At 35.5% G+C, this 230,686-nt stretch carries 225 protein-coding genes and 13 pseudogenes (2 of these 238 only partly in view); 175 read left to right on the forward strand and 63 right to left on the reverse strand.

What is annotated here, in order from left to right; genetic code table 11:
- From MHB53_RS01675 to MHB53_RS01695, 5 genes are all read right to left on the reverse strand, one after another.
- Window positions 1–256, reverse strand: the 5' portion of a protein-coding gene (locus tag MHB53_RS01675; protein ID WP_340915322.1) for a Ger(x)C family spore germination protein. It extends 944 nt beyond the left edge of the window; 256 of the gene's 1,200 nt are visible here — the first part of the coding sequence; its start codon is at window positions 254–256; its stop codon lies beyond the left edge, outside the window.
- A 463-nt stretch (window positions 257–719) separates the two neighbouring features.
- On the reverse strand, window positions 720–953 hold the full coding sequence (locus MHB53_RS01680; protein WP_340915324.1) for a hypothetical protein: 234 nt from the start codon (window positions 951–953) through the stop codon (window positions 720–722).
- A gap of 203 nt (window positions 954–1,156) precedes the next feature.
- Window positions 1,157–2,749 (reverse strand): spore germination protein, encoded by a 1,593-nt coding sequence (locus MHB53_RS01685; RefSeq protein ID WP_340915326.1) that lies wholly within the window; start codon window positions 2,747–2,749, stop codon window positions 1,157–1,159.
- A gap of 1,253 nt (window positions 2,750–4,002) precedes the next feature.
- Complete coding sequence (locus MHB53_RS01690) at window positions 4,003–4,326, reverse strand: hypothetical protein (protein ID WP_340915328.1); 324 nt, start codon at window positions 4,324–4,326, stop codon at window positions 4,003–4,005.
- 124 nt (window positions 4,327–4,450) lie between these two features.
- Window positions 4,451–4,627, reverse strand: coding sequence for a hypothetical protein (locus MHB53_RS01695; RefSeq protein ID WP_340915329.1), 177 nt, complete (start codon window positions 4,625–4,627; stop codon window positions 4,451–4,453).
- 396 nt (window positions 4,628–5,023) lie between these two features.
- Here MHB53_RS01695 and MHB53_RS01700 point away from each other — a divergent pair, with 396 nt between their 5' ends.
- Entirely contained in the window at window positions 5,024–5,986 is a 963-nt protein-coding gene (locus tag MHB53_RS01700; RefSeq protein WP_340915331.1) for a polysaccharide deacetylase family protein, read from the forward strand.
- 377 nt (window positions 5,987–6,363) lie between these two features.
- Here the strand turns inward: MHB53_RS01700 and MHB53_RS01705 are convergent, their stop codons facing one another.
- Window positions 6,364–7,098, reverse strand: a complete 735-nt coding sequence (locus MHB53_RS01705) for a hypothetical protein (protein WP_340915333.1) — start codon at window positions 7,096–7,098, stop codon at window positions 6,364–6,366.
- Window positions 7,099–7,300: 202 nt separating this feature from the next.
- Between MHB53_RS01705 and MHB53_RS01710 the strand changes: the two genes are divergently transcribed.
- The 4 genes from MHB53_RS01710 to MHB53_RS01725 all read left to right on the forward strand — a co-directional run bounded on the left by MHB53_RS01710 (window position 7,301) and on the right by MHB53_RS01725 (window position 10,011).
- Window positions 7,301–7,510, forward strand: a complete 210-nt coding sequence (locus tag MHB53_RS01710; protein ID WP_340915335.1) for a hypothetical protein — start codon at window positions 7,301–7,303, stop codon at window positions 7,508–7,510.
- Window positions 7,511–7,791: 281 nt separating this feature from the next.
- Window positions 7,792–8,154 carry a hypothetical protein gene (locus MHB53_RS01715; protein WP_340915337.1) on the forward strand — a complete coding sequence of 121 codons (363 nt, stop codon included), beginning with the start codon at window positions 7,792–7,794 and terminating at the stop codon, window positions 8,152–8,154.
- A gap of 93 nt (window positions 8,155–8,247) precedes the next feature.
- Window positions 8,248–9,195 carry a replicative DNA helicase gene (locus tag MHB53_RS01720; RefSeq protein ID WP_340915339.1) on the forward strand — a complete coding sequence of 316 codons (948 nt, stop codon included), beginning with the start codon at window positions 8,248–8,250 and terminating at the stop codon, window positions 9,193–9,195.
- A 252-nt stretch (window positions 9,196–9,447) separates the two neighbouring features.
- Window positions 9,448–10,011, forward strand: a complete 564-nt coding sequence (locus tag MHB53_RS01725) for a hypothetical protein (protein WP_445661387.1) — start codon at window positions 9,448–9,450, stop codon at window positions 10,009–10,011.
- Here the strand turns inward: MHB53_RS01725 and MHB53_RS01730 are convergent.
- Together MHB53_RS01730 and MHB53_RS01735 are read right to left on the reverse strand one after the other, a co-directional pair.
- Entirely contained in the window at window positions 9,998–11,317 is a 1,320-nt protein-coding gene (locus tag MHB53_RS01730; protein WP_340915340.1) for a PQQ-dependent sugar dehydrogenase, read from the reverse strand. The genes MHB53_RS01725 and MHB53_RS01730 overlap by 14 nt on opposite strands.
- 62 nt (window positions 11,318–11,379) lie before the next feature.
- Window positions 11,380–12,975, reverse strand: coding sequence for an acetolactate synthase large subunit (locus tag MHB53_RS01735; protein WP_340915342.1), 1,596 nt, complete (start codon window positions 12,973–12,975; stop codon window positions 11,380–11,382).
- Between the two features lie 196 nt (window positions 12,976–13,171).
- Here MHB53_RS01735 and MHB53_RS01740 point away from each other — a divergent pair, with 196 nt between their 5' ends.
- From MHB53_RS01740 to MHB53_RS01750, 3 genes are all read left to right on the forward strand, one after another.
- Complete coding sequence (locus MHB53_RS01740) at window positions 13,172–13,519, forward strand: PadR family transcriptional regulator (RefSeq protein WP_340915343.1); 348 nt, start codon at window positions 13,172–13,174, stop codon at window positions 13,517–13,519.
- The gene (locus MHB53_RS01745; protein WP_340915345.1) at window positions 13,500–14,138 is read left to right on the forward strand and encodes an HAAS signaling domain-containing protein; all 639 of its coding nucleotides are present in this window, start codon (window positions 13,500–13,502) and stop codon (window positions 14,136–14,138) included. Before MHB53_RS01740 ends, MHB53_RS01745 begins: the two co-directional genes overlap by 20 nt.
- Window positions 14,139–14,205: 67 nt before the next feature.
- A complete protein-coding gene (locus MHB53_RS01750) occupies window positions 14,206–15,663 on the forward strand; it encodes a DUF4153 domain-containing protein (protein WP_340915346.1) in 1,458 nt (485 codons plus the stop codon).
- Window positions 15,664–15,930: 267 nt separating this feature from the next.
- Here the strand turns inward: MHB53_RS01750 and MHB53_RS01755 are convergent, their stop codons facing one another.
- Window positions 15,931–17,361 (reverse strand): hypothetical protein, encoded by a 1,431-nt coding sequence (locus tag MHB53_RS01755; protein WP_340915348.1) that lies wholly within the window; start codon window positions 17,359–17,361, stop codon window positions 15,931–15,933.
- 420 nt (window positions 17,362–17,781) lie between these two features.
- Here MHB53_RS01755 and MHB53_RS01760 point away from each other — a divergent pair, with 420 nt between their 5' ends.
- The 5 genes and pseudogenes from MHB53_RS01760 to rpsI form a co-directional block, all read left to right on the forward strand.
- Entirely contained in the window at window positions 17,782–18,372 is a 591-nt protein-coding gene (locus MHB53_RS01760; RefSeq protein WP_340915350.1) for an AAA family ATPase, read from the forward strand.
- A 448-nt stretch (window positions 18,373–18,820) separates the two neighbouring features.
- Window positions 18,821–19,396: a sigma-70 family RNA polymerase sigma factor gene (locus tag MHB53_RS01765; protein ID WP_340915352.1), complete on the forward strand. Its 576-nt coding sequence runs from the start codon at window positions 18,821–18,823 to the stop codon at window positions 19,394–19,396.
- On the forward strand, window positions 19,386–20,318 hold the full coding sequence (locus MHB53_RS01770) for a hypothetical protein (protein ID WP_340915354.1): 933 nt from the start codon (window positions 19,386–19,388) through the stop codon (window positions 20,316–20,318). Before MHB53_RS01765 ends, MHB53_RS01770 begins: the two co-directional genes overlap by 11 nt.
- Before the next feature lie 48 nt (window positions 20,319–20,366).
- Window positions 20,367–21,296, forward strand: coding sequence for an LCP family glycopolymer transferase (locus MHB53_RS01775; protein ID WP_340915356.1), 930 nt, complete (start codon window positions 20,367–20,369; stop codon window positions 21,294–21,296).
- Window positions 21,297–21,659: 363 nt separating this feature from the next.
- Window positions 21,660–21,767, forward strand: a pseudogene (gene rpsI / locus MHB53_RS01780) (30S ribosomal protein S9); the annotation flags it as partial.
- A 308-nt stretch (window positions 21,768–22,075) separates the two neighbouring features.
- Here rpsI and MHB53_RS26180 read toward each other — a convergent pair.
- Both MHB53_RS26180 and MHB53_RS01785 read right to left on the reverse strand, forming a co-directional pair.
- A complete protein-coding gene (locus tag MHB53_RS26180; RefSeq protein ID WP_445661388.1) occupies window positions 22,076–22,264 on the reverse strand; it encodes an Arm DNA-binding domain-containing protein in 189 nt (62 codons plus the stop codon).
- A 311-nt stretch (window positions 22,265–22,575) separates the two neighbouring features.
- Entirely contained in the window at window positions 22,576–23,160 is a 585-nt protein-coding gene (locus MHB53_RS01785) for a TetR/AcrR family transcriptional regulator (protein ID WP_340915358.1), read from the reverse strand.
- Window positions 23,161–23,308: 148 nt separating this feature from the next.
- Here MHB53_RS01785 and MHB53_RS01790 point away from each other — a divergent pair, with 148 nt between their 5' ends.
- The 7 genes from MHB53_RS01790 (at window position 23,309) to MHB53_RS01820 (ending at window position 27,044) form a co-directional block, all read left to right on the forward strand.
- The gene (locus tag MHB53_RS01790; RefSeq protein WP_340915359.1) at window positions 23,309–23,437 is read left to right on the forward strand and encodes an NAD(P)H-binding protein; all 129 of its coding nucleotides are present in this window, start codon (window positions 23,309–23,311) and stop codon (window positions 23,435–23,437) included.
- A 98-nt stretch (window positions 23,438–23,535) separates the two neighbouring features.
- Window positions 23,536–23,736, forward strand: coding sequence for a hypothetical protein (locus MHB53_RS01795; RefSeq protein WP_340915360.1), 201 nt, complete (start codon window positions 23,536–23,538; stop codon window positions 23,734–23,736).
- Window positions 23,733–23,954 carry a hypothetical protein gene (locus tag MHB53_RS01800; protein WP_340915361.1) on the forward strand — a complete coding sequence of 74 codons (222 nt, stop codon included), beginning with the start codon at window positions 23,733–23,735 and terminating at the stop codon, window positions 23,952–23,954. The genes MHB53_RS01795 and MHB53_RS01800 overlap by 4 nt, the downstream gene beginning before the upstream one ends.
- A gap of 11 nt (window positions 23,955–23,965) precedes the next feature.
- Window positions 23,966–25,012 (forward strand): LLM class flavin-dependent oxidoreductase, encoded by a 1,047-nt coding sequence (locus tag MHB53_RS01805; protein ID WP_340915362.1) that lies wholly within the window; start codon window positions 23,966–23,968, stop codon window positions 25,010–25,012.
- 65 nt (window positions 25,013–25,077) lie between these two features.
- A complete protein-coding gene (locus MHB53_RS01810; protein WP_340915363.1) occupies window positions 25,078–25,425 on the forward strand; it encodes a DoxX family protein in 348 nt (115 codons plus the stop codon).
- 71 nt (window positions 25,426–25,496) lie between these two features.
- Window positions 25,497–26,357, forward strand: coding sequence for an SDR family oxidoreductase (locus tag MHB53_RS01815; protein WP_340915365.1), 861 nt, complete (start codon window positions 25,497–25,499; stop codon window positions 26,355–26,357).
- Window positions 26,358–26,492: 135 nt separating this feature from the next.
- On the forward strand, window positions 26,493–27,044 hold the full coding sequence (locus tag MHB53_RS01820; RefSeq protein WP_340915366.1) for an NADPH-dependent FMN reductase: 552 nt from the start codon (window positions 26,493–26,495) through the stop codon (window positions 27,042–27,044).
- Between the two features lie 77 nt (window positions 27,045–27,121).
- Here the strand turns inward: MHB53_RS01820 and MHB53_RS01825 are convergent.
- Window positions 27,122–27,309: pseudogene (locus MHB53_RS01825) on the reverse strand (IS1595 family transposase); the annotation flags it as partial.
- 539 nt (window positions 27,310–27,848) lie between these two features.
- Here MHB53_RS01825 and MHB53_RS01830 point away from each other — a divergent pair.
- From MHB53_RS01830 to MHB53_RS01890, 13 genes are all read left to right on the forward strand, one after another.
- Window positions 27,849–28,463, forward strand: coding sequence for a transglutaminase-like domain-containing protein (locus tag MHB53_RS01830; RefSeq protein ID WP_340924409.1), 615 nt, complete (start codon window positions 27,849–27,851; stop codon window positions 28,461–28,463).
- Window positions 28,464–28,498: 35 nt separating this feature from the next.
- Window positions 28,499–28,627: a hypothetical protein gene (locus MHB53_RS01835; protein WP_340915368.1), complete on the forward strand. Its 129-nt coding sequence runs from the start codon at window positions 28,499–28,501 to the stop codon at window positions 28,625–28,627.
- A 242-nt stretch (window positions 28,628–28,869) separates the two neighbouring features.
- Window positions 28,870–29,118: a hypothetical protein gene (locus MHB53_RS01840; RefSeq protein WP_340915369.1), complete on the forward strand. Its 249-nt coding sequence runs from the start codon at window positions 28,870–28,872 to the stop codon at window positions 29,116–29,118.
- On the forward strand, window positions 29,119–29,937 hold the full coding sequence (locus MHB53_RS01845) for a GNAT family N-acetyltransferase (RefSeq protein WP_340915371.1): 819 nt from the start codon (window positions 29,119–29,121) through the stop codon (window positions 29,935–29,937).
- Window positions 29,938–30,318: 381 nt separating this feature from the next.
- The gene (locus MHB53_RS01850; RefSeq protein WP_340915373.1) at window positions 30,319–30,483 is read left to right on the forward strand and encodes a DUF4362 domain-containing protein; all 165 of its coding nucleotides are present in this window, start codon (window positions 30,319–30,321) and stop codon (window positions 30,481–30,483) included.
- Window positions 30,484–30,506: 23 nt separating this feature from the next.
- A complete protein-coding gene (locus MHB53_RS01855) occupies window positions 30,507–31,193 on the forward strand; it encodes a hypothetical protein (protein WP_340915375.1) in 687 nt (228 codons plus the stop codon).
- A gap of 404 nt (window positions 31,194–31,597) precedes the next feature.
- Window positions 31,598–32,467, forward strand: a complete 870-nt coding sequence (locus MHB53_RS01860) for a serine/threonine protein kinase (RefSeq protein WP_340915377.1) — start codon at window positions 31,598–31,600, stop codon at window positions 32,465–32,467.
- 73 nt (window positions 32,468–32,540) lie between these two features.
- Window positions 32,541–33,002, forward strand: coding sequence for a GNAT family N-acetyltransferase (locus tag MHB53_RS01865; RefSeq protein WP_340915379.1), 462 nt, complete (start codon window positions 32,541–32,543; stop codon window positions 33,000–33,002).
- Window positions 33,003–33,091: 89 nt separating this feature from the next.
- Window positions 33,092–34,105, forward strand: coding sequence for a S66 family peptidase (locus MHB53_RS01870; RefSeq protein ID WP_340915381.1), 1,014 nt, complete (start codon window positions 33,092–33,094; stop codon window positions 34,103–34,105).
- An 88-nt stretch (window positions 34,106–34,193) separates the two neighbouring features.
- Complete coding sequence (locus tag MHB53_RS01875; protein ID WP_340915383.1) at window positions 34,194–35,111, forward strand: nucleoside hydrolase; 918 nt, start codon at window positions 34,194–34,196, stop codon at window positions 35,109–35,111.
- A gap of 42 nt (window positions 35,112–35,153) precedes the next feature.
- The gene (locus MHB53_RS01880; RefSeq protein ID WP_340915385.1) at window positions 35,154–36,038 is read left to right on the forward strand and encodes a TIGR01777 family oxidoreductase; all 885 of its coding nucleotides are present in this window, start codon (window positions 35,154–35,156) and stop codon (window positions 36,036–36,038) included.
- Between the two features lie 99 nt (window positions 36,039–36,137).
- Window positions 36,138–37,259, forward strand: coding sequence for a phosphotransferase (locus tag MHB53_RS01885; RefSeq protein WP_340915387.1), 1,122 nt, complete (start codon window positions 36,138–36,140; stop codon window positions 37,257–37,259).
- 751 nt (window positions 37,260–38,010) lie between these two features.
- Window positions 38,011–38,256: a hypothetical protein gene (locus MHB53_RS01890; RefSeq protein WP_340915389.1), complete on the forward strand. Its 246-nt coding sequence runs from the start codon at window positions 38,011–38,013 to the stop codon at window positions 38,254–38,256.
- A gap of 171 nt (window positions 38,257–38,427) precedes the next feature.
- Here the strand turns inward: MHB53_RS01890 and MHB53_RS01895 are convergent, their stop codons facing one another.
- Window positions 38,428–39,204: a DUF2268 domain-containing protein gene (locus MHB53_RS01895; protein ID WP_340915390.1), complete on the reverse strand. Its 777-nt coding sequence runs from the start codon at window positions 39,202–39,204 to the stop codon at window positions 38,428–38,430.
- A 574-nt stretch (window positions 39,205–39,778) separates the two neighbouring features.
- Here MHB53_RS01895 and MHB53_RS01900 point away from each other — a divergent pair.
- The 7 genes from MHB53_RS01900 to panF all read left to right on the forward strand — a co-directional run bounded on the left by MHB53_RS01900 (window position 39,779) and on the right by panF (window position 44,982).
- On the forward strand, window positions 39,779–40,837 hold the full coding sequence (locus MHB53_RS01900) for an LLM class flavin-dependent oxidoreductase (protein ID WP_340915392.1): 1,059 nt from the start codon (window positions 39,779–39,781) through the stop codon (window positions 40,835–40,837).
- 11 nt (window positions 40,838–40,848) lie between these two features.
- The gene (locus tag MHB53_RS01905) at window positions 40,849–41,415 is read left to right on the forward strand and encodes an NADPH-dependent FMN reductase (protein WP_340915394.1); all 567 of its coding nucleotides are present in this window, start codon (window positions 40,849–40,851) and stop codon (window positions 41,413–41,415) included.
- Window positions 41,416–41,818: 403 nt separating this feature from the next.
- The gene (locus tag MHB53_RS01910; protein ID WP_340915396.1) at window positions 41,819–42,532 is read left to right on the forward strand and encodes a class I SAM-dependent methyltransferase; all 714 of its coding nucleotides are present in this window, start codon (window positions 41,819–41,821) and stop codon (window positions 42,530–42,532) included.
- 103 nt (window positions 42,533–42,635) lie between these two features.
- The gene (locus MHB53_RS01915; protein ID WP_340915397.1) at window positions 42,636–42,875 is read left to right on the forward strand and encodes a hypothetical protein; all 240 of its coding nucleotides are present in this window, start codon (window positions 42,636–42,638) and stop codon (window positions 42,873–42,875) included.
- Window positions 42,876–42,921: 46 nt separating this feature from the next.
- A complete protein-coding gene (locus MHB53_RS01920; protein WP_340915399.1) occupies window positions 42,922–43,134 on the forward strand; it encodes a hypothetical protein in 213 nt (70 codons plus the stop codon).
- Between the two features lie 130 nt (window positions 43,135–43,264).
- Window positions 43,265–43,546 carry a YhdT family protein gene (locus MHB53_RS01925; RefSeq protein WP_340915400.1) on the forward strand — a complete coding sequence of 94 codons (282 nt, stop codon included), beginning with the start codon at window positions 43,265–43,267 and terminating at the stop codon, window positions 43,544–43,546.
- Window positions 43,543–44,982, forward strand: coding sequence for a sodium/pantothenate symporter (gene panF, locus MHB53_RS01930; RefSeq protein ID WP_340915401.1), 1,440 nt, complete (start codon window positions 43,543–43,545; stop codon window positions 44,980–44,982). Before MHB53_RS01925 ends, panF begins: the two co-directional genes overlap by 4 nt.
- An 81-nt stretch (window positions 44,983–45,063) precedes the next feature.
- On the opposite strand, the gene MHB53_RS01935 is transcribed toward panF, so the two are convergent.
- From MHB53_RS01935 to MHB53_RS01945, 3 genes are all read right to left on the reverse strand, one after another.
- Window positions 45,064–46,323 (reverse strand): MFS transporter, encoded by a 1,260-nt coding sequence (locus tag MHB53_RS01935; RefSeq protein ID WP_340915404.1) that lies wholly within the window; start codon window positions 46,321–46,323, stop codon window positions 45,064–45,066.
- Window positions 46,324–46,732: 409 nt separating this feature from the next.
- Complete coding sequence (locus MHB53_RS01940; RefSeq protein ID WP_340915406.1) at window positions 46,733–47,212, reverse strand: hypothetical protein; 480 nt, start codon at window positions 47,210–47,212, stop codon at window positions 46,733–46,735.
- A gap of 75 nt (window positions 47,213–47,287) precedes the next feature.
- Window positions 47,288–47,740, reverse strand: a complete 453-nt coding sequence (locus MHB53_RS01945; RefSeq protein WP_340915408.1) for an Hsp20/alpha crystallin family protein — start codon at window positions 47,738–47,740, stop codon at window positions 47,288–47,290.
- Window positions 47,741–48,110: 370 nt separating this feature from the next.
- On the opposite strand from MHB53_RS01945, the gene MHB53_RS01950 reads away from it, so the two are divergent.
- The 3 genes from MHB53_RS01950 (at window position 48,111) to MHB53_RS01960 (ending at window position 53,371) form a co-directional block, all read left to right on the forward strand.
- Window positions 48,111–50,951 (forward strand): 2-oxoglutarate dehydrogenase E1 component, encoded by a 2,841-nt coding sequence (locus tag MHB53_RS01950; RefSeq protein WP_340915409.1) that lies wholly within the window; start codon window positions 48,111–48,113, stop codon window positions 50,949–50,951.
- 94 nt (window positions 50,952–51,045) lie between these two features.
- Window positions 51,046–52,296, forward strand: a complete 1,251-nt coding sequence (gene odhB / locus MHB53_RS01955; protein WP_340915412.1) for a 2-oxoglutarate dehydrogenase complex dihydrolipoyllysine-residue succinyltransferase — start codon at window positions 51,046–51,048, stop codon at window positions 52,294–52,296.
- Between the two features lie 268 nt (window positions 52,297–52,564).
- Window positions 52,565–53,371 (forward strand): DUF2935 domain-containing protein, encoded by an 807-nt coding sequence (locus MHB53_RS01960; RefSeq protein ID WP_340915414.1) that lies wholly within the window; start codon window positions 52,565–52,567, stop codon window positions 53,369–53,371.
- 161 nt (window positions 53,372–53,532) lie between these two features.
- Here MHB53_RS01960 and sda read toward each other — a convergent pair whose 3' ends face one another.
- Both sda and MHB53_RS01970 read right to left on the reverse strand, forming a co-directional pair.
- Window positions 53,533–53,655 carry a sporulation histidine kinase inhibitor Sda gene (gene sda, locus MHB53_RS01965; RefSeq protein WP_340915416.1) on the reverse strand — a complete coding sequence of 41 codons (123 nt, stop codon included), beginning with the start codon at window positions 53,653–53,655 and terminating at the stop codon, window positions 53,533–53,535.
- Window positions 53,656–53,790: 135 nt separating this feature from the next.
- A complete protein-coding gene (locus tag MHB53_RS01970) occupies window positions 53,791–55,275 on the reverse strand; it encodes an aldehyde dehydrogenase family protein (protein ID WP_340915418.1) in 1,485 nt (494 codons plus the stop codon).
- A 260-nt stretch (window positions 55,276–55,535) separates the two neighbouring features.
- Between MHB53_RS01970 and MHB53_RS01975 the strand changes: the two genes are divergently transcribed.
- The 3 genes from MHB53_RS01975 (at window position 55,536) to MHB53_RS01985 (ending at window position 59,024) form a co-directional block, all read left to right on the forward strand.
- A complete protein-coding gene (locus MHB53_RS01975; protein WP_340915419.1) occupies window positions 55,536–56,063 on the forward strand; it encodes a Rok-like winged helix domain-containing protein in 528 nt (175 codons plus the stop codon).
- Between the two features lie 151 nt (window positions 56,064–56,214).
- Complete coding sequence (locus MHB53_RS01980) at window positions 56,215–57,093, forward strand: ATP-binding protein (RefSeq protein WP_340915420.1); 879 nt, start codon at window positions 56,215–56,217, stop codon at window positions 57,091–57,093.
- A gap of 11 nt (window positions 57,094–57,104) precedes the next feature.
- Window positions 57,105–59,024 carry a vWA domain-containing protein gene (locus tag MHB53_RS01985; RefSeq protein ID WP_340915422.1) on the forward strand — a complete coding sequence of 640 codons (1,920 nt, stop codon included), beginning with the start codon at window positions 57,105–57,107 and terminating at the stop codon, window positions 59,022–59,024.
- 159 nt (window positions 59,025–59,183) lie between these two features.
- On the opposite strand, the gene MHB53_RS01990 is transcribed toward MHB53_RS01985, so the two are convergent.
- The 4 genes from MHB53_RS01990 to MHB53_RS02005 form a co-directional block, all read right to left on the reverse strand.
- Window positions 59,184–59,387, reverse strand: a complete 204-nt coding sequence (locus tag MHB53_RS01990; RefSeq protein ID WP_340915424.1) for an acylphosphatase — start codon at window positions 59,385–59,387, stop codon at window positions 59,184–59,186.
- A 77-nt stretch (window positions 59,388–59,464) separates the two neighbouring features.
- On the reverse strand, window positions 59,465–60,232 hold the full coding sequence (locus MHB53_RS01995) for a TPM domain-containing protein (RefSeq protein WP_340915425.1): 768 nt from the start codon (window positions 60,230–60,232) through the stop codon (window positions 59,465–59,467).
- Window positions 60,232–60,810: a LemA family protein gene (locus tag MHB53_RS02000; protein WP_340915426.1), complete on the reverse strand. Its 579-nt coding sequence runs from the start codon at window positions 60,808–60,810 to the stop codon at window positions 60,232–60,234. The genes MHB53_RS01995 and MHB53_RS02000 overlap by 1 nt, the downstream gene beginning before the upstream one ends.
- A gap of 332 nt (window positions 60,811–61,142) precedes the next feature.
- Window positions 61,143–61,382, reverse strand: a complete 240-nt coding sequence (locus MHB53_RS02005) for a YkuS family protein (protein ID WP_340915427.1) — start codon at window positions 61,380–61,382, stop codon at window positions 61,143–61,145.
- A 132-nt stretch (window positions 61,383–61,514) separates the two neighbouring features.
- Between MHB53_RS02005 and MHB53_RS02010 the strand changes: the two genes are divergently transcribed.
- Complete coding sequence (locus MHB53_RS02010; RefSeq protein WP_340915429.1) at window positions 61,515–61,856, forward strand: DUF1033 family protein; 342 nt, start codon at window positions 61,515–61,517, stop codon at window positions 61,854–61,856.
- A complete protein-coding gene (locus MHB53_RS02015) occupies window positions 61,849–63,072 on the forward strand; it encodes an MFS transporter (protein ID WP_340915431.1) in 1,224 nt (407 codons plus the stop codon). Before MHB53_RS02010 ends, MHB53_RS02015 begins: the two co-directional genes overlap by 8 nt.
- Window positions 63,073–63,109: 37 nt before the next feature.
- Here MHB53_RS02015 and MHB53_RS02020 read toward each other — a convergent pair whose 3' ends face one another.
- Window positions 63,110–64,000, reverse strand: a complete 891-nt coding sequence (locus MHB53_RS02020) for a YitT family protein (RefSeq protein WP_340915433.1) — start codon at window positions 63,998–64,000, stop codon at window positions 63,110–63,112.
- A gap of 1,228 nt (window positions 64,001–65,228) precedes the next feature.
- On the opposite strand from MHB53_RS02020, the gene MHB53_RS02025 reads away from it, so the two are divergent.
- From MHB53_RS02025 to MHB53_RS02050, 6 genes and pseudogenes are all read left to right on the forward strand, one after another.
- Window positions 65,229–65,780: a GNAT family N-acetyltransferase gene (locus MHB53_RS02025; protein ID WP_340915435.1), complete on the forward strand. Its 552-nt coding sequence runs from the start codon at window positions 65,229–65,231 to the stop codon at window positions 65,778–65,780.
- A 92-nt stretch (window positions 65,781–65,872) separates the two neighbouring features.
- The gene (locus MHB53_RS02030; RefSeq protein ID WP_340915437.1) at window positions 65,873–66,157 is read left to right on the forward strand and encodes a hypothetical protein; all 285 of its coding nucleotides are present in this window, start codon (window positions 65,873–65,875) and stop codon (window positions 66,155–66,157) included.
- A gap of 185 nt (window positions 66,158–66,342) precedes the next feature.
- Complete coding sequence (locus tag MHB53_RS02035) at window positions 66,343–66,798, forward strand: GNAT family N-acetyltransferase (protein ID WP_340915439.1); 456 nt, start codon at window positions 66,343–66,345, stop codon at window positions 66,796–66,798.
- Between the two features lie 191 nt (window positions 66,799–66,989).
- The gene (locus MHB53_RS02040) at window positions 66,990–68,312 is read left to right on the forward strand and encodes a serine hydrolase (protein WP_340915441.1); all 1,323 of its coding nucleotides are present in this window, start codon (window positions 66,990–66,992) and stop codon (window positions 68,310–68,312) included.
- Window positions 68,313–68,348: 36 nt separating this feature from the next.
- Window positions 68,349–69,108, forward strand: a pseudogene (locus MHB53_RS02045) (GNAT family N-acetyltransferase).
- A 95-nt stretch (window positions 69,109–69,203) separates the two neighbouring features.
- Window positions 69,204–69,449, forward strand: a complete 246-nt coding sequence (locus MHB53_RS02050; RefSeq protein WP_340915443.1) for a DUF5412 family protein — start codon at window positions 69,204–69,206, stop codon at window positions 69,447–69,449.
- 1,439 nt (window positions 69,450–70,888) lie between these two features.
- Here the strand turns inward: MHB53_RS02050 and MHB53_RS02055 are convergent.
- Window positions 70,889–71,218, reverse strand: coding sequence for a hypothetical protein (locus tag MHB53_RS02055; RefSeq protein ID WP_340915444.1), 330 nt, complete (start codon window positions 71,216–71,218; stop codon window positions 70,889–70,891).
- A 726-nt stretch (window positions 71,219–71,944) separates the two neighbouring features.
- Window positions 71,945–72,790: pseudogene (locus tag MHB53_RS02060) on the reverse strand (IS110 family transposase); the annotation flags it as partial.
- A 534-nt stretch (window positions 72,791–73,324) separates the two neighbouring features.
- On the opposite strand from MHB53_RS02060, the gene MHB53_RS02065 reads away from it, so the two are divergent.
- From MHB53_RS02065 to MHB53_RS02110, 10 genes are all read left to right on the forward strand, one after another.
- The gene (locus MHB53_RS02065; RefSeq protein ID WP_340915446.1) at window positions 73,325–74,827 is read left to right on the forward strand and encodes a malate:quinone oxidoreductase; all 1,503 of its coding nucleotides are present in this window, start codon (window positions 73,325–73,327) and stop codon (window positions 74,825–74,827) included.
- A gap of 707 nt (window positions 74,828–75,534) precedes the next feature.
- Window positions 75,535–75,720: a YbaK/EbsC family protein gene (locus MHB53_RS02070; protein WP_340924411.1), complete on the forward strand. Its 186-nt coding sequence runs from the start codon at window positions 75,535–75,537 to the stop codon at window positions 75,718–75,720.
- A 242-nt stretch (window positions 75,721–75,962) separates the two neighbouring features.
- Window positions 75,963–76,316: a maltose acetyltransferase domain-containing protein gene (locus tag MHB53_RS02075; protein WP_340915448.1), complete on the forward strand. Its 354-nt coding sequence runs from the start codon at window positions 75,963–75,965 to the stop codon at window positions 76,314–76,316.
- Window positions 76,217–76,525, forward strand: a complete 309-nt coding sequence (locus MHB53_RS02080; protein WP_340915451.1) for a hypothetical protein — start codon at window positions 76,217–76,219, stop codon at window positions 76,523–76,525. The genes MHB53_RS02075 and MHB53_RS02080 overlap by 100 nt, the downstream gene beginning before the upstream one ends.
- A gap of 363 nt (window positions 76,526–76,888) precedes the next feature.
- A complete protein-coding gene (locus MHB53_RS02085) occupies window positions 76,889–77,566 on the forward strand; it encodes a carbonate dehydratase (RefSeq protein ID WP_340915452.1) in 678 nt (225 codons plus the stop codon).
- A gap of 381 nt (window positions 77,567–77,947) precedes the next feature.
- On the forward strand, window positions 77,948–78,376 hold the full coding sequence (locus MHB53_RS02090; protein WP_340915454.1) for a hypothetical protein: 429 nt from the start codon (window positions 77,948–77,950) through the stop codon (window positions 78,374–78,376).
- A gap of 256 nt (window positions 78,377–78,632) precedes the next feature.
- Window positions 78,633–78,845 (forward strand): hypothetical protein, encoded by a 213-nt coding sequence (locus tag MHB53_RS02095; RefSeq protein ID WP_340915456.1) that lies wholly within the window; start codon window positions 78,633–78,635, stop codon window positions 78,843–78,845.
- Between the two features lie 79 nt (window positions 78,846–78,924).
- Window positions 78,925–79,365 carry a phosphotransferase gene (locus tag MHB53_RS02100; RefSeq protein ID WP_340924412.1) on the forward strand — a complete coding sequence of 147 codons (441 nt, stop codon included), beginning with the start codon at window positions 78,925–78,927 and terminating at the stop codon, window positions 79,363–79,365.
- 258 nt (window positions 79,366–79,623) lie between these two features.
- On the forward strand, window positions 79,624–80,319 hold the full coding sequence (locus MHB53_RS02105; protein ID WP_340915458.1) for an HAD family hydrolase: 696 nt from the start codon (window positions 79,624–79,626) through the stop codon (window positions 80,317–80,319).
- A 38-nt stretch (window positions 80,320–80,357) separates the two neighbouring features.
- Window positions 80,358–80,801 (forward strand): GNAT family N-acetyltransferase, encoded by a 444-nt coding sequence (locus MHB53_RS02110; protein WP_340924414.1) that lies wholly within the window; start codon window positions 80,358–80,360, stop codon window positions 80,799–80,801.
- A gap of 82 nt (window positions 80,802–80,883) precedes the next feature.
- Here MHB53_RS02110 and MHB53_RS02115 read toward each other — a convergent pair whose 3' ends face one another.
- Window positions 80,884–82,077 (reverse strand): cytochrome P450 family protein, encoded by a 1,194-nt coding sequence (locus MHB53_RS02115; protein WP_340915460.1) that lies wholly within the window; start codon window positions 82,075–82,077, stop codon window positions 80,884–80,886.
- 236 nt (window positions 82,078–82,313) lie between these two features.
- Between MHB53_RS02115 and MHB53_RS02120 the strand changes: the two genes are divergently transcribed.
- The 4 genes and pseudogenes from MHB53_RS02120 to MHB53_RS02135 all read left to right on the forward strand — a co-directional run bounded on the left by MHB53_RS02120 (window position 82,314) and on the right by MHB53_RS02135 (window position 84,437).
- Window positions 82,314–82,703, forward strand: coding sequence for an NUDIX hydrolase (locus MHB53_RS02120; RefSeq protein WP_340915462.1), 390 nt, complete (start codon window positions 82,314–82,316; stop codon window positions 82,701–82,703).
- A gap of 170 nt (window positions 82,704–82,873) precedes the next feature.
- Window positions 82,874–83,464 carry a hypothetical protein gene (locus MHB53_RS02125; RefSeq protein ID WP_340915463.1) on the forward strand — a complete coding sequence of 197 codons (591 nt, stop codon included), beginning with the start codon at window positions 82,874–82,876 and terminating at the stop codon, window positions 83,462–83,464.
- 92 nt (window positions 83,465–83,556) lie between these two features.
- Window positions 83,557–83,989: pseudogene (locus MHB53_RS02130) on the forward strand (GNAT family N-acetyltransferase).
- A gap of 91 nt (window positions 83,990–84,080) precedes the next feature.
- On the forward strand, window positions 84,081–84,437 hold the full coding sequence (locus MHB53_RS02135) for a VOC family protein (protein ID WP_340915464.1): 357 nt from the start codon (window positions 84,081–84,083) through the stop codon (window positions 84,435–84,437).
- 317 nt (window positions 84,438–84,754) lie between these two features.
- Here MHB53_RS02135 and MHB53_RS02140 read toward each other — a convergent pair whose 3' ends face one another.
- Window positions 84,755–85,279: a thioredoxin domain-containing protein gene (locus tag MHB53_RS02140; RefSeq protein WP_340915465.1), complete on the reverse strand. Its 525-nt coding sequence runs from the start codon at window positions 85,277–85,279 to the stop codon at window positions 84,755–84,757.
- 334 nt (window positions 85,280–85,613) lie between these two features.
- On the opposite strand from MHB53_RS02140, the gene MHB53_RS02145 reads away from it, so the two are divergent.
- The 7 genes and pseudogenes from MHB53_RS02145 (at window position 85,614) to MHB53_RS02175 (ending at window position 92,690) form a co-directional block, all read left to right on the forward strand.
- Window positions 85,614–86,345 (forward strand): class I SAM-dependent DNA methyltransferase, encoded by a 732-nt coding sequence (locus MHB53_RS02145; RefSeq protein ID WP_340915467.1) that lies wholly within the window; start codon window positions 85,614–85,616, stop codon window positions 86,343–86,345.
- Between the two features lie 163 nt (window positions 86,346–86,508).
- Window positions 86,509–86,910 carry a GNAT family N-acetyltransferase gene (locus MHB53_RS02150; protein WP_340915468.1) on the forward strand — a complete coding sequence of 134 codons (402 nt, stop codon included), beginning with the start codon at window positions 86,509–86,511 and terminating at the stop codon, window positions 86,908–86,910.
- Window positions 86,911–87,468: 558 nt separating this feature from the next.
- A complete protein-coding gene (locus MHB53_RS02155) occupies window positions 87,469–88,197 on the forward strand; it encodes a TerC family protein (RefSeq protein WP_340915470.1) in 729 nt (242 codons plus the stop codon).
- Between the two features lie 890 nt (window positions 88,198–89,087).
- Window positions 89,088–89,266: pseudogene (locus MHB53_RS02160) on the forward strand (HIT domain-containing protein); the annotation flags it as partial.
- A 920-nt stretch (window positions 89,267–90,186) separates the two neighbouring features.
- The gene (locus tag MHB53_RS02165; protein ID WP_340915471.1) at window positions 90,187–90,837 is read left to right on the forward strand and encodes an exosporium glycoprotein BclB-related protein; all 651 of its coding nucleotides are present in this window, start codon (window positions 90,187–90,189) and stop codon (window positions 90,835–90,837) included.
- 299 nt (window positions 90,838–91,136) lie between these two features.
- Window positions 91,137–91,793 (forward strand): glycosyltransferase family protein, encoded by a 657-nt coding sequence (locus MHB53_RS02170; protein ID WP_340915472.1) that lies wholly within the window; start codon window positions 91,137–91,139, stop codon window positions 91,791–91,793.
- 231 nt (window positions 91,794–92,024) lie between these two features.
- Window positions 92,025–92,690: a glycosyltransferase family protein gene (locus MHB53_RS02175; protein WP_340915473.1), complete on the forward strand. Its 666-nt coding sequence runs from the start codon at window positions 92,025–92,027 to the stop codon at window positions 92,688–92,690.
- Between the two features lie 241 nt (window positions 92,691–92,931).
- Here MHB53_RS02175 and MHB53_RS02180 read toward each other — a convergent pair whose 3' ends face one another.
- A complete protein-coding gene (locus MHB53_RS02180; protein WP_340915475.1) occupies window positions 92,932–93,555 on the reverse strand; it encodes a CmcI family methyltransferase in 624 nt (207 codons plus the stop codon).
- Window positions 93,556–94,036: 481 nt separating this feature from the next.
- Here MHB53_RS02180 and MHB53_RS02185 point away from each other — a divergent pair, with 481 nt between their 5' ends.
- Window positions 94,037–94,810, forward strand: coding sequence for a TylF/MycF family methyltransferase (locus MHB53_RS02185; protein ID WP_340915477.1), 774 nt, complete (start codon window positions 94,037–94,039; stop codon window positions 94,808–94,810).
- A gap of 287 nt (window positions 94,811–95,097) precedes the next feature.
- Window positions 95,098–95,763: a glycosyltransferase family protein gene (locus MHB53_RS02190; protein WP_340915479.1), complete on the forward strand. Its 666-nt coding sequence runs from the start codon at window positions 95,098–95,100 to the stop codon at window positions 95,761–95,763.
- 696 nt (window positions 95,764–96,459) lie between these two features.
- Here the strand turns inward: MHB53_RS02190 and MHB53_RS02195 are convergent.
- The 3 genes from MHB53_RS02195 to MHB53_RS02205 form a co-directional block, all read right to left on the reverse strand.
- Window positions 96,460–97,428, reverse strand: coding sequence for a CgeB family protein (locus tag MHB53_RS02195; RefSeq protein ID WP_340915481.1), 969 nt, complete (start codon window positions 97,426–97,428; stop codon window positions 96,460–96,462).
- Window positions 97,429–97,438: 10 nt separating this feature from the next.
- Entirely contained in the window at window positions 97,439–97,930 is a 492-nt protein-coding gene (locus MHB53_RS02200) for a hypothetical protein (RefSeq protein WP_340915483.1), read from the reverse strand.
- Window positions 97,931–98,111: 181 nt separating this feature from the next.
- Entirely contained in the window at window positions 98,112–98,846 is a 735-nt protein-coding gene (locus MHB53_RS02205) for a hypothetical protein (protein ID WP_340915485.1), read from the reverse strand.
- Window positions 98,847–99,422: 576 nt separating this feature from the next.
- Here MHB53_RS02205 and MHB53_RS02210 point away from each other — a divergent pair.
- From MHB53_RS02210 to MHB53_RS02260, 11 genes are all read left to right on the forward strand, one after another.
- Window positions 99,423–102,584 (forward strand): hypothetical protein, encoded by a 3,162-nt coding sequence (locus tag MHB53_RS02210; RefSeq protein WP_340915486.1) that lies wholly within the window; start codon window positions 99,423–99,425, stop codon window positions 102,582–102,584.
- Window positions 102,559–103,008, forward strand: a complete 450-nt coding sequence (locus MHB53_RS02215) for a M67 family metallopeptidase (protein WP_340915487.1) — start codon at window positions 102,559–102,561, stop codon at window positions 103,006–103,008. The genes MHB53_RS02210 and MHB53_RS02215 overlap by 26 nt, the downstream gene beginning before the upstream one ends.
- A 278-nt stretch (window positions 103,009–103,286) precedes the next feature.
- Window positions 103,287–103,478 carry a hypothetical protein gene (locus tag MHB53_RS02220; protein ID WP_340915489.1) on the forward strand — a complete coding sequence of 64 codons (192 nt, stop codon included), beginning with the start codon at window positions 103,287–103,289 and terminating at the stop codon, window positions 103,476–103,478.
- A gap of 773 nt (window positions 103,479–104,251) precedes the next feature.
- Window positions 104,252–104,956: a nucleotidyltransferase domain-containing protein gene (locus tag MHB53_RS02225; protein WP_340915491.1), complete on the forward strand. Its 705-nt coding sequence runs from the start codon at window positions 104,252–104,254 to the stop codon at window positions 104,954–104,956.
- A gap of 290 nt (window positions 104,957–105,246) precedes the next feature.
- Window positions 105,247–106,431 (forward strand): hypothetical protein, encoded by a 1,185-nt coding sequence (locus MHB53_RS02230; protein ID WP_340915493.1) that lies wholly within the window; start codon window positions 105,247–105,249, stop codon window positions 106,429–106,431.
- 112 nt (window positions 106,432–106,543) lie between these two features.
- Window positions 106,544–107,500, forward strand: a complete 957-nt coding sequence (locus tag MHB53_RS02235; RefSeq protein ID WP_340915494.1) for an ABC transporter ATP-binding protein — start codon at window positions 106,544–106,546, stop codon at window positions 107,498–107,500.
- Entirely contained in the window at window positions 107,497–108,261 is a 765-nt protein-coding gene (locus MHB53_RS02240) for a hypothetical protein (protein WP_340915496.1), read from the forward strand. Before MHB53_RS02235 ends, MHB53_RS02240 begins: the two co-directional genes overlap by 4 nt.
- A 35-nt stretch (window positions 108,262–108,296) precedes the next feature.
- Window positions 108,297–109,064 carry a hypothetical protein gene (locus tag MHB53_RS02245; protein ID WP_340915499.1) on the forward strand — a complete coding sequence of 256 codons (768 nt, stop codon included), beginning with the start codon at window positions 108,297–108,299 and terminating at the stop codon, window positions 109,062–109,064.
- Window positions 109,065–109,665: 601 nt separating this feature from the next.
- On the forward strand, window positions 109,666–111,153 hold the full coding sequence (locus MHB53_RS02250) for an ABC transporter ATP-binding protein (RefSeq protein WP_340915501.1): 1,488 nt from the start codon (window positions 109,666–109,668) through the stop codon (window positions 111,151–111,153).
- A gap of 2 nt (window positions 111,154–111,155) precedes the next feature.
- On the forward strand, window positions 111,156–111,533 hold the full coding sequence (locus tag MHB53_RS02255) for an ATP-binding cassette domain-containing protein (RefSeq protein ID WP_340915503.1): 378 nt from the start codon (window positions 111,156–111,158) through the stop codon (window positions 111,531–111,533).
- Window positions 111,511–113,337: an ABC transporter ATP-binding protein gene (locus MHB53_RS02260; protein ID WP_340915505.1), complete on the forward strand. Its 1,827-nt coding sequence runs from the start codon at window positions 111,511–111,513 to the stop codon at window positions 113,335–113,337. Before MHB53_RS02255 ends, MHB53_RS02260 begins: the two co-directional genes overlap by 23 nt.
- A gap of 1,185 nt (window positions 113,338–114,522) precedes the next feature.
- On the opposite strand, the gene MHB53_RS02265 is transcribed toward MHB53_RS02260, so the two are convergent.
- Entirely contained in the window at window positions 114,523–115,371 is an 849-nt protein-coding gene (locus MHB53_RS02265; RefSeq protein ID WP_340915507.1) for a DUF2935 domain-containing protein, read from the reverse strand.
- A gap of 454 nt (window positions 115,372–115,825) precedes the next feature.
- Between MHB53_RS02265 and MHB53_RS02270 the strand changes: the two genes are divergently transcribed.
- The 4 genes from MHB53_RS02270 to MHB53_RS02285 all read left to right on the forward strand — a co-directional run bounded on the left by MHB53_RS02270 (window position 115,826) and on the right by MHB53_RS02285 (window position 119,280).
- Window positions 115,826–116,593, forward strand: a complete 768-nt coding sequence (locus tag MHB53_RS02270; protein WP_340915509.1) for a DeoR/GlpR family DNA-binding transcription regulator — start codon at window positions 115,826–115,828, stop codon at window positions 116,591–116,593.
- A 144-nt stretch (window positions 116,594–116,737) separates the two neighbouring features.
- Window positions 116,738–117,196, forward strand: a complete 459-nt coding sequence (locus tag MHB53_RS02275) for an NUDIX hydrolase (RefSeq protein WP_340915510.1) — start codon at window positions 116,738–116,740, stop codon at window positions 117,194–117,196.
- A 73-nt stretch (window positions 117,197–117,269) separates the two neighbouring features.
- Window positions 117,270–118,559 carry a UDP-N-acetylglucosamine 1-carboxyvinyltransferase gene (gene murA, locus MHB53_RS02280; protein ID WP_340915512.1) on the forward strand — a complete coding sequence of 430 codons (1,290 nt, stop codon included), beginning with the start codon at window positions 117,270–117,272 and terminating at the stop codon, window positions 118,557–118,559.
- 289 nt (window positions 118,560–118,848) lie between these two features.
- Window positions 118,849–119,280: a histidine phosphatase family protein gene (locus MHB53_RS02285; RefSeq protein WP_340924417.1), complete on the forward strand. Its 432-nt coding sequence runs from the start codon at window positions 118,849–118,851 to the stop codon at window positions 119,278–119,280.
- 672 nt (window positions 119,281–119,952) lie between these two features.
- Here MHB53_RS02285 and MHB53_RS02290 read toward each other — a convergent pair.
- Window positions 119,953–120,618, reverse strand: coding sequence for a transposase (locus tag MHB53_RS02290; protein ID WP_340915514.1), 666 nt, complete (start codon window positions 120,616–120,618; stop codon window positions 119,953–119,955).
- Between the two features lie 445 nt (window positions 120,619–121,063).
- Between MHB53_RS02290 and MHB53_RS02295 the strand changes: the two genes are divergently transcribed.
- From MHB53_RS02295 to MHB53_RS02315, 5 genes are all read left to right on the forward strand, one after another.
- Window positions 121,064–121,963, forward strand: a complete 900-nt coding sequence (locus tag MHB53_RS02295) for a GNAT family N-acetyltransferase (RefSeq protein ID WP_340915516.1) — start codon at window positions 121,064–121,066, stop codon at window positions 121,961–121,963.
- A 76-nt stretch (window positions 121,964–122,039) separates the two neighbouring features.
- Window positions 122,040–122,750 (forward strand): class I SAM-dependent methyltransferase, encoded by a 711-nt coding sequence (locus MHB53_RS02300; RefSeq protein ID WP_340915518.1) that lies wholly within the window; start codon window positions 122,040–122,042, stop codon window positions 122,748–122,750.
- A 258-nt stretch (window positions 122,751–123,008) separates the two neighbouring features.
- Window positions 123,009–123,554 (forward strand): hypothetical protein, encoded by a 546-nt coding sequence (locus MHB53_RS02305; protein ID WP_340915519.1) that lies wholly within the window; start codon window positions 123,009–123,011, stop codon window positions 123,552–123,554.
- A gap of 629 nt (window positions 123,555–124,183) precedes the next feature.
- Entirely contained in the window at window positions 124,184–124,969 is a 786-nt protein-coding gene (locus MHB53_RS02310) for an AraC family transcriptional regulator (protein WP_340915522.1), read from the forward strand.
- A gap of 108 nt (window positions 124,970–125,077) precedes the next feature.
- Window positions 125,078–125,977, forward strand: a complete 900-nt coding sequence (locus MHB53_RS02315) for a phytanoyl-CoA dioxygenase family protein (protein ID WP_340915524.1) — start codon at window positions 125,078–125,080, stop codon at window positions 125,975–125,977.
- 1,215 nt (window positions 125,978–127,192) lie between these two features.
- Here MHB53_RS02315 and MHB53_RS02320 read toward each other — a convergent pair.
- The gene (locus tag MHB53_RS02320; protein WP_340915526.1) at window positions 127,193–127,918 is read right to left on the reverse strand and encodes a GntR family transcriptional regulator; all 726 of its coding nucleotides are present in this window, start codon (window positions 127,916–127,918) and stop codon (window positions 127,193–127,195) included.
- Window positions 127,919–128,104: 186 nt separating this feature from the next.
- On the opposite strand from MHB53_RS02320, the gene MHB53_RS02325 reads away from it, so the two are divergent.
- The 11 genes from MHB53_RS02325 to MHB53_RS02375 all read left to right on the forward strand — a co-directional run bounded on the left by MHB53_RS02325 (window position 128,105) and on the right by MHB53_RS02375 (window position 144,853).
- A complete protein-coding gene (locus tag MHB53_RS02325) occupies window positions 128,105–129,841 on the forward strand; it encodes a class I mannose-6-phosphate isomerase (protein ID WP_340915528.1) in 1,737 nt (578 codons plus the stop codon).
- Between the two features lie 15 nt (window positions 129,842–129,856).
- Window positions 129,857–130,783: an ROK family protein gene (locus MHB53_RS02330; RefSeq protein WP_340915529.1), complete on the forward strand. Its 927-nt coding sequence runs from the start codon at window positions 129,857–129,859 to the stop codon at window positions 130,781–130,783.
- A gap of 11 nt (window positions 130,784–130,794) precedes the next feature.
- Complete coding sequence (locus MHB53_RS02335) at window positions 130,795–133,254, forward strand: glycoside hydrolase family 38 N-terminal domain-containing protein (RefSeq protein ID WP_340915531.1); 2,460 nt, start codon at window positions 130,795–130,797, stop codon at window positions 133,252–133,254.
- Between the two features lie 19 nt (window positions 133,255–133,273).
- Entirely contained in the window at window positions 133,274–135,367 is a 2,094-nt protein-coding gene (locus MHB53_RS02340) for a DUF5054 domain-containing protein (RefSeq protein WP_340915533.1), read from the forward strand.
- A 381-nt stretch (window positions 135,368–135,748) separates the two neighbouring features.
- Entirely contained in the window at window positions 135,749–136,009 is a 261-nt protein-coding gene (locus MHB53_RS02345) for a hypothetical protein (protein ID WP_340915535.1), read from the forward strand.
- Between the two features lie 93 nt (window positions 136,010–136,102).
- The gene (locus tag MHB53_RS02350; protein WP_340915536.1) at window positions 136,103–137,782 is read left to right on the forward strand and encodes a LamG-like jellyroll fold domain-containing protein; all 1,680 of its coding nucleotides are present in this window, start codon (window positions 136,103–136,105) and stop codon (window positions 137,780–137,782) included.
- A 1,564-nt stretch (window positions 137,783–139,346) separates the two neighbouring features.
- Entirely contained in the window at window positions 139,347–140,918 is a 1,572-nt protein-coding gene (locus MHB53_RS02355; protein WP_340915538.1) for a HEAT repeat domain-containing protein, read from the forward strand.
- Window positions 140,919–141,342: 424 nt separating this feature from the next.
- Entirely contained in the window at window positions 141,343–142,440 is a 1,098-nt protein-coding gene (locus MHB53_RS02360) for a mandelate racemase/muconate lactonizing enzyme family protein (protein ID WP_340915540.1), read from the forward strand.
- 873 nt (window positions 142,441–143,313) lie between these two features.
- A complete protein-coding gene (locus MHB53_RS02365) occupies window positions 143,314–144,177 on the forward strand; it encodes an AraC family transcriptional regulator (protein ID WP_340915541.1) in 864 nt (287 codons plus the stop codon).
- Between the two features lie 222 nt (window positions 144,178–144,399).
- The gene (locus MHB53_RS02370) at window positions 144,400–144,687 is read left to right on the forward strand and encodes a hypothetical protein (RefSeq protein WP_340915543.1); all 288 of its coding nucleotides are present in this window, start codon (window positions 144,400–144,402) and stop codon (window positions 144,685–144,687) included.
- Window positions 144,641–144,853, forward strand: a complete 213-nt coding sequence (locus MHB53_RS02375; protein ID WP_340915544.1) for a JAB domain-containing protein — start codon at window positions 144,641–144,643, stop codon at window positions 144,851–144,853. The genes MHB53_RS02370 and MHB53_RS02375 overlap by 47 nt, the downstream gene beginning before the upstream one ends.
- A 494-nt stretch (window positions 144,854–145,347) precedes the next feature.
- Here the strand turns inward: MHB53_RS02375 and MHB53_RS02380 are convergent, their stop codons facing one another.
- From MHB53_RS02380 to MHB53_RS02390, 3 genes are all read right to left on the reverse strand, one after another.
- On the reverse strand, window positions 145,348–146,556 hold the full coding sequence (locus MHB53_RS02380) for an IS110 family transposase (RefSeq protein ID WP_340915545.1): 1,209 nt from the start codon (window positions 146,554–146,556) through the stop codon (window positions 145,348–145,350).
- A 326-nt stretch (window positions 146,557–146,882) separates the two neighbouring features.
- Window positions 146,883–148,298: an MFS transporter gene (locus tag MHB53_RS02385; RefSeq protein ID WP_340915546.1), complete on the reverse strand. Its 1,416-nt coding sequence runs from the start codon at window positions 148,296–148,298 to the stop codon at window positions 146,883–146,885.
- A gap of 149 nt (window positions 148,299–148,447) precedes the next feature.
- Window positions 148,448–148,573 carry a hypothetical protein gene (locus tag MHB53_RS02390; protein WP_340915547.1) on the reverse strand — a complete coding sequence of 42 codons (126 nt, stop codon included), beginning with the start codon at window positions 148,571–148,573 and terminating at the stop codon, window positions 148,448–148,450.
- 446 nt (window positions 148,574–149,019) lie between these two features.
- On the opposite strand from MHB53_RS02390, the pseudogene MHB53_RS02395 reads away from it, so the two are divergent.
- Window positions 149,020–149,416: pseudogene (locus MHB53_RS02395) on the forward strand (tyrosine-type recombinase/integrase); the annotation flags it as partial.
- Between the two features lie 79 nt (window positions 149,417–149,495).
- Here the strand turns inward: MHB53_RS02395 and MHB53_RS26185 are convergent.
- A pseudogene (locus MHB53_RS26185) lies at window positions 149,496–149,600 on the reverse strand (ribosome small subunit-dependent GTPase A); the annotation flags it as partial.
- 512 nt (window positions 149,601–150,112) lie between these two features.
- On the opposite strand from MHB53_RS26185, the gene MHB53_RS02400 reads away from it, so the two are divergent.
- From MHB53_RS02400 to MHB53_RS02445, 10 genes are all read left to right on the forward strand, one after another.
- The gene (locus MHB53_RS02400) at window positions 150,113–150,385 is read left to right on the forward strand and encodes a YesK family protein (protein ID WP_340915548.1); all 273 of its coding nucleotides are present in this window, start codon (window positions 150,113–150,115) and stop codon (window positions 150,383–150,385) included.
- A gap of 90 nt (window positions 150,386–150,475) precedes the next feature.
- Window positions 150,476–150,628, forward strand: coding sequence for a hypothetical protein (locus MHB53_RS02405; RefSeq protein ID WP_340915549.1), 153 nt, complete (start codon window positions 150,476–150,478; stop codon window positions 150,626–150,628).
- A gap of 785 nt (window positions 150,629–151,413) precedes the next feature.
- Window positions 151,414–151,902, forward strand: a complete 489-nt coding sequence (locus MHB53_RS02410; RefSeq protein WP_340915550.1) for a dihydrofolate reductase — start codon at window positions 151,414–151,416, stop codon at window positions 151,900–151,902.
- 370 nt (window positions 151,903–152,272) lie between these two features.
- The gene (locus MHB53_RS02415; RefSeq protein ID WP_340915551.1) at window positions 152,273–152,599 is read left to right on the forward strand and encodes a hypothetical protein; all 327 of its coding nucleotides are present in this window, start codon (window positions 152,273–152,275) and stop codon (window positions 152,597–152,599) included.
- A 98-nt stretch (window positions 152,600–152,697) separates the two neighbouring features.
- The gene (locus MHB53_RS02420; RefSeq protein WP_340915552.1) at window positions 152,698–153,441 is read left to right on the forward strand and encodes a GNAT family N-acetyltransferase; all 744 of its coding nucleotides are present in this window, start codon (window positions 152,698–152,700) and stop codon (window positions 153,439–153,441) included.
- A 39-nt stretch (window positions 153,442–153,480) separates the two neighbouring features.
- On the forward strand, window positions 153,481–154,044 hold the full coding sequence (locus tag MHB53_RS02425; protein WP_340915553.1) for a GNAT family N-acetyltransferase: 564 nt from the start codon (window positions 153,481–153,483) through the stop codon (window positions 154,042–154,044).
- A 201-nt stretch (window positions 154,045–154,245) separates the two neighbouring features.
- Window positions 154,246–154,692 carry an NUDIX hydrolase gene (locus tag MHB53_RS02430; RefSeq protein WP_340915554.1) on the forward strand — a complete coding sequence of 149 codons (447 nt, stop codon included), beginning with the start codon at window positions 154,246–154,248 and terminating at the stop codon, window positions 154,690–154,692.
- Between the two features lie 193 nt (window positions 154,693–154,885).
- Window positions 154,886–155,338 (forward strand): GNAT family N-acetyltransferase, encoded by a 453-nt coding sequence (locus tag MHB53_RS02435; protein WP_340915555.1) that lies wholly within the window; start codon window positions 154,886–154,888, stop codon window positions 155,336–155,338.
- 230 nt (window positions 155,339–155,568) lie between these two features.
- Window positions 155,569–155,910 carry a GNAT family N-acetyltransferase gene (locus MHB53_RS02440; protein ID WP_340924419.1) on the forward strand — a complete coding sequence of 114 codons (342 nt, stop codon included), beginning with the start codon at window positions 155,569–155,571 and terminating at the stop codon, window positions 155,908–155,910.
- 70 nt (window positions 155,911–155,980) lie between these two features.
- Entirely contained in the window at window positions 155,981–157,063 is a 1,083-nt protein-coding gene (locus MHB53_RS02445; RefSeq protein WP_340915556.1) for a metallophosphoesterase, read from the forward strand.
- A gap of 96 nt (window positions 157,064–157,159) precedes the next feature.
- On the opposite strand, the gene MHB53_RS02450 is transcribed toward MHB53_RS02445, so the two are convergent.
- Both MHB53_RS02450 and MHB53_RS02455 read right to left on the reverse strand, forming a co-directional pair.
- Window positions 157,160–157,411, reverse strand: coding sequence for a hypothetical protein (locus tag MHB53_RS02450; protein ID WP_340915557.1), 252 nt, complete (start codon window positions 157,409–157,411; stop codon window positions 157,160–157,162).
- Between the two features lie 20 nt (window positions 157,412–157,431).
- Complete coding sequence (locus MHB53_RS02455) at window positions 157,432–157,662, reverse strand: hypothetical protein (RefSeq protein ID WP_340915558.1); 231 nt, start codon at window positions 157,660–157,662, stop codon at window positions 157,432–157,434.
- Between the two features lie 1,049 nt (window positions 157,663–158,711).
- Between MHB53_RS02455 and MHB53_RS02460 the strand changes: the two genes are divergently transcribed.
- From MHB53_RS02460 to MHB53_RS02480, 5 genes are all read left to right on the forward strand, one after another.
- Window positions 158,712–159,365 (forward strand): HAD hydrolase-like protein, encoded by a 654-nt coding sequence (locus MHB53_RS02460; protein ID WP_340915559.1) that lies wholly within the window; start codon window positions 158,712–158,714, stop codon window positions 159,363–159,365.
- 103 nt (window positions 159,366–159,468) lie between these two features.
- Window positions 159,469–159,912, forward strand: a complete 444-nt coding sequence (locus tag MHB53_RS02465; RefSeq protein ID WP_340915560.1) for an NUDIX hydrolase — start codon at window positions 159,469–159,471, stop codon at window positions 159,910–159,912.
- Window positions 159,913–160,284: 372 nt separating this feature from the next.
- Complete coding sequence (locus MHB53_RS02470; RefSeq protein WP_340915561.1) at window positions 160,285–160,689, forward strand: HIT family protein; 405 nt, start codon at window positions 160,285–160,287, stop codon at window positions 160,687–160,689.
- 36 nt (window positions 160,690–160,725) lie between these two features.
- The gene (locus MHB53_RS02475) at window positions 160,726–161,148 is read left to right on the forward strand and encodes an 8-oxo-dGTP diphosphatase (RefSeq protein ID WP_445661389.1); all 423 of its coding nucleotides are present in this window, start codon (window positions 160,726–160,728) and stop codon (window positions 161,146–161,148) included.
- 64 nt (window positions 161,149–161,212) lie between these two features.
- Window positions 161,213–161,716: an NUDIX hydrolase gene (locus tag MHB53_RS02480; protein ID WP_340915563.1), complete on the forward strand. Its 504-nt coding sequence runs from the start codon at window positions 161,213–161,215 to the stop codon at window positions 161,714–161,716.
- 451 nt (window positions 161,717–162,167) lie between these two features.
- On the opposite strand, the pseudogene MHB53_RS02485 reads toward MHB53_RS02480, so the two are convergent.
- The 3 genes and pseudogenes from MHB53_RS02485 to MHB53_RS02495 all read right to left on the reverse strand — a co-directional run.
- A pseudogene (locus tag MHB53_RS02485) lies at window positions 162,168–162,789 on the reverse strand (DNA alkylation repair protein); the annotation flags it as partial.
- Between the two features lie 618 nt (window positions 162,790–163,407).
- On the reverse strand, window positions 163,408–163,626 hold the full coding sequence (locus tag MHB53_RS02490; protein ID WP_340915566.1) for a hypothetical protein: 219 nt from the start codon (window positions 163,624–163,626) through the stop codon (window positions 163,408–163,410).
- Between the two features lie 248 nt (window positions 163,627–163,874).
- On the reverse strand, window positions 163,875–164,054 hold the full coding sequence (locus MHB53_RS02495) for a hypothetical protein (protein WP_340915568.1): 180 nt from the start codon (window positions 164,052–164,054) through the stop codon (window positions 163,875–163,877).
- A 206-nt stretch (window positions 164,055–164,260) separates the two neighbouring features.
- Here MHB53_RS02495 and MHB53_RS02500 point away from each other — a divergent pair, with 206 nt between their 5' ends.
- Window positions 164,261–164,497: a hypothetical protein gene (locus MHB53_RS02500; protein ID WP_340915570.1), complete on the forward strand. Its 237-nt coding sequence runs from the start codon at window positions 164,261–164,263 to the stop codon at window positions 164,495–164,497.
- A 129-nt stretch (window positions 164,498–164,626) separates the two neighbouring features.
- Here MHB53_RS02500 and nspC read toward each other — a convergent pair whose 3' ends face one another.
- From nspC to speD, 6 genes are read right to left on the reverse strand one after another with little or no spacing between them, the layout of a single operon-like run.
- Window positions 164,627–165,763, reverse strand: a complete 1,137-nt coding sequence (nspC, locus tag MHB53_RS02505; protein WP_340915571.1) for a carboxynorspermidine decarboxylase — start codon at window positions 165,761–165,763, stop codon at window positions 164,627–164,629.
- 13 nt (window positions 165,764–165,776) lie between these two features.
- Window positions 165,777–166,976 (reverse strand): saccharopine dehydrogenase family protein, encoded by a 1,200-nt coding sequence (locus MHB53_RS02510; RefSeq protein ID WP_340915573.1) that lies wholly within the window; start codon window positions 166,974–166,976, stop codon window positions 165,777–165,779.
- A 27-nt stretch (window positions 166,977–167,003) separates the two neighbouring features.
- Entirely contained in the window at window positions 167,004–167,858 is an 855-nt protein-coding gene (gene speB, locus MHB53_RS02515) for an agmatinase (RefSeq protein ID WP_340915576.1), read from the reverse strand.
- A complete protein-coding gene (gene speE, locus MHB53_RS02520; RefSeq protein ID WP_340915578.1) occupies window positions 167,848–168,699 on the reverse strand; it encodes a polyamine aminopropyltransferase in 852 nt (283 codons plus the stop codon). The genes speB and speE overlap by 11 nt, the downstream gene beginning before the upstream one ends.
- A complete protein-coding gene (locus MHB53_RS02525; protein WP_340915580.1) occupies window positions 168,696–170,156 on the reverse strand; it encodes an aminotransferase class I/II-fold pyridoxal phosphate-dependent enzyme in 1,461 nt (486 codons plus the stop codon). Before MHB53_RS02525 ends, speE begins: the two co-directional genes overlap by 4 nt.
- A 12-nt stretch (window positions 170,157–170,168) precedes the next feature.
- Window positions 170,169–170,990, reverse strand: a complete 822-nt coding sequence (gene speD, locus MHB53_RS02530; protein ID WP_340915581.1) for an adenosylmethionine decarboxylase — start codon at window positions 170,988–170,990, stop codon at window positions 170,169–170,171.
- A 609-nt stretch (window positions 170,991–171,599) separates the two neighbouring features.
- Here speD and MHB53_RS02535 point away from each other — a divergent pair.
- Complete coding sequence (locus tag MHB53_RS02535; RefSeq protein WP_340915583.1) at window positions 171,600–171,734, forward strand: hypothetical protein; 135 nt, start codon at window positions 171,600–171,602, stop codon at window positions 171,732–171,734.
- A 684-nt stretch (window positions 171,735–172,418) separates the two neighbouring features.
- Window positions 172,419–172,754, forward strand: coding sequence for a rhodanese-like domain-containing protein (locus MHB53_RS02540; protein ID WP_340915585.1), 336 nt, complete (start codon window positions 172,419–172,421; stop codon window positions 172,752–172,754).
- 521 nt (window positions 172,755–173,275) lie between these two features.
- Here the strand turns inward: MHB53_RS02540 and MHB53_RS02545 are convergent.
- A pseudogene (locus MHB53_RS02545) lies at window positions 173,276–173,583 on the reverse strand (Tn3 family transposase); the annotation flags it as partial.
- A 367-nt stretch (window positions 173,584–173,950) separates the two neighbouring features.
- On the opposite strand from MHB53_RS02545, the gene MHB53_RS02550 reads away from it, so the two are divergent.
- The 5 genes from MHB53_RS02550 (at window position 173,951) to MHB53_RS02570 (ending at window position 179,946) form a co-directional block, all read left to right on the forward strand.
- Entirely contained in the window at window positions 173,951–174,277 is a 327-nt protein-coding gene (locus tag MHB53_RS02550; protein ID WP_340915587.1) for an ArsR/SmtB family transcription factor, read from the forward strand.
- Complete coding sequence (locus MHB53_RS02555; RefSeq protein ID WP_340915589.1) at window positions 174,274–174,690, forward strand: SRPBCC family protein; 417 nt, start codon at window positions 174,274–174,276, stop codon at window positions 174,688–174,690. The genes MHB53_RS02550 and MHB53_RS02555 overlap by 4 nt, the downstream gene beginning before the upstream one ends.
- Before the next feature lie 671 nt (window positions 174,691–175,361).
- Window positions 175,362–178,532, forward strand: coding sequence for an ATP-binding cassette domain-containing protein (locus MHB53_RS02560; RefSeq protein ID WP_340915590.1), 3,171 nt, complete (start codon window positions 175,362–175,364; stop codon window positions 178,530–178,532).
- Window positions 178,533–179,186: 654 nt separating this feature from the next.
- Window positions 179,187–179,588 carry an AAA domain-containing protein gene (locus tag MHB53_RS02565; RefSeq protein ID WP_340915591.1) on the forward strand — a complete coding sequence of 134 codons (402 nt, stop codon included), beginning with the start codon at window positions 179,187–179,189 and terminating at the stop codon, window positions 179,586–179,588.
- 7 nt (window positions 179,589–179,595) lie between these two features.
- Window positions 179,596–179,946 (forward strand): DUF559 domain-containing protein, encoded by a 351-nt coding sequence (locus MHB53_RS02570; protein WP_340915592.1) that lies wholly within the window; start codon window positions 179,596–179,598, stop codon window positions 179,944–179,946.
- A gap of 201 nt (window positions 179,947–180,147) precedes the next feature.
- On the opposite strand, the gene pgeF is transcribed toward MHB53_RS02570, so the two are convergent.
- The 3 genes from pgeF to MHB53_RS02585 all read right to left on the reverse strand — a co-directional run bounded on the left by pgeF (window position 180,148) and on the right by MHB53_RS02585 (window position 182,059).
- Window positions 180,148–180,912 (reverse strand): peptidoglycan editing factor PgeF, encoded by a 765-nt coding sequence (gene pgeF, locus MHB53_RS02575; RefSeq protein WP_340915593.1) that lies wholly within the window; start codon window positions 180,910–180,912, stop codon window positions 180,148–180,150.
- A gap of 91 nt (window positions 180,913–181,003) precedes the next feature.
- Window positions 181,004–181,501 (reverse strand): DUF4188 domain-containing protein, encoded by a 498-nt coding sequence (locus tag MHB53_RS02580; protein WP_340915594.1) that lies wholly within the window; start codon window positions 181,499–181,501, stop codon window positions 181,004–181,006.
- Window positions 181,502–181,504: 3 nt separating this feature from the next.
- Window positions 181,505–182,059, reverse strand: a complete 555-nt coding sequence (locus tag MHB53_RS02585) for a PadR family transcriptional regulator (protein WP_340915595.1) — start codon at window positions 182,057–182,059, stop codon at window positions 181,505–181,507.
- Between the two features lie 316 nt (window positions 182,060–182,375).
- On the opposite strand from MHB53_RS02585, the gene MHB53_RS02590 reads away from it, so the two are divergent.
- From MHB53_RS02590 to MHB53_RS02610, 5 genes are all read left to right on the forward strand, one after another.
- Entirely contained in the window at window positions 182,376–183,179 is an 804-nt protein-coding gene (locus MHB53_RS02590) for a methyltransferase domain-containing protein (RefSeq protein WP_340915596.1), read from the forward strand.
- Between the two features lie 18 nt (window positions 183,180–183,197).
- On the forward strand, window positions 183,198–183,494 hold the full coding sequence (locus MHB53_RS02595; protein ID WP_340915597.1) for an antibiotic biosynthesis monooxygenase family protein: 297 nt from the start codon (window positions 183,198–183,200) through the stop codon (window positions 183,492–183,494).
- 292 nt (window positions 183,495–183,786) lie between these two features.
- Entirely contained in the window at window positions 183,787–184,482 is a 696-nt protein-coding gene (locus MHB53_RS02600) for a response regulator transcription factor (protein ID WP_340915598.1), read from the forward strand.
- A complete protein-coding gene (locus MHB53_RS02605) occupies window positions 184,427–185,632 on the forward strand; it encodes a sensor histidine kinase (protein ID WP_340915599.1) in 1,206 nt (401 codons plus the stop codon). Before MHB53_RS02600 ends, MHB53_RS02605 begins: the two co-directional genes overlap by 56 nt.
- A gap of 426 nt (window positions 185,633–186,058) precedes the next feature.
- The gene (locus tag MHB53_RS02610) at window positions 186,059–186,982 is read left to right on the forward strand and encodes a D-alanyl-D-alanine carboxypeptidase family protein (protein WP_340915600.1); all 924 of its coding nucleotides are present in this window, start codon (window positions 186,059–186,061) and stop codon (window positions 186,980–186,982) included.
- 452 nt (window positions 186,983–187,434) lie between these two features.
- Here MHB53_RS02610 and MHB53_RS02615 read toward each other — a convergent pair whose 3' ends face one another.
- Complete coding sequence (locus MHB53_RS02615) at window positions 187,435–188,805, reverse strand: aminotransferase-like domain-containing protein (RefSeq protein ID WP_445661491.1); 1,371 nt, start codon at window positions 188,803–188,805, stop codon at window positions 187,435–187,437.
- 200 nt (window positions 188,806–189,005) lie between these two features.
- Here MHB53_RS02615 and blaOXA point away from each other — a divergent pair, with 200 nt between their 5' ends.
- The 7 genes from blaOXA to MHB53_RS02650 all read left to right on the forward strand — a co-directional run bounded on the left by blaOXA (window position 189,006) and on the right by MHB53_RS02650 (window position 195,028).
- Window positions 189,006–189,812, forward strand: a complete 807-nt coding sequence (blaOXA, locus tag MHB53_RS02620; protein ID WP_340924424.1) for a class D beta-lactamase — start codon at window positions 189,006–189,008, stop codon at window positions 189,810–189,812.
- A 277-nt stretch (window positions 189,813–190,089) separates the two neighbouring features.
- A complete protein-coding gene (locus MHB53_RS02625) occupies window positions 190,090–191,058 on the forward strand; it encodes an ABC transporter substrate-binding protein (RefSeq protein ID WP_340915602.1) in 969 nt (322 codons plus the stop codon).
- A gap of 10 nt (window positions 191,059–191,068) precedes the next feature.
- Window positions 191,069–192,094 (forward strand): FecCD family ABC transporter permease, encoded by a 1,026-nt coding sequence (locus MHB53_RS02630; protein WP_445661492.1) that lies wholly within the window; start codon window positions 191,069–191,071, stop codon window positions 192,092–192,094.
- Window positions 192,081–192,866: an ABC transporter ATP-binding protein gene (locus MHB53_RS02635; protein WP_340915603.1), complete on the forward strand. Its 786-nt coding sequence runs from the start codon at window positions 192,081–192,083 to the stop codon at window positions 192,864–192,866. The genes MHB53_RS02630 and MHB53_RS02635 overlap by 14 nt, the downstream gene beginning before the upstream one ends.
- On the forward strand, window positions 192,863–193,273 hold the full coding sequence (locus MHB53_RS02640; RefSeq protein WP_340915604.1) for an ankyrin repeat domain-containing protein: 411 nt from the start codon (window positions 192,863–192,865) through the stop codon (window positions 193,271–193,273). The genes MHB53_RS02635 and MHB53_RS02640 overlap by 4 nt, the downstream gene beginning before the upstream one ends.
- Window positions 193,270–193,617 carry an antibiotic biosynthesis monooxygenase gene (locus MHB53_RS02645; protein ID WP_340915605.1) on the forward strand — a complete coding sequence of 116 codons (348 nt, stop codon included), beginning with the start codon at window positions 193,270–193,272 and terminating at the stop codon, window positions 193,615–193,617. The genes MHB53_RS02640 and MHB53_RS02645 overlap by 4 nt, the downstream gene beginning before the upstream one ends.
- Window positions 193,618–193,916: 299 nt before the next feature.
- Window positions 193,917–195,028 (forward strand): IS3 family transposase gene (locus MHB53_RS02650; RefSeq protein WP_340915606.1). Its coding sequence is split into 2 segments (ribosomal slippage): window positions 193,917–194,169 and window positions 194,169–195,028, totalling 1,113 coding nucleotides; the frame shifts between segments, so codons are not numbered across the junction.
- Between the two features lie 22 nt (window positions 195,029–195,050).
- On the opposite strand, the pseudogene MHB53_RS02655 reads toward MHB53_RS02650, so the two are convergent.
- Together MHB53_RS02655 and MHB53_RS02660 are read right to left on the reverse strand one after the other, a co-directional pair.
- Window positions 195,051–195,875 (reverse strand): annotated as a pseudogene (locus MHB53_RS02655) (transposase); the annotation flags it as partial.
- Window positions 195,876–195,953: 78 nt separating this feature from the next.
- Window positions 195,954–196,490, reverse strand: a complete 537-nt coding sequence (locus tag MHB53_RS02660; protein ID WP_340915607.1) for an HXXEE domain-containing protein — start codon at window positions 196,488–196,490, stop codon at window positions 195,954–195,956.
- 428 nt (window positions 196,491–196,918) lie between these two features.
- Here MHB53_RS02660 and MHB53_RS02665 point away from each other — a divergent pair, with 428 nt between their 5' ends.
- The 6 genes from MHB53_RS02665 to MHB53_RS02680 all read left to right on the forward strand — a co-directional run bounded on the left by MHB53_RS02665 (window position 196,919) and on the right by MHB53_RS02680 (window position 200,211).
- A complete protein-coding gene (locus MHB53_RS02665; RefSeq protein ID WP_340915609.1) occupies window positions 196,919–197,794 on the forward strand; it encodes a LysR family transcriptional regulator in 876 nt (291 codons plus the stop codon).
- Window positions 197,795–197,889: 95 nt separating this feature from the next.
- Window positions 197,890–198,387, forward strand: coding sequence for an NUDIX hydrolase (locus MHB53_RS02670; RefSeq protein ID WP_340915610.1), 498 nt, complete (start codon window positions 197,890–197,892; stop codon window positions 198,385–198,387).
- Window positions 198,388–198,460: 73 nt separating this feature from the next.
- Complete coding sequence (locus MHB53_RS02675; RefSeq protein ID WP_340915611.1) at window positions 198,461–199,033, forward strand: GNAT family N-acetyltransferase; 573 nt, start codon at window positions 198,461–198,463, stop codon at window positions 199,031–199,033.
- Between the two features lie 30 nt (window positions 199,034–199,063).
- Window positions 199,064–199,249: a DUF6886 family protein gene (locus MHB53_RS26190; RefSeq protein WP_445661390.1), complete on the forward strand. Its 186-nt coding sequence runs from the start codon at window positions 199,064–199,066 to the stop codon at window positions 199,247–199,249.
- Window positions 199,250–199,253: 4 nt separating this feature from the next.
- The gene (locus MHB53_RS26195) at window positions 199,254–199,631 is read left to right on the forward strand and encodes a DUF6886 family protein (protein WP_445661493.1); all 378 of its coding nucleotides are present in this window, start codon (window positions 199,254–199,256) and stop codon (window positions 199,629–199,631) included.
- 118 nt (window positions 199,632–199,749) lie between these two features.
- A complete protein-coding gene (locus MHB53_RS02680) occupies window positions 199,750–200,211 on the forward strand; it encodes a GNAT family N-acetyltransferase (RefSeq protein WP_340915612.1) in 462 nt (153 codons plus the stop codon).
- Window positions 200,212–200,287: 76 nt separating this feature from the next.
- Here MHB53_RS02680 and MHB53_RS02685 read toward each other — a convergent pair whose 3' ends face one another.
- Complete coding sequence (locus tag MHB53_RS02685; protein ID WP_340915613.1) at window positions 200,288–200,521, reverse strand: hypothetical protein; 234 nt, start codon at window positions 200,519–200,521, stop codon at window positions 200,288–200,290.
- A gap of 118 nt (window positions 200,522–200,639) precedes the next feature.
- Between MHB53_RS02685 and MHB53_RS02690 the strand changes: the two genes are divergently transcribed.
- From MHB53_RS02690 to MHB53_RS02710, 5 genes are all read left to right on the forward strand, one after another.
- Complete coding sequence (locus MHB53_RS02690; RefSeq protein ID WP_340915614.1) at window positions 200,640–201,377, forward strand: metallophosphoesterase family protein; 738 nt, start codon at window positions 200,640–200,642, stop codon at window positions 201,375–201,377.
- An 80-nt stretch (window positions 201,378–201,457) separates the two neighbouring features.
- On the forward strand, window positions 201,458–202,585 hold the full coding sequence (locus MHB53_RS02695; RefSeq protein WP_340915615.1) for a DUF1835 domain-containing protein: 1,128 nt from the start codon (window positions 201,458–201,460) through the stop codon (window positions 202,583–202,585).
- Window positions 202,586–202,689: 104 nt separating this feature from the next.
- Window positions 202,690–203,391, forward strand: coding sequence for a nucleotidyltransferase domain-containing protein (locus MHB53_RS02700; RefSeq protein WP_340924428.1), 702 nt, complete (start codon window positions 202,690–202,692; stop codon window positions 203,389–203,391).
- A 148-nt stretch (window positions 203,392–203,539) separates the two neighbouring features.
- A complete protein-coding gene (locus MHB53_RS02705) occupies window positions 203,540–204,043 on the forward strand; it encodes an NUDIX hydrolase (RefSeq protein WP_340915616.1) in 504 nt (167 codons plus the stop codon).
- Between the two features lie 152 nt (window positions 204,044–204,195).
- A complete protein-coding gene (locus MHB53_RS02710; protein ID WP_340915617.1) occupies window positions 204,196–204,726 on the forward strand; it encodes a GNAT family N-acetyltransferase in 531 nt (176 codons plus the stop codon).
- Between the two features lie 306 nt (window positions 204,727–205,032).
- Here MHB53_RS02710 and MHB53_RS02715 read toward each other — a convergent pair whose 3' ends face one another.
- Window positions 205,033–205,275, reverse strand: a complete 243-nt coding sequence (locus MHB53_RS02715; protein ID WP_340915618.1) for a hypothetical protein — start codon at window positions 205,273–205,275, stop codon at window positions 205,033–205,035.
- A gap of 116 nt (window positions 205,276–205,391) precedes the next feature.
- Here MHB53_RS02715 and MHB53_RS02720 point away from each other — a divergent pair, with 116 nt between their 5' ends.
- Window positions 205,392–205,622 carry a hypothetical protein gene (locus tag MHB53_RS02720; RefSeq protein ID WP_340915619.1) on the forward strand — a complete coding sequence of 77 codons (231 nt, stop codon included), beginning with the start codon at window positions 205,392–205,394 and terminating at the stop codon, window positions 205,620–205,622.
- Window positions 205,623–205,778: 156 nt separating this feature from the next.
- Here the strand turns inward: MHB53_RS02720 and MHB53_RS02725 are convergent, their stop codons facing one another.
- Window positions 205,779–205,949 carry an antitoxin VbhA family protein gene (locus MHB53_RS02725; RefSeq protein WP_340915620.1) on the reverse strand — a complete coding sequence of 57 codons (171 nt, stop codon included), beginning with the start codon at window positions 205,947–205,949 and terminating at the stop codon, window positions 205,779–205,781.
- 365 nt (window positions 205,950–206,314) lie between these two features.
- Here MHB53_RS02725 and MHB53_RS02730 point away from each other — a divergent pair, with 365 nt between their 5' ends.
- From MHB53_RS02730 to MHB53_RS02765, 9 genes and pseudogenes are all read left to right on the forward strand, one after another.
- Entirely contained in the window at window positions 206,315–206,959 is a 645-nt protein-coding gene (locus tag MHB53_RS02730) for an HD domain-containing protein (RefSeq protein WP_340915621.1), read from the forward strand.
- A gap of 58 nt (window positions 206,960–207,017) precedes the next feature.
- Complete coding sequence (locus MHB53_RS02735) at window positions 207,018–208,001, forward strand: phosphotransferase (RefSeq protein ID WP_340915622.1); 984 nt, start codon at window positions 207,018–207,020, stop codon at window positions 207,999–208,001.
- 309 nt (window positions 208,002–208,310) lie between these two features.
- Window positions 208,311–209,210 (forward strand): macrolide 2'-phosphotransferase MphM, encoded by a 900-nt coding sequence (mphM, locus tag MHB53_RS02740; RefSeq protein ID WP_445661391.1) that lies wholly within the window; start codon window positions 208,311–208,313, stop codon window positions 209,208–209,210.
- Window positions 209,211–209,493: 283 nt separating this feature from the next.
- Window positions 209,494–209,763, forward strand: a pseudogene (locus MHB53_RS02745) (helix-turn-helix domain-containing protein); the annotation flags it as partial.
- 556 nt (window positions 209,764–210,319) lie between these two features.
- Window positions 210,320–210,916 carry a peptidoglycan-binding domain-containing protein gene (locus tag MHB53_RS02750; RefSeq protein ID WP_340915624.1) on the forward strand — a complete coding sequence of 199 codons (597 nt, stop codon included), beginning with the start codon at window positions 210,320–210,322 and terminating at the stop codon, window positions 210,914–210,916.
- A gap of 311 nt (window positions 210,917–211,227) precedes the next feature.
- Window positions 211,228–211,382: pseudogene (locus MHB53_RS02755) on the forward strand (IS4 family transposase); the annotation flags it as partial.
- 293 nt (window positions 211,383–211,675) lie between these two features.
- A complete protein-coding gene (locus MHB53_RS26200) occupies window positions 211,676–211,759 on the forward strand; it encodes a hypothetical protein (protein ID WP_445661494.1) in 84 nt (27 codons plus the stop codon).
- A 490-nt stretch (window positions 211,760–212,249) separates the two neighbouring features.
- Complete coding sequence (locus tag MHB53_RS02760; protein WP_340915625.1) at window positions 212,250–212,534, forward strand: DUF5316 family protein; 285 nt, start codon at window positions 212,250–212,252, stop codon at window positions 212,532–212,534.
- 39 nt (window positions 212,535–212,573) lie between these two features.
- Complete coding sequence (locus MHB53_RS02765; RefSeq protein WP_340915626.1) at window positions 212,574–213,557, forward strand: hydroxyacid dehydrogenase; 984 nt, start codon at window positions 212,574–212,576, stop codon at window positions 213,555–213,557.
- Window positions 213,558–213,658: 101 nt separating this feature from the next.
- On the opposite strand, the gene MHB53_RS02770 is transcribed toward MHB53_RS02765, so the two are convergent.
- Genes MHB53_RS02770 through MHB53_RS02785 form a run of 4 tightly spaced genes read right to left on the reverse strand, consistent with a single transcriptional unit; the run spans window position 213,659 to window position 217,746 of the window.
- On the reverse strand, window positions 213,659–214,756 hold the full coding sequence (locus MHB53_RS02770; RefSeq protein ID WP_340915627.1) for a Gfo/Idh/MocA family protein: 1,098 nt from the start codon (window positions 214,754–214,756) through the stop codon (window positions 213,659–213,661).
- 17 nt (window positions 214,757–214,773) lie between these two features.
- Window positions 214,774–215,502 (reverse strand): ThuA domain-containing protein, encoded by a 729-nt coding sequence (locus tag MHB53_RS02775; RefSeq protein WP_340924431.1) that lies wholly within the window; start codon window positions 215,500–215,502, stop codon window positions 214,774–214,776.
- Between the two features lie 25 nt (window positions 215,503–215,527).
- Entirely contained in the window at window positions 215,528–216,688 is a 1,161-nt protein-coding gene (locus tag MHB53_RS02780) for a Gfo/Idh/MocA family protein (protein WP_340915628.1), read from the reverse strand.
- Window positions 216,685–217,746 carry a LacI family DNA-binding transcriptional regulator gene (locus MHB53_RS02785; RefSeq protein ID WP_340915630.1) on the reverse strand — a complete coding sequence of 354 codons (1,062 nt, stop codon included), beginning with the start codon at window positions 217,744–217,746 and terminating at the stop codon, window positions 216,685–216,687. The genes MHB53_RS02780 and MHB53_RS02785 overlap by 4 nt, the downstream gene beginning before the upstream one ends.
- Window positions 217,747–217,986: 240 nt before the next feature.
- Here MHB53_RS02785 and MHB53_RS02790 point away from each other — a divergent pair, with 240 nt between their 5' ends.
- From MHB53_RS02790 to MHB53_RS02835, 10 genes are all read left to right on the forward strand, one after another.
- Window positions 217,987–220,329 (forward strand): AraC family transcriptional regulator, encoded by a 2,343-nt coding sequence (locus MHB53_RS02790; RefSeq protein WP_340915631.1) that lies wholly within the window; start codon window positions 217,987–217,989, stop codon window positions 220,327–220,329.
- Between the two features lie 27 nt (window positions 220,330–220,356).
- Window positions 220,357–221,067, forward strand: coding sequence for a DUF1961 family protein (locus tag MHB53_RS02795; RefSeq protein WP_445661392.1), 711 nt, complete (start codon window positions 220,357–220,359; stop codon window positions 221,065–221,067).
- 18 nt (window positions 221,068–221,085) lie between these two features.
- A complete protein-coding gene (locus MHB53_RS02800) occupies window positions 221,086–221,730 on the forward strand; it encodes a YesL family protein (protein ID WP_340915633.1) in 645 nt (214 codons plus the stop codon).
- Window positions 221,731–221,830: 100 nt separating this feature from the next.
- Window positions 221,831–224,398: an exo-rhamnogalacturonan lyase family protein gene (locus tag MHB53_RS02805; protein ID WP_340915634.1), complete on the forward strand. Its 2,568-nt coding sequence runs from the start codon at window positions 221,831–221,833 to the stop codon at window positions 224,396–224,398.
- 181 nt (window positions 224,399–224,579) lie between these two features.
- Window positions 224,580–226,076 (forward strand): extracellular solute-binding protein, encoded by a 1,497-nt coding sequence (locus MHB53_RS02810; protein WP_340924433.1) that lies wholly within the window; start codon window positions 224,580–224,582, stop codon window positions 226,074–226,076.
- 80 nt (window positions 226,077–226,156) lie between these two features.
- On the forward strand, window positions 226,157–227,116 hold the full coding sequence (locus MHB53_RS02815) for an ABC transporter permease (RefSeq protein ID WP_445661393.1): 960 nt from the start codon (window positions 226,157–226,159) through the stop codon (window positions 227,114–227,116).
- Window positions 227,117–227,145: 29 nt separating this feature from the next.
- Entirely contained in the window at window positions 227,146–228,033 is an 888-nt protein-coding gene (locus MHB53_RS02820; RefSeq protein ID WP_340915635.1) for a carbohydrate ABC transporter permease, read from the forward strand.
- A gap of 24 nt (window positions 228,034–228,057) precedes the next feature.
- The gene (locus tag MHB53_RS02825) at window positions 228,058–228,696 is read left to right on the forward strand and encodes a rhamnogalacturonan acetylesterase (protein WP_340915636.1); all 639 of its coding nucleotides are present in this window, start codon (window positions 228,058–228,060) and stop codon (window positions 228,694–228,696) included.
- A gap of 587 nt (window positions 228,697–229,283) precedes the next feature.
- On the forward strand, window positions 229,284–230,147 hold the full coding sequence (locus MHB53_RS02830; RefSeq protein ID WP_340924437.1) for an ABC transporter permease: 864 nt from the start codon (window positions 229,284–229,286) through the stop codon (window positions 230,145–230,147).
- Window positions 230,147–230,686, forward strand: partial view of a carbohydrate ABC transporter permease gene (locus tag MHB53_RS02835; protein WP_340915637.1) — the 5' portion only. Its footprint extends 330 nt past the window's final position; only the first 540 of its 870 coding nucleotides appear in the window; the start codon lies at window positions 230,147–230,149; the stop codon falls past the right edge of the window. The genes MHB53_RS02830 and MHB53_RS02835 overlap by 1 nt, the downstream gene beginning before the upstream one ends.

Here is a 230,686-nt window from a genome sequence, read left to right on the forward strand (position 1 = left end):
ATTTTCGAAAAGCCTCAAATACGGTTTTCCCTGTCGCCTGATAGATGATGACCGGTGAATGGCTAGAACCGCCGTTTGTAGCTACATTTCCTGGATTTACTACCTGGGCGGTTAAAAGATATTGTCCATCCCTTGTACTATCTAACCCAATGGCTAACGTAATAGCAAGTTCATTTAATTCACGACGATTCCAGCAGCCTGTAGTGAATAATAGAAATACAACCAGCATGATAAGCATTGGAAAGCTCCGTTTCATAGGTTAAATTCCTTTCGATCAATTATTTCAGATATTGGTTTGTTACGAATTAATTTAAAATGACGATTTCATTTTATGATCCATCTTCGCTCTTGCTCAAACGTTGAAGTTAAAGAACTTCCGCATTTTGACGTCCCACCTAGGGATGATCATCATCAGCTTATCTATGATCGGGTTTCCAAAATATAGTCTTTTTCTAAACATCTTATTAAGACTATAATGATCCCTTATTCTCTAACCCGTAGGATTCATTGCCCTCGTTCGTAAAAAAGGTGAATCCTAATTGGAAAATAAGTTTGTACATAAGGGAGTAGATACATGTTACGATAAATGCTTCTAAACAAAAAACAATCATAGCCGTTGACCCGACAGAGGAACTGTTCATTTTATAAAAGATTGTCTGTTACGTAAATGATCCCATGCCGATTTTTGCAGCTCTATGCATCTTTTGCCTATTCCATTTTCACTTTAATAATTTCTCAATCATGTCGGAAAGCGGTTTATAAATAGCTGCAATCCAATCTAATGGATTGGGAATCTTGATATTCAGGACTTGGACAATGCTTAACGCGGTTCCAAATAGTAGAAGAATGGAAAATATCCATAGTTCCTTTTTTAAATTTTTCCTCAACAGAGGAGGAACATCAATAGCGATGATTACAGCGACGATGACAAGGATTCCTGCAACAGCTACCACCTTCGACTACTCCTTTCTCTATTTACTTATAACAGAATGGGATATGGTACCAGGCTTCAGTTCTTTGTATTTATACATTCTCAGGCAAGACGGAATGACGGAATTGTTTATTCTAACCCCTTTTTATCGCTTTTTAGAAGCTTAGAATCGCTATGATTAAGACTTCATCCTTCATCCAATCTCAGATAACTCTGGACTCAATCTTACATTTTATTCCGCGGCGGTTTCGGTGCCGAAGCTTGTTCGCGTTTATTGTTTTTCTGGCTGATTAAGCGGGGGCGAGTGAGCATCCTCCACCAGGGAGCCCGGATAAACGTATCCTTAATATCTTCACGTATAAAAGGACCAAAAGGACTCATATAGGGAACCCCAAAGGAACGCAAGTTGCACATATGAAGAATAAGTGCAATGAACCCAACAATAATCCCGAATAAGCCAAAAGAAGCGGCAAGTGCCATCATTGGGAAACGGAGCATTCGAATCGACATGGACATGGCAAACGCAGGAGACACAAAGCTTGAAATCGCCGTAATTGCAACAACGATTACCATGGCAGCCGATATGATTCCAGCCTCTACTGCCGCGCTTCCAATCACCAGTGTCCCTACAATAGATATAGCTTGTCCTATAGCTTTTGGCATGCGTAAACTAGCTTCCCGCAAGATTTCAAACGCTGCTTCCATCATGAGAGCTTCAATGAATGCCGGAAAGGGAACTCCTTCTCGTTGTTCAGCTAGACCGATCAGCAGTTGGGTCGGTAACATTTCCTGATGAAACGTGGTGATGGCAATATATAGGGATGGCCCTAGCAAAGCAATCAAAAGAGATAAAAATCGTAATAAACGAATAAGGGTACTAATGTCTGCACGCTGATAATAATCTTCCGCAGCATGTATAAAAGAGACGAACAGTGCTGGGACGACTAGAACAAACGGCGTTCCATCCACTAGTATGGCAACTTTCCCTTCCAAAAGCTCACCGGCAATCACATCAGGTCGTTCCGAATAATAGATTGTTGGAAAAGGACTGTACGGTGCATCTTGAATTAATTCCTCGATATAGCCACCTTCTAGGATCCCATCGATATCGATTCGATCCAGACGCCTGTGCACTTCTTCGACGATTTTGTCATTCACTATTCCATCAATATACATGATTGCTACATCGGTTTTGGTCAATTTTCCAATTTTTTTCGATTCCAACCAAAGTTGAGATGTTTTTATTTTACGGCGAATTAACGCTGTATTGGTACGCAAGTTCTCTGTAAAACCTTCCTTTGGTCCCCGAACGACGGTTTCCGCGGTAGATTCCATTACACCCCGGTCTTTTCCACCACGCATACCGATTGTTAAACCTTGTGCATATCCATCTAATAAGAGGATCACATCCCCTGATAACAAGGAAGTCATTAAAGAACTGAATTCTGTAACATCCTGTATGTTTCCAACCGCAAGGATGCGGTCTTTCAATACCTGTAAAACGTTTGTTGAGTCGATATCATTCAGATCCTGATCCGGATAGATATCTAACATAAGTGATTCCATGATAAAGTTCTGAATGGAATTAATGTCCACTAATCCATCCGTATAAAAAATACATGCTTTAATGATTCCCTCTTTGCCAATTTGTATTTCTCTAGTCACAATGTCGCTGCTATTCCCAATCCGTTGCTTTACATGTTGAATGTTTCCTTCTAGGCTTGTTTTTATTGAGTCTTTGTTCGATTCCTTATTTTGATCGTCTTCACTTGAGGAGAAGTTATCGCTGTTTTTTCTTTGTTTCTTAAAAAAATTCATAGATTTTATCTCTCCCTCTCAATATTTTTCTTCTTTAGAAGGTAGACTTATAAGATTACTTTCAAAGTTATTGAGAAAAGAATAGATGCTGTGTGATTCATGAATGTGCAAGTCACTACTGTTCCTAAAGGTTCTTTCATATTTTTAAGGTTTTCATCTAAATGTTCCATGTCCTCGCTATTATCATGCTTTCCTTCCAATTTTTAATACATTCAGGAAATAAATAGTTCTCCACAGTTTGTAACTTCGACTATTATGTTAGTGATAATAAATACCTGTATGCTGATATATAAATTAACTTATAGGGGAACAAACTAGTGAAATTACAAAGTGTTGCAATAAAAACCTTAAAACGTCGTATAAAGGCAGTAGAAGAAAAGAACAAACAATTAAAAGATCAAGTTCGAGAATTACTGGATAGGCTACACAAAGGAATGAGAGGGAAAGCCTCTAGGGGCGGCGTGGAGACGTGCATTATAAGGTGAAATATGGGTTGGTAGCCAACGTCTTTATTTAACTATGCTTTCACGAAGCCAAAATGATCTGAACTCATTTCATTTATCAAATAATCTAATTAAAGGGTTATGAAATACTGCGAGTAAGTGAACCATTTAAAAGATTAACGTATCAAACTGAGGTGTAACTTTTGGAGATAATTTGCACTTATTTTAAGTGCTATTTTGCACACGAAAATTCAAATGAACGTTTTAACCTTGTTATAAATACATATATAAAGAGCATGTTTTGAAAAAAAAGTTTGATCAAAACACGCTCTTATTTAATGTAATCGATTCATATCTGTATAAAAAAGATTTTATTAAACTTTATTCTACTAACGCACCTGTTACTTCAAGTGTAGTTACATACTTAACTGACGTTGCTTAAAATAATCAAGTGCTATTGGCTATTAAAGTACCTTCAATTTGCTCAACTCAACCTTTTAGAAAGAACAGGCAAGTGGATTAAGCAATATTTACAATGTATACCGTATTCACGGATGCAAAAACTAGACCTTGATTAACTTACCGCAATACTACTGATGAAACACTAGCAAATGCGATACAAACGGTAATAGAGACAAAAGATTATAAAGACCCTTGGGATAATCAAGTGAAACTTGCTGACTTATTACTGGAATTAGATGGAAAGCAACTACATATTTTAGAAACTCATCCTATCAGGGCAGAAAAAGGTTTAAATAGATATTACGGTGAGGTAGCGTATGTAAACTTAAAAGAAAAAAGTGATAAAACTCAATTTATCATATTGCTAGTTCGTTCTTTTCTGAAATAAACGACGGTTAAAATCAATCCTATAATAAAGGTCAAAAACGGAAATATCAAAGGAAAGAATATTGTAGGAAAGCCTTCCCAGTCATTTGTATAATATCCAATGGAGTATGGAACAACTACACCACTGTTAAATAATTCTGTTTGTATTGCATTTCGTTCTGTAAAGCTAAAAGAATCACTTTCAACTTTTCCTTTCTCATCTATCGCATAAAGTATATACTTTAACTTTTCCTCCGGAACCGACCCAACTATATCTCCATTGGGTGTCTTTATTCCATCTTTCATCTTAGTTTTCTTGGATGAATGTTTGGATTTCATTCGATAAAATCGCTGTTTCCCACGGATTCCAATAGTAAGTTTTCCCGTCAAAATGCATATTGAACAGATAAATTATTGAAAATACTTTTGATTAGTTCGGCTGAACGCAGTGGAAGCAAACAGCAATAGGCTCATCTGTATAAAAGACCATTTCATAATAATCGGGATCACCTTTTTCCGTGTCTAGTTGAAAGTTTGGATTTTCTTCACTATCATTTAAAATATCTAGAAACTGCTGAATTTCTTCCGTATTTTTTAATACGGTCATTTGTTTTGTGCCATCGGGTGTATATAATTAATACATTTCTATTCGATCAACTTTATCCAGCGGCATATTTTCAAATTGCCAGACATATTTTGTTTCTGCTGTAAAATACAAGGCATAACCGTTAATTATATGTGTAACTTTTACCGCTATTAAATTGGCTTCCCTTCGATGGAAAAAAATTTCAGTCCCTTTCTCATGGAACGCTGCATCCCCATCTTTTATTTGATAACTAGGATTTTGTGTATGTCACTTATACGAATAGGCCTAGTATAGTCTTATCTCGAGAGGGGAACCTAAAATATCATTAAAATAATTGGGGGATGTTCAAATGATAATTAGCAATTGTACATACAAAACCTTCCTGTATTTCTATACGTTTATAAAGGGAGCGATGAGATGAAGGGGAAACACATCACGGGACATCTTTTGCTTGGATGTGCTTTAGCATTTACAATAGGTGGACATACAACTTTAGCACAGAATTCTGATGCAATACATGCAATCTCGGCTTCTTCAAAAACAAATAAAGATAGTCTGTACATGGAAATTAAAACGTATAGTGAGCAACATAAGATAGAGCCAGTTGATGCAAAAGTAGACAGCGTGTGGAAGGCGATACCAGGTTACAATGGGTTAGAAGTGAATTTAAAAGCTAGTTATAAAAAAATGAAAGCTAGCGGCGAGTTTGATATAAAGAAAGTGGTTTATAGGCAGATATCACCAACGGTTCATTTGAAAGATTTGGAGCCGCAACCGATCTATAGAGGCAATCCACAAAAGCCGATGGTATCCCTCTTAATCAATGTTGCCTGGGGAAATGAGTACATCCCAACAATCCTTAAAACTTTAAATGACCATCAAGTCAAAGCTACATTCTTTTTTGATGGCAGTTGGGTGAAAAAGAATCCAGACCTAGCTTTGATGATTGATAAAGAAGGCCATGAAATTGGCAACCATGCTTACAGCCATCCTGATCTTCAACGGCGATCAAAGGCAGATACTTTAGAAGAAATAAAAAAGACGAGCGATATCATTGAAGCAACCCTTGGTAAAAAAACAAAATGGTTTGCACCGCCAAGTGGAAGTTTTAATCAGACTACCATTCAAGTGGCTCACGACCTTAATATGAAAACGATTCTATGGACGGTTGATACAGTTGACTGGAAAAAACCTGAAACTTCAGAAATGGTCAGAAGAGTCGTATCAAAAGTAGAAAATGGATCAATGGTTCTGATGCATCCAACAAAACCTGTTGCAGAAGGACTAGATGCGATGATTTCAGATATTAAAGAAAAAGGTCTACAACTAGGCACCGTAAGTGATCTAATGAGTGAAAAACGGGTGCAGAATAAAGATTGAAGCATCGTTGAAGATAACACAATATCTCGTTAAAAAGTAGTACCGTTTTGATGTACAAAACGGAACTACTTTTTAACTTCATTCAGCATTCATCTCGCACTTCTATAAGTGGCGAGATGAATGCGGCTTCACATCGTTCAGTGGGAGTGCAACAAAGCCTCTGGCAGATTCACAGATTTTCAGAGGAAGTTTATCGAGCGAGCTCGATAAAATCTGGACGCAATTCCGTCGAGGCATAATTGATATCCTATAAAAGGATAAATAAAAGTTCATAACCTTGCGCAATTATAGTTAGAGAAAAAGTATGATAGTTAAGAATTAAAGCAAGCTCCTGTTTCTTGAAAAATAAACTAACCATAATGCTTATATCTCCCAGTTTATAATCCGTCGAAAAACAGATACACACCATCTTCCCCTATATTTGTATACCTCGGAACCCCATCAAAGAATCTTGAGTGCAGCTCTTCATCTGTGGAAGGGTCCTTATCATTCCTACATATTGCAATTCCGCTAACCGATTGGAAAACAGCACCAAAACTAAAATAAATGACATCTTCATCAGCCGCAATATAAGTATATACTCCAGCAGATCGGTTTAATTTTTTCATCTTATTAATAACCTTATTAGAAAAAATAGTATTCATTCTATCTAAATCACTTGTGTTATAGGGCTCTGAAGCAAACTGTTCTCCAACTAATACCTTACCATCATCGTACGCTTGAAAAATCGCATCTGAGACAGCAAAATAATCGTCTCGATATAATTTGAATGTATCGTCCCGATCTAACGAAGGAATAAATATAATGACTGATGTCATTATTAAGCAAAGTATAATTGCAAGTATCTTTTTCTTATTAACTTTCCCTGACATATTTCTAACCCATAAAATAATCCACCATATTACGGAAATTGCTAGCAGCGACATTGCGGGTAGATGAAGAATTAGCGTTAAAAAGGGGTCACCTACTACAAACTTTGCATACAAAAGCAAGAAATTCCCTAATAATAAAATGAGCAAAGGAGGAATGAGCCTCTTAATATTTCCTTTCCCAAAAAGCAAAATCACAGTTATTCCTACTAGGACCAATATTAAAAAAGTGATTGCTAACATCATCATAACCTCGCAATATATATATCTATTCATTTTAAAATAAAATATCTGTAATAACAATGCGGAGGGGGAACTAGATTGAAAGATAAAAGTTTTCAAAGCTTTTATATTAGTAAATAGGTCTAAATCTAACGATAATCATATATTTTAAATGAAGGGATACTTCGTGTTACACATACCATATGAAATAGGGGAGGCCAACATGTTTGTAGTTCACTTTTTTGAAAACAAAAACCTGTCACTAATTCAGCTACTTCATCATGTTCCGTCCGTGGGTGAAGATTTAAGAATAAAAGGTCATAAAGGAAAAGTATCAAATGTTAATAGGGATGAAAGAAATATTCATGTGCAAGTAATCTTAGAAAATATGAATAAAAATAAAGTAACTGTGGATAAAAAGAAAAAAAGGTAAACCATTTGTTTATCCCTTGATGGAAGGATTCTTTGGATTCATTTGAAGAAAATTACAGAAGCCTAATAGAATAAAGTTTTTTATTATTGTAAGCAAGGGTGTCCTTTTCCACCGTAACTACCTATAAAGAAGGTAAGGGAGGGAAAGGGCATGCAAAAATTTTACATACAAAAATATACATATAAATATTCCGCCCAGCATAGATGTGCCGGGATATTTCGTGTGTCCTTTTTCCCGATTTTCATTTAAAGTGAGGGATTGGATTGAGAGGATGGTTTAAGGTGGATCGGGTTATTTTAACAAATGGACCTTGGGAAGATGTGACGACGTTTCGATTGTACATATGGTTGATAGCAAATGCTACATATATGAAAGGCACGATGATCGGCGGGATAGAGCTTCAACAAGGGGAATATTTGCGCTCTTATGGCAAGCTTGCTGAAGATTTGCAATATAAAGAAGGGCGTGGCCTGAAAAAGGTATCAAAAAGTACGATTAAACGAGCAGTAGACCTTCTTGTGAAGAAAAAATTGATTTCCGTTCGTGAAACGGAGTATGGGACCATTTTTACTGTAATAGAACATACTGGGGGAAAGAAAAAGGTTTTTGTAGAACGATCGCAGAACGAATGCAGAACAATATAAAGAATGTAAGAAAGAAAGAAGAGTGAAAGAAAAAAAAAATGCTGCTGAATTTATGAATCTTGTTAGCCTCTGGAAAGAGGAGACCGATGCAAAATGTATGCAATCGCTGTGAATCAAGATCCCGTCTATGATGCGGAAGCAATGGTAATTGGTGCGCTTTTTCTTGAACCTGATGCCATCCATGTGATTACTCTACAGCCGGAACATTTTTCTCATGCCAGACACCGGATTATTTTCCAAGCATGCCGAGAGCTTGCGACTGAAAACATTCATATTGACATGGTGACAATAGCGGCAAGACTTGGTGGATCAATGGAAAATGCTGGCGGAGCAACTTATATTACGGAGCTTGCGATAAGTTGCCCAAGTGTTGCACATATTACGCATTATGAGGAAATTATTTTTACAGAATACAGAAAACAACAGCTCGTAAAAGCCGCGGCTTCCTTCTTAAATGATCGATCAGAGTCTAGTGCGGAGCGTCTATATCAAACATATATCGAGATGGAGCAAATTGGTCGGAATCAAGCGATTGGCTTAGAAGGAATGCTGAAAGAACTGAAAGCGGAGATGAAAGAGGACAAAGGCGAGTTGAGCGGATTAGATACAGGTTTTGTCACATTAAATAGGATGACTGGCGGGCTGCAAGGCGGCGATCTCATTATTCTTGCTGCCAGACCGTCAATGGGGAAAACAGCATCTGCCTTGAATGTGGCTAAAAGTATTTGTCATTCGGGCGAAGCTGTCGAACTTTTTTCGCTTGAAATGCCCGGAAAGCAGCTAGCCCAGCGTATGCTTAGTTCCCTATCGAATGTCCATGGATCCAAATGGCAAAATCCATTCCAAATGTTTTCTTATCATGATAAGCAACAGGTACATAAAGCAATGGAGGAATTTTCAACATGGCAGATGAATATTCATGATCATGCAGCAATGACGGTTGCTGATATTCTCGCAGCATTAATGAAAGCAAAGCGAGAACACCCGGACAAAAGTAAAGAGGGAGAAATGTATGTTCCTAGTTGTAATATTCTTTTATAATTAAAATATTAGTTGTATAAGGCGGACGGTTGGCCACTTCCTGTGATCAGCATAATAACAATATTTCATTCAACTATTTAGCCAGTTTGTAGGTGAAATGAACAATTTAGAAATTTAAACTTTTAAGGGAGAAATAAATAGATCCGTTTATGCGGACAAATTCTTTTCGTTTCTGATTAGTTTTCATTTAAAGAGTCAAAAATAATCACCCTCCATTCATATACTATAAAAGATTTGATGGGGGGAGAGGGTTTGTATTTATTCAAGATGATTGCAGATGATGCAGAAAAAATGCATCTCGATTTTTTACGGCTTTCAAAAACGAATAAGCTTGTGTTAATTGCTTATTTCAGTTGCTTTGCGGCGATATTTCAATCTGCAGGAGGTTTCTTTCCTGGGTTCGGATATTTCATTAGCCCGTTAGCAACAGCACCACTACTTTTATGCACCGTTCTATCTTTGCCATTTGGCGTACTTAGCTATATGTTAACTATGCTTTTACTACTTATTATTCAACCAAGTGAGTTGCTTGTTTTTCCATTCACAACGGGATTACTTGGACTAGGAATCGGTATTTCCTTTTATTTTTACAAAAAAAGGCTAAGTATTATTATAGGCGGCGCTACGGTATTAACGCTGGGGATTATGACTTTATTATATTTGATTAAATTTCCTGTTTTAGGACCCGCTGTTTCATCAACGTTTTCAATTTCAACTGGAGGAGCGATCTTTTTATTCTCCTGTATCTACAGTTGGTTGTGGGTTGAATTAAGTGTTGCTTGTTTTAAAAGATTAAAAAGCGTCACAATTTCGTGATTTTCCATATAACGCCGGATTGCGGTTCGAACGGATAGGAGCCTTTATGGTTTGTAATACCGAAATCAGCAATGTACATGTCTTTACTTTTTCCGAAAATGACATCGATCGGTCTTTCTAAACCACCGCCTCCTGTTGCTGATGCAGAGAGGCCTGATTCATTAATAGCAAAAGTCGTAATTTTCCCAGAGTCAATATTAATTCGTGAGACACGGTGACCCACTTTTGGAGCGGGCTTTCCACCAGTTGTCGTAGGTGCATTACTCCCGAATTCAGCAATATACGCTTCATCAACCGGGCCGAAGGTAGGGTCAATATTAAAGTCAAATCCCATAATCGCTGAATGGGGAGCGAATGTCGTGACTGGTTTTGGTGGCTTCATCGGGTGTTGTGCTAGTAAAAAAGTTGGCTGTGATTTTCCTTCTGCTCTAAAAGAAGGATCAGTAACGGGCATTCCTCCTGTATAATCCGGCCAACCATACCAGATTCCAGATCTAATCCATTGAAATTCATCAGGGGAATGAGCGATCGGGCGACTACCACGAACATCAATTCCGTGGTTACCAGCAAATAAGCGGTTTTGGCGATCAAACCTTAATCGAAATGGATTTCTTAACCCCCAAGCAATTAATTCAAGATTAGATCCATCTGGATTGGCACGCAAAATACTTCCATTTGCCCGCGTGATCCCTTTTATAAACTCACCGTGAAACGAAGGAATACCGAAAGGAGCATAAGCGCCTGTCTGTATTTTGTCATCTGGTGAGCTAGATAATATATTGTTTGTTCGAAAATTTCGTCCAACTAATGGAATAAATGCACCTGGGTAGTCATGAAAAAATGGATATTTTTCTACCCAGTGATTATCTTCACCAACAATCCCGGAATTTGTCGCTGTCCCTTGACCAAAATACATTTTTCCATCAGTTCCGAAAATAACCCGATTATTATGATGGTCCCCGAAACTTGGGAGTCCGGCAAGAATATTTTCTTTTGTACCATCTTGCTTTACTTTCGTAATAAATCCTCGGTGGGCAACGAAAATATCTCCATTATAAAAAGTAATTCCTGTAAGAGGTGGATTAAATCCTTTTGCTAATAATAGAGGGCCTTTTACAGTTAGTTTGTAAACTTTGCCACTGCCAGACGTAATTCCGGCATCGCCAACCAACATATCACCGCGGTCAGTGAATGTGATATTAATCGGTGTCGTTAATCCAGTAGCAAAAACGTCAATCTTGTACCCATTTGGAACGGAAATATCTTCAGTGTTTATTTTTCGTTTAAGTAATTTAGCATGACTCAAGTTGTCCAACCTCCTAGGAAAAATCGGCATATTCATAACTATTCTTAGGGGGTAGACCTTATTCAGTTATTTAGAGGAACGTCGATAAGCGTGATTTTATTTTCAGCATTTAGTGCAGTTTTCAATACATCTTCAAAATGCTGCACATCTTCTGCTCTCACCCCATTAATTCCAAAGCTATGTGCCAATTGAACAAAATTAGGGTTTCCATATGTCACGCCATTGCTTACTCCAAACTTTTGCATCATCATTTGTTCTTCCAATTTTAATACATGATCGTTGAGGACGATGATGACGAAAGAGAGACCTAAACGCTTTGCAGTCTCTAATTCCGAAATATTCATTAATGCTCCCCCATCCCCAGTGATACAAATCACAGGATCATTTGGACAAGCGAACTTAGCCCCAATCGAACCAGGTAAAGCAATTCCCATCGATGCAAAACCGTTAGAGATAATCAAACGGTTAGGTGCCTTAGCTTGAAATGTGCGAGCAATCGCAATTTTATGTGCACCGACATCAGAAATAATAATCGTTTTTTCTGATGAAAGCCTTTCAATAACATGCAATATATTTTCCGTTGTTAATGGCAAAGAACGGAGATGCTTATGATTCCAGTCTATTTGATAAGATTGCGCTATTTGCTTTTTTAGATTTCCAGATGGAGACCATGGTGTAGCTAAACCATCAATAGTGTTCATGATTTTGAGCGTTTCACTGATATTTCCAACTAATTCTACTTGTACAGGATAGAATTCATCGACCTCCGCTGGAAGGGCATCGATATGTATAATTGGGATCTTTGTTTTATTCCAGTATTTGGGAAATCTCTCTACAAAATCAAAGCCAATCACAATCAATACATCAGCCTCCGAAATGCCCTGTAATACTTGATCATTTTCTTGAAAGCCAAACGAAAAATAGTTGAGTGGGTCATCCTTAGGCAATATACCTTTAGCCATAAAACTATGTGTAACAGGTGCTTGAATATGTTCAACGAATGTTTGAAGTTCCACTGTCGCCCTTTGTCTAATAACACCATTCCCTACGATGATGAATGGTTGCTTAGATTGATGGATGATCGCAACGGCTTGTTGCAAAGCTTCCGTTGTCGGGACACTCGTTGGAAGCTGTGTAACAGGTGAGGCTTTGGGGGGAGCAGCTTGTATGGCGATGTTCTCGGGTAATTCAATTACAACAGAACCAGGCTTTTCATTGATTGCGAGTCGAAAGGCTTTGCGAATGATTTCCGGAATCGTGTTTGCATCTTTTATTTCTATAGCCCATTTGGATACGGGCTCCATTAACTTGATAATATCGATGTATTGGTGTGATTCTTTATGCTGTCTCTCAAGACCTGCTTGTCCGACAATTGCTACAACTGGTGAATGATCCAAATTTGCGCAAGCGATACTAGTGACCAAATTCGTCGCGCCCGGACCTAATGTTGATGAACATACTCCGACTCGATTAGATAATCGCCCATACACATCTGCCATAAAAGCAGCCCCTTGCTCATGCCGAACATTGATGAATTGGATCTGCTTAGACTTAGAAATAGCATCAACTAGATCAAGCGTTTCTTTCCCAGGAATGCCAAAAATATATTCGACACCTTCATTTTCTAAACATTGTATAAATACTTCAGCTGCTTTCATAATTCCTCCTTAAATACTCATAAATTATTTGTACTTTAGTATGTGTTGTGGTGTAAGTAACTATGAATGTTATACCAATCTTAACTTTGGATTTGAAAAACGGCATAAGCATTTTAAAAAAAATAAAAAGTCTTTACATTTTATGCAAAGAGATATAGAATTTCTATGTACATAAAAACTCTAGGTAGGTGGAAATATGTTTGATCGTGAATTAGTAAAAGGAAGTTCATCCCTATTGTTGCTGCAAATGTTGGAAGAGAGGGATATGTACGGATATGAGCTTGTAAAAGAACTGGAGAAACGTACTAATAATGGGTTTTCTTTTAAGGAAGGAACGCTGTATCCGGCGCTTCATAAGCTAGAAAAGCAGGAATACATCGAATGCTATTGGCAAGAGCAGGAGAAAGGACCAGCAAGGAAGTATTATTTAATTACGGAGGCTGGAAAAGAAATGCTACTGGAGAAAACCCGTGAATGGCACGATTTTGTTTCTGTCATGAGCAAAGTGATGGGGAGAAAAAAACATGGAACGGCTGAAGAATGAATTTTTAGCGGAACTTGAACAATGTCTCGTTAATCATGAGGAGAAAGAATCAATCCTAAAAGAATATAATACACATCTTGATGAACTCCTTGTAGATCTTAACATGCAAGAGGATGAATCTGAGCTACGGGATCAAATTTATTCAAAATTTGGGACACCCGAGGAAATAGCTACAATTTGGAGAGAAGAGCTTTCCGTTACACCCAGCAATATGAAATGGCTGTTCATCGCGGTGAATATCCTCTTTTTTGGTGGGGGTTCCGCTCTTACTCTAGCGCATAATTTGTTTAATTGGAACTGGCTTACAAACTTATGGAGTCAGATGACGTCCTTTCCAATTTTAATAGCAATGATTTATATGTTTTTTTGGGCATTGCTTGGTTATGAAATAGGGAAAGGCTTTGGACATAGCGGGAAAAAGTTAATGGAAAAAACCTTCTTATTGGCATTAATACCAAATATCATCTTAATGGTTTTAACCGTTTTTCGGATTATACCGCATGAGTGGTTTAACCCGTTGTTGACAAAAACCTTTATCATTATTTGCATCCTATTCACGCTTCTTTTATACCCTGTTTGTCTCATTAGCTATAGGTGGGGGAAAAAGGCTTCTGTGTGAGCTTTTTTTACCTATATACATAGAATATCTATGTATATAGTATAACTATATATTTGGAGGGATTAAAATGGAATTGAAAATTAAAAAAGTTGACTGGTTGTTTTTGTTTTTGTGCCTAATAGTTGGAATTATTGCTGAAGAAGCGTTTTTTAGAGATGAGATCGGTGTTTCCTATATTGTTTTCATTGCTGTATTTTACTCAATATTTTTCTATAGGTTTCGATCGTTTTCGTTCTCGCATCAACGTTTTGGATATTTAATATTGATTTCAATATGGCTATTGGCAATAAGCTATTATTTATATGATAGTATCCTTTTTTATACGTTGAATATCCTGATCATCCCGTCACTTGTCATTTTTCATCTTGCCTTGATAACGGCACCGAAAAAAGCAGAATGGAGTAGTTTGCATTTCATCTTTTACATTATGCAGCGTCTTGTTGATGGAATTCGTTATAATGTTAGATTCACAAAACATATTAGTGGGAATTTCAAGCGGAGCAGCAATGAAGATCATTATAAAGTTTGGAAAAAGATCCTGATTGGAATCGCTTTTTCATTACCCGTTTTGTTTATTATTTTGAGTCTGTTGACTTCAGCCGATGCTCAATTTGAAAAGCTGTTAGGTAATATCCCGAATTTAATTAGCGTGAGAAGTGACTTGGTCTTCCGTATTGCTGTCATACTTATTTATACATGTAGTTTCTTTGGATTTATGCAAATTCTTTTACAAAAAAATAACTATATCATCAAAAGGGAAGATACCGTTAAGCCAATTACAGCTGATGGAATCGTTACAATTACTATGCTGCTCCTTCTAGATTTGGTTTATGTTTTATTTGTCGCTATTCAATTCAAGTATTTTTTTAATGGCGCGCTTGATGAGAGCTACACGTACGCAGAATATGCACGACGCGGTTTTTTTGAACTAATCTTTGTTACACTGATTAATCTGACCGTTATCACCGCGATTATTCAATTCACGAAAAGTATCCTAGGATTATTAAAAAGGACCATTCGTATCGCATTGACTGTACTTGTCTTATCAAGTGGGGTTATTCTTATATCAGCCTTCATGAGATTGACGATGTATGAGGATGCATATGGCTTTACATTTACAAGGGTACTCGCTCATTCTTTCATGATTTTTCTGATGGTGATTCTTGCCTATACCTTCGTTAAAATCTGGCTTGAAAAGCTTTCCTTGTTTCACTTTTATTTCATCACATCTCTCATCTATTACGCAGGCATTAATATAGTAAACCTTGATAGTTTTGTTATTGACCGAAATATAGACCGCTTTGAGACGACAGGAAAAATTGACACTAATTATTTAAGCAACCTATCATCAAGCGGAATCTTGGGTCTCATCGAGATTTATGAACAGAATCCAAATGTTCCAGGATTGGAAAAGTTGCTAAAACAACGTAAAACAGAGAGAGAGTATCTAAAAAACGATGCATGGCAGTCGTATAATCTTACAAAGAATAAGGCGTATATAAAGCTGGGGGAATTGGATTTGTAATATAGGAAGGAATTTTGCTGAAATTATTTCAAAAAAACAGAAAAATATTTTTCGGGCAGTAAAACGGGTGCCTGTCCCCCCAGTGTGCCAAGGCAGGTACCCGTGGATAGTCCTTGATTTGAAGAAAAAATATACTAATCTTTCCTCCCTCTAAAGATCTAAAAACATGCACAAATGTTGGACTGTGAGACCATTATGTCTGATTAAATCCTAGTCCTGCTTAACTTTGACAAGCTAGAGAAGCAAGGGAACCGTCCCCTTGCTTCTCTAGAAAATCCACAATCCAATGGTCGTAGAAACAATGAGTCCTATGAAAACTGGGACGATGCTCTTTCGTACGAGTTCCATAATAGGGACCTTTGCAAAACCAGCAATGGCTACAAGGGAAGACCAGGCAATTAATGTTCCGCCGCCTACCCATATAGCACCCATTTGGCCAATAGCAGCGAGCGTTTCCACATCCACTCCAACACTATCACCTAATGCTCCAGATAATGAGCCAACTAGAGGCAGACCTGAAAAACCAGAACCATCCAAACCAGTTATCATTCCAACTAGAAGAATGCCAAAGCCTGCAATAAAGGCACTTTCCGGTATGAATTGCTGACCAGCAACGACTAAATCAAATAAGAAAGAAGGTGTTTCCTCTGCGTTTGTGCCAAATATTTTTTCTGCTAATTCTCCACTGCCAATAAAGAAAAATCCTGCGATTGGAATGACTGGCCCCATTGCTTTAAAGGCGAATAAAAATCCTATTACGATATTGTCACTAACAGTATTTAGAGAAGAGCGTATATTTTTAAAGGAGGAAGCTGCAATAAGAAGAATAAATGAAGTGCCGCCAATTAAAGCTGCCCCAGTGCCACCTTCGATTGTAGGCATCAGCTCAGAAAACTTTGCCAAAACCATGTAGATAATAATCACTAAAAATGTGACAGGGACAAGTATCGCAAAGAAGAGACCATACTTCCTTTTCGTAGGAGGTTCATTTCCGACATTCTCTTCGTTTCTTACTGTGTTATCACTACTATTTTCCCATGTTTGAAGATGTTGATTAGAAGGTTGCAAAATATGTTTTCTGATAAAAAGGTAAGCAATGACAATTGCTGTAATCCCTGTAATTAAAGACAAAACAAAGGCACGATCTGCGACTGGACCAACATTAACAGCTGCTGCGGTTGCGGTTAAGGTTGGAGCGATTTGAATGATATAATCGGAAGATAGTGCCATTCCTTGGCCCGCAAATGAAATGGCGATTGCAGCACCAATTGGTGGAAGCCCAGCACGAACAGCTACAGGGATAAGAAGGGCACCAACTAATGGAACGGCTGGCGTTGGCCAAAAGAACAGGGAAATCCCATATGTGACAAAAATAATCACCCAGAAAGATATATGCCCATTCTTCATCACTCGCTGAAAAGGAATGATCATTTGTTCATCTGAACCTAATGCTTTCAGTGAATGCAATAAAGCCGTCATGATTGCGATGATAAGAAAGATACTGAATAACTCGCCTGCTGCAATTAAACTACTGTTGAATATGGTCTGTAAACCAGCTGTAAAAGAGCCAGTAAAAATCCACCCAACCAAAAATGTCACTAAAATGGAAGGTACAACGATATTTTGGCGAAACAGCATGGTTACTATAATAATCACTGTTCCAGCAAAATATATCCAGTGAGCTGCTGTTAATTCCATCTAAATTTAACCCCCTTAAAAGGAAATGGAAGCGAAAATAACTCGTAAACTAGGTTATGCGCTTAATTAGGCTTTGGTGAAAAGGTGGAGTAGAGAATGGGAGACAGGGGCTATTAGGTATTGTAGGTGCCTAACTGAGCCACAGTTGTGGAACTAGAACTTCATATATCGAATAGATACCCTATTCCTTGAATGCTCATAGGACTGGAAATCTCTTGAAGAAGCAAGATGTTGATGTTATAGTATTTGAAAAGAAGTTAAGAAAATTGCTGGTTTCTATATCGAAGACATTGCGTATAAACAAGGTAATGTGAACGAATGAACAGTACCGTTCCTGCGGATTTTCATGTTAAAATACTTGTACATAGGAATAGTTGTCGACGGAAAAAATCAATTATATATTAATTAGGGAGAAGACTGATGCCAAAAATTATCTTTGTTAGTGGAGTTGCCGGAACAGGCAAAAGCACTGTTTCAAGTTACATACATAAGTATATTCCTGCTGTTTATCTAGATAAAGATACGGTTGGAGGAAAATTTAGTGAGCAATTTTTAAAAGCAACAGGGCATGACCCGAGTGACAGAGACTCTAAATATTACAAGGAGCATTGCCGCGACCTGGAGTATGATGTGACGATGGATGTAGCAATGGAAAATGCTCAGCATGGGCTAGACTCCATTTTGATTGGTCCTTTCACGAAAGAAATTGAAACGAAAGATTGGCTGGATAAGAAATTGGCAGAGTTTGAGCTTTCAAGAGACGAAGTTACAGTTAAAATTATATTTGTAACCTTAACAGATACTCAGTTACAAAAAGAACGCATTATCAAACGCGGTGCTATGGACCGGGACAAATGGAAACTTGAGAATTGGGACGGGTATGAAAAAAGCTTAGCTAAGCTTCCAAACGTTGCCTGGGGTATACCAGAAAAAGACGTGATGGTATTTGATAACTCAGGTGAATTAACCGAAGTTAAAGTTAAGCAAATTGTTACTTTCCTCGAACAATAAAGATCATAATTGTTCGAGATAGGGATGAAATGGATAAACATAAGGCGGTCCTCCATTTCACATTAGATATAGCAAACAGCAAAACCGTATGATCCCAGAAAGAAATGACTAATCAGTTCATTGATTTGGTTCAATACTATTTAAATCGAGACCTCTTCATCATGGGGTCTTTTCTTATGCACTTCTCGGTATTCCAACAGTAGTATATTTCGACCTTAGACATGCTGAAATACGCAATTTTTAGATAGAGGGTCTCTGACCTAAAATGAAAACTCTTTAAAGACAAAGACGTGCTTCCCCATGCAATAAGCAGGAGACACATCATTCATAAGAATGAAAAAACTTAAAAGTTTATAATAAACATGGTATTTTATAAATCATTTGAACCTTTTTCATTGAAAGAGCGAATGTAATAGTGAGAGGTGTTTTGCAGAGGAGGACCTTAGAAATGAAAGAAGACCAAATAAAGGAATGGATTGAAGGGATTCTTGTTGGTGATAAGGAATCTTTTCAATCTTTATATAAAGCTACCTGTGAAGACGTTTACCGAACAGTAGGTTTTCTAATTATTGATAAACAAGATATAGACGATGTTGTAAACGAAGTGTACATCGCAATGTGGAAATCAATCAGTAAATATGACACCAATAGATCCTTTCGTTTTTGGTTGCATGGTCTCATTGTCCGCCAAACACAAGATTGGCGACGTAAAGCATGGCGGCGCTTCCGGATCTTGGAACGTAAAAAGGCATTTAGACAAGAATCATCCTACATAGATGAGGAAAGGATTTTACATAAAGAGATGCAAAGTGAATTAATGCAATATGTAGTTGCGCTTTCCAATAAACATCGAGAGATTATCATTTTGAGATACTACCATGATTATAGTTTAGATGCCATTTCTATTCTTCTAAATATTCCTATTGGTACTGTGAAATCACGATTACATACAGCTTTAAAAAAGCTGCGAAATAAACTAGAGCATGCAAAAATCATAGAAGTTGGTGAAATAAATGGATGTTGAACAACAATTACGAGAGGATCTAAAAAAAGAAGCTTCATCTATACGTCCTCCAGAGCATCTAAATAAACAAGTTGCCACTTCATTTGATAAGTACATTCAAAGAAATACAAAAGTACAGACCCGGATGAAAAAACGTCTAATAACAGGAGTGATTGCTGCAACATTTCTTATACCGACAGGAGTGTTTGCAGGAACGACAGTTATTCCATCTTTTTTAGAAAAAACAATTGGTACACCGGATAAAGCAAACGAAGAGTGGAATATAACTAAAGAAGGATATGAGGAACGCTTACATGTAATGGAGGCTGCTGAGAAATATTTAACTAAAGAAGAATTTAATCATTATTTGGATTTGGAAAGTGAACGGATTCTATTATTCAAGAAAGCCAAAATTCAAGGTCATATAAGACCTGTTGATTTAGACCGTTTAAATCCCGAAGATAAGAAAAAACTACAGTTTAACGATGAACAACATTCACAATACTGGGACAAAATAATGACTCATTTTATTTATACAAAAGAAGAAGCGCAAAAGATCATGGGTTATACGATTCAATCTCCAACCTATACATCAGAAGGTTTTTCGTTTCTGAAAGAAGAAATTTCACCTGACATTACGATCAAAAATCCGAAACCAATTATTATTTCTATGTATAAGAATGGAGAATTTGGATATAGCATTCATCAGTCCGAATTGCTAAATAATAGCAGAGATCCATTCGAGATTAGGTTTGATATCATTGAGCAATATCAGCTTCATGGCAACCAAGTTATTTTTGGAAAATATAGTGATAGTAATGTAAAAGGAATGAAAATGATCATTCCAGCTAAGGAAGGAATACCTGCAAAGCAAATTGTGATTATTGATGACATCTTAAATAAGGAAGAACTAGAGAAAATCATGTTATCCCTATTAAACTAAGATAGGTAAATAGGATTCTATCTAAATATTTGATAATGGAGAAATACTATGAGAATAGAAATAAGGAATAAAAAGAAGAAGAAGTTTCGACGTGTTCTACTTAGCATTTTATTTATATTCATATTAGGGATAGGGGTTTATGGAATTAGTATATACCGATCCTTTTCTTCAGCTTTAGACACGATGCATCAGCCAGTTGAAAAGTCAGAGAAAAGAGAAAATGATATTTCAATACAAAAGCAGGACCCTTTTTCTGTGTTGTTATTAGGGGTAGATGAAAGGGCGAACGACATTGGAAGACCTGATACAATTATCGTCATGACGGTTAATCCAAAAGAAGAAACGGTTAAAATGTTAAGCGTTCCACGAGATACGAGAACGGAGATTGTCGGGAACGGAACAACGGAAAAAATGAATCATGCCTATACTCGTGGCGGAATAAATATGACCATTGCTACGGTTGAACATTTTTTAGATATACCGATTGATTATTATATTAAAGTAAATCTGGATGGATTTAAAAATATAATTGATGCTCTCAATGGGGTTACAATCATAAATGATATGGATTTATCTTACAAAAAATACAACTTCCCAAAAGGAGAAATTAAATTGAACGGGAAGGAAGCACTTGTTTTCTCGCGAATTAGGTATGAAGATCCTCGTGGTGACTTTGGACGACAAATTAGACAGAAGCAAATAATCCAGGCAATTCTCAATGAAGGTTCTAGTATATCTTCACTATTGAAGTATGATGGTGTATTTAACGCTTTAGGAGAAAACATAAAGACGAACCTAACATTTAAAGAAATGGTTGGCATTCAACAGCAATATAAAGGTTTAGAAAAAAATATCGAACAGTTTCAATTTCAGAACGGTGACGGAGGATATATCGGCAAGTATTGGTATTACTTTCCTGACGAAGAGGAGTTAAGTGAATTTCAAATAATGTTAAAAAAGCATCTTTTATTAATGTAGAGTTCATTTTCTAAGATTTCAAGAATTCATATGTACAAACAATTACGGATGATTGAAATGCCTGTTGCTAAAGTTGTAAAATTAAACCACTCTTCAATCTGCTACTGGGTCTCTCGCTTCATTTATTAAAAGGGAAGTATCCTTTTAAAAATGAAAACTAGAGCGATAATAATAAGGTATCCATTACTGGAAGACGACTTCAATACAAGATGAAATTACCGGGTGCTAAAAAAAGGCGGTATGTACAAATTACATAATATTGCTATTCACGAGATGCATAAATGGAGGGTATATCAATATTTTCCTAATGCTATGTATGAAGATTTCAAAAAATTTTGGAATAAAGAGGTTATTTTTAATGAGCTCAAAGCAAAAGGATTTGAAGTAAACCTAACAATGGAGTATCGCATGAAAGAGCGTAAGAAGTACGGTCTCAAAGGCGCTCGCCGTGCACCACAGTTCTCAAACAGGCTTAAACCCCTTGATACCATTGGGTTTAAGCCTGTTTGGAACTCGATTCCAAGCAGGCTTTTTCTTTAAAAAAAGTACAATGAATGGAAAGTGACTGGAATTATTTTAATTGCATTCACTATCGTATCTTTTTGGGATGACTATTTGTTGATTTTAAATATTCAATTAGCAAATGATTTAAATGCTTGTCACTTTTTTCCGTCAGATAAGTATTAGATATATGACGTCATTCATCGGGTTTTTAACGATTATCTTTTTCTTTCTTAATAGCATAACGAAATAGTAGATCCAACTGATTGCTGTATTCTCTAAATGATTAATCTTAGACGAAAATGTTGCGTGAGAATTCCTCTTGCGGCTGCTTCCGCCTCTTTCTTTGTTTTGAAGCCCCTTCGAGTAGTACTCTTATATTTTCCACTCATTGGATCTTTTCCTAAACTAACTTGTACAAGCCAATGTATGCCTGATTTTGATTGATACTTTTTGTATGAAGCCAATATTACAAAACTACTTTATGAATGATAATAATAAGAAATGAAAAGTATTTTGCATATTTTCAGCGAAAAATACTAGCCCACCCAACTACTTTCCAACAAATTGAGGATAACTTCCAACAATATGAACAATAAATAGGTGATACTATGAGAAATCTAGTAATTTATCGAATGATAATCATTATAGCCAATTCTAAATTAGGGTATTGGCGGGTGTAACCAGCTGGAACGTGATCTTATCTGTATACAGCAGCGCGTAAAAATTGTACTTGCTTAGAAAGAGGAAAAATTTAATTGATGTGTTAGTTTTAAATCTATATTAAATTAACATTTTCTTTATTAATATTTATTCTATTTTTTATCAAAGGCAATAATTGCTTTACGTAATCTTCTGGATGTGCCGTTTGATTTTGCATCCAATGCACCGCAGCTCCATAAAGTGCCCAGCTAAGCATCACCGCAAAAGCCTCTATTTCCATTTTGTTTTGGCTGGACCATTGCTTTTGTGCCCATTCTGAAAAAAAGGCTTGAAGTTCCTCTTTAAAAATCGTTTCTATTTTAGGTGTAAATGCCTCGTAACTTCGCTGACATTGGTTGCTGATTGAAGTTAGGAACTTAATGATTGATAAGAAAATAGCTTTAATGGTCTCTTCGTTAATTACCTCATGTGTACTTACCTCTTGTATGATTTCCCTCATTACACTTTCACTTAACACCTTTTCAAGTAAGTCATATTTGTCCATGAAATGAGAATAAAAGGTTGCACGATTAACCGTTGCGGCAGTCGTAATATCTTTAATGGTGATGTCTTTAAAATCCCTTTTCATTGATAACTCGATAAATGCATCCATAATGAGCTTACGGGTGCGAAGTATACGTGGGTCAATTTGCTTTTCCATAAAATTTGCTCCTATTTTTTAGACATTTTTATCAATATGTTGTTTAAACAATAAATGTTTTATTTTGTTGGTTGCTTCAAATTTTCCAACTTGATATATTAACTATACAACAAATGTTGGTTAAACAAAAGATGTTGGAGTGAGGAAAATGAGAATAACGATTTTTGGAGCAAATGGTCAAATTGGTCAGCTTCTTGTGAGTCATGCACTTCAAGCTGGATATGATGTTAAAGCCTATACGAGAAGACCTAATGCTTTAAGTATAGAACACGAATAATTGCAAGTTGTAGTCGGGGCTTTAACAGACCGAGAAAAATTAAGAGAAGCAATCACAGGAAATGATGCTGTATTAAGCGCTCTAGGACCTAGTTGTCAATGAAACGAAAAGTTTCAGTCCTTCCTATAGCAGAAGCACATAAAGCAATTATCTTTGTTATGGAAGAATTCGGACCGGAAAGGTTCATTACGAATGGAACACCTGCGATGTCTGCAAAGGTAGACGTTAAACAGCTTGCTACAGTGTTGCCGAGTCTCATGCCTATGATATTCATGCCCACTGGCTACGCGGGGAGATGAAAGAGATAGAAAAGCTGTTTAAAACAGCTAAGCTTGATTGGACGGTTGTGCGTATCATTGATCCTAATGTGAAAACAGATGGCATTGGATACGATATATCGTTTGGAGATAGGAAAAGCAAGATGAGTGTTTCTCGTTATAATGCAGCGAAATGTATGCTGGAAGCTGCGACGAAAGACGAATGGATTCATAAAATGCCAATCGTATTTAACAAATAGGAGGCAAGGGAATGAAACTATTTGAATTGGGAGTTTATTCATTAGGTGAACGAATACCTGATGCCAATGGGTATAGTCGAACTGCTCAATCCAGAGTAGAAGAGATTATCCAAATGGCAAAAATGGCAGATGAAGCAGGACTTGATATATTTGGTGTTGGCGAACATCACCGTCTGGATTTTGTCACATCTTCTTACTCCATGCTACTTGCAGCGATTGCACGGGAGACGGAAAATATTAAACTAACCAGCACGCTATCCGTTATTAGCACAGCTGATCCAGTTCGTGTTTACGAAGATTTTGCAACGCTTGATTTATTATCGAACGGACGCACTGAAATTATTTTAGGTCGTGGGGCATTTTTAGAATCATTCTCTCTCTTTGGAGCAAGTTTAAATGATTACAATGAATTGTTTGAAGAGAAGCTGAAGCTATTTTTGAAATTGCAGGAGCAGGAAGTCGTAAGTTGGCATGGGAATTTCCGTCCTCCTCTTCAAAATGCTCAGATTGCACCTAGACCTGTACAGAATAAAATTCCACTTTGGATTGGTGTTGGAGGTACTCCTGCAAGTGCAGTTCGTGCTGGCAGACTTGGGATCAATATGGCACTCGGCTTGTTGGGTGGTCGTCCAGAAAATGTCAAACCACTAACAGAATTATACTGGCAAGCCGCAAGTGAAGCAGGTCATGATTTATCCAAGTTAAGGGTTTCGGTGACGGGGCATTCTTATATAGCCGAAACAGGTGAGCAGGCGGTTGTTGAATTTCTTCCACACTATAATCAATACACTAATTACTTTTCAAAAGATCGTGGTCTTTCACACTTCTATACAACAGCAGACCAGTTGATGCCTCAGCGAGCGGCAGGACAAATATTAGCTGTCGGGAGTGCAGAGGAACTGGCTGAGAAAATCTTGTATCACCATGAACTATTCGGACATTCACGCTTTATGGGACAATTCGATATGGGTGGTCAGCCATTAGCCAAAGTAGAAAAAGCCATAGATTTACTGGCAAATAAAGTAGCACCAATCGTACGCAGAGCTTTATCTAAATAACGTAAAACTATAAAAATTTGTTTTTAGAAAGATAATAAAGAACTAAGAAGGGGATGAGTAGAACTATGGTAATAGTAACTTATGTGTTACAAGGAATACTTGCCTTCATGTTTTTGATGGCGGGATTCGGGAAAGTAACGGGTTCTAAAATGCACCTGGAAGCATTTAAGCATTGGAGATTACCACAATGGTTCAGAATTGTAACAGGGATTGTAGAATTAATGGGGGCGATACTTTTAATTGTTGGATATTGGGCTTCAACTTCGGCATTGGCAGGGTCACTTTTACTTGCAATTACAGGTATAGGTGGCATTCTTACACATATTCGTGTGAAGGATTCCTTTAAGGACACGGCTATGATTCTATTCTTAGCCATTCTATCGTTTGTTGTATTTTATCTTTATTTAACGTAAAAATTTCTTTTTTACCAAGATGGGTTAAAAGGGAAATATAATATAAAATTCTATTTTTGGAGGAAAAGAAGATGAAAATATTAGTTACAGGTGCAGCAGGAAAATTAGGGTCAAATATCGTTGGAAATTTAGTGAAGAAAGTACCCACTTCAGATATTATCGCTGGTGTACGTGATCCACAATCAGAAAAAGCAAAGGCATATGAAGCACAGGGTATTGAAGTTCGCTTAACAGATTTTGAGAAAAAAGAAACATTAGTTGAAGCGTTCAAGGGTGTGGATCGTGTCTTCACGATTTCAACCTTCGGTGATGTGGAAACATCGATTCGTCAACAAACCAATGCAGTTGAAGCTGCAAAAGAGAATGATGTTTCACAGATGGTTTACTCAAGTGCACCACGTGCAGATGTTAGTGGGTTTGTTTTGGCTGGTATTCACCGTGAACGTGAAAATATCATTAAGGAATCAGGTATTCCATATGTATTCGTTCGTAACAACTGGTATGTCGAAAACGAATTAGGTACCATTCAACAATGCTTAAATAGCACACCTTGGGTTACATCAGCAGGAGAAGGGAAGGTAGCTTGGGTCTACCGTCCAGATTTAGGTGATGCCACTGCCAATGTGTTAGCAGGTGATGGACACGATAATAAAGCATACGAATTAGCAGGTGAAAACTTAACACAACAACAATTCGTTGATGCAGTTAATGAGGTTACAGGTAAAGAAATTCCTTTATTAGCTGTAGATTCTGAAGCTCATGCAAAAATGCTAAAAGAGGCTGGCGTGCCAGAAGAATTTGTATCAATGACATTGATGATTCAAAATGGAATTCGTGAAGGTGGATTAGAAGCTCCACATTCTGATTTAGAAATGCTTCTAGGTCGCAAACCAACTTCTGTGAAAGAAGTGTTACAAATTTTATTAAAATAATTACGAATGCCGCTGTATCAGACGCCCAGTCACGGTGATGAAAGAGGCTTTGGCCCAAATTGTTAGCCAACACAATTAAATTATCGTATAACTAATTCAAAAAATTCTTTTTAATAGACCAAGGAGGAAATAATCATGACAAATGAAAAACTAAACATCGGAATTATCTTAGGAAGCACTCGTCAAGGTCGAGTTAGCCCTCATGTTGGAGAATGGGTAAAAGAAATTGCCGACAAACGTGGAGATGCAAATTATGAAATTGTTGATATTGCAGATTATCAATTACCGTTTTTAGGAACAACTGATGGAACTGACCCTGGAATTGCGGCTTGGACTGAGAAAATTTTTAGCTTGGATGGATTCGTATTTATAGTACAGGAATACAATCACAGTATTTCTGGAGCATTAAAAAACGCACTGGATATTGCTAATCGTGAAGCCTGGGGTAACAAAGCGGCAGGTATGGTTAGCTATGGTGGAGCTGGTGGAGCACGTGCAGCTGAGCATTTGAGAGGGATCTTTGGTGAATTACAAATAGCAGGTGTGAAGGGCCATCCCACATTATCTTTATTCACAGATTTTGATAACTTTACATCCCTTAAACCAGCTGACATTCATCTTCCTACTGTCAATTTAATGCTTGACCAAGTTAACGCTTGGAGCGGTGCATTGAAAACTTTGAGATAATAACGAGAATTGATAGATGTAATAAAACCCGAATATCAGATGCTACCAAATAGGGTATCTGATATTCTTTTTAATGATTATCCCACTAGCTCAGAATAGTTTACTGTTTTTGTCGATGCACATAGTGCCCCTAAGCGATGGAACCATTCACCTTTAAATTTCCTTCGATTAAATTGTAAGATTGAAGATGCTTTGAGCCGAGTCCGTGATATGTTCCACCAATAAATGCCTTAGCATTTGAAATAACAGTGTGTAGCAAATGGAGATGATCTGGACTTTCTTTGGCATTGTATACTTGATACTCATAACATCTTCTGCATAAAGTTTGGTTTAGACTTTCTTGTCTTTATACAGCTAAAAGCGCCATATGTATCAAGGGTTTAAAAGTGAATGTAATTCGTCCTTAGTGAATGTAAATTGAATGTAATTTACCATGGTGAATGTAATCTGACTTTAAAAATCATAAAAATCTGTAGAAGTTCATAGAAGGAAATTCCTCACAAACGCCATCAAATCAAGCATTCCCCTTTTTTCATATCAGTCCATAGAAATCTGTAACATCCAGCCTCAAAGAAATAAAGGTAGCCGACTATTTAGATCATGCTGAAAACAGGGATATTTCCGTGCTAACTCTAATAAATGATATAGACTATGAAGAAGGATTAGAGAAAATTAGATATGACTTAGCAAAAAATCCTAACAAAACCATCGTTACTGATTTTGCTGAACTATTTTGCATTGCAAAAAAATCTAATACCTTTAAGCACATATTCATACAAATTAATGGGAGTGACGTAATTGAATATGATTTGTGAGTCTGATAAATTGGATGATTATTTACTTGAATTAAAAGAGGTTAATTATTCTAATCCTCTAATTGTAGCTAAAGTGGATGAACTTTTCGACCCTTCTCAAACAGACCTTGAAAAAGCAAAAATTGCTTTTCAATTTATTCGTGATGAAATATCTCACTCTTGGGATATTCAAAGTAACCGCGTTACTTGTAAAGCATCCGAAGTATTGGCGCATAAAGAGGGGATTTGTTATGCAAAAGTAAATTTATTCACATCTTTATTACGATTACAGGGAATTCCAACAGGTTTCTGTTATCAACGATTAATGTTATTTGACACGCCCAAAAAAGGGTATTCTATTCACGCTTTAAATGCTGTTTACTTTAAGTCACTAGATAAATGGATAAGGTTAGATGCTCGTGGAAATAAACAAGGAATTGATGCCCAATTTTCAATTGGAGAGGAAAAATTAGCATTTCCTATAAACGAACAATTAGATGAAAAGGACTACCCGGTTATCTATTATAAGCCACACCCCAAAACAATAGCTGTTTTAGAAGATCATACGGATGTATTAGAAATGTATAAACATCACTTGCCAGATAGTTTGCAGATTTTTCACTAACGAGTACGATTTCAAAAGGAGTGGAGGTAGATCCGATGATAAACAATGTGTTTCGTCTGATCACGCAAAAGCGAAATGGGCAGCCAAATTGGGATTTTACGAGGAATATTTACATTCGCTTTTTTCAACAATGGAAAATGACGAATTTTTTAAACCAATGGTAGAACCGGATGAATTCAAAAAGCATATACCGGTATTTAAGTCATTTTAAAATAAAGGAACCTTGTACACAGTACCCTTTATAGGGCAATATTCAAATGCTAGCATTATACATCTATATATTGATTGGGATGAGCCCTTAATGATCATGATATGCATCATCACTTTTTTCACCTGGAAATTAATGACTCATACGATTTCAGGAAAGAAAGCGGTGGGGTAACAACAGGCCATATGAGTTATAAGTTTGTCGTTTCGGCATCCTTATCGGATAATCCAACAGGATTGGAATTTAGTTTTCAAAGAACGTAATACAAAATTTACTTCTGGAAATAAAACTGGTGGTGAATTTGTTATTAAGATAGGAGTGACTGCTTTTATAACCGTGGAGATAATTTGGTTATTACAGTCAAGATTGCTGTTTAAAACAGAGCAAGAAGGAAAAATAGTTGATATTGTCGAATATTTCCATAAGGATTATTTAGGGAGTGATTGAATGACACTTGTTATAAATAAGGCATTGGGTGAAATGTTGGAACGATCAGAAATTGATACTTTAAACTCTAAGCTAACTGCAATAAGGGAGATTGATGGAAATCCAATGGGAGTAGAAATTCAAAAGTTCGGAAATGCAACTGCGTTTTTAGTTAAAAATATCCCAGGTCCCGCATTTAATAAGGTTATAGGTTTAAAAGAAGGCGATCAAATCTATTTGGAGAAGATGTTAGAATTTTACAACGGAAGGAATATCCCTGTGCTATTTGATTTAACTCCAGCATACGCTTCTTCAGACCTACTTGCATATCTAAATAAGTTAGGATTTAATCAAGTTGATTTCCATACTACGCTTTTTAAGCCAGTTCAATTAGAATTAAATGAACCATTAATGAACCCTCAAATTTACATTCGTGAGATAAAAGGAAATGAATTTGATACTTTTGCTGATATATACACGAAAGGTTTTCAGATGCCAGCATTCTTGAAAAGTGGCGTAGCACAAAATAACGAAATACTTTTTAACAATAAACATTGGACTTTTTATCTTGCTTTTATAGATAACGAACCTGCAGGAATAGGAGTTATGTATATTAAAAACCGTGTAGCTACTCTTGCTGCGGCTGCAACTGTTCCAACCTTAAGAAACAAAGGAATTCAAACTGCTTTAATTAAGCAGCGCATCTATCAAGCATACATGAAAAAGTGCGACTTAATTGTCGGACAAGCAAAATTTGGTTCCAGTAGTCAAAATAATATGGAAAGAGTCGGTATGAGAATAGCTTATACAAAGGCAATATGGGGTAAGGAAGTTTGGTGAGTTTCTATCATAGGATAGGAGGCTCATTTTTATGTGATCAAATCGTAAAAAGTGGCTCAAATTTAGATTATCAAAAACACCACTAAAGGTAGCTTTGGAGAATGATCACTATATATGTGTATGCCAGCACCTTATTTAACGATTCTTATCATGTATAAGAATGGATGTGAAATATGATGGAAAGAATTACTTACGTTATTCTCCTTGTCACGTCTATCGTTTTGCTTGCTGCCTGTAATTACACCAGTAAGCGATAATAATAACCCTTATACAACTGGAAAACCGCAATCAACAGTTAAGAATAGCTTAAAACCTTTCGTGAAGGGCGTGAAAAATGTTGATGTCGTAAATGCCCATGGAAGCATTGAAGGATTGGAAAGAATGCAGAAATTTTATGAAGACATACAGAATGTTGTCCCCGCTGATTTACGAATTGTCCACTACACGATTGAAGGGGATCCAATAGTAACCGATTTAACTTATAACGGAGAATCTCTGGAGGTGAAACTGGACACCACGCGGACAACTATGGAAGTGGAGAAATAAGTACCAAAAGCTGTAGCTATAGGATGAAAGAAGTAAATCCTACGAATACCTCCTATATAGCGATCGACTGTAACGATGCTCACTTCGGGATGGATGAAATTTTACAAATCAGCTACAACATGGGTCAACAGGATAGCTTTGAGTTCAAATTGGATTATGGAGTAAACATAGAAAACGAAATAAATACGCAAACAAACACCATAAAAAAAGAAGTTAGTGCCACCGAAACACAGTTAACAAATGACTATGTCATGGCATCGGCTGTGAAGCAAGAGATATATATATGTTTAGTTTTTGCCAATTACTTAGCTGAAAAAGACCTCGTTACTACTTGTGATGCTAAGGACGCAGTGAATTATTCTCTAAAGGTATATATTAATGGCGCTCACCGCGAATATCGCTGGAATGCTTGTGATCGGAGCATCGATGGCGTGAAGTTTACTAAGATTGTAAAATATATCATCGAACAATCCGAACAGAAACAAACTGAAAACCAAGAGGTCACTGTTCAAGGTTATGTGCTAAAACGGAATGACAACACGCTATTAATTGGGGAAGACTTGAATAAGTTTAGTTACGAATTGATAAAGGATGAAATACAACAGATGGATCTGAATGCGTATAATATTGACTTTATCGAATTAGAAGGTGTTAATTCAGAGGAGTTCAATGTAGGAGATAATATCCGAGCAACTATAGAAGGACCTTAAGAAGGCTCTATGCCAGGCAGGGCTATAGTGTAAGAAATTAAGCAATTAGAATAACACTAGCTACTTTTTTTATGTAGCTTAGTAGTGTAAGTAAAAGTCGTATTACAAAGAATCGTATAAGGGGTTCTTAGGTTATGTACGGATAAGAACAGCAAAAACAAATCAATAAAGTACTTGAATACATTGAAGAGAACTTAAACGCACTTTTCTTCTTGAAAAGTTAGCAAAAGTTTCAACCAATTCTGTTTATCATTTTTAACGAATTATTAAAGCGCTTACTGAACACCAGCTGGCTATTACAAGAAAAATTAACCCTCATCCAAAAAGATTTTTGAGGAAGAGGGTATTTTGAATTGTTAAGCGAATACGTTACATATTAGGTATTAATGAACTTGGAGGTACTGATGAAGCAATCACAAATTATTAGTTTAGATAGCATATCATTCCAATTAAAAGAGATGCACAATTTTGAATGGCTTAGAAATCTTGGCGAAGTATTTTGTGTGTTTGACAAACAGGATTCGGGTAATATTAGCTTCGGCATTGAAAAAAATGGTATAAATCAATTTGTGAAATATGCAGGGGCACAGACAATCGAATATTCAGGAAAGCCAGAAGATGCTATCAATAGATTAAAAGAATCTATTCCCGTATATGAGGATCTAAATCATCCAATCTTGGTAAATTTAAATAATCATTTTGAGGTTGAGGATGGATTTGTTGCTGTTTTTGATTGGTTTGATGGAGAATGTCTACACCCACATTGGTCATTCCCGCCTCCACATAAATATAATCATCCAGATTCCCCGTATTTTCGCTATAAACAATTGCTAATAGAACAGCGATTAGATTCATTGAAAAATATTTTTGATTTCCATGTTCATGTAGAGAAGAAGAATTATGTTGCGGTTGATTTCTATGATGGAAGTATTTTATATGATTTTAATAATAGCCGTACAAAGATTTGTGATATTGATTTATATAAGAGAAAACCATTTAAGAATCAAATGGGCAGAATGTGGGGATCTTCACGATTTATGTCGCCAGAGGAATTCGAACTAGGTGCTGATATTGATGGGGTAACTAATGTGTTCAACTTGGGCTCCATTGCATTTGGGTTATTGGGCGGAGAACTTGACCATTCAATAAAAAAGTGGGATGCCAGAAGTGATCTGTATGAAGTAGCAATGAAAGCTGTCCAAAAAGATAGAAAGAATCGATTTTCATCTGTTGAAGAATTTGTTCGAGAATGGCATTTGGTATTAAATAAGTAATTTTACCTTTATCAGTAGTTACTTGGTAGGTTAATAAAAGCAACTACCAAATTGAATATGAGAGGAATTTAATATGTACATTGAATTATCACTTGTTTCATATGAAGATAAAACAATTTTATATCATTTGATTCAACTATATCGTTATGATAGCAGTGAATTTGATGATCACGTTCTAAATCAACACGGATTATATTTATATAAGTTTCTAGACCACCAATGGACGGATGAATATCGGCGTCCATTTATTGTGAAAATTGATGGGGAAATTGCAGGTTTCGTATTGGTTAGTCTTGATCTCCCTAAAGAATTTACAAAACTAAGTACGTCAGATAAAACAAACGTTATAAGTGACTTCTTTATTATCCGAAAGTTTAGGCGTAAAGGTATAGGGAAAAAAGTTGCATTTTCTATATTCAATCAGTTTAGAGGGGGTTGGGAAATTAAACAAACAATTTCCAATAAAACTGCAAATGTATTTTGGAAGAATGTTATAAATGAATATACAGGTACTTCCACATACAAGAGGAGATAATGCAAAATGAAAATTGGAAAGGCCCAGTTTTAGTTTTCCATTCATAACATTATGAGAACTATTTAAAAGTTAAAGGAGCATAAAGCAGTATGATTACATATCCTTTTTTAGAAAAAGAAGCAACAATAGGAGTTACAGCGCCCTCGTCAGGTGTTGAAGTTGAATTACATGATTTGCTTAAACTTTCTTGTGATCGTTTGAAATCGAAAGGATTTCGTATTATTTTTGGCAATACTGTCTGGACTCAAGACAAGGCAAAATCATCAGCAGCTAAAAACCGAGCAGCTGAGTTTAATGACATGATGAGTGATGATAAGATTGATATAATCATTCCTCCTTGGGGAGGAGAACTTCTAATTGAGATACTTGAAGAAATTGACTTTCACAATATGAAGAAAAAGTGGGTATTAGGTTACTCGGATACAAGTGTATTGCTATTGGCAATCACTTTAAAGACTGGAATGGCTACTGCCCACGGAACAAATTTCATCGATTTAAGAGGAGAGTATTCAGACAACACTACAGCAATGTGGAGAACCGTACTATCAACAAAAACTGGAGAATCTGTGCTTCAATATTCATCAAATCAATACCAGAAAAAATGGCAACATGATAACCCCTCTCCATGTGTATTTCATTTAACAGAACAAACATATTGGGAAACAGTTGTAAATAAAAAGGTAAATGTACAAGGTCGTTTGCTTGGTGGATGTATAGATGTAATCAGACATTTAATTGGTACACCTTACGGTGATGTTCGAACCTTTAGAAAGCAATTCACCAACGGAGAACCAGTATTATGGTATTTAGAGAATTGCGAGTTAACAACGACGGATTTAAAAAGATCTTTAGTACAAATGAAGTTAGCAGGTTGGTTCCAGCATTGTTCGGGTATTCTGTTTGGTCGCAGTGCTGCAAATACGCCTGTAGATAATTACACAATTGAAGATGTTTATAAAGAACTTTCAGATGAATTACAAATTCCAATTATTTATGACATTGATTGTGGTCATGTCCCACCACAAATTACCTTCATAAATGGAACATACGCTGAAATTCAAGTAGAGGATGGTAAAGGAATAATTTTACAATGTTTCAGGTAGTAACTGGATATTGGTGTAGCTATTACTTACTTATTAGATTAAAAGAACCATTGAAGTTTATTTTATAATTAAAGGAAGTGAGAATACAATGTTCCCAAAAATAGAACAAGCTACTTTGCTTAAAAAATTAACCACACCAACATCAAAAGTAAGAATGGTGCTTGATACCGATACTTTTAATGAAATTGATGATCAATTCGCGATTGTGTATGCCCTTTTTTCCCAGGAGAAATTAGATGTTGAAGCCCTTTATGCTGCTCCATTTTATAATAACAATTCTGCAAGTCCGGAAGATGGAATGGAAAAAAGTTACGAGGAGATTTTGAGGGTTTTACAACGCATCAATAATACATCTAATAATTTTGTATTCAAAGGCTCAAGGAAGTTTTTACGCAACATGAATGAGCCTATTCCTAGTGAAGCAGCACTGGATTTAGTGGAAAGAGCGATGGCTGCGCCTGATGATGAACCTTTGTATGTTGTCGCGATAGGTGCGATAACGAATATCGCTTCAGCTATTTTAATGGAACCGAGGATTATTGAAAAAATTGTTGTTGTCTGGTTGGGTGGACATGCCTTTCATTGGCCTGATACAAAAGAGTTTAATTTGCAGCAGGATGTATTATCATCACAACTTATATTAAACTGTGGTGTTCCTTTAGTTTTAATACCATGTATGGGGGTAACCTCCCATCTCCATACTACACTTGCAGAAATGCAACATTTTGTAAAAGGGAAAGGAGCAATTGGAAATTTCCTAGCAAAGCGATTCGAAGAATACAACGATGATCATTTTGCTTATTCAAAAGTGATTTGGGATATTTCCGCGATTGCCTATCTTGTAAATAGTCAATCCGTCCCAAGCCAGCTTGTGCATAGTCCCATTTTAACTGACCAACTAACATATAGTTTCGATGCTTCGCGACACTTTATTAGATATGCACACCATGTAGACCGCGATTTAATCTTTCGAGATTTCTTTAAAAAGCTAGAAAGGAATCGGTAGGTCTTTAAAGACATAATTATTATTAGAAATGAGTTGTTTCATATGAACATGAAAGTAGTCATTGCTGGCGGTACTGGTTTTATTGGTAAGTATTTAGAGGGGCAATTTAGAGAATTAGGTTATGAAGTGAAGGTCATATCCAGACAAACTCCACATATCACATGGAATAATAAACAAGAGATTGTTAATGCATTGGAAAACTCTGATATGTTAATTAATCTTGCAGGAAAATCAGTAAATTGTCGCTACAATTCTCGTAATAAAGAGGAAATTATAAATTCTAGGACTGAGACCACCAATATACTCGGAAATGCAATTGGTGAATGTAAGAATCCGCCGCGCTTATGGATAAATTCAAGTACAGCCACCATATACAGACATGCAGAAGATAGACCAATGACAGAAGAAACAGGGGAAATTGGCTTTGGCTTTTCTGTTGAAGTTGCAAAAAAATGGGAGCAAGCCTTTTTTGCATTTCCATTGCCCAAAACGCGTCAAGTTGCCTTAAGAATTGCGATAGTGTTAGGGGAAAATGGTGGTGTAATGACCCCATATAAAAACTTAGTGAAATATGGTCTAGGCGGTGTTCAAGGATCTGGGCGGCAAAAATTTAGCTGGATTCATGTCGAGGATTTATATAACATTATACTTTTTATAAAAGAAAAAGAGGAAATAAGCGGAGTAGTCAATTGTTCCGCACCAAATCCGATTACAAATCGTGAATTAATGGAAACCCTCCGAAAAACGTTAAATAGAAATTTTGGACTACCAGCATCGAAATGGATGTTAGAGGTAGGGTCCTTTTTTATCAAGACAGAAACTGAGTTAATCTTAAAAAGTCGTTGGGTTATTCCAGAACGATTAATTAATGAAGGATATACTTTTAAATTTGATAGAATCGATAAAGCACTGCAACAGATTTTATAGCAGCCAGATTATTCGGGTAACCTCTATCAAACTATTCATCTATAAAATCTGACTCAAATTTAAAAAACGAATGCATCACTAAATAAGGGAGCGATTTTAATGTCAGAGCTTGTATTGGAAAATATCATTTCAGTTGAAGCAATTGATTGTAAATACCTTACCTATCTACTGAGAGTATCAGGCTATGAGGATGCTGAAGTTGTTGCATTCAAAAGGGAATCTGTTGATGGAAGCTCCCATGGAGGAGGCTCTATTCATCGATTTAGACTAATATTTTCAACGCACGGGTCCAATATTGCTCCGGATTCCATTATTTTAAAAGAATCTCGAGAGATTCATACTCAATCATTAGACCCTGTATTTGCACGTCGGGAAGCAGAGTGTTACAAGAATAACCTATTTAAGAATATTAACAAAAAACTATATATCCCCAAAGCATACCAACTTATTGTAAAGCCAGATTTGAAGCAATACTGGGTATGGATGGAGGACCTTGGTGAGAAAGCTTTTAACATAGAAATAACACCAGCAATCCTGGTAGAGATGGTTCGAGATATATCAGAATTGCATAGCATGTGGTGGGGAAGAGAAGATGAGCTGAGAAACATGCCATTCCTTAGACATCGCGCTCAAGCAATGTACGATGGGTTGTGGGTAGACAGGATTGCCCAGAATTGCCAATCCATTGCATTGCATTCTCAGGCTGAGCAAATTTCTAAGGTATTTACAGAAAAAAGATGCAAAGCGTTAATGCAGCTAAGCAAGGCTAAGGAATTAATCTATCCTAAGCTGGAAGCTTTGCCACAAACACTTCTTCATCATGATATTTGGCCCCCTAATTTAGGACGCTATTCCGGAAAAACTGTATTAATAGATTGGTCTTATGTTGGTCAAGGTACGCCTGGTGCAGATTTAAGCCAAACCGTAGCCTTGTTATTTCAAATGTGGGATCCAAATTTAGATGATGAAGCACTTTTGCACGCTCTTTGGACTGGATTAAAGGAAGATTCGGGATTGACCGTAGAATATGAAGAAATAGTGGCTGGATATGAACTTGCATTTTGTCTTAGACCAGCGCATGTTTTAGCGGGGCCTGTTCTTGGTTCAATTCTATCGGGAAAAAGTTCCATGGTTGGAGATTCTAGTTTGGACGGTAAATTGGCTTCAGCTGAAGCTGTTTTGCAAAGAATTGAGCGCGGTATACGGCGTTTGGAAGGTTGATTGGAAATATCTACATTGATCACCCCATATAGGAACAAAAGAGACGGTTCTCACTGTATAAAGCAATAAAATAGTTCAGGGAGATTATTAATTCGGTTAACACAGCTGTGTTTAACTTTCAATAGTTTTGATGAACATCGTAGTTGGAACAAAGAAAATATCCAGGGAATTTACGATTTTTGCTCGAAAATAACTGATTCAACTAAATCAATTGTGCCTGAACCTACAAAACTTGATCAAGAACTGTCGGAAGGTTACTGCATACTCCTGCTATTCTAATGATTCACCTATCACAATTAGCCCGTTTTATATAATGGAAGTAGACGGAAAATACATGTGAAAAAACCGACTGTTTTAATAATAGGTATATTTCATATGAGCCCAAGTCCGGATAAGTTTCAAGTGAATTTCAAATAATGATAAAAAAGCATCTTTTATTATATCAGACTGAAAGCAAACCGAAATAGGGAATTTAACAAATATAAAGCAGGGGATAAGGTGGCCTACCCTGCTGATTTTTTAGGCACCTTTATTGCCATAATAACACATTACATATACCAAATATGTCAGTATCTGTTTGGTCTGAAATTTTAAAGTGAGCACTACTTACTTAAGGTGACTCCATAAAAGATGTCATAAATCAAATCTAAGATCGAAAGTTTCCACTAATACCCTATTGCACTTGTCCATTACGTTATATATTTCAAAACATATAATGTCATATGTTTTATAAGTAAATGGAGGTGTAAGCATGTCAGCTGGACATTATCATGGATTATGTCAAAGGCATATGGGTAGAGCTGTTGAAATCAGAACTCAGGATGGAAGAATGCATAGGGGAATCATTCACCGTGTTAATAACAACAGAGTTTATCTTCAACCATTAGGGCGTTCTAGAAATCTAGGCGGTTTTGGTTATGGAGGTTGGGGCTGGGGCGCTGGAATCGCGCTTGGATTCATTACTTCATTAGCTGTACTATCTTTATTCTTTTGGTAGTTAATGGGGATTATGTCGCAAGAATTATAAAGAGTTACCGCAAATACCTTGAAATGTGATCAGCTCTAACGTTAATGAAATAAGCTGTGGGAGAAGATGTATATCTAATTTTTGATTCAATAAACAACAGACGAGCGTCTTTCGTCTGTTTATTTCTGTTTTAAAGTAGCTTCACATTATTTTAGCAATTGTTTCTGTTTTGATGTTTAATAGATCCTTACTCGTTTTGTTATTAGCTTCCATATAATTCTTAACCAAGTAATATCCAACACTATAGCCTAACATTTTCGGATAAAAACGTAATCCATACAATATGTTTTGATGTTTGGAATTACTTTTTTTAACACTTCTATTTGGGAAAACTAAGTTATTCCACATTTGCCCTAGCTTTTCATTGGAATAATACGATGTCCAAGTAGCTAAAAGTTCCTCGCCCAATCTTTCACGTACCGCATTTTCAGCTAATCCTTCTAAAATGATTGTGTCCAGCAATACATAGTCCTTTTCCTTTTTTTGAAACTTGGATAACCGACAAACATGGTTATACTCATGTGTAAACAACGCCCTTATTTCCTTTTCTGTGTTATTCTCTGCAATAAATAAAAATAGTTTATCCTTGAAAGCCAACCCTGATTTTCCGTTAAAGTCCTGTTTTAATTTTCTGTTGTTCTTATCGGATGGAAAAATAAAGATAGGAATATTTGGTCCATCCCACACTTTTTGAAGTCGAAGTTGTTCCTCTTGTACAATTTTCCATACTGTATTTTTTTGAAACGCTTCTACTACTTTGCTTCCATTTCTGATAGGTTGATACATTCCATGCAAAATTAAGTAATCATAGATTTCGGCGGCAAGAGCACCATCGAAGTGCCCTTTTAACTTTTCACATATTTCAATTGGTTTATGATATGAATCGAGTAACCATTTATCTGTTCTAATTACACCCATATCAGTACTCCTAACTATACATTATCTTTTAAATACAATATGTACCTATCATATAAACGTTCCGACATTTAGGTCATATAACATCAATTCAGCGCCTGCAATGACTAATATCGGAGTCCATAAAGCTAAGTCAGCTTCAGTTGTTAGAAATCACATTTTACTATCTTACTAAGGCGCAAGCAAAAGGCGTCTATAAAAGTATGAAAAATACTGAAAAAAAGGAGGTTGGCCAAGCGCTGTTGTTGGACTAATTCCTGAAGGACAAGCAGTTGAAGTTAATATAGCTTTGTCAGCATCTATTCCGTGATTCCAGCCACACTTTGTTTTAGTTCACTGAACCCTTGAGTACCATTCTTTGATTAGTGCAATAATATTATTGGTTACCACTTTTCACCTTTACTTAAAGTATCTTCAGCACGACATATTCTTGTTCCATTTTGATCATTATTTTCTCTACAGTATCTTTTTGTATACTATGCCACTTAAAAGTACGTACTTATTATGATGAAATTAATATGTAATAATAGTGTAAGTTGAAAAAGAAAGCAACGTTATATATAGAAAGGTGAATAATATGAAAAAATATAGAATCGACCAAAATATGGGGCTAGAATTTGGCCTTTATACATTAGGGGACCATATCCCAAATCCCTACACTGGAGAACGTATCTCAGAAAAACAACGGATTCATGAAATTATTGAATTGGCTAAGTTGGCTGAACAAGCTGATATTGACGTTTTTAGTGTAGGGGAAAGTCATCAAGCATATTTTGCAACTCAGGCACATTCTGTTGTTTTAGCAGCCATCGCTCAAGCGACAGAAAAAATAAAAATCTCAAGTTCTTCTACGATTATCAGTACGTCAGACCCCGTTCGAGTGTTCGAAGATTTTGCGACTATCGACTTGATTTCTGAAGGTCGGGCTGAAATCGTTGCTGGTCGCGCATCTCGAATAGGACTTTTTGATTTATTAGGCTATAAAGTCCAGGACTATGAAGCGTTGTTTGAAGAAAAATTTGATTTATTGCTTAAGCTCAATGAAAAAGAAGTAGTTAATTGGAGAGGGAATTTCCGTGAGCCTTTAAGGAACGCTAAACTTTTACCCAGACCTATGAATGGATCACTCCCAATTTGGCGTGCAGTTGGTGGAACCCCTGCTAGTGCCATGAAAGCTGGTTATGCTGGTGTTCCAATGATGCTAGCAACATTAGGAGGTCCCGCTAGTATCTTTAAGAATACGATTGATGCTTACAGAGAGGCTGCCAAGGATAATTCTTTTGACCCAGCCACACTACCGGTTGGAACAACAGGATTCTTCTATGCAGCTGAAACAACACAAGAGGCAATGAGGGAAATGTATCCTTATATTAATGAAGGAATGAAGTTAACAAATGGACAAGGCTTTCCAAAACAAGCATTCGCACAGGCGGCAGATAAACGTAGTGTGATAAATGTCGGCAGCCCACAGGAAATCATTGAAAAAATACTATATCAGCACGAGCTATTTGGTCATCAACGTTATCTCGCACAAATGGATTTCGGTGGAGTGCCATTTGAAAAATTAGCGAAAAACATCGAGATAATCGGTACAGACATTTTACCTGCTATTAAAAAGTATACAGTAAAAAAATAGGAGCAAATAATATGAAAATCGTAGGAATATCCGGCTCAGTTGTCGGTTCTAAAACAAAAACAGCGATGAACTACGTATCTAAGGAAATCTCTGAGAAATATCCAGAAGCAGAATATACACTTATCGACTTGGCAGAACATAATGTTCAGTTTAGTGATGGGCGCAATTACTTGGAATATGACGGCGATACTGGTTTTGTGACAAAACAGATGATGGAAGCAGATGCCATTTTGATAGGAACACCTATTTTTCAGGCTTCCATTCCAGGCACATTAAAAAACATTTTCGATTTATTACCAGTTCATGCTTTTCGCGATAAAGTGGTAAGCATACTTGTAACAGCAGGTTCATCTAAACATTTTTTAGTAGCAGAACAACAGTTGAAGCCAATTTTGGCTTATATGAAAGGGCAAATTGTTCAGACCTATGTATTTATCGAAGAGAAAGATTTTAATCGTAAGGAAATTGTAAATGATGATGTTCTCTTTAGAATGGAACGTCTAGTTGAAGATACTGTTTTGTTAACAGATACGTATACAAAACTTCGAGAAGACAAAGAAGCAAAATACGATTTCTGATTCTAATGGAGCAAAGAAATACACATTCTTTTCAACTAATTCTTTAATGAAAAAAGCAATAATAACTGAATAAACCACAATATACAAGACATTACGTAGCGCTTGTATATTGTGGTTTATTTTAAATTTGAACATTATACTCAATTATGCAAATTGTAGTATGTTGACCTTTTACATAAAAGCACTTCGCAATTAATTATTCTATTGTCCCAAAACAAAGATATCCCATTCCATAATCAGGGAAAGGGATAAATGCTGTAAAATTTGTGACCGAACTGAAAAGCTGAAAGAAAGCCTTTAGGTACTGATAAACAGATTTATCATATGTCATAACCCTATCGTGAACCAATTAGTCCCATTATCATAAAATAATCTACATTTTCTAAAAAGGATGGGACTTGATTTGAATTATACTTATCTTGATTGTTTGGCAGCATTTGGAGTTGGCGGTGCACATCCTGGGGGCCTTCAGCTAACAAAGGAACTCTTATCAAGGGAAAAAATAGATGAAACAAAGTCAATTCTTGATGCGGGGTGTGGAACAGGGCAAACCTCTGCATATATAGCAGAACAGTACCGATGTCAAGTTACTGCCCTAGATTGTAACAAAATCATGTTGGATAAAGCTAGAAAAAGATTTTCATCCTTACATTTGCCGATTGAAGTTAAGGAAGGGAGCACTGAAATTCTTCCTTTCGATAAGATGGTATTTGATATGATACTATCAGAATCAGTTATGTCTTTTACAGATGTCAGCTTAACTATTCCTGAATTTAATAGAGTATTAAAGCCGAATGGTGTGTTGCTTGCGATTGAAATGGTTCTTGAAAAATCACTTTCTAAAAAAGAATTAAAACCAATCGTTGATTTTTATGGGGTTACTCAATTGCTAACTGACAAGGAATGGGAAGATCTTTTCAAAAAATCCAGTTTTAAACAAGTTATTGTAGAGGAATTTAACCTACATTTGGAAGAAAATGATGTGCAAAATGCTACTGATTTTTCAGTTTCGGAAAATATGGATGATAAATTATTTGAAATTCTTGAAAAGCACGAGAACTTCACTACAGTATATAAAGGTATAATAGGTTTTCGACTTTTCAGATGTTGTATTTGACTGATGTTAAAATGCGCTCAGTAGTTTGTGCGGTAGCATTTTGTTGAAATTTGTTTTCAGATCAACCATCATTCCCTTCAATAAGTTTGACGGGAATTATCACATGAAAAGATTATTATTTATGTTACTAACAGCTTTACTCTTGTTGGTTGCATGTAATGCGAAAGAACCGAAAGAAAAAGGCGAAGAAACAAATGAGTTGATTGAAGGAACAGAAGTGAATGACATAGAATCAATCGAAGACAATCCAGAAGAAGGACCAATTGAGGAAAAATCACCAATAGACGTAGCAGAAGTTGAAGAAATGCTTACTTTTTCTGGTATGGGTGAGGACGATAAATAAGTTAGTGTATCTATAGAAAACGGCGAAATAAAAGTAGTTTTCGAAATTGGTTTCACAAGAATTACTGTCTAATGAAAATTTAGCAATAACGAGATACAGCCAAGCGTCTGATGAATTACTAGACCGTGAAGGCTGGGAGTTGCTAACGATTGAGTATGTTGAAGTGGGAACAATCAGTATGAACCGTTTGGAAAAGGAAACAAATGAATACGATATGGACTACTTCCCGACAGATACGATCGAAGAAAGAATAAAATAAAACAGGATTATGAAATATACAGAAAGGTGTGCGAAAGTAAAAACCGCTCACTTTTCTTTTGTATTGTGCGAAATCACTCGTTTCTATATAATGTTAGGATTAGCTTAATAGGTAAAGGAGAAGTTCTTGAATGGTTGGAAGAAAAAAGATGGACTGGCGTTATAAAATAGCACATAAAGAAGCGTGGATTGGTATTGGTTTAGTTGTCATTCATTTTCTCTGGTGGTATGGATTCGCATATGGGTTAGGAAAAAAACCAGTTGAAGAGTACTCGTACGTATTCGGATTGCCAGCATGGTTCTTTTATAGCTGTGTTTTAGGATTTGTATTCATGGTAATTCTTGTTTCCGTGGCTGTAAAGTTTTTATTTAAGGATATACCGTTTGATGATGGGGAAGGTGAGACAAAGTGAATATTCAAGTCATTCTTCCATTACTGTTTTTTCTTATCATCATTTTTATTGCAGGTATATATGCAGCAAAATATGTAAAGACGTCAGATTCGTTTTTACAGGAATATTTTCTCGGTAGTAGACAGCTAGGCGGATTTGTATTGGCGATGACTATGATCGCAACATATGGAAGTGCTAGCAGTTTTCTTGGTGGTCCGGGAGCAGCCTATCATTACGGTCTTGCGTGGGTTTTATTAGCGATGACTCAAGTTGTCTCTGGATACTTTCTCTTAATGATCCTCGGAAAGAAATTCGCTATTATAGCTAGAAAATATGAAGCAGTAACTTTAACTGATTTTTTGAAAAGCAGATATAACTCCCATTGGGTGAGTATCATCTCGGCCATTAGTATTATTATTTTTCTTTTTTCAGCAATGACGGCGCAATGGGTAGGGGGAGCAAGGCTGATCGAATCTGTTGTTGGGGTTTCCTATACTACGGCTTTGTTCATTTTTGCTGTTTCCGTTATGGTTTACGTAATTATCGGTGGGTTTCGTGCTGTAGCGATCACAGACAGTATCCAAGGGGTAATTATGCTTGCAGGAACGATCATACTTGTAATTGCAGCGATTATAGCAGGTGGGGGCATTGATAATATTATGACCGAGCTCAGAACAGAGAACCCAAATTTATTAAGTCCGTATGGTTCTGATCGGAGCTTAACGCCATTATACATATCGTCGTTTTGGATTCTTGTCGGTGTAGGAGTGGTGGGACTTCCACAAGTTGCCGTCAGGGCGATGTCTTATAAAAATGCCCGGTCGATGCATAGGGCGATTATCATTGGTACGATCGTTATTGGTATCATTATGCTCGGTATGCACCTTGCTGGAGTGTTTGCGAGAGTGATCATCCCAGGTATTACTGTGCCGGATACAGTGATGCCCACTTTAGCGCTTTCTATCTTGCCACCATGGGCAGCTGGGATCGTTTTGGCCGCGCCCATGGCCGCAATCATGTCCACTGTCGATTCACTACTTTTGCTTGTTGCTTCAGCCATAGTGAAAGATTTATATGTTGGATATATAAATCCAAAAGCGGAAATATCTAAAATAAAATGGATTAGTTTTTGGACAACTGCTTTAATTGGGCTAGCTGTCTTTCTGTTAGCGATTCACCCGCCTGAATTACTCATTTGGTTGAATTTATTTTCCTTTGGTGGGTTGGAAGCTGTTTTTATTTGGCCGATAGTGCTTGGGTTATATTGGCGAAAGAGTAATAAATATGGGGCTATTAGCTCGATGATAGCAGGGATGACATCATATATATTAATTCATTTATGGCATCCAGATGCATTCGGTATGCATACTGTCGTACTACCTGTCTTCATTTCTCTAATCGTTTTTGTCATTGTGTCGTTATCAACAACAGCAAAGCATAAAAAGTTTACATATTGACAAATTGATTAGGCCCGCAGGAGATCGCTTTGTCGTGTCCTGTGGGCCGTTCTAAAGTTAAACATCGAAAAAAATGGCTTATTACAAAGCTGGCTTTATTTTGACGGCCTCTTTTTCTTTTTCAGGTTTAATTGCTATCAGTGCAAGTACAGCTCCGATAATGCTAAGACCAACGAGCAGAAGAATCATATCAATATTTTTCCCTTTCATTAATAGCGCGATAATCGGTGGACCTGCAGCGACACCTGCAAAGCGCATGGAACTAAATATAGAAGAGATTGTACCTCGCATTTCCTTTTCAATACTCTGTGTCAAAATAGAATCTAAGCATGGTAGTGCTGCGCCTATGCCGATCCCGCAGAAAGATAAAACGATTATTAAATAAATAAACTGATCAGATATCAATGTTACTGCAACAGCAGTCCCTGCTAAGATTATCCCAAAAAAGGTAATCCATTTCATTCTGCTTAAACTGTCCTTAATCACTTTCCCGGCAGTAAAAGAAGCGATACATAAAGCTGCCAATGGTATCGCTAATAAAAATCCTTTCTTTATACCATCATATCCATATTTATCTTCTAAGATGGATGATAAATAAAAAAGCAATCCAAACAAAATAAACATTAATATCGCCCCGATTATAAACACAGCAATAAGCCATTTTCGATGTTCTTTAAATATTTCTTTCGTATTTTTAACAAACCTACCAAAAGATAACTCGTGTTTGTCGTTTTTCGGTTTTTTTACAAAGATTAAGATTAAAACCAAAGAAATGAGACTAAAGACAGGAATAGAGAGAAAAGGTAGAAACCAAATAACGCCAGCTAGTAATGAACCTAAAATAGGACTTAATACCTTTCCAAAAGTATTCGAAGTCTCAATCAAACCTAAAGATGCGCTTACGTCCTTATCATTCTTGAATAAATCCCCAACGAGAGGGAGGACGATTGGGAATGCTCCGGCAGCACCAATACCTTGTAAAATTCGTCCGAGGATGATCCACATAAAGGCAGAGTCCAATTGCCAAGATGCCCATCCCGCTACAATTCCCCCAATGCCAGTAATGATCAATGATGGGACTATTACGATTTTTCTTCCAAACTTATCTGAAAGATAACCCGCAATTGGAATAAGCAAAATTGCTACAATGGAATAAACGGTGATAATATAGCTTGATTGCAGTTTGGTAATATCTAGTTTCTTTTCTAATTGAGGTAAAATTGGTATGAGCATGGAATTCCCTAGTGTCATAATCAGCGGGATAGATGCGATTGAAAGGATGGCCCACTTTTTTTCGGATATTCCATTTCCAGAAGTTTCTTCATGATGGTTTTGTTCCATGGCTATTTCCCTTCACACGTTATAATATTAATATGGACTATTTATTCTTTTTTAATCTAATCATTTTTTGATTTCCTTATAAGGAGGATTCATATGTTAAAAACATCTATTAATATTGGTAGACCGCAATTAATAAGCCATGGGTATGGGTAAACATAAGAAAAAGGTCTATTCAAACAGCGTCACTTAATAAACATGCGCTAGAGTTTAGAGGAGGGTGAGGTAGAGCAAGGTACAAAGCTTATATTAAAAGCTTGTCCTAATCCAGGAATGATAATTGCAGGCCTACATCGTGTATTTTTTCATGATCGTAAAAACTATAGTGCGATTGAAAGTATCGTAATAGCTCCCGAACTTGCAGATGCAACGCGCGCGACATGATTGAAAAGCTTTTGCCAATGAAAAAGCTTTAATCAAATAAATCGGGTGGTTTACCCGTTCGGATTATTGAAATTATTGCTTTTCCATCACTATAGTGATTTTCTCCATATTGAATAGGAAGAAGGGCAAAGAAAATATAATAAACAGAAAAATACACAAATTGGTAAAAGAATATATGCTTTGGAATAAGCCCAATAAAGATAGATGTGTTCACCAATACAATGGCCAGGATATTAAAGATTATTCCACCTGCATGAACAAGACAATGACTTAACTTATTGTTTATTTTTAATTTCCGATAATGGCATTTGGAGTCGAAAAAATAAAGTAGTCGTAATTCAAAAATACCGCGAGAGAATATACGTTTCCCTCTACCTAAAACTAATTTAATTTGACCGCCGAAAATACTTGCAAAGAATAGATGGCCTAAGGAATGAATGAGAGCAACGATAGGTAAGGTAATGAAAAAGGCGAATACAAATGTGATTGTATCATTAAATGTAAACAAATTAGGCCTCCCCATTAAATGTAATGAGTGGAACACTACATGTTTACACTGATTCAGTCATATTTAAACTTCTTCCTAGAGCTTTTCCGAAATGGAAATCTCAGTGAATTGTAAATCACTTCCTTTAGGGATTCTCACTTCTAATATATTGTCTTGTACTTCGGCTGTGGCTCCTTTTTTTTTAACGACACATGGAAGGATTATTACCTTTTTACTTCCTTCTTCATGAATATTTTCTATAATTGCTTGATTCGAAGTGTGAAATATACGTAATTGATTAATGGATACGTTCTTTGGTAATGTCAATCGTATATATACGTAGTCAAATGTCTCAAATACACTAGGCTCTAGTTCAACATGTTTTGATTGACTTTGATCCCTTTCTTGTTGATTGTAATGATCCCCAAAAGGAGGCATATTTAGCTTTTGCATCATATCATTTACATAGGATTGAACATCACTTGGCTTCATTTCCTCTGCCATTTTTTTTAACTCGTCTTTAAATGGAAAGTTTCCCCAGGGAATCATGTTTTTCACCCCCATTGTCTTTACCTTTATTACCATATATATGCACCATTTTGAAAAAAGAAAGTGAAAATGCATGTGAAAAAAATTAAATAGGTATATTTAAACAAAACAATTTGATTTTTTATTCAATAGTAGTAAGATTGTATATGGTTTAATCGTTCCATAAGGAAGTAAGGACTGGTTATGTAATGTTATTAGCAAATACTTGTCATGGAAACAATGTATTTGAGATTACTCTTTAAATTGCTCATTTACAGTGTTAAAATGGAGGTGTAAGCGTTTTTTGAAAATGCTTCAGTAATAATACATAAATATATCATTTCATTTATCAATGAAAACTATCGTCGAAAATAGTGGAGGCGTATTATTAATGAGTAAACATGCGTCATATCAAGGTACACCATGGGAAAATTTCTCCGGACCAAACCTTGGGTATGTAATGGAAATGTACGAACATTATGTAAAAGACCCGAAAAGTGTAGATCTAGAACTGAAGGAATTATTTGATCAATGGGGAGCACCTTCAGCAGAAAGTGATTCAGAAACGACAAAAGGACAAGCTGATGTTTCATTTCAAATGCCAGCCAATCCAGATATGTATAGTAAAATTGTTGCTGCTGTAAAATTGGCAGACAATATACGTACATATGGGCATCTTGCGGCGGACATTAGACCTTTAGTCAAAAAGCGGCCAGAGATCAGAAGAATTGATTTAGCGGAATTTAAGTTGACTGAAGAAGACTTAAAAGAAATTCCAGCATCATTTATATCACCAAATGCACCATCAGATTTAAAAAACGGCCTTGATGCAATTAAGCATTTAAGAAAAGTATATACGCATAAATTGGCTTTTGAATATCATCAAGTACATGATTTAGAAGAAAAAAATTGGCTCCAGCAACAAATTGAGTCAGAAAGTTTTTATCCTAATCTATCAAAAGAAGAAAGACTCGCATTATTGACTCGTCTTGCTGAAGTCGAAGGCTTTGAAAAATTCATTCATCGGACGTTTGTAGGTCAAAAGAGATTTTCCATTGAAGGGCTAGATTCGCTAGTTCTATTGATGGATCAAATCATTGGTTCTACGGTAAAAACGGGTACTCGCACTGTTAATATCGGAATGGCTCACCGTGGTCGTTTAAATGTTTTAGCTCATGTTCTTGAAAAACCATATAAATTAATTTTTTCCGAATTTCAACATGCACCAAATAAAGATTTAATCCCTTCAGAGGGATCAATTGGAATAACTTATGGTTGGACAGGTGACGTAAAATATCACTTGGGGGCTGACCGCAAAGTTAAACGAGGAAGCACAGCAAACACAAGAATCACATTAGCTAACAATCCGAGTCATTTGGAAGTTGTTGGACCAATTGTAGATGGTTATACACGAGCAGCTCAAGAAGATCGAAATAGAACTGGTTACCCTGAACAAGATGTGGCAAGTTGCGTTGCCATTTCTGTCCATGGCGATGCTGCTTTTCCTGGAGAAGGAATAGTACAGGAAACGTTAAATATGGGGCGATTAAAAGGCTATGATACAGGTGGGACACTTCATATTATCGCAAATAATATGATTGGTTTTACAACTGAAAGCGCTGATTCAAGATCGACAACATATGCGTCAGATATAGCGAAAGGCTTTGAAGTACCAATTGTCCATGTGAATGCAGATGATCCTGAAGCTGTAGTTGCAGCTGCGGAACTTGCTTATAAATATCGACAAAAGTTTCATAAAGATTTTGTCATTGATTTAGTTGGATATCGTCGTTTTGGTCACAATGAAATGGATGAACCAATGGTTACAAATCCATTAATGTACACTGCGGTTCATAACCATCCAACTGCCAAAGAAATTTATTCTGATCGTCTTATTGAAAAAGGCTTACTGACAAAAGTAGAGTCTTCAAAAATGGATGAAGATATACAAGCGAAATTGCAAAAAGCTTATGATTCAGTAGTGAAAAATAATGAAGACCGGGATACAGCAATGGATCCTCCAGCAAATGTAGTAAATTGTCATAAAGAATGGAAAACGAAGGTTAGCCTAAACGTATTAAAAACGATAAATCAAGAACTTCTACAATGGCCAGAAAGCTTTAACGTATTCCAAAAGCTTAGCCGTATTTTAAAACGTAGAGAAAATATTACTGCAGGCGAAGGGAAAATCGATTGGGCACATGCAGAGTCACTTGCTCTAGGCTCGATATTAATTGATGGGACACCTATTCGCTTTACCGGCCAAGATTCTCAACGGGGAACATTTGCCCAAAGGAATCTAGTTTTACATGATGAGAAAACAGGTAAAGAGTTTATTCCTTTACATCATTTAACCGATTCAAAATCTACATTTGTTGTTTATAATAGTCCATTAACGGAAGCAGCTGTTGTTGGATTTGAATATGGATATAATGTGTTTGCACCAGAGACACTCGTTATTTGGGAAGCACAATTTGGCGACTTCGCCAATATGGCACAAGTATATTTTGACCAATTCATTTCATCTGGCAGGGCCAAGTGGGGACAAAAATCTGGTTTAGTTATGTTATTACCACATGGGTACGAAGGACAGGGGCCAGAACACTCAAGTGGAAGAGTGGAGAGGTTTTTGCAAAGTGCAGCTGAAAATAACTGGACTGTTGCTAATTTGTCTACATCCGGACAATACTTCCATATGCTAAGAAGACAAGCAGCTATGCTGAATAAAGAAGGGGTTAGACCATTAGTAATTATGACACCGAAAAGTTTACTTCGTCACCCACTTGCAGCTGCAGATATTCAAGATTTAGCGGAAGGTAGCTTCCAACCAGTGCTTGAGCAAAAAGGCCTTGGAAATAATCATGATTCAGTTGAGCGTATAGTTCTATGTAGTGGTAAAATAGCGATCGACTTGGAAGAACATGTAAAAGATAAAAAAGATGTGGAGTGGCTTCATATTTTAAGGGTAGAGGAATTATATCCTTTCCCAAGCCAAGAATTATCAGCCATTTTCACGCGTTACCCAAATGCAAAAGAACTTGTCTGGGTTCAAGAAGAACCGAAAAATATGGGTGGTTGGTTGCATGTTGAACCATACCTAAGAAAAATTGCTTCTGAAGGTGCGGAAGTAAAATACATCGGTCGACGTAGACGTTCGAGTCCTTCTGAGGGAGATCCAACTATTCATAGAAAAGAACAAACTAGAATCATTCAAACGGCATTCACAAAATAATAACAAGACTAATAAATTGTTGTAGGTTATCTTGGCTAGCTTTTGTTAACGTGTAACAGCTGGCACCGGTTATATATTATGAGGAGGATTTAAAGTGGCAGAAATCAAAGTTCCAGAACTGGCAGAATCGATTACGGAAGGTACAATTGCACAATGGTTAAAAAAACCAGGCGATTATGTTGAAAAAGGCGAATACATCGTAGAATTAGAGACAGATAAAGTCAATGTTGAAGTTATTTCTGAAGAAGCAGGAGTAGTACAAGAATTAAAAGCTGCTGAAGGAGATACTGTCCAAGTTGGGGATGTTATCGCACTTGTAGAAGCTGGTGCAACTGCTGGGGAAGTAGTACCTAGCGAAACGGAAAAGGCTAAAGAAGAGCAGCAAGCACCTGCACCATCTGAAGCACAACCAGTTACTGAAGATACTACAAAAGATGAAGTAAAGGAACGCCTAATTGCTTCACCAGCAGCACGTAAGCTAGCTAGAGAAAAAGGAATTGATTTAAGTGAAGTACCAACAATAGACCCACTTGGAAGAGTTCGTAAACAAGATGTTTCATCGTTTTCTACTCAACCGAAACAAGCAGCACCTGCACCAACTGTTGCTCCAAAGGCGGCCCCATCATCAAGCCAAGTAGATGGCAAACCTATTGAGCGAGTGCGCATGTCACGCCGTCGTCAAACGATTGCTAAAAGATTGGTTGAAGTACAACAAAACACAGCAATGCTGACTACTTTTAATGAAATTGATATGTCTGCTGTTATGAATTTACGTAAACGTAAAAAAGACAAATTTTATGAGCAACACGATGTTCGTCTTGGGTTTATGTCATTTTTCACAAAAGCTGTTGTCGCTGCACTTAAAAAATATCCCGCAGTAAATTCTGAACTTGACGGCGATGAACTAATTTTGAAAAAGTTCTATGATATCGGCGTTGCTGTTTCAACAGATGAAGGACTAGTCGTTCCAGTAATTCGCGACTGTGACCGCAAGAACTTCTCAGAAATCGAAGGGGATATTCTTGCAGTTGCAAAAAAGGCACGTGATAACAAGCTATCATTAAGTGATTTGCAAGGTGGTACATTTACAATAACAAATGGTGGCGTATTTGGATCTTTATTATCCACCCCAATTTTAAATGGTACGCAAGTGGGAATACTTGGTATGCATACAATCCAAACACGTCCTGTTGCAATCGATGCTGAAAATATGGAAAATCGCCCAATGATGTATGTTGCGCTCTCTTATGACCACCGTGTAATCGATGGAAAAGAAGCAGTAGGTTTCCTTGTAACAATTAAACAATTATTAGAGAACCCAGAAGATCTACTATTAGAAGGTTGATTTTATACCGAAAGAGCGGTCACTTAATATGTGACTGCTCTTTTTTGGTATGTAAAAAGATTCATTGAATATGCTTAAAGAGGATGTTCAAAAAGTCACCAAATGATAAACGGCGAATTTCTTCGTTGCTCGGTTTTTCCGGTTCTCATGTATTAAAAGCAAACGCTCCGATCCTCAAAACCTTCGCGCCTCGAACTTCTTGTTTCTACTTTAGCACCTTTTTGAACACGCACTTAAACGAGTCTTTTATATTAAGGGGGATGTAATATTGGCAATTAAAATAGATGAATTAAAGTTCGAACATGAATTCTGGCTACAAATAATGGGGGATCATGCTAGATTTATATTGGATTCATTAAGTCCTTCCGAAAAAAGTGATATTGAAATCGCAAAAACATTTAAGAAAAGTTTTGATCAACTGTTAGCTCATGCAAAATTGATTAATACGTTAAAGGAGGGAATAGATTTAACAATCCAAACCGAACCTCTCGTACTTAAATTTAAAAAGTTTAAACTAACAATCCTAGAAAAGCTATTATTCAAAAATATAAAATTTCATCTATCTCCTACGTTTGTGAATCATATGGTAAATGAGTTGGAGGAATATGAACGGATCATTCGTTATTTTAAAGAAGGGGAATCTCCGCCGATCGAACATGAATTACATCATCATTTACTTTGGCTTCGCGATGCTTCAGGACATGCTGGAGCTATTGAGGATCAACTTGATGCGACGGAAAAGGCATTAAAAGAAAAAAGCTTTGTATTCAATCAACATTTTGAGCATTTATATTTAAAAGCAGTTGAATTCGCAGGTTATTTACGTACAAAGATTCACGAATTCCCGGCTTTGGATCGGATGAATGATGATGCAAAGTTAGAAATAGAGGCTTTCCAAATATTTTTAAATGAAATATTAGAATTAGATATTTCAGAGAAGGTGTTAGGAACTTTTCCAGCATTAATGGCAGATCATATGTACCGTGAGGAGTGTTATTATTTAAATAAATTAGCCAGGTCAGCTAATACGTTGAAACCAGAGTGTGATCCAACTTCACCTAGATTCGAAAAGTAATGAGGAAGGGTGCGGCTTTTTACTGGAAAGAGACGACAGTACTGAATCATCATGGTGAAATCTGTATCGCGATCTTCCGGCACTGATACAATGTGAAAAAAAGCGTGCAAGTAAACTTGCACGCTATGTTTTATTTACTTGTTAAATAGAGAAACAGATGATTAAGGATTTAATCCGCGTTTTCTAATTTCAGTTTTTAGTATTCTAACCACATTATCTCCGTGATCATTCTTTACCGCATCTCGATAGGCTGCAACAAGCTGTTCGTTACTCATAACTCTCATCCGTGCAAAACCTCCTCATGAAATTAAGTATTTCTCTATTTTTAACCATTCTACACTCTTTGAAAGAAAATTAAAAGGAAAATCTATTAAATGAAGCAAAAAAACTTGGTTACGGATGCAACCAAGTTTTTTGCTTTAATTCATAGAAACCCATACGGTTTTTACTTCCGTATAATTATTCAGAGCATAGGATCCCATTTCACGTCCAATTCCTGATTGTTTAAACCCACCAAATGGTGCTGCGGCATCGAAAGCATTATAGCAATTGACCCATACCGTTCCTGCACGTAGTTTATTGGCAATATAATGTGCACTTGCTACATCCTGAGTCCACAAACCTGCCGCAAGCCCGTATTCACTATCATTGGCCCGCCCAATTACTTCATCTAGGTCGTCATAAGGCATAGCGGCAATAACGGGACCAAAAATCTCCTCCTTCGCAATTGTCATATCATCATTAACGTCCGCAAAGATTGTAGGTTCAACGAAATAACCTTCTTCGCGCGATTTCTGACCCCCTGTAAGTAGCTCAGCCCCTTCATTAATCCCTTGTTCTATATAATTTAATACTTTATTTTGCTGTTCTGAAGATACCAATGGACCAATTTGTGTCTCCGCATCCAAGCCAGATCCTTGTTTAATATTTTTCGCATGTGAGGCCATATCAGCAACTACGTTATCAAAATGTTTCTTTTGAATAAAAACCCGTGATCCTGCGCAGCAAACTTGTCCTTGGTTAAACATAACACCGTTTAATGCCCCTGGAATTGCTTTTGATAAATCAGCATCAGGTAAAATAATGTTAGGAGACTTTCCGCCAAGTTCAAGTGTTACTCTTTTTAATGTATTGGCAGCACGCTGCATGATTAGTTTTCCAATTTCAGTGGATCCAGTAAAGGCAATTTTATTTACTTGTGGATGGTCCACAAGTGCTTGTCCAGCAGTTTCACCATAGCCGGGCACAATATTAATTACACCTGGTGGGAATCCAGCTTCTTCTACAAGTTCAGCGAAAAATAATGCAGATAGTGGTGTTTGTTCTGCAGGCTTCAAAATAATGGTACAGCCTGTAGCAAGTGCAGCACCCATTTTCCACATTGCCATTAATAAAGGAAAGTTCCACGGAATGATCTGTCCGACAACTCCTACAGCCTCATGACGTGTATATGTGAAATATGGACCTGCGACAGGGATGGTTTGTCCTGTTATTTTAGTCGACCATCCTGCGTAATAGCGCATATGTTCAATTGCAAGTGGAATATCAGCATTCATTGTCTCACTAATTGGTTTCCCATTATCAAGAGTTTCAAGTTGTGCCAAAGCTTCTTTATTGTCTTCCATTAAATCAGCAAGCTTATACATAAGTTTGCTTCGGGAAGCAGCACTCATTTTCGACCATTCTCCATCATCAAACGCTTTACGTGCAGCTTTTACTGCCTTATCAATATCCTGCTCTTCACCTTCATATAAGGTAGCAAGTGTTTCGCCTGTTGCCGGATTTGGTGTATCAAATGTTTTACCTGAGGAACTTTCTACAAATTCCCCATTAATATACATCTTTTTAGTACCTTGCAAAAACTTCTGTAGTCGTTCATTTAATTCAATCGTAATTTGGCTCATTGAATTCCTCCTTTAAAATGATAATACAATCATTAGGCCACAATGTCAGCGCTTACAGTTAGTAGTTTACTAGATTGACCTAATAAAAACAAGCTTTACCATTAGACAAATACACCGAAATTATATACGTATTCGACAGACGGGAATATAATTTAAATAATATTCGAAAAATTACTTTACTAATTTTCCAAGTTTATTATATGATGAAGATAATATAAATATCATTTATACGGAGGCGGTATGTGGTGTTTACCGAAAGAATGGCATTAAAAATGAGATTAGAACAAATGCTTGATACAGAAGAACGTATGATGAGAGAATTACAAAAAGAAAGAGCATTTATCTTCAACCGCTTAAGGGAACTAGATTCAATGAAGGAAAATAACAGAAATGATATTCCTGCTGAACTGCATTATTTAGAGTCTACAAATGCTTTTATCGAAGGGCCTACAAGCAATGTGGATATGGAAGAGGATATTAATCATTTAAAAGCGCGTAAAAATCGCTCTTCACGCCGAAGCAAAACAACAAAAATGCGCGAATTGGCTATCGCTTTTTTAAAGGAGCAAGCTGAACCTATCCGCAGTGTAGAATTAAAGAGGTTTATTGAAGAGCGTACCGATTATAAAATTGCCAATATGACTACTTTTATGTCGACAATAGAAAAACATGATGTAAATATTTCCAAAATAGGACGTGGTCTATATATTTACAAATCTAACCAAGTCGAAAAAGTGCAGAATAATCCTATTTTCTTGGGAAAGGATCATGTCCCAGAGAACAGTTAAGAGGAGCAAAAGACGGCTTTAAATATATTCTGGATAGTAATTGCTTTTCAGAGCTTGCTCCTATGCGAGCTTTTTTCTGTTTATTGTTCTTATTTTTGTTAAAATAGAGGAGAGTACAATAAATCATGTTTTATTTTGAGGAAGGAATTGAATGATGAATAAAGTTGAATTACCAACCGACATCCAAAAAATAATGAAAGAACGTCATCTCATATTTTCTAATATCGACGAGGAACTTATGAATGAGGGTGGTTTCATTGCTGCAGATAAACATATTCTTGCGGATGCGGTGATTGCACTTTCCCTTGGCAAAAATGTATTGCTCAAAGGACCAACAGGCTCCGGTAAAACAAAGCTTGCTGAAACGCTATCCTACCTGTTCAAACAACCGATGCACAGTATAAATTGCTCGGTAGATATGGATGCCGAAGCTTTACTTGGCTTTAAAACAATTGGCGTTGATGGCGGAGTAAATACCATTGAATTTGTCCCTGGTCCAGTTGTCAAGTCGATGAATAGAGGACATTTCTTATATATTGATGAAATAAACATGGCAAAACCTGAAACGCTACCGATTTTAAACAGTGTATTAGACTATCGCAGGACATTATTTAATCCTTTTACTGGAGAGGTTATACATGCAATGAAAACCTTTGGCGTAATTGCTGCTATTAATGAAGGGTATATTGGAACCGTGCAATTAAATGAAGCATTAAAAAATAGGTTTGTCGTAATTGATATACCATATGTTCAAAATGAAGTTCTGAAAAAAGTATTAGTAAATGAAAGCAATCTTCGTAATGAAGCGATGATTGATACGTTCGTCAAGTTGTCCGAAGACTTAATTGCACAAGTAAGTAATGGACAAATTCCTGAAGAAGCTGCTTCGATTCGTGCTTTAATTGATACTTGTGATCTTGCTCAATATTTACCTCCACTTCGTGCCATTCAAAGAGGGATTGTGGATAAACTAGAAGAAGAGAGGGAAAAATCAGCTGTTATGAATATTGCGGCCACGTTGTTTTCCTAGGAGGGTTGCATATGTATCGATTCATTCATTTTAACGATGAAAAAATTGATTCGATTGTTTTGATGGAGTTGGCAGATCTATCTAGAACATTGACAAGAGATAATGAATTTGAGACGGAATTTCGCGTACATTCCTATCTTGATAAAATAGAGAAAAAAGTATATGTTAGTCACTTTTGGAATCATCGCTCAATCGAAGTTATGCGCGCTGGCATGAAAAGCGACGTTTTTTTAAGAGCGTTAGGAAATATTAAGTATACAGACTTTGAAGTTGCAACCAAATTTATTCAACAGGCCGATAAATATAAACATAGTCGATTTGCAAAACAGCTTTTTAAACTCGCTGAAGATCTAAGAGTGGAAGAACTATGTAAAAAAGAAAGACCAGGCATGGTAAAGGAATTTACAGTTAGACGTCAAACGTATATGGATTATTTTCAATCCCAGTTAACTGTTAATGTGGAGAAAAGTTTCCAACTAGATGCATTATTTAATTTGGCTTATATTATTTTAAATACAAATAGTCCTTACATTACTTGGCCAGATATAAATGAACAGATAAATAATATGTTTCCTATATATCGCAACCATCTAGAAAAAATATTTGATGCTACGACTACATCTGATATTGCTGAAATCACAATGCAAATGGTTGATTTGACAGAAGGTTATATATATAAGGATATGATCAATGATTATTTCCATTTACCAAAATTAGATTCGGAAACGGATAATGGACTTAGCTATGCAGATTTATTAAGAAAAGATCCACTTAAAAATGATGATCAAGCAGAAGAAAGTGCAAGTGGTGAAGAAGAAGTATTTGATGAGGAAATGAAGACATGGCATCGTGAAACAAGCAGTCCTGGTACAAGCTTTATGCAATTTGATCTTGATCAAGGAACACAAACAGACATTCTTTCAAGTGATGCGAGAGAAGGGGAGGCAGGGGATCAAGCTTTAGCTATTGTCCAAGGATCAGCTAGAAAAAGTACGAATAAAGACTTTTCTGAACTGAAATCAGTGGAAAGTATTGATGATGATACTGGAAAAAGGGGCACGCCATATGGAAAAGAAAATAAAAATGCGCGGCCTATTTTTTTGCCCAAGAAACATCCGACATCAGAAGCGATAATCAAATATGCAAATTATAAAAAAAGTGTTAGTCTTTATCAAAAAAAATTAAAAAATGTTATTGATGTAACATTAGAACATAAAAAAATACAACCACGTACAGATTTATTATTTGGTAGACTAAACAAGAAAATGCTTAGATTCTTTACCGAAGAGCAGCCAAGATTATTTTATAAAAAAAATGAGCCTTCCAATGAAATTAATGCAGTTTTTAGTTTGCTAATTGATTGTTCAGCATCGATGCAAGATAAGATGGAGGAAACCAAACTAGGAATTACACTTTTCCATGAAGCTTTAAAATCCGTGAAAGTGCCACATGAAATTACCGGATTTTGGGAAGATGCTACAGAAGCTTCCGACAATGATCAACCCAATTACTTTAATAAAGTGATTGATTTTTCTTCTTCTTTACTGTCAAAGTCTGGTCCGGAGATTGTGCAACTAGAAGCGGAAGAAGATAATCGTGATGGTTATGCTATAAGGGTAATTAGTGAAAATTTATACCGAAGAACCGAAGAACAAAAGTTTCTTTTGATTTTCTCCGATGGTGAGCCTGCAGCGTATGGGTATAGTCAGAATGGTATTATAGACACACATGAAGCAGTACGAGAAGCAAGGAAACGAGGCGTGGAAATTTTTAATATCTTTTTATCAATGAACGGGGTAGAGGAGGAGCAAAGAAAAGTGTTCCAAAATATATATGGTCCATATAGTATAATTGTGCCTTCTATTGATAAGCTTCCAGATATGTTATTCCCGCTTTTAAGAAAGCTTTTATTCCAATCGATTAACAGATAAAACTATAGATATAAGGCTATAGATAAATAATCCATCGCCCAATTAGGGTGATGGATATAATGTTTTAATACATAATTTTAAAAGAAGTATATCCTTTAAGCTTTTCATTATTGTTAATAATCACTTTTTCGACTCGGGAAAAAGGAGAAGGATTCGCTTTTATTTCAGATAGAAAGGTATCGATCTCGTTTTTTTACCTTCCGCATGCATTTCCACATTTCCGTCATTTACATTCTTGGCCCAGCCGCTTAAATGATATTTGTTTGCTAGTTGTTGAGTAGAAAACCTAAAACCAACACCTTGTACATTACCAATGACAATTGCATGGACCGAATATGAGATAAAGCTCACCCCTTTATACAAGCGTAGGTGCCTTAGCTCATCGCTGTAGCTAGGTAGCTAAAGACTTTTAAGTCAAAGAAGATTATTTTATGAACAGCTTACCATCCTCTGCTAGCACCACCACCGCCTGATGATCCGCCACCACCACCTCGTGATCCGCCGCCACCGCTTCCACCACCACCTCGTGAAAGTATGACAGCTATAATTCTAAGTATACTTAAAGTTAGGGCGCCACCCAAGAATCGTACATCCAAAAAGATGATTCCGAGTGCGATCAAAGAAAAAATAACTATTGTGAGTAAAGAGGGACCTTCACCACTTGATTCTTCATATTTAAATTCTTTTGTATCCATTTGCTTATCTAGTTTATATTCAGCAGAAACTTCATTGAACAGTTGCTTATACGTATTGGTAAGGGCAGTCCCGAAATCGTCAGCTTCCAAATATGGCAAGGAATAGCTTTGTAAAATACGGCCAACTTTTCCGTCAGGCAAAGCACCTTCTAATCCATAACCCACTTCAATACGGATTTTCCGCTCATTTAAAGCAAGCAGCAACAACACACCGTTATTTTTTTTTGGATCACCTAGGCCGTATTGACGAAAGGCATCTAATGCATATTCTTCAACTTGTTGGCCTTGAAGTGATTCCACAGATAAAACGGCAATTTGCGCTCCTGTATGATCATCTAGGTAAATACCAAGATCATGTAATTCCTTTTTTTGTTCCGCCGTTAAAACTTGTGCAAAGTCTTGAACATAAATGTCTCCTACAGGCTCAGGTACATTAGCTGCGTGCACTTGACCGCCTAGTAGACAAAAGAAGAGGAACAAAAAAGTAGGGATAATAGAATGAGCAGGTTTCATTATTTCTCATTCCCTTCAAAGTCAACCTTTGGTGCGTCTTTAGCACCTGCGTCTGCTTTGAAGTATGCTTTTTCATCAAAACCAAAAATAGAGGAAGTCAGTTTTCCTGGGAATTGCTTTACTTTTTTATTAAATAAAGTTACTTGATCATTATAATCCTTACGAGCCACAGCAATCCTATTTTCTGTTCCAGAAAGTTCATCCATCAACTGAGTAAACTGTTGGTCCGCCTTTAAATCGGGATAACTTTCAGAGATAACTAGTAATCTGCCCAATGCACCCGTCAAATCTGCATCCGCATTTGCTTGTTCTTGCAATGAACCAGCACCAGCTAATCGTGATCGTGCACTAGCAACATCTTCAATAACATCTTCTTCATGACTTGCATATCCTTTGACTGTATTGACAAGATTTGGAATCAAATCCATTCTACGCTGAAGCTGATTTTCAATTTGCGCATATTGCTGATCGACATCTTCTTCCGCATTTACAAAACCATTGTAGCTACCTATTAATGGGAAAGCTATAAGCATGATCACAACAATAATGCCGATAATAGCTCCTAATCCTTTTTTCATCTTTCACCACTCCTTACACAGTAATAACGAATGAACTGACAAAAAGTTTCATTCTAATTTAATTTCTATTTTTAGATTATCTGCGTGTTCAAGAATCCGAAAAACCAAGGAACGAAAAAATTCGCTATTTTTCATTTTAACTTTTTGAACATCCTCATTAAGAATTATACTTTAAAATCGCCATTTTTCATATTATGTAACCTGATTGATGATGATTATGTTGAAAACAAACAATAGTAAGCATGTAAAAAATGAAATGAAAAAGAAGGGAATAGAAGAAAAAGAAAGAGTTCGGATAGCAAAGGCTAAAAATTTTTAGCCTTTGCACATCATTATATTTTGTTTTCCACTGCCTGACAAACCTCTTCTGCTGTCAATCCACTTGCTTCAATAACGGATCCTTGAATTACTGCAGTTTGGATACCCATAATGTTTGAATCGACACCTGAAACGACACAACAATCACAGTTTTTTATATCTGATTCATTGTGAATAGGAACGACATTATACCCTTTATCCAGTAGTGCCTGCTGTACATTTGTCAAAGATCGCTCTACTCCAATCGTCGCCATATACCATACACCTCCCTTATCCTTACAGTTTTCCTTTTAAACAATGAATTATTCAAGAGTGTATTTGACAATTGAGTGTTGTATAATGGGCTACATGATATTATTTATTTTTAAAATGTGGAGGAATCAACTGTGATAGACAAATGGGAAGTTATAACAATGAAAGGCGAATGTGAGCCTTGGTGGTTTTTTAAAAACTGGCAGGAATCCATTATTGAAAATAGATCTTTTGAGGATCGGGCGTCAGCCATTACGTATTATCATGAAAGATATATGAAATTAAATACAAAATATCAACATGTAAAAGTAAAAAAATCAACGATGGCTGCTTTTTGGAATGAAGGAGAATATGTATTTTGCACAAGTTGTGATGATGATTTGCAATTATACTGTGGTCTCCTGCTTTTTAAGAATGGCGAACCGTTTAGCGACATTACGTTAAGTGTACAGGGAGAAGAGACAGACAATGAATAGCGCTAAAACAAATAATAATGGACAGCAGATGGCTACCGTATATGGTGTTTTATTTGCCATTAGTGGTAGTCATCTTTTTAATGATGCTATACAAGCGGTCATACCAGCTATGAATCCTATTTTTGAAAGGTCACTTGGATTATCCTACGCACAGCTAGGTTGGATTGCTTTTGTGTTAAATATGACTTCATCTGTTATGCAGCCTGTGTTTGGTTATTTTTCAGATAGAAGACCAACGCCGTTATTATTACCATTTGGTATGGTTTTAAGTATGATTGGTTTAATTAGCTTCGGCTTATCTACTAATTATTATTTGATTCTTCTATCCGTATTATTTATTGGGCTTGGTTCAGCGATTTTCCATCCCGAGGGATCGCGTGTAGCATACATGGCAGCCGGTTCGAAGCGTGGGTTGGCTCAATCCATTTATCAAGTTGGTGGGAATTTTGGACAATCTTTAGCACCTGTATTTACAGCATTTATTTTTATTCACTATGGACAAAAGGGAGCGCTTGGATTTATTTTAGTCGCATTAATGGGAATGGTATTATTACTATTTGTATCAAAATGGTATAAAAACCGCCTTGAAATGGATATTTACAAACCGAAGAAAAAGGTAAAAGGGGAGTCCAACATCCCACTTCATCCAAAAATAAAGACTGCGATGACATTGCTTGTATTCCTTGTTTTTGCTCGGTCATGGTATTCTGCAGGAATCGGTAACTTTTATCAATTTTACTTAATTAATGATTATGGATTATCAATAAAACAAGCGCAATTATACATTTTCATTTTTATGTTTGCTGGTGTACTTGGCACATTTCTAGGCGGACCGTTAGCCGATCGATTTGGTAGAAGGAATATCATTTTTCTATCGATGGCAGGCGCAGCACCGTTAACGATTTTATTACCATATGTGTCAGTAGTTTGGATCATCCCATTATTTTTTATTATAGGATTTATTATTACCTCGAGTTTTAGCGTTACAGTAGTTTATGCACAGGAACTCGTTCCTAAAAAAATCGGAATGGTGTCTGGATTAATTGTTGGATTTGCATTTGGAATGGGTGCAGTCGGTGCTGTTTTACTCGGTACACTTGCTGATCTTTACAGTATAAAATTCGTAATGATTCTTTGCAGCTTTCTTCCCGTACTTGGTGTCTTGACATGGCTATTGCCTAGCGATGAGAAAGTTCGTCAGTTAAATGTAGAATGACTTAAAAACTCGTTGCTTAAAAAAAGCAACGAGTTTCTTAATGTATATGTTTTTTTCTAAATCTACCGCCACGTACTTCAGAAACATTTCCTACGGCCAGAAATGCACCTTCATCTAATTCTTCAATAATTGACTTTAATTTTGCCTCTTCCAAGCGGGTGATTACACAAAAAATCACCTTTTTATCATCACCTGTATAAGCGCCTTCACCATTTAAATATGTAACCCCTCGACCTAATCTAGCTAAAATCGCATCACCTATTTCGTCTGCTTGATCACTAATGATCCATGCTGACTTAGATTCATCTAAACCTTGAATTACTATGTCAATCACTTTAAAGGCAATAAAATATGTAATGATTGAGTACATTGCCCGCTCCCAACTGAAAATAAAACCCGCAGTTGCAAAGATAAAGAAATTGAAAAACATAATAATTTCACCGACGGAAAAAGGGAGCTTATTATTAAGTAGAATGGAAAGAATTTCTGTACCATCTAGGGAGCCACCATATCTGATCACAATTCCAACACCCGTACCGAGAATGATGCCTCCAAAAACGGTGTCGAGAAGTAGATCCTCGGTAACTACCATTACATCATGTAAAAGCACAGAAGTGATCGATAAGACTAAGATGCCATAAAAAGTAGTAAATGCGAAGGTTTTTCCAATTTGCTTATATCCTAAATAAACAAAGGGAATGTTTAAAATGAAAATAATAAAACCGAGCCGCCAACCTGTCAAATGAGATAAAATAATAGAAATACCCGTAATTCCACCATCTAATATATTATTCGGAACTAAAAATAGTTCCAAGGCAACGGCCATAAGCACAGCACCAAGCGTTATGAGAATTGTTCGCCAGAATAAAATCTTTTTAGGTAATCTTTTATGTTCAACTTTTGGTATTATTTGTGTAGATAAATCCATCTCATCATCCTTTCAATTTTTACTTTACTTTTATTATAATCATTATTTAAGGATAAGCATACTGTGTTGACTTCAGTATCTATATTATCTTAAAACAGCTATCTCTTAATGGAGTCATATGATTGCTATAAATCTAGCAACTGCTTTCACCTTTTATGGTATATTATGTATATTGCAACAACATAGTTTCTGACTTTTATTATTAGGTGCCATTACATTTACCTTTGGGCAGGTGTTCATATTGAATTTACAAGCGTCTATTATTTAAAATCGAGCTTGGATATAGGGGTTACACTGAATAATCAGAGTACAAGGCAAATTAAACATCTGCAAAAATTATCATTTGAACGCATACATACAATTGAAGCAATAATAATAGGGGGAATTGTATGATTTACTTTATTAAAAATGCATCTAGGGTTTCATTCATTTCATTGATTACTACTATTATTGTAACCGTTTAATATTATGTTTTCTAAACCTTGGCGGATACGATTCAACCATCATCCATATCGCAGGCAAAGTTATCATTGCTATTTCATTACCTATTCTAAGCATATGCCCTGTATTTGGTTTTATCTGGCATTCTTTAAATGGAAAATGATATATATAATATTACACTTAGCTTGCATGTGTACAATATCATTAATGGCGATAACAAGTTTTATGTTTAGATAATTTGTTTCATTCTCCGTAAAATTCGCAGTATTGGAATTTATATAGATGTGGCGAACAGATAAAGTCTGGAGGTGAAAACCTTAATTTGATAGTAATTTCACAAACCTATTAGGAGAATTTCATTTTATGGTAACAATTCCTTGTGTCGCATTGCATGAATATTTGAAGATGAAACCTGGTAGCTATGATTATTATTAATTACTAAAGTTATTTTTAAATACACGTATTTAAAACATTTGCTCCTGATGATGTTTTCAATACATTGGTTTACTATTGCTTTTTTAATAAAGGATACCTTTAGTACCTTCAATGAATATTAAGGATATATTGAACAGAAGGGCAAAATCCAATGACTGTTTTATAGCTACCAATATGATCAAATCGTAGAAATACGACATGCTTCCAGTTTCTTCTTACTAAGCTTTGATAGTATCCGTTTCTTAAAATGGACATGTGGCATGATAATTTTTTAAAGCTGAATTATCCTTAATAGAAAAGAATATTGTGGTTAATTTATCAATAACAGAATCTGTAGTGGGAGGAAGGAATAATGTTTAAAGCAGCTATAGATTCAAATTCCTATTTGTCTATTTTAGAAACAAGGCATGCAGAAGAATTATTTAATTTAATTGATGGAAGCCGAGATAGTATTGGAAAGTGGCTTTCATTTCCGCATCACACAACTGAAGTTCAAAATACTAGGGATTTTATAGAGAGATCCCTAAATAGACTTGCATCTAATAATGGGTATTGGGCCGGCATATGGCATAAAGAAAAAATCGCAGGTTCAATAGGATATTTATATATAGATTGGAAGACTAAAAAAACAGAGATTGGATATTGGTTAGGTAGGAATTTTGAAGGTAACGGATTAGCGACAAAAGCTTGCGAAATTTTGATTCAACATGCATTTAGTGATTTACAACTGAACAAAGTCGAAATAAATGTAGCAACTAATAATATAAAAAGCAAGGCTATCCCAGAACGTTTGGGTTTTACAAATGAAGGAATAATAAGAAACTATGAAATGATAAACGGTGAATACCTTAATAGAATCGTGTTCGGACTTTTAAAAGACGAATGGTTTACTAATAAAAAGTAATTGCTTTTTTGTGAGACAGAATTGAAGGCGAGTAAAATATTGCAATCTTATGATTTATTGGAATGAAGTTGTTTACTTGGAGGATGCAGTACATGGATTTATCGTATGTAATTTGGATTGGTAGTCTCGTGTTATTTATTATAGGTTGGTGTTATTTTAGGTTTATTTATGTTAAACATAAAAAGTACTTTATTCCTTATATTGTGTTTCAACTGGGCATTTCTCTTTTAATTGCAAGTATCTTTATCATTGGTGGATGGGCAGGAATGGGATATGGAATTATTTCCTTATTTATTATGGGGCTGGGTCTCATTTCCGGATTATTTGTTTTTATTTACTATTTAATACAAGAAAAACTTCTTACTGGCAAACGTTAATATAATAGGGTGGGTTATTTTTTTCAACAGAAATGAACACAAGGAATTAATAATCCTTGACGAAGCATTAATGGCACCGTTTTATGGGAGAAGATCAATCCATCGGAAGAAGTAAATGTGAGTGATTTTGAGGATGAAATGTATACAAAGTTTGTTCTATGATTGAATAATAAGTGAGGGATCTAATGAAAAAGCCATTGATTTATTTAAAGCCAATTAGCAAAGAAAATAAAGAGCAGTGCATTAATTTAAATCCAAGGAAGGATCAAGAAGAATTGGTTGCTTCGAACTCATCCTCACTTTTACATGCGGCCAAAGAGCCTACTACTGTACCCCATGGTATATATGCCAATGACCAAATAGTTGGTTTTATACTGTTTGACAATCAGATCTATCCGGATGGGTGTTATTGGATATTAAGATTCATGATAGACCACCGTTATCAAGGGAATGGATATGGAAAATCTGCGATCAACGAGGTATTAAAAAATCTAAAGGTTAAAGCTGACTGCAAAGAAATTAGGGTTTCTCATGTACCGCAAAACATTGTAGCAAGTAAACTTTATAAAGATTTCGGATTTATAGAAACAGGAGAAATAGAGGACGGTGAAACAGTTTTAAGCTACTATATAAACCAATAATTAGGGGGAAGTAAGTAACCATAGGGTGGAAAATAATCGACACTAATGCACCAAACTAAGGAGTAGTAATTTTGAAAAAAGTAATTCAAGAACAAAAGAAGGAAAGATGAACCAAACTAATATTATCGTACCATGTTCGCTAGTACAAATAGTTTCTTCATTACAAATCATTTACGGATTGGAGATTTATGATGCCTGATCTTACCATGTCAGTGGAAGCTATACAAAAGAAGGTAGATGACTATTGTAGTGCGCTTTCAAAAGTAGGTTATTTAACCGGTTCTGTTTTAGTCACATTGGAGGAAAATATTTTAATCAGTAAAGGATACGGTAACGCGAATTTTGAACATAGGGTAGCAAACACGCCACAAACCATTTTTCGCATTGGTTCCATTACCAAGCAATTTACAGCTATGGCCATTATGATACTTTATGAACGCGGACTTCTAAATCTTTACGATCCAATCAAAAAATTCATATCAGATTATCCAAACGGAGATCAGATTAACATCCATCATTTATTGACACATACTTCAGGAGTTCCTAATTTTACTGACTTTCCTGATTATCTTAAAACAGCAAGATCAGCTGCTTCCATTGAAAGTATAATAGGTCGATTTAAAGAAAAACCATTGGATTTTTCTCCAGGAGAAAATCATAAATATTCAAATTCAGGCTATATCCTCTTAACTTACATTATCGAAAGAGTAGCAAATTGTTCCTATGAATCGTTTTTAGAACATGAAATATTTAAGCCGTTATCCATGTTGAATACCGGATATGATAGTAACTCCAAAATTTTAAAACATAGAGCAGCTGGATATTCCATTTGGGGAGAAATAATAAATGCAGAATTTGTAGATACCTCTCTTGCTCTTGGTGCAGGTGGTTTATATTCCACTACCGAAGATTTATACCGTTGGGTGCAATCGCTTAATGAAAGCCGTCTAATAAGTAAAGATTCATTTAAAAAAATGGTCACACCAAATATAGGAAAATATGGTTACGGAATATATATTGCCGAGAAAAACGTTAAAGGAAAAATTAGAACAAAGATTGGGCATGGAGGTATGATTAATGGATTTTGTTGTGAAATGATGCATTATGTTGATGACTACATAACTATTATTGTTTTAAGCAATGTGCAAAATCCAGTGGGCTCTATAATTGCTAGTTTAGAGAAAATAGTTTACGACGAAAGTTATGATTTACCAATAAATAAGCCTGAAATTACAATTGGCACTCATCAACGTAATAGTTGTATTGGTAAGTATAAAGTGAATAACCATGTAATTTTTGAAGTTTCAGAAGAAAAAGATAAATTATATCTTTCTTTTGAACCCTGGTTTAAATATGAATTATATCCCACACTAGAACAAGTTGGCAGGTTAATCTTTGCTACAAGATTATCAAATGGGGAAGTTAATTTCCACATCAATTCTAAGGGAGAAATTACTCAATTGGGTTTTAATCTTTACGGGAACATGGATGCAAAAAAAGTTTACCAAGAATAAGAATATTAAAATTTAGGAGGGGAGTAATATACTATATTGGAAACAATTGAAATGGTAGAGTTAAACGAAGAGAGTGTAGATGATAACGGATGTTATTGTCTTCGAAACAAGCCAAATTCAAACAGGTTACATAAATAAAAACAAATGGCTTAATGGAAGGTTCAATGAAGGGTTAAAGTATATAAAAATAATGGAGAACAGCAAACCAACAGGGTTTATTGAATATACACCTATTGAATATTCTTCAAGAGTTGTTTATGGTGAAAATTATTTAGTTATTCATTGCCTATGGGTAAGTATTACAGGAAAAGGGTATGCCTCAAAATTGATAAATAAGTGTATCCAAGATGCTAAGAAACAAAATAAAGATGGAGTTATTGTGATTACAAATCCAGATACTTCTTGGACACCCAGTAAGGACATTTTTATAAAAAACAATTTTATTGAAGTAGATAATGCGCCTAATGGTTTTGAATTACTTGTTAATAAATTTGGACATTCACCTGCCCCATATTTTCCAAATGATTGGGATGTGCGACTTAAACCTTTTGAAAATTTAACAATCCTCCGCACACAACAATGTCCATTTGTAGATATATCTATCGACAATGTTATTATGGGAGCAGATAAATTAGGTATAAAAGCGGAAATTATTAACATAAAGAATAGAGAAGAATTGTTGAGACTTTCACCTACACCTTATGGTATATACGGCGTCATCTACAAGAATAAATTAGTTTCATTTCATAGACTTACGGTTCACTCTGCAATGAGACGATTAAAAGAGTTACTCTAATAGAACGAACATATTACACCTATTAAATATGTTGAAAATCACCCTTACAACAGATCAAACCGTGGATATATCAATATTTATAGAGGGGGATGAAGTTGAAAACTCGAAAGATACTAATGATATTAGCATTATCTATTTTTATTTTATTTGGACTAATATTTTTAATTTTAGATTCATTCATTCGTGTTGAACTTGATGAGCTTAGTGGAAACGGTGAACTTCAAGATACTTTTTTATCTCCAGATAAAGAATATCAAGCGGATTTATATATTATAAATAAAGGTGGAGCTACAGTAGGATATCAAGAAAGAGTATCTATTTCGCGATGTACCATGAAATAGTTTTAATTGAACGAACAGCAAAAAAGGGGGATCTCTCTGAAAGATCTATATGATCAAGGTTCTAGGGTGTTGGACTAACTTGTGAAAAAAGATGGATCATGGAAATTTTAACAATTAAGGACTGTTGAATGTCAGGTGATCATTGACTATGATCACCACATTTGGGTACAAGAGATTCTTTTAAGGGAAGCATGGAAAAAACCTAATGCATCTGAAAAACAAATCAACCCTATGATCATCCAGGACCTTTCCGCCTTTTCTACAAGTTTATATGTAAGCGTTTTTTATCGCGTCCTTTTTTAATATGATTTGCGGTTTATCAGTAACGTTTTTGTATGTAATGAATGCCGTTTGTCATATTATTTCTGACAAGTTTTCTCCATTACTAAATCTGAAACTTACATACGACCAAGTTCTAATCATTAGAAAGAACAGTTAAAACTTTATAAAAGGCATTCCTGTTTTTTATATTTCAGCTAATTGTATGATGTCACTATCATATATAGATATGTTGATAATGATATATAACACAATGTATATTTCAGGAGGGCAGCCGGAATCCATTTAGATAGTTCAGATATATAATGTCTATTTGAACATAGGGCGGCAGCACTACGGGATGTACAGATAGTAAAAGCAACTTTCTGACATGCCGTACGTGTCGCTTCCCTCTAAAAAGTACGATAACAACGATCTGTACGGCTTACGCTTACATCTCGTAAGTTCCTGGACTTTTCTTTACGAGGGAACGAGCCGAAGATCACAATACAAATGCATAAACCATAGCAAGAACAAAGGAGGGCAGCCGAAACGGCTGCCTTTTATTTTGCGTTTGATTTACTCACGACTTATTACCATGAAGATACGTACTTAGCAAAAGGGGAAAAGCCACTTATCATTAAGGATAAAAACGCACTGTTGAATCAAACCGAGTTTGCCAAGCTCTTGCAGGAACATGGGAGCAATATGGATCCTAAAAAAGTCCATATGTATTACAAACGAGGTAAATTACCAAAAGAAGCGTTGAAAATCGGTAATACCCCTTACTGGTTGAGAGAAGATATTGAGAGTTTTGTAAGGGAGAATACGCTAAGGGGGAGTTAGTATGGGGGGAACGGAAAAGCGTTGGTGAGCCTTGGAATAAAGATTGATCATTAAATTCCCACCAATCCAAGTTTATTAAAAATACAAAAACTCCTTTGTGGACTATTTAAATAAAATGAACAATATTACAGTGCAGCTAATATGAGTGTTTACATTCGAAGAAATATATAAGAGCAAAAGCTGATGATTTTCAATAGGTGGTTTTTCTGTTCTAACTTTAAAATTAAATTTGATTGAAATCTAATGCTAATTGTAAACACACCCTTGTTCATCATTGGACTAGAGGACAGACAATAAAAATAGACAAAGTGGATAATTGACGGAATATACCGAAATTAACGGGTTGGAAGATCTACAAGAGAGTCACGATGCTTATCAAAGAAGGATTCAATCCACTTAATTATTTTCAACATAAATAATATCGTATACTCTATCGACATAACCTGTTTGTTCTTTTTGTCTAAGGGTATAACTTCGATGATTTCCTTTCCTTCTTCATGGAACTGTTTCAGAACAGTATTTATTTCGTCACTTTCAACTGCCATTTTTACCTGTACCAAACCTTGTTCCTTTAATTCAGCTTGAACAACCGTATTCGGTTCCTGCCCTTGACATGCCGACAATAACCCTACGGAAATCATTAATACACCTAACATCTTTTTCATTTTCAAATCCCCCTAATAGCCTTTAAACATCTTATTAATAATATCCTTTCTAAAAGGTTTTCCTTTGTTCATGTAGAAATGTTGACATATGGAGGGATAATTATGAAGAATCTTAGAACGGTTGATCAAGCAAAAAGTGAAATAATAAAGCTTCAGTCGTTTGTAAATTGGTGGAAGGTTTTCAGGCGAATACGTTAGATGAAGTGATCATCAAAGAATATGCTTATGTAGGAAGCGTTGTAAAAGTTTCCGAAATAGTAAACGAGATGGGTTTTCGGCTTAGTGTTCACCAGTCGAGCCTGAAGATGTATCCAACGTATTAAAAGCAGAGGGACTAACGAGTTACATAAAGTAATCCGAACCGGTTATCTAAAGAAAACAAGACATTCCCGCCGAAAGTTTTAATCAATTTTTGAAAATTGTATTCCAAGGATTAGAAACTTTACAAGAACCCTGTGTAGCATGGAGTCCATTCGGCGAATATCGCTTTCCTTATAAAAGAGAGGAATGGAGATGCCGACCAGCGATTCCAGACCATTCGATCGAAAAGTAGCAGAACATACTACAGCTGTTGGAAAAGCGGCAATTGAACCGGGTGCTTCCCAAAAGGTTGTCAATCTAGTAGAAATATAAATAGAATAGGAAAGTTCATAAAGATGCCTTCTATCGAGAAGTGGATAAGGTAAGGGACCCGTTGAGACATGGGAGGGAAAGCCTCCAAGAGCTTCCAGGAATAGACTGGAGTATATGATATTCTTCTATTTCTTTAGCGAGAGCATCTATTTCATCCACAATCTTAGATAGATGCTCTTGGTATTGAAGAACAATTTTGACTAATAAGTCAAGATTAAAAATATTACTCTGGTACAGGTTGTTTTGAAACGGGTTACGAAGGGCTGCTTCCCTTAATTTTTTAGCCTTTTCGTTTGCCCATGCATCTGAACGACTCATACATAGCGAAGCTATTTTCTCTGTTATTTCTTTTTCACTCACACTTAACACTGCTTCTGAAGTAGGAAATGCTAATAATGTAAGCAATGAGACCTTTGAATATAAGCTTCCAAAAACTCCTCTATATTCAGGAAATACCTGATCCAAAAGGGTATGCAGCTGTATTTTAGTCTGTGCTGATACTTCGGCAATACTTTCTTGTTGTCTTGTTAGATTACGAAGGTTTAATAGTTGAATGCCTCTTTTTTTATAAGGCTATAACTCTTCTTTATAAAATAGCTCGCAAAGGTGATAAGCATCAACTGCATCTGTTTTTACCTTCCGTAAACTTGAACTTTTAGCTCGATGTGAGATAAGAGGATTGACAACAATATAAACGTAATTTTGCTCCTCAAGAAATTGAATGACAGGAAAATGGTAGTGTCCTGTTGATTCTAAAACGACCGAAGGTTGATGACCACCAGCTGAACTCTCTACTCCATGAAGGAACTCTAATAAACTACCTAAACCATCAGTATTGTGTTTGATACTAAAGCTCTTACGATATGGTTTGCCTTTATCTAAAAATGCTTGAACCTGACTTTCACCTTTTGAAACATCCAGACCAATGACTGGATTCATCATCAAATCTCCTCCTCTTCCCCTAAGGCTTCTTGTAATGTCATAGGTTCGCTTGTTAAACGGGATCCTTGTCCCAACCAGACTGAAACATGTTTATACAAGTAGGGGGTGAACAGTTTAGTTGACGAGATCGAGTCCCACGGGTGCGACGTTCTACCCCGACTACCGTAATCATATGACCATATATAAAAAGGTCAACCAGAAAAATCTGGCTAACCTTATATTACGAACGGGTGCGTTACTTAAACAAGCAGCAAAAAAGGACCTTCCAGTCGAAGATCCTTTTTCAGTACCGATAACATACTAGAACGGCAGAGGAAAGTCGGAGGTTACTTCAAACGCTTACCTATTGCTAACATTTAATTTAAGTTCATTTCTTTACACAAACAATATTTAAAAAATATTGTAATAGTAGATATTTTAATCTATTAATAATGTAATACACTATGATATGGTTATAATTGAGACAGAAAAGGTGTGCGACTAGGTCGCGACTACATCCTTTCTGAAATAAAGGGAGTAAGGAAGGTTAAAATGAGCAACGGAGAAACTAAAACAGACGTTATCTTAATTGGGGCCGGAATCATGAGTGCAACTTTGGGGACACTCCTGAAAGAGTTAGTACCGGAATGGGAAATCAAAGTGTTTGAGAAGCTTGAAAACGCAGGGGAGGAAAGCTCTAACGAGTGGAATAATGCGGGAACAGGGCATGCTGCACTGTGTGAGCTTAACTACACTACTGAAAAATCGGACGGATCAATAGATATTAGCAAAGCTATTAAAATTAATGAACAGTTTCAGCTTTCAACGCAGTTTTGGTCTTATCTTGTAAACAGCAAGCTGATAAAAAATCCGCAGGACTTTATCATGCCCTTGCCACATATGAGTATGGTACAAGGGGATAAGAATGTAACTTTCTTAAGAAAACGTTTTGAAGCGCTGTCAAGTAATCCTCTGTTCCAAGGGATGGAATTTTCTGATGACCCAGAAAAACTGATGGAATGGATTCCGCTTATTATGGAAGACCGTCCATCGAATGAAGCAATAGCGGCAACAAAAATCGACTCTGGAACGGATGTCAATTTTAGTGCTTTAACGCGCATGTTGTTTGACCACTTAACGACTAAAAACGTCAATATCAAATATAAACATAGCGTTGATAATTTTAAACGTACTAGCGATGGCAAATGGGAATTAAAAGTGCGTAATGTTGATAGCGGTAGCGTAGAACGACATACTGCAAAATTCGTCTTTATCGGTGGCGGAGGCGGAAGCCTGCATTTACTTCAAAAATCTGGTATTCCTGAAGGAAAACACATTGGCGGATTCCCAGTAAGCGGGATTTTTATGGCATGTAATAATCCAGAAGTTGTTGCGCAACATCATGCAAAGGTATACGGAAAAGCTAAAGTTGGTGCTCCACCAATGTCTGTTCCTCATCTTGATACACGATATATCAACAATAAAAAATCATTGCTATTTGGGCCATTTGCTGGATTTTCACCGAAGTTCTTAAAAACAGGTTCAATGTTTGACTTAGTAACGTCCGTCAAACCACATAATGTCTTAACTATGTTGGCGGCAGGTGCAAAAGAGATGTCATTGACGAAATACCTGATCCAGCAAGTTATGTTATCGAAAGAACAGCGCATGGAAGAGTTACGAGAGTTCATCCCGAATGCTAAGAGTGAGGATTGGGATTTAGTAGTAGCTGGACAACGTGTACAAGTTATCAAAGATACTGTAGAAGGTGGGAAAGGAACGCTTCAATTTGGTACGGAAGTTGTTAGTGCAGCTGATGGCTCGATTGCAGCATTACTAGGAGCTTCCCCAGGTGCTTCTACTGCTGTTCACGTTATGCTTGAGGTAATTAAAAAATGCTTCCCACAACATATGAATGAATGGGAACCAAAAATTAAAGAAATGATTCCTTCTTATGGCATGTCACTACTGGAAAATCCAGAGCTTCTGCACGAAGTTCATACTGTAACCGCAGAGACGCTCGGACTACGTGAAAAAGAGCTAGCCTATAGTTAATTCTTTGGATGTAGAAACAATGGTAGTTAATGAAAAGGATTAAGCAACATTTTTCATCAATGGACAATCGTTTTTATGATTGAAAAAAACGAGGAAGATAATAAATTCACTTAAATAATTGGGTAAATAATAGAATATCATTGGAAATAAAACATAGAACCTTTGATCTATCTTTAGATAGAAGGTTCTTTTTTTATTCGCAGTTAAAGAAGCCACGGTGAACTATAGTCAATTGATACAAGCAAACGTTATTGGAATAATAGGCTTAATAACTGTATATTTAAAATAAAGTCTATTAATTTGAAAATAAGTTTAGATTGTGGAGAAATGTTCTTTGCGAAACGTTTCCTAATAAGTGCATAAACACGAAACAGGGGATTGCTAAAAAGCAATTACAACTTATTAATGAACCTCGGATTGAAAATCGTCATGTTGAATTGAAACGAGTTATCTGATACTCCTACATGCACAATATTGGAGGTGTCTTTTTATAAATGCTTTGCAAGAAGTTTTAGAAAAAGGCAATTTAAATATGAATAATTGAGCACGAAAAACCTATGCTTTCAAGAGAAGATGGGAAATAATATTTTGGAATTGAGGTTGGGCAAACAGCACCTAACGTTGATATTAAATACCGATAAAGGATTTTTTGTTTAATTGTATCTGGAAATCGTGGCAGACTTGAGTTCGAGAAAATAGCTGAAAACATAGGGTGTTCTAAAGTAAAATTAGCATCTCCAACGGAAGTTCAAAAAGTAACAGGTTTTGAGGTAGGAAGTGTTCGTATGATCAGACTTGATTTACCTTGTGTGCTAGACAAAGGACTTTTCAACTATGATTTTGTTTACGGAGGAACAGGACAACTAACATTTAAAATTGAACCACAAGCATAAAATCAATTAAATAAAGTGATAGCAATATTCTGTTAATATGAAGGATTTCTTCTCATCTTCAATTAATAAGTGTGAAAAAAATTGACCAAAGGAGTTGTTGAGGCAGCTCTTTTTTTGTTCCACTAACGGTGCAGTTTAATTGAATGGAAAATTGGAACTTATTTGTTTTTTTGTTATGGAAAATTAGTTTAACTAACTGTTACTAGTATAATCAAAAGAACTGAAAAAAGGTGATTAACACAATGAAATCTGAAAAAGAAAATGTTAAATCAAGAACACTATATAAGTTGGGACAAAGAGAAAGAGCCAAAGATTTGTTATTTGAATTTAATAACATAAAACCATCAAAACTCTATGAGAGAAATCAAATCATTCAAAAAATATTTCATTCACTAGGAGAAAATGCATGGATTGAATCACCTTTTAACTGTGATTTTGGTTATAACATTACATTTGGGGATAATTTCTACGCAAACACAAATTGTACAATTTTGGATTGTGCAAAGGTTACTATTGGAAACAATGTGTTGAGATTGGTCCAAATGTTAGTTTGTATACACCAAATCATGCAATTGATGCAGATGAGCGTAAAGTAGGCTATGAGAGGTCATTGCTAATTAATATAGGGGATAATGTTTGGATTAGTGGTTCTGTTACGATTGTTCCAGGAGTGACTATTGGTGATAATACTATTATTGGTGTTAGAAGTGTTGTGACGAAAGATATAACTGCAAATGTTATTGCAGCAGGTGTACCATGTAGAGTTATCAGACCAATAACTGAAAAAAAGATAAAATTGGATTAAAAACTACTGTAAATAATAATTAAAAGCGAAAAGTTATTTTAAAGTTACGATTAACTGATTAATTAATTTTCAGGCCCATGCTATAAATACGGCATTGTCTGTTATATTTTGATTTACATAGCAGGTTGTGATGTATCGTAATTAAGCTAAATGGTGCGATTATTCAACAGGAACAGTCGCTTCTATGCTAACGGGCAAGATAGTGGAGAACAAAAACTAATAAATTCTATCCTTTGTGGTGCATTTCTGCTGCATGTATAGGGATCGCTTCCTAATATCATTTTATTAATAATTGTCCATTCCTCACGCAATCTGCTTGCATAAAATAAATATATGCCAATAGATTGTGAAGGAGGTGATTACTTGGTAGAAAAAAAAGGATCAAACTCTACTTCTTATAACCATTCTCACTGTTTTGAACCATTCATTAGTCCCAACCCTATAACTTCATTTAATCCTGTTCAACGTTTTCCTAAAATTCACAAAACAGCATTTGTAAGTCAGTTTTCTAGTGTCATAGGTGATGTTACCATTAGAAACAATGTTTATGTAGCTCCTAATGTAAGTATACGTGCGGATGAAGGAACCCCTTTTTATATAGGTTCTAATACAAATATCCAGGACGGAGTAATTTTACATGGTTTATTAAATAGAAGGATTTCAGTTGGGGGAAAAAGGTATTCTATATTTATTGGAAATGAAGTGACCATCGCTCATGGAGCCCTTGTCCATGGTCCTTGTTATATAGCAGACAAAGTATTTGTTGGTTTTAATGCTATTGTTTATAATGCAATTGTCGGGAAAAACTCGTTTATTTCCTATACTGCAGTAGTAACAAATGGCGTTAGAATTCCGCCAAATAGATTCGTACCACCTGGAGCTAATATTGATTCTCAAGAGAAGGCGGACGCACTTTTGCCTGTACCAGAGGATAGTAAGGAATTTGCACGTGAAGTTCAACGTGTCAATCAGGAATTCCCCGCATCTTATCATTTGTTATTTGGGAAAAATCGTTGCTCCTGTGGAATTGCCTATGACTAACATTAAAATGTGTTATGAATGCTCGTTCGAATCCTTTTCGAGGAGGACTCTTAATAGAAATGTGAAGCTGTCATCGAGACAGCTTTTTATTGTAGGGGAAGAATCGTTGAAAAAGTACATAGCATACGAGATTGTGAAGAACTGTACTTAAACAAACGGGAGCGATACTTCAAGAAGGAGTAAAGCGTTTTTCTTATTCAATTAACGAAGCAGTTTAGTTGAACAAGGATTTCCCTTTTTTAGAGAATAATACTTAATTAAAGGGAGGGCTCTGTGAGGTTGAGATTAAAAGGGCAACGTGTCGATATGGCAAAAGAAGATAAAGGAATAGAACATAACCAGATAAAATAAAATGATAACGGGAAGAAATGAGGTGATTGTATGTTAGAAAAGCTTAGAAAAGTTAATATGAAAACGGCTGTATATATGGGGATATGTTTTTACTCTTTGACATTCTTAATACAAGTTCTTATTATTAGTGGGATTATTCCATTTACATGGGTTAATGGTGGAAGGTCAGAATCCTTAGCAACTCAGCTACCAATATCTATTATCAATATCATTATTTCTATTATAGGAGGAGTTTTTACGCTAATTGTTGGCGGAAATATGTTATATAAATACAAAAGAGGAATAACCGTTATGTGTTGGTTTTTTGTAGTACTTTGGTCTTTTGGGTTTATACAACAATTGTTAGGAACACCTTTTGAAAAAATGGTTATGTCGTTAATATTGCTTCTCGGTGTCATTTCGAACATGCGTATGGCGATTGAAAAAAGATTAGCAATAAACACTATTATTAAAACATGAATCAAAGAATTTTTTATGTGCAATCCAAAGATTATTAATCCAAATTATATCACTGAACAAACTTCACTTCCACTGGCAATTCCAGAGGAAACTTGCGTTTCTGAAAAACGAAAGTCATTTTCGGATGGAATGAACTTCTACCTCCGCTTTTATAATGAAAAAGAAACTTCGTCATCGAGAGACTCAACATTTCATCTATTACTCGTGACACATGGTTACTTGAAATCAAATCTTGAATATCGAAGAGAAAAATTCCTTGGTAAACAAACCATACTTGTCACGAACCGGACGTGAGATCGAAATTTGCGAATCTGAATTGGGAACGTTTTTCGTAGTTATTTTCCAATTTATTGAAGGCGAGTTGAACGAAATAGATGAATTAGCTGAAATGGATTTTTATCAAGGGGGTAAAAGTCTGGGACACCTTCACAAAGTTGCTCAGCATATGACAAGCAAAGTGACGAGATGAAGCGTCTGCTTTCTTATGAAAAGCATCTTCAGTTATTAAACGTATTATTGCTAAAGAAGAAGATTACACCCATCAAGAGCTGCAAGCCATTGAAAAATGGTTGAATCATCTTCCAAAAACGGAAGAACACTATGGAGTTATTCATTTTGACTTCGAACTTGATAATGTGATATGGGCAGAGGATCATTACGAAATGATAGATTTTGAACAATGTTCCTATTACTGGTTTACCGCGGATCTCGCATTCGCCTTAAGAGATTTATTTGAAGATGGATGCGATTTTTCCCATCCTCATTTTCAATCGTTTCTAAAGGGATATCAAGTTGAAAAGGAGATCTCTGAAAATTATGTAGAAGAGATCCCAGAGTTCCTCAGATTTCATCGTCTATTTATCTTCGCGACAATATTGAAAGCATTAGATGTGAATATGGAAACTAATCAACAAAATTCGTGGCTTATGAAACTTACACAAAGATTAGAAAATTATCGAAGTACCATATATTACAAAAAAAGGGAATGAAGTTACGAATTTCTGTCTTAGTCTGTTAGGGACCTTGCAATATAAACCTAAAAAACTCCCAGTCCCATAATGGGAAAACTTTATAATAAGTTTATTCGAATCAATTTACTGTATCCTCTTATTTAGTATAGAGTTACCACCTTTTTACTGGTATATCACAGATTTCGCATCCTCATACCAAAGTCGCATGTTAAGCAGGTATTTCTGTTCAAAATAGAGAAGATAGTAAAGAAACATTTTTAGATAGGGGGATTTAATTTGATTAAGGCTATCCTATTTGATTTTGATGGAACCTTATTAAATCGAGATGAATCAGTAAAGAAATTTGTTGACGGGCAATACGAGCGATTGCATAAATGGCTAGGTCATATTCCAAAAGAATATTATACTACAAGATTCATAGAGCTAGATAGCCATGGATATGTTTGGAAAGATAAAGTGTATCAACAATTAGTCGATGAACTTGATATTACAGGGATAAATTGGGCAGATTTTCTTCAAGATTATAAAAGCCAATTTAAAAATAGCTGTGTTCCATTTCCTTATCTTCTCAGTATGTTAGAAGAATTGAGCAGTAATAAGCTTACTTTAGGAATGATTACAAATGGATATGGACAGTTTCAGATGGATAATATAAAAGCTTTAGGGATCGAAAGGTATTTTGATATTATTCTAATATCTGAGTGGGAGGGAATAAAAAAACCTGACCCTCAAATATTTAACAGAGCATTGAAACAATTGGATGTCTCAGCTAATCAAAGCGTATTTGTTGGAGATCATCCAGAAAATGATGTAAGGGCATCCAAATATGCAGGGATGAAAAGTATTTGGAAAAGAGATTTTCAATGGGATACCGTCGATGCAGATTTCATTGTTGACGATTTGGCGGAACTACCAACCATCATAAAAAACATAAATACAGAAAATGTCTTGTATAACAGATGCGACGCTTGACTAACGAAACACACTTTTTTTCTACATGATATTGGGGGATTATCTATGTATCCAAATTAGTTTTTAGAGAAGGTACAGCGGGGGTTCCCGCAGACAGCGTGGAAGAACTTTTTGAAGATGCAGGATGGGCAAGAAATACTCCAGTTTGGCAAAAAGAAAAGTTTTCGCTGATTTTCAAAAATTCCACTTGGGCGTTTACTGTTTGGGATAATATCAAAATGGTTGGTATGATCAGGGTAATTTCAGACCAGATAATAGCTGTTAACATGATGGATTTGGTTATTCTATCAAAATATCGTGGAAAAGATATTGGGAAAAAGCTAGTTGAGCTATGTGTTCAAAAACTCTCTCACGGTGATTGGTTTGCTCATACATCTTCTAATAATTTTATTTTCTATGAAAAGTGTGGGTTTAAAGTAATGGACCTATCAAAAAATGGTGAAGGTACAAGTCTCCACCATTTTGTATTGGCTTTAAGTTAATTTTATTTCTGGATAGAAGGTTTACTAGCCATGTCCGTTACTAAATAACTGTCCAAATATTATCTGTGAAACATCTCAATACTTACAACGACACTGGTAGCTCTTTTACGCCTCTAACAATCATGCCTGATCTCCATTCAAGATCATTTTTATCAGCATTCAATTTAATATTAGGGTAGCGTTGGATAAAACTATTAATTGCAATTTCAGCTTCTAAACGAGCAAGGGGTGCGCCTAGGCATGCGTGAATCCCTTTTCCAAAGGCTAAATGTTTACTTTTTTCACGGCTGATGTCAAAGATTTCCGGGTCCTTGAAATGATTTGGATCATGGTTTGCTGAATTCAGGACCACAATAACTAAATCACCTTTATGGATTGATTTCCCTTTAAACTCTAAATTTTCTCCTGCCCAGCGAGAGGTACTAAATTCAACTGGATCATTGTAACGAAGTACTTCTTCAATAGCGGTATGTATTAATTCTGGTTGACTTTTTAGCAATTGAAGTTGCTTAGGATGTTCTAATAAAGCCATTACACCATTGCCAATCAAGTTTACTGTCGTTTCGTGACCAGCAATAATTAAAAGTGTGACAACGCCAAATAACTCTTGCTCTGTTAGTTGATCCCCTTGTTCTTCAGTAATAATAAGTTTACTGATTAAGTTTTCTCCTGGATTTTCCCGAACAACCGCGAATCTTTTTCCGAGATAATCTACAAACTCATTCATATGTTGTTGAACATCTTCGGCAGGCTCTCCATTCGGATTTTCAATCAGCGAGTTGGACCAAATGCGAAACTTGTCACGATCTTCTGTTGGTATTCCAAGCATTTCACAAATGACGATGATCGGCAAAGGGAAAGCGAACTCATCTATTAGATTTACATTTTCCTTCCCGGCAATTTTATCCAGAAGCTCGTCAGTAATTTCTTGGATACGATCTCTCATTCCAGCAATTATTTGTGGGGTAAATGCTTTAGAAACAAGCCCACGCAATCGCTTATGATCAGGTAGATCGGCAAAAAGCATGTTTTGGCTAAAAACATCAGCATGTTCCATATCTTCTTCATAAAGTTTTGTATAATCTTTAATGAATCTTTGATCTTTTAAAGCTGCAAGTGCATCTTCATATCGCGTTATCATCCATGCATATTGACCATCTGGAAGCAGTACATAGGAAACAGGATCTTCTTCTCGTAACTTAGCATAAGCAGGATATGGATTTTCTGTAAAACCTTTTGTGAATAAGCTGGATGTTAATGGTTCAGTTGGATTCATTTGATTGTCCCCTTTCTAAAGGCAGTTCAATCTTGTTCTTATTTTGACTCATAATAATGGTAACATAGCATTCCCTATGACCACCTGATCTTTTCGACCCATATGTGACATTTATATAGAAATATAGATTTAAGGAGATAAGAAGCTTTTTCATTGAAAAGCCTGTATACATGAAGGATTATCATAATTGAAGAGGAATATATAATTATACTAGACAAAATCAAAGGAGAGGTATTTTGAATTTTAAATTATCTATTTCAGTTAAAGGAATTATTTTTAACGATAACAAAGTTTTATTATTAAAAAATGAGAGAAATGAATGGGAATTACCAGGAGGAAGGCTCGAAAAAGATGAAAAACCAGAAAGTTGTGTAATAAGAGAAACACAAGAAGAGCTTGGTGTAAAATGTGATATTAAGGAGATTATTGATTCGTGGGTATATGAAGTATTTGAAGGGAAGTTTGTATTTATCGTCACATATCTATTAAAATGTTATGATTTTTCAAGAATATCGATTAGTGAGGAACATTTAGAATACAAATGGTTTCCAGTAGAAGTAGTTGAAAATATCTATATGCCTAAAGGGTATAAAAACTCAATAAGAAAAGCAATTCTTGGTATTTGACTTGCTTTAGCGTTTCAATTCCTCACTAATCATACTGAAAATGAACGTTAAATGTAAATTAACAACAGGAATAGAGCATAAGCAATGATTTAACTTTTATGACTAAGGATATTTGTCGGCTGCCAATGAACAATGTGAATTGAAAAATGTTTTTAGGAGCTAGATTTATAATGACAACTAAACCTGAACTAATTCTTGATATAGCAGGTGTGCTTGCAACAAACCTTTCACCAAAATTTTGGCTAGAGTTATCATCTGAATCAGCGACTCCATATGATAAACTAGTAAAATTTAAAAAGAATATTCGAGAGGAATTATGGACTGGAAAAATTACTGAAAGAGAGTTTTGGACTCGGCTTTGTGAGCAATTTCCATCCATCGAGTTGGAGTACGCTAAGTTGATATTATTTTCAAATATTAAGCCATTGCCAGCTTTTGAAGAAGTGCCTATTTGGAGCCAATATGCAAACATTCACTTATTAAGTAACCATCGGATAGAATGGATAGAACCAATTCTTAGCCCTATCCTAATCTACTTAAAAAGTATGACAGTTTCCAGTGAAGTTGGCTGTTGCAAACCTCAATCTGATATATATTCAAAGGTCGCATTATTTCTGAACAGCAGGGCTAATATCTTATTTGTTGATGACCAAGAAAAAAACTTTAAAGAAGCAAATATTCTTGGTTGGGACACATTGCTTGCTGATGAAGAAGGGGATTGGATTAACAAGGTTTTACCACTTATTAAAAAGGTTGTTTGAACGTTAATATATTCGTTCTACTAATGAGGACCATTTTGTAAGACAACTTTAAGCAATATTATACAGGCTTAAAAAAAGAGGAGAATTTGATGATGGGATTGCATATCACCAAAGAGTTAAATAAGACCAATAAAAACCATATTAATAATCAACTTTATGAATATAATTTGAAACACTTTCCGGTAGATTTAAGAGGCAGATACGAAGAAATTAATTTATTTCTACGTGATGAAAATGGCACTGTGCGGGGTACTAGGTGAGATCTGTTGGAATTGGTTAGAGATACATACTTTAATGGTTGATGAGGATATACGTAAATTGGGATATGGAAGTAAACTATTATTAGAAATTGAACAAATTGCTATTGAAAAAAAATGCGATTTTATAAAAGTTGATACTCTAAGTTTTCAGGCACTGGATTTTTATGAAAAGCATAGTTATAAAGTGTTTGGTAGTCTTGACCTCGGCAGGGATTATCATCATTACTATTTGAAAAAGAACTTAGGAATAATAAAAAATTGTTAATATGTGTAAGTTCTATAGAGCATTACTTTTAGCCCTTACCTAAAAAAGTGAACCAAGCTTGATTTTTTAACAGAAGGGAGTCTTGTAATTAATGTCAATCTATTTGAATCTCGTTGTCATACAGTCTAGCAATCCCGTAAAATCAGTTTCCTTTTATGAAAAGCTTGGACTTGTATTTAACCAAGAAAAACATGGAAAAGGGCCTGAGCATTATGCTTGTAAACTTGATAAGCTCATTTTTGAAATATATCCTACATCAAAAGAAGGAACTAGTAATATGATGCGAATTGGATTTACTGTTATACATCTGGATGAAATAATGGAAAGTATTCGTTCAAGCGATGCCTACATTATTACAGAACCAACTATTAGTCCCTGGGGGAAACGTGCAGTTGTCCAAGACCCTGATGGATATAAAGTTGAATTAATTGAACCCTTAGACATTTAAAACATTTTCTGGCTGAGTGGTTCCTGGATTGTACTAGAAGATATTAACATAATGAAAAACATTCATTTTTATTATTTCATGATAATGATGAAAATATGTAAATTTATTTTAATAATTGAATCACATGACAGAAGGCCAGGCGTTAAAAAAACAACGAAGTTAAAACCTTTTCATAAATATTACAATAGAGTTAATTAAATTATTTTTAAATTTTCAACGTTGTTTAAGATAATAAAAAAACAGGCAGGAGAAAGTTCATTCTCTTGTCTGTTTTTTCTGTGTTAGCATTTTATTGCTCTCATTATGTATTCGAAGGATTAGCTTATGAGTTCTAGTGCTGTATCGATTGCAGTTTTTAATTCATCTGCAGCTAGTTCTGTGGGATATTGATATTCTTTATTATTAATAAAAACAGTTGGTACCATTTTTACACTTCTACGGATGGCCTCTGCAGTTACGTTCAAGCTAATTTCAGTATTTTGCGGTTCCTCTTTTAATTGATATTTTTCTAATAATAGATTTTTGATTTCTTGATTGTTCAAATGATCCCATTGTTCTTGTGTTTCAAATAATTCCTTCAAAATTTCTTTTACGCGTGAAGGCTTCTCATAATCTAGGAAAAGGTTTATTAACGTTCCATTTAACAGCATCTCTCTTGGTTTGTCATAATGCTTTACTATGAATTCAACTTGCCCGTTATCTAAGTACTCATTTAAAATATCTTCTGCAATACCATAAAATGTAGCGCAATAAGGGCATGTTAAATTCAAAAATACTTCAACCTTTACAGGCGCATTTTTCTGACCAAAACTCAAATGTGTATTCTCAATCTGATTTGTCATTTATCTCACTCGCATTCCATAAAAAATTATTATCATAGCAAATCATAACAATTCATACCCGAATTGTCAAGATTGCGATTACCGCATAATCTTCCATTTTGTTCTCCATTTCGGATCCGTTTTCAGCAAGGAAATTGATTGTTTGAAGCGATGACTCTACCCTGTTATGGGTTTTGCTGGTTCTAATGAATTAAGAAGTTTATAAAGGTATACCTTTAAGGGAAGAACCTCAAGATATAAAATTGATAACAGTATAATAATGTTCAGAGGATGTGGAAAGCAAAATGGATATGCTATATTGGTATGTAAAATAAATTTATGATGGAGGTACTATATGGAATATAAAGGTGCTTCAGTTTATGATGATAATGCATTCTTTGAAAACTATTTATCAAGAAGACATAGGGAAGAAAGTCCAAACAATATTATTGAGAAACCTGTATTGACCAAACTAATTGGTGATGTTATAGGAGAAAAGATATTAGATTTAGGTTGTGGGGACGCCGAATTCGGCTTAGAACTAATTGAGAAGGGATGTACCTTTTATGAAGGCGTGGAAGGCTCGGTTAATATGGTTAATAGAGCAATAAACGTCTTAGATGGTACCCATAGTAAAATCCACCACTCGTCAATGGAAGTTTGGGATTTTCCAAAAGTAAAATATGATAAGGTTGTTTCTCGACTAGCGCTACACTATTTAGAAACATTAGAACTTGTGTTTAAACAGGTATATAACTCTTTAAAAGTAAATGGGCAATTTATTTTTAGCGTCCAACACCCTATTTTAACTTCTTCAGTAAAAAGCGCATCCAATTCCTCCTCACGAACAAATTGGAATGTTGACGATTACTTTCATACAGGCAAACGTGTAGAACCATGGATTGAAAAAGAAGTCGTTAAATATCATCGAACAGTAGAAGATTACTTTCAAGCTTTAAAAGGTGCGGGCTTTAAAATAGATGACATAAAGGAATGCCATCCTCGAATAGAAAATTTTAAAAGTGAAAAAGAGTACTTGAGACGTATGAGAATCCCATTATTTTTATTATTTTCGTGTACTAAATAAACCGGAATACGAGGAAAAATAGCTATAAAAGGCTGTAAATAAAAGGTTTTTACAGCCATTTATAGAAAAGAATTAGGTAAAGTGAGTCTCCAAAAAGAAGATAAATAGGTATAGCCGTTTTTACCGACTCAGTAAAGTTAGTTATTTGGGAGGAAGGGATCTAATGTCTTCAAAATATAAAATATTAATAAACAAACCTATTTCTAAACAGGAAGTACCTGAATTAAGAGAGCTTATCGGATGGGAGAGGCGTGATAATGATTTTCCATCATTATTTGAGCGTTGTAATTTTTGGGCTGGAGTGAGGAACGAAGGCAATAAACTTATCGCTTTTGGTTATGTTGCTGGGATGGGATTACAGCATGGGTATATGGAAGATATATTAGTACATCCTTATTATCAAGGGCAAGGCATTGGAGTGGAATTAGTACAAGAATTATTAGGAGAATCTGAACGATTCGGATTAGAAATAGTAACGTTAACCTATAATTCAAAGCATTCGAACTTCTATCAAACATGTGGTTTTACCTCTTGTTCTGGCGGTTTATGGAGGAAAGACTTATAGGCCTATCGTTCTTCCATTATACATTTTATAAGCAATATTGTTGGTTAGAAAAAGGAACCATTAAATGGCCTGGAAAAGACGACATGAATCCCTTTCAAATCAACCATCGCCAATTAAACTGGCTTTAGGACGGGCTCTCACTTGAAAAGAGAAAAGCGCATTCAGTAGTCGATGCGAAAAATATCGTATAAGAAAAAGGGATTCGCCAGTATTTGTCGAATTCTTTTTGGATGGGAAAACTAGAGATGAATCCAAAAAAGCTGAAGGCTAAACTAAAATGACTCGAAGGACAATTCTGTTTGAGCAAACAGCGCAAATTTGGCCCTTCTAGTCTAAAAAACAAATCACGATCATCAACTTGCAACTCGCTCTTTTCAATCCATTTTGATCTGTAAACGAGCATGCTTTAGAAGAACTACTCCGAAGACCATCAACAAACCCAAGGGTTGTCGTTTCTAAATCAACCTGAATAAGGAAGTGGATTTAACGGAACAATATTAAAGCTTCTACAAATTATTTACTTAATAAAAAAGACTTAATGATTTTTAGGAGGATAATATGGAACTATCTTTATTAATAGAATATGGCTGGGTTTTAATTATTTTGATTCTTTTAGAGGGTTTATTATCTGCTGATAATGCTTTAGTTTTGGCTATAATTGCAAAGCATTTACCTGAAGAACAGCAAAAAAAAGCGATTAATATTGGTCTGATTTTAGCTTTTATATTTAGAATTGGTGCAATTTTTATTATTTCGTACCTTTTTCATGTTTGGCAAGTTCAAGCGATTGGGGCTGCATATTTAATTTTCATCGCTTTAAAACATTTACTTAAAAAGGACCACGGGGAAAAAGAGAAAAAAGGGAATAGCTATCGTATGACTGTTGCCCAAATTGCATTAGCAGATATCGCATTCGCTGTTGATTCTATTTTAGCAGCAGTAGCTCTAGTTATTGATTTGCCTGATACTCCTATGGGTGATATTGGTGGTATGGATGGCGCTAAATTTATTGTTATTGTAATAGGCGCAATTGCAGGTTTAATTGTTATTCGATTTGCAGCAGGTCTCTTTGTTAGGTTATTGACAAAACGCCCTAGTCTTGAAAAAGCCGCAATGTTATTAGTTGGTTGGGTTGGTGTTAAGTTATTAATGCATACTCTGGCTCATCCTTCAGTGGACATTATTTCTCATGATTTTGTCGAAGGAGTAATTTGGAAGTCCATCTTTTGGTCAGTTATGGTTCTTATTGCTTTAGGTGGTTGGTTTCTATCTAAAGAAAAAGCATAAGAAACTAATGAAGATAAATAACTTGAAAAAATCCCTACTATATTTTAGTCCTTATAATAATTTGGAGATTTATTCAAAAGTTGCTCTATTAACAAAAAATGTATTTCCTCAGTAAGCGTAAAATAGAGCCTATCTATTTTGCGCTTTTAACGTGGAGCGATTTATGGTTCATTTATTTTATTAACGTATGTACATTCATCTGATATAGCATCGCGCTATTGCTAAAAGGCGATCATTCCAAGTATTTCTACAATCGTGGAGACGCTTTTTTATAACTTGAGTAGGAAATCATACGTGAAATATCTTTATTGATATCTGCGGAATAATAAATGTAATAAAGGGTTACCTCATATAAGTATCGATTTCATTAGCAAACACTAAAAGATAGTGGGAGGATATTAATGGTACTGGCTAATCGTACAGTGGTAAATTGATATTTGTTATAAACATGGGATTGAAAACGGAATGCCTTGGATGGTGACTTGTTTTTAGATATTATTGTACTGCCAACTGGAGAAGTTATTCTCAAAGATGCAGATGAACTTAAAACTGCCCTAAACGATGGATCATTGATACATCTATTTATAACACACCATGGAAGTGAAGCAAATATAATAAAAAACCTAATAAATAAAAACGAGTTTGATTTGATAAAATTAATCACCGCGGACGGTTGATTCAATTTATTCAAGAAATGCGCTTTAAAACAGGCTTTAATAGGATGATAGCTGGATAATTTTTCTTAATTCATTCATGAACCAGAGATAAATTGACTGTTTCACGGTATATTATGGATTTTCGGGATGGGGGGTGGATTTATGGGCCACTCGCGCTGGTTAACTGGCCGCCCAGGATTTTTATGATTTAAAAGTTTTTAGAGGAGGATTTTTATGACTGAGGATTTCTATTGTGATGAGACGGAAAATGTTTTAGCTTATTATCATACCAAACCTTTTTATCCAGTCCATATTGTTGCTATACCGAAAAACAAATTCCTTCTTTATTATCACTAGAAGATGTTGATAATGAATTATTACTCGAACTGTTAGGAGTAATAAAAAAGGTAGCTTTTAAAGGGCGGATTACCTGGCTTCACCTCAACTATGGTTCTTCCTTCTGATAAGTCTTTTGGCCTTGTTCCTCTTTCAAATTCGAAGCAGGATATAACATTTCACTCTGGTTTTAATTTATATAAAATAGTAGAAGGGGGGATGCCTAAACTTTTATTAGGGAAGGATTTTCTAAAGGTGAATTCAGACGCTAAAATTATTCTTGGGATCATCACTTTTATTTGTATTCTTTTAACATATGTAGTAGGATCAATTTTCTATAATTTATCAAAAGGAAGGTAAATGGTAGCTTTTGTTATACCAATCTTCAGTAAATTGAGTATTATAATCCTCATGCTAGCATTATATTTTGGAGTAATGTATTAGATTTACGTCTTACTTCCTTTTTATATTGGAGTTCCTTCGTTATTTGACTTTAAAAAAGAACCCTACGTCACAACAGGACTCTTTATATTAAGTATAGTATAATCAGTATTCTCATTAGTATTATATTTAAAAATCCTTATGATTCTAAAAGTTGACAGAACTACCAGCATGGTATTTAGAAACTAAAATGCTGTTTATTATTAAAAATGGTAAAGAATATCTGCCGAATCAACTGATTGCTATACTGTTTAAACATACATCCTTCAATAATAGAGTGCCTTTATGGTGTAACCGGAAAAGTCCGATTTTTCAGTTTTAATGCTGAGAAATCGGACTTTTTAATATTTGAATCTCCTTAACATTGTAACCGCGGTTTCCTGACGCTTCACCTAGTACTGCTTGGAACATACAAACCCTCTCTGTTAAATCATAAGAATATCTAATTTAACAACTATCGGAATTCACCTAAAAAGGTATTTAGTGGACAGACATACAAGAATGATAAGTGTTTTTGAATATAATTTAATATCTTAAAGGAAAGGATGTGTAATTTATGTCAGCAAATTTTATTGATCCTTGCTCAAATATTTGTGGGATTACCCCCATTACACCAGTACAAAGTCCACTAGGATTACGAGGCCCTCGAGGTATTCAAGGACCTCCTGGAATCTCGGGCGGTGGTGCTATAATACCATATGCTTCTGGAACCCCTGCTGTTCTAACTACAGTTTTAGGCGGTTTACTTGGCACTACGAGTCTGGTAGGGTTTGGAAGTTCTGCAACTGGTGTTAGTCTTGTTGGAGGAACAATTGATCTTACAGGTGCTGGTGGAACATTGCTTAATATGGCATTTTCTGTACCGCGCCCTGGTGTTATCACTTCAATATCTGCGTACTTCAGTAATACTTTGCCAGTAGACCTTCTACTTTCAACAGTAACGATCACAGCACAATTATATAGAGCATTACCTGCTCCACTAAGTAATACCTTTGCTCCGATTCCCGGTGCTGCTGTAGCATTAGCTCCACCTCTCACAGGTTTAGTTGCATTAGGAACTGTTAGCCAAGGGACTACTTCTGGATTGGCAATACCAGTAGCTCCTGGTGAACGTCTATTAATGGTTTTTTCCGCACAAGAAACTAGTGGTATTCCTATTGCTGCTGCTATTGTGGGTTATGCAAGTGCAGGCGTTGCAATAAATTAACCAATGGTTATTCAACAAACGTGTAGTAAACTTTTTCCCTTAGGTATTTATCTAGGGGTTCTTTTTTGATAATTTTTTTGGAAAACTTGAATTAAGTTGATTAAAGTACAAATAGTGTAGATAAAAAAGAAAAGCGTGAATATAAATAAAGAACGAAAGCATGAAATGCTCAAATTGTGTAAATACCAATTGTTATCATTTTAAAAGCTGCATTTGTTTAATCCCATAGACGGTGTTATTAATGTGTGTTATAAGCATGAAAAGTTAAATGATTTCTGAATTAGAGGGTGAAAATATAGATGAATAACAAAAAAGTAAGCTTTATATCCTGTGTCAATAATTTTGAAGAGTATAATCTGGCGTTACATTATATTCATTCCCTTATCATTCCAGATGGCTATGAAATTGAAACTGTAGCAATCGAAAATGCAGATAGCCTCACATCTGGATATAATCAGGCTATGAAGAGAAGTGATGCAAAATACAAGGTGTATATACATCAGGATAATTATATTTTACACAAAAATTTTATCATCGATATGATTATCTTGTTTAAGAAATACCCAGCATTAGGTATGCTCGGAGTATTGGGTGGAAAAGAATTACAAAATGGACTGTGGTGGCATAATGAGAAAGGTGTATATGGCTCTGTATACCATACTCTTGGGGGAAAAGGGAATGTAGGGGCACTATCCTATCGTGTTGCAAGGAGGGATTATGAGAAAGTGCAGGCTATCGATGGATTAGTGATGGTCACCCAGTATGATCTTGTTTGGAGAGAAGATTTGTTTAAAGGCTGGCATTTCTATGATGTTTCTCAAAGCTTGGAATTCCAGAATGCTGGATATGAGGTGGGGGTTATACAACAAAGAACTCCTTGGTGTTTCCATGATTGTGGAATTATTAACTGGACAGATTATGAAGAAAACAGGAACATTCTTGTTCAGAATTACTAGCTTTTAAGAATACCGTGACACAATAGGGTGCTTGCAACAATAGATGTAAGTATTTCTATCCACTCTCCATAATAGAAACATATAAATGAAACTTTCTCTCATATTAGAAAGTAGTACATTTCTCTACCTACTCTTCAGTCAGCAAAAAGGATCGTGTGTAATATTTATTAGAGCGTCTTTAGAACTGTGAAAGAATTTTTACTATAATTCTAGAAAACAGGGGATAACTAGATGAATAATAAAAAAGTAAGTTTCATTTCTTGTGTCAATAACTACGAAGAGTACAACATAGCATTACATTATATTCAATCCCTTATGATTCCAGAGGGGTATGAAATCGAAACTATTGCAATCGAAAATGCAGATAGTCTCACATCTGGATACAATAATGCAATGAAGAAAAGTGATGCAAAATACAAAGTTTATTTACATCAAGATAATTATATTTTAAATAATAAATTCTTGTATCATGTCATTTCATTATTTGAAAAGTACCCTACATTGGGCATGCTTGGTGTATTAGGTGCTAAAAGGATACCAGGTATTAATGGTTGGCCTAGTTCAGTTGCCTATGGAACTTTGTATCACTCGATGAGAGGTAAAGGCAATGTAGACTTGTTACGATATAAAAATGTAAGAAATGAAATCGAGAAGGTTTTGGCTGTTGATGGAATAATCATGGCTACTCAATATGATTTAGAATGGAGAGAGGATTTATTTAAAGGCTGGCACTTTTATGATATATCTCAAAGTTTGGAATTTATCAAAGCTGGATATGATATAGGTGTCCCTAGGCAAAGAACACCTTGGTGTTTTCATGATTGTGGAGTGCTGAAAGTGGATGGGTATGAAGAAAATAGGAATATCTTACTTCAACAGTATAAGGAGTATATCTAATAAAATGTTTCGGGCCGATTTTGCCTTTTGAGTGCTTTTTTAAGGAGTAAAACCCCCACTCGGAAGGTAAATCGAACCCGCATGTTTATCAGCGTTTAAATTTAGGGGCGGAGCATTCGTGAATCAACAAGGACACTTTTAAGTGTCTTTATTCATTCTTCTTAGAAGCTACTAAAAAATCAGCAATTTGTAAAGTATTAATCATTTTTAAAAACAATATAGGATTTTAATTCAATTCTGATTACTTTATCTTCATTAAAAATCCATAAGGATGAAAAGTTAAAAAGAATTTATGCTTACTTTGATCTATGACAAAATCATGGTTCTCCTTCAAAAATTCAGTTAGTGCTTCCATTGGCCCAGGACCAAAATTGCGATATACAGGGTGTCCATTTATATTCGTATCTTCCACAATTAAATAACTACCTGTGGTAACTATGTTGCTATATAATCTTAATTCATTAAGTACATGGTTCTTACTATGATCAGAATCCAAAACTACCAGCACCACATCTTCAGGATTTATCATACTTTGAACTTTCTCCATTGCTTCAGGAGAAGTTGACGATGCTTGTAAATAAGTTAATCTGGGATGAGAGGGGAGATTAGGCTGAGGAGATATATCAATAGAGAGAATTTTCCCTTTTTGATTTAAATCCAACATGGATGAAAAAAACAATGCACTTCCCCCATCATATGTTCCACATTCAATAATAAGATCGGGCTTAATTTGATAAATTATTTCTTGATATAAAAATAGATCGAGCGGACATTTATAAATAGGAACTCCAAGCCATGTTGTATCATTGGCCCATACCAGACTATCATAGTAGTGTTTATGAAACGCTTCAATAAAATTCCCCATTTTCGCATACCTCATCCTTTTATTTTTTTTACACAAAACCATCATATGTCTTTGACAAAAAGTTGTGAGGTATTTAAAACGGATATTATATGAGTCTGTTAGAAACCCCTACATACACTATATAATAATTAACAAATTTATATTTTAACAGGATGACCAGAGAAAGTTACTTTGATGGGATTTGAATAATTGCAAGTCAATATTTATCTATAGCTAAAGAAAAGGAACCATTTTTTAAGCAGGTAATATTATAATTTTAATGGAATCACATATGATTTTATGTATAAAGGAAAAAGGGCTAAGTTGTGAATCCCTTAACATTGTAGCCAATCTGATTGTGCGTCACTTACACCACCTTAGGATTTAGTTTCGTAGCAAAATGTGTAATTATTTTCTTATTTTTGAATAGGTTAAGAATGCATAATCGGGATAAAAGTAATCGGAATAACAGATTACAAATTGTTATATCAAGGAGGATACTATGGATTCAGAACAAGGAAGAAAGATGTATATTGAACTACTAAAAAAGGCAATCTTATTCGAAATTTGGCAAGAGTATGAACAAGACCTTTTATCGGCTTTAATTAATCGAAATCAAGTAACGACTGTGGATCGTAAGAAACATAAAATGGGTGAAATTTGGCCCAAAATTGCTCATAGTATGATTGGGCGTATGCGAATGGATAATATACAAATGTGTATCGAGACTGTATTAAAAGACAATATAGAAGGAGATTTTATTGAAACAGGTGTGTGGCGCGGAGGTGCATGTATCTTTATGCGTGGCTTACTAAAGGTTCATGAAATTGACGATCGCAAGGTATGGTTAGCAGATTCGTTTCAGGGATTACCTGCTCCAAATGAAGCGATGTATCCTAAGGATAAAGGAGTTAGGTTGCATACACTTGATTACCTATCTGTATCCTTAGAAGATGTGCAGAATAATTTTCGGAAATATGACTTACTTGATGAAAACGTTCAGTTTCTAAAAGGCTGGTTTAAAGATACTTTGCCTAATGCTCCAATTGAAAAATTAGCGATTTTGCGCCTTGATGGTGATCTTTATGAATCTACAATGGATAGTCTAACAAATTTGTATGACAAGGTATCGCAAGGTGGTTTCATCATTATTGATGATTATATATTACCTACGTGCGCAGCAGCAATTACAGATTTTCGTAGAGAACGTAAAATACAGGACCCTCTTGTTAGGATTGATAATCACTCAGTTTATTGGAGAAAGCATTTAAGCTAATCTTATAGTTGATTTAATATGTAGCAAGTGGGTGTCCCGATATGCATGGTACACCCACATGTAAAAATAGTGCTTCATCTATATGTCACCATATTTCGGCTGAATGACCTTAAATTTACATAATAATATATTATCTGTTTTTATGAAATGATACGAATAACATTCATGTAATATGTGTTCTATTTTTATTAACGGAGTGGAAATTTCTGCATAATATAAAGAGGATTACTTAATATGTGGAAATATGTATAAAACGTAACCATAATGAATGTATGGGTGGTATCTATATGAATAACAAAAAAGTGTGCTTTATATCATGTGTAAACAATACCGATGAATATAACAACGCATTACTATATATTCAATCTCTGAATATTCCAGAAGGTTATGAAACGGAGACTATTGCAATTGGGGACGCTACTAGTCTTACCTCGGGATATAATGAAGGAATGAAAAGAAGTGATGCTAAATACAAAGTATATATGCACCAAGATACGTATATTTTAAACAAGAATTTTATATTTGATATTATCAGATTGTATGAGAAATACCCTAAATTAGGAATGCTTGGAGTAGTAGGTGCTCTATCTTTACCAAATGGAGTATGGTGGAATAGTCCGATGGTATATGGGGCTGTTTATCATACTCTTACTGGTAAAGGGAATGTAGGTTTGTTGTCCAATCGTTTAGTTAGAGGAGACTATCAAAAGGTACGGGCTATTGATGGATTAATTATGATTACCCAGTATGATCTTGAATGGAGAGAAGATTTATTTCAAGGGTGGCATTTCTATGACGTTTCTCAAAGCTTAGAATTTGAAAAAGCCGGATATGATGTGGGAGTTGCAAAACAGTCACCTCCTTGGTGTCTTCATGATACAGGTGTTACAAACCTTAGTGGTTACGAAGAAAACAGGGAAATACTTGTTAGAAATTATTCGGATTATATCTAGATACACACTATTTCAGTAAAATACGAATAATTTTATTAAATGGAGGTGTCGCTTATTGTACTTGCGAAAGTGTTGCAAGATCTTAAACACCTTGTCTATGGGAAGATTAGAAGACAGGTGTATTATGAAGTTAGGTAATGAATTGTTGGTGTGTTTCTTATGAAACTAGTACAAATGTGCAAAAATATCCAAACGGATTGAATGTTACGGAAAATACTAGTTATTACGTAATATAGATGCGCTAAATGGTATGAAGCTTGTGGTCAAAAATCATAAATAGAATCAAGTTTCCAATGTAGTTATAAATAGAAGGTAGAAGGAATGTGGAGAGCCTATCTCTAAAAAAATTAAAATATTTTTTAAAATGATCACTTTTCCAGTACACTCGTACAAGCAGAAGTTTTTTATTTTAATACTATATATAAGAAAGTGAGGTGTTCCTATGTGTTTATGCAGTAAGATTAATAAACTATATTCACCGAATGGTTTATATCATGGTAGACCTGTCCAGGTGGCAAGATATGCAAACCCTGTATCCCCGCAGGTAATGGTAAAAAAAACACCTCGGATGATTACGAAATATGGAAGTATGAATTAATGTTGTAAAAAAGCGATTGTTTACCCCAATCGCTTTACTATACTTGTTTATTCCACCTGATTAAAAATTGGACATAATGTAGCCGATCATCCTTGCCATCATGGGGAGTTACAAATAATACTTAGCATTTTATCCAGCCTATGTTGAAATGTGTGTTCCCTTAACACGCGACTTCTTGCATTATTTGCAATTTTTTGACGAACCTCTTCAAACTCCATATAGTGATCTATCTTTTGGATGAGCTCTTCATAATTTCGAAAAGCCACCATTTCTTCATCCTCAATAAAATGGTTCGGTAAATCTTCTTTGAATTCAATCAGTTGAAATGAATCGCAAGCTGCAGCGTCGAATGTCCGATTGTTTATACTTTTTCCTGCAATGCCGAGTCGATTTTGGTTGTTTTTTAGGTTAAAAGGTCGATGGGTATTTAAAACAATGTTTGCTCCGTTATAAAAATCAGCGACAATCGATGGTTCCACCCAGCCTTCATGGATCACTAGGTTCCGATTATTACGGAAGCGAGAAAGCGAATTTTTCCATGTGCCTACAACCTTAATCTTATAATCTGTATGCTGTAAAAGGTGCTGAATATATTGTACGCGCTCTGGATATGGATAGCCTACGAGACATATATCGCTCCTATAGTGTGCTTCCACTTGCTTAGGTTGAAATACACGTAAATCTGTAGCAAGCGGTAAGTGATAAGCATGTTTGTGTCCATTTTTTTTATAATATTCTAACGCTGCGGTATCAATAGTAAACACAAAATCATAATAATTTGATAGTACATTTGTCTTATCAATAAAATAAGGATCTTCAGTGAACCAAATAGCCGTCTTTACTTCCCATTTTTTTAACAGATGAGTCATTTTGATGGGAATCTTAAAACCTACTAATGTAAGAGCTATATCAGGTTTACCTGCTATTATAAACGATTGAAGCATGTGGAGACCGTCTTTAATCTGAAAATGCTGCACTTCATGTTTTTTCTTTAGCTCATGCAAAATCCAGTCTTCAAAGTATTTATATATCCCCTTATAGCCTGAACTTATAAATAATATTTTCATCATTTAGCACCTACAAATTAATCATAATGTTATTTAATGTTGAGAATCCATTTTTGATTTCCTCACAATAAAAAAAACCTTCAACTATTACATGCTTCTTTTCTTGTGTTAATGAAATCCTAAGCTCGTTTGCAAATGTTAAATTGTCATTAGGTTGCAATTGCCGGCAATAATTTGGTTTTAGCCAATGTTCTCCAGTTTCTTTTGTGGTTTCTTTCCAATTATCTTGAAAATAGTGCCATGCTTCTGTATTTGTTCCATCAATCGATAGTGCCGTATGCGTAGCGGAGCCAATTTTACCACCGAGATGAACACCTTGTGGCGGTTTAATACGCATGCAGATTCTCGGGTCATTAAGTACCACATTGCCAGTATTTTTTATCGTCAAATTACCAATAACTGTTACTTCATTTTCTCCATCCTCCGTGTCTGGAAGCATAACAGTATAGCTGAACCATGCAAATCCCTCAGTATTTACTTGTTCTTTTTTTTTCCAAAACAAATAGACCGCCCCCTGAAATTGCCGAAGATATCTTTACATCTTATGCAATAAATTTGGTTACATGATAGCAACGAAAATCTGTATTAAAATTGGACGGATTTTTTCTTATTATCTTTTTTGAAGGCATAAAAAAAAGAGGAGCTGGAACTCCTCATTCTAAATTTTAGTGTTATGCCCAAACTTATAAAGGAGTTGGCCCCGGTCCTGGTGCTGGAAAAACTGTTGGACATTGAGGCGGGAAAGCTAATGGCGGGCATATGAACGGCATATCGGGTCTTGGTTGACAGAAATCTGCTGTGATTTCAAGTTTTACTAATGCCTCCATCTGAACGTTTTGGCATAAGTTGATAGAGATATCGAGTTGTTGGAACTCGAACGTACCTCCTGGAAGTGGTCGGCAGATTAAGTTCGCATCACATTCAAAGTCAGTTATTTCACATTGTAAGAAGGTGCCTGGAGGTGCGCATAGGAAAAATTTCTCAGATAGCGCCCAAGGGATTGGTTCCGATGTACAACTCACTCCTAGAGGATTGGTTACACGAACAACAATAAATCCCTTTTTCAATACTTTTACCTTTTGGAGTGTAACAGTGCTTCCATCAGGCAATTGGAATTGACCAGTTGCACGTCCTTCTGGTTGTGGTATTTCTTGACAAAGAATGGTACCAGGTGCTAAAGGGTCAATTGGATTTCCGAGTTCATCTGTAGGGAAACATTCTACTGTTAAATTACCTCCGAGACTAGCGCAAGGATCATCATTCAGTCCTGGTGTAACACCGGGACAATCAAATCCAAGAGTACCTACATCATTGAACGCTAGCAGAGGCACATCTGCCTGACGGGTTACCCAGTCATAAACTTTGTTTACTTTTATGCACAAAGTCTCCTGGCCACCACTAATTGATTTTAAATCCATAAATTGGTCATCCTCTCATTTATATTATTGATGGGTGTGAACCTACTTTACAGTATGCGAGTATCTCGAACTGTGTTTAGGCTTTTGTGTATTTTATTCCGTATTAATTTGCCAGCCTATAAGAAATGATGATGCTCAGGAACAGTTGACCCATAGATAATATATTCCAATGTTAATTGGATGTGCAAAAAAAATATTTGTACAAGCCCGGATTGTGTAGAATGTTTATTTCTAACTACACATGTTGCTACATAAATAAGATTAGGTATCTAAAATGTTGAAATGTAATTTTTAGGAAGGCGAATTAGAAGTTATTTTATTCAGGGATTACAAGATGGTACCAAAAAGTATCGTACGATCTGAAGCATTTGAATTCATGGGATGCAGTTCGGGAAAAGTTTCACATTTTATTTTGATGGTGTGAGTCGATTATCGTATCATAGACTTTGTAAAAACGGGCCATGTTCCTTGCATGTAGATAAAGTATTCTTCTGTGTATTTATAGTTACATTTAGTTCGCCTTAAGCATAAGCTGAAAAGAGATAACTAGGCATTTGCCTACGAGGGAGGATAATCATGATGAGAAGGAGTAGATACGAAAAACTAAGCAACGTTCAGTTACAGCAAAAAGTTATAAATCTTGAATCAGAACTTTCATTTTATCGAGAAGATATGGAGATGAAAGTTCAAATGTATCGAGATCGATTAACTATTTTGAAACAAGACAACATCAAGTTGAATAGAGAGATGAAGGAGATATTCAGTGACGGTATGGATGTTGATCAGGAGAAAGACGAACTAATAAATGATTATAATAAGTTACTTCAGATAAATGCTGATTATCAGAAAAAAATGACATTGCTTGAGGAAAACCCTAAACAAAAAGAATTGGATGAAAAAATTGAATGGCTTAAACAAGAAAATGCCGAGTTAGTGAACGAAGTAGAGATGCTGAGAAAAGAAATGGAAAATGAAAAAGAGAATTCAGATAAATTTATAATGGAGACGCAACTGAAGGAAGACGAAATGACAAAGATGAGGAAGGATATAGCTGATTATCAGAAAAAAATGACATTGCTTGAGGAAAACCCTAAACAAAAGGACTTGGATGAAAAAATTGAACGGCTTAAACAAGAAAATGCCGAGTTAGTAAACGAAGTAGAAATACTGAGAAAAGAAATGGAAAATGAAAAAGAGAATTCAGATAAATTTATAATGGAAACGCAACTGAAGGAAGACGAAATGACAAAGATGAGGAAGGATATAGCTCATTATCAGAAAAAAATGACATTGCTTGAGGAAAACCCTAAGCAAAAGGACTTGGATGAAAAAATTGAACGGCTTAAACGGGAAAATGCCGAGTTAGTGAACGAAGTAGAGATGCTGAGAAAAGAAATGGAAAATGAAAAAGAGAATTCACATAAATATATAATGGAGACGCAACTGAAGGAAGACGAAATGACAAAGATGAGGAAGGATATAGCTGATTATCAGAAAAAAATGACATTGCTTGAGGAAAATCCTAAACAAAAGGACTTGGATGAAAAAATTGAACGGCTTAAACAAGAAAATGCAGAGTTTGTGAACGAAGTAGAGATGCTGAGAAAAGAAATGGAAAATGAAAAAAAGAATTCAGATAAATATATAATGGAGACGCAACTGAAGGAAGACGAAATGACAAAGATGAGGAAGGATATAGCTCATTATCAAGAAGAATACAAAGAAACACGGCAGCTTATGTTGAGAGAACAAAAGCTGAAGCAGGAACTTCAAATGGAAAGAACGGCATTGAAAAAAGCCGTTGAAGAGAATAAAGTAATATCCCGTGAAAAAGAATCACTACAATCAGGACTGATTGAACTGCAGAAACTACTGACCGAAAAAGACGATAAAGTTAAAAGTCTAATAGAAAAAGACTATTACTTAGAGACTCATCTCGCCGAAATAAGTGTAGAACATGAACAATTAGATAATAACATCAAAAAAGTGGAAGCTGAAAAACAACAATTAAATCTAACGCTGATTGGTAAGGTTGCAGAATTCAAGCATGTACTCAATAAAAAGGCTAGAGCTACAAAAGTAATTGAAAATTTAAAAAGGGATAATACACAACTGCAAAAAGAATTGTCTCAGAGTGAGAACGAGTGTAATCAATTTCAGCAAAGAGAGTTAACTTTAATGAAGAAAATGGAGGAAAGCAGTAATGATTTAACTGAAGCAAATAAAAAAATAAACAAGATGAAGAGAGAAATAAATAATCTAGAACAGGAATTGAAAAATAAAAATGAGGTCTTGAACAATGAAACAAAGCAAAACCAAAAAATGGGCCAGGACTTTCAAGTTTTAAAAGAAAAACAGGAACAATTACAAGAACAAAACGTATCTTATCAACGAAGGATAACCCAATTGGAAGCAGATAAACATACCGCTCTTGAGTCGGTTGGTCATCTACAAACAGAATTATCTCAAGCAAAAGATAAACTATTGGAATTGGACAATGTAAAGATCGAAATGTTAGATCGTCTGGAAAATCAGATACAAGAAGTATGCAAGCTAAAGGAGGAGAATAATCAGTTTGTCAGTGAGAAAACTGAACTTCTCAAAAAGATTGCGAAACTTGAAGAGGAAAACGCCTCATTTCATGAGAGTATTTCGAAGATAACTTCACAAAGGCGTTCCGATGAAGAGCGTTTTGATAAAATTACTTACAATCTAAATGAAGTCTTTACGGAAACAAAGCAGTTAGTTCGGATGACATCATCGTTAAAACACCAATTGGAAGCTAAAACATTAGAGATTGATCAAATGAAGAAGGAGAAGGAGATGCTCATGCAGGAGTTAATTTTGCTTAAAGAAGATTATGAGAAGTCTGAGGCTAGGAAAAATGATCTTGAAGATCAAATTGAAATCATGAGAACGGAATTGTCGAAAGCCCAACATTCATTGTCTCGTCTAGAACAATTCGAAACAGAAAAACTCAAGCTCAAAGATGATTTGGAATCAAAAATTGAGGAATTTAATATGCTGACTGACAATTATCAGCAAGAAAAAGAGTCATACCTTCACGTTCTCGAACATGTTCAGGATCAAGTCAATGTGTATAAAGAAAGGTCAGATCATTTTGATTCGGAAAAAGGGTCATGGTCCAAACAAATTGATGAACTAAAATCCGAGTTAATCCAAACGAAAGCAACAATTGTAAAAATGGAAGAACTTGAACAGAATAATATAAAGCTCACTGCGGAACTCCAAGAAAAAGAGGTTGAAAATTATAAAGCGAAGAAGGATGGTGAACGAGCTCTTGTAAAGCAGATGGAGCAATTTAAAACTGAGATGAGTCTTTATCAAACTAAAATTAACCAATATGAAAAGGATCGGGAAATATGGGATAAACAAATGAAGCAGATGAAAACCAGGTTTGCCGGTTTAGAAAAGAGCCTGGAAGAAAAGGAAAGTTTTATCAAACAGTATATCAAACAACCTTTATCACAATCAGCGCCCGAACTTGAAATACCTTTTCAACAAGTTGAATCTAGCCAGCAATCACCTACACATAATCAACCTTCTCAATCATCAAGTGATTGGTATCAACGAATGGCATCTCAACAACAACATCAGCCTGTCCAACAAAAAAGTCAGATTACGAGTCCAACTGCGATGGACTTCTTCACATTACGAAGCAAAACAACACAGCAATCACCACCTAATCCCTATGGAAACCAATGGAATTCAGAATAAACAAGTCAATATTGAAGTGAACCACTTTGAGATCAGAAAAACCGTCTATGAAGAAATGATTTCTTATTGTAAAAAAGCTTTACCCAATGAAGCATGCGGGTTACTCTCGGGCATCCAACCTACTGGGAGTACTTTATGGAAAGTGAAAAATGAATCCCTCAATCCCAATCGGTTTTATATGTCTGTAGATTCTATAAAACAAGCCGTTATGAAAATAGAGGAGAATGGAGAAAAACTTTCGGGCATTTTCCATTCACATCCTAGCTCTCACGCCTTTCCTTCATCCCATGATATTCAAAATAATCCTTATACCCATTTAGCATATATTATTGTTTCGTTTTATAATGGAAAAATAGAAGTAGGTTGTTATCGGATGGGTGGCGAAACACCAAAAAAATTAAAATTAATCATTATTGATACGTGAAAGAAACGGCGGTTCTAACTGAACGCCGTTTTTTCTTTGTATGAAACGATAAGTAAGGCGAAACGGCTAGGATTTTTGGAAAACCTACACCTAAAGCTATTTTGGGAAATTGTGAAGATGCGCTTCGTTCATACTGTAAAATAACTTATCATCGAAAGCTTATTTATAAAACTTATTTTACTATTAAAATGAATTTGGGTTTAAAACAGCACACGTCATTATTAGTAGCAACATATAATTTAATAACAGAGTACTTAACAATGCTAGGAGGAAGTATTTTGATAAGAAAGCAAGGTCTGAAAATCATAAATGGATCTGTTTCTCCGCCAAAGCAACAGCAAACAGGCCAATATATGGGACGTAAAATAGGTTTCAATCAAACTGAACGGGGAGGAATCTCATCCAGAAGTCGAAAGTTCGGAGGAGGCTGCGGATGTGGTAGTAATCCAAAACAACTAGGACGCAAGTAAGCAATTGATTACTAGGCTGAGGAATACACCTGTCCCTTTGATTATAAATACACATTAGCCCCCCCAATATCAAATGGAATGTAGATGCAATCTTGTTTTTAAAGAAATGGAATGAATCACTCGCTGGATATTATTTTCATATCACAGCAAAGAGGCTCGCTCAAAAAATCGTTAATAACGGTTTTTTCGAGTAACCTCTTTTATACAATAAATATTTGACTATAAAGAGTCGATTTTGCTTTTGTTTTGTAAACAATACATAAATTTTTGCTATTATTTTCTATTTCAACAACATAAGTGGAAGCGGTTTCAAGGATTAATGAGATAGAGTTTAGCTATTCTAAGCATCACCTTTTCTTTTCCTTATTGTCCTATCAGGCAGGATAAGCAGGTATGTTTGGAATGACGTCGAAGTAGTTAATATAAAAGAAACACAATACATATTGGTAAGGGATTCCGTAAAAGTCTCCATGAGATAGAAAAGTGTATTATGGTTGCCTCATTAAAGTCAGACTGTCAAATTTTTGTGGATTTTTCCAACACCGAACTCAAACAAACTTGTGGGTGAAAATGCGAGCATATAAAGTTTCAATTTGTTATGAACAAGAAAACAATCGAACCAACGTAAATAGATGGCCAAACAAATACAGGAATGATATGACGTCTTTGTATCCTTCATTATTAAACTATCTAAGGCAAGTCCGTTTTACAAGGATATTTCGTTTATAACGCAAAGTTTAAAATAATTATTTTATCGAGGCAGGGAGGGTATCATGAGGAAGTTTGCTATGGATACTGCTGAAAAATTTATAAATGAGAAATTCCCCAATTGTGATATAGCCTATCTTGCTGGAAGTGCGTCACGAGGGGAAGAAACAGCATCTTCGGATTTGGATATTGTTATCTTTGATAATACAATATGCAGGAGTTATCGTGAGAGCTTTGTTTTATATAATTGGAAGATCGAAACGTTAATTCATAACAATGAAACTTATTTAGAACAATTTGAAAGTGATAGAGATACAGGAAAACCTATTTTAGCTATGATGTTAGCTGAAGGTAAAGTAATTAGGGATAATGGTCAGTCTAAAGAAATAAAGAACGATGCTCAAAAGTTTATTGAGAGTGGTCCTAACCCATTATCTAAAGATTTTATGAGCGCCTCTAGGTATTTTATTTATGACCTTCTTGATGATTTCACTGATGCAAAAAATCACCAAGAGGCAATAATTACTTTGAATACAATTTCAATACAACTTGCAGATTTTATCCTTCGTTCCAATAACCAATGGACAGGGAGAGGAAAAGGTCTTTCACGAGCCCTAAGAAAATTCGATGAAGGATTGTATGTGAGTTTTTTTGAATCCCTTGATTGTTATTATAAAAATGGAGAGAAACAGGCCTTTATTAATTTCGTGGACAAGTTCTATGAACCGCTAGGTGGTTCTTTATTTGATGGTTTTAAACATGTTAAATAACCTTTTCAACTGCAGGTGCATTACCTTTAGATCGTTGATGTTTCAAGTTTTTTTTATCTAACTAATTATCGCGCTTAACTAATAGAAATCCAAATTTCAACAATCAGGGAGTATATAAATAAGGCTGCTCGGCTCGGATTTACTGTTACAAACTAAGAAGTAATTATGGAAGGTATTCGTTCTATAAATGCCTTAATTATTAATGAATAAAATGTTAGCATGCAGTTGTTCGAAACGCTGACGTGGGGATAATCTAACTAATAAATCTGTTTTCTAGCTAAAATAGATACTTGAATAAAAATATAATTATTGCTAAATTCAGAAAGGAGAGAGTTTGTATGTCTGAGGATTTCTATTGTGATGAAGTGATAAGTGGGAAAAACGCTTTTTCAGTTTTAGATGCTTTTATACGCAAGACTGAAGCTAACCCGATAAAAGAAAACGAGAGACTATTATTAACTGCTTTTCAATTAGTAAAGAAAGAAGTTGTCAAAGCCAACTATTCAATAAGAAGTGTTCGACTTGCACATAGAATTTTTGGATATCTAGGTGACTGCGGATTAAGCGAAAGAGTAGAACTAATGAAGAAATATCTGAAACACAGGATTAACGATTCTCCTAGAGATACATTTTGGGCGAATTGGGAACTTGTTGATAATCTTGCTCTATTAAAAAGATATAAAGAAATGATAGAACAACAGCGAATTTTTTTAGAATGGACAAAGTCAAACATGGAGCCGGATTATTGGATAAAAGCGATGTATGATAGTACACAAGCGATTGGCTGGGTATTTGAAAATCAAGCTGATGAGTGGTTTGAAATTTATCATTGTTTTATAAACAGTATTGAGCCAACAAGATTAAATCGCCTTCACCGAATTCTATATGTAGAAACAGCTGCTGGCCTTTTTGCTTTTAATTTACAAAAGTATGATGATGCCTTAAAAGAAATAGAGCGGTATAAAAACATATTACTAGAAGATAGCTCATGGTCTGAATTTAAGAAGTTTTCAATCCGTCGTACTTCATATTTTTTAGAAGTTTATAAAGGCAAAAAGTGGATTGAAAAATATGATGAAGTAGCCAACGAGGCTATAGCAGAAATTGAATCATATATTAAACAATACAAGCTAGGAATGCCCATTGATATCGATGAAGTATGTGATATGGCTCATGAAATAGGATCATGTTTAATGTGGGATCAACAATATAAACAGGCAATGAATTTATTTGAGTGTGCGATTGAGTTCCAAGGAAATGGAATCACCCATTTTTTTTATGCGATTTGTATTTGGGCGAAACAAAAAAATAGACAAAAAACATTACACCATTTAGAAATGGCAGAATTAAAGGTTAAAGGGAATGAGGGGATGCGTTCAAGATATATACATTTGTTTTTAGAGCAACACGAATTTTCCGATATACGAGATGATGAAGAGTTTCTATCGGTTTTTAATAAGCAATATTTAAAATAGCTTCTTCATATGGAAATAATTTAAAACTTTTGTATGATGATCAAAAGATCAAAAATGAAGTACATTTACAATACTGTTTTATTTATTATTTGAAAAGGGTTGGTGCACTTATATGGAGAATATTTTAGAGGTTAATAATTTAAATAAAACATTTAATAAAAAAGATAAGGCGGTGCATGCTATTGAAAATGTAAGCTTCACTGTGAAGCGTGGAAGTGTTGTTGGACTACTGGGGCATAATGGAGCTGGAAAGACCACAACGATTAAATGTATTTTGGGCCTGATGAAGCCGACCTCTGGAGAGATCAAAGTGGATGGTCTAGATATGAAAAAGAATCTTAGAAAATCACTTAGAAAAGTTGGTGCTGTATTAGAAGGTAATCGGAACATCTATTGGAATTTGACGCCATTAGAAAACTTGATTTTCTTTGCTAATTTGGTTGGCATCCCTAAAAAAGTTGCAAAGGAGAAAGGGTTAGAATTACTTAGGCGTTTTCAACTGGAGAGTAAGATACAGACAAAGGTAGCTGATTTATCCAGGGGAATGCAACAGAAAGTAGCGATCTGTGCAGCATTAATCAGAGAACCAGATTTATTACTATTAGACGAGCCTACACTAGGTTTAGATGTCGAAACGACACTGCATATGAAAGATTTATTGCTACAGCTTGCAAAAGAGGAAAACAGAGCAATTGTTATTACTAGCCACCAGCTCGATTTAATTGAAGATATTTGTGAAAGCGTAATCATTATGCAAAATGGAAAAATTATCTCAGAAGAGGAAGTATCTAAGTTACTACACCTATTCAGTACGCGTTCCTATCAGTTTATTACGGAACAACCTATATCTCCAGATACGATGATGCATATAAAAAATCGCTTTGCGGATGCAAAGATTGAAACAAATGACATAATGACGAAGTTAGATGTAACATTTGTCCATGGAAAGGAGCTATATCAACTAATGGATATCTTAAAAAAGGAGAATAATATGCTTCATTCCGTAGAGCATCTAACGCCTGATCTTGAGCAAGTGTTTATGAAGCTTTTACAAGGAGTGAGCTCATGATTCATGTTTTACAAGGAGCAATTTGGTTTGAGTTCATTCAAGCAAAGCGCTATTGGTTAAACCAATTAGTTGGAATTATATCTTTTTATGCAATTTTCCTATTTCTGTTTTTTGGTGTGCAGTTTTTTGGGCAATCAGCATCATTGGGCACTACACTTGAAAGTATTATTATCGGGTTTTGGGTATTTATGCTTGTTGGTTTTGCTTATCAAAGTGCTAGTGCTTTGATTGGAAGAAATATATCAATGGGAACACTGGAACATCTGCATCTTTCTCCTTATGGATTTGTATCGATTTCATTCGGATCTCTAATTGGAAACTTTATAATTATGTTGTTATTATACGTTCCTTTTTTACTACTTATGATGCTTACAACTGGTAAATGGTTGTATATTGATTTAATTTCGATCGTGCCGCTTTTATGTGGGATCGTATTACAAGCCTTTGGGATTGGTTTTATCATCGGTGGTTTGAGGCTAATTCATAAGCGAATAAGTTCTCTTCACGAACCTCTTAATCTATTATTTGGCGTCTGTATTATCATGCCACCTGATAGTATAATTGCTAAGTTATTACCATTTAATACATTATGGAGACTGTTGCGAGATGTGATGACAGATGGGGATTCTATTTTTCATTTACCTATGGTTCCTTTATTTTACTGTTTGATTCAGACGATTGTCATTTTAGCTTTAGGCGTTTTCATCTACAATTGGTGTGATTCAATTACAAAAAACAAAGGAAGTATTGGTCAGTATTAGCGATTAGCTTTGATAAGAAAGTTGAGGTTGAGATGATGATTCATACGTTACGAGGTTTAATTGAATATCAATTTATTCAAATCAAACGCTATTGGTTAGATGAAGTTTTTTTATTATTGAGTGAATATGTTATTTTTTTACTGCTATTTTTCGGCATTCAAGGTATCGCTCAAGTATCAAACTTAGGAGCATCAACCGAAAGCATTATTGTCGGTTATTGGGTATTCTCGCTCGTGATCTCTTCCTACGCCAGTATAAGCGGCATCATTGGTGGTAATATTACGATGGGAACGCTTGAGCATCTTTATCTTTCCCCGCAGGGATTTAAGTGGATTTCCATTGGTTTTACATTGGGGGGATTAATGACTATGTTCGTTTTTAATATTCCTTTCCTTTTTCTACTCATGCTTACGACGGGTAATTGGTTACATATTGACCTGCTTTCTATTACTCCGTTAATCATTGCTATAATCATTCAAGCATATGGAATTGGTTATATGATGGGCGGATTGAGCTTAATACACAAGCAAGTTGGTTCATTAGCTCAATTAATTAATATGTTTTTTATCGCATGTATTGTGATACCCCCAGATGTCTCTAGATTTACACAGTTATTACCGTTTAATATTTTATGGAGACTTCTAAGAGAAGTTATGGAAAATGGAACCTCAATTATTTATTTATCGTCTGGTTCTATGTTCATTGCGTTAATACAAACCATCGTTCTATTAGCTTTAGGTATTTTCATCTATAACCGCTGTGAAAACATTGCCAAAACCAGAGGTGTCCTAGGACAATATTAGTTCTCTTCGGAATCGGGCTTAATCATGCTGACTGGTTTTTTTAATTGATTTAATTTAGCAGAACCAAAAACACCTTTACACGTTTAAGGTGTTTTTTAATTGCCCGAAAATCTTTTGTTCTATGATTGCTTGTTTCTATGTACTATTATTAAGAAATTATGGTAGAATATGGTCTTAGTTCGTGGTTTTAATCATATTTTAGAGATTGGAAGAAAATGCGATTTTTTGAGGAGTGTGGGTATTATGGAAAATTTCATATGGAAATATTCGCTACAGGTTAGGGAACGTGGGCTATATAATATACCTAGATAGAACTCTTCATCTATAATGATAGCGCTTTCTACAGAAAAGTAGTAGATGTTCTTTTAGAGGTATTCCCTTATATACATTCAACAAGGAATACTTCAACATGAACGACTAAATAGTTATAACAAAATGCAAAAAGAAGCTGCTGATCTATCCTTGAAAATGTTAGGAAATATTGGGACAGTTGAAAAGAAAAAAGGGAAGAAGTATGGTCAAATCCTTCAGGATGAAAACAAAAAGAAGAGAAAAAGGAAAAAACGTCAGTAGTTTTTTTTATTAAGGGGGAAATCCATCATTGCAGTCGGTCTTTCGTAAGTTTGAAGAAATATATATCCCTGTAAAAAATATATTTGAAGTGTTGGGATATTTTAAAAGTATTCTTTGGCAAGCATCTAAACCATTAACGATTATTCTATTAATCTTAAGTTTAGGTGGTGGGTTAACCCTCGTTGCTGAATTATGGGCTATTACGACATTAATCAATAAATTAATAGAACATGACCCAAGCAATAGTAATTTTGCGATGACAATAAAAATATTACTGCCATGGGTGTTACTCTTTATCGGCGCTATGTTGATAAAACATAGTTTTCAAGCGTTCCAACCGTATATTTCCAAGCAATTAGAGGAGAGAGCCACCAGTATTGTAAAGGACAATATTTTTAAGAAATCACTTAAATTGGATCTGCGGTCATTTGAAACAGAGGAATACTATAATCAGCTAGAAAATGCACAGCAGTCCATCAATCACCGATTCACGACGGCTTTAGAAAGCGTTGGTTTTCTCATTGGAAGTATAGTTGAACTAATCGTTATTATTGCTGCTATTTCCAAAAGTGGCATACTCTTTGCGATATTACTAATTGCTGGGTCTATACCTTTAATTTTTTTAGATATTAAAGCAAGTAAAGAATTTGTTCAAGTCAATTATCGGCAATCTCCTTTAAAACGGCATCTTAATTATTGGGTAAGTTTATCTACATCACGGAATACAGCGGCAGAACTGCGCTTATTTGGGCTTGGACCATATTTCCTGAAAAAATGGAAAAATCTAAGTGACCAGTTAATCGATGAATTGTATAAAGTTCGTAAAAGAGTCGCCTCATTAAGAGTAAAAGGCGAAATCATATTGATCGTCTTATTATCGATAATCATCGTTGGAACTGTTTACGCTGGAGTAAAAGGCACAATTTCAGTTGGGGTACTTGTAGCTTCTTTGTATATGTTGAATCGATTTGAACAAGCCATTTCCCAAGTAGGGGGTTATGGTGAAGCGCTTTCGGATTTTTACTTTAGGTTTCAATATGTACCGAAATTTTTAAAGTCAGGGATAGAGGAGGCCGCTAGAGGTTTCCAATCACCTAAAGATATTAAGCATGGAATTGTTTTTGAAAATGTTAGTTTTTCCTATCCAGGCAGTTCGAGGCCATCTCTAGAAAATATTGATTTGCATATTGCAGCTGGGGAAAGAATCGCCGTTGTAGGAGAGAATGGAGCGGGGAAAAGTACGTTAGCTTTATTGTTACTTGGGTTATATCAACCTACTAAAGGAAGAATTTTAATTGATGGAATTGATCTAAAAGAAATTAATTTAGTGTCATGGAGAGCAAAGGCGGCGGCCGTTTTTCAAAACTTTGTTAAGTACCAGTTAAGTGCGAAAGACAATATTACTTTTGGAAATATAGGCGTCCAAGATGATGAGCTAAAGCTTAAACAATCAGCCTCACTAAGTGGAATAATGATGTTCTCAGTCAGTTTTCATATGGTTATGAGACGCTTTTAGGTATGGAGTACGAAAATTCTAAGGATTTATCAGGTGGTGAGTGGCAAAAGGTGGCAATAGCTAGAGCTTATTTTCGAGACGCTCAAATTTTGGTATTAGATGAGCCTACTGCTGCCTTAGATGCTCAATCAGAATATGAGGTATATAAGCAATTCAGCCGAGTATCTGAAGGAAAAACAACAATGTTAATTTCGCATCGTTTAGGATCAGCAAGACTGGCGGATAAAATTATATTACTTCAGTCTGGCCAGCTCATGGAAATAGGAAGTCATGATGAATTAGTTCTTAAAAACGGACATTATTCAGCTATGTATCACTTACAGGCGGAGTGGTATCAACACAGGGAGGAGGAAAAGGATGGAGCATTCGGAAGGGTATAATAAAAAAACAGATAAACTTAAGTCTTTATATTATAGATGGATATACATGCTGAGATTATTAAGGTTAATTTCGACTATCGCACCAAAAGAAATGATAATGATTATGGTAATTACAATAGGTACTGGTTTAGTACCGTTACTATCCATTTTTGCTTTACAGCAATTAGTAAATTCGATCACTTATTTAGGAAATTACGCTTCTGATCGAATTCCATTAGAAATTATTATGTGGATGATGATGCTTATCCTTGCTCTCCTATTAAATAGTGGGGCTAATATTTATGGAGGAATGATTAGGGATCATATTCAAGAGCGAATAAAGGCTAATATCCAAAAGTTAATTATCCATAAGACGCATCGATTATCATTGGCGCAATTTGAGGATCCAAAGTTATATGATCAATTACAGCGTGCCAATAATGGATTAGAGTCGAGACTTTTTTCTACGATCGCTTTTATGTTTCAATCGATTGCGAGCGCCATCACTCTGATTTCATTACTCATCTATTTGACGTTTATCCATTGGAGTGTCTCCCTAGTATTACTGATTGGAAGTGTCATATTTACTTTAGTTCAAGTGAGATTATTTATAGAACAGTATATCCTTGATAGAAAACAAACGACGGAGATGCGGAAATTAAATTATTTAGAGCGATTAATGACTGCCCGTGAAGCTGCACGGGAGATTCGCTTATTTGCGTTAGGCGACCATTTAAGAGGAAATTGGAATGAGCTTAACGATAAGTTGAGGAAAGAAAGACTAACAATAGCGCGAAGGGAAAGCCGTTTGGAATTGATAAGTTCTAACGGAAATACAATGACATTTGCGATTGTTTTAGCAGGTATCGTTTATCTCGCTACATTCGGGTTACTTTCCGTTGGTCAATATGCAGCTTTTATAAGAGCAGTTCTTCAATTTCAACAAGAATTAACGAACCTATTATGGGACCTAGCGCTTATTGATAATGACCTTAGGTATATTAAGGACTTTTTTGATTATATTGATTTACCTGAGGAAAAGGAGAATGGAATCCTTTTACCTGAAACACGATTAAAAGAAGGGATGCGGTGTGAAGAAATGAGCTTTACTTATCCAGGTACTAGCAAGCCTGTATTTGCCGATATTAATATGCAGATCAAACCGGGTGAACGAATTGCCCTTGTTGGAAATAATGGATCAGGAAAAACCACGCTTATAAAGCTACTTTTAGGTTTATATAAGCCAACGGATGGAAGGATAACTGTGGAAGGGATAGATTTGAAGAATGCCAACTTATCAACATGGAGGAGAAAGTGTACAGCGATTTTTCAAGACTTCCATAAATACCATCTAACCGTGAAGGATAATATTGCGATTGGTCAAATTGAAAAAATAGATGATTACGATCAAATATCGAGAGCAGCAAAATCTTCTGGAGCAGATGAAATGATTAAACAATTAGCTGTAGGCTATGACACATTTCTTGGCAAAGAATTTGATGGGGAGGAGCTTTCACAAGGACAATGGCAAAAAATTGCAATTGCACGGGCATATGTCCGTGACGCAGAACTCCTTATATTGGATGAACCAACAGCTGCTTTGGATCCACAAGCGGAAGTGGATATTTATAAGCAATTCCAGGAAATTGCTCAAGACAAAACGACAATATTCATCTCTCATCGCTTAGGAATATGTAAGCTTGCAGACCGCATTATTGTCTTGAACAATGGCGGTATAGCTGAACAAGGAACTCATGAACAATTAATGAATGAAAATGGCCATTATGCGGAGATGTATCGCCTGCAATCGCAATGGTATGCGTAGAATTGATGAGAGCAGGAGTATTTATCAAGATCCCAAAAAAATTAAATAATTATGAAATACGCTAAGTATTCAAAGGTGGTTGGACTGTATGTGGGAGAATGAAAACATAGGCTTCGTTCGTCCCACAGGGCAGCCTTTCAGCCACCATCTAAATTACTGTACATCGTATCTTGGCAAAAAGATCGTCACCTTAATTATGATCTTCAATCTTACGAATTGTTATAAACCTATTTTTAAATATATAAATCGATTTCATAATTCTTTATTCTAAAGAAACACAGACCTTCAGAATTTGATTTTTTTTTTAAAATTTAAGGTTTAAGCAACCTGTTGTTGATTGAACATAGCACGGATACGATCTGTGGCTAATTTTGAAGCAATATAAACTAAGGTTACTAAATCGAACTTTGGCTCGTTTCCCAGTACGATAACGAACATTGTTCGTCTCAAAACCCTTGAGGTTCTAAGGGTTCGATATGTGCAATTGATTCATTCATGATCCTATATAAAAAAAGCTACTTTATCCTAATTTAATGAGGTATATTCTCAGTTTTGGTTAGAAACTTCATAGTATTTCTCAAAAAGTTATAGATGGGAAAATCTCATCTATAACTTTTCAGTTGTAACTATCATTTAAAACTTGATGGCCTTCTTCAAGTGATTTTTATCCTTCGCTAGAGATTGTTTAACCTAAGCGCGGCATGGATTATCACTTAATCCAAATAGGGAGTGATTTTTATAATTTCCATTCACGATCGCAGAAACAGCTCGAACATGTTCGGTAGTTATTACCATCTCAAGCACCTTTGTTAAAGCAGTAGCAACATTCTTAGGCTCATGCTCATCTCAGATGTTCATAAAGACTCTTGTTGTACACCCCATTGGTGAATATCTACAATCCCTGTTAGCTCTTCCCGTAAATATGCCGCTAGTTAAAGTCAGCCGTTTAGAAGCCCGATTATATCTCGGTTCGAGGAGCAAACTATCTCATAAATAAGCTACTATAGTTGTCATACTTTAAAAATTGTATAGTTTATCCATTTGGCCACAATGCAGCCTTTTCTTGAGGATTTGATTGTTTGGAAAATTAGTAAAGGGTAGTTATTTGTAAATTATGTCTATATTTATGCAGCGCTAGAGGCATTTTATATGACTAAATCTGTAAGTAGTAAGATCAGCCAGTGCTCATCTAGGTTGAGGCTTATTTTCAGTAAGATGCACTTCAAACATATCTATAATTTCAAGGAAATGCTCTGCTTCACGGAATACATGGTCTGCTAATAAAGGGTGGATGATACTTTTTATCTTACATTCCTCGATCAAATCTCGTGCGGTTTTCTTAAAGTCTCGGAGAGAGACTACAGACACACGATTCTGATCAAGGAATTGATCCAGAAGAGGAGCTGTCTGAGATTGTGGTTTCATTCCCTCTAAATCTCTAGCTTGAAAAAGCAATTCATCAAAATCATTGCTAAAGTTGCGGGCAATATCGACAAGTTTTCTTTCTGATGGATCAAGGAGGTGTCCTATAAATTTTGCATGATCGGCCATGATTCTTAAAAAGAAAACATTCTCTTTGATAATTGCATCAGCTAGGGGTTTCAATTTTCCTTCATTTAATTCAATTAATCGTTTTCTAAAATAATTGGCTTCCCGACTTATATGGTCAACTAAAAGGGGGAAATTATTTGCACCGGGCAATTTACAAGCGAGTATTAATCCTAATACTTTTCGCTTAAAGGCGAATATATTGGTCGCAGCTAGTTGAACTTCCGTATTGAATCTTCTCATTTGTTCAGGATCAGTTTGAGTTGTCAAAGTATGAGATCGTTGTTCTATATTTTCAAACAAATGGTAAAACTGATTGGCTTCATTTATTAATTGTGTATCTTCACATCTAAACCCTAATCTAAGGAATAGCGAATGTTCTTTCATTATCCTTGACCAGAAACGAATTTCATCTAGAGAACGTGTTACAAACGCAATAGGTGTTATACGAATATTAGAATCTGGTGACGGGTCATTCCAATTCATAACTTAATCCCCCCTAAAATAACCTGTATATCAAAGTATTCAAAGATAACTTGTCTTCATGCCAAACAATTTATCTTAGGGGAGAAAGGAAGTAATAGAAGTTGCTGCCATCGTGTGAACTAAAAGAGAACCAATAAACAAAACTGAGTTCGAGACCTTAAAGAAAAACATATATTCAAAAAAGTATTGGTAAAATAAACGTACTAGTGCAACGAAAAAACTTGAATAAAACGGCATAAACGTTAAGAAAATAGAAGATAAGTATAGACAAACCTGAACTAAACTGAAATAATAAGCATATAATGCTAAAGAAGAAAGGTGAACATGAAAAATTGTAACAAGCAAGGTATTGACAGGATTTCCTAGGAACGACGAGAGATGATATCGAAAAAGATAGAGTACGATTAATATGTAGCTATGGAATATCTTTTGAAAAAAGATGGGAGGCGGTAGCATGTTTTCTGAAGAACGACGCGAAAAGATATTAGAAAAGTTGGAGAAAGAAGAACGAATCTTAGCTAAAGATTTAGCTGAAGAATACGGTCTATCCATTGACTCAATAAGACGTGATTTATCTATCATGGAAGAACAAGGCTTATTAAAAAGAACACATGGAGGAGCTATACCTATTCAAAATGTGAGAACATTTGCTCAACCTCCTTCAACAAGGTACGGTGAGGGAAGTATTTATCAAAATGCGATTGCAAAACTTGCAATCAACTATATTAAGGAGGGGCACACCGTTTTTATTGGTGGTGCGACAATCCATTACGTTATGCTAAAATATCTTCCTAAAAATATTAGATTCAGCGTAATTACAAATTCGGTTGAGATAGCTTACAACCTGCGTACAATGAAAAATGTGCAAACATATTTAATTGGAGGAAAAGTAAAAAGCTCTGGAAATATTACTGATGCTTTAGCAACTGAATTTGCAAGCCAATTCACAATTGATTTATGTTTCGCAACAGCAGGGGGATTATCATCAAAAGGATTGAGTACAGCTACTCCTGAAGTCGCTATTTTCCACAAAAATGTTTTTAATAACTCAAAAAAAATTGTAACTCTTATCGAACATTTTAAGTTTGGTATTGATTCGTTTAGCAGTATGTACCCTATTAATAAGTTAGATGTAATTATTACTGATGAAGAAACCACAAAGGAAAAAATAGAAAATATTAGAGCACAAGGCGTTGATGTTATTATAGCGAAAAGTGAATAATACTAAAGAAGCACTGACGAAGAACGAGATAATAATGGCTCCTAATGAATGGAGTCGTTATTATCTTACCGAAAATGAAAGCGGTTACGAATCACTGGTGGATGGAATATCACGATCAAATACATTAATGAGGAGATGTTTTGTATGAGTACACCTAAACATATCGTTGCTGTTTCAGCATATGTAACTAACAGAAAAAATGAGGTTTTATTAGTCAAAACGCATTGGCGTTCGGATACATGGGAACTTCCGGGAGGACAAGTGGAGGAAGGAGAGTCTCTAGATGAAGCAGTAAGGAGAGAATTTTTAGAAGAAACAGGTATTATCATCAAACCAATAGGAGTTACGGGCGTTTATTCCAACACGACCAAAGGAATTGTAAGCATCGTTTTTTATGCGGAATATGTTAGTGGGGAGATTAAGATCCAACCTGAAGAAATTAAAGAAGCCTGTTTTGTAGAATTGAATGAGTCAAACATAGATACATATCTTGTCCGCCCCCATATGAAATCTCGTACCTTAGATGCAATGAGAAAACAATCCCTCTCTCCTTATGAGGCTTGGGAAGTAGACCCATTTAATTTATTGGAAAGACTAGAATGATAAATAGACAACTTATTAGAGTTGTGATTTTCATGAAAGCATTTTTTTCATTAAAAGGAGGGAGGAGATTCCTATGAAGTCCCAATTGGAAAATCAAACAAAAACAAAGATCAAAGTGAATGGTAGGTTCCCATTGCAAGGAACTGTTGATGTAGATGGGGCAAAAAATGCGGTACTTCCTTTGATTGCTGCCGCATGTTTAGCAACAGATGGTGTCACAACCTTAGAAAATGTTCCCGCTATATCGGATGTACATGCTATGACAAGTATTATGGATAAGATAGGTGTATTGAACAATCTGGAAAATACTATTCTCCGGATTGAAAGCAATACTATTAAATCGGAACATATCCCACAGCATTTAGCTGCTCCATTACGCCAATCTATTCTTTTCTTAGGCGTTCTAGTTACAACATTAGGTGAAGCTAAAGTGGCTCTTCCGGGAGGAGATAAAATCGGTGGAAATCGTCCCATTGATTTTCACATTGATGCCTTAAATGCATTTGGGGTTGATATATCCATAGATGATGGTGTTATTTATGCTAAAGCAAAAAAGCTACCGTTAACTGGTGGTCGTATAACGTTTCGTTATCCAAGTTTTGGAGCAACAATAACGGCATTAATTTCGGCTACCTTAGCCGAGGGAGTAACTGTAATAGAAAATGCTGCAATGGAACCAGAGATTTTCGATTTGATTAACATGCTAAATAAGATGGGAGCAAAAATAAATGGTTCTGGGACCAATAGATTAACAGTGGAAGGTGTTCAAAAGTTAATTGGTGTAATGCATAAAGTCATTCCAGACCGTATTGAAGCAGGAACACTACTTACCGCAATGGCGATGACAAATGGATCGGGCACCATTAAAGGGTTTATTCCTGGTCATAATCAACCACTACTTAATTTATGCCGCAATATAGGGTTGGAATTATCTATGATTGGCAATGATTCTATTTGTATAAAGAAAACAGATGCCCTACTTCCTTTTAATGTTACTACTGGGTCATTTCCAAGCGTATCTAGTGATTTGCAGCCTCTTCTTACTAGTATGGCAACACAATGTAAAGGTGAATCTATCATTACCGATTCTGTTTATAACGATAGATTTAACCATATTCCTGAACTGCTTAGAATGGGGGCAAACATTCAAGTGAAAGGGCGTTCTATTCATATTCTAGGTGGAGAAATCTTGAAAGGTTCTACAGTTACAGGGAAAGACCTCCGTGCCACAAGCAGTCTTATTTGTGCTGGATTAGCTGCTACAGGAAGTACTTTTGTATACGGGTTAGAACATTTACATCGTGGACATGGGAACTTAGTAAAAAAATTACTTAGTCTAGGTGCATCTATTAGGTACGAGTAATATTATTCTGTATAAAGTCCTTGGGTAATACCACTTATTCAGGAACTAAATTGTTTTGTTAACCAAACAATTTTAGTAGGCGTTAATTTTGAAGTAAAGTTATTAAGGAAAAAAATAGTAGTTGAAGAGTGCTATAATAATTCTTAATACTTCGACAAAGGGGGATGTAAAGATAGAAACTACAATTTATATGATTAGGCATGCAAAATCTCCATTTGTTTTCGGGGCAGGATAGAACAAGGAAATTATCAGAACAAGGAAAACGAGACGTAAAAAAATTACGGGCATAATAAGACAAGAAGAAGTGGATGTAATCATTTCAAGTCCATACTACAGAGCAATTCAAACCATTGAGGAAATTGCTAACGATAGAAATTTAGAAATTCAACTTTTTGAGGAACTAAAGGAAAGATCAATAAAAGATAGACTCCCAGAAGAAAAAATATTACAAGTTATAAAAAAATCCTTTGATGACAAAGATTATTGTTTACCAGGTGAAGAAACTACGAGGCAGGCTCAAGAACGAGCAATTCCAGTTATGAAACATCTATTAAATGAATATAAAGGAAAAAACATCGTTATCGGCACTCATGGAAATATTATGACAATAATAATGAATTATTTTGATCAACAATATGGATATGCTTTTTGGAAAAGCACGACTAAACCAGATATATACAAGTTAAGCTTTTTTGAAAAGAATCTTAATAATGTAATGTGATTATGGGAGTACAATGGATGAAATTTTCCATTTCCTTGGCCACTATTTAAAAATGGTCATCCAGAAATATATGGTTGACCTTTTAACGCACGGTCGGTGTAGTTGGTAAAGAAACCGATACGAGATTTATTTGCAACTCCTTAGTATGCAAATAAGGATTATCAAATCATTTTAATATTACCGCAGCAGGCATTTACTGACTCAAGATGGTCTTAGATAGATTAGGTTGGAACAAGATTATAAAGGATTATCTATTATAGATATCGAAGTATTACCAAACATTAAATAGACTGGGAATTAAGCTTATTGAATATTTGGTATTCGTTTTCAAGATTTTTTCAAAAAGAGACATGCCAAAGAAGCGTCACATATTTATTTTTTAAAAAGGCTGTTTTGCAAACATTGTTGCTTTACCAAGGTAGTGCGTGGTTGATTTCCGCTACAGTTGCTTGCTTTCCGCGAGGCGGGCGGTGAGCCTCCTCGGCGTAAACGCCTGTGGGGTCTCACCTGTCCCGCTGATCCCGCGACGGACAGGATGTCCTAGTGTCGGGCATTGGCCACAGGACGTGGCCGTCTTTAGCCGACCAGGAGTCTCGCACTTTCGCTCCAATCAACCTTCAACAGATTTTGTTTTAAAAGCAACAATCTCTTAGAAAGAGCCTTTAAAAAAGATTAAGCCATTGAAGAGAAAATATGACCGTTAAAGAACGATAGTTCAACTCTTTTATGAGCATACCAAGCGTCAATGTGTTGGCACATCATGATGGCATATGTCCTTATGTACCACATTTTTGTAGACCGATGCCGTCCGGATTCCAAGTGATAATCGATCTTTTCACGCTTGTTGGAACGTTCTACAGATGTTCGCCGGTTATAAATGAGCTTCCATTTATCAGTTTCTCTGGGCGTCTTGGTAAAGAGTCTAAGGTTATCCTTCCTAAACGTATAAAACGTTCTTCCGTACTTGGCTGTAGAACAAGGATTTTCACAAATGTTTTTTGTACCAATAGCCAGCGGACACCGCCATTTTTGCCTGTTTTGAGATTTGTCGAATCCATTTGATTTCACTTTCAAGCCAGTGGGGCAAATGGGGATCCCTTCGGGAGAGATTTGGATATCACTTTCTGTGCTAAAGTTTTTCTTGGTTCGGACATTTAAATCGATGAAAGGCTCGATCTGATAGTGATCTAGCAACTCGTAAATAGGTTCGGCATCGTGTGCAGCATCCAAGAGCATTTTGCCAATTGTGCCCAAGGTAGTACGTTGCGAAAATTCAAGAGCTCTGGCAGCAAGACTGACAGAATCATGCCTCGAAGCAGGTTGAAGTCTTGGATACAACGATAAATCGACTGTCGCTGGTGGATATCATGTAAAGGTGATATCCATTGAAGTACTTTTCCCGTGAGCTGTCCCACCCTGAGTCGATATCAGTCGCCTTACCATGAGCAAAAGAATATCTCAGTTGATTGGAGTGGAAGGCGGCGACTCCTGGGGGATTCAGCGTGACAGGTGAGACCCCGCAGGGCGCGAAGCGACCGAGGAGACTCACCGCACGCCCCCCGGAACGCGTCCGCCTGGAACGGAAATCAACGGCGGCAGGCTCTTACGTTGTATTTAGATTATTTATCTCGTTCATTACAGAATGGGCAATTCTACTAATAAAAAATAAACTATCCCCCTATTAAAAGTAGGAGGAGACATAAAAAGATGGCACAAGAAAACCTTGTACCATCCGACTTGGTGAATGCCGATAGTCTATTTAAAGGATAGGAGGAGGAAATGTATGAATGTGCCTGAATCGGAAATTGATTTGGTTAATGTGAAATTTTCCAAACGCACTTTAAGAATAATTAAATTAGCAGAATTAGAAGCGGAAAAAACGAGCTCAATTGTCTATCCAGTTCATTTATTACTAGGATCATTACTGGAGAAAACAGGGGTATGCGCAGAACTATACTTTAATTATCCACATCTTGTTGGTATTTTAATGGAGAGAATCGAAAAAATACATTTCAATAGTGAAGTACAAGGCATTCAATGTCATCCGTTTAGCTCGAATGTTTCTTTGACAATTATCAAAGTGTTAGAAAATGCCAATAAGCGAATGACACAATTCAGACAGGTTTATATCAATGAAGGATTATTAATCAAAGCAATTTTTGATATAAAAGATCCTATGACAGATTCACTATTAAAAGGTCTGAATGTAACACGACTGCTTGAAGTCATATCTTCACCAAGGGATATGGCAGTCGCAATGAAGAATTACTCTTTTCCGGAGATCACTACAAATGAAGTGATTTATAGAAAAGCAGAAATAAGTGATGCAATTTCACTATTGCTTTTTGTAGAAAAAGAATTTGGAAATAGATGGGTCGATGCTATTAAAAATGGATTTCAGGAAGAAAATATCCCCATTTATATAGCTATCGCTAATGGAATGATTGTAGGATTTGCTTGCTTTGATGTAGTCAGAAGAAAAAAAGGCTTATTTGGACCTATGGGTACATCACTTTCCAATCGTCTTCAAGGAATTGGCTACGCTTTGCTTCATTATTGTTTATATGATATGAAAGGAAAGGGCTATGAGTATACAATTATAGGAGAAGCTGGACCCCTTGAATTTTATGAAAAGTCCTGTAATGCGGTTATTATTCCTTTATCATTAGGTATTCCTAATTGATAGAAAATAAAGGCTCGCTATACGGGATATTCGACATTTACAGTAGATTAATGAATGAAGTGAGCGAGGGATATTAATGAACAGAATCGAATTAATCAGAAAAGAAGAAAAGAAATATCATGACTCTTGTTATGAGAATTACAAACTATTTGAGGAGGGGTCGTGGCTACATAAGCCTGTGAAAACGGTAATAGATTTAATTCCGTTGTTTATGGGAAAAGACAATCTTAAAATCCTTGATTTAGGTTCTGGAGTAGGGAGAAATAGTATCCCGTTAGCTGAAGCAGTAAAAGAAAAAGGCGGTAAAGTCATCTGTGTTGATTTATTGGACTCGGCTTTACAAAAATTAATCAAATACAGTGAAAAATTTAATGTAAAAGAAGTAATCCAAGCAGAAAAAGCTGATATTGGAAACTACGATATAAAGCCTAAGTACTTCGATTTGATTGTCGCGGTTTCCAGTCTAGAACATGTTCAATCAGAACTAATATTTGAAAAAGTTGTTCAACAAATGGCAGAAGGAACAAAGTATAATGGCATAAACTGTATCATTGTAAACTCTGAAGTGGAAGAAATAGATTTGGCTAACGATAAAAAATTAGATGCTTTGATGGAGATAAACATTTCAACACATGCTATGATCAGTAAATTAAAGAAATTATATAATGATTGGGAATTATTGGATGTTAGAGTCAAACCATTAAAATATAATATTGTTCGAGATCAAAGGTCTATTTTATTAAAATCGAATGCTATTACATATATAGTAAGAAATAATAATCTATAACGTTCACCTTGCCTAGTAGGGATTGATAAAACTCAGGGCGCTTTCTACGTGTATGACGAAAGTATGAAGATTCCATTACCTGAATTGACCATGAAATAATGTTCTATATTTTATAAAAACTTATAAAGATGTTAGAACTAACTGGCGTAAAAGTTCAACAAAAAAGGGTGCTTTTTCTAGCGGAACAGGGTAATAGATATATGAAAAAGTGCTCTTTATAGTTAGCCGTAGAACAACATTTGAAAGAAGGAATAGCAAATGGACAGTGTAACTAAATCATTCTTTGAAAACTTGGAAAATAAGGATAAAGATGCTCAATTCGAAGCCTTCAATAATATTATAGCCGCTACAAAAGAGAAAGTGGACTGGGCATATGAAGTTTGGGATCAATTAAAGGAATGGTTAGCAGATGCAGATAATCATCGAAGATCCAGAGCCGCTCAGTTCCTATGTGGTCTAGCAATCAGTGATCCTGAAAAAAGAATACTTAATGACTTTCCAGCACTATGGGAAGTAACTAGTGATCCAAAATTTGTTACTGCCAGACATACCTTGCAATCGATATGGAAAATCGGCTTAGCAGGAAAAGAACAAAAGGAGATGGTAGTTAATCATATCGTAGATCGCTTTCAAAACGGTGCGTCTGAGAAACATCATACCTTGATCCGATTTGATATGATTCAAGGTCTTAGAAAATTATATGATCAATTAAAAGAAGAAGATATTAAAAATATAGCAATGGATTTGATTGAGATAGAAGAAGATAGTAAGTATCGAAAGAAGTATATGTCTCTATGGAAATAAAACTAGAACGTCTGTTTAGGAAAATGGCGATAGGTAATTTGGAGTTATTGTAAAACCTGATTTAGATATATGTAACAATATATTAACTGAGGACCATTTTTATTTACAATGAATTATTACATTTCACAGTGAGCACGCTCAAATGTTACTACCTCCACCCAAAAACTAGAAGGACTTTTTCAGTAAAAAGATTTATATTAATCAAGGTTCTTTGAATATCTGAAAAATATCAATGTTTGTAAAGATTAGGCGTTTAATAAGGTGCGAAAATACTTATTAAACGTCTATTTACATAAGATAGCAGGATAACGCAAGCTTATTATACAGTTTTGTAAGGTATGTCAGAATAGGAAAAAAAGGTAATAGAAAAGAGGGATTTACTCATGGGTAGTCGTCTATATTTAATAAAACCAATAGTCGATTTAAAGGCGAAGTATCTATCGTTTTATCATGAGTGGATTGAATGAGTAGTATCGGGAATATTGTACGGTTGACGGTACAATGCAGCATGTGAGACATATAGTAAAAAAATTACATATGTTCATATCCTTTTAATAATATAGAATTTAATAAATTTAAAATGGAATAATCTTCATTGATAGATCCAACTTAAAATATGAGGTGTACGAATGGTAAACATAAGAACGAGTAGTGCCATTGCCAATCACGAACCTGGTTGGAGAATCGAACATCAGCACAGTGCTGTAGAAATTTCAGTTGTATTTGAAGGCAAAGGTATGTTTTTTGCGGAGAATCAATCTAAAGAGATACAAGAAGGAAGCGTTGTCCTAGTACGAAAGAATGTCGACCATTGTTTTCAAGCAATCACTCCTATTCGTTTTGGTGTTTTAATGATTGATTATTTACCCGAAGGAACGACACAATTCTTCGAACAATTAATCACTACGAATCGGACCAAAATTATTTCAATTTCACCTTATGAACTCCATCAGTATTTATCGCTATTTAAAAACTGGTTAAGGACCATTTCTCAACCTTTTTTAAAAGAAAAAAATCTTCTTATAAAGAATTGGATAGAAATTTTACTATTAAATCTATTACAAAATGCTCATATGGGAGACAAAGTATTTTCCGTTTCACAGGCGGCGGATTTTATAAGAAATCATCTTGAACAAGATATTGTGATGAACAACCTCGCAGAACAAACTGGATTGTCAGAATCAACATTTAGAAGATATTTTAAAGAAGAATACGGTATCTCACCGAAACAATTTCAACAGCAATATAGAATGGCCGAGGCTAAATGGCTTCTCCGTTCTTCGGAAAAGTTCTTCCAGGAAATTGGAGAAAATGTCGGCTTTTCTTCTGTACACTCTTTCTCTTCCTGGTTTAAAAAATACGAAGGATTGAACCCTTCTGAATGGAGAAAGCAGCAACAAATCGGTTCAAACTAAGTTTTTTGACGGTTTTGAACAAATTTTTAACTGCTGTAGCTAAATACTCATTCAATCATGTCTTTTATAATAAATAGTGAAGATATGATTAAAGGAAGGATTGATAGTATGAAAGTCCAAATGGGAAAACATGAATTAGAGATGAACAGTGAATATTTAACAGAATTGCGTAGCTCAAATGACATTCTTGATGATTCGGATGCCTTAAGAAAGCGATTAAACGAAGATGGATACTTGCTCATTCGTAATTTTCATGATCGAAAAAAAGTTCTAGAGGCCCGCTATAATATTCTAGAGAAATTACAGCAAATGGGAAGACTGGATCCTAATGCCCCGTTAGAAGCAGGAGTGATAGGTCCGGAAGGAAAAGGAGCCGCTTTTATGGGGTTTTCCGAAAAATTGACAAAAGAAATTCCAGATGTAGTGGAGTTAAGTGAAAGTGATAGAGTAATGAAATTCTTTGATCGATTACTTGGTGGCGAGTCTCTTACTTATGATTTTAAATGGCCTCGTGCTGTGTCTAATGGAGGTAATACAGGAGCCCACTATGACAACGTATATATGGGACGTGGTACAAGGGATTTATACACATGTTGGACACCATTAGGTGATGTTTCGTTAGAAATGGGGCCACTCGTTGTGTGCCTAGGATCACAGAATTTTGAAAAAGTGAAAAATACGTATGGGGAAATGGATGTTGACCGTGATAATGTAGAAGGCGGCGGTTGGTTATCGGATGATCCTTATGAAATTGTTGAAAAATTTGGCGGAAAGTGGGCAACGACTTCTTTTAATGCAGGAGATGCTATCATATTCGGGATGTTTTTCTTACATGGATCGTTGAATAACACGACGAATCAATATCGATTGAGTATGGACACCCGTTATCAATTAAAAAGTGAGCCTGTTGATGAAAGATGGTTTGGAAAAGATGCTAAAGGTCACTATGCATGGGGGAAAGACAAAGGCAAAACGATTTCTGAAGCAAGAAAAGAGTGGGGAATATAAAACTAGTATCCATTCCTGGATTAGAACAATTTGAGGTTTGAACAAAAGTTTTATTTCGAACGGTGTTGGGTCAGTAAATAGCAAAGGCAAAAGAAGATATCTGAGTAGATGTCTTCTTTTTGTATCATTCACAATAACCAGATAAGGATTAATCTCACATGAGTACTGTCCTTATAGGATGTGCGGTGGTACACCTTGATCATCAGAGTAAGCCATAGAGTATCGCTGAATTCAGCGTTTTTGATTTAAGAGCGGCAAAAAACAAATATCTTGCTGAGGATTTAGAATATATACAGAGTTATAGTTAACCTTTTTTTGATAAAATAGGATTTAAAGGAAGGTGTTTCGGATTGGAAATGTGGGAAATTCTCCTTCATACACTGTTGATTAGATTAAGTTATTTTATTATCGGGTGAATTTGTTATTTTTTCACTTTTATTTTACGGCATTCAAGGTATTGTTCAGGTATCAAACTTAGGAGCAACGACCGAAAGCATTATGCCGCTATTTGATATTCTCGCTCGTAATCTCTTCCTACGCCAGTATATGAGACATAATTGGAGGGGATATTTCTATTGTAACGCTTGAGTGTCTTTATCTTTCTCCGCAAGGATTTAAGTAGATTTCCATTGGTTTTACACTTGGCGGATTAATGACCATGTTCGTTTTAAATATTCCATTCCTTTTTTACTCATACTTACGACGGGTAATTGGTTACACTATTGATTTACTTTCTATTACACCCTAAACAAATGCTATAGTCGTTCTGGAATTGGTTATATGGTGGGTGGCTTGAGCTTAATGCATAAGCAAGTTGGTCATTAGCCCGATTTATTAATATGTTTTTTATCGCATGTATTGTAATTTCTCCTGATGTCTCCAGATTTACACAGCTATTACTGTTAAATATTTTATGAAGGCTCTTAGAGATGTCATGGAAAACGGAACCTCTAATAGGTGTTGCTATAGCAATTTTCAATTCCGGTAAACAGTAAGAAGCATGTCTTTCGCCAGCTGGCGATAATCAGTTTACAACGATTGCCTTAGCTCGATCTGGTTCCGATTTGTTCGATGTAACTGCTCAAAAAGTCTGTTCGGAAGTGGGCGAGCGATTCACTTAGTATTAAAATATCAGTCTCAAATAATGCTTATCTCTAGAATACTAAGCATTTTTTATTTTTTATTCGTTTCTCATCTACTAGTAGCGTAGATGGGTTAAGTGTCAAAGTCTAAATAATAGCGGTACTTACTTCCGACATAAAAGCACTCTGTGTATTCATAGAAATTTTTGTTTTTTTGAGAAGTAAAGCGCACTCGTTTAAGAATTGGATCAGTATCTTTTACTTTTAGTACCTTTTTCAGTTCTTTTGTTGCAGAGACTGCTTCAATATACTCTCTTTCTTGGTTGACAACAATACCTAAACGACGTAGATAGTCATAAAAGGAGTCGTAATAATCCCTAGATTTTAAGGAATATTCTTTTTTATATGCTAGATACGTTTTAAAATATGCAAAAACATCATTTCCATCACCACGAACTCGTTTAAGAATCAATATCTCTTCTCCTACTTTGATATTGAGAAACTTTGCCACTTTTTGATCGGCATGTGAATGTTCGACCTCCGCAAAAACGGTCGTCGCATTTTTTCCCTGTTCTTGTAATTCTTGCGTAAACCCTTTGACAATTGTCGCATATTCGTCTTTGTTTGGTGTCATTGCTTTTACAAATGTTCCCTTTGCACGTTCGCGATATAATAAGTTTTCTCGCACCAATTCATCGATAGCTTTTCTGACAGTAATTCGGCTAACATGGTAATGTTCACACAGTTCCATTTCGGTAGGAATGCGTTGGCTTTCTTTCCATTTTTCCGTTTGAATATTTAAACGTAATTGATCAGCTATTTGCGCATAGAGTGGATAGGCTGTATCGTTATTAAGCATCATTTTTACTCCTTCAAAATTATCTTTGTTATGACATTATAACATAATTTAATAACCTTATGATTGCCTATTGTTATAACAATAGCTTGTAAACGTTGATTTAAGTGCCTTTTATAAAGACATTTTAGTTAGATTGGCTATGCTATAATCAGCATGCAGTTAATAAATACCGAAGGAGCATATATTATGTATAACTTTCGTCCTGAAATAAAGATAGAAAATGTATCTAAGGCTTGTTATGGTTATTCAGAAGTTAATGCAGAGTTAAAAAATAAGATCGATGCGTTACAATCTAATGTTATAACAATAGAATGTTATCCGACAATGAATGAAGAAGAATTGATTAATAAGTTGATTGCTCCTTTAAATCCAACCTTATTGATAGATGCGAGTGAATTATTTTATGATGTCAAAAAGATTAATAATATGATTGAAAGAAATATGACAGATGATCGTGTTTTCGGTTTAATGAGTCATCATTCATTCAGTGATTTCATCGATAGACAACAGGCGCATGCTTTGGAGCAGAAAATTTTACTGGCACTTAATAATGGTGAGCGAGTGGTCATATATGGTGTGGGTGCTAGTTTAGTATATCCAACAGACCTATTGATCTATGCGGATTTAGCAAGATGGGAAGTACAAACAAGATATCGTTCAGGAAAATATAGCAATTGGCAGGCAGATAATGCTGGTGAGGATTCTTTACGAATGATTAAAAGAGGATATTTCTTTGAGTGGCGTGTAGCTGATAAATTAAAAAAAGAAATATTTAACAAAATTGATTACTTTTTAGATACTCACATAGAAGGAGAGCCAAAGTTAATCGATGGTAAAAGTTATCAAGCGGCAATGAGCCAAATTGCTAAACAGCCCTTTTCTTTGGTGCCATTCTTTGATCCTGGTATTTGGGGTGGCCATTGGATGCAGGAAAAATTTAATTTTCGTCAAGATGATGTCAATTTAGCTTGGAGTTTTAATGGAGTGCCAGAAGAGAACAGTTTAATTTTAAATTTTGATGAAGTAAAAATGGAAGTGCCAGCTAATAATCTTGTATTTAGTCATCCGCTTGCTTTGTTAGGTGAAAGAGTCTATGGACGTTTTGGAGCAGAGTTTCCGATCAGATTTAATTTCCTAGATACAATTGGTGGCTCAAATTTAAGTTTACAAGTTCATCCAAAGACGGATTATGTTCAAGAAGTATTTGGGGCAAATTATACGCAAGATGAAAGTTATTACATACTAGAAGCACATGATCATGCGAAAATTTATTTAGGTCTGAAAAATGGTGTCAGTAAAGAACAGTTAATGACTGAATTAAACAAAGCAGCAAATGGGGAAGGTTCTTTTCCAGATGAAGAATTGATTTACCAACAAGAAGTAAAAAAACATGATCATTATTCGATTCCAGGTGGAACGATCCATTCAAGTGGTGCCGATTCAGTCGTTTTAGAAATCAGCTCTACACCAAATCGCTTTACATTTAAACTATGGGATTGGGATCGGGTCGATTTAGATGGATTGCCAAGGCCAGTCCATTTAAATCATGGTGAACCGAATATTGATATTACAAGGGATGAGGACTGGGTAAAAAAAGAATTGGTCAATCCTTTTGAAATCATTAATGAAGGTCCAGGTTGGCGAGAAGAACGAACTGGGTTGCATGAATCCGAGTTTATTGAAACAAGACGTCATACATTTTCCGTACCAGTCTTACATGAAAGTCACGGGAGTGTGAACGTATTTAATCTTGTTGAAGGGGAAGAAGCGATTGTTGAAAGTGTGAACGATTCATTCGCACCTTTTATCGTTCACTATGCTCAAACCTTTATTATCCCTGAGCAGATACAAGCATATAAAATTAGCCCTTATGGAAAAAGTAGCGGTAAGACCATTATGACCATTAAAGCATTTGTACGTTAAAGAAGGAGGAAGGACTTGTTGTTCAAACAATACTACCTATGCTTAGATGTCGGCGGTACTGAAATCAAGGTCAATATATTAAATAAGGCAAAACATCCTTTTTATACAGGAAATATTTGTTATCATTCCAAAGCCAGGCAGGATCAACATAGCATCCTCCAACATTTTAAAACTATCATAACGGAACACCTCCAAATCATGAATGAGAATGGTGCTGAATTATTAGGGATTGGCATTGCTTTCCCTGGTCCTTTTGATTACGAAAATGGAATCAGTTTGATACGAGGAATTAGGAAGTATGATGCTATTTATCAAGTCAATTTAAAAGAATTGATGATTCAGTGGATCGTTACGTTAGGTTTTAAAGCTACAACACCAATAATCTTTGAAAATGATGCGACTAGTTTTGCTACAGGAGAATATTATTACGGAGTAGCAAATGGGCAGAATAAAGGGATGTTCATCACATTAGGTACTGGGTGTGGCTCTACATTTATTGAGAATAATCGAATGGTCAAAAATAAGTATGGATTAAATCAAGATGGAATGGTCTTTGATACCCCTTTTTTAACTGGAACCATTGATGAATATCTGTCAGCAAAGGGATTAATGGAAATTGCCAAAGCAAATAATGTAACGAATGTAGATGGCTATCACCTCTTTGTAGCTGCTGAAAATGGGAATGTGATAGTACAACGGATTTTTAGCCAATTTGGGACACAAATAGCGCAAGGACTTCGTCCATTTATTCTGTCTTTTGCCCCAGATATATTAGTGTTTGGTGGTCAAATCAGTCACAGTTTAAAATGGATGATTGATAGTATGCAGGAGGAGCTAACAAGAGGTGGCGTACGATTGCCCCTCATTTGTAACTCGCTTGATACTAGTTTAGCAACGTTAACAGGTTTGGTTCAAACGTTAGAAAATGATCATAAAATATAGGAGTGTTGATTATGACTAAAAAGTGGAAAATCTATTTAATTCATCATTCACATACGGATATTGGATACACGGAACGCCAAGAGAAAATCGAACGTTTTCATGTCGATTATATAAAAAGAGTTATTCGTATTTTAGATGACATTACTTCGGGGAAAAAGCCAGAATGGACTGGCTATAAATATACATGTGAAAACTATTGGCAAGTAGAACAGTTTTTGAAGAATAGTAATAAAGAAGAACAAGATAAGTTTGAACATTATATTCATGAAGGCTTGATCGATATATCTTTAACATATTTAAATTTAACAGAGTTAGTAGACAACGATGTTTTAGCTAAAAAGTTAAGTGATGGGCGTAACTATGCTAATGAGAAACAAATGAAACTAAATTCTGCGATGACTGCTGATATTAATGGTTATTCATGGGGCTATGCTGAGGCAATGTATCAAAATGGGATTACAAACTTCTTCTCTTGTTTACATACACATCATGGAATGTTTCCTTTATATAAAAAACAAACGCCGTTTTGGTGGGAAACGCCAAATGGTCATAAAGTTTTAGTGTGGAATGGGGATCATTACCAACTTGGTAATGAATTTATGTTACTACCTAATACCAATATTTCTTATCAAATTCGTGACGAGTTCACTGGTGATTGGGATACGGATCAATTTGAAATTACAGAAGAGAGGGTTTTCAGATACGTTAAAAACTTGGAAACGGAAGGTTATCCATACTCCTTTGTTCCGGCAATGATTTCCGGTGTGATGACTGACAATGCTCCACCAAACCCAAGAATGATGGAAATTATTCATCATTTTAATGAGAAACATGGGGAGCAAATAGAGTTTGAAGTGGTCACTTTAAATCATTTCTTCGAGATTCTGCGTAATGAAACAATTGATATACCTACTTATGCTGGTGATTGGCCTGACTGGTGGGCTGACGGAGTCGGTTCGACACCTGCACCAACGAAGATTTACCGCGATGCCCAGCGGAAATATCAATTATCGAAGAAACTGGATCCTAATATGCAACTAGGTAATCCAACATTTTTCTCAGAGGCTGAGCATCAATTAATGATGTATGCAGAACACACTTGGGGCTACTCATCATCGGTGGGTGAACCTTGGAATACGTTAGTGAATGATTTAGATTATCGTAAAGGAGCCTATGCCGTAAACGCAAACTCACTTATTTCACGAAATCTAGATGAAGTATTAGCTAATTTAGGCGAAGAATCATTACAAGCTGATCGTGAGAAGTATTTTAAGATTATTAACCCGCATGAGCGTCCTGTTACTGATTATACTAAGGTTCATATTAAGCACTGGGAAGATGTGGATGGTGAATATTTTCATTTCAAACGAGACGGATTTATTGAGGTGGTAGATTGTCAAACAAACGAAATCCTATTGTCTCAAGTTGTAATGGTTCCAGGAGGAAATGAAATTGAATTTAAGATTTCCTTAGCTGCTAAAGAAGATCGCTTAGTTAAAGTTCGCCAAATAGTAGAGAAAACAGCTGGTGGAACGGAATTTAACCACGCCTATCGTGGAAATGATGGCGTGTCTGATTTTGCTCCATATCCTGGTTACCAGCAACCGGCGAATCATCATATTGTTGAAACAGATCACTACCGTATTATTTTTAATGATACAACAGGAATTGAACAAATGATTGCAAAAGCAACCGGAGCAAACTTGATACACCCTAATGCGGTTCATGCTCCTTTTACAGGTGTGTATGAAAAAACACCGATTACAACAGATGCATGCCAAGAACGACGCAGAATGGGGAGAAACCGTAAAGGTCGTATCACCGAGCGTGATGTTGCTAAATTGGTTGCCATTGATCAAGTGGCTGATGGCGCCGTTTATACTACAATAAAGATGGAGTTTGCCTTAGAGGGCACTAACATGTATATGGTAATGTTAAGGATTTATAAAGAATTACCGAAGATTGCAGTAACTGTTCGGATTCAAAAACAAAATGAGTGGGCACCGGAAAACTTATACATTCCACTGCCGTTTGGTGATGGTCAAAATCACGAACTATATGCAGAGAAAACAGGATCTATTTTTAGACCGACGATTGACCAAATTCCTGGGAGTAATATTGACTTTTATTTATTACAAAATGGCATGATCTTTAAAAACAAAAACCAAGATTTCATGGTCGCTCTAAAAGATAATCCATTAATTACCCTAGGAACTTTAGCGCATCATGAGATTGAATTAAGCAATGAACAGACAAAGATTAAAAATAAAGACCTTGTATATTCATGGGTGATGAATAACTTCTGGGAAACGAATTTCAAGGTTGATTTATCTGGTTTTTATGAATTCGACTATCAGTTATATCTTTCAGGAGACAATGAAACACCAGAAGCATTGATCGAGAAATGTCAGGAATTGAATGAAGGTTTGGTTGCTTTTGCATATAATCCGCAAGAGAATGAGATTGGATAAAAGAGAGGTGAATTAGGTAATGAAAAAGAAATTACATGTGGTATTTAAAACGCATTTAGATATTGGTTTTACCGATCTTGCAGAAAATGTAACAACCAAATATTTGGCTGATTTTATTCCTCGAGCTTTAGCAATTGGAGAAGCATTACCAACAAAATTTGTTTGGACCACAGGGTCATGGTTGATTGCTTATTATCTCAACCATCCAGAGGTGACCAAAGTAGATAAAGAAAGAATGGAGCAGGCGATCAAAAATGGCACAATTAAGTGGCATGGCTTACCTGTGACGACACACACAGAACTGATGGACCGTCGCTTGTTTGAGTATGGTTTATCGATTTCTAAGGCGCTTGATATGAAATATAATCAACAAACAATTGCGGCGAAAATGACAGATGTACCAGGACATTCGATTGCCATTGTTCCGTTAATGGCACAAGCAGGTTTGAAGTATTTACACATCGGTGTGAATGCTAGCTCTGCGATTCCAAACGTACCGGAAATGTTTGTTTGGCGTGCGAAAGATGGATCGGAAATTATTGTCCATTATGCACAAGATTATGGGGAAACCTTTATGCGTGATGGTTGGCAAAATATGCTGTATTTTGCCCATAGTCATGATAATCAAGGACCACCTAAAGATGCTGCAGAAGTGACTGAACTTTTTGCTAAATTAGCGGAAGAATATCCTGATGTAGAGTTGGTTGCATCAAGCCTAGATGAGTTTGCGAAAGTGGCATGGGCTAAAAAAGGTACTTTACCTGTTATTGAAGAAGAAATTGCTGATAGTTGGATTCATGGGGTTGCTTCTGATCCGAAGAAAATCGCAGAATATAAAATCCTATTAGATTTACGTGACACATGGTTAGATAGTGGTGCGATGGCGATTGATAGTCAGGAGTACAAAGACTTCTCAGAACAATTAATGTTAATTGCAGAACATACTTGGGGTGGTAATGGGAATGTTTTTTTACCAGATTATCGAAATTACCGATTAGCTGATTTTAAAGTAGCGAGAGCAAAAGATAAAATCACCTTTAATCATAATCGCAATACGATGGATTTTGCTGATTTAATGGCATTAATCAGCACCAATATTGAGAATCAAGCAGATGCGAATCGAAGGTCTTACCGTTTATATGAAGCGTCATGGCAAGAACAAAGAGAGTATGTGAATAAGGCGATCGCTGCTTTAAATCAGGAGCGTCGCCAAGAAGCCCTTGAAGCAGTTGACAGCAAACGTACAGCTATTTCACCTTTAGACAACAGCATAGAAGCCGTAATACCGGGTAAAACATATCAATTTGCTGGAGTAAGCCTTGCTTTTTCGACAACAGGGGGCATAAATCAGTTAGAGGTTAATGGGCATAGCTTACTAAAAGATGGCAAAGAATTTGGAAAACTATCTTATGAACGTTTTGACTTTGCGAACTATAGCAATTTTTTAAGCAAGTATAGTCGTTTAACTCGTTGGACATCTAGTTGGGCTTTAGTTGACTTTGCGAAACGCGGAATTGAGGCTTATCAAGAAATTAGACATGAGGTTTTAATGCCATCGATTGAACGATCGAGCATGAAGCAGCAAGGTGATATGATTGAGGTCGATTTTGATCTAGTCTTTACAACACACGAGCAAGAACAGTGGGGCGTACCTAAAAAGATAAGACTGACATATCAAATCAACTTAATAAGCAAAGAAATAGCTGGAAGTCTAAAATGGAATAGTAAAGAAGCCAACCGCATGCCTGAAGCATACTGGTTAGAGACTAGTTTAACTGTGGCTAATCCGTATCGCTGGAAAATGGCGAAATTAAATGAAAAACTTTCCCCTTATGATGTGGTTGTAAATGGGAATCGAAATATTCATGCCTTGACAAAAGAAGGCTTAACTTATCAAGGAATAGAAGGAAACTTCACGATTCATAGCTTCGATGCACCTTTATTCTCTTTAGGTCGTCGTGGATTACTAAACTTTGACAATAAACAACCATCATTAAATGATGGAATTTATGTGAATCTCTTTAACAACACGTGGGGGACCAATTTTCCAGCGTGGTTTGAAGACGATATGCTTTTCCGCTTTGGTGCAAAATTAGCTTGTTATGAGAATTAATTAGGATCAAAATTGATTATATAGCTGGAGTATCTTGTTGATAACTAGGCGAATCGAAAGACATTATTAATTAAATTTTATTTCGAATACCTAATGTTTTTATTATTGCTATCACAACCTATAATTTTTAGCTTTGTCTTATTCCATGATGAAGTAACTACCTTCAAAATGCTTTTTTAAGCACAAAGCGGTGTTTACAAACGATATAACTTTATTTAAAAAGTACGACTTTATTTCAAATCTAAATTTATTTGAACATCCGATTACTAATCTATGTTTTTTATTATATAAGAATAGCAACTTCACCAGGGAAGGCGTTCTTCATTTTCACTAGAGCATACAGCAGATAATCAATTTCGTTATTATGAATTTGCTAATTCAATGCTGATAGATAAATCGACAGTTGGTCAAAATATTACGACGCGTGAATGGACACATCTGGCTGTAACGAGAAATATTGCTAATAATAAAGTTACCGTCATTCAAGTTGGAGTTGTTATTGCTACTTTTAAAAATCTGGATTTGGCAGAGCAGGTTCCGCTAGAGTATCTTCATAGTATTGGTACGGATACAATAAATCAATACCATATAAGAGCAGAGGTAAGAAGTACGATTGTGGAATCATGTTCGCACACTAGATGAGATCAAAAATTATGCAAATACAGAAATTAAGGGTGAAGAAGGCTAAAACATGCTTGGACATTAGATCATTCTGCATTGAACGGTGTTGTTAATGTGATTTTTGATAAGACAGGAGATGTTGACGGGATGCAGTACGGATTTGAAAGTACTTATGAAAGTGAGTTTAAAGGAACTGGCGCCGATTTTGCGGATGGTAAATTGGAAATTGTATCAAAGAAACGTCTTTCTGATGCACCACGTACAGTTGAAGCATGGGTGAATGTGCCAGCTGATACGTCAAGCGATAAGCGTGTAGGGGTTATTTTAGGTAATTACTTTAATAATTACTACAGCGATATATCCCGATTTAACTTTGAAATTCATGCTAATGGTAATCCAAGAGTATACTGGAGAGCCAGCAAAAGTCATGAGGTTAACTATATTGCAAAAAATGTAAATATTAATGTGGGTGATTGGGTTCATGTCGCAATGGTATTAGATGATACAAACAAAATAGCGACTACTTATATCAACGGCGAAAAAATTAATGAGGAAGCCGTAGTGGTTCCTATTCCAACTGATCGCACCGTTCGTGAACTGAAAATAGGTTCTGATTACAGAAGAAATAATGCCCATGGCACGCCTGAAATGACATTCAATGGCCAAATTACCGATGTTCGCGTGTGGTCTACCGTCAGAACGGACAGTGAGATTAAAGCCAATTACAATGTTTCTTTAAAAGGAAATGAAACGGGGTTGATGGGAAATTGGGAGCTGGATAAGGAAGCTAATGATGTATATCGAGATAGATCCAAAAACAAGAACCATGGACTGGTCTACGATGAAGAAACAACAAATTGGCTTGCTCCTGAATTTGCAAAAGGAGATTATACGATTGCCGTGTTGCCAGACACACAGAATATGGTAGAGTATCATCCGGATGCATTTAAAAATTATATGACCTGGATAAAAGATCTTGCCAACCATATGAATATCAAACTAGCGATTCAAGTAGGTGATTTGGTTAATAATCCACGAAGTATTGCGCAATGGGAGACGGCTTCTGAAGGGATGTCCTATCTGGATGGCGTCATTCCGTATGTATTTTTACCAGGCAACCATGACGAAATATTAAATCGTACGCAGATGACTCGTGATCGAACGAACTATAATAAATATTTCCCATATAGTAAGTATTCTCAAGCATCCACCTTTGGAGGCTCTTATCCAGAAGGGAAAATGGATAATACGTGTCATTACTTCGACATCAATGGGGTGGAGTATATGGTTATTGCATTGGAGTTTGCACCAAATGATGATGTAATGGCTTGGGCAAATAAAACAGCGGCAGAAAATCCGGATAAAAAAATTATTGTAGCTACACATTCTTACATGTATCACACTGGAGATCAAATTTCTACAAAGCATATTGATTATCCAAGCGCATATATCAATGATGGTAATAATGGTGATGATATGTGGAATGAATTTGTAAGCAAGCACGAAAACATTGTTTTAGTACTGTCTGGACATATTGGTTATCCTGATCTAGTTGTGAGAGAAGACATTGGCATGCATGGTAATTCCGTTAAACAAGTACTAGTGGATGCTCAGTTTATGCAGTATGACCTAGGCATGGTGATGATATTGACATTCAAAAAAGGTAGTAACGAAGTAGATGTGAATTGGTATTCTGTTACGAAGGATAAGTTCTATCGTGCTAACAACCAGTCTTCGATGGAATTGAATGTAAATGAAGATAAAAATTCTAAATCAAGATTGCAAATTAGATAACATGCAGCTTTCAGGGCAGATCAAATGATGGACAAGGGCAACAACTTTATGGTTCCAGTTAAGGGTTACAATGCATCGAATCTGGTGGGACTTGAAGGTCTAATTTATTACAATAAGGACTTGCTAACACTTAAAAAGTTTGAATATGTTACCTTAGAAACAAATGAACATAAACGGCTACGCCAGAAAAAGTGAGCTTCCTAGGTGTGTCTAAAACAGCGGGAATGAACTGATGAGAAGACGGTTATAGCCAATATGGTTGTTCCTGCAAAATCAGATGGAAGGCGTTGAAGCGCCTTCCCTGTATGTATAGAAAGGACAATAGCTAGTAGGCTTCCCCTATCGCTGATGTTTCAAATCTTTGTTTTTGTAAAACCAGCACTAAACTAAAAGTGGAATACAAACTTTTTCAAATAGGGAAAACAGCACCTTCATTTGACCAAGGTGTTTAGTACTAAACCACAACGAATTTGAAACCAGATATTCCTTTCTCTATTGATTAGTGTTAATTGTAAAATTTCAGATGAAATCAAGTAAAACCCATTATCAGAAATTATCTATATGTCTATAAATGTACTTTTATCTATGTTGAGAGAGTTTTTAGAAGCAAAATAACGAAAAAAAATGAGAACATCGAAGGAATAAAAGGTCTCAAAACAAGCGAAAAAAGCAACTTTTTTTGTCAGAACAGTTGCAAAAATAAAAAGTATGTAAAAAAGGAAGATTTTCAACCTAAACTCCCATTCTCCTTTTTTCACTTGTATTTAAAGCTTATGTGAATTTTCATGCAATTTATTTACTCAACTTTCGCACATAGAAAAACTCAATGAGTCCTTGATATAACTAGGTAGGGATTGAAAACATTGTGTTAATTGACTCGTTAAGGCTTCCGAAAGAAACCTTGTCTTTCGACAGTATTTCAAATAGTTCAAGTAACTGTTGTAAGGCCGTGAACATATCTAAATCCTTCATGTTTTCACACATTAAAAAGAATAGGTGACCCAGTGTTTTAGGATCTTGTTCCTTTCTGCGCTTCCGAAAAGCCTTTAATAAATTTATGAGTTACGTGGTCCTGAACACGCGAAAGAAGTTCCCACACACTTACCACGGAGTAATCAATGATTAAAACAGACACTATTTTTGATGAAGTTAGTTTTGGAAATGTTGAATCACATCAAAAGAAAGCGATGTTAAAAATTTACGCTGATTAAAGGTGGGTACTTTTAAAAAGAGATTAAATCGCATCCTCGTAAGTGCTCTCCTATGTTTAATTTACAAATGCTAACTCCACCTGCTTTAGCAGGTCGGCGTTTAAGAATTTAGAAGCCTTTACCGCGAAAATTCGCGAGACAACACGATGCCTTCGTTATCGATATGAAACGGAGTCATTTGTACCATAGCTATTTAACAGTCAACTTTGTCATAGTAGATATCAACCCAATGTCATTCTATTGAAATTCACCTGACGATTGTGCAAAATCCCGACTAATTTGTAAATACACAGTGTGTGGTATTTGCTAAAGTATTAATCATAACCAAACACTAAAATTTATTTAAAGGGAGAGTGTATTCATTGTCGATATCTAACCATTTGTTGACGGATGAACAAATTGTTGAGTTCATTACGAAAGGATATCTTGTGCTTCAGAACGACCTACCGCAGCAGCTTCATCAAGATGTTATGGACAGAATTTATTACGTTATGCATGAGGAGGGGAACCCAGGAAATAATATTTTACCTCGGGTTCCAGATATCGAACAATTTTTTGAAACACCGATTGTAAAAGGTGCGTTAACAAGCGTGCTCGGACCGGATTACTACATGCACCCTCATCGGCATTGCCATTATAATCAGCCGGGTAATCAGGCTCCTGGTGGTGGACAATGGCACAAAGATGGATATTGGTCTTCCATGCGGAGTCACCGACCATGGTGGGCGATGATTTTTTATTATACGCAAGATATTACCGAAGATCTAGGGCCAACCGCTATTATGCCCGGCACCCAATATTACGAAAAGTTTCTCGGAGATAAAGGAGAGACACTCCTTCCGACTGGAAAAGCAGGTACGATGGTTTTGGTACATTTTGACCTTTGGCATAAAGCTTCACTTAATGTGTCCAATTTAGATCGTTACATGTTAAAGTTTCAATTTGCAAGACTCAAAGAACCGGAATACCCGAGTTGGAATCATAAAAATAAAGAGATGGTATTACCTGAAGATACACCCGCTATACATCAAAACCTTTGGAAAGATGTGTGGGATTGGCTTAGGCACGAACCAGCAAATAGCGTAGCGGCAAAGATGGTCGATGCTTATGATTTATCACAGCTTAAAGCCGATTTAAATGCAGAGGACGCTTCCGTGCGGGGACGGGCAGCTGATCAACTTGGTCTTATAGGGGAAGCAGCAGCTTCTTGCGTTTCGGAGCTTGGACGTTTGCTTAGCGATCCAGTGGAAGTTGTGGCTTTAAATGCTGCATATGCTCTAGGTCAAATGGGGTTAGCCGGTACTCGCACGTTGCTTGAGCAATTACAGCAAGGATCTAATCTGATCGCTAAACGTGCTGCATACGGCATACAAGGACCAGGTGGCATAGCTATTCCTGGCCTTATCGATACACTTCGTCATAAAGAAGAGAAAAGAAGAGCTCTAGCTGCTTTTGTTCTCGGTATGCTCGGCTCAACTGCAAGTGAAGCAGTTCCAGCTCTAATTATGTCTTTACAAGATCAAAGTCAATGGGTGCGCCGTAATAGTATTGAAGCGCTTGGGGTGATTGTGCACCCTGCTGATCAGATAGTACCTGCATTGGTGAAAGCTTTGAAAGAATCATTACTCGAGGAATCACCAGATTCTGCAAAATCGGGCGATTTATATGACCAAAATCAAAAATATATTATAAACAAAAATGGCTACACCGCAGCTCTCTCTTTGTTACGTGTAGGGAAGGAAGGCGACGCACATATCGTAGTAGATGCCCTAAAGAAGGCGTTGAATAGCAAGGATCGTTATTTACGCGCATACGCTGCTGAAGCTCTGTCCCATCTTCGTACAGAAGATGCAATTGACGCTTTGATCCGTTTTGGCCGTTCTTCCAGATGGTGCCCAGATACACATAAATCCAGCACATTCTAATCGTTGTTAACTAGCAAATCTTCTATTAAGTTCAAATTAAATATTGACATTATTGTGGTAACAGCACATTGAAACAGTTGGTAATTATTTGCATCGAGAAAATTGAGCGATATTTAAAATATATTCATCAAGATAGTAACACGACTTTTGGGGATTAGAATGGAGAGAGCATTTGGAAATCCTTAGCCATCTACAACTTGGAGATGGCGAAAGGGTTCTTAATGCAATGTAAAAACATCTGTATCAATCGTACTAAGAACACGTTTGTTTTTTTGAATTATTAGTATACTTTTGTAGGTATCTCATGATTCATGATATAAATTATTGTAATAGAACTCGGAAAAAGACAATCGAGTTGCTTTGCCTGTGGAAGGAGGAGCCTCCCTTGGCTACTAAATGCTAAAGATAATGAGGAGAATAGTTTATGAAAATCATAAATGTTGATAGTTTCGTATTACATGTTCCTATCACCCCGCCGATTACAGATGCCATAAATGTAGCCACACATTGGGGACTTGCAGGGGTAAGGATTTTTACAGATGAAGGTATAATTGGTTATGGTTATACAGGCACAACTGCGTTTGGCGATGAAATGATTGCAAAAACAATCGATCAATACTATCGAGAAGTTTTAATTGGAAAAGATCCTTTTATGGTTAAAGAAATTTGGGACGAGCTTCGATTTGGCAAAATGCATTGGATTGGTCGTGCCGGTGTTACGCATATGGCGTTAGCAGCAGTAGATATTGCGTTGTGGGATATTATGGCGAAAGTTGCCAAGCAACCTCTGTGGAAATATTTGGGGGGGCATAAGCCGGAAAAAATTAAAGCATACAATACGAACGGCGGATGGCTTAACTGGTCTAAAGATAGGTTACTAAAAGATGTAACCGAAATTGTGGAGCAAGGATTTAGCGGTGTGAAAATGAAAGTAGGTAAGCCTAACCCTAAAGAAGATTATGACAGGGTTAAAGCGGTAAGAGAAGCGATCGGTGATGATATCATTCTTATGATAGATGTTAACCAAATGTGGAATATCAACACAGCTATGACTTGGGGGAAAAAGCTAGAAGAGTTTGATTTATTTTGGCTAGAAGAACCTTTAAATCCAGATGATATCTTGAATCATAAAAAGCTGGCTAATGAGTTAAATGTTCCAATCGCATTAGGCGAACATGTGTACACAAAATACGCTTTTCGTGATTATATCCATCAAGGAGCTGTCGAATATGTTCAAGTCGATGTTACGCGTGTCGCAGGTATCACTGAATGGTTACAAGTCGCAGGACTTGCTGCTGCATATGATCTACCAGTATGCCCACATGTTGGTGATATGGGGCAAATTCATCAACATCTTGTGGCTTCAACACAAAATGCAACGATGCTTGAATATATTCCGTGGATCCGTCACATCTTTGTAGAACCGATTCAAGTACGCAATGGCTATTACGTCCTCCCTGAAATGCCAGGTGCATCGACGGATATATTACCCAAATACTTTAAGAAATATCGTGTGAAGTAAGGTAAATAAGTTTTAATAAATACAATTCCTAGTGGACTAGGAGAATTATATTTATAGCAAGCTGGTTATCTTGAAAGCGCCTAATTTAAAAATATGTTGTCCCATTGTGAGAAAACGAGGGAGTTAATCAGACAGGGGTGTGAAGCGAGAGAAATTACACTTTTGCAAGGAAGTGTGGGAAAAGACTACATCCACTTGTCGCTATCATGTCCACACAATAGAAATAATATAGCTAACTAATTTCATGAAGGTAAGAACGAATTATGTAGGATTGAGGACTGAGTTTAATCTCACATAGTATACATTAACTTAAGGTCTTTCAGAAGACTTCAGTCTTAGTTAGAGATTTTAGTCACCGGTATTTATGTTTAAATCCACCTGCTTTAGCAGGTGGTAGTTTAACACTAGACGTACAATAAATGAAAAAAATTGAAGGAAACGAAATCAGGAGGTTTGGTACTTGATTATGCTTCTGAGGAGTTCATGTGAATTGTTTTTGTCCTGCTAGAGTGAAGATATCTTTTTTCGAGGTGTGAGTAAATAGCTCAAGTTGCTTTATTCTTTGCCCTAATCAATCTAATTTTGTAACTGGAAGAGCCTCTATTGATTATTAAACATAACAAGGAAAATAGTGGATTCACCACACCATTGTTGAGTCAATTACGGTTCAGGATAGTTTTTACGTTCTTCCAAAGCTTCTAGGAGTCTCTCGGAAATGTTGACCTAAGTAAATAGATTTCGATAATGAATACACTTCCGCTTTGATTAATGATAAATATTTTAGCAAATACCATACCCTGATATTTTACAGGCTAGTCTGAATCCGATATAATCATTAGCTAAATTTAAAACTAAGGTTTGGAGGTGAACACCATGGATCTCGCCGAGTTTCATCCTTATGTTTATTATGCAACCCAATACCATTTTTCCAAAGGACAGACTAGTAACTTAAGAATCTGTTATACCAGTTCGCTTTATTTGATTAGTGAAGGAAAGGGAACTTTACATACATTAGAGCGGGCATATGAAACTGCTCCAGGATCCCTTGTATATATTCCGGCTGGGCAGCAACATGAATGGATTGCAGACGAAAAAAATCCAATGGTACACGTTTGTTGCTATTTTGATTGGTCATACATAAATCGCAAGACTGTATTCGAATGGCCAAGTTCCATTTGTTATGATTTTACGCAGCTCCGCCAATCCTTAATTGGTCCTGTGTTTCCTTATCCGATCCCAGAACATTCTAAAGTGGAGACACTTCGTTTATGGATTGAATTATTCGAAGTCTTTTATACATCTAATGAACATACGAATGAACGAACGTTTATAAGGAGCCTTAAAATTCAAAGTCATTTTCAACAATTTATCGAGTATTTTTTAAACCATGTTTTAAACGAAGAGAATATTCCAGACCCGCGGATAAACAAGCTTCTTGCACAGATGGAGCAAGATCTAATGCGTGGTAGCCCAGAATCGTTGGAAATCTACTATAAAGAGCTTCGGATTAGCAGGGGGTATTTTTTTGAACTGTTTAAAAAAGCAACTGGTTTTTCTCCTATGCAATATATTAACCACTTCCGGATTCGACGGGCGAAGGACGATTTGAGATTTACCAATTTGAGCATTACAGAAATTGCGGAAAAAAACCACTTTTCATCAGTTCATTATTTTTCAAGATTGTTTCGTAAATTAACCGGTCAAACGCCTCGAGAATTCAGAGAGACAGAACAATAAAGGAGCGATAAAAATTTGTACGTCCATTTAGTACCTCAGAACTTAAAATAAACAAGAATGGTAGACGGAAGCAAGGTTGAACCAGAAACAAATCAAGATTCTGGTCCATGTGGATATGAGTTTAACACAGTTTATCCACATTGAACGTTAACACATAGCTGGTTGTCTACATTCACAGTTTAGATAGCATTCAAATCTAGACAGTAAATGTCTCGGTGGGCGATGATTGGTTTAGGAAACGGGCATAGTGAATGGATGATGGAAGAAAAATTTGAAAAAATAGCTGAGGCAGGCTTCACCGGTATTATGGGTTCTCTACCTGAAGACCATGAAGCCGAAAAATGGAAGCGATTACTTGGTGAATACAAATTAATGATGAAATTAGAAAAAGTAATGGAAATCGTTCGGGTCAAGCAAGTAATTCGAGAGGTCGAAGAAAAATACACATCTACCAACAAAAATCATGTCCCAAAAAGATGTGATTCCATTTGTTCAAAGTCTTATCGGTGACGAGGACAGAGAAATTTTTTTAGTACTTTGCATGAATACGAAAAATCAAATAAATGCTATTCATAGATGCCATATTCGTAGTATCAATGCCAGCATTGTTTCACCTAGAGAAGTTTTTAAAGTTGCGATATTAAATAATTCAACAAATATTCTGGTCGCCATATAGGTATGAAAATTTTAGGGCGAAATAATAATTTGTTGTGCTTTTAACTTTATCTTATTTTCGCCAGTTTTTTTGTGGCGAAAATGACCGATAGTAAAGATAGAACTGACGTAATAGTTGTAAAAGATCTGTATGATACGGGTAATGAAATTGAATAATTTAAAAAGAGATCTCATGAGTTCTTTCAGTTTGTCCGCAGTAGTTGTTATGGGCAAGGAAATGTACCAAGGTTGACAATATATTTTCTACCACCATAGCTTCTGGTTTATTAAAAGTAAAAGCCATACGTAGTTTGAAATATAAATGTTATACTTGTTGTACTAATTTGATTGATTTTCATTAAGAAATGTCTTCAACAAAACCAGCCAATAGTTGTCAACATATTTCAATAAAAATATTAAAAAATACATGATATAATAAAATTAAGCATGCCAAATAACCTTCTAAATAACACATTTGGAAAGTTTTGGTTTACCTAGTTAAACTATGAAGTCAAGCTAAATCTTGGAAGGCAGTTTTGCATAAATCCAATGTAAAAGTTTATTTGCGCAGGCAATCACAGCTACCCTAAAAGGTTTTTCTTCTTCTCGTTTCTTATCATAGAACGCTCGTAATCTCTTGTTACGAGGAAGAATTTCATCTGTCGTTTTCTGTTTGCGACAGTCACGAATGGCACACTTAACAGCCATGTACAAAGCTTGCCGTAGTCTGCTTGAGCCTCTTTTGGTAATTCGGTTGCGGGTGCCTTTGAATGTGCCAGATTCAAAGACACTAGGGTCAAGACCGGCAAAGGCCACTAGTTTCTTGGGATCATTGAACCTTTCAATTTCCCCAATTTCGGAAATAATCGTTGCAGCGATTTTTTCACCGATACCGGGAATTGATCGGATAATCTTAGATTCTTCAATGTCCTGCACCAAGGCATCTATTTCATTTTCAATCATGGATAGATGCTTCTTGCGCTCAAATAGCATATTATCTAGGCTAAGGGCAAGGCTTGAATATAAAGTCTTGCGAAAAGGGTTTTGTTCAGCTGCGATCATTAGTTTTTCGGCTTGTTTGTTTGCCCATTCCAGTGAACGGCTGTTACAGAATTCCTTTATTTTGGCCGTTAAGGTTTCAATATCTGTGTTTAGCACATCTTCTGAAGTAGGAAATGCTTGCAATATTTTTAAAGATACATCTGAATATAGGCTCCCGAAAACTTTACTATATTCGGGAAATATTTGATCCAGAACAGCTTGAAATTGCAGTTTGGTTTGAACAAACATACCTGTAATATTATCGTGCTGTCGCGTAAGATGACGTAAGTTCATTAGTTGAATACCACGCTTTTTATAAGGCTCTAAATCCTCTTTGTAATACAGCTCGCAGAGGTGATGGGCATCAATGACATCTGTTTTTACCTTTCGCAAACTAGAACTTTTTGCTTTATAGGAGATGAGTGGATTTACGATAATAATTAAATAGCCTTTTTCCTCAAAATACTGATAAACCAATGCGTGATAATGACCTGTCGATTCCATTACAAGAGGTGGGCGTTCCCCCGAAATATCTTCAACCTCTTTAATAAAATCTAATAAACTAGCTAGTCCATCAAGATCATGTCTAACCTTAAAACTTTTCTTATAGGGTTTCTTTCGTTCCAAGTATGCTTGAACCTGACTTTCGCCTTTTGCCACATCCAGACCAATGACTGGATTCATTATAAATCCCCCCAAAAAATATATTTACCGGTACCCCTAATTCCTCTTGCAGTGTCATAGCTTCGCTTGTTATACGGGATCATTGTCCCAACCAGCCTCAAACGTGTTTCTACAAGTAGGGGCGAACTGTTTTGCGGACGGGATGTGTCCCACGGGCCATTACGTTCTACCCCGGCTACCGCTAGCATATATCGATATAAAAAATGATCAACCAGAAATATTTTCCGGCTGACCTTATAATACGATCGGGCCAGATTGTTGAATGAGGTTAGCACGATAACAAAAGTCAATAAAAAACGCCCCTTTCAAAGGGCGTTTTAAACTTGTTATAATTTTTCATTGCGTAAGCTCAATGTGATAATAAGAGCAATTGCTATGATGAATGTTACCGCTAAAAACACATCGGAATAGTGAGGAGCATCTAGCGAATAAAGTGGATTTAAAGCATTTCCAACTTCGTGGCGTGCAGACAATAAAGCCCCAATTATTGCTGCACCAGTCCCTGCACCAAGGTACAATGCACCTTGAAACAGACCCATTCCCACTCCAACTTGCTCGTTAGATAGTGCAGATACTGCAACATTAGTAGCTGGAGAATTAATGAACGCAAAAGCAACTCCAATACCTAAAACACCAATCGAAAAAAAGATAGGTGAGGATCCAGCAAATAATGACATGAATAATGAGGAAATCCCCATAACAATCAACCCTGTGATTAAGAGCCTTTTGGGCTTAATACGGTCAGACAACCTTCCTACTATTGGTGATAAAATAGCGACAGCCACACCTCCAGGAAGTAGTGTCATTCCAGCTTCTCCCGGGCTCAATCCATTGACTTCAACAACAAGCAACGGAACAAACACAAGGACAGAGAAGTAGGCAAACATCGAGAAAAAAACAATTAAAACGGAACTCACATATAAACGGTTCTTCAATAAAACTGGTGGAATGAATGGTTGCCTAGCAGTTACAATTCGAATAATTAATGCAAATAAAGCGGACAACGATATTAATAAGCTTATGATTGTTTGATAAGATCCAAAACCAGAAGTCTCGGCTAGAGTAATACCTAACAAGTATAAACCTACCATGAGTCCGAGTAAAATCCCCCCTAAAATATCAAAGGTTTTTGATTCGCCAATTTCTGTTGGTTCCATTTTCTGCATAGAAATTTGCGCGCCTATAGCGATTACTAATCCTAAACTGAATGTAATCCAAAATAGAGAAGGCCAGCCTAACCATTGACCTACAATGCCACCAAAGATCGGTCCTCCGGCAGTTCCAATACCAATACAACCAGCAATAATTCCTAAAACGCTACCGCGTTGTCCTGGTGGATACACTTTAGATATCACGACAACAGAGAGTATAGGGATAGCAGCCATTCCAGCACCCTGAATCATTCTTCCAAACACTAAAACAGATAGGTTAGGAGCAAGGGCACAAATTAAACTACCCATTGTTAAGATTAATATACCTATTGTAAATAGCTTCCTTACATCTAGGAAATCGGACATACGCCCATAAAATGGAATTGCTATCGCGAGTACAAGAGCGACACCACCGACAACCCAACTAACCTGAGCTTCAGATCCTCCTAGTTCTACTCCAATCATACCTAGAACAGGAGTGACCATATCAACGGTAATGGCAGCCATTAATACAGATAGTCCTAAAACAATTATCAAAAGTCTATTTGATCCTTGTTTTTGTGCTGAATAATTATTTATTTGATTACTCATCTTTTCTGCCTCCTAAAATTTAAATTATTATTTTAGGAGGCAAGATCTATTGCTTTTACCATCATAGTCACCCCTACATCGACAAAAAATAAAAAGGTACCGGTTATATAACCGGTACCTTTGACATATTAAAATCTATTTATTCGTCTTCACGAAAAACAGGCGTCAAAAAGCTCCGGTTGCGGTATTCTGTTTAAAAAAGGACATACGTATCCCGCTTTATTTAAATCCCCAGAAATTTTAATGTTTGTATCATGAATCAATACCGTTTCCATTGCTTTTCGCCTCCTTTTACTAATCATTATTTTTCCTCTTCTAATTTATCATAAATCAATGCCAAAAGGAAGTCTTGATTATTCAATATACCTTTCACTATTAAATACGGCGGTTAGCTTAAAACCTTGATTCATAGGGCAATTATGACTATGCCGTAATAGGGCGCTTTTCCTGAAGAGGAAAAGACGCCCTATCTGAATTTTTGTGATAACTCAAGGACTTATACTTTATTATACATTTCGATTGTCGAATAAAGGTTATGTAAACCGACCATACTGATTACAAATTAATTGATTCATAGTATGGGAGCGTGAAAAACATGTTGTTGTCGGAAGCAGGGGAAAAGTATCAGTTTGATAAAAGAATTAAAGGTTAACCTCCTCTAACATTAAAGATGTATGGCTTTCAATGTGATCTTTCGAAGCGTTATTTTGGTGATATCATAATGGGAGATATTACAACAGAAAATTTGAAACAATACTTGGGGAAAGCTGGAGAACATTTAAAACCATCTAGTTTGGGCCACCAATGGACCCATGAGGAAGGTTTTATTTCAAAAAAATCCGGCTGCAAAATTAAAAGAGCCTAAGTTAGGAAAGCGAATTCCAAAGTTTCTTTCCGAACTTGAAATTGAACTTCTTCGAGAAGGATGTTATACATCGAAGGAGAACGCTTTATTTGAGTTTTTTTATTCAACAGGTTGTCGAATCGGAGAAGTTGCGAAATTAAATCGAGATGATATTAGCTTCGCAGAAAACTCGGTAATTGTCCATGGGAAAGGTGATAAGGAAAGAGAAGTTTATTTTAATATACGCTGTGTGATTTGGTTAGAAAGGTATTTATAGCTGGAGTATCTTGTTAATAACTAGGCGAATCGAAAGCCATTGTTTCATTATTATAAACAAGGTTCTACAGCAATAATATCGCAATGGACTCTACCTCAGTAACCCTGAACGACAAATCAGAACAAAGTTCTGCTTTCGTTAATACAATCACAGGCTTAGCTCCACTTTCCCATGCCAGAATTGACTTTGTTTAATACGAGTGTAATTATTTTCTTCCTGTTGTTTGGTGCGAATTTTGCATAACGCCCATCAATGCTCCTTATCACTGGAGGCATCACAAACATTAATTGAGCGTACAAAACAATTATTTCAAGGATGGAGAGAATTGATACCTTGAAACCAAGAGAAGGAAAAGGGTATTTCATTCAAACAAGTTACTGAAAATGGATTTAAAAAGTTGCTTATTGTAATAAAAGTCAAGGTAGCACAGCTTCTTGAACTTAGGGGTGCAACCTAAAATAGGCACTGGAAAGACAAAATCTACGTGTTATTGATGGTGCGTCTTATTTATCCAATTGGCGTCACAAATCCAAAATATAAAACTCGTTTCCAAAGTGCATCAGTATCATGAACGATTAAATTGGAAGATAGAAAATAAAATGGAAATCACACCCAATTCGGCGCTTTTTCATGATAAAATTAAATAAAAATATAACTAGCATTAAAAATTGAAAAAGGGGGTTAGGGTAAATGATGATTTTTGGACCACTACTCATCGCTATTGTTCTAGGTGTTATAATTCTGTTGTTGACATCATTGTTCAAAAAGAAAAACTTCTCTAAACCCATACGAATGATACCGGCAATTCTAAGTATTATCGCTGCTATAATACTTGTCTATATTGCCTTCGTTAATATTAGGGGATTTGAAGGCGTTGCTTATGGTATTCTTGCATTCTTTTTAATTTGCATTGCGATTATCTCGTTTGCTATCTCGAATAACGTGACGGGGACACCACAAGATTAGCTTATACACCTTAATTAATTCTCCTGAAAGCCCGGAGTAATACAATGGTAGATTATTAATAACAGAAATTTTCAAAGAGGCGAGGATTAAATGGAGAAATTGTTTGATTTTACAAAGAACTTATTTATTGATGTATTTGCCTCCATACGTGGGTTTGTTTATGGGTTTCTCGTTATTAGTATAGCAATTGGTGTCATTGGAATAATTATTTATATGTTTTTAACAATCAAAAATTCATTTTAATATATGTTACTTTTAGATGCATGAGGAAGAGGGTGTAACCGACTTAATTAAGTCTTAGATTGTTTCTAGCAAAATACACAGAGATAAAGGACTTTTAACAAGAAACATAATACTTTAAAAAGCTGGTGATAATCATAGAAATTTTATTCCTTGTTTTATTGATACTTGGATTAGGGATTACAAATTTTATTGTTTTTAAATTTTCCAATACGAAGTTCAAAGGAATATTTGCAGGGGTCATCGTTCTATTTTTAACACCTATCATCTTTCTTACAATGTTTTTAAGTGTTGGGCCTTTGATCCTGGTGGATTTGCAACAGGGCTGATTTCTGTTTTATACACCACATTATTTATCATAAATGGAGTTATCATTATTTTTATAGGAGTTTTTACTAAAAGTATAGAAACTTAACATTGAGTAGCAAGTAGATAAAATCCTTCTGAAATGGCTATGAAGCTTTGATATATTCATTTCAGAAGGATATTATTCTAATTTTGTTTTATCTAACATGTAGAAAAATAACAGAGCAATTTTAAATATGCAGTTTTATCTATGTTCTCAATATTTTCTATGATATTGCTTTGGCGATTTTTTTTATGTTCACTTTGGGTACGATTACTATATGTACATTGGTCCATGTAAAGAATGTCCAAACTCCATCTAAATGGTTGAATCATCAGGGATATAGGTAGAGGAAGTTATTTCTCCCTACTCACAGTAATTTTCTAGGTCACATTATGTAGTATTACAGACTTGATAATATAGTTGAAACGGGTGGGTTTATTTGAATATTTCTTTAATTGCTGCATTAGACAAAAATAGAGTAATTGGTAAAGATAATGATCTTCCTTGGAAATTACCCAAAGATTGGCAGTTTGTAAATAGAATCACTATGGGGCATCCAATAATCTTAGGTAGAAAAAACATGGAATCCATTGGTAGAGCATTACCAGGGAGAAGAAATATTGTGTTAACGAGAAATATAAAATTTAGCAAGCCAGGCTGTGAAGTGGCACACTCAATGGAAGATATATTTGAATTATGTAAAACAGAGAAGAAAATATTTATATTTGGAGGGGAACAAATTTATCAAATGTTCTTACCTTTTGTTGAGACAATGTATTTAACAAAAATTCGGTATGAATTTGAAGGCGATACATTTTTCCCAGATATTAATTATGATGAATGGAATGAGGTTTCACGAGTAAAAGGAATCACGGATGAAAAAAATCCGTATATTTACTATTTCCATGTTTATGAAAAGAAAATCTGAATAGAGCTACGCTAATGTATGATATAAGAAAGTACAAAGAAATAGGTAGGGAAATAAACTTGTTAAGTGTAAGGCTTTTCCGGCAATGATTGATATTCTCGAGATCGTATTTGGCCAATGTAAATTAATAAAGTAAATTTTGGTTGTTAGATTCAATAAAACTGCTGTTGGGTGCTATGAGTAAATGGCTATATTGGAAAGAAGGATAGGGTGAAAGCATATTTTATCGAGGAAAATAATAACAGCATCAATTTCTGGTACCTTATTTGCTATTCTTCTAAGTCTATTTTTAAATAATCCATTTGGGGAAGAAGATCTTGGTTCAATCCAAAAATATTTACTTTCTGCCACCACAATTATTCCATTATATATGATGTATAGCTTTCCAGTAATATTAGTTTACGGCGTTACAACATCTATTATTAGTGATAAAGTCGGTGAATTTATATCCATCAAGTCTAATGTGAAAGTGGCGGAAGTTGTTGTTTCAGGAGCTCTACATGTCGTTTTCGGACTTATATTATTTTGGGTTAGTCTTGGTGCGTCCATATTATTTTTTATTACAGATAGGGTGTTAAAAAGAGGGAATAAAAACTACACATGGTTAGATTCTATTAAAAGTTTCTTCATACCTGTGTTGGCATGGCTCGTTTTTATGGGTATTATATGGGGCAATGATTATTTGACCTATAATTAACGGAAGATTTCTCACAAAAAGACCGTCAGGGACATGGATGGTAATAATGGTTGCACAGCATATTAAAGTAAAATTCAATGACTATCAGGAGAGATTAAATGGATAATAAAATGATTGAAGAACTTTCTTTGAATAATTGGCAACCTCTATCTACATTATTTTATGATGGGTGGATACTTCGATTTGCAAATGGTTATACGAAGCGTGCCAATTCGATTAGTCCCATCTATTATTCTACTTATGACTTGAGTCAAAAGTTGGAAGAATGTGAGAAAGCATACGCCAATAAAAACTTGCGTACTACATTTAAAATCACACCTTTTATTCAACCGGCGAATCTAGATGATATTTTACAAGAGAATGATTATTCTTTCATTGATTATACAAGTGTCCAAACGATAAAGCTAGATAGCATCACAGAACCAACATTGCATTCTGTAAAATTAGATGTAAATCATAATGCTGAGTGGCTAGATCAATTTTGTAGACTGAATCAAATTGAAGAAAAAAATAAAGATACGATGGTGCAAATGTTTTCCAATATAGCCACCCCAAAGTGCTTTATCACTCTATATGATAAAAATAATCCGGTAGCTTGTGGCCTTGGTGTTATTGAAAGAGAGTATATAGGACTTTACGATATTGTTACTGATGTTAAATTTAGAAATCGGGGATTCGGTGAGCAGTTGATATTGAACTTACTAAGATGGGGAAAAGAAAAAGGAGCTAAATATAGTTACCTCGCAGTTCTTTTGAACAATGAACCTGCGTTAAGACTTTATGCTAATATTGGTTATTCGGAAATTTATAAGTATTGGTACAGGGTTAGAGATGATATTTGACCAAATTTTCACTAATATCTGATGAAAGGCTAGGTTAAAATGAATCCTTTACTACTTGATTTCCCAGAAGTATTCGAGACAAAACGATTAATCATTCGGATGCCTAAACCAGGTGATGGCAAGGCAGTGTATAATGCTATCATTGCTTCTAAACCGGAACTAATGCAATGGATGCCTTTTGCACAGAACGAACAATCGGAGACGGATGTGGAAGTAAATATTAGAGAAGCACATATAAGCTTTTTGAAGAGAGAGGATTTGAGGCTACTTGTTTTTTTAAAAGAAACAGGTGAATTTATTGCATCTTCTGAATTACATAGAATAAACTGGTCGATTCCAAAGTTTGAAATTGGTTACTGGATTGATACCCGGTACAGGGGAAAAGGATATATGACAGAAGCTGTGCAAGGTATTGTAGATTTTGCTTTTAAAGAACTAAAGGCACGAAGGTTAGAAATACGTTGTGACTCAAAAAACTTGAAAAGCAGAGCAATTCCAGAAAAAACAGGATTTATTTTGGAAGGAATCTTAAAATACGATGACTTATCAGCCAATGCTACTAAATTAAGAGATACCTGTATATATGCAAGATTTAAAAATTAGTATTTGAAAACTAAATTTTTAAAAGTGAAGTTTTAGAATGAAGACAATACCATTTATTCAAAGAAATGCACCAAAATATTTCTTCCTAGGATCACAAGACATTAGCAATTACAATGAAGATATTCAGTAGGATCACTTTTTTACTATTTTAATTATGGTGAGAAGATATAGTTTAAAACGAAAACTAAAGGAGAGCTGAAAATGTTTTTAGTAAATGTTGAAGCAGCTGTTTTCAATAAGGATACTTGGCTGATTATTAAGCGAAGTATAAAAGAAGAACATGCTGGAGGACTTCTTTGTCTAGTTGGAGGTACAGTTGAAAAGGAGGGAAACACCAAAGGTATTTTGGAAAGAACGCTAAAAAGAGAACTGTTTGAAGAAGTAGGGGTAAAGGTAAAAGATTCTATGAAATTTGTTAGAAATACATCTTTTATACTGGACGATGGTAATGAGGTTATTGATATTGTTTTCCTCTGTGAATTTGATCATGGCAAACCTTTTGCTAAGAGTCCTGATGAAGTGGATGCTGTGTATTGGATGACTGCTGACGAAATATATAATCATCCAAATTCCCCTATCTGGTTAAAAGAAAGTACACAAGAAGCTGAGGAACTGCGTAAAAAAGAAAAAACGGATGAAGTTCAATAGGCATACTTGCTTCTATGAATTTACCTAAGACAGTATTAGTAAAATTAAGATTAACGATTTGTTAAATATAATAGGTGTAGAATTAGTTGATAGCGTATACCTGCGTAAAATTACTCAAGTCAGACAATATGTATTGTTACAGTACTTTACAACGTATTAGAATATTCTAAATGAATGCGAATAGGAGATCATGATGCAGATTAGAAAATTACATTTTAATGAGGAACCCCCAATGGATTTACTGTTATTAGCTGATCCTTCTGAAAAACTTGTAAGGGAATACATATGCAGAGGAGATTGTTTTGTAATTGAGAACAATAAACAAACAATTGGTGTGTACGTTTTACTTCCTACTAGACCAGAAACAGTGGAATTAGTAAATATTGCAGTTACAGAGAGTCAACAAGGTAAAGGGATAGGTAAACAGTTGGTGATGGATGCGATTCAACAAGCTAAGATTAAAGGATACAAAACAATTGAAATTGGCACTGGAAATTCGGGTATGGGACAATTATCTCTATATCAAAAATGTGGGTTTAGAATGATTGGTATTGATAGAGATTTTTTCATTAGGCACTACACAGAAGAAATTTTCGAGAACGGGATACAATGTCGAGATATGGTACGATTGTCTCAAGATTTATGAAGGTATAGATGAGCTTATTAAGTTATTTGCCGCATTACTACTATTCAAGGCCAGAATAGAAAAAATATATTGCAGGGGTGCAAGTATGAACATTAGACTATTAAATCCACTGGATGCAGAAGCTTATCTTGGCATTAGATTAAATAGCCTACAACAGAGTCCAGAAGCTTTTGCTATAAGTTATAGAAAAAAATCAATCGATTGAAAAATATAAGAAAAGATTTCAATCGATTGACTCATATACTTTCGGTGCATTCGAAGGCTTGCACCTTGTTGGAGTTATAACCCTAGTTAAAGAAAAACTATTAAAATTAAGGCATAGAGCAAATATTGTCGCGATGTATGTTTCTCCTGAGAATCGTGGTTTAGGGATTGGAAAGTCTTTGATGCTAAGAGCTATTAAAAAGGCTAACGATTTGGAAGGTATAGAGCAGATCAATTTAACGGTTGTTTCAATAAATAAGTCAGCAAGAAGTTTGTATTCTTCATTAGGCTTTGAAGTATTTGGTATTGAGAAAAGTGCATTAAAGTTCAGAAATACATATTTTGATGAGGCACATATGGTTTTGTAACTCTAAAGACATACATATTACTGATGACTTCATCTATCGTGAACCATTTAATCGAAATCAGGAGGATATTATGCTACACATTGTAAATAAAAAGATAAATCACGAGAAACGAGTCGTGGTAATTTCAGATATTCATGGGGACCTAAAACTTCTTGAAAAGTTATTAAGCCGTATAGAATACAATGAACAAGATGTTCTTGTTATTAATGGAGATCTGTGTGAAAAAGGTCCAAATAGCCTAGGTGTTGTGCGTTATATCATGAATCTATCAACAAAATCACATCAGGTATATGTAACGCAAGGTAACTGTGATATTTTAATAAATCATATATTCAACGAAAATGATAGTATTTTAGGCTATATGAAAAAACAGAAACATTCAATTTTAAATGAAATGCTAGAAGAGCAAGACAGGTGTCTAAATGACTTTTCGTCTTTTAAGGAATTAAGTACTTTTTATCGTAATCATTTTGCCAATGAAATTGATTGGCTACTAAGTCTTCCCACAGCCATTGAGACAGAAAATTATATTATTATCCATGCTGGAATTGAAAATATTGAAAACTGGAAAGAAACGAATATAAACTTTGCATTATCTACGCCAGGTTTTTATGAGAAAGGGCACCAAGCAAATAAGCTAGTTATCGTTGGCCATTGGCCAGTAACCAATTATACAGCAACTTCCATTAGCCACCACAATCCAATTATTGATATGAATAAACGAATTATTTGTTTAGATGGGGGAAATCGGGTAAAGTCTGACGGACAAATTAACGCATTAATTATAGAAGAAGATTTTTACAGGCATACATACACGGATCATTTAAAGGAAATAAGAGAAATAAAACAAAACTATAGTGCTCCAGAAGGTTTCGTCGGGACAGTCACTTATCCAAATTATCATTTGAAAAAGCTAGTTCAAGAGGAATACTTTACGTTATGTGAAAATGTAAACCTAGGAATTCATCAGTGGATAAAAAATGAGTATATACGAGAGCAAAAGGATGGTATATATTGCAAAGATGATTTAAGTACAACTTTGCTTTCAGTAAAAGTTGGCGATAGCGTTGCTATTATCGATAATAGCTGCAAAGCATTTGTTCTTGTAAAAAAGAACGGACAAGTAGGGTGGATTCCGAAAACTTGCATTTAACGTCTCGAAATATTAGTTTTTTTCTGAACAGAGAATGAATGTAAAGAGGTTATCAGCATTAAAATTGCATCCAATAAATGTTAAGTCTATGTTCTTTTATGTAGTATTCGGAATAAAAAGAAAGTATTCTTTTTTCAATTCATTTAAACGTTTTCTTATGTTATTTCCCATTACAGATTCAAGGATAGGCTTACCATTAACTAAAGCACTTTTTAGATAAATCTTCCGTATTTCTAGCTTTAAAACAATTTGATCATTTTCTGCTTCTACTATTTTTATATTTTGAGGACGGTATAGAATCAGTCGGACTAGTGCTTGGGCCTTTTCTGAAAAAGAATGAAGAAGCATTGATATTACCTCTTGATCGGTTAACAACGCCAAACTGGAAGTGGAATCTTTATATCATTAAAGTGTGAACTTATTGCTTCAGATAAAATTTTATCAACCGCCATTAAATGGGGTGATAAGAATTGTTCATGGTCCATTACGATTAAATTCAAAAGGTACATGGCTGTTTTTTCATCTGTTTCAATTCCTTGATCACTGCAAATTAAATTTCCTAGCACTTCCCTTGGAAAACGACTTGCAAGACCAGACATATATGTATCTCGAAAAAAACTATCTAGATGGTCTAGGCCAAGTACATTTCCATGTCCTGTTAAAGGTGAAGCACTGTTTAAAAAGCAAATAATATCTTTAGTATGAAATCCATGTTTAGTTAAAATACCACTAATTTCGGAACTCTTTATGTACTCTTCAGTAAGAAGATGATGATTAAATCCTAATGACTTTTCGACTGCATGTGATAACGGTAAGTGACCTATATCATTTAAATTGCAGATACTCTTAACAAATAGTTTTGCGGGAAGAAATAACTAGCTTCAAAACACCCAAAGTGTGCTCAAAGCGTGAATGTACTACAGGAGATACAAGTGATGCAGCGCCAAAATGAGCCAAATATTTTAACCTTCGTAGATAACTGCTCTGAAATAATTCGAGTTCTACATCTGTCATTTTTATATTGGGATATAAGGGTTCATTTAGATGAAATTCATACATATTTAACCATCCTTTATTATTCCTATTATTTGATCATATATAGGAAGTTGTATCAGCAATATATACTTACGGCTCAAAATAAACTCCCATATATATTAATGTTGATGAGCTTTCTACAAAGTTTAATTATAGCGCGTTAAATTTCTTATTATAAGATGATTAATGTTTTCTCCACTTTTTCTAAAATGTATAAAATAAAGGTGGAGGAAACGATTTATACAGGATGATTAGTATTAGCGTTTCTATTGTTAGTATATTGATTTATATTCAGAGCTTTAGGAATAATCGAGCGGGAAAATGATATTACCTTTTCCATTTTACTTGTTGTAACAGGTTTTGTCGTTTAATATATTTGCATTGTTTCGAATCGTTTTGAGGATAGTTGGGATTTGTTTAGTTTGGATGGGATTATTAACTGGTGTTCTCAGTTTTTTGTTTAAAATAAAATTAATTAAACATTACTATTGTTAATGAATTTTAAAGAAAATCATTTCTTTTCTTGCTGTTTTGTCATGATTATCCCAAAGTTTAACTTAATTTTTAAAGTGGGTTTTCCATCCTCAAATCTCTGAAACGGGCTCGAATATGTATGTCATTAACAATGATTTTCGATATGGATGGTACACTTTTTCAAACGAATAAGATATTAGAGATATCTCTTGACGAAACTTTTAATTATTTAAGGGCTAAAAGTTTATGGGAAGAACAGACACCCATTGAGGAATACCGTAAAATTATGGGAGTCCCATTACAGGTAGTCTGGGAAACTTTACTACCAAAACATACAAATAAGATCCGAGCAATTGTAAATATGTTTTTTCATGAGAAATTAATTGAAAATATTAATGTTAGTAATGGTGGATTATATCCGAATGCGAAGGAAATACTTACTTATCTAAAAAGGAATAATTATTCAATTTTTATAGCGAGCAATGGTTTAACAGAATATTTAAATGCGATTGTAAAATATTATAATCTAGATAAATGGGTTACTGAGACATTTGGCATCCAACAAATACAATCACAAAATAAAGCTGATTTGGTTCACACTATCGTGAAAAAATATAATATAGAAAAAGGTGCTGTAATCGGTGATAGGCTATCTGATATTAATGCTGCAAAATCTAATGGGTTGATAGCCATTGGATGCAATTTTGATTTCGCTCAAGAAGATGAACTGTCTCAAGCTGATGAGGTTATTGAAGATTTAATACAATTGAAAAATATTCTAGCATTATTTTAAATTGCCTTTCATAATAATTGGAAATGGTCTTTTCTTGACTTAATTAAGCCAAAAAAAGACTAGTAAAGTACGTTTAAATGATAGAGGAAAAGGAGGAAATCAATTGAAAACAAAAAATAATGGATTTGCATTCCTTGAATTTATTACGATAAAGGAAATAGAGTTACAGAATTATCCCCCATTAGCTGGCTCTTATGCTGTTATAAAATGTGAAGGGAAATATCTTCTTTGTTATAATATTTTCCGAAAACAATGGGAATTACCTGCTGGCCGAAGAGAAGCTGATGAAAGTCCAAAAGAATGTGCGATAAGAGAGCTTTCGGAAGAAACCGGACAAATAGTCACCGATTTAGTATTTAAAGGTTTATTAAATGTAAAAAATACAATGAATGGAAACGTTAAATATAATCCAGTATACTTCTCCAGCATTGATCAATTACAACCATTTGTAGAGAATGAGGAAACATCAGAAATAAAGTTATGGAACTTTGATGAAGAACTAGGTTGTATTGATGAAATAGATGTAAGGATTTTAGATTATGTTTAAATGTAATTTTGACATGTTTATTAAAGTAGACATTAAAATGACTTTTTGTGATTAATAGGGTATCAAGGAAGAATGGAAGCTGTAATGATGATAGCTTTTATTGTTTTGAATTAAAGAGAGAATAGTATGATCAAATGTTAGTCGGATTAATCAGAATTAATCCGCCACTACTTAATCGACATGACACGCCTAAAGAATATGCTAAAAAACTAATGGAAATTCCCCTGCAGGAATCGATAACAAAATTCCTGGATTAGATTCTTAAATTGCGTTAAGAGGGGCGATCAACATTTCTAATTTATCGACCTTGGGCAATGTCAGTTCCTTACGTACAATGCTCAGTATCAAAAGAAATTAATAAAGGAGCATTTTATGACCATTGATTGTGTATTTTGTCATCCAAAATTGGAACCAAGACAAAAGATTCTATTTAGTAATGAATATTGTATGTTTTTACAATTAGAAAAAGCTCAAATCAAAGGTAATCAATTGGAAGGGGCAGGACTAATAGTCCCGAAAAAACATAGAGAAACCGTATTTGAATTAACACATGATGAATGGAATGCAACATACACACTTCTTCAAGATGTGAGGGGATATTTAGACAAAATGTATCATCCTCAGGGATATAATCTTGGGTGGAATTGTGGTGAAATCGGCGGGCAACATATCTTCCATGCTCATTTTCATGTTTTGCCAAGGTATGTAGATGAACCACTTGCGGGTAAAGGTATACGATATATGTTTAAGGGCCCGGAAAATAAAAGAATGAGATAATAACTTTTATACTAATATTTACATAGGGTGATAAACGTGGATCATATAATTCATAGGTTTTGGACTGTGGTGATGATACAAGATGGGGATAAAGTGTTGCTATTGAATAGACAACATGATCATTTTAAAGGTTTTATCCCACCAGGTGGAAAAGTGGAATTCCCGGAAGGTTTTGTGGAAGAGGCGATTCGAGAAGTAAGGGAAGAAACAGGTCTTGAGGTTAGTAATCTAATTTTTAAGGGCATTTCCGAATATGTTAATCCTAAAGCAAAAGTATCATATATGATGTTCAATTATTTAACCAAGGATTTTCAAGGTAAGCTGTTAGAAAATCCCCCAGAAGGAAAGCTGTATTGGGTGAAAATTGATGAAGTAAGCGATTTGCCGATGCAGGAAGATATTAGATTGCGATTTCATTTGTTTTTTGAACCAGGTACATTCGAAATTGAGACTGTTTGAGATGAAGACAAATGAAACTAGTGAAATTATTATAAGAAATACATAAAAGACGAGGGGGGAAAGATTGGAGAAAACAAAAATATATCACCGTGCTTTTGGTGTTTATGGTATTTGTTTAGAAGATGAAAAACTCTTGGTGATAAATAAAAAGGGTGGGCCTTATACAAATCGTTATGATCTTCCAGGGGGAAGTTTAGAAGACGCAGAAAGTTTATCCATTGCTATGAAAAGAGAATTTTCCGAAGAGACAGGTCTAAAAATTGAAATTCACAAAAACATCGGTGTAATCGATTTTATGCTCCCTTGGGAATGGAAAGGGTTTACTGATGTTCACCATATTGCTGTGTTCTATTTAGTTAAGCACAAAAGTGGTTCTTTAACAGAACCTCTGCAATTTGAGGGGCAAGACTCACTTGGAGCTGTATGGGTTTCAATAGAAGATATTTCAGTAGAAAATGCTTCTCCATTGGTTCTAAAAGCATTTGAATGGGTGAAAAATAATAACTTAGGTTTAGATGTGGAGAGCTATAAGCAGTGGGAAGTAAAAAAGGAACGGAAAAGTAAGTGAGAGGATGAAATTATCAGTATCGTATTCCTTCTCGCCTATCCAGACGAACGAAAGGGATATGAGATAGTAGATTGTATTTTCCCTCCGTATTTTTAACGAGGAATTAGGCTTATGATCTTCAATAATAATGCCCTATAGCTGAGGACCTTTATACAAATAAATCTCAGGAGGAATGGTTATAGATAATAATACTCCAGATTGATATAAGTTCTGTCTTGATAATACAACAGTTACCATGAATTCGGTAGGTTATGATAAATCATTAGCAAATATGAAAGCACTGATAGAGGGAAAAGAACTACCATTCGTTTAAATAATAACACACAGGACAATTAAATCCTTGTACCACTAAAAAGTGTTAGTTCAATAACTTCAACAAAAAAGAACGTCAATCCTTCTTGGATCAACGCTCTCGATAATTGAAGATCGTTTCGCAATGTATGATTAATTTTTAACATCTTACATATTTGCGTTTGAAACCAAGCTTTCCTTTATCGACTTCTTTTTGAATGCTTTCGTAAGCGTTTAAGAAACTGCTTTTTTTCTTGTCCCGTTTGACTTCTACTATATACTGCCTTTGCGGTCTCGACTGCCTTTTCATGGAGTGGCAAATATTAAATCCCTACGGTGTATAGAAAATTATTCATAGCGGATTTCGTTCGTTCCGGTGAATCGTGAATCGTATTTTTCACAATATCAAGCATATTGGAAATCTTGCTTTCGGAAAATTCAACGTCTAGTCGATTTCCTAAAAGCCAGCAGTAGCAACTCCAGCCCGCTGACATTCTCAGTTCTTCATCGTTTGCTATCCATTTATCAGCAACTTCTTGTGCAATATCTGACTCTGATAAAGTTACGGCCACTACATAATCTGACAGCATATAAAAATACGACGCATCCATCCAACGATCATAATCCGACTCAGTCATTGCTTTTGGGTCTGCAATAATACCTGCAAAGTACATTGCATCATAGTTCCCTGTGGCATAAAGTTCTTCAGCTAAACGCTGATTTATTTTTATTTCCTTTCCGATTGGTTTCATAGCACCTGTAGCCACACCAAAAAGCGGCTCGTGCCTACAGTACCATTATCCTATAACAAACTCTTACCATTTGTCACAAAACTTCCGTTAATTGCATGGATGTTATATAGGAAACTACTAAATGTTTGCGATTGGGGACTATGTTCACGAACTGGTGTATTCAGAAACCCACTTTTTTACAATGGTTTCTGTTACAGTTACAGTTGCTTGCAACACTTAGAATCTAGTTAAATAGCCCGTTTACAGAAGACTGATCTTAAAACAACTATAACATTTTTGATTCCAAAAACTATGTTTTTTATCTTTGATTACACTAGAAGGAATGAAGTGGTAAACAGTCTGTCATTCATTATGTCAAGGATGGTACATTTCATTGGCCGTAATCAGTCTATAGGAAATAAGAGATCTACTACCAAATGATTGTTGTAATGTGGATGAAATAAAATGACCCTGGTTTAATATAGTGTCCTAAAAAGTTCCCTTAATGAGAAAAGAAGCTAACTACACATATATATCGGTTGTTAGCTTCTTTTATTATCTCATCTGGTATATTGAGATTTTACAAATCTTACTTTTCAAGGGTCTAGTTCGACCCTAAGATTATTAATTATTATCTACGAGTAAAAATGTTTTTTTAGTATGACCTTATCAGTGATCTAATCGACTTGTCATAAAGTCAGAAATCTTGGATTCTACAACTTCAAGGTCAGTCCCTTCCAGAATACTTTTAGGGTGCGGATGAAACCACTGAATTTTTTCATCATGGAAAATACCTTGATAGATATGCCCTTCAATGTTTAGTGTAAATTGATGGCGTTCATGAATTTGGTCTTCGAATAATGTTTTTACTTCAATATTTTGAAACACGCTGAAAACCTCCTCATATATTTACTTACATATTTCTTCTTAAATGATTCTAATATGTGTTGCTTGTATATTTTATATTAACTACTTTTATTGAGAATATAAAAAGGAGAAGATTAAAATTTCATGAGAAAGTCAAAATGAAAAAATAAATTTTATTATAATAATGCCGATATTAAAGATGAAGTTCTTGCCATTTCAAAAAAAGGGTAGAAGAATCCCTATTTGAAATGACTTTTCTTCAGTTGCCATTACGTGTTCATAATCAGAGTTTCTCCTTTTCGTAATATTGTATTTGCTAACTTTACATTTAAACCAAGTTCGAAAAGAGCATCTATTGTAGATTTAATGAAAGATGCATTTTCCTGTTTTCGACCGTCTGAACAAGAAATTAAACCAACACAGTCTCCTTTATTAATGAAATTGTTCAAATGCACTCCTCCTAAAAAACTATCGCTTCTAATACATTATTCGCTACTTAGCAGATCTTCCCTTTTTTTATAAAAGGTCCACTTAAGATTATGTGCTGAATAAAGTATCAACAAAGACAACAATTATTGGATCTGAATCTTATATAGATGTTCAACTCTTTCAACAGAAATGAATAAACTTACTTGTATTAATAGGAGGGTAGATTGTGCTTATTACGCCTTTATGTAGAACAAGGGCTATGGAACAGACAGATAAATCCAATTTAGAGGGACTAATTAATAGTAATAACAAGAGAGGAGCTGACCGGGCAGAATTATTTCAAGAGAAGGGGATGGAAATCACGATTATCCAAAAAAAACTAGTAAAATACAATACTATAAATAAACAAAAAAATTCATTTTCCAACATTTATTCATTATTTACTTTTGTACTATTTAGTTAAGAAAAAATAGGGGGACCTCTGTAAGACTGGTTAAATTATAGAACGATAAGAAGGGGGAGCAAAGAAATATATATTTTTTGTGGGTTATTGTCATATAAATTAGATCCCCTTAAAGGGGGATCTAATTTGTTAAGATAAACGATTTCTAAAATCTTCAAACCCAAATTGTTTAATGACTTTGACTCCATCGTTTACAGTGTTAAGAACGATGGAAGGTAAGTTGATACCATTAAATGTATTGTTTTTCACCATTGAATAGTGGGCCATATCACAAAACACGAGTTTGTCACCTGGATATAAAGGCTGATCGAAAGAATAATCACCAATAACATCACCGGCAAGGCAAGTAGGTCCGCCAAATCTGTAGGTGTGCGCCTTTTCATTGGGCATTCCCGCACCGATGATTTCGGGACGATAGGGCATTTCTAATACATCAGGCATATGGCATGCTGCGGACGTATCTAAAATAGCAATCGGCATGCCATTATCGATCGTATCTAAAACGGTCGCAACAAGAAATCCAGTATTTAGAGCGACAGCTTCACCAGGCTCTAGATACACATCAACACCGTATTTATCCTTCATATACAGGATCGAGCGAATAAGTGTTTCCATATCATAATCTGGTCTAGTGATATGATGCCCACCTCCGAAGTTGATCCATTTCATCTTTTTAAAATATTTTCCAAATTTCTCATCGACAACTTGAACCGTACGCTCAAGCGTATCAGAGTTTTGTTCGCACATCGTGTGAAAATGTAATCCGTCTATTCCATCTAGTTGGTTCGGCTCAAAATTTTCTAATGTGACGCCAAACCTAGAGTGGGCAAAACATGGATTGTACATATCAACTTCGATTTCAGAGTATTCCGGGTTAATACGAAGGCCGCATTCGATCTGTTTCGGATGACTTTTAACTTTCCCCTTGAACTTATTCCATTGCTGAAAAGAATTAAACACAATATGATCCGAATAAGAAAGGATTTCGTCAAAATCGGTATCTGAAAACGCAGGGGCATATGTGTGAACTTCCTTGCCCATTTCTTCATAACCAAGTCTTGCTTCTAGTACGGAGCTTGAAGTTACTCCTTGTAAGTATTCTCCAAGTAATGGATAAACAGAGAACATAGAAAAACCCTTCTGTGCAAGGAGAATTTTACTGCCTGTACGATCTGCAACAGATTTTAGCTTTTCCAAATTTTTAATGAGTAGCCCTTCATCAACGACATAGCATGGAGAGGGTAGGGCCTTCAAATCAATGTTCAAATATAGTTCCCCCTTAGTCGATCAGTTTAGGATCGAAGCTTTCTTGCCACGGTAGACCGTATTTGTTAAGTGCATCCATAAATGGATCTGGATTAAACTCTTCAATATTATAAACGCCTGGCTTCTTCCATTTCCCAGTCATTACCATCATCGCACCAATCATCGCTGGCACGCCAGTTGTATAGGATATCGCTTGTGAGCCAACTTCTGCATAGCATTCTTCATGGACACACACATTGTAAACATAATATGTTTTCGGCTTTCCATCTTTCACACCTTGGAAAATACAACCGATATTTGTTTTCCCTTTTGTTCTAGGTCCAAGGGATGCTGGATCTGGTAGAACGGCTTTTAAAAATTGTAACGGAACAATCTCTTTTCCTTCATAGTTGATTGGTTCAATAGAAGTCATTCCAACGTTTTCAAGTACCTTTAAATGGTTTAAATAGCTTTCTGAGAACGTCATCCAAAAACGAATTTTGTTTACACCTTTAATATTGATTGCCAAAGACTCTAATTCTTCATGATGAAGTAAGTAAATATCTTTTGGTCCAATTTCGGGTAGGTCATACACGCGTTTAATTGACATTGGTTCTGTTTCGATAAACTCGCCATTTTCAAAATAGCTTCCGTTAGCCGTTATTTCCCGAATGTTAATTTCAGGATTGAAGTTTGTTGCAAAAGGATAGCCATGATCGCCTGCATTCGCATCGACAATGTCAATCGAATGAATTTCATCAAAATGATGTTTTTGTGCATGAGCAGAGAATACACCTGTTACACCTGGATCAAAGCCACTTCCAAGTAGGGCAGTAATTCCCGCCTTTTCAAACTTTTCTCTATATGCCCATTGCCATTTATATTCAAATTTCGCCGTATCAATGGGCTCATAGTTAGCTGTGTCCACATAGTCGACTCCAGTAGCAAGACATGCATCCATAATCGTTAAATCTTGATAAGGTAACGCAACGTTAATAACGATATCAGGTTGGAAGCGAGTGATTAATTCAACGAGTTCCTCCACGTTATCAGCATCAACTTGAGCTGTTTGAATTTTAGTACGGCCGCTGTCTAGCTTTGCTTTTAAAGCATCACATTTTGATACAGTACGACTTGCAATACATATTTCTTCAAACACATCAGGAACCTGACAACATTTATGCACAACTACACCGGCAACTCCGCCAGCACCAATAATTAAAGCTTTTCCCATAATTAAACACCACCATAAGTTAATTTTTTATTTTGATTCAATAGCCAAAAGTAATTCCCGTAGCACTTTGCATGCGACAGCTGTAGAAACGCCGCTCTGATCATAGACTGGCGATAGCTCATTCACGTCACAGCCGACAATATTAAGATTGCTTACTGTTAAAATTGCATTTAGAAGCTCCATAAAACTAACACCACCTGCTTCAGGTGTACCTGTTCCAGGGAAAACCGAGGGATCAAGGACATCTAAATCAATCGTAAGATACACAGGTTTCCCTTGTAGTTTTTCAACAACATTCTCTAATCCATTGAAGTTAAATTTATTTGTGTAGACATGACCTTTTCCCCATTTAAATTCACTGCGGTCTCCAGAGCGAATACCAAATTGAAAAATTTTATCGTCTCCAAGTAAATCCCAAACTCTGCGAATTACCGTTGCATGGGAAAGAGATTCTTCAAGATAATCGTCACGTAAGTCTGTATGAGCATCAAATTGGATGACATGTAAATCAGGATATTGTTTTACCATAGATCTAACAGTACCTAACGTGACTAAATGTTCGCCACCGATCATACAGGGGATCTTTCCGTCTGCAAGAACCTGATCAGTAAATGCTTCAATTTGTCCTAAAGCTCTAGACGTATTTCCGAAGCTTAACTCTAAATCTCCACCATCAAATAAAGTAGTATCCTCTAAGTCCTTATCTTGATAAGGGCTATATGTTTCAATCCCAAATGATTCACTACGCATTGTTTTGCTAGCAAAGCGTGTCCCAGGGCGAAATGAAGTAGTAGAGTCAAAGGGGGCACCAAAAATAACAATCTTTGATTCTTCGTATTCATTGTCACACCCAATAAACGTTTCTATATTTTTATTCAACATCTTCCAACTGCTCCTTTACATAGTTTGGAAGGGCAAACGCGCCTACATGGATATCTGTATTGTAATATTTAGTTTTCAATCCAAGTTCATTCCATCTAGCTGCATCTAAATCTTGAATCGGATGAAACTTTTTAGATGCGAAGCCAAAGAGCCAGTGACCAGAAGGGTAGGTAGGCATATGAAACTGATACACTTTGCAAATTGGAAAATACTTTATAATCCGTTGATGTGCTCTTTTCATACTTGCTGCGTCTTCAGCATAAAATGGACTTTCATGCTGATTTACTAGAATCCCATCTTCAGCCAGGGCATGGAAACAATTCCCATAAAATTCTTTTGTAAACAATCCTTCACCAGGGCCAAATGGATCAGTAGAATCTACAATAATTAAATCATATTCATTTTCCTTATTTCGAATAAACTTCAGTCCATCTTCATAGTGGAGTTTCACCCTTGGATCATCTAGTTTTGATGCCGTCTGTGGTAAATATTCCTTGCAGACATCGACGACCATTTTATCAATTTCAACCATATCAATATGCTCAATGGATGGATATTTAGTTAATTCACGAATCGTACCACCATCACCCGCTCCAATAACTAAAACTTTTCTTATCATCGGATTGGTTGCAATTGCCACATGAGTAATCATTTCATGATAGATAAACTCGTCTTTTTCAGTTAGCATTACCAAGCTGTCAAGCGTAAGGATTTTTCCGAATTCTAGAGTTTCCAAAATATCAATCTTTTGAAATTCACTTTTTCCTGTAAAATGCTGTTTTTCGACCTTCATTGAAAATCGAACATTAGACGAATGATCCTCTGTATACCATAAATTCATCGTTCTAACTCCTCCAACACATTAATATTCTCAATATTACTATCTTCCGTTCCTGTTAAAAAGCATCCTTTTTCTTTGGAATAATTAATGTAATCCAAAATTTCCTCGGTAATTCGTTCGCCAGGTGCAAGAATAGGGATGCCCGGAGGATAACACATGACGAACTCACTGCAAATATGACCCGCACTTTCCGAAATAGGAATGGTTTTCTTAGGAGCATAAAATGCCTTTTGAGGAGTTAAGATTACCTGTGGATTGATATATTCATGGTCAATTAATCCGCTTTTATCCTTAGAGTGTCGACGCTTTACTTCAGCCAATGCGGAAACTAAACGTTCTAGATCTAGTTGCCTGTCACCAACAGAGATATATGCAAGCATATTGCCAATATCCCCGAATTCAATTTGGATATCATATTCATCACGAAGAATATCGTAGACTTCAATCCCTGCAAGACCAATATGGAGCGTGTGAACAGAAAGTTTCGTTACATCAAAATCATAGATAGTATCATCGTTAATTAGTTCTTTTGAAAATGCGTAATAACCACCAATTTTATTTATTTCATCTCTTGTGTATTGCGCCATTTCGGCTACTTTTCTAAATATTTCTTTTCCGTGGAGCGCTAAATTTTTTCGCGAAATATCTAGGGATGATAGCAATAAATATGATCCACTTGTTGTTTGTGTCAAATTGATAATCTGACGTGTGTAGCCCTCGCTTACATTATTATTAATTAATAATAATGAGCTTTGAGTCAAAGAACCGCCAGATTTGTGCATACTAACAGAAGCCATATCAGCGCCAACTGACATAGCGGAAGCTGGAAGATTTTCACCAAAATAGAAATGAGTGCCATGTGCTTCATCGACGAGTACAAGCATATCGTGTCGATGTGCTAGATCAGTAATAGCCTTAAGATTCGAACAAATACCATAGTAAGTAGGGTTATTAATGAGAATTGCCTTCGCATCAGGATTCTTCTGAATGGCTTGTTCCACATCTTTTACGGACATTCCTAATGGGATTCCAAGTTCACTATTTACTCCTGGATTCACATATACCGGAACTGCGCCGCTAATAATTAACGCATTAATCGCACTTCGATGGACGTTGCGTGGCATAATAATCTTATCCCCAGCTTTACATGCTGTCATAACCATTGCTTGTACAGCAGAAGTTGTCCCATTTACCATAAAAAAAGCATGCTTTGCCTCAAATGCCTGTGCAGCCAAATTCTCAGCTTCTCTTATGACTGAGACAGGATGGCAAAGGTTATCTAAAGGTTTCATAGAGTTTACATCAACTGAAAGACATTGTTCACCTAAAAAAGCTGCTAATTCATCGTTTCCTCGTCCACGCTTATGACCTGGTACATCAAATGGGACGACCCGCATAGATTTATACAGATCTAACGCCTCAACGATAGGGGCTTTAAGTTGTGAAAGATGTGTCATTTTTATCACCCCTCACTCATTATATATATTAGAACCACTAAAAATTTCGATCATTTCTCTACGTAAACTGTTTGTAATGTTCAGTCTCTCTTTTGGAGGTAACTCATATACATCTGTTTTGAACAGATAGTTTTGTAGATCGATGTCTTTAATCAGCAGTTTCGTATGAAATAAATTATGCTGATACACATTCATATCGATCGCATCATAATTTTGCAATGTAGTATTGTTAATATAATCCTGAATCGACGTTATTTCATGATCCATAAAGAACTTTTTACCTTCAACATTCCGTGTAAATCCGCGCACTCGGTAATCAATAGTAATAATATCTGAATCGAAACTTCCAATCAGATAATCTAGTGCATTCAATGGAGAAATTTTACCACAAGTCGATACGTCTATATCCACTCGAAATGTAGCTATAGAGTTATCTGGATGATACTCAGGATACGTATGCACGGTCACATGGCTTTTATCCAGATGTCCAACTACTGTCTCACGAGTCCTAAAAATCTTCGTCTCAGTGCAATCAGAAGATTCATCCATCAAAGCAACAGGATATGCCTCCTCCGAAATAAGTAGTGTGACACTGGCACCTTGAGGGTCATAATCTTGCTTACTCACGTTTAATACCTGAGCTCCAATAATTTCTGTGACTTTGTACAGAATGTTGGTTAATCTCTCAGAATTATACTGCTCATCAATGTAAGCTATATATTCTCGTTGCTCTCGCTCACTTTTTGCATAGCTAACATCATAAATGTTAAAGCTAAGTGTTTTTGTGAGGTTGTTAAAGCCGTACAATTTCAGCTTATTCTCCAACTCTAACATCACACCTCTCGGTAAAAATAATCTTAATTATATAGCATAGTTTTCCCAAGTCAATAGAATTATTTTTGTTATAAAAATTAAAATCTTTCCATGAAAAAATGAGGTAGGTAAGGGGAAAGAGGAGCGGCAAATATAATCTTGCAAAAAGGTTGGTATGATAGGCGGGAATTACCTCTAACATATGAATAAAAACTTTGGAAAGTGGATTGTAAAATGAGGTTTTAAAGCTTATCAAGCAAAATGACGTATCAACATTGAATTCAGAATTATCTTTATATTGTATGTCGGTCCATCCACAATTAGGATCCATTTTTAAAACTGTTTCAACTTTAACGCCAATCTTTATGGAATATAAAAATATACTTAGCATAATAGTCTAATCCTTTATTATGAGGCTTCGTTTTTCAAGTTTTGAGCAAACAATTTTAAACGAAATCCGTTTTTCCTTTATTGCGTCTTTAATCCAGTAAATATATTGATAAGGAGTGGAGGGAGGGGTGTTTAAATAAGTTCTTAATAAAAACTTTTCAGAAAGTATCCTCGTATAATCACCATTCTATTTCTACAAAAACATTCACCAACAATCTAATATTGAAGGAGAGGATCGAAATGGCTTCATTTATGTGTTCGATTGAATGCCCCAATTGCGGGAGATCTGCTATTGAAGACGATTATTATAAATCAGATGAAAGATATGTGTTTATTGCTATAGATGTGGTGATCTTTATTAGAAAACCACAATGAATGGTGTAAACTTCGAAGTTGATGAGCTAAAAGGCTTTGGTATATTAAATGTAGTTAAAAAAGAAGGAAGGGGAAAAGCGTTCTTTTTTAACAGTCCGATGACTGCGATCCATTAGCGGAATATAAAAAAATACTTTACAGACAATACGAATCAAGAGAACAGCTATTTAATTACATACGAGGAAGGTGTTTTTTCCTGTTTATTAGGTATACCAACGGAAAACTTCCATTTGCCTTTTGAGGAATTCAAGATGAAGATGACAAAAAAGTATGGAAAAGATGGATATGGCTTAGTGCCGATTGAGATATAATTTAATTAAAAATCGAGATCTATCACAATATAAAAAACGTTGTGAAAGATAAAGATCGTTTGATGCAAATCATGGGTATAATTGGTTGGAATTTGTAACCTTCTTCGATCTTTTTTTAAATAATTGTGGGAATTTTTTCTTTTCTGTTTTGCTAATAAAAGCATAAATTTTGAATTCGATGTCCTTTTTTCCTTCGACCAGGGTTTCCGCAGTTAATGAAAAATAGTGTTGCCCGTTTTGGTATAATTTTGAATAATGGATAAAGCGGACGATAAAACGCCATTTTGAATATATTGAGAAGTAATCAAATAAATGAAGGACATTAGAGCGTATGATAAGCTAGAAGAAAACATAAATAAGTAGAGGTGATCCGATGAATACAATCACTCCAAAAGAACTCAATCTGAAAAAAGAACATAACGAAGTTTGTATTCTAGATGTACGTGCAGAAGAAAAGTATGAAAAAGAACATATCAAACTAAAAAATATCCATAGTATCAATGTCCCGAAGTCTCTGATATTTAACTTAGATGATGAGCAGCTGCCATTTACTTTACCAAAAGATCAAGAATTTGTTGTTACATGTACAACTGGAAATTCTGCTAAAAAGTGTGCAGCTATCTTGGAGAATAAAGGGTATAACGTTACATTACTTGAAGGCGGAATCTCCGCTTGGAAAGAGTATCATGGTAAAGAGGAGAATCTTTGAATTAAAGCTGTCATTGCGATGGCTTTTTTAATCGGCCGATTGTAATGACCTTATTCTGTTTAAAAGAGAGTGGCGTTGTTCTTAACATGTTGCACATATCTGTAAGGGTTATCGCTTTATCTGACCTCACTTGTTATCTATTTCATATTACTATCAGGACTCCTCAAATAAAGGGGAGAAGTGCTACAGAACAGTGTCTCTACCCTTGAGCAAGTTGAACTCAGAAGAATAAATCAATCTCTTCTTATTCGAGGAAAAGACGAGAAGAACCCCAATATTCTCTTTCTTCATGTTGGCCCGGGTTATCCGTAAATTGCTTATGCCTGAACTGGAGAGAGCGTTTTTATTGTTGTTCATTGAGGTCAACACGGATATCGAAGATTATCATATTTCATAATAAAAGGTATCATGACAAAATACCATCCAAGAGAAGTTACTAAATTGTTCTAAATGTATTCTTGGAAACAATCGAAAAACGGCAATTCGATAAAGCTCCTGAGTTGCCTGTGAATCTATTTTTGTTTATTCATTCCTTTTTGTTTTTTTCTTCTAAAAGATTCATCCGAAATGTAATTAAGAATCAAGATTGTTTTTTCTATTAGTCCCATCTCACGTATGGTTGTAGCTAAGCTGTTTTGTCTTGAATAAGAACCTAATCCTCTCATAATCAAGGATGCTGAGACTGTTCCTTCTCTTTTTGAATGAGCTAATCGTAAAACATCCTCATAATTTTCTTTAATGACTTTTTATTTATTTGTCCACGTAAAATAGCTTCTAGTTTTGGATACTCACTTGCTTTATCTATTGTAAATAATTTAGAATCCTCCATGAATGAGCATGAAACAGTGTAGTCTTTCAAGGGGTTGCAGTAGCATGTAGATGAAGAGAGGATGAACAGGGGCACGACTCCGACTATACAACATATATGTAGTCCAGCACAAAAATGCTTCTTTTGAGTAATCAGTCTTCTTGGACTAACAGGCGCCTTTCTTAAAGTAAGAAGGCGTCTTTTGGTATTTGGCCAAATTAATTTAAGAGGATAATAAAATAAAGATATGATGACAAATGAATAGAAATGGTTACCTTATGACTAAAATAAAATTTGACAAGACACCAAATGGTGTTGTATTCTAAAAAAACGAATAAGACACCATTCTGTGTCGCTTTGAGTCATGCAGAACAGGGGGAGAGTGATATTGAACAGGACAAGACCAATTAGAGATGTATATGATGCTGTTGCCGATCCAACAAGGCGAAAATTACTTCGAATGTTGACAGATGTTGAAGAATTACCCCTACATGAAATAACGGTTCATTTTCAAATGGGTCGTACAGCAGTTTCTAAACATTTGGCTATCCTTAAAGAGGCTGATCTCGTAATTGCTCGGAAGGTTGGTAGAGAAACGAGGTATCGGTTGAATGCCACTCCATTGAAAGAAATTCAAGATTGGGTATCTTTTTACGAAGGATTCTGGATAGAAAGAATGGCTAAATTAAAACTTTTATTGGAGGAAAAAAAATGAAATCGGATGTATCATTAGATTTTCAATTTACAAGTTCAATCGAGCAGGTGTGGAACGCTTTAACAGATTCGGATACTCTTGCGAAATGGATATGGAATAATAATTTCAAACCGATTGTTGGTTATAAATTTCAGTTTCGGACTGAGCCTAGCGATTGGTGGGATGGTATTGTAGATGGCGAGGTGCTCGAAGTGGACGGGCCTAATAAATTATCATACACTTGGGTAAGTGCCGGAGAAACCACTACTGTTACATGGACTTTGAAAAAAGGTTCAGATGGAATTATCCAACTACATTTCGATCAAACTGGATTTAGTGAAGCAACTAAAGCTCGCGAGGGAGCAATTGAGGGAGCTAAATATGCTTGGATGAATATGGGTAATCAGCTCGAAAAAGTGTTAGCAGAACTGTAAAAAAGATTTCTTCGTCTTCTATGATGCCTGCTTTTCAGGACCAACCTTTTGAGTAGCCACTTGAATTTATCAATCAAATAGAAGTTGATAATGATTAATATTAATCGTTTTATACAAATAAACCATTCTTCAATAATATGGCGCAATTCCGTAGGAAGAATTGTGCTCTTTCTTTATGTAAGGACGCATTACTGAAGCAAGAAAGGGCGCCCTACTTATTTCTCACCATATGGGATAACAGAAATTAAAAATAAACGAGCAATTATCTGGAATACAAGTGCAGCCAGTATTCTTTAAACGATCTTCTACAATCGGGCGCTTTTCCGGAACACGGAAAGCGTCATTTTTAATGGAATAATAGATTGAGTAAATAACAAGTTTTAATAATTGTAATTTAGCAAACGTGGCAGGACGGTTGTAGAAGCTTTTATAATAAACTTAAGAGTTAAGTAAATACTTTGTGGGGTGTCGTTGAAAAAAGGACCACTAAACGTTGGATTTGATCCATGAAATTGTTTCTTCAAAACGGTATAAGTGAATATATAACAAGAAATTTAGAAATCTTCGTCTACAGTTAGTATGATTTTGTCGATTCGAAAAAAACTGAAGAAATTCATTTGAAGTTGTACTAGCATGGCAATACTAAATTTAATGAATGGAGAGGATATCCGATGAAAATAAATCAATTAATTGCTAACAATATTAACCGTTTAGATGCCGTCTTGCCGGAAGATCAATCGTTAGGAATTGCTGGATTGTCCGGATCTGGTAAAACAACTTTTAGTCAAACAATTGGTGAAGAATCCAAGAAGCGTCTCGTTTCCTTATTGCCAAAGGCTGAATATCAGTATTTATTTCCCAATATTATGGAAACTAATTTCAGTGCCATCAAGATGGAAGAGATGCCTTTAGTTCTTTTTCTAGGGAGATCATCTATTTCTTCTAATCCACGTTCAACGATTGGCACCCATACCGGCGTTTTTAAAGAGATTCGTGAGAGGCTTGCAGAAAACTTTCATCTTTCGCCAGAAGTGTTTTCATTTAATAATGAATTAGGCTGGTGTCCTAAGTGTAAAGGACGCGGTACTACCAAAAATGTCGAATGTAAAAAGTGTGAGGGCAGGCGTTATAACCCGGAAGTTGAGCAATATAAGATAGAATTATGGAATCAAACACATAGTATTTCCGATATCAACAATTTAAGTATTGAATCGATACATTCCCTTTCAGAGGAATTACATATTAGTGAAGCGAAACAACGTATTCTTAAAAATATTATCAATATGAATATTGGTTACTTAACATTAAATCGGATCATGGGTACATTGTCAGGAGGAGAATTAACACGGCTTTACTTGGCAGAATTCATGGCAGCAAGTCAAAATACCGTGATTATTATTGATGAAATCTCCGTAGGTCTTGATCACCAAACACTTTTGAAAATTTTAGAAGAGATTAAACAATTAGGCTATAAGAACCAAATTTGGCTCATTGATCATTCTGACACGGTGCTCGATATAATTGATGAGCAATTGTTCTTTGGACCTGGCAGTGGGAAATACGGTGGAAAAATTGTGGAAGAATCACCACGCCCACAACCAATAACTTGGGAACGAAATGAAGCAATGCCTACAGAATTCTATAAATTTCATGATCTATATTGCCGTAATATTCAAATGGCTGAAATTCAGATTCCAAAAAATAGACTTGTCACCGTGACGGGTGAGTCTGGATGTGGTAAATCTACACTTGTCAATGAGTGTATAGCCAAAGATTTTCAAAAGCGATATCCAAAAGATAAACTGGTAATGGTAGGGCAAGATCGAAACCAATCGATTACCAGTCGGTCAACCGTTGCGACATTTCTCGATATTAAAAGGAAACTCACAAAATATAGTGAAGAGATTGATGATATTTTTCAGCGCTCGATTGAAGATATTATTGATGAACTGCCAAAGGAAGACATCGCTCATAAACGCTTGAGCTTATTGATCAAACTTGGACTAGGTTATTTAACATTAGAAAGAAAAACACAAACATTATCGACTGGTGAATTTCAATGTGTTCATTTAGTTTCGGAGCTGTTTGCTAACTCAAGAAACCCACACACTTTTTTTATTTTTGACGAGCCTTCAAAAGGTTTATCACAAAATATTTTAAATCAATTCATTGATAGTATCAGAGGCATTCTGCAAGATGAATCAGTTTCAATCATGATGATTGAACATAATGCCTATATGATGGAAAGTTCTGATTTTATCGTTGATTTTGGTAAAAGAAAGAATGAACCTGTCACGCATCTTGATGTTTTCAGTCATGATGATTATTATCGTCTTAAAAATAGGGAAGATATCGCTGCTCCATCGCCTATTTCTTCTAGTCTTAAGCAACAAAATGGCATTACCTATTTAAAAGAAAATCATATCGACTATTTTAAAAATGCTGAAAACATTTATAAGGGCGGCATCTTAAAAAGCTTATCATCAATGGCCCGTCTGATTTATGGTGAATACGAATCTGAAACAATTGCACCGGTCATCGCCATTGATCTTGAAAGACACTTGTATAGCCAATATAGTTTTCTCTATGAAATTGGTGGCTTGATCAACCATATGGTGGCTGCTCATCCGACCAATAAAGATACGAACAGCTTTGATTTCTTTTCTCAGGACAATCATTGTCCATCATGCTCGGGCCGTCTTGAGATTGAAATATTTGATAAGGATCTTGTGATTCAGGACAAAAATCTTCCATTCTGGGATGGTCTATTCTATCCAGAAATAATGGAAGTATTAAAATTTTATCAATACCCAAAATTAGAATTTCTATTTGAAGAAATTAAGAATGAGCTCGGGTTTGACCTGACGAAAAGCTATAATGAGATGTCAGAGGAAGAAAAGCATACATTTTGGTACGGGTATTTTGACAAGTCATTTTATGATAAGAAAAGCAAGGCGCGTAGAACATGGGTAGGTTTTAATACCATCCTTGGTATGTATATTGTCGTTTCAAAATCAATGATTAAAGAGCAAATGAAAGCTTCTAAAGAAAGGATTACATGTCCAATTTGTGAGGGTACTGTTTTAAACCACCATAAACCGCTTAAATTTGGAGACACAGATATTCGTGAAATGATCAATCAGCCGATTGACCAAGTATTGAAAATAGTAGCTGATATACCTGCACTCGTCAAACTGAAATCTATTGTAGGTGGCGATATGATTTTGACAGAAGATATCTCTTTACTGCCTAGGAAAACACAAGTCTTCTTAAAAATGTTTGAATTAGAACAAGCAAGCTTTACGGGTTATGAAATGGTATTACAAAATATCTTACCATTCTGGGACACACTCAAAGATAATATCGAATCCATTAGCAACAATAATCAAGTGACCATCTGTGATTTTCCTTATATCAATGAAACAAGAGAAACTATCATAGATAAGTATTTCACAAATGGAAAATACAAAAAACTAACATATGTTTATGAAGCATTTGGTTACAAGAAAATTGTCACCCAAATTAATAAGATTAAAAAAAGTCATCCATGCCCATTCTGTAAAGGAAAGAAAGTCATTACAGAAGATAATCTACATGACGGCGTATTTAAATTAACGATACCTTGTGTAAGTTGTAATGCAAGTGGTATCAATGATGAAGGACTTCAGGAAGTTGTCGAAGGCATAGCAGTAGAAACATGGCTCACTGGTAAAGTAAGTGATGTTGTTGATGAAAGCTTATATAATGAGGCTGTTGTTGATATACCAATCTTCAATCGTATTCGTGAGTTAAATAAACGAGATTTGATGGCGGTTTATCAATGCCTTGAGCAAAATAATTAAAGTAGAATTATTAAAACAAGCCATATTTTAAAACAAAGCTAGATGTCAGCTAGGGATATAAAACTCATTTGCAATAATTAATTGCAAATGAGTTTTTATGCTTTTCTGAAGAGGAGCTTGTTGGTTTAAAAGATTACTAAAAAGTGCTAATCTAGATAGACAAAAGACCGGAGAGAATCTACTTATTATCTAAGCATGCTAATCAAAGTAAAAGTCATTATGAATGCATTCAATCTATTGTCATTATAACTAAAAGGAGCAGCTGCTTTAGGAATATTGCAATTGTTTTTCGTTTTTTAACTACTAAAATCTCCGTTGTACTTGTTACATATCACTACAGAATGTGAAATATAACATGAAAATATTACTATCCAAATCCTGTTACCATTTACTCACAATTTAAAGTATAATTTACCTTAACAAAATAGTTCTACAAAACTGCTTTAACGAAAGAAGTGATACATATGAAAGATCATCTAATACATATGAGTGATAAGCTAAACAACATAAACAAACGAAATCGCTCCATTCGCTTATTGAAGGTCTATCAGAAATGGAGCTTTGACCTTGCAAATTTAGATTCCATATTAGGAAAATACAATTGATGATAAAGCAGCAGAAGATGAAGAATTTAGAACCCTTTATAATGAATTAATGGCACGTGATCTAGATGAACGGCTATTTGTCAAAAACATTGAAAACGTACAGGGGGATGAGCGAGGTATCATCATTTTCTCCATTGGCTATGCAAAAGATGAAGAAGGAAAAATGTACAACCGCTTTGGGACGCTTAACCAAAAAGGCGGTGAAAATCGATTAAACGTAGCGGTTACCCGTGCAAAAGAGGGGACTATCGTGGTTTCTAGTATCGAACCAGAAGATCTAAATGTAGCCAACGCATCCGAACGCGGGCCGAAGCTATTAAAGTCTTACTTGAAATATGCAAGAGCCGTTTCTGGTGGAAAGATAGAAGACATCCATGCAGTGATCCGAGAGATTAACGAAACTGTAAGTACACACGTTGTACAACAAACGCTTATTCGATTCCTCATTTGAAGAACAAGTGTACGAACAGCTAAGGAATTCGGGATATGAAATCACCACACAAGTAGGAATGTCCGGCTATAGAATCGATATGGAGGTCGTCCATCCAAAAGATCATTCCAGATACATTCTTGGCATAGAATGTGACGGGGCTATGTATCACAGTTCCCCAAGCGCTAAAGAACGAGATGTTTACCGCCAAAGTTTTTTAGATTCAAGAGGCTGGACAATCGAACGAATCTGGACCAGAAATTGGTGGAAGAATCCTGTAAATGAGATAGAGCGTATTGATCAGAGAATTAAGGAGTTAGTTCGGAATGAAGAGAGTCGGGATGTGTTGAAGGAACGACATGTGCCGGATAGAATATGAAGTTAATTTAGTGAGATGGATAATAAAACCCTTTACTTGTATGTAAGGAACGCATACATAATAAGTAAAGGGTAAGATGCAGTTTAAACTATTTCCTTCCTATAATGGGGATTTTTTGTTAAATGGCTAACCAAAAGTTAGATTTTGACTTTTGGTTAGTCTCTTTTTTAGTCTATTTCACTAAAAACGCATGCCATTTGTTTAATCGCTTTTTCTCATAATAAAACTCAGATGTCTTCCACTTTGTTTGTCTTGACGATAGGAGAAGCCATTTACGTCTAAGTGTGTGCAAGTTTGATCAATCGTAATATGATCTGTCGGGATTCCAGCTAGTTCACATTGTCTTTTTACAGTTTGTTGATTATCAATATGATATTTGTTCGTTTGATAATTGTAATACATAAAATCATCCGCATAGCCAAGGTTTTTAAATTTAAAATATACATCTTCATCGACTTCAAATTTCTCCTGACTTAGCGACATCCCAATCTGGACATGTAAATCACTGGGATTACAATGTTCAACTTTAGTTAGATGCTCAAAAACTTTCCATGTGATTTCTTTAACTGTACCTTGCCATCCCGAATGAATCACGCCAATAAGGCCATTCACCTTATTGTAAAAAATAACTGGGACACAATCGGCAGAGAAGCTGCATAACACCAGATTTGGCTCATACGTATATAGGGCATCTGTATCCTCAATAGCTGAATCCATTTGTTCAGCACCTCGTCCTTTGTCATCAAGGGTTACCCGGTGGAAATTCGAGCTATGCGTTTGATTGGCACAAACAAAATCATCCAGCCCACAATGTAGGGAAGTAGCCAATTTCTTACGATTGTCTATTATATCCTCGGGAGTTTCACAGGCATGAAGCGCCATATTGTTGTTTTCAAGTTTAGCTCCATCTTTAATGGTCATCCCTGCTATGAGTGTCTCATTATTTAAGTAAATATTTGTTTTCATATCATCACCTTGTTTTAATATATTGTAGTTTCCTGCTGATGTATAGGCATGAAGCGCTGGTTTTCTAGAATGAGTCGGGCTAATGTCCTTCTTATTGTTTGAACGTTGTATTTTCTGTGCGTTGTAGCCGCTGTCGAGCGGAGACGTAGTCTGCCGTAATCGGAATATGTTTCATTGCCTTTCCCAAGCCATATAGAGGCATATTCCCATATAATGATTCGTAATGCCCTGAGTTCAATTCATATGTTTCGTGATAAATTCCGACAGCGTCATTGTTACCTATTTTATGATTGAAATTCTTCCAAGCAGTCAAATGCTTCTTACCCTTCGCATAAGCCAGCAGATCTTCTGTCGAACGCCAATATTGGATCATGACTGTCGTTCTAAGACCAAAATAGCTTTCCATGGACAAAAAGCCTAACGCTTCCTTGTTAGTATATAGCTCTTTAATCATTCCAGGCATGGCAGTAAAAACTGGAAGCCACTTGTGAATCGCTAATCGCTTGTTAACCCGCATCCCAATAAGAAACACGACAATCTTATCATTATTCTCAGTTGTGTAGCGCCCAGTATAAATCTGTTTAGCCATTTTCTATTCCTCCTCTTTGGAAAACTGTTCCATAGTTGTATCACACCATTCTATCGCTGCCTTTGTTATTCGTTTTCCATAATCTAAGGTAAACAGCCAATACTTCACATCTTCCTTGTTATGTTTGTTGGTGGAAATCATTTGTTCAATGTTTTTATACGTTTGGTAATTCGCTTCTAATTTTTGTTTATAATCTCCTAGATGAATTAACGTATTTTCTTTGGATTGATGACGTCCAAAAAATAATTTAAGTAAAATCTCATTTCGTTCAATTGGCACTTGCTCGATTGGTTTTACCAGCCAGCTTTTTAATGTTTCTTTCCCTTTTGGTGTGAGGTAATACTCATTTCGATCTGGCTTTCCCTTTTGTGATGAAGTACGAACTGTGGCTAAATCCTCCTCGACAATTAATTTTAGTGTTGGATAAATCTGGCCATAGCTGATCTTCCAGAAATGATTTAAGCTTTGATCAATTAGCTGCTTAATTGCATATCCAGACTTACATTCGGTCGTTAATATTCCAAGAATCGCATAAGTCGTATGATTATATTTCTTCAACGAGATCCTCCTATCTAAATGATATATATCTATATGATATATGATATAATAAATTCCTACAATAAAAAGAGGGAATTTTTTTAAAAGTGCATAATTCCCGAATTATTCAGTAAATGCGATTTGCCTACCAAATTCTTAGCATACTTAGTGTGGAACAAAATGAAAACTGGAAAGAAAACAGTGATATTTGTTATATAGACGAAATTGAAAAAAACCATTAGATTTCATTCTTATGAAATCTGTTCTTGATATGTCATTAAACATTTGATACATTATTGTAAATCATTGGAACTATCAAAAAGTGGAGGGATTTCTTATGGGGGCTAAGGTTGCAAAAGACAGAGCAACATTACTTAATTCAAGTATTATCGATGCACGAACGCTTAAGAAGTCACATAAAAGATTGGCTGAAATTTTAAAACCTGGAATGAGCGTCCTTGATGTAGGATGTGGGACAGGAGCAATTACATCTGGAATCGCAGAAGTGGTCGGTCCGAATGGCCGTGTAGTCGGAATAGATAATAACCAAGATTTGATAGAAAAGGCTAGTCATATGCACAAAGATAATCCAATAATATCTTTTGAAATTGGTGATGTATATAATTTACCTTTCCATAATGAATTTGATATAGTAACCTCCGCCAGAGTGCTTCAATGGCTATCTGAACCACAAGAAGCTTTACAACAAATGGTTCAAGCAGTTAAAAGTAACGGTAAAGTTCTAGTTCTTGATTATAATCATACAAAAGTATCGTGGGAACCTGATATTCCTGAGACGATGCAATACTTTTATGATACCTTTTTGGGTTGGCGCTCTGATGCAGGTATGGACAATGAAGTAGCGGAGCATCTTCCAAAAATGTTTAGTAACCTGGGGCTTTCAGATATCAAAACAACGGTACAAAATGAATGGACACAATATACAGACAGTGATTTTCAAACACATATTACAATTTGGGCAGACGTTGCTAAAGTCAAAGGAATCCAAATGGTTGCCGATGGATTTATTAATGAAAGTCGGCGGGCACAAGCTGAAAAAGACTTTCGAAAATGGATTAATGATTCTGCTAAATCACAAATAATGTATTTATTAGCAGTAGAGGGAACTAAGAATAAATAATAATAAGGGTGGGAATTCATGATATTGGAAGCTGTTATTCTCCATGTTAAACAAGGCGCGGAGCAAGAATACGAAGAAGCATTTAGTGCGGCATCTAATATTATTTCATCTATGAGTGGTTATAAATCACATGAATTACAGCGTTGCATTGAAATAGAGGGGAAATATTTACTATTAATCAGGTGGGAAACGCTAGAAGACCATATGATTGGGTTTAGGGAATCTAATGAATACCAAGAATGGAGAAAACAATTGCACCATTATTATGATCCATTCCCAGTTGTTGAACATTTTGAACAAGTAGATCTTTCGTAGGGTATAGCAGCGTTCTCACAATATGTGGCAACGCTGCTATACAAGTTTCAGTGAGGCACTTTATGTATAGAAAATTGAATATCAAACCAAGAAGCTGATTTATGCCTACCATTGTATATAGTTACTAACTGGTTTTGTAATATTCGTATTCATAGTTCACTAGATTGTTTAAGTACGGTAAAATAGATCTTGATATATATAAATGTCTCATATTTAATTTAGTTTTATCGTACCACCTACGGTATTTAACCGATTTTTATTTTTTTATTTATACAACGGGAAGTGAAATTCTTTGAAAACAAATATTTTAATTGTGGATGATGATAAAGAAATTGCAAAATTATTAGAGCTTTATCTAAAAAACGAAGGCTACGAAGTGTATAAAAGCTATGATGGTGAAGATGCTTTGAAAATTATTGATCAACAATCAATTGATTTATTAATCTTAGACGTGATGATGCCAAAAATAGATGGATTAGAAGTTTGTCGGCAAATTAGAATAAATAAAAACATTCCAATCCTGATGTTAAGTGCCAAGGTAGAGGATATGGACAAAATTATCGGGTTAATGACCGGTGCAGATGATTATATGGGGAAGCCATTTAATCCATTGGAGCTCGTTGCAAGGGTCAAAGCACTGATTAGACGTGCCACAATGCAAAATACATATCCAAATAAACCTCACACTGATCAATTATTAATCCATTCACTTGTAATAAACAGAAAAAATCATACAGTTCAAGTAGATGAAAAAAATCTAAATCTTACTCCGTTAGAGTTTAACATCCTATATCTATTGGCTAGTTGTCCTGGTAGAGTATATAGTTCCGAGGAAATATTTGAGCATGTTTGGAAAGAAGCAGCGTATGGGACAAGTAAAACTGTCATGGTTCATGTTAGTAATCTCCGTGAAAAACTAGAAGTAGCGACAAATGGCGAAAAGATTATTCAAACCGTTTGGGGCGTGGGGTATAAAATTGATAAATAACTTTATAGCTGTCGTTAAGTCACTCCCAAAGTGGAGAATCTTCCTTTTAGTTCTGCAATCTGCTATATTCACCTATATTACTACATATCTGTTATCTGGCTTTGTCGTCTATCTCATTTCTAATTCTATTACACTTTCAGGTCTACATTTGGCATTGGTAGAAATTGTCGGAAATAGGAAATTTGAGACTATCAACGAATTTTTTCTGCTTTATTCTAAAGTTTTTATTCTTATTTTCTTCCTCTGTTACTTGTATCTGTTATACCGCCGCGAAAGAAAAAAACAATATATCAGAAACTTGTTTCAAATGATGAATGAGATTGGTTATATTGCAGAAGGAAACTTTGAACACCAAATCGAAACATTTTATAATAATGAGTTAGACACGCTTGCTACTAATATTAATAATATTGTCCTTCAATTAAAAAATGCAATAGCTGAAGAGCGGCATCTTGAACATACAAAAAATGAATTAATCACGAATGTTTCTCATGACTTAAGAACACCCCTTACATCTACCATTGGCTATTTAGGTTTGATTGAACAGGATAAATACCGTGACGAGGTTGAATTACGGCATTATACGGGTATCGCTTACGATAAAGCGCTAAGTCTCGAACATTTAATTAATGAGTTATTCGAGTATACTCGTATGCAAGATAAACGCCTTATTTTAAATAAGGTTCCCATTAATATCGCTGAAATACTAGGCCAATTAATCATTCAAAACCATTTGCAATTTAACACAAACAATATAAGTTGCAGAGAATTTATTTCCACTGAAAAAATGCTTGTCCTTGGCGATGGGGAAAAATTAGCACGTGTATTCGATAACTTAATAACCAACGCAATAAATTATGGGAAAGATGGGAAGTATATCGATATCACAGCTAAGGAAGAAAATGATACGATTATCGTAATCGTGACTAACTATGGCGAACCTATTCCTAACATTGATATACCTCATATCTTTGAACGCTTTTATCGAGCAGAAAAATCAAGGTCAATGGATACAGGTGGTTCCGGATTAGGATTAGCAATAGCAAAAAGTATCATTGCACACCATGATGGGACAATAGAAGTAGAAAGTAATATGGAAAAAACTAGCTTTATCGTAAGACTAAAAAAATTAAAATATCTCTCACCATAAATGAAATTTGGAGATATATTGTAGGCGATTTCTCAATAATTAATGACAGTTATCATTTATAAAGACACCACTCCTAGAGTATTGTCTTTATTTTTATTGTTTGAATCTTCGAAGATGCCTAAAGGGGAATTCCCCAAAAAAGTAATAGTTTTGGTACTGAATTAAATCAGGTTTCATATAAATTACTAAATCTACTCATAAACTCCAATCCACCCTACTTTCGCTCTTTATATTACCCAGCCTGATATTCTTTACTAATTCTTTAGATTTTCTTTCCACTTCCTTAAATTCCTTCCATTAGACTGTTGTTATATTGTTTCGTACATAATATTTACGCGCGTGAATGTGAAATAAACGATCAATATGCGAAATTTTTCAAGCGAGATCACATCATAGAATCCCGCACTACAAAAAGGAGATATTAAGATGAGGAAATTGAATAAAAGAGGTATTCTACTATTAATGATCATTCTTATTAGTTGTCTAGCCATTGCTACAAACGAGGAACCAAATATACAGAGTAAGTCAGCCATTCTTATCGATGCATCTTCCGGGAAGATTCTTTTTGAAAAAAATGCAGTGACACCATTTCCTGTTGCAAGTATTTCAAAGATGATGACAACCTATATTGTTCTAGAGCAAATTGAAAAAGGAGATATTAATTGGGAGGAAAAGGTCGCAATAAGCGAAGTAGCTAATAACTTAGAAGAAAACGCAGTAAAAATTGCTAATAATATTGGGGATTCATTGTCCGTACGAGATTTATATGCTGCTATGGTTATCTCTTCTGCAAATAATGCTACAAAGGCATTAGCTGAACATATTTCAGGTACAGAAGAGGCATTTACAACATTAATGAATGACAATGCAGGGAAAATGGGATTATCAAAACAAACTCATTTTGTAAATGCCACAGGATTAGCAAATCCGATGATGGATAATGCGGAAAATACAATGACAGCAAAAGATGTAGCATTTTTAGCATATAATTTGTTAAAAGACTTTCCTGAAGTCTTGGAGATGACTAGTCAATCGGATTTCTATATTGAATCTAATAATATTGCTCTTTATAATACAAATAAAATGTTAGATAAATCAAATAAAAATACATACCTTGAAGAAGTTGATGGCTTAAAAACCGGCTTTACTGATGCTGCTGGATATTCATTTACGGGAACTGCACTAAAAGGGGACAAGCGCTTAATTTCAGTAGTGTTGGATGCAAAAGATGAAGATACCCGTTTTATAGAGACAAAAAGATTATTTTCATTTGGTTTTGGAACTTCATATATATCATCTTTTAAAATATTCATTAAATCTAATTTGATGAAGCTTGAAAAAAGGAAATAAAACAGCTGCACTAACAACTATATGACTTATAGAACAAAATAATACGAAGAAGACAGAATGGTATTCACACTGTTCTGTCTTTATTTAGATTTACTATAGATGTTCTTGATAAGTTATATAGCATTTAGTTGAATCCATAGGGAATTTCACCACGGATTCCAGTTTAACATCGAACAAAAGTATACCTTGAAATAATATACTGCGTTACACGGCAAAATCCAGTGATCTAACCTGTTTTTCTATACCTCAGTGGCGAAAATTTTGGATTTTGTTTGAGCAGCATAGTCTAAAATTTTTTCAGGTTACACTAAGAAGAATAAATTCACCTCCCATCGGTATTGAGATTTATTTTCACATGCTTGAAAAAGGGAGCTGGCTTTGAAACCTATTAATTAGAATAGCAATAAGTGTCAGACGTATTTGTTGAACGACTGGTTTTAATTTTATTAAATTTAAATAAATTGAATATAACCCTGTTTCCTCTTTTTAATCAACTCTTCGATAGCGTCAGCAATTTTTTGAATACCGATGCTGATTAGCTCATCCTCCACTTGAGAAACACTTAGTCTTATAATTGTTTCTTTTTCAAATTCCGGAAGGTACATTTTTTTCGTATTATCCACATACACATTTTCCTTTACTAAATGTTCAATAAGCTCCTTTGCTTTTAACTGATTGGGTAATTCTATCGTCGAATAGAAACCAGATAACGAGCCGGAAAAAGATGTGGAAGTCGGCAAAAGCTCTTTGTATGCTTTTTGCAAAAGAAGTCCTTTTTTACTATATATAAGCCTCATTTTTTGAATATGAGCATGGAACATTCCACTTTTTAAATAGATTTCCAATGCTCCTTGCGTAAGTACTGTAGTATGTAAATCTGCAGCAAACTTGGCACGCAAAAACTCCGTCCTCATGGCCTCAGGGATAACTGTTACACCAAGTCTTAATCCAGGCAACATAACTTTTGAAAAACTTTTTGTAAATATAACTCTACCTGATGTGTCATATGCAAACATTGGATCCTGCTTTAAGTTTAGATCCAGATCTCCCATATAGTCATCCTCAATAATATAAACATCGTATTTTTGTGCTAATTCGACGATTCTTTTCTTTTCGGAGTTAGAATAGCTGTATCCGGTAGGGTTGTGAAACCTTGAAACAATGTAGAAAAACTTAATATTATTATGCTTGAAAATCTCTTCTAAACGCTGTAAATCTATTCCAGTAGCTGTAACTTCAATGCCAAAGGCAACAGCATTTTGCAATTTAATTGATTCAATGAACCCAACATGCGTTGGCTGCTCCAAACAAACATTGGTTTTTCCATTTGGAAAAGGAAGGGATACGAAGATATTAAGTGCTTGTTGAGAACCAGATACAACACATATTCTTTCGGGTACAGTAAAGACCTGAATATCTTGCAAATGCCGGGCAAGTTGAACACGCAATGAATACAAGCCTTGTACCTCGGAGTAAGTGAACATGTCTTCTTTGTATAATTCAATCGCTTGATTAATGCAATGCTGAAAGTCACGATAGGGCATTGCTAGTTTATCAGGACCTGCAGACAAAAAATCAATCTTTCTATTATCTAATTGACTTTTTCTCGGTGAATGATAGTTTTCTACGATATAATAACCGCTCTTAGGTACTGAATAGATGGAATGCTTCTTTTCCATTTCGCTATATGCTTTAATGACTGTATTTTTACTACATGAAAACTCTTCAGATAAAGCTCGAATCGAAGGCAATTTACTCCCCGGCTTCAAATAGCCATCTTTCATTCGTTGATCAATAAACTTCATGATCTCTGCGTATTTCATCATCAGATTGTCATTCCTTCCTATACTGTATGGGTACAAAACAAGAAAACGGTTATTTCGATTCTACAATAATATAAGTATACTTCACATTATAGTTGCTAGTTTGATGGCAACAAGTATTTTATAAGAAAGGAGGCATTTTTGACAGTCGGATAATAGATTTGTTAATAAAACGATCAAGTGAATAGGAGAGGTGAATGATGAAAGGATTCAAGGTATTAGCGCTTTTACTTATTACGTTATTGATTTCAGGAGCGATGATTAGCAATCCAGTGAATGCCAAAACTTCAAAAACAAAAGAACTGCATGTTGGCAATTTGTTTAATGATGTTCAAGGAACAATAGTTATAAAAGATCTAAAAAAAGACACTGTTTATATTTATAATAAAAAAAGGAGTAAGGAGCAATTCACTCCAGAGTCTACCTTTAAAGTTCCCAATGCGTTAATTGGATTAGAGGAAAGGGCTGTAGATGATGAGTACGAAGTAAAAAGATGGGACGGCGTAGTTCGAGAGGTTGAAAACTGGAATAGAGATCATACGTTGGCTTCTGCAATGAGACATTCTGCGATCTGGTTTTATCAAGATATGGCTCGAGATATTGGTACAGAGCGCATGGAGATCAATCTTAATAAGATAAACTATGGTAATAATGATATTTCTGGTGGTATTGATATGTTTTGGCTTGATAGCAGTTTGGTAATATCAGCTCAAGAACAAGTAGCTTTTTTCGAAAAACTTGTGGAAGAAAAGTTACCCTTTAATAAACAAAATCTAAAAACCGTCAAAAGAATCATGATTAATGAAGAATATGACGACTTTACGGTTCACGGTAAAACCGGCACGAGATTATCTGATCTGGGACTTGGATGGTATGTGGGATATGTTGAAACAAATAAAAATACATGGGTATTTGCAACAAATATAGATGGTTCAGGGACAACTGCGAAAAATATAACATTTGAAACTTTAAAGAAGCTTAAAATAATCAAAAATAGTGAATTTTAAAGCAAAAGTGAAGTGAAATAATTAGTTAATTCAACTGGTTTTGGGAAAGGAGTTTGCTTAGATGGAAATCTTGTTATAAATTCGAAAAGTTCAATCTAAATTGAGATTTTAGGATACAATTCACAAATAAACTTTTTTCAGCCTCTAAATAAGTCAGTCTGAGAGATAATATCAGACTGTTTTTTTTATTTTCTATTAATTAATTGACATTGATAATCATTATCAGTAAAATAGGTTTTGTGATAATGATTATCAATGTCAATTAGGAGCGTGAAAAATGAGGAAAGTAACATTATTTTTAATGTCTATATTGCTGTTGTTAGTTTTAACAGCATGTGGTGGGGAGAGTGATAAAGCAAATGTGAAAGAAGAATCTTCAAAAAATGTGGCTGAAAAAGGAGATAAAACATCAGCTATTGAAGTAAAAGACGCTTCAGGTGAAAGTGTTACGCTTGAAAGTATTCCTGAATCTATCGCAGCACTAAATTCAGGGGATTTAGATATTTTACTAGCTTTAAGTGCGAATGTGACTGGTCGTCCAAGTGTAAGCGGTCCTGTCGCGGAAGAGTTAGAAGGCATTACAGAAATCGGTAATCCACACCAGCCGAATTTCGAAAAAATAGCTCAGGTTCATCCTGATGTTTTAACAGCAGCAACAAGTTTTAAACAACATGCTGAAACTATAGAACGACAAGGAACGAAGGTTCTTTATACAAAGGCAAATTCGATTGCTGATATTCAAGAAACAATTAGTATGTTTGGAAAGCTATTACAAAAAGAAACAGAATCCGAAAATATTAATAACTCCATTACGAAAGAAGTAAGCAGTATGGAAAAAGGCGAATCCGATCCTGTAAAAACATTATTAGTATATGGTGCACCAGGTACTTATTTAGCCGCTCTTTCAAACTCACTTTCAGGTGATTTATTAGAAAAAGCGGGTGGAGAGAATATTGCAGCGGATTTTCCAGTAGAAGAAAATTACCCGCAGTATGCGAGTTTAAGTGTTGAAAAGATTATCGAAAGAAATCCAGAAGTTGTTATGCTTATAACCCATGGGGATGCAGATGCGGTTAAATCAGCATTTGAAGAAGAAATGACCAAAAATGCCGCGTGGAAGAATCTTGATGCTGTTAAAAGCGGAAATGTAGTTATTTTACCGCCAAATTTATTTGGTTCAAACCCAGGAACAAAAGTGATAGATGCTCTTAGGGTGATGAAAGAAAATCTAGCGGCGGTTAAATAAAGTGGAAACGATAGTAGCACAAACATCTAAAAATGCTCATCCACTTGCTAAAAAGCGAACAGTTATAGTAGTTATTTTTAGCATTGTACTTGTCTTCGCTTGCATAATAAGTTTAATGATTGGACCTATTTCTTTCTCTTTAAGTGAAGTATGGGGTGGTCTTGTCCACTCCGATGATTCGCTTGCGAGACGAATTGTCTGGGAGTTACGCTTCCCAAGGGTTTTAATTGGCATGATTGTCGGGATGTGTCTTGCATCATCTGGGGCTATTTTACAAGGTGTGATGAAAAACCCATTAGCAGATCCTGGTATTATCGGTGTGTCTTCAGGAGCTGGTATTGCAGCTACGACAATTATGATCATTTACCCAGCATATCTTATGTTTTTACCTTTAGCAGCTTTCGTAGGGGCTCTTGTCACAGCGCTCATTATTTATGTATTGTCTTGGAAAGGCGGCACTTCACCAGTACGCATTATTTTAGTAGGAGTTGCAATAAATGCTGTCATTGGAGCGTTTATGAGCGCACTAATGCTCTTACATAGCGACAAGGTGCAGTCTGTTCTCCCATGGTTAGCGGGTGGCATAGCCGGCGTTGGTTGGATTCAATTTGAAATGATCATCTATTATGCGATTGCAGCACTTGGATTAGCTTTGTTTTCCATCAGACATATTCGTATTTTAAGGCTTGGGGATGAAGTCGCAAAACTTCTTGGTCATCATGTTGAAAAAAGCAGATTTTTTCTCATCGTTCTTAGTACACTCCTTGCCGGTATTGCAGTAAGTGTTTCAGGATTAATTGGTTTTGTTGGTCTTGTAGTGCCGCATATATTAAGAATAATGATAGGTGGAGATTATCGTTATTTACTACCCGCATCTGCGCTTGGAGGTGGCCTGCTCGTCGTCCTAGCTGATACAGTTGCCCGAAGTGTATTTGATCCAATCGAATTACCAGTCGGCATTTTATTATCATTTTTAGGTGGACCATTTTTCTTATATATGATTCAACGAAGGAGGGATTCATTTGATTCTCACTAAAGAATTGTCTTTTGAACATTCATCTTCCTTTCAGTTAGAATCTGTTGATGTACACATAAAAGAAGGGGAAATCGTTAGTTTAATAGGACCGAATGGATCTGGAAAATCTACTTTACTCCGTCTAATCTCGCGACTCATTGTTCCTAAAAGTGGAGAAGTCCTCCTCGATGGAAGATTAATTGGATCAATGAAAAGCTTAGATGTTGCAAAAAAACTTGCGATGTTACCACAGATGCAAGATCATCAACTTGATTTAACTGTGCAAGAACTGATCGAATTCGGGAGATATCCACATCGTAGGGCCTATAGTAAACTGACAGAGGAAGATACTGACATCATCCAGTGGGCGCTGGATGTTACAAGGTTAAATAGCTATAAAAATCGAATACTACAATCTCTTTCTGGTGGAGAAAGGCAACGTGCATGGATTGCTATGGCTATTGCCCAACGACCGAAGATTTTATTATTAGATGAGCCGACAACTTTTCTTGATATATCGCACCAATTGGATGTGATGGAACTTGTAAAAGAATTGAATTCACGATTTTGTATGACAGTAGTAATGGTACTGCACGATATAAACCAAGCAGCACGTTATAGTGAACGACTTATCGTTTTAAAAAATGGAGAGATTCAATATGACGGTATACCCCAATGTGTATTATGTAGAGAAATGTTTCAATCCATCTTTGAAATAGACGCAGATATTTATAAGGAGAACGGAAAATCATTTTTCACCCCAATAAGATTACGAAAGGAAGAATACGTATGAAAAAAGAGCCACTTAACGTTGAGTTAGTAAGGGAGTTCATTATTGCAGCACATGGAGATTTTGAATCAGTTAAAAAACTTATTTCTGAAGTGCCTACACTTATTCATTCCGTTATCAACTGGGGAGGGTGCGACTGGGAAAGTGGAATTGGAGCAGCAGCACATACTGGAAATCGTGATATTGCAAAATGGTTACTCGAGCATGGGGCGCGGATGGATATTTTCACAGCAGCTATGCTCGGCGAACTGAATATAGTAAAAGCTATCATCGATAGCCATCCTAATGTAATTAATGCAACAGGTCCGCACGAGATTCCACTCATCCGCCATGCTCAAATGGGCGGAGATGCAGCATTACCTGTATATCAATATTTAAAATCCTTAATGTCAAAGGAGGTGGTGAAATGAAGATGAAAGCAGTGAACACGATTCGTATAAAAAAAGGAAGAGTAGAGGAAATACTTGTCCGTTTTACAACCCCGAAATCTGTACATACATTTGAGGGTTTTATTCTGATGGAAGTGTTGAGAAAAGAAAATAGTCCTGATTATGATGAGTTAAAAATTTGCACGACATGGGAAGATCGAACATATTTTGATAACTGGTTAGAAAGTAGAGGATCGCAAAAAGCTCATAGAAATAAAAATGAACAAAATAGAGATGATAGCCCGATCATTAGTTCAAAGCTAACTACATTTGAAGTTGCCATTCAGCATAAACCAGCAGGACAAGAAATCGATAATGCAGAATAACCTAGTTTATTAATAGGGATAATGACATGGTCAATAAATTTTTGCAAAATGGAAGGGATCTAATTGAGATCCCTTCCATTTAATTAATCTTTTATGCTGGATAAACAACTTTGTCTCCAGGACCTATAACGACCTCTACCTTCATCGGAGACATTTGTGTCCCATATCCAGTAAAACTCTTCTTTGAGTTCATAGGCTTCTTCTAAGTTAGGAATATTACCTTGGATGGGCTACACTAAGTTAGACAATAAAATTAAGGTCTTGTAGAATACAACTAACAGAAATAAGGAGAATCTACAATGACCCAAAAAAGAGCCAGAAGAACGTTCACAAAAGAATTTAAAGGCCAGATGGTACAACTTTTTGAAAATGGAAAACCAAGAGCTGACATCATCCGTGAATATGATTTGACTGCTTCAGCATTCGACAAATGGGTGAAACAAACTCAGTCTTCGGGATCCTTCAGTGAGAAAGACAACCGAACTCCTGAAGAGGCGGAGTTAATCAAGTTACGTAAGGAAAATCAACGCCTGATGATGGAGAATGATATTTTAAAGCAAGCCGCGCTGATTATGGGACGAAAGTAGATGTGATTCGTAGTAACCGACACAAATACTCGGTATCAGCAATGTGTGACGTCCTTACCATTCCAAGAAGTACTTTTTACTATGAACCTATTGAGAAACCACCCGAAGACGAACTCGTCGAACAAATTCGATCTATTTTCATCTCGAGTCGAAGCAATTATGGGACCCGTAAAATCAAAGTGGAACTCGAAAAGTTAGGTTTCGTTGTTTCCAGAAGACGTATTGGCCGAACTATGCGAGAGCAAGGTCTTGTATCGAACTATACTGTAGCTCAATTCAAGCCATTCAAAGAAAAGTGTAACGAAGAGCCTGTGAAAAATGTATTGAATAGAAAATTTAATGATCAAGAAGAATTGGCCGTTGTCGTTAGCGATCTAACCTACGTACGTGTGAACGGAAAGTGGAATTACGTATGTTTATTTGTCGATCTTTTTAACCGAGAAATCATTGGACATAGTGCGGGTCCCAATAAAACTGCTGAATTGGTTTACAAAGCGTTATCAAGCATTGATAGACGGCTAGATGACATTCAAATATTCCACACTGATCGCGGGAATGAATTTAAAAACAAATTAATAGATAGAGCCCTAAAAACCTTTGGAATCGAACGATCTTTAAGCATGAAAGGCTGCCCCTACGATAACGCAGTGGCAGAAGCAATGTTCAAAGTGTTCAAGACGGAATTTGCGAATGGTGCACACTTTGAAAGCCTTGACCAGCTCCTACTTGAACTTAGAGATTACGTGAATTGGTTCAACAAGTTTAGAATACACGGCACACTCGATTACAAAAGTCCAGTAGAATACAGATTACAGACCTTATAATTTTTGTTCAGTTTACTGTTGACAATCCACCTAACCAAGTCTCTAAAAGGAATGCGTCTCGTTTATTTAAGTTATGTTTGTGTTTTAGAAAGGTTATCTCTCACGCATAAGAGTACGTCTTTCTTTTGAAGTCAATTTGTCCTTCAGAGACTTTCTGACATAATCTAAGGCTTGGTTAGCCATTCGAACTACATGAAACTTATCTACAACTACCTTAGCTTCTGGTAACACAGTATTAACTGTATCTTTGTGAGGCCTCCACATATCCATTTTGACAAATTCAATGTGATGCTTATCAACTATCTCTGTAAGACGTTGTATAATCGTTTATTTACTTTAAATTTTACATTCAATATTAGCACAAGACGAGGTTTGTGATAATGTGTATTTCATCAAATCCAAGCCATTTAGGAGTCTCAAATTGATATTCACGCTCTTTGTAAGCCACATAGTCCTCAAAGACATTTCTAACGGTCTTTTCGTCTACACCAACGCTTTCAGCTACTTCCACAAAAGTTTAGACATGGACTGATTCTCAATGGACTCTATCAGTCTTCTGGTCATGCTACATTTTTCATCTACGGATATAAGCCGTTCCCAAAAGTTAGAGTTACATTTACAACACTCTTAAATCTACTTCGGTTTAGTTGTAAGCCCACTCGATTTAAACGAATTGGTAAGTCCATGATTAGTTGTTTTCTTGAACTGTGTTTATACAGTTTGTCAAAAGCGCATTCAGGACAACGTTCAGGTGGCTCATCGTTTCCACTTTAAATATCATATCAGTTTCATTTTTTTGTGCTGTTTCAATTACTTTAAGGTCTGGTAGAAATAATAAGTCTATCATATTGTCATCCTTTGTTGTTCTTTGGGTGACACGATATTAAGTATAGATTTGATATCGAAATAATCATTGTCAAATATTTTAAATTGCCTTTTTTCCAATCCAATGAGCAAAAAGTATAACAGGAAAAATTAAGAAAATAAATGGTATGCTAATATATAGAGTATTCCAAGTTATAACTTGATGTTTAAATAATGAATTAAACAATATAATATTGTAAGGAAAGACTATAAATATTGATGTTATAACGCCAGGTGTAATTGACCTAAGAAAAACAGACTGACCAACATGAGTAAATACATGTAGAAAGAAAACCAATATCATAACTGTAAATAAATATATGTTTCCAAATGGACCATGATTAATATATTGGCTTGCCATATAAGTGGAACTGCTAACAAATACAAAAATAACTAATACAGCAACTGAAAATTGTGCCGTCGACATTGAAAATTGTTTGATAACTTTATCGGCAATTTTTCTTGGCAACTTGTGATAAATGACATCTGAATTTTTATCCATCCACTTTTCAACCATAATTATTTCTTCCAAATCATGAAGAACAAATATAATTGGAAATAACCAAATAAGTGTTTGAATATTAAGCCACTGTTCCATCCCATTCCATCCCCTACTCGTTCTATTTTATCTTTCTTCAAAGTTACTAACTATTTACAATACCGCCAGTTAGTTTAATATAGAAAATCTATTGAATGATTGGTTTCCACACGGCAATCCAAATATCTGAAATTTATTAAATGCCTTCCATACAATTATCCGCATATCTAATTTAATTCTACTATTGTTTGTTCGGCCTAATATTCCACCAAATAGTCCGATTTATATGTTAAATGTTATTCAACTATTGAAAAGGTAATTCCACTAATTCGAAGACCCAACTCATATAAATCTTTCCCTTTATTAATATATCGGAACAAGAGCTGTATAATTCTGTTAATTGCATTATAATAAATAGAATTATAATGAATATTAACAAAAATAGAGATAATTAATAACCAATTGTTTTTACTGGGGGATTTAGATGTATGGATATTAAATGGATTAAAACATTTATCATTGCAGCAAGGTATGAAAATTTTCGCAAAGCGTCAGAAGAACTTTTTTTATCTCAACCAGCTATAACCAAACATATTAAGCGGCTTGAAGAAAATCTTAATATCCAGTTATTTGATAGAATTGGCAAAACAATTGCTCTTACAGCGGCAGGCCATCATTTTTTACCATATGCAAGAGAGATAATCGATAAATATGAACAAGGTTTAGAGGGCTTTGAATCTTGGAAACAGGGATACAAGCGCAAGTTAATTATTGCAACGGCACCACAAATTGCATCATCAATTCTGCCATCTATTTTACGAAATTTCATGGATAAACATCCCAATATAGAGGTTTTAATAAATGTACTAAAATCTTATGAAATTGGTGAGGAAATCAGTACGGGAAGAGCAGACCTAGGTTTAACAAAAATGAAACCAATACAATCAAATATAGATTGTCATATCGTACACGAAGAGCCAGTAATTTTAGTAGGACCAAATATAGATAAAAAAGAAAAAAATTATGATGAACAGATGATATTACAGAAGTATCGAATAATCACTCATAACCATCCTGTTTATTGGGACATTCTTTTGAACGACATTAACCGACATTATCCAACTGTTCGAACAATGACTGTTAATCAAATTGAAATTACAAAGCGATTTATTGAACACGGACTTGGCATATCATATTTACCATATTCAACGGTAAAACAGGAAATAAAGGCAAATCAACTTTCAGAAATAAGATCAGAAAGAATCATCTCACCAACATCATTAACGTATATTTTAACAAAAGTAAGGACAGATGAAGTAAATATATTCATTGGTTTTTTAAGGAAGGAAATAGCAAATTTGTAGGTTATAATGTAGCTATATTATTTTCTAAGGAGATCTATTATGAAATTAATATCGGGTAAAGTAATTACCATTGTTATCGGAAGTGAGGGAGTTTTGTGACAACAATCTATGTGAATTGGGAAGATACTAGAGTTAAATTAACATGGATCTGTGATGACCAACTTCCTAAACGGGATTTAATTACCAGCGTTCATGGATTTTGTTTTCATGAAAGGAAATTGTTATTAGTAGATTTGAGTCATAGAGGTTGGGATTATCCAGGTGGTCATATCGAGCCGAATGAAACCCCGGAGGAATGTTTTAAACGTGAAGCAATGGAAGAAGGTTATGTTTCCGGAGAATGTCATTTACTGGGGTATATTATTGTAGATCACAACGAAAATTCCAAATGGAATGAAAAAAGTCCATACCCTAAAGTGGGTTATCAAGTATTCTATCGTATGGATATTGAGACATTGTATCCATTTGCAGGGAATTATGAATCAGAACAAAGAGTTTTTATTTATCCAAATGCAGTTGTGGATTATTATCATGGCTGGCATGAGTTAAATCAAGAAATACTTGAATATGCTCTAAATTTAGGTGACTTGTAATAACGGGTGCTTCCTCAAGTAAAAGTCAAACTTATTTTAATGCTAAATCATAAAAACATATAAGGGTGATGAAATGAATCAATCTCCATCTATAAAAGGTAAAAATATTCTACTTAGAAAGCCAATAGAAAACGATATAAATGACCGCTTCAAATGTGGAAAAAGCAAAGTACTAACTAGAATGTATGGTGGGGACACGCGAAATTTGCAACCGCTAACAATGAAGGATGCAAGAAGGTTCATCGAAAGCATATTATTAAGTAAACTTGAGTGGTGTGTGGAATATGACGGTCGCTGTATTGGTCAAGCTAGATTAACCGTTAGTGAAGAGGATTGCCGAGCAAGATACGCTGTCGGATTGTTTGATCCTTCCGTTTGGGGTAAAGGTTTAGGGACTGAAATTACTCAATTAGTATTGCGATATGCTTTCGAAGAACAACAGTTACATAGAGTTGATCTAAGGGTTTTAGAATACAATCTTAGAGCTATTGCTTGTTATGAGAAATGCGGATTTGTAAAAGAGGGTGTAGAAAGAGAAGGGGCTTATATTGAAGACAAATTTGAAACCGATGTAATGATGAGTATTTTAGACAGAGAGTATCATGTTTTACGAGATACTTTTGTACGTATGGAGGTAATAAGTTAACAAGTGGCTTAGCAGAAACGTTTTATTCAGGTGGTCATATCCGAAATAAAATCAAATGGTGGGGGGGAATTGAAATTGTTATACGATTTTAGTGAAGCCCCAAGTATTACAATCTTTACACCTAGATCATCAAAAGCATTTGCAAAGCTTCCTCCAGTTGTATGGGCGATAGATAGAACATTCCATTCATTATTATTTCCCACGAGATTGCCCTAGAGTAATATATTGGAAGGCAGAATGGACGTACAAGAAAGATGAAGATAGATTCTTTTCAGCTTCAAATGTAGGAAAAATTATTGTTATCGAAAATCCATGGTTAGAGCGAATTCTAAATACTAAGTTATATGTATATACGTTTCTCGAAGAAACATTTGAGTTATTTGAAGAAGCCAAAACTGCTGGTTACTATATATCATATAAAGAAGTCGCACCAGGAAAAGTCGAGCTAGTTAGCGATTTAATCGAGAAAATTTTGAGTGAGAAGGTAGAATTGAGGTACACTCCAGATTTATATCCAATTAGGAATAGTGTTATTTCATCAACATTAGACTTTTCAATTATTAGATTTAATAATGCTATAGAAAAGGCAGAAGTATAGGATTTATATTCGATAATCCAAACTAATAGAGACTCCTGTAATTTCATATGAAAACCACACATAAATGTTCGAAATATAAATTTATACATACTTAATACATTACCAAGGGAGATACAGTATGGAAATCAGTCAAACATATGACCATGAATTAATTGCTAATTTAAATAAACATGTACATGATCTGCATTCTACATTATATCCTCCATACTTTAAGGAATATAATTATGAGGAAATAAAAGAGGCTTATAAAGAGCTCATGAAAAACAATGGCTTTATTTTCTTGCTTTTAGAAGATGATGAAATAGTGCTGGGATATGCCTGGATTGAGATAAAAGAATATGAAGAAAATGCGTTTAAAAAAGCATATAAGTCTGTTTATATACATCAGATAAGTATCGAGGAAACAAAGCAGCAAAAGGGCTATGGCACCAGTTTAATGGAAAAAATATATGATATTGCTAAAAATAATGGAATCGATTTAATTGAATTAGATTATTGGTCTAAGAACAGTGTTGCCAAAGACTTTTATCAAAAGCATGGATTTACAAAATACAGAGAATTTGTCTATAAAGGCGTTTAATTTTAACAGTCGACCTACACCTTTTTCTTACGGACAGTAATATCCTATTGAAACGAAAATATTTGGAGGGATTTTCCTACATGTTTTTAATTCTTATTTTATTTTCATTAATAATATCCACTTTAATTTGCTGCTGGACATTTAAAAAGCTAGAAAATAAATGGTTGGCTATGCTGATGGCATTCTTTACAAATACACTTATATTAGTAATTGCAACAGTGTTTCTATACAAGCTAGACAGCCATACATATCTTAAAGAGATAGATGGACTTTTCAGTAGTTTGGGTATTCTAGTATTGATATTATTCATTCCGATTATCACCTGTATCAACTTTTATATTTTTGAATTTATAAGAAGTAGATCAATAAGTTCATAGTAGTGATGGTTGGATGGCATCCAATAATGTATTTTTAAAGGGAGTATTTATATGGATATTAAAATAGCGATTATAACTGACATTCATGGTAATAGTTCAGCATTAAAAGCAGTTTTAACAGAATTGGATAAGGACATGCAAATTGATCATATTTATTGTTTAGGCGATTTAGTAGGAATCGGACATGAAACAAATGAAGTTCTGGAGTTACTATTTTCCCGAAATAATATATCTTTTGTAATGGGAAATCACGATGAGGCAGTAATGAAAATAATCGATTGTCAAGAGCCAGTCAGTAAAGGGGAAGAACTGGAACATCATAGATGGATTGCATCTCGACTTGATACTACCTTTATTCCCCTTTTATCACAAATACCAAAAAGAATAGATGCAAATTATAACGGACAAAGGTTTCTTTTTACACACTATCACCTAAACGAATCTGATCAATTTCTATCCATTGATAATAAACCAACCGTAGAAAAACTGGATAAGTTATACCGGGGATCTGGTGCTGATATCGTTTGTTTTGGACATCACCACGTGATCCATCATTTTAAATCTAAAGATCGCCTTTATTTGAACCCAAGCTCTTTAGGTTGCAATCACCTTCCTGTCGCTCCTTATGCCATTATAAAAGTTAGCGGAGATGGTAATATCAATATATCTTTCAATCAAATCTCCTATGATAATAAAGGCTTTCTACTTTCTTATAATAAGCTTAATGTCCCTGCTCGAGACTTTATTTTAAATGTGTTTTATGGTAACCAACATTTGAAGTATGCATAATTCTATTGTGGAATAACACAGTATCCCATATTAAAAAATGGCCCACCAAATAAAGTAGAAAGAATCAGGAGTTGAATGTAATGAAAACGAAAGTCAAATATCCATTTGTTTATTTTTTTATAGAACCTAACGTAGTTTTTGTATATAAAATCGAAACAGATAATTATTTGACTACATCTGAGTTGGGATCAGGTGGAGAATGGGAAACATTTGAATTAAATCATGCGGATGAATTTGTTACATTTGATCACAGAGCTAGCAAACCACTTGAAGGCAGAGGATACCTTGTTAGAGAAGATGATACAAACTTCATGGTAACTATTATAAATAAACAAATTCAAAAACATCGCAATGTCTCTCACTTATTTGGCTACAATGATGAAAGATTTAAATCGTTTCACATCGTTTCTTCAGAATATGCAGCTGGCCCTTTGAAAATTGGACTAGATCATCCTAAAAGAGTCATTGCTTTTCCAGACTTCTTTTCTATTGGTCCAATATGGAGGTTAGATGAAAAAATAGGGCAATCATTTCGTTATGAATGGTTAAATGAGAATATTAACTCTGGTGATGATGATTTTGAATATGAAACTAAATTTACAAATACGCTGCTAAAGATAGAAGATATACCAGATCAAGTTCCTATATATATTTGGTATGGTAATAATGCTGAAGAACAAACAGGCGTTTACCTTATCCTTCAATTATTCCAAGATACACCAAATGAGATTCATCTTATTAATACAACTGAGCTCTATCATAAATATATATCGCAAAAAGATGATGCTCAGCTTGTTTCTCACACAGGTCAAATTGAATCCGGAAATTTAAAACGGATATTTGATCAAATCAAAACAAAAAAACCGTTATCTTTTAAGGATCGAATTCCATTTCAAAGGGAATGGCAAACACTTGCCAAATCAAAGGAAATCCTGCGTTTATGGGTTAATGGAGAATTAACCAGTGTGCCGGAACATCATTATGACACACTAATCATAAATACATTGAAAAATCTACATTACGAGCAAGTAAACAAAGATTTTATTCAGGCTGGAAAAGTGATTGGAGAAACAATAATTCTTATGGAAGGAATGATTAGTCATTTCTTTTTAGAATATAGAATGAGACATTTAGTATATAGTGGGGTACTTGAATTAAAAGGGATACCAAAATCAATGAGTCATTATAGTGTGAAATTACGCTCATAGGCTGGCTTTTACATTTGGCTAACTTCACTTTTCAACGAAAATGAAGATATAAAGCGCTTTATAAATAATAATTAGAGGTGATGGTAATGGGAAACGCTAATAGATTGATGCCAATTGAAGCAGCAGAAAACTTTATTTTAACCAACTTTCCAAATTGTCAGTCTGCACTATTAGCAGGAAGTGTGGTGAGAGGGGAGGCAACAGAAACTTCTGATCTTGATATTGTAATTTTTGATCAAAGTCTTGATTCTTCCTATAGAGAGTCTTTAATTGAGTTTGGTTGGCCAATAGAGATTTTTGTCCATAGTCTTACTTCTTACAAACATTTTTTTGAAATGGATTGTAAAGACGCTAAACCTTCTATGCCGAGAATGGTTTCCGAGGGGATTGTTTTAAAAGATGATGGTATGATCCAATCAATAAAAGAAGAAGCGAATGAAATATTGATGAAAGGTCCTGAAAAATGGTCAGAAGAAACAATTAAAACCAAACGATATTTTATTTCAGATGCATTAGATGATTTTCTGGGTAGTAATAAGCGTGCGGAAGATATATTTATTGCTAACACATTAGCCGAATCGGTTCACGAGTTTGTATTAAGAACGAACGGTCAATGGGTTGGTGCTTCTAAATGGATTATTCGCGCTTTAAAACAATTCGACGAGCAATTTACTGATGAATTTGTGGAAGCCTTTGATGACTTTTATAAAACTGGGAAGAAAAACAAAATAACGCAATTAGTTGATAAGGTTTTGGCACCATATGGAGGACGATTATTTGCAGGTTTTTCTTTGGGGAAAAATTAAGATAGTCTACCTTTAATCGAAAATCGTTACTCCAAGGTCGAGTGAAAACCTTTACAACAGGGTGGGAAGCATGGCAATTACTCCGCAATAATATCGGTCACTTTGAAAATGCGGAAATGAGATACGAAATAATATCATTTTTGAAAAAGTGTTTTTAGAAAACAGTAAGGAGGGGTTTGGTCTGGGGTATGTAGAAGATTTAAGAAATATCGTAGGTCATAGACCGTTAATATTCGTAGGGGCTGTCACGGTAATTATTGATGAATTAGGTAGGCTATTGTTACAACAACGTAAATTCCCAAAAGGAGCATGGGGGATTACGGGTGGGTTGATGGAATTAGGAGAATCCACTGAAGAGGTTGCAAAGAGAGAAGTTTTTGAAGAAACTGGATTGAAAATTGATGAATTGAAATTAATTAATGTTTATTCAGGTGCACAAAATTACATAAAAGCTGAAAATGGCGATGAATTTTATGTGGTCACTATTGCTTATTTTTCTGAAAACATCGAAGGAGAATTAATAGTAGATACATCGGAATCTTTAACATTTCAATTTTTTTACCCAGATGAATTACCTGGAAATATTGTAAAAAGCCATAAAATTATCCTTGATGAATTTCTAAACAAACATTATACATACCATGAATTTTGACAATAGATAAATAGCATTTGAGTCACTATTCTAGAATATTATACACGGGGTGAATCTTTAAAAAGTGATAGCATCTCACTGTAATAAGATCATCTATTTATTTTATTGATTACTCTGTTTTCCTTGATAAAAATCTATAATGGAGGCTAAGTATGTTAGAGAATATAAATCCTTATAAAGTTCTCATCCGTACAGGGCTGTTAAATGATGCAAAAATAATTTTAGATATTCAACAAGTAGTTATATCGGAAAACGAATTTATGATAACAGTTTCAGAAGAATTCAACAAGTCCATCGATCAACAAAGAAAATGGATTCAAAAGATAATAGATAATGAAAGAGAAACGATTATAGTGGCAGAACTGAATGGTATAGTCGTTGGCTGGTTGGTATTGCAATCACAAAACCGTAAAAGGCTGTATCACACTGGTTCTTTAGGAATGATGATCCATAAAGATTTTAGGGAATTAGGTATTGGAAAAATGCTTATTAATGAACTATTACATTGGGCAGAGTTGAACCCATTGATTGAGAAAGTATGCTTAGGAGTACTCTCAACGAACCTTCGAGCGATAGCTTTATACAAAAGTATGGGCTTTGTTGAAGAAGGACGTAAAGTTAAAGCTATTAAGCTAAATGCAAATAAATATGTTGATGATATCCTCATGTATAAGATGGTTTAACATATTCCTATTGTTTTTTTTACTGTTGTGTATTTGTACCCTACAAATGTTTGTTTACCACCGTTACCCATAGAGTAGACAGAATATCTAACTTTCTTTGTTAGGTAGTTTGGTCTTATCATTAATTTATATTTTTTATTTTTTACTAAATTAAAACTTTGCGTTTCGGTAAAGCTTTTAGAATAAGAAACGCTAAAACCTAATACAGCTTTTATAGATGATTTGTCATATGAAGTACTCCCAGAAATTGAAGTGGAGTATGTTTTGTTTATAGTATAACTTTTTGAACCACCTGCTGGACACCGTTTATTTAGGTTTATTTGCATCTTTCCATGTACCGTATTCTCTAGTTGATGAAAGGACTTTATAATTTTTCGTTACTGTTCCACCACATGTTAAACAATATGGTTGAACCTCATCAATATTTACCTGATTTACAGTATCTACTTGTACATCGGTACTAGCCTTGGCAGTGCCGGTTGTATTGAATCCAAAAAATAACAAAAAAGCAGTAAATAGAATACTAAGTTTCAAAATATTAGTTTTCATATAATCTCCTCCAATGGAATTATTTTCCTATATTTAATTAGAAGAGTCAATAGAAAAGAGGTAATATTCCAAATTTTGTTGTAAAATGTTATAGAAAAGATTTTAGGAGGTAATATATGAAAAGTTTTTTGATAAGTAGTATGTTTTTTATTATATCTACAATTCTTTTTAGTACTAAATATATTTCAGTAGCAATTATTTTGGCGAAAAGTGATAATTTGGATTCGGATTTATTTAGAGCAACATTTAATATTCTTCCAATAGAATTAACAGTATTTTGTGTACTGTCATTTTTTATAGGAATTTTATTTTTTATTTTAGGATTCAGAGAATATAAGAAAAGCTGATATAAAGATTAGGATAGATATAAATTTATCTAGATGGTAGGCTTTTTAATTGAAAAGGATTCTATGGCCAAAAACGAGTAGGCCATAGAATCCTTTTTGAGCGTAGCAGACCACATGAAACTCCTGATAAAGTTGTAATTTGCTATCATAATAAACTTAGTTGTGGGGGTTTATTTTATGTGCTAATTCAAGAGCTTTAGAAATAAATTCATCATGAGTTATTTTATTTTCCAATGCATCTAAAACAAGTTGTTCTTGTTCTTTTGAAACTTTAAATCCTTCCATTTCTAATGAGCTTTTTGCATATTCTAATGCTTTATTTTTCAAATGGATCTCCCACCTTTATAAATTATCTTTCCGTTTGGTATTGAGATCGAGCTTCTAATAAAACAAAATTATTTAATAATCAATTCCATGAATACAGTTTACATAAGTCCACTGAATAATTTTTTCATCATTATTTGTTTCATAGAAATCTGACAACAATTGATTCCACTTTTCTAATTGTTGTTCGCTGATATTCACTACCTAAGCCATTTAACATCATAATAGTATTGGTAGAAACAATTGCTGTACGCTTATTTCCGTCCCAAAATAATTGTGTTCTCATGGCATAATACGATTATAGCTTACCGGCTTATGTCAATTAAACTAAATGACCAATCTCATATACAGTGAACGGAGTGAAATCATTGAATAAAGCTGAGATTATATTACAAACAGAGGCATTTGTTTATGAGGAATTAAAAGAGGAGGCCAGTGGTCATGACTGGTGGCATATATACAGAGTGACTAAAATAACGAAAACGATCGCTCAACAAGAAAACGCTGATATGTTTATATGCGAAATGGCCGCGTTACTCCATGATATTGCTGATGAAAAATTGAATATAAATGAAACGGAAGGTGTGGAAAAAGTTAAAGAATGGTTACTTCATTTAAAGGTTGATGAATCATCTATATCGAAAATAATGAATATAATATCAACGATGTCATTTAAAGGTGGTGGGCAACCTTCTATGAAAACGTTAGAAGGTAAAATTGTTCAAGATGCAGATCGCCTTGACGCGATAGGGGCAATTGGCATTACTAGAGCCTTTACATACTCTGGGGCTATTAAGCAATTGATTTATGATCCACATATTAAAGTGAGAGATCATATGACGAAGGAAGCATATCGAGAAGAGACTACTACAGCAATTAATCATTTTTATGAGAAGTTATTAAAATTGAAAGAGCATATGATTACAGATTATGGTAAAAAAATGGCGGAAAGAAAGCATAAATATATGAAAGGTTATCTAGAAATGTTTTTTAATGAATGGGATGGTGAATGAGATTCAGCATTTATTATTAAATTAAAAGTATCTTACCAATAACAGTTAGGTGATTAATGTGAAGAGTATATATACTGAGGAAATGATATTGGACGATCTGATCAAATCTTGTAGAAGGATATTTGGTTTCACTGTACGAAAGGCGATACCGATAAAACGAGGTTGGTTAAATTTAAAATGGAAAGTCATAACAGATTCAGGAGTTTATATAATCAAGCAATACAACAAGGAAAGATACAAACTTTATGTACATGAAGAACTTTTATTTGCTTTCTCACAACAAATGAGATTATTTAAAAAGGGTTTCCAATGTCCTGAGTTAAGCTCAAATGAAGGACAATTTTTATTCCAATCTGATCACGATGAACTTTTTATCGTAATGAAGTTTTGTGAGGGTAATGTTATCCCTCCCGGCCGGTTAAATATATATCAAATGTATGATTTGGGACGAGTAACTGGAAAAATGCATCAGTTGTTAAACGATGGGACAATTGAAAAGAAGAGTAATCCTGTATTTATTCCCCCAAGCCGCGAAAATCGTTTAGCTCATTGGCATTCGGAATGGAACAACGCTAATAATGCGAGTAGGTCACATTTACTACCTATACTGGAAACACAATATAAGGTTACTGAAACGATAGAATTTAGAGACTTCAATTTAAATAATACTGGTTGGGCTCATCGGGATCTTTGGGTAGACAATCTATTGTTCAAGGAAAACAAATTAACTGCGGTTTTAGATTTTGATAGAATGAAATATGATTACCCCCAGTTAGATGTTGCAAGAGCAATTTTATCGGGGGCTTTAATTGAAGATGGCATTGACATTACCCTTGCTACCGCCTTTATGAAAGGATATGGTGAGGAACGTTTATTACCGAAGGGTTTTTTAGCAGATTCTTTAAAACTATTGTGGTATATGGAAAGTACCTGGTGGATTAATTCAAACATGGATCAACACAGCGGACCTCCAGCACGGTTTACTAAGGAAATGATTTGGCTTGCTGAAAATCAAAATGGATTAGATTCCTTATTGGGGTAACGTGAGGAAAATGCGGATTTACAACGTTAAGCACATTTTCAAGACGATTACCCCGATTTTAACAAGGTTAAGGAACTCTTAATGCTCGCAAATCTATCTCCTTTTTTATGTAAAAACAAAAAAACGCAAGTCATAATTTACTAATAAATGTAGTTTCTTTCGATAACTGTTTCTCACCAAAGATAACAGGGAATTCCATTCATTACCCGCTGTTTTTTTTAGTTGACCAATTCCCATTAGTTTGACATAGGCTACAGCCTGTTTTTTAACTACAAAAGATCAGGAAAATAAGAGAAGGAAGTGGTCGATTTGAACAAACAGAAAGCGGTAGAAATAGCAAGAAAGTATGGTTTGGAAGTTAAAAAGGAGTCCATCATATTCAACGAGTCCGGTTTAGATTTTCTGGTTGCTTATGCAGAAGACGATAAAGGCGAAGAATGGGTGCTAAGGTTTCCGAGACGGGACGATGTGATGCCAAGGACGATAGTGGAGAAGAAAGCACTTGATCTTGTAAACAAATATGCCACTTTTCAGGTTCCAGTCTGGTCGGTTTATGAAGGCGATCTAATAACTTATAAAAAGTTAACCGGAGTGCCAGCGGGCACGATTGATCCGGAGATTCAAAACTATATGTGGGAGATGGATTATGAAAATGTACCTGAACAATTTCACCAGACATTAGCCAAAGCGTTGGCTTCGCTACACACAGTTCCGAAAGTAGAGGCTCTTAAAGTAGGCCTGTTTGTCCAGACAGCAGAAGAGGCAAGAAAATCGATGATTGAGCGTATGGAAAAGGTTAAAGCGAAGTTTGGCGTAGGCGAATCCTTATGGAACCGCTGGCAGGCCTGGGTAAAAAATGAGGGATTGTGGCCTCAGAAAACAGGTCTGATTCATGGGGATGTTCATGCTGGCCACACGATGATTGATAAAGATGCTAACGTAACCGGTTTTATCGACTGGACCGAAGCAAAAATAACGGATGTATCAAATGACTTTGTTTTCCAGTACCGGGCATTCGGGGAGGCAGCCCTGGAGAAACTGATCAACTATTACCGGCAAGCAGGTGGGATTTACTGGCCTGCCATGAAAGAGCATGTCATTGAACTTAATGCGGCATACCCTGTTGCGATAGCTGAGTTTGCTATTATTTCAGGCATGGAAGAATATGAGCAGATGGCGAAAGAAACATTGGAAGTGAATGACCGCTAGCATTAAGCAAAAAATAAAAATAAAGTTCTTCTTAGTGAGATACAACCGCTGTATAAAGAATTCATAGCAATTGCATGAGTTTTCACAATGAAAATCTTATTAGTTTTTTTATAGTTGTTTCAGGGTCCGTTAGAAAAAAACGACTTGATGATTCATATTTCTAATGTTCTACAAATACGATCGGGCGCTTTTCCGGAATAACTAAAAAAGCCCAATTTCTCAATTTAAATGCTGAGAAATTGGGCTTTTTTATGTTTACTTAGTGCAAAATAACTCCTAAAGTGACAAATTAGAACGAGATCTTATTCGTATGTGACAACATGAAAGGATTAGTTGGCTAAAAAATAAAGGTCGGTTAAAGAAGTATTATAAAAATCACGCAGGAATGGATTATGCAGTTAAGCTATATAAAAAAGGAAATATGACTGTAAGTCAAATGTGTGAAATTACCAATATCTCAAGAGCTTCATTATATAGAAAGCTATCAGTACAAGGATGGCTGAAATTTGACCCTGCCGAAATTGACGCAGTATCAAATTTCAGACCTTGTTAGTGGGCAAAGAAACAAGCAAGCTGAAAGTCTTTAAAAGTGAAAAGGGTAAACCATTCTTGGCCAAGTTGAAGTTAGAAAATAATAGAATTAACCAGTTTTCAGTTGATAGGTAGACGCTTGGATGGGCTACACTGTAGACAATGAAATTAGGGTCAATTAGAATAACAACTAACAAGGTTGAGGAGAATCTACTATGACTAAAAAAGCACGTCGTACATTTCAGATAAGTTTAAAAATCAGATGGAGCAATTGTTTAAAAGTGGAAAAGCTAAGAGCGATATTATACGAGAATATGAGCTGATCCATCTTAAGAAAGAAATGGCACGCCTTCGAATGGAGAATGACATTTTAAAGCAAGCCGCGCTGATCATGGGACGAAAGTAAATGTGATTCGGAACGTAAAATATAAACTTGATACCCTTAAGAAAAGTGTCTAGTTTAGTGTTGACATACCAGCTAGGATGTCGATCATTAAAGAAAGATTTACAAATAAGTGTTTTATACATTCCTATAAGGGTAGGTGGATAGTAATCAATCATTTAAGGAGCAGTTTATGTTGAATAAGAAATGGTTAGCTTTAATTCCTGCAGTTGCGCTTGTGGTTGCACCATTACCCTTCCAAACAGCAAACGCAGCCTCGGGAAATGAACCGGTTCAACTGTCAGAGTCTGAAATACCACCAGGATTTGAAGCGATATTGAATTGGCCACCTGAAGAACAACCGATAGTCAAACAGGGGAGCCAAAGTTTTGAAGTTGAATTTATTCAAGTAATGTTAAATCACTTTGGATTTGAAACAGAAGTTGACGGGGTTTTTGGTTCGTATACAGACCAACAAGTACGTCAATTACAAGCGGAGAATGAGTTAGCTCAGGACGGGGTTGTCGGGGTTGATACGTGGACTGTATTAATTGAAGAATATCAAGCGGAGTTGTTTTCGGTAGAAACAGCGATTGTTTTCGCAGAAAAAGCCCTTGATAATGACGATCTCGTGTTCAGTAGTGATGGTGTCCTTCATAAGGACTCAGACGGAAAAGTATTTTATTCTTTGAGAGCACAAAGTCAAGATTTAATTGATGGTGGAGGTAGTGGCACGGTCGGATTCTATGATGTGTATCAAAATGGAGATGTTGTCGAATCTGAGCCAAGATAGACAATGAGTTTCATAGAGTGAATTTTGTAACAAGTAAGTCCCTGACTAAATTGGTCAGGGACTTTTTATGTTGGTCAAATCGTTGTTTTATAGACTGAAAGGGAGGTGGGGCTACATGGCCAAGCGGGCTGATGCAGACCAAGTTATGAACGCACGAAACGTTCACGAAGGAAGGCAACTATTATCGGCAAACGGAACATGATTCCTTAGTCATACGCGGTAATATCTACGCCTGGAAAGGGCATGGCGCGATTGATTTTGCGATGATGTATTACGGAATGAGCTTCCCACAGGCGGTGATGGATTTAAACGCAGTTGGCACAGAAAAACTTTTGAAAATTCCGATTGTCTTTATCAGCTGCTCAAAAAGAACGGTCGTAAATGTCATCGGTATAAGTAGATGACCTTCTATGATATTCTAGGGGTTGTGTATGAAACGACGGTGAAGCATAGACAAGCTGCCTAGCAAAAAAATCGCGTTTTAATAGGCTTCTTTGGCAGGCCAATTTTTCTATCACTAATAGTTTTCAAATAAGTCATTTCGTATCTAGTAATTTAGGTTGTTAGCTTGATGGGCATGTGAATCTACCACTTATTAGGTAACATTATTTCATCAATAATATAGCACAATAGACTCTTGGAGGAAAATTTATCCTAAAATCCATACTTAGGGAACATACGTATGATATAATAGAACATGTAATAGTATAGGTAACTCAAGGGTGGTTGGCTCACTCCCGCGCGAAAGGGGGTGGTGCCATGTCGGTATTTGAAGCGTTAATGTTTGCGGTAGCTTTTGCAAGCTTAATTGTAGCGGTTCTGGCATTTAACCATAAAAAATAACCCATCCTTGAGTTAAGCCGCTCGTAGGGATGGGTTATTCCTGCTCTATGAAGCTGATCCCCCTTGAAGGGAGCCTGCTATTTCATAACCGTTTGGTGTTGACGCACCGAACGGTCTTTTTAATATATTCAATAACTACATACATTATACGCTTAAATTACCGAATTTACAATATTTAATGCTTTCAGATAGAGCATTTCATAAAAAAATTGCTGCTCTTATGTTTTCACTTCTTCTTATAAAACATCATTATTGAGAACGAAAGATGGTCGTAGGGTATGGGCTTTTAAATTAACTTGCCATATAGCAATTGAAAGAAATATCAGAAGTGGTAAAATAGTATATAAACTCTACAGAGCAAGGAGTTAAAATGACTATAAATAGTGAAATAGTAGTTTGATCTAGTCTGTAATGTACTCTGAATTAGATTCACCATCTCAAAACATGCGATTTATTTTTCCATAAAAACTTTAAAGGGAAGTGATAAGAAGTGAAACCCTTTTACTCCGGTCTTGTCCTGGCATGTTTGGGAGTGATCATTTCAGCCGTATTAAAGGATTGGAGTTTCATTTATAAAATTTCCGGGATTATAGGATTAATAACGATAATTCTTGCTGGTTTATCCTCCTGGGTATTGGCTGATGGAGAACGGTCAAGAATAAACCCTAATTCAGAAATCATGATAGATAAGAAGGGACAACTGAATTCATCAACTAAAATTCTACTAGTTGGCCTACCAAATATATTAATAGCAATTCTAGCTTATTTTTTATAAATAAAGTACAAATACGATAATACAGAAAGAGGGATTAACATGCTGAAAGGCTTATTTATCTTGAATGATTTTAACTTAATATACGGAAGTGTCCATGAAGAAATAATGAAGTATATTGATATTTACGCTGAACCGCAAACAAAAGAATCTATTAAACAAAATCCAGCCCTGTTAGCGAATGCTGATGTGATTTTTTCAGGATGGGGATCTCCTGTATTGGATGATAAACTGCTGAATGCTGCACCACATTTGAAAGCGTTTTTTTACGGGGCCGGTTCTATTAAAAATATTGTTACAGATGCATTCTGGGATCGGAATATACCTATTTCAAGTGCTTTTGCAGCCAATGCGGTGCCTGTTGTTGAGTATACACTTTCGCAAATTTTATTTTCATTAAAACAAGGTTGGTCATATGTTCTCAGGACTAAAAAAGAACAAAGGCATGTAAAAAGAATGGATGTTGCCGGAGCCTATCATTCTACTGTTGGGATTGTATCGCTAGGTATGATAGGAAGAAAAGTTTGCGAATTACTAAAACAATTTGATGTTCGCGTCATAGCATATGATCCATTTGTATCAAAAGAGGATGCAGAGCAGTTACAAGTAGAATTATGTTCACTAGAAGAGCTTTTTCAACGTTCAGATGTTGTATCGCTCCATACTCCATGGATAAAAGAAACCGAGGGTCTCATTAATGGGGAACTAATCTCTTCTATGAAACACAATGCTACATTGATTAACACATCTAGGGGAGCAGTTGTTAATGAGATAGAAATGGTGGAGGTATTAAAGAAACGAATTGATCTTTTTGCCGTTTTAGATGTTACTTTTCCAGAACCGCCAGTAGAAGGGTCACCACTATACTCCATGGATAATGTTATTTTAACACCTCATATTGCGGGATCGATGTCTAAGGAATGTCAACGAATGGGAGAATATATGTTAGATGAATTAAAACTTTATCTGGATAATAAACCATTACAATGGGAGATTACTCGAGAAAAATCACTTATAATGGCCTAATTAGCAGAAAAGTGCAAGGGCTGCGTTTCAAAAATAGAACAGCGAAGCCAGTCAATAGAAAAAAGCAGAACCAATCCCATATTGTGAATTGGTTCTGTTTTTTAATTTGATATTGTATGCTCAATAGGAAATGGCTCAGGTTTTTCACAAGTACTTTTCATTTCATAAAAGATGCCGCTTTCAGAAGAATCGTGAAAGCCATGCATTGCTTCTAAAACATGAAAGGCAAGTTGTCCATTTGCTCGATGAGGAGCACCACTTTGAATCGCTTTTGCCATATCTGCAACGCCGATACCACGACTATTGTCTTGGTATTGATGTGTCAGTGGAATATCGCTAAATTCCTTTTCATCACGTTTACGGAGTTTAACTGATCCTCCAAAATTATTTGGATCAGGCACAAGTAATGTACCTTCACTTCCATAAATTTCTATCGGCGGGAGTGACGAACCGCCAAAGGCATCAAAGCTTGTTGTGATTGTTCCGACTGCTCCAGAAGCAAAGTCTAGTGTACCAGAAATATGTGTAGCTGTTTTCACGGGGATTTTGGTTCCCGCCTTTGGCTTACTTGAGACAGTTCGTTCAGGATAACTAATCCTCGCTAAACCAGAAAGTCGCTTAATCGGTCCTAGCAACGCAATAAGTGCTGTTAAATAATATGGGCCCATATCAAACATTGGACCACCACCTACGTCGTAATAAAAAGCAGGGTCTGGATGCCAATGCTCATGTCCACGACCAATCATGAATGCTGAAGCACCAATCGGTACGCCAATTTCTCCAGCATTAATCAGATGGAGGGCGGTTTGTATTCCTCCACCTAAAAATGTATCGGGTGCACTCCCGACGAGCAAACCTTTTTCTTTTGCCACGTCTAAAATTAACGTTCCTTCCTCACGTGAGACAGCTAAAGGTTTTTCTACATATACATGTTTTCCTGCTTCAAGGGCCTTAACACATACCTCTGCATGCGCTTTCGGAATAGTTAAATTGATAATAAGATCAATTTCAGAGTCATCAAGCATTTCTTGAACCGTATATGCTTTCGATAGCTGATATTTTTCTGCTTGGGCTTGAGCCCTACTCACATCCAAATCAGCACAGGCAACAAGGTCAAGATGGTCGAAACTTGGGATGTTTTCCATATAAATTGAGCTAATATTTCCACAACCGATAATACCTACTTTTACTTTGGTCATCATATTCCTCCTCGTATTTATTGACTATCTTCCATACCTGTATAAACAGGCTTATTTTTATTTTCAGAGTTTGTTTGGTATAATGTTTTTCCTTCTGCTGCCCATAAAAAACCTCTACGCATCATAAGCGATACTTCTGGCATAGAAATGATGTTAGCTACATGTCCTAATGAGCTATAGAACACACGTCCAAGTCCCCAGCGTTTCGTCCAAGCGACGGGCATATCAACCGATCTATTGGTTGAATGTGGCCCGGAGGCGACAGGGAAACGGGTAGTCGCAAGTACTTCAACAGCAGGATCAACATGTAAATAATATTGTTCACTAACTACTTTGAAATCGTCCATTCCTTCAAAAAGAGGGCTAGATGAATGTTTCATATTCACCATATATTCCACACCGTCATTACCTGGATGTGCAACCCAATTTCCACCAGTAATAAACTGCCAATCTACATTTTTACGAAAAGAGTCACACATACCGCCGTGACATCCTGCTAAGCCAACACCACTTATTACAGCTTCAGAAATGTTATTTACATATTTCTGCTCAATTTCTCCCATCGTCCAGTGGGGGACAATTAAATCAAGTGATTTTAGCTTCTCCACGTCTCCGTATGCATCAAGAGAATCTGCTACCTCTACAACAAAATTTTCTTCCTCGAGAATTCCTTGGAAAATTGTCGCCACTTTTTCTGGTTCATGACCATCCCAACCACCTTGTACAATCAGTGCTGTTTTCTTCATCATTTACACACTCCTTCTATATATATTAAAGGTCAGATACCTTAATCCACTGACGTTTTTCTATGGACACATCAACCGCTTCAAGCACTTGCTGACATTTAACTCCGTCAACGAAATTAGGAACTGGCTGACGATCTTCACGGAAAGCATCCATTAACTCGACAAATGAATGGATAAAGGTATGTTCATAGCCAATTGTATGTCCAGCCGGCCACCATGCTTCTGAGTAGGCATGTGCTGCATCAGTAGCTAACACTCGACGAAAACCTTGAACATCTTCCTTGTCATCCGTAAAATAAACTTGTAGCTCATTCATTCGCTCAAAATCGAAAATAACACTGCCTTTACTTCCGTTAATTTCAAAGGAGTTTGTACTACGATGTCCCGCAGCAAAGCGAGTTGCTTCAAAGCTACCGAGTGCACCATTAGCAAATCGCGCTAAAAATAATGTTGCATCGTCGACTGTAACAGGACCTTTTTCTGAATTTTTACTGCTAGTTGCTGATAATCCGGTCATTTCTTCTGGGATCGGTCTTTCTTTTATAAATGTTTCACTCATTCCAATTACTTCTGTCATGTCACCGATAAGATAGTGGGCCATATCAATAAGATGAGCACCTAAATCTCCATGAGAGCCAGAACCTGCAACTTCTTTTTGCAGTCTCCAAACGAGAGGGAAGTCTGGGTCCATAATCCAATCTTGTAAAAACCAAGCACGAAAATGATAAATATCTCCTAATCTACCTTCCTCGATCAACTTTTTTGCTAGCATAACAGCAGGGGCGAAGCGGTAATTAAAACCGACCATATGCTTTATACCTGCAGCTTCAGCTGCGACCAACATTTCACGCGAGTCTTCTAATGTAAGCGCCAATGGTTTTTCACAAAAAATATGCTTTCCTGCTTTAGCAGCTTCAATCGCAATCTCTTTATGCGCATTACTCGGAGCATTGATATCGATTAAATCAATATCATCCCGCTTCAATAACTCTTTCCAGTCGGTCGTATATTCTTCCCAGCCGAACTGGGTAGCAGCTTCTGCAACACCTTCTGGATTTCTACCACAAATTACTTTCATTTCTGGTCTAATGCTTTTAGGAAAAAACATAGGCATATCACGATATGCATGGCTATGCGCCTTACCCATAAATTTATAACCAATCATGCCAATATTAATTGAGTTCATTTTCTCATCTCCTTTTTCACTTGTATAGATTCCCGTTCAATCAAGGTAACTGGTATTCGTTCTTGAAAGACCTCTGTTTTACCGTTGAGAGCATTTAACACTTTATCTACTGCCATTTCGCCCATTTCAAAAAGAGGAACATGTACTGACGTTAGTTGAGGTTGAATCATACTAGCAATATCAGAGTTATCATAGCCAATAAGAGCATAATCTTTACCAACCTGATATCCTAGTTTGCTTAAACCTTGCATAAGTCCAATGGCCATCCGGTCATTTCCTGCAAAAACGGCATCAATACTAGACATAAGAGACCCGATCTCAGTAGCTCTTTGTATGCCACTTGTGCGGCTGTAATTTCCTTGAAAAATTAACTCCTTGTTCATTTCAATGCCAGCATTTGTATGGGCATCACGAAACCCATTTAAACGTTCAATGCTGTTCGAATATTCAAGTGGTCCATTTAAGAAAGCAATGTTTTTAAATCCTTTCTCCAGTAGAAGCGATACGGCTTCAAGACTACCTTCATAATGATTTGCATCAATGGATAAAAACGGAAAACCTTCGAAGGTTTGGTTAACTAAACAATAAGGTAATGCTGATTTATGAAGTCTATCAATCTCATCTTTTTCACCAGCTACATCTTTAGAACCAAGAATGATACAGCCATCAACCTTTTGTGAACGAAAAAGTTGTACAAAATCCTTTTTTTCATGTGGAGATTGAAATATAACAAGTAGGTTATATTGATACTTAGCAAGTTTCATACCAATGCCACTAAGAATTTCGGAAAAATAATGTGTTGATAACAAATGAACTTTAGGTAAATAAGGTACGATCACACCAATATTCCCACTTTTTCCTGTTGCAAAGTTTTGAGCTAGTGCATTTGGTTGATAATTTAGAGATTTTGCCGCATCAAAAACTTTTTGCTTCGTTTCTTTGCGAAGTGGTCCAACGTTATTAAATACACGTGATACCGTTGCTTCGGACACACCTGCTAATTTTGCTACATCTTTTCTTTTAGCTAAAGAAACCGCCTCCATTCCAGTAATGTACACGTGTACATTATCCCAATTTATTAATTTATTGTCAATGAATAATATGAATTATTTTACAATTATATATTTTTCAGGTGATTATAAATCAGAAAGTCTTACCAGATATTCGGACAGGGCTTTGCCAGCTTGAAAGGGGGCTCACATAATTATTATAAATAACACCAGCACGATAGTATAAAAAATATGATATGATAAAATATGTAATATTTGCATTTATCTGGTTTTTAGAGGGGGACTAAAATGAATAATACACTTAGGTTTAAGAGTGTTTATTTCAGAAAGAACTTTATCATCATACTATTAATAACTTCCATACCAGGAATGATTATTGGTGGAATGATATATTGGTTTGGCACAGAGAAAATTGAAAATGAACTACAGTTACTCCATCAGAAGCATGTGAAACAACAAGCCGGCTATTTGAATAGCCAACTTCAAGAAGTAGAAATGAAAATATCGCATGCAGGTTTTGATCTTATTTTTAATAATAGTTTAGATGAAATCGACTTCATAAAAGAGTTCAAAACAACCCATAATTTTACACAGAACCTTTTTATGTTGCAGGACAGCAATCCATTAATTTCTAAGTCCTTTTTATACATAGACTCTAAAAAGCGAGCTTTATTCAATCCTGAATATAATGAAGTGAAAAATAAGCGTGATGTAGAACAATTACAGTCACTTATATCACATAAAAGAAATATTAATTGGCAAGTACTCCCGGAATATATAATGAAGCAAAAAGGGAGATCTGGTTTGGACATAGGACTTATTCATAATATTCCTTCAGGGAGTGGACAAACTGATAGCGCACTCATTATTAAGCTCGACCATGATAAGGTGACTCAACTTGTAAGAGAGTTGAGCCCTTATCACGAAGGTGCAGCTTTTCTCGTTGAGAATGATCAACTTATTACTGCAACGAATAGTATTGAAGGCTTTCAATATGATCATCTGTTAAAGAAAAAAATATTGGAACAAAAAAGTCCCAATGGATCGTTTATATATGAGTGGAATAGCAGGAATTATTCTGTTTCTTTCGGCGAGATTAATAGGTTAAATAATGAATGGACCTATATTTCTATCTCTCCAATGACATTTATCGTCCAACCGATCATTCTATTATCGAAACTTATCATCCTTATTAGTGTAAGCGCTTTTATATTATCAGTTGTAATTACTTGGTTTGCCACTAGAAAAATGTATAGCCCATTAGAAGAGTTAATGAAAGTGCTAGCGATAACGGAAGGAAAAAAGTGGTCAGGTAAAAAGAAGAATGAATTTAAATTGATTGAAGAGAAATGGCACGAGCTTACAGAAAATAGGCAACAATTACAAACTCAAGTGATTACACATATCCCTGAATTAAAAAGTGGATTTATTATGCAGCTGATTCAGGGTCATTTGGGGGAATATACCGAAGATGATCTGACTAAGCGAATGGAAAGCTATGGTTGGAATGTGAATAGCCATTCTTTTATTATTATGGATGTTCAGTTAACAGGGTTACAGCATATTAAGGGAAGTTTTTCTCAAAGTGAAGACAGTACAATCGCATTTATTGCATCAAATGTAATTAAAGAGTTGGCAGAAGAACAATTTCGTAATATACAAATGCTGAATTTTCACGACTTTTCATTCGGGATTTTAATCTTAGAAGAGAAAACAATTTTTATGAATGAATCATTAACCAAATTTGCGGACATTGTTACAAAAGCAATGAACGAAATATTAAATTTGCAAGTTACGATTACAATTGGTGAACGAACAAGTAAGGTAAAAGAAATTCAAAAGTTATATGAAAAAGTAAAACATGGAAAACGCCTGCGTCTCTTTGAAAACAGGAATCAAGTGATTCAGTTACAGGAAGAAGAAGAATCCAAGTTGCTTACTGGCATTCATTACCCTTTTTCAATAGAAAAGCAATTGATCAAAGCGATTCGTATGGAGCAAACGGGTCTAATAGAGGATCTATTAACAAACTTTATCGAAGAGTTGATCGCAAATGAAACGAAAGAAATTAATATTCAACAAGGCATAGTTCATTTATTTAATACAATTCAAGGAGAAATCATGCAATCAGGATTTCATCCATATGAAGTTTTTGAAGGGAAAGATATCGCCAATGAATTAATGCGTCACAGGGAACCAAATAAAATTATTCATTGTTTGATGAACGAAGTTGTCGGACCGTATCTGAAAAAACTCCAAAGAATAGAAAATCGCGAGCAGAAAATATTGGTAGAGCAGGTAATCATGAAAATGATGGAAAATTATATGGATGATATTTCTTTGGAATTATATGCTGATGAAATAAACACAAATCCATACACACTTAGCAAAGCGTTTAAACAAGTAGCCGGCATTAACTTCATAGATTACTTAACAGATTTGCGAATGGATAAGGCGAAAGAACTGCTTGCGTCAACAGATTTAAAAATAAGTGATATTTCCGAGCAAGTTGGATATAGGCACAGTTATTTTAACAGAATCTTTAAGAAACAAGTTGGGTTAACCCCAAGCCAATACCGACAAGATCAAAGAATAATAGACATGCAAAAAAGTACAATTGCAGGAAAGTAAACAAAAAACTAACATCAGAGTTATAAGATGTTAGTTTTTTTAGGAGGGGTGAAATTGCAAGATTATACATTTCAGCTTGGAGAATGTTTCTATCTTAATCCATTATCTTCCACCGAACATATTCAAGATTGGAAAATGGAAGGCAATCTCAAATATTCCTTTCATGATGAGGCTCTCCACTTAGAGAATAGTCTTGATTCAGAAAAATATGGAGATAACGCTCATTGGGTTATATGGTGCCCATTTGAATTTCCAGACGAAATTGCCATACAGTGGGAATTTTCGCCTATACATGAGCCGGGATTATGCATGCTTTTCTTTGCAGCTGTTGGGCAGAATGGAAGGGATTTATTTGATGCCAGTTTGCAAGCAAGATCAGGTTTTTATCCACAATACCATTCGGGGGATATTAATGCATTGCATTTATCCTATTTTCGCAGAAAGCACGCGGAGGAGAGAGCCTTTCAAACATGCAATCTGAGGAAAAGTCATGGCTTTCATTTAGTATCAACAGGTGCAGATCCTCTTCCATCTCCGGAAGATGCAAATGCGACTTATTATTTAAAACTGATTAAGTACAGAGAATACGTGCAGTTTTCCATCAATGATTTAACCGTGCTTTCATGGAAAGATGCGGGAGAGTTTGGACCAGTATTTGGAGGTGGAAAAATTGGTTTCAGACAAATGGCCCCAATGATAGCTGCTTATAGAAATCTGAGTGTCCATAAAGTTTTTTGAAAGGAGTGGCAAGATAAAATGAACGGTACCATAGGGAAAGTTTACCACGCTTCGGATTTCATTATGAACTTGGCATACCTTAATCTTCTTTGGATTGGATCGACTTTACTCGGCGGAATCGTAATGGGATGGGCCCCAAGTACAGTTGCACTTTACACTGTAATTAGGAAATGGATTATGAAAGATCCAGATCTATCCTTTTTTAAAATGTACAAAGAAGCCTATAAAAAAGAGTTTCTGAAAGCAAATGGGTTGGGTTACATCATGGTTGCCGCCGGTCTGGTACTGACTATTAATCTACAATACTTTATACACCAAGAAGGTATCGTCTTTTTTGCACTAAAAATTTTCACATTTATTATTTTGGCTATTTATCTGAGTGCAACACTGTTATTGTTTCCGATTTATGTACAATATCAATTGACGTTTTTTCAATATTTAAATCAGTCCGTTATGATTGGGTTCGTAAAACCTTTTTGGACCTTGATTTTAATAATCGGGTTTTTGGTCATTTCCTTTATAATATTTACGCTTCCTGGATTAATCCCATTTTTTGGAATGAGCTTAAGCAGTTTTATTATCATGGCAATCGTATGTCAAATTTTTCATAGCTTGGAGAGTTCAGTGAAGCCAGATAATCCTCAAATGGAGCAATCTGCATAAGTGAACTCGATTCAGCAAGCTGAAACATCGTGGAATCAGTTATGGGTTTAAATCCTGAAAGAAAATCGGAAGAAAAGAAACAAAGGGAGTGGATAAAGATATGAAGGTAAAATGGTTGAAAATAAAGCCTAAATACAATTCGGGAGTAACATGGGGCGTACCTTGGAAACGAGGCATATTGAATAAGGAGCAGTCATTGACTTTAAGAAATAAATCTGGAATGAGCTTACCTTTACAAAGTTGGCCAATGGCTTATTGGCCGGATGGAACGGTAAAATGGACTGGACATGCTGCAGTTTTACAGGGAAAAGATGATTCTTTCGAGATTGAAACAGGCAAATCAAGTATGCCAGATCAAGTTAAGATTATGGAAACAACTGAAACATTAGAAATTACTAATGGATTGCTTGAAATCGTCATAAATAAACAGGGTCAACATATAATCGAGGCAATTAAAACGTATTCAAAATTAATTGCACACAAAGGAAAACTACTAGCTATTCATGAAGAGCGTTCTCAAGTAGATGGTGTAAAAGTAAAAACAGAAGAAACGCTTGAATGTAGGATCAAGCATGTAAATGTAGAACAAAGCGGGCCAATCAGATGTGTGATTAAATTAGCAGGTACACATTATTCAAGGAAGCAATCAAAAGATATATTCCCGTTTACTTTAAGATTATATATTTATGCAGGTAGTACGGAAATGAAAATAGTCCATACATTTTACTATGATGGTCAACCTGAAGAAAATTTTATTAAAGGGCTTGGGATTGATTTTTCCATACCACTTGAAGGCGAGTCATGGAATCGGCATGTACGGGTTGCGGGTGAGAAAGGGATATATGGTGAGCCGGGACAATTACTGCTGACTAGAAAACATAGAAACGCAAATGGGTTGTATGAAAAGCAAATTAAAGGTGAAATAATTGATCTCTCACATTCAGAGAATAAGGAACTTCTTGCACATGTAAAACAAAATGCAATTTGGAATGATTTCAAAATTAGCCAAGATTCAGCGAATCACTTCCGATTTTGTAAACGGACAAATGATCGAAATGGTTATATAGACGCCTTTCATGGCGAAAGAGCAAATGGACTTGCTTACGTAGGAGGTACAGCTGGAGGAATGGCAATCGGACTAAAAGACTTTTGGCAGAAGCATCCTACAGCACTTGAGGTTAATGCTTTAAATGAACAAACTACAAAACTTCGGGCATGGTTCTGGTCATCGGATGTAGAAGCAATGGATTTACGTCATTACAGCGAAGATACTCATGTGACAAGTGCTTATGAAGGATTTGATGAAATGCGTGCAACACCCTATGGCATTGCCAACACAAGTGAAGTATTCATTCAAAGCTATCTTGAACCACCGACAAACAACGAGTTAATGAATCAGGCACAAGAGTGGCAGGCACCGAGATTACTTGTTTGCGAGCCTGAATATTATTATGATACTAAAACGCTTGGCATATGGAGCTTACCAGATACAACAAATCAATTAAAAGCTAAAATAGAAACTCAGCTGAATGATGTGCTAGAATTTTACCAAAATGAAATTGAACAACGCAACTGGTATGGATTTTGGCATTACGGAGATGTGATGCATACTTATGACTCCATCCGGCACCAATGGCGTTATGATCTTGGTGGGTTTGCTTGGCAAAATACCGAATTGGTACCAAATATATGGTTGTGGCATACTTTTTTACGCACAGGGAGAGAAGATGTTTTTCGGATGGCAGAAGCAATGACTCGACATACGAGTGAAGTAGATTGCTATCATTTTGGAGAGTATGCTGGACTTGGTTCAAGACATAACGTTATGCATTGGGGATGTGGCTGCAAAGAAGTGCGGATCAGTATGGCGGGTCTACATAAATTCTATTATTATCTGACTGCAGATGAAAGAACAGGAGAACGTTTAACTGCGGTTCGCGATGCTGAACAGTCGCTGATCACACTTGATCCGATGAGAGCGTACTATCCAGATGATGATTATGAGACACATGCTCGTGTTGGACCTGACTGGGCAGCTTTATGTTCAAACTGGACGACGGAATGGGAAAGAACTGAAAACCCAATTTATAAAGATAGGATCATGAAAAGTATTGACCAACTTAAATCATTGCCAATGAAATTGCTATCTGGTCCTACATTTGGTTATGACCCGCGAACAAATGATCTTTATCCTATGGGGGATGGGCTTAACGCTTACCATATGGTTATTGCATTTGGTGCACCGCAGGCATGGATTGAAATCGCAGAATTAATTGATGATCATGAATGGGAAGAAATGCTTTCAGAGTTTGGCGAATTTTATATGTTAAGTAACGAAGATAAGCTCAGGAGAAGTAATGGGCAAATAAACGATCAGAATTTTAATCTCCCAATGCTAGCAGCTGGCATCATTGCATATGCAGCGAACAAGAAAACAGATGCAAACCTTGCAGAAAAAGCGTGGGGATTATTGTTGAATAATCATCAGAGTCAATTTTCTTTCCCTTTCAAAATTGAAACAATTACTGCATGGGCTAAATTAGATGAAGTCACCAATGTAACAACGAATACATCATCGCAATGGTGCCTCAATGCAATGATGGCGCTAGAATTAATCGGAGATTATTTAACGGATGATGTTTTTCGAAAAAGTATGAAAGTGCAATAAAGTATTAGTAATAGCTTCAAATGTAGTCGTAGTACGAGTTTTGAGAAGACAATTTTTTAGTATTGCAGGAAAACTAAAATTATTCTAAATTTATAATAATCTATTTGCAATTCTCTATAAAAAGATGGATGGCAAACAGAATAGAAAGCCAAAAATAGGGGGGAATTACATGCAAAAAAGCATGAAATTATTTAGCAAAAAAATGAGTATGGGGATGTTGTCTGCTCTGCTAATTGCTTCAATGGCAGCTTGTTCTGGGAAAGAAGCAAATAGTAATAAAGAAGGTACGGGTGAGGGTTATAAAAATAAAATATCCATTATGACTACCACTCATGTCCCAGAACCACCGACAAAAAACAGTCCCGCATGGAAAGAGCTTGAAAAATTTACAGATACTGAAATCGATATCACCTGGGTGTTAAATGAATACTCAGAAAAGGTAAATATTACATTAGCATCAGGTGACTTACCTAATATCTTAATGATTGAAGATAAATATCCCAGCTTTGTTAGTGCGGTTCGAGATGGTGCATTCTGGGAAATCGGTCCTTATTTAAAGGATTATTCAAATTTAAGTCAGGCAAATGAAATAGCTTTGCAAAATAGTATGATCGACGGAAAAGTGTACGGAGTTTATCGTGGACGTCCACTTGGAAGAAATGGCGTAACAATTAGAAAAGATTGGCTAAAGAATTTAGGCCTTGAAATACCAAAAACGATAGATGAATTCTACAATGTTTTGAAAGCGTTTACTAACGATGATCCAGATGGAAATGGAAAAGATGACACATACGGTATGGTCGTTTCGAAATATACTGGCCCACTTGACATTATGCAAATCTGGTTTGGTGCTCCAAATAAATGGGGGGAAGATGCTAACGGAGATTTAATACCAGATTTTATGACGGGTGAATACAAGGAAGCGTTGAAGTTCTTTAAAAAGATTTATGATGAAGGCCTAATTAATGAAGATTTTGCTGTGATGGATCCACAAAAGTGGGGAGATCCTTTACTAAATGGGGAGGCTGGAGTAATTGTTGACGTCCTTGATCGTGCGCATCGTGCGCAGGAAGAAATGATGAATGCTAATCCAGATCTTACTGATCCAATCGATGTGCTCGGGGCCCCAGCTCCATTCAATCTACCTACACTTGGTTATGCGGGAATGTTGACAATTCCTAAATCCAGCGTCAAAACGGAGGAAGAATTAAAACAAGTCCTTTCATTTATTGATAAACAAAGTGAAGCGGAAGCTCAAATTATCGCATATAACGGTGTCGAGGGCAGGCACTTTGAAATGAAAGATGGTGAATTTACGATATTATCGCCTGATAACCAGGCTTTACACCATGAATATACTTCATTCAATCAGTTTGGAACAGGCATTCCTGAAGATCGTTTTCATGCGCCACCAGTGTCGGAATTACGTGAGAAAGAAGCGGAAGTCATGAAGGAAAACGAAGATATTGTCGTTCCTAATCCAGCGGTTGCACTTATTTCAAGTGTTTATGCGACAAAAGGGCAGCAATTAGACAATATTATCAATGACGCTAGAATCCAATTCATTGTTGGTCAAATTGATGAAAAAGGGCTAGAAGATGCTGTTCAATTATGGTTAAACAGTGGTGGAAAGGACTATATAGATGAAATGAACGAAATGTATCAAGAGATTAAATAAAAATAAGCGATGACATGAGCAAGTGGATTAATCGGCACGCTTGCTCATTCATTCCTTCACTGTTAGAGAGGAGCGATTACTTGGAAAATAGAGTAGCAGCACAAATAGACGAACCAAAACTACCATTTAAAGAAAAAGTAAACACATTGGCACGCCTAAAGCGTGACCGCTGGCTTTACCTATTATTACTACCTGGATTATTATATTTTATTATTTTTAAATATTTTCCAATGTGGGGTATTGTAATTGCATTTCAGAACTATTCTCCATTTTTAGGCGTACTTGAAAGCAAATGGGTTGGTTTTGATCATTTTATGAATTTCTTTCAAAATCCAGATTTTATGAGATTACTTCGAAATACATTCATCTTCGCTGTATTAGATCTTGTTTTCTTTTTTCCAGCACCGATTATATTGGCGCTACTGCTAAATGAATTACGTAAACAAATTTATAAACGAACAGTTCAAACACTCATCTACGTCCCGCATTTTATGTCTTGGGTAATCATTGCCAGTATTACTTACATATTTTTTACAACAGGCGGTGGAGCGATAAATGAGCTCGTAACATTAGTCACTGGGAAAGAAATCAACTTTCTCGCATCCCCTACATGGTTTAGACCATTGATTATGTTACAAATTATATGGAAAGAAACAGGATGGGGTACGATTATCTTTTTAGCAGCATTATCATCCGTGGATCCCGAACAATATGATGCAGCGATTGTCGATGGTGCTGGGCGCTTTAGAAGATTATGGCATGTTACATTGCCCGCAGTTAGAAGTGTCATTGTTATTTTGCTTATCTTACGCTTAGGTAATTTTCTTGATACCGGATTCCAACAAATTTATTTGATGACGAATTCCTTGAATAGGGAAGTCGCCGATGTGTTTGATACGTATGTATATTTTGTAGGTATTACACAAGGAGCTTTTAGCTATAGTACAGCTGTAGGTTTATTTAAATCTATTGTAGGAATTGTGCTTGTCTTAGGAGCTAATAAATTAGCGAAAAAACTGGGACAGGAAGGAATTTTTTAAGACAATTAATTTGAAGGAGGTGCAGTTTCATGTCTTTGGCTAAATTACATAATACTCCAGCCGGAAGAGTATTTGATGTTTTCAATATAATCATTCTAGGTTTAATTGGTATTTTGACTGTTTTGCCATTTGCATATATTATTGCTGGTTCATTTGCGACAGAAGCGGAGTTGGCACGAAGAAGCTTCTTTATATTTCCAGAAATCTTTTCCTTTGATGCATATAAGTATATCTTTTCAACGAACACTTTCGTTCGAAGTTTACTAGTCTCTATTTTTGTCACAACAGCGGGGACAATCGTTTGTTTGCTATTTACCTTTTCAATGGCATATCCATTATCTCGCAAACATCTACTAGGCAGGAACTTTTTCTTAAATATGGTTATTTTCTCGATGCTTTTTGGTGGTGGAATGATCCCGACATTTTTGGTCGTGAAAAATCTTGGATTGTTAGATACATATTGGGCGTTAATATTACCACTTGCAATCAATCCATTTAATTTAATTATTGTAAAAACCTTTTTTCAAAATATCCCTTTTGAACTTGAGGAATCGGCAAAAATGGATGGAGCAACGGAGTTCGATGTTTTTTGGAGGATCATGCTACCACTTTCCAAACCAGTTTTAGCTACATTTGCATTATTTTATGCAGTTGGTATTTGGAATGACTTTTTTAGTGCATTATTGTATATCAATGATAATACTAAATTGCCAGTGCAAGTATTACTTCAACAAATTATTATCCTCTCACAAGGTCTAGGGGCAGATGCATCTATGGGCGGTGACTACGTTGAACCACCTGACCAATCATTGAAGTTGGCAGTAGTTGTCGTAGCAACAATTCCGATTTTGATTGTTTACCCATTTCTACAGAAACATTTTGCAAAAGGAATGCTATTGGGATCTGTAAAAGGGTAATAATGATGAAGGAGACATAAATTTATGAAAAAAATAGAAGTATTTTTAGCAGGTGACTCTACGGTTCAAACATATAAAACGGCCGATGCGCCACAGGCTGGGTGGGGACAATACATCGATCAATATTTTGATAAAAATATCACTTTTCATAATCACGCAATTGGTGGTCGAAGCTCTAAGACCTTTATTGAGGAATCGCGGCTAGATTCAATGTTACAAGAAATGAAAGTTGATGATTATTTGCTTGTTCAAATGGGACATAATGATTCTACGATTAGTCGGCAGGAGCGTTATACAGAACCATACACTACGTATAAACAATATTTACAATTGTTTATTGACGGCGCACGAAAAAAGCAATCAGTTCCGATTTTAATCACACCAGTTGCTAGGTTACATGTAGAAGATGGACAGTTTATCAATGATTTTCCGGACTATTGTCGGGCAATGAAGGAATTGGCTGAAGAAAACAGTGTCCAGCTAATTGATTTAAATACTTTTAGTCTTGAATACTATAGATCTATTGGCTATGAAGCCTCGAAGAAGCTATTTATGATTTCCGTAAATGGGACCGATTGTACACATTTTACTGAAGCTGGTGCAAAAATAACAGCAGAGATAGTCGCCACAGAGTTAACAAAATCGTTGTCGCTTTGCAAATAATTTTAAAGGATAAACCTTGTATATTGGACATGTATTATAAATAGTCCTTATTCAAGGTTTTATTTATTTTTCTATGAAGAGTAGCTTGAGACGGGCAACCAATCCTTTTATCGCAGATTAACGGGCAGTAAGGGCCCGATTGGTTCAGGCCAACAGGATGTTGGTCACTCAGGCGTTGCCGCAGGACGCGGCGACCTTAGCCTGAGTTCCTTAACAATCAGTGGGGGATGATAGAAAGCCCCCACTGATTGAAGTTTCACTTTATTTTTGCAGCAGATAATTACATTTTTGTACTGGTACCTACCGCTTTTAATGAACTAACATATCTTCCACGTCATGAACATATCCTCCATTTTCGCTTGATCCTCTAATATGCGCATAGATTGTAAGATTAAGCGATTGTTTCCCTCTTGTTTCCGTAGTTATACTAAAATTTGTAAGCTAAACTTAGAAAGGAAGAAAGGGGAGCTGGAGGTATGGATGATTCTTCTGCACAAGATCGTATAACGTCTAATGTAAGAAGCAGTACAAATCTAATATTTAAAAAATCAAAAAACAACTACTTAGAAAACATAAAAAGACATTGGATGCTATATGTAATGATTCTGCCTGGAATCGTATTTTACATTGTGTTTAAGTACATTCCTTTGTTAGGAAGTATTATCGCCTTTCAAGATTATCAAATATTTAAAGGTTTATGGCATAGTCCATGGGTTGGGTTAGATAATTTTCGTTTTTTATTTTCCTATCAGGATTTTTATCAAGTATTACGAAACACGGCTCTCATTGCATTTTATCAATTAGTGTTTGGGTTTCCAGCACCAATTATTCTTGCTTTATTATTTAATGAAATAAGGTCATTAATCGCCAAAAAAACAGTACAAAGTTTGTTTTACCTGCCGCATTTCTTATCTTGGGTCGTAGTAGGTGGCATTGTTTTCGAATTATTATCAACACAAGGAATTGTAAACGCTATCCGTGATTTATTCGGCTTGGAACCAATTTTATTTATGCAAGAGGAAAAACATTTCCGTTTGATCGTCGTTCTATCAAGTATATGGAAAGAAGTAGGTTGGGGAACAATTATTTATTTGGCTGCAATTGCCGGAATTAATCCTAATTTATATGAGGCAGCAGTCGTAGATGGTGCTAATCGTTGGAAACAAACAATCTACATTACTATCCCTATGTTATTTCCAACAATATTAGTTTTGTTTTTACTTAACATCGGAAATTTCCTGGAACTCGGTTTTGATCAAATCTTTAACTTGTTAACACCGATGACTTATGCTGTTGGAGATATTATTGAAACATATGTGTATCGGGCTGGGGTTTTACAAGGGCAATACAGTCTGACAACAGCAATTGGGATTTTTCAGTCAGTAATCGGCTTTACCCTGTTATGGATATTTAATCGATTTGCCAGAAAATCAGAACAGGGGTTGTGGTAATGAAAAGGACAAAAGGTGAGATCGGTTTTCAATTTATTAATTATATTTTCCTTACATTAGCAGCGGCAACGATGATCGCTCCCTTAATTCAATTATTAGCTGTATCGTTTAGCTCACCAACCGCAGCAGATTCAAAAAAAGTATTTCTATTTCCAGTAGAATTTACAACAGATACTTGGGGGCATATTTTACAAAATACAGTTTTGTGGAAGTCTTTCGGGATTACAGTCTTTATCACAATCGTAGGAACATTTCTAAGTATGCTTTTTTCAGTTATGACAGCGTTCCCATTATCAAGGAGAGAGTTTTTACTTAGGAAACCGATCATGTTTGCTATTGTTATTACAATGATCTTTAACGCTCCGATGATTCCGTTCTTTTTGACAGTGAAAGAGCTTGGAATGATGAATTCCCTCTGGTCTCTTATTATTCCAGGTTTAATAGGGACGTTTAATATGATTATCATTCGTACCTTTTTCATGGGAATTCCAAGTGATCTAGATGATGCTGCAAAAATGGACGGTTGTCATGATTTTCGG

Source organism: Bacillus sp. FSL K6-3431 (genome assembly GCF_038002605.1).
Taxonomy (GTDB): Bacteria; Bacillota; Bacilli; order Bacillales; family Bacillaceae_C; genus Lederbergia.

Bases quoted from the DNA above. Each gene is read 5' to 3' on its own strand.
- MHB53_RS01685 (WP_340915326.1), bottom strand. From the start codon at position 2,749: ATGAATTTTTTTAAGAAACAAAGAAAAAACAGCGATAACTTCTCCTCA.
- MHB53_RS01690 (WP_340915328.1), bottom strand. From the start codon at position 4,326: ATGAAAGATGGAATAAAGACACCCAATGGAGATATAGTTGGGTCGGTT.
- MHB53_RS01695 (WP_340915329.1), bottom strand. From the start codon at position 4,627: ATGACCGTATTAAAAAATACGGAAGAAATTCAGCAGTTTCTAGATATT.
- MHB53_RS01700 (WP_340915331.1), top strand. From the start codon at position 5,024: ATGAAGGGGAAACACATCACGGGACATCTTTTGCTTGGATGTGCTTTA.
- MHB53_RS01705 (WP_340915333.1), bottom strand. From the start codon at position 7,098: ATGTTAGCAATCACTTTTTTAATATTGGTCCTAGTAGGAATAACTGTG.
- MHB53_RS01710 (WP_340915335.1), top strand. From the start codon at position 7,301: ATGTTTGTAGTTCACTTTTTTGAAAACAAAAACCTGTCACTAATTCAG.
- MHB53_RS01720 (WP_340915339.1), top strand. From the start codon at position 8,248: ATGTATGCAATCGCTGTGAATCAAGATCCCGTCTATGATGCGGAAGCA.
- MHB53_RS01735 (WP_340915342.1), bottom strand. From the start codon at position 12,975: ATGAAAGCAGCTGAAGTATTTATACAATGTTTAGAAAATGAAGGTGTC.
- MHB53_RS01740 (WP_340915343.1), top strand. From the start codon at position 13,172: ATGTTTGATCGTGAATTAGTAAAAGGAAGTTCATCCCTATTGTTGCTG.
- MHB53_RS01745 (WP_340915345.1), top strand. From the start codon at position 13,500: ATGGAACGGCTGAAGAATGAATTTTTAGCGGAACTTGAACAATGTCTC.
- MHB53_RS01750 (WP_340915346.1), top strand. From the start codon at position 14,206: ATGGAATTGAAAATTAAAAAAGTTGACTGGTTGTTTTTGTTTTTGTGC.
- MHB53_RS01755 (WP_340915348.1), bottom strand. From the start codon at position 17,361: ATGGAATTAACAGCAGCTCACTGGATATATTTTGCTGGAACAGTGATT.
- MHB53_RS01760 (WP_340915350.1), top strand. From the start codon at position 17,782: ATGCCAAAAATTATCTTTGTTAGTGGAGTTGCCGGAACAGGCAAAAGC.
- MHB53_RS01765 (WP_340915352.1), top strand. From the start codon at position 18,821: ATGAAAGAAGACCAAATAAAGGAATGGATTGAAGGGATTCTTGTTGGT.
- MHB53_RS01770 (WP_340915354.1), top strand. From the start codon at position 19,386: ATGGATGTTGAACAACAATTACGAGAGGATCTAAAAAAAGAAGCTTCA.
- MHB53_RS01775 (WP_340915356.1), top strand. From the start codon at position 20,367: ATGAGAATAGAAATAAGGAATAAAAAGAAGAAGAAGTTTCGACGTGTT.
- MHB53_RS01785 (WP_340915358.1), bottom strand. From the start codon at position 23,160: ATGGAAAAGCAAATTGACCCACGTATACTTCGCACCCGTAAGCTCATT.
- MHB53_RS01790 (WP_340915359.1), top strand. From the start codon at position 23,309: ATGAGAATAACGATTTTTGGAGCAAATGGTCAAATTGGTCAGCTTCTT.
- MHB53_RS01795 (WP_340915360.1), top strand. From the start codon at position 23,536: ATGAAACGAAAAGTTTCAGTCCTTCCTATAGCAGAAGCACATAAAGCA.
- MHB53_RS01800 (WP_340915361.1), top strand. From the start codon at position 23,733: ATGAAAGAGATAGAAAAGCTGTTTAAAACAGCTAAGCTTGATTGGACG.
- MHB53_RS01805 (WP_340915362.1), top strand. From the start codon at position 23,966: ATGAAACTATTTGAATTGGGAGTTTATTCATTAGGTGAACGAATACCT.
- MHB53_RS01810 (WP_340915363.1), top strand. From the start codon at position 25,078: ATGGTAATAGTAACTTATGTGTTACAAGGAATACTTGCCTTCATGTTT.
- MHB53_RS01815 (WP_340915365.1), top strand. From the start codon at position 25,497: ATGAAAATATTAGTTACAGGTGCAGCAGGAAAATTAGGGTCAAATATC.
- MHB53_RS01820 (WP_340915366.1), top strand. From the start codon at position 26,493: ATGACAAATGAAAAACTAAACATCGGAATTATCTTAGGAAGCACTCGT.
- MHB53_RS01830 (WP_340924409.1), top strand. From the start codon at position 27,849: ATGATTTGTGAGTCTGATAAATTGGATGATTATTTACTTGAATTAAAA.
- MHB53_RS01835 (WP_340915368.1), top strand. From the start codon at position 28,499: ATGATAAACAATGTGTTTCGTCTGATCACGCAAAAGCGAAATGGGCAG.
- MHB53_RS01845 (WP_340915371.1), top strand. From the start codon at position 29,119: ATGACACTTGTTATAAATAAGGCATTGGGTGAAATGTTGGAACGATCA.
- MHB53_RS01850 (WP_340915373.1), top strand. From the start codon at position 30,319: ATGCAGAAATTTTATGAAGACATACAGAATGTTGTCCCCGCTGATTTA.
- MHB53_RS01855 (WP_340915375.1), top strand. From the start codon at position 30,507: ATGAAAGAAGTAAATCCTACGAATACCTCCTATATAGCGATCGACTGT.
- MHB53_RS01860 (WP_340915377.1), top strand. From the start codon at position 31,598: ATGAAGCAATCACAAATTATTAGTTTAGATAGCATATCATTCCAATTA.
- MHB53_RS01865 (WP_340915379.1), top strand. From the start codon at position 32,541: ATGTACATTGAATTATCACTTGTTTCATATGAAGATAAAACAATTTTA.
- MHB53_RS01870 (WP_340915381.1), top strand. From the start codon at position 33,092: ATGATTACATATCCTTTTTTAGAAAAAGAAGCAACAATAGGAGTTACA.
- MHB53_RS01875 (WP_340915383.1), top strand. From the start codon at position 34,194: ATGTTCCCAAAAATAGAACAAGCTACTTTGCTTAAAAAATTAACCACA.
- MHB53_RS01880 (WP_340915385.1), top strand. From the start codon at position 35,154: ATGAACATGAAAGTAGTCATTGCTGGCGGTACTGGTTTTATTGGTAAG.
- MHB53_RS01885 (WP_340915387.1), top strand. From the start codon at position 36,138: ATGTCAGAGCTTGTATTGGAAAATATCATTTCAGTTGAAGCAATTGAT.
- MHB53_RS01890 (WP_340915389.1), top strand. From the start codon at position 38,011: ATGTCAGCTGGACATTATCATGGATTATGTCAAAGGCATATGGGTAGA.
- MHB53_RS01895 (WP_340915390.1), bottom strand. From the start codon at position 39,204: ATGGGTGTAATTAGAACAGATAAATGGTTACTCGATTCATATCATAAA.
- MHB53_RS01900 (WP_340915392.1), top strand. From the start codon at position 39,779: ATGAAAAAATATAGAATCGACCAAAATATGGGGCTAGAATTTGGCCTT.
- MHB53_RS01905 (WP_340915394.1), top strand. From the start codon at position 40,849: ATGAAAATCGTAGGAATATCCGGCTCAGTTGTCGGTTCTAAAACAAAA.
- MHB53_RS01915 (WP_340915397.1), top strand. From the start codon at position 42,636: ATGAAAAGATTATTATTTATGTTACTAACAGCTTTACTCTTGTTGGTT.
- MHB53_RS01925 (WP_340915400.1), top strand. From the start codon at position 43,265: ATGGTTGGAAGAAAAAAGATGGACTGGCGTTATAAAATAGCACATAAA.
- MHB53_RS01935 (WP_340915404.1), bottom strand. From the start codon at position 46,323: ATGGAACAAAACCATCATGAAGAAACTTCTGGAAATGGAATATCCGAA.
- MHB53_RS01945 (WP_340915408.1), bottom strand. From the start codon at position 47,740: ATGATTCCCTGGGGAAACTTTCCATTTAAAGACGAGTTAAAAAAAATG.
- MHB53_RS01950 (WP_340915409.1), top strand. From the start codon at position 48,111: ATGAGTAAACATGCGTCATATCAAGGTACACCATGGGAAAATTTCTCC.
- sda (WP_340915416.1), bottom strand. From the start codon at position 53,655: ATGAGAGTTATGAGTAACGAACAGCTTGTTGCAGCCTATCGAGATGCG.
- MHB53_RS01970 (WP_340915418.1), bottom strand. From the start codon at position 55,275: ATGAGCCAAATTACGATTGAATTAAATGAACGACTACAGAAGTTTTTG.
- MHB53_RS01975 (WP_340915419.1), top strand. From the start codon at position 55,536: ATGGCATTAAAAATGAGATTAGAACAAATGCTTGATACAGAAGAACGT.
- MHB53_RS01980 (WP_340915420.1), top strand. From the start codon at position 56,215: ATGATGAATAAAGTTGAATTACCAACCGACATCCAAAAAATAATGAAA.
- MHB53_RS01985 (WP_340915422.1), top strand. From the start codon at position 57,105: ATGTATCGATTCATTCATTTTAACGATGAAAAAATTGATTCGATTGTT.
- MHB53_RS01995 (WP_340915425.1), bottom strand. From the start codon at position 60,232: ATGAAACCTGCTCATTCTATTATCCCTACTTTTTTGTTCCTCTTCTTT.
- MHB53_RS02000 (WP_340915426.1), bottom strand. From the start codon at position 60,810: ATGAAAAAAGGATTAGGAGCTATTATCGGCATTATTGTTGTGATCATG.
- MHB53_RS02005 (WP_340915427.1), bottom strand. From the start codon at position 61,382: ATGGCGACGATTGGAGTAGAGCGATCTTTGACAAATGTACAGCAGGCA.
- MHB53_RS02015 (WP_340915431.1), top strand. From the start codon at position 61,849: ATGAATAGCGCTAAAACAAATAATAATGGACAGCAGATGGCTACCGTA.
- MHB53_RS02020 (WP_340915433.1), bottom strand. From the start codon at position 64,000: ATGGATTTATCTACACAAATAATACCAAAAGTTGAACATAAAAGATTA.
- MHB53_RS02025 (WP_340915435.1), top strand. From the start codon at position 65,229: ATGTTTAAAGCAGCTATAGATTCAAATTCCTATTTGTCTATTTTAGAA.
- MHB53_RS02030 (WP_340915437.1), top strand. From the start codon at position 65,873: ATGGATTTATCGTATGTAATTTGGATTGGTAGTCTCGTGTTATTTATT.
- MHB53_RS02035 (WP_340915439.1), top strand. From the start codon at position 66,343: ATGAAAAAGCCATTGATTTATTTAAAGCCAATTAGCAAAGAAAATAAA.
- MHB53_RS02040 (WP_340915441.1), top strand. From the start codon at position 66,990: ATGCCTGATCTTACCATGTCAGTGGAAGCTATACAAAAGAAGGTAGAT.
- MHB53_RS02055 (WP_340915444.1), bottom strand. From the start codon at position 71,218: ATGAAAAAGATGTTAGGTGTATTAATGATTTCCGTAGGGTTATTGTCG.
- MHB53_RS02065 (WP_340915446.1), top strand. From the start codon at position 73,325: ATGAGCAACGGAGAAACTAAAACAGACGTTATCTTAATTGGGGCCGGA.
- MHB53_RS02075 (WP_340915448.1), top strand. From the start codon at position 75,963: ATGAAATCTGAAAAAGAAAATGTTAAATCAAGAACACTATATAAGTTG.
- MHB53_RS02090 (WP_340915454.1), top strand. From the start codon at position 77,948: ATGTTAGAAAAGCTTAGAAAAGTTAATATGAAAACGGCTGTATATATG.
- MHB53_RS02115 (WP_340915460.1), bottom strand. From the start codon at position 82,077: ATGAATCCAACTGAACCATTAACATCCAGCTTATTCACAAAAGGTTTT.
- MHB53_RS02125 (WP_340915463.1), top strand. From the start codon at position 82,874: ATGACAACTAAACCTGAACTAATTCTTGATATAGCAGGTGTGCTTGCA.
- MHB53_RS02135 (WP_340915464.1), top strand. From the start codon at position 84,081: ATGTCAATCTATTTGAATCTCGTTGTCATACAGTCTAGCAATCCCGTA.
- MHB53_RS02140 (WP_340915465.1), bottom strand. From the start codon at position 85,279: ATGACAAATCAGATTGAGAATACACATTTGAGTTTTGGTCAGAAAAAT.
- MHB53_RS02145 (WP_340915467.1), top strand. From the start codon at position 85,614: ATGGAATATAAAGGTGCTTCAGTTTATGATGATAATGCATTCTTTGAA.
- MHB53_RS02150 (WP_340915468.1), top strand. From the start codon at position 86,509: ATGTCTTCAAAATATAAAATATTAATAAACAAACCTATTTCTAAACAG.
- MHB53_RS02155 (WP_340915470.1), top strand. From the start codon at position 87,469: ATGGAACTATCTTTATTAATAGAATATGGCTGGGTTTTAATTATTTTG.
- MHB53_RS02165 (WP_340915471.1), top strand. From the start codon at position 90,187: ATGTCAGCAAATTTTATTGATCCTTGCTCAAATATTTGTGGGATTACC.
- MHB53_RS02170 (WP_340915472.1), top strand. From the start codon at position 91,137: ATGAATAACAAAAAAGTAAGCTTTATATCCTGTGTCAATAATTTTGAA.
- MHB53_RS02175 (WP_340915473.1), top strand. From the start codon at position 92,025: ATGAATAATAAAAAAGTAAGTTTCATTTCTTGTGTCAATAACTACGAA.
- MHB53_RS02180 (WP_340915475.1), bottom strand. From the start codon at position 93,555: ATGGGGAATTTTATTGAAGCGTTTCATAAACACTACTATGATAGTCTG.
- MHB53_RS02185 (WP_340915477.1), top strand. From the start codon at position 94,037: ATGGATTCAGAACAAGGAAGAAAGATGTATATTGAACTACTAAAAAAG.
- MHB53_RS02190 (WP_340915479.1), top strand. From the start codon at position 95,098: ATGAATAACAAAAAAGTGTGCTTTATATCATGTGTAAACAATACCGAT.
- MHB53_RS02195 (WP_340915481.1), bottom strand. From the start codon at position 97,428: ATGAAAATATTATTTATAAGTTCAGGCTATAAGGGGATATATAAATAC.
- MHB53_RS02205 (WP_340915485.1), bottom strand. From the start codon at position 98,846: ATGGATTTAAAATCAATTAGTGGTGGCCAGGAGACTTTGTGCATAAAA.
- MHB53_RS02210 (WP_340915486.1), top strand. From the start codon at position 99,423: ATGATGAGAAGGAGTAGATACGAAAAACTAAGCAACGTTCAGTTACAG.
- MHB53_RS02215 (WP_340915487.1), top strand. From the start codon at position 102,559: ATGGAAACCAATGGAATTCAGAATAAACAAGTCAATATTGAAGTGAAC.
- MHB53_RS02225 (WP_340915491.1), top strand. From the start codon at position 104,252: ATGAGGAAGTTTGCTATGGATACTGCTGAAAAATTTATAAATGAGAAA.
- MHB53_RS02235 (WP_340915494.1), top strand. From the start codon at position 106,544: ATGGAGAATATTTTAGAGGTTAATAATTTAAATAAAACATTTAATAAA.
- MHB53_RS02240 (WP_340915496.1), top strand. From the start codon at position 107,497: ATGATTCATGTTTTACAAGGAGCAATTTGGTTTGAGTTCATTCAAGCA.
- MHB53_RS02245 (WP_340915499.1), top strand. From the start codon at position 108,297: ATGATTCATACGTTACGAGGTTTAATTGAATATCAATTTATTCAAATC.
- MHB53_RS02255 (WP_340915503.1), top strand. From the start codon at position 111,156: ATGGAGTACGAAAATTCTAAGGATTTATCAGGTGGTGAGTGGCAAAAG.
- MHB53_RS02260 (WP_340915505.1), top strand. From the start codon at position 111,511: ATGGAGCATTCGGAAGGGTATAATAAAAAAACAGATAAACTTAAGTCT.
- MHB53_RS02265 (WP_340915507.1), bottom strand. From the start codon at position 115,371: ATGAATTGGAATGACCCGTCACCAGATTCTAATATTCGTATAACACCT.
- MHB53_RS02270 (WP_340915509.1), top strand. From the start codon at position 115,826: ATGTTTTCTGAAGAACGACGCGAAAAGATATTAGAAAAGTTGGAGAAA.
- MHB53_RS02275 (WP_340915510.1), top strand. From the start codon at position 116,738: ATGAGTACACCTAAACATATCGTTGCTGTTTCAGCATATGTAACTAAC.
- murA (WP_340915512.1), top strand. From the start codon at position 117,270: ATGAAGTCCCAATTGGAAAATCAAACAAAAACAAAGATCAAAGTGAAT.
- MHB53_RS02295 (WP_340915516.1), top strand. From the start codon at position 121,064: ATGAATGTGCCTGAATCGGAAATTGATTTGGTTAATGTGAAATTTTCC.
- MHB53_RS02300 (WP_340915518.1), top strand. From the start codon at position 122,040: ATGAACAGAATCGAATTAATCAGAAAAGAAGAAAAGAAATATCATGAC.
- MHB53_RS02305 (WP_340915519.1), top strand. From the start codon at position 123,009: ATGGACAGTGTAACTAAATCATTCTTTGAAAACTTGGAAAATAAGGAT.
- MHB53_RS02310 (WP_340915522.1), top strand. From the start codon at position 124,184: ATGGTAAACATAAGAACGAGTAGTGCCATTGCCAATCACGAACCTGGT.
- MHB53_RS02315 (WP_340915524.1), top strand. From the start codon at position 125,078: ATGAAAGTCCAAATGGGAAAACATGAATTAGAGATGAACAGTGAATAT.
- MHB53_RS02320 (WP_340915526.1), bottom strand. From the start codon at position 127,918: ATGCTTAATAACGATACAGCCTATCCACTCTATGCGCAAATAGCTGAT.
- MHB53_RS02325 (WP_340915528.1), top strand. From the start codon at position 128,105: ATGTATAACTTTCGTCCTGAAATAAAGATAGAAAATGTATCTAAGGCT.
- MHB53_RS02335 (WP_340915531.1), top strand. From the start codon at position 130,795: ATGACTAAAAAGTGGAAAATCTATTTAATTCATCATTCACATACGGAT.
- MHB53_RS02340 (WP_340915533.1), top strand. From the start codon at position 133,274: ATGAAAAAGAAATTACATGTGGTATTTAAAACGCATTTAGATATTGGT.
- MHB53_RS02345 (WP_340915535.1), top strand. From the start codon at position 135,749: ATGCTGATAGATAAATCGACAGTTGGTCAAAATATTACGACGCGTGAA.
- MHB53_RS02360 (WP_340915540.1), top strand. From the start codon at position 141,343: ATGAAAATCATAAATGTTGATAGTTTCGTATTACATGTTCCTATCACC.
- MHB53_RS02365 (WP_340915541.1), top strand. From the start codon at position 143,314: ATGGATCTCGCCGAGTTTCATCCTTATGTTTATTATGCAACCCAATAC.
- MHB53_RS02370 (WP_340915543.1), top strand. From the start codon at position 144,400: ATGATTGGTTTAGGAAACGGGCATAGTGAATGGATGATGGAAGAAAAA.
- MHB53_RS02375 (WP_340915544.1), top strand. From the start codon at position 144,641: ATGTCCCAAAAAGATGTGATTCCATTTGTTCAAAGTCTTATCGGTGAC.
- MHB53_RS02380 (WP_340915545.1), bottom strand. From the start codon at position 146,556: ATGAATCCAGTCATTGGTCTGGATGTGGCAAAAGGCGAAAGTCAGGTT.
- MHB53_RS02385 (WP_340915546.1), bottom strand. From the start codon at position 148,298: ATGAGTAATCAAATAAATAATTATTCAGCACAAAAACAAGGATCAAAT.
- MHB53_RS02390 (WP_340915547.1), bottom strand. From the start codon at position 148,573: ATGGAAACGGTATTGATTCATGATACAAACATTAAAATTTCTGGGGAT.
- MHB53_RS02400 (WP_340915548.1), top strand. From the start codon at position 150,113: ATGATTTTTGGACCACTACTCATCGCTATTGTTCTAGGTGTTATAATT.
- MHB53_RS02405 (WP_340915549.1), top strand. From the start codon at position 150,476: ATGGAGAAATTGTTTGATTTTACAAAGAACTTATTTATTGATGTATTT.
- MHB53_RS02415 (WP_340915551.1), top strand. From the start codon at position 152,273: ATGATGTATAGCTTTCCAGTAATATTAGTTTACGGCGTTACAACATCT.
- MHB53_RS02420 (WP_340915552.1), top strand. From the start codon at position 152,698: ATGGATAATAAAATGATTGAAGAACTTTCTTTGAATAATTGGCAACCT.
- MHB53_RS02425 (WP_340915553.1), top strand. From the start codon at position 153,481: ATGAATCCTTTACTACTTGATTTCCCAGAAGTATTCGAGACAAAACGA.
- MHB53_RS02430 (WP_340915554.1), top strand. From the start codon at position 154,246: ATGTTTTTAGTAAATGTTGAAGCAGCTGTTTTCAATAAGGATACTTGG.
- MHB53_RS02435 (WP_340915555.1), top strand. From the start codon at position 154,886: ATGCAGATTAGAAAATTACATTTTAATGAGGAACCCCCAATGGATTTA.
- MHB53_RS02445 (WP_340915556.1), top strand. From the start codon at position 155,981: ATGCTACACATTGTAAATAAAAAGATAAATCACGAGAAACGAGTCGTG.
- MHB53_RS02450 (WP_340915557.1), bottom strand. From the start codon at position 157,411: ATGCTTCTTCATTCTTTTTCAGAAAAGGCCCAAGCACTAGTCCGACTG.
- MHB53_RS02455 (WP_340915558.1), bottom strand. From the start codon at position 157,662: ATGTCTGGTCTTGCAAGTCGTTTTCCAAGGGAAGTGCTAGGAAATTTA.
- MHB53_RS02460 (WP_340915559.1), top strand. From the start codon at position 158,712: ATGTCATTAACAATGATTTTCGATATGGATGGTACACTTTTTCAAACG.
- MHB53_RS02470 (WP_340915561.1), top strand. From the start codon at position 160,285: ATGACCATTGATTGTGTATTTTGTCATCCAAAATTGGAACCAAGACAA.
- MHB53_RS02510 (WP_340915573.1), bottom strand. From the start codon at position 166,976: ATGGGAAAAGCTTTAATTATTGGTGCTGGCGGAGTTGCCGGTGTAGTT.
- speB (WP_340915576.1), bottom strand. From the start codon at position 167,858: ATGTTGAATAAAAATATAGAAACGTTTATTGGGTGTGACAATGAATAC.
- speE (WP_340915578.1), bottom strand. From the start codon at position 168,699: ATGAATTTATGGTATACAGAGGATCATTCGTCTAATGTTCGATTTTCA.
- MHB53_RS02525 (WP_340915580.1), bottom strand. From the start codon at position 170,156: ATGACACATCTTTCACAACTTAAAGCCCCTATCGTTGAGGCGTTAGAT.
- speD (WP_340915581.1), bottom strand. From the start codon at position 170,990: ATGTTAGAGTTGGAGAATAAGCTGAAATTGTACGGCTTTAACAACCTC.
- MHB53_RS02535 (WP_340915583.1), top strand. From the start codon at position 171,600: ATGGCTTCATTTATGTGTTCGATTGAATGCCCCAATTGCGGGAGATCT.
- MHB53_RS02540 (WP_340915585.1), top strand. From the start codon at position 172,419: ATGAATACAATCACTCCAAAAGAACTCAATCTGAAAAAAGAACATAAC.
- MHB53_RS02555 (WP_340915589.1), top strand. From the start codon at position 174,274: ATGAAATCGGATGTATCATTAGATTTTCAATTTACAAGTTCAATCGAG.
- MHB53_RS02560 (WP_340915590.1), top strand. From the start codon at position 175,362: ATGAAAATAAATCAATTAATTGCTAACAATATTAACCGTTTAGATGCC.
- MHB53_RS02565 (WP_340915591.1), top strand. From the start codon at position 179,187: ATGGCACGTGATCTAGATGAACGGCTATTTGTCAAAAACATTGAAAAC.
- pgeF (WP_340915593.1), bottom strand. From the start codon at position 180,912: ATGAAAACAAATATTTACTTAAATAATGAGACACTCATAGCAGGGATG.
- MHB53_RS02580 (WP_340915594.1), bottom strand. From the start codon at position 181,501: ATGGCTAAACAGATTTATACTGGGCGCTACACAACTGAGAATAATGAT.
- MHB53_RS02590 (WP_340915596.1), top strand. From the start codon at position 182,376: ATGGGGGCTAAGGTTGCAAAAGACAGAGCAACATTACTTAATTCAAGT.
- MHB53_RS02595 (WP_340915597.1), top strand. From the start codon at position 183,198: ATGATATTGGAAGCTGTTATTCTCCATGTTAAACAAGGCGCGGAGCAA.
- MHB53_RS02605 (WP_340915599.1), top strand. From the start codon at position 184,427: ATGGCGAAAAGATTATTCAAACCGTTTGGGGCGTGGGGTATAAAATTG.
- MHB53_RS02610 (WP_340915600.1), top strand. From the start codon at position 186,059: ATGAGGAAATTGAATAAAAGAGGTATTCTACTATTAATGATCATTCTT.
- MHB53_RS02615 (WP_445661491.1), bottom strand. From the start codon at position 188,805: ATGAAATACGCAGAGATCATGAAGTTTATTGATCAACGAATGAAAGAT.
- blaOXA (WP_340924424.1), top strand. From the start codon at position 189,006: ATGAAAGGATTCAAGGTATTAGCGCTTTTACTTATTACGTTATTGATT.
- MHB53_RS02625 (WP_340915602.1), top strand. From the start codon at position 190,090: ATGAGGAAAGTAACATTATTTTTAATGTCTATATTGCTGTTGTTAGTT.
- MHB53_RS02640 (WP_340915604.1), top strand. From the start codon at position 192,863: ATGAAAAAAGAGCCACTTAACGTTGAGTTAGTAAGGGAGTTCATTATT.
- MHB53_RS02645 (WP_340915605.1), top strand. From the start codon at position 193,270: ATGAAGATGAAAGCAGTGAACACGATTCGTATAAAAAAAGGAAGAGTA.
- MHB53_RS02660 (WP_340915607.1), bottom strand. From the start codon at position 196,490: ATGGAACAGTGGCTTAATATTCAAACACTTATTTGGTTATTTCCAATT.
- MHB53_RS02665 (WP_340915609.1), top strand. From the start codon at position 196,919: ATGGATATTAAATGGATTAAAACATTTATCATTGCAGCAAGGTATGAA.
- MHB53_RS02675 (WP_340915611.1), top strand. From the start codon at position 198,461: ATGAATCAATCTCCATCTATAAAAGGTAAAAATATTCTACTTAGAAAG.
- MHB53_RS02680 (WP_340915612.1), top strand. From the start codon at position 199,750: ATGGAAATCAGTCAAACATATGACCATGAATTAATTGCTAATTTAAAT.
- MHB53_RS02685 (WP_340915613.1), bottom strand. From the start codon at position 200,521: ATGAATAATATCAATACTAGAATACCCAAACTACTGAAAAGTCCATCT.
- MHB53_RS02690 (WP_340915614.1), top strand. From the start codon at position 200,640: ATGGATATTAAAATAGCGATTATAACTGACATTCATGGTAATAGTTCA.
- MHB53_RS02695 (WP_340915615.1), top strand. From the start codon at position 201,458: ATGAAAACGAAAGTCAAATATCCATTTGTTTATTTTTTTATAGAACCT.
- MHB53_RS02710 (WP_340915617.1), top strand. From the start codon at position 204,196: ATGTTAGAGAATATAAATCCTTATAAAGTTCTCATCCGTACAGGGCTG.
- MHB53_RS02715 (WP_340915618.1), bottom strand. From the start codon at position 205,275: ATGAAAACTAATATTTTGAAACTTAGTATTCTATTTACTGCTTTTTTG.
- MHB53_RS02720 (WP_340915619.1), top strand. From the start codon at position 205,392: ATGAAAAGTTTTTTGATAAGTAGTATGTTTTTTATTATATCTACAATT.
- MHB53_RS26200 (WP_445661494.1), top strand. From the start codon at position 211,676: ATGTCGGTATTTGAAGCGTTAATGTTTGCGGTAGCTTTTGCAAGCTTA.
- MHB53_RS02765 (WP_340915626.1), top strand. From the start codon at position 212,574: ATGCTGAAAGGCTTATTTATCTTGAATGATTTTAACTTAATATACGGA.
- MHB53_RS02770 (WP_340915627.1), bottom strand. From the start codon at position 214,756: ATGACCAAAGTAAAAGTAGGTATTATCGGTTGTGGAAATATTAGCTCA.
- MHB53_RS02775 (WP_340924431.1), bottom strand. From the start codon at position 215,502: ATGAAGAAAACAGCACTGATTGTACAAGGTGGTTGGGATGGTCATGAA.
- MHB53_RS02780 (WP_340915628.1), bottom strand. From the start codon at position 216,688: ATGAACTCAATTAATATTGGCATGATTGGTTATAAATTTATGGGTAAG.
- MHB53_RS02790 (WP_340915631.1), top strand. From the start codon at position 217,987: ATGAATAATACACTTAGGTTTAAGAGTGTTTATTTCAGAAAGAACTTT.
- MHB53_RS02795 (WP_445661392.1), top strand. From the start codon at position 220,357: ATGTTAGTTTTTTTAGGAGGGGTGAAATTGCAAGATTATACATTTCAG.
- MHB53_RS02800 (WP_340915633.1), top strand. From the start codon at position 221,086: ATGAACGGTACCATAGGGAAAGTTTACCACGCTTCGGATTTCATTATG.
- MHB53_RS02805 (WP_340915634.1), top strand. From the start codon at position 221,831: ATGAAGGTAAAATGGTTGAAAATAAAGCCTAAATACAATTCGGGAGTA.
- MHB53_RS02810 (WP_340924433.1), top strand. From the start codon at position 224,580: ATGAAATTATTTAGCAAAAAAATGAGTATGGGGATGTTGTCTGCTCTG.
- MHB53_RS02820 (WP_340915635.1), top strand. From the start codon at position 227,146: ATGTCTTTGGCTAAATTACATAATACTCCAGCCGGAAGAGTATTTGAT.
- MHB53_RS02825 (WP_340915636.1), top strand. From the start codon at position 228,058: ATGAAAAAAATAGAAGTATTTTTAGCAGGTGACTCTACGGTTCAAACA.
- MHB53_RS02830 (WP_340924437.1), top strand. From the start codon at position 229,284: ATGCTATATGTAATGATTCTGCCTGGAATCGTATTTTACATTGTGTTT.